Origin of the sequence: Hyphomicrobium sp. CS1BSMeth3 (genome assembly GCF_900117415.1) — a bacterium.
GTDB lineage: Bacteria > Pseudomonadota > Alphaproteobacteria > Rhizobiales > Hyphomicrobiaceae.
Genome location: NZ_FPEI01000004.1, coordinates 507,287 through 732,756 on the forward strand (window position 1 = coordinate 507,287; position 225,470 = coordinate 732,756).

The 225,470-nt window shown below is 65.7% G+C and carries 215 protein-coding genes, 2 tRNA genes and 2 pseudogenes (2 of these 219 running past the window's edge); 91 read left to right on the top strand and 128 right to left on the bottom strand.

The genetic code is table 11. The annotated features are described in order from the left end of the window. The 3 genes in view from CS1BSM3_RS06620 to CS1BSM3_RS06630 are tightly spaced (at most 26 nt apart) and all read left to right on the top strand, a layout consistent with a single transcriptional unit that may run on beyond the window. Positions 1-572, top strand: partial view of a vWA domain-containing protein gene (locus CS1BSM3_RS06620; RefSeq protein WP_143149100.1) — the final stretch only. 634 nt of this gene lie to the left of the window's left edge; 572 of the gene's 1,206 nt are visible here — the last part of the coding sequence; its start codon lies beyond the left edge, outside the window; it ends in the stop codon at positions 570-572. A gap of 9 nt (positions 573-581) precedes the next feature. After that, the gene (locus CS1BSM3_RS06625; RefSeq protein WP_072386219.1) at positions 582-1,433 is read left to right on the top strand and encodes an XdhC family protein; all 852 of its coding nucleotides are present in this window, start codon (positions 582-584) and stop codon (positions 1,431-1,433) included. A gap of 26 nt (positions 1,434-1,459) precedes the next feature. After that, entirely contained in the window at positions 1,460-1,996 is a 537-nt protein-coding gene (locus CS1BSM3_RS06630) for an SRPBCC family protein (protein WP_072386220.1), read from the top strand. A gap of 392 nt (positions 1,997-2,388) precedes the next feature. Here CS1BSM3_RS06630 and CS1BSM3_RS06640 read toward each other — a convergent pair. Then, positions 2,389-2,463: transfer RNA gene (locus tag CS1BSM3_RS06640), tRNA-Thr, on the bottom strand. A gap of 284 nt (positions 2,464-2,747) precedes the next feature. Between CS1BSM3_RS06640 and CS1BSM3_RS06645 the strand changes: the two genes are divergently transcribed. From CS1BSM3_RS06645 to CS1BSM3_RS06665, 5 genes are all read left to right on the top strand, one after another. Next, entirely contained in the window at positions 2,748-3,143 is a 396-nt protein-coding gene (locus tag CS1BSM3_RS06645; protein WP_072386725.1) for a DoxX family protein, read from the top strand. 159 nt (positions 3,144-3,302) lie between these two features. Then, entirely contained in the window at positions 3,303-4,505 is a 1,203-nt protein-coding gene (locus CS1BSM3_RS06650) for a CaiB/BaiF CoA transferase family protein (RefSeq protein ID WP_072386222.1), read from the top strand. Positions 4,506-4,754: 249 nt separating this feature from the next. Beyond that, positions 4,755-6,146 (top strand): hypothetical protein, encoded by a 1,392-nt coding sequence (locus tag CS1BSM3_RS06655; RefSeq protein ID WP_072386223.1) that lies wholly within the window; start codon positions 4,755-4,757, stop codon positions 6,144-6,146. 85 nt (positions 6,147-6,231) lie between these two features. Next, on the top strand, positions 6,232-6,702 hold the full coding sequence (locus tag CS1BSM3_RS06660) for a nuclear transport factor 2 family protein (protein WP_072386224.1): 471 nt from the start codon (positions 6,232-6,234) through the stop codon (positions 6,700-6,702). A 48-nt stretch (positions 6,703-6,750) separates the two neighbouring features. Then, positions 6,751-7,932, top strand: coding sequence for an MFS transporter (locus CS1BSM3_RS06665; protein ID WP_072386225.1), 1,182 nt, complete (start codon positions 6,751-6,753; stop codon positions 7,930-7,932). Positions 7,933-7,942: 10 nt separating this feature from the next. Here the strand turns inward: CS1BSM3_RS06665 and CS1BSM3_RS06670 are convergent, their stop codons facing one another. From CS1BSM3_RS06670 to CS1BSM3_RS28195, 8 genes are all read right to left on the bottom strand, one after another. Then, entirely contained in the window at positions 7,943-8,326 is a 384-nt protein-coding gene (locus tag CS1BSM3_RS06670) for a RidA family protein (protein WP_072386226.1), read from the bottom strand. A gap of 89 nt (positions 8,327-8,415) precedes the next feature. Then, entirely contained in the window at positions 8,416-9,381 is a 966-nt protein-coding gene (gene mdh / locus CS1BSM3_RS06675) for a malate dehydrogenase (protein WP_072386227.1), read from the bottom strand. A gap of 169 nt (positions 9,382-9,550) precedes the next feature. Further along, the gene (locus tag CS1BSM3_RS06680; RefSeq protein WP_143149101.1) at positions 9,551-10,147 is read right to left on the bottom strand and encodes a hypothetical protein; all 597 of its coding nucleotides are present in this window, start codon (positions 10,145-10,147) and stop codon (positions 9,551-9,553) included. 183 nt (positions 10,148-10,330) lie between these two features. After that, complete coding sequence (locus tag CS1BSM3_RS06685; protein ID WP_072386229.1) at positions 10,331-11,578, bottom strand: glycosyltransferase family 4 protein; 1,248 nt, start codon at positions 11,576-11,578, stop codon at positions 10,331-10,333. Between the two features lies 1 nt (position 11,579). Continuing rightward, a complete protein-coding gene (locus CS1BSM3_RS06690) occupies positions 11,580-12,470 on the bottom strand; it encodes a polysaccharide deacetylase family protein (RefSeq protein ID WP_072386230.1) in 891 nt (296 codons plus the stop codon). A 276-nt stretch (positions 12,471-12,746) separates the two neighbouring features. Beyond that, positions 12,747-13,865: a M20 family metallopeptidase gene (locus CS1BSM3_RS06695; RefSeq protein ID WP_072386231.1), complete on the bottom strand. Its 1,119-nt coding sequence runs from the start codon at positions 13,863-13,865 to the stop codon at positions 12,747-12,749. A gap of 74 nt (positions 13,866-13,939) precedes the next feature. Next, complete coding sequence (locus CS1BSM3_RS06700; protein WP_072386232.1) at positions 13,940-14,839, bottom strand: DMT family transporter; 900 nt, start codon at positions 14,837-14,839, stop codon at positions 13,940-13,942. 23 nt (positions 14,840-14,862) lie between these two features. Next, positions 14,863-15,012, bottom strand: a complete 150-nt coding sequence (locus CS1BSM3_RS28195) for a hypothetical protein (protein ID WP_174263639.1) — start codon at positions 15,010-15,012, stop codon at positions 14,863-14,865. 304 nt (positions 15,013-15,316) lie between these two features. Here CS1BSM3_RS28195 and rpmH point away from each other — a divergent pair, with 304 nt between their 5' ends. The 11 genes from rpmH (at position 15,317) to CS1BSM3_RS06750 (ending at position 25,574) form a co-directional block, all read left to right on the top strand. Then, positions 15,317-15,451: a 50S ribosomal protein L34 gene (gene rpmH / locus CS1BSM3_RS06705; RefSeq protein ID WP_072386233.1), complete on the top strand. Its 135-nt coding sequence runs from the start codon at positions 15,317-15,319 to the stop codon at positions 15,449-15,451. Positions 15,452-15,569: 118 nt separating this feature from the next. Beyond that, on the top strand, positions 15,570-16,064 hold the full coding sequence (gene rnpA, locus CS1BSM3_RS06710) for a ribonuclease P protein component (RefSeq protein WP_072386234.1): 495 nt from the start codon (positions 15,570-15,572) through the stop codon (positions 16,062-16,064). Positions 16,065-16,071: 7 nt separating this feature from the next. Then, positions 16,072-17,970: a membrane protein insertase YidC gene (yidC, locus tag CS1BSM3_RS06715; protein ID WP_072386235.1), complete on the top strand. Its 1,899-nt coding sequence runs from the start codon at positions 16,072-16,074 to the stop codon at positions 17,968-17,970. Further along, complete coding sequence (gene yihA, locus CS1BSM3_RS06720) at positions 17,967-18,617, top strand: ribosome biogenesis GTP-binding protein YihA/YsxC (RefSeq protein WP_072386726.1); 651 nt, start codon at positions 17,967-17,969, stop codon at positions 18,615-18,617. The genes yidC and yihA overlap by 4 nt, the downstream gene beginning before the upstream one ends. Before the next feature lie 385 nt (positions 18,618-19,002). Further along, complete coding sequence (gene coxB, locus CS1BSM3_RS06725; protein WP_143149124.1) at positions 19,003-19,857, top strand: cytochrome c oxidase subunit II; 855 nt, start codon at positions 19,003-19,005, stop codon at positions 19,855-19,857. Positions 19,858-20,001: 144 nt separating this feature from the next. Further along, positions 20,002-21,630 (top strand): cytochrome c oxidase subunit I, encoded by a 1,629-nt coding sequence (ctaD, locus tag CS1BSM3_RS06730; RefSeq protein ID WP_072386237.1) that lies wholly within the window; start codon positions 20,002-20,004, stop codon positions 21,628-21,630. A 59-nt stretch (positions 21,631-21,689) separates the two neighbouring features. Then, positions 21,690-22,622: a heme o synthase gene (locus CS1BSM3_RS06735; protein WP_072386238.1), complete on the top strand. Its 933-nt coding sequence runs from the start codon at positions 21,690-21,692 to the stop codon at positions 22,620-22,622. 15 nt (positions 22,623-22,637) lie between these two features. Beyond that, entirely contained in the window at positions 22,638-22,784 is a 147-nt protein-coding gene (locus CS1BSM3_RS28200) for a hypothetical protein (RefSeq protein WP_174263640.1), read from the top strand. Positions 22,785-22,849: 65 nt separating this feature from the next. Beyond that, positions 22,850-23,479, top strand: a complete 630-nt coding sequence (locus tag CS1BSM3_RS06740) for a cytochrome c oxidase assembly protein (protein ID WP_083528379.1) — start codon at positions 22,850-22,852, stop codon at positions 23,477-23,479. Between the two features lie 62 nt (positions 23,480-23,541). Next, positions 23,542-24,447 carry a cytochrome c oxidase subunit 3 gene (locus tag CS1BSM3_RS06745; RefSeq protein WP_072386239.1) on the top strand — a complete coding sequence of 302 codons (906 nt, stop codon included), beginning with the start codon at positions 23,542-23,544 and terminating at the stop codon, positions 24,445-24,447. Positions 24,448-24,569: 122 nt separating this feature from the next. Next, positions 24,570-25,574, top strand: a complete 1,005-nt coding sequence (locus CS1BSM3_RS06750; protein ID WP_072386240.1) for an asparaginase — start codon at positions 24,570-24,572, stop codon at positions 25,572-25,574. A 12-nt stretch (positions 25,575-25,586) separates the two neighbouring features. Here CS1BSM3_RS06750 and CS1BSM3_RS06755 read toward each other — a convergent pair whose 3' ends face one another. The 4 genes from CS1BSM3_RS06755 to CS1BSM3_RS06770 all read right to left on the bottom strand — a co-directional run bounded on the left by CS1BSM3_RS06755 (position 25,587) and on the right by CS1BSM3_RS06770 (position 29,662). After that, positions 25,587-26,912, bottom strand: coding sequence for a TRAP transporter large permease (locus tag CS1BSM3_RS06755; RefSeq protein ID WP_072386241.1), 1,326 nt, complete (start codon positions 26,910-26,912; stop codon positions 25,587-25,589). Then, positions 26,909-27,481, bottom strand: coding sequence for a TRAP transporter small permease (locus tag CS1BSM3_RS06760; protein WP_174263641.1), 573 nt, complete (start codon positions 27,479-27,481; stop codon positions 26,909-26,911). Before CS1BSM3_RS06760 ends, CS1BSM3_RS06755 begins: the two co-directional genes overlap by 4 nt. A gap of 183 nt (positions 27,482-27,664) precedes the next feature. Beyond that, positions 27,665-28,717: a TRAP transporter substrate-binding protein gene (locus CS1BSM3_RS06765; protein ID WP_072386242.1), complete on the bottom strand. Its 1,053-nt coding sequence runs from the start codon at positions 28,715-28,717 to the stop codon at positions 27,665-27,667. Positions 28,718-28,864: 147 nt separating this feature from the next. Further along, positions 28,865-29,662, bottom strand: a complete 798-nt coding sequence (locus CS1BSM3_RS06770; RefSeq protein WP_072386243.1) for an N-acyl homoserine lactonase family protein — start codon at positions 29,660-29,662, stop codon at positions 28,865-28,867. Positions 29,663-29,861: 199 nt separating this feature from the next. On the opposite strand from CS1BSM3_RS06770, the gene CS1BSM3_RS06775 reads away from it, so the two are divergent. Beyond that, on the top strand, positions 29,862-31,313 hold the full coding sequence (locus tag CS1BSM3_RS06775; protein WP_244540442.1) for a malonyl-CoA decarboxylase: 1,452 nt from the start codon (positions 29,862-29,864) through the stop codon (positions 31,311-31,313). Between the two features lie 18 nt (positions 31,314-31,331). On the opposite strand, the gene CS1BSM3_RS06780 is transcribed toward CS1BSM3_RS06775, so the two are convergent. Together CS1BSM3_RS06780 and CS1BSM3_RS06785 are read right to left on the bottom strand one after the other, a co-directional pair. Beyond that, on the bottom strand, positions 31,332-31,979 hold the full coding sequence (locus CS1BSM3_RS06780) for an NrsF family protein (RefSeq protein WP_072386245.1): 648 nt from the start codon (positions 31,977-31,979) through the stop codon (positions 31,332-31,334). Then, on the bottom strand, positions 31,976-32,572 hold the full coding sequence (locus tag CS1BSM3_RS06785; protein WP_083528386.1) for a sigma-70 family RNA polymerase sigma factor: 597 nt from the start codon (positions 32,570-32,572) through the stop codon (positions 31,976-31,978). The genes CS1BSM3_RS06780 and CS1BSM3_RS06785 overlap by 4 nt, the downstream gene beginning before the upstream one ends. Positions 32,573-32,720: 148 nt before the next feature. On the opposite strand from CS1BSM3_RS06785, the gene CS1BSM3_RS06790 reads away from it, so the two are divergent. Beyond that, positions 32,721-32,948, top strand: a complete 228-nt coding sequence (locus tag CS1BSM3_RS06790) for a hypothetical protein (protein WP_072386246.1) — start codon at positions 32,721-32,723, stop codon at positions 32,946-32,948. Positions 32,949-33,052: 104 nt separating this feature from the next. Here the strand turns inward: CS1BSM3_RS06790 and CS1BSM3_RS06795 are convergent, their stop codons facing one another. Further along, positions 33,053-33,532, bottom strand: a complete 480-nt coding sequence (locus CS1BSM3_RS06795; protein ID WP_072386247.1) for a GFA family protein — start codon at positions 33,530-33,532, stop codon at positions 33,053-33,055. Between the two features lie 182 nt (positions 33,533-33,714). On the opposite strand from CS1BSM3_RS06795, the gene msrP reads away from it, so the two are divergent. Beyond that, the gene (msrP, locus tag CS1BSM3_RS06800; RefSeq protein WP_072386248.1) at positions 33,715-34,674 is read left to right on the top strand and encodes a protein-methionine-sulfoxide reductase catalytic subunit MsrP; all 960 of its coding nucleotides are present in this window, start codon (positions 33,715-33,717) and stop codon (positions 34,672-34,674) included. 2 nt (positions 34,675-34,676) lie between these two features. Beyond that, entirely contained in the window at positions 34,677-35,321 is a 645-nt protein-coding gene (gene msrQ / locus CS1BSM3_RS06805; RefSeq protein WP_072386249.1) for a protein-methionine-sulfoxide reductase heme-binding subunit MsrQ, read from the top strand. On the opposite strand, the gene CS1BSM3_RS06810 is transcribed toward msrQ, so the two are convergent. Beyond that, on the bottom strand, positions 35,318-36,547 hold the full coding sequence (locus tag CS1BSM3_RS06810) for an MFS transporter (RefSeq protein ID WP_072386250.1): 1,230 nt from the start codon (positions 36,545-36,547) through the stop codon (positions 35,318-35,320). The genes msrQ and CS1BSM3_RS06810 overlap by 4 nt on opposite strands. A 236-nt stretch (positions 36,548-36,783) precedes the next feature. On the opposite strand from CS1BSM3_RS06810, the gene mbfA reads away from it, so the two are divergent. From mbfA to CS1BSM3_RS06825, 3 genes are all read left to right on the top strand, one after another. Further along, complete coding sequence (mbfA, locus tag CS1BSM3_RS06815; protein ID WP_072386251.1) at positions 36,784-37,776, top strand: iron exporter MbfA; 993 nt, start codon at positions 36,784-36,786, stop codon at positions 37,774-37,776. 211 nt (positions 37,777-37,987) lie between these two features. After that, positions 37,988-39,370, top strand: a complete 1,383-nt coding sequence (nhaD, locus tag CS1BSM3_RS06820; RefSeq protein WP_072386252.1) for a sodium:proton antiporter NhaD — start codon at positions 37,988-37,990, stop codon at positions 39,368-39,370. Between the two features lie 88 nt (positions 39,371-39,458). Then, the gene (locus CS1BSM3_RS06825) at positions 39,459-40,613 is read left to right on the top strand and encodes a serine hydrolase domain-containing protein (protein WP_244540443.1); all 1,155 of its coding nucleotides are present in this window, start codon (positions 39,459-39,461) and stop codon (positions 40,611-40,613) included. A 27-nt stretch (positions 40,614-40,640) separates the two neighbouring features. On the opposite strand, the gene CS1BSM3_RS06830 is transcribed toward CS1BSM3_RS06825, so the two are convergent. From CS1BSM3_RS06830 to CS1BSM3_RS06840, 3 genes are all read right to left on the bottom strand, one after another. Further along, the gene (locus tag CS1BSM3_RS06830) at positions 40,641-41,072 is read right to left on the bottom strand and encodes a DUF2721 domain-containing protein (protein WP_072386253.1); all 432 of its coding nucleotides are present in this window, start codon (positions 41,070-41,072) and stop codon (positions 40,641-40,643) included. Between the two features lie 148 nt (positions 41,073-41,220). Next, on the bottom strand, positions 41,221-41,715 hold the full coding sequence (locus CS1BSM3_RS06835; RefSeq protein WP_072386254.1) for a P-loop nucleotide/nucleoside kinase family protein: 495 nt from the start codon (positions 41,713-41,715) through the stop codon (positions 41,221-41,223). Positions 41,716-41,726: 11 nt separating this feature from the next. Continuing rightward, on the bottom strand, positions 41,727-42,506 hold the full coding sequence (locus CS1BSM3_RS06840) for an enoyl-CoA hydratase/isomerase family protein (protein ID WP_072386255.1): 780 nt from the start codon (positions 42,504-42,506) through the stop codon (positions 41,727-41,729). 128 nt (positions 42,507-42,634) lie between these two features. Here CS1BSM3_RS06840 and CS1BSM3_RS06845 point away from each other — a divergent pair, with 128 nt between their 5' ends. Then, a complete protein-coding gene (locus CS1BSM3_RS06845; RefSeq protein ID WP_072386256.1) occupies positions 42,635-44,182 on the top strand; it encodes an acyl-CoA synthetase in 1,548 nt (515 codons plus the stop codon). Position 44,183: 1 nt separating this feature from the next. On the opposite strand, the gene CS1BSM3_RS06850 is transcribed toward CS1BSM3_RS06845, so the two are convergent. Beyond that, positions 44,184-45,425, bottom strand: a complete 1,242-nt coding sequence (locus CS1BSM3_RS06850) for an MFS transporter (RefSeq protein ID WP_083528394.1) — start codon at positions 45,423-45,425, stop codon at positions 44,184-44,186. A gap of 144 nt (positions 45,426-45,569) precedes the next feature. Beyond that, positions 45,570-47,159, bottom strand: coding sequence for a 2-polyprenylphenol 6-hydroxylase (gene ubiB, locus CS1BSM3_RS06855; RefSeq protein ID WP_072386257.1), 1,590 nt, complete (start codon positions 47,157-47,159; stop codon positions 45,570-45,572). Between the two features lie 215 nt (positions 47,160-47,374). On the opposite strand from ubiB, the gene CS1BSM3_RS28405 reads away from it, so the two are divergent. Continuing rightward, entirely contained in the window at positions 47,375-48,637 is a 1,263-nt protein-coding gene (locus CS1BSM3_RS28405) for a DUF1287 domain-containing protein (RefSeq protein WP_072386258.1), read from the top strand. Positions 48,638-48,776: 139 nt separating this feature from the next. On the opposite strand, the gene CS1BSM3_RS06865 is transcribed toward CS1BSM3_RS28405, so the two are convergent. Then, entirely contained in the window at positions 48,777-49,853 is a 1,077-nt protein-coding gene (locus CS1BSM3_RS06865) for a lipoate--protein ligase family protein (RefSeq protein ID WP_072386259.1), read from the bottom strand. 225 nt (positions 49,854-50,078) lie between these two features. Between CS1BSM3_RS06865 and CS1BSM3_RS06870 the strand changes: the two genes are divergently transcribed. The 3 genes from CS1BSM3_RS06870 (at position 50,079) to CS1BSM3_RS06880 (ending at position 54,260) form a co-directional block, all read left to right on the top strand. Further along, positions 50,079-51,419 carry a metal-dependent hydrolase family protein gene (locus CS1BSM3_RS06870; protein ID WP_072386260.1) on the top strand — a complete coding sequence of 447 codons (1,341 nt, stop codon included), beginning with the start codon at positions 50,079-50,081 and terminating at the stop codon, positions 51,417-51,419. Between the two features lie 96 nt (positions 51,420-51,515). Further along, a complete protein-coding gene (locus CS1BSM3_RS06875; RefSeq protein WP_072386261.1) occupies positions 51,516-52,148 on the top strand; it encodes a COG3650 family protein in 633 nt (210 codons plus the stop codon). Between the two features lie 129 nt (positions 52,149-52,277). Next, entirely contained in the window at positions 52,278-54,260 is a 1,983-nt protein-coding gene (locus CS1BSM3_RS06880) for an acyltransferase family protein (RefSeq protein WP_072386262.1), read from the top strand. A gap of 76 nt (positions 54,261-54,336) precedes the next feature. Here the strand turns inward: CS1BSM3_RS06880 and CS1BSM3_RS06885 are convergent, their stop codons facing one another. Further along, a complete protein-coding gene (locus CS1BSM3_RS06885; protein WP_072386263.1) occupies positions 54,337-54,984 on the bottom strand; it encodes a hypothetical protein in 648 nt (215 codons plus the stop codon). Positions 54,985-55,091: 107 nt separating this feature from the next. On the opposite strand from CS1BSM3_RS06885, the gene trmFO reads away from it, so the two are divergent. The 3 genes from trmFO to CS1BSM3_RS06900 all read left to right on the top strand — a co-directional run bounded on the left by trmFO (position 55,092) and on the right by CS1BSM3_RS06900 (position 57,851). Continuing rightward, positions 55,092-56,492 carry a methylenetetrahydrofolate--tRNA-(uracil(54)-C(5))-methyltransferase (FADH(2)-oxidizing) TrmFO gene (trmFO, locus tag CS1BSM3_RS06890; protein ID WP_072386732.1) on the top strand — a complete coding sequence of 467 codons (1,401 nt, stop codon included), beginning with the start codon at positions 55,092-55,094 and terminating at the stop codon, positions 56,490-56,492. A gap of 396 nt (positions 56,493-56,888) precedes the next feature. After that, on the top strand, positions 56,889-57,377 hold the full coding sequence (locus CS1BSM3_RS06895; protein ID WP_072386264.1) for a CinA family protein: 489 nt from the start codon (positions 56,889-56,891) through the stop codon (positions 57,375-57,377). Between the two features lie 108 nt (positions 57,378-57,485). Continuing rightward, positions 57,486-57,851: a hypothetical protein gene (locus CS1BSM3_RS06900; RefSeq protein WP_072386265.1), complete on the top strand. Its 366-nt coding sequence runs from the start codon at positions 57,486-57,488 to the stop codon at positions 57,849-57,851. A gap of 12 nt (positions 57,852-57,863) precedes the next feature. On the opposite strand, the gene CS1BSM3_RS06905 is transcribed toward CS1BSM3_RS06900, so the two are convergent. The 7 genes from CS1BSM3_RS06905 to CS1BSM3_RS06935 all read right to left on the bottom strand — a co-directional run bounded on the left by CS1BSM3_RS06905 (position 57,864) and on the right by CS1BSM3_RS06935 (position 66,568). After that, positions 57,864-59,075: an MFS transporter gene (locus CS1BSM3_RS06905; RefSeq protein WP_072386266.1), complete on the bottom strand. Its 1,212-nt coding sequence runs from the start codon at positions 59,073-59,075 to the stop codon at positions 57,864-57,866. A gap of 255 nt (positions 59,076-59,330) precedes the next feature. Next, complete coding sequence (locus CS1BSM3_RS06910; RefSeq protein WP_244540444.1) at positions 59,331-60,221, bottom strand: NAD(P)-dependent oxidoreductase; 891 nt, start codon at positions 60,219-60,221, stop codon at positions 59,331-59,333. A 40-nt stretch (positions 60,222-60,261) separates the two neighbouring features. Further along, on the bottom strand, positions 60,262-61,452 hold the full coding sequence (locus CS1BSM3_RS06915) for a GNAT family N-acetyltransferase (RefSeq protein ID WP_072386268.1): 1,191 nt from the start codon (positions 61,450-61,452) through the stop codon (positions 60,262-60,264). A 90-nt stretch (positions 61,453-61,542) separates the two neighbouring features. Continuing rightward, the gene (gene rpsA, locus CS1BSM3_RS06920) at positions 61,543-63,267 is read right to left on the bottom strand and encodes a 30S ribosomal protein S1 (RefSeq protein WP_072386269.1); all 1,725 of its coding nucleotides are present in this window, start codon (positions 63,265-63,267) and stop codon (positions 61,543-61,545) included. A 309-nt stretch (positions 63,268-63,576) separates the two neighbouring features. Then, the gene (gene cmk, locus CS1BSM3_RS06925; protein ID WP_072386270.1) at positions 63,577-64,218 is read right to left on the bottom strand and encodes a (d)CMP kinase; all 642 of its coding nucleotides are present in this window, start codon (positions 64,216-64,218) and stop codon (positions 63,577-63,579) included. Between the two features lie 45 nt (positions 64,219-64,263). After that, complete coding sequence (gene aroA / locus CS1BSM3_RS06930; protein ID WP_072386271.1) at positions 64,264-65,604, bottom strand: 3-phosphoshikimate 1-carboxyvinyltransferase; 1,341 nt, start codon at positions 65,602-65,604, stop codon at positions 64,264-64,266. A 112-nt stretch (positions 65,605-65,716) separates the two neighbouring features. After that, entirely contained in the window at positions 65,717-66,568 is an 852-nt protein-coding gene (locus tag CS1BSM3_RS06935; RefSeq protein ID WP_072386272.1) for an AAA family ATPase, read from the bottom strand. 231 nt (positions 66,569-66,799) lie between these two features. Here CS1BSM3_RS06935 and glyA point away from each other — a divergent pair, with 231 nt between their 5' ends. The 5 genes from glyA (at position 66,800) to ptsN (ending at position 71,610) form a co-directional block, all read left to right on the top strand. Beyond that, entirely contained in the window at positions 66,800-68,101 is a 1,302-nt protein-coding gene (gene glyA / locus CS1BSM3_RS06940; protein ID WP_072386273.1) for a serine hydroxymethyltransferase, read from the top strand. Between the two features lie 231 nt (positions 68,102-68,332). After that, positions 68,333-68,854 carry a transcriptional regulator NrdR gene (nrdR, locus tag CS1BSM3_RS06945; protein ID WP_072386274.1) on the top strand — a complete coding sequence of 174 codons (522 nt, stop codon included), beginning with the start codon at positions 68,333-68,335 and terminating at the stop codon, positions 68,852-68,854. Between the two features lie 4 nt (positions 68,855-68,858). Further along, a complete protein-coding gene (ribD, locus tag CS1BSM3_RS06950; RefSeq protein ID WP_072386275.1) occupies positions 68,859-70,001 on the top strand; it encodes a bifunctional diaminohydroxyphosphoribosylaminopyrimidine deaminase/5-amino-6-(5-phosphoribosylamino)uracil reductase RibD in 1,143 nt (380 codons plus the stop codon). Then, positions 69,998-70,471: an acyl-CoA thioesterase gene (locus tag CS1BSM3_RS06955; protein ID WP_072386276.1), complete on the top strand. Its 474-nt coding sequence runs from the start codon at positions 69,998-70,000 to the stop codon at positions 70,469-70,471. Before ribD ends, CS1BSM3_RS06955 begins: the two co-directional genes overlap by 4 nt. A gap of 674 nt (positions 70,472-71,145) precedes the next feature. Next, the gene (gene ptsN / locus CS1BSM3_RS06960) at positions 71,146-71,610 is read left to right on the top strand and encodes a PTS IIA-like nitrogen regulatory protein PtsN (RefSeq protein WP_072386277.1); all 465 of its coding nucleotides are present in this window, start codon (positions 71,146-71,148) and stop codon (positions 71,608-71,610) included. On the opposite strand, the gene CS1BSM3_RS06965 is transcribed toward ptsN, so the two are convergent. Then, positions 71,607-72,404, bottom strand: a complete 798-nt coding sequence (locus tag CS1BSM3_RS06965; protein WP_072386278.1) for an undecaprenyl-diphosphate phosphatase — start codon at positions 72,402-72,404, stop codon at positions 71,607-71,609. The genes ptsN and CS1BSM3_RS06965 overlap by 4 nt on opposite strands. 255 nt (positions 72,405-72,659) lie before the next feature. Between CS1BSM3_RS06965 and CS1BSM3_RS06970 the strand changes: the two genes are divergently transcribed. Then, positions 72,660-76,553, top strand: coding sequence for an AsmA family protein (locus CS1BSM3_RS06970; RefSeq protein WP_083528398.1), 3,894 nt, complete (start codon positions 72,660-72,662; stop codon positions 76,551-76,553). 151 nt (positions 76,554-76,704) lie between these two features. Beyond that, positions 76,705-78,849 carry a DUF4139 domain-containing protein gene (locus tag CS1BSM3_RS06975; RefSeq protein ID WP_083528400.1) on the top strand — a complete coding sequence of 715 codons (2,145 nt, stop codon included), beginning with the start codon at positions 76,705-76,707 and terminating at the stop codon, positions 78,847-78,849. A 572-nt stretch (positions 78,850-79,421) separates the two neighbouring features. Here the strand turns inward: CS1BSM3_RS06975 and CS1BSM3_RS06980 are convergent. The 3 genes from CS1BSM3_RS06980 to CS1BSM3_RS06990 all read right to left on the bottom strand — a co-directional run bounded on the left by CS1BSM3_RS06980 (position 79,422) and on the right by CS1BSM3_RS06990 (position 83,709). Further along, the gene (locus tag CS1BSM3_RS06980; protein WP_083528402.1) at positions 79,422-81,254 is read right to left on the bottom strand and encodes a glucan ABC transporter ATP-binding protein/ permease; all 1,833 of its coding nucleotides are present in this window, start codon (positions 81,252-81,254) and stop codon (positions 79,422-79,424) included. Beyond that, entirely contained in the window at positions 81,251-82,570 is a 1,320-nt protein-coding gene (locus tag CS1BSM3_RS06985) for an NAD(P)/FAD-dependent oxidoreductase (protein ID WP_072386280.1), read from the bottom strand. The genes CS1BSM3_RS06980 and CS1BSM3_RS06985 overlap by 4 nt, the downstream gene beginning before the upstream one ends. Positions 82,571-82,725: 155 nt before the next feature. Beyond that, on the bottom strand, positions 82,726-83,709 hold the full coding sequence (locus tag CS1BSM3_RS06990; protein ID WP_072386281.1) for an MBL fold metallo-hydrolase: 984 nt from the start codon (positions 83,707-83,709) through the stop codon (positions 82,726-82,728). Positions 83,710-84,291: 582 nt separating this feature from the next. Between CS1BSM3_RS06990 and CS1BSM3_RS07000 the strand changes: the two genes are divergently transcribed. Genes CS1BSM3_RS07000 through CS1BSM3_RS07010 form a run of 3 tightly spaced genes read left to right on the top strand, consistent with a single transcriptional unit; the run spans position 84,292 to position 87,977 of the window. Further along, complete coding sequence (locus tag CS1BSM3_RS07000; RefSeq protein ID WP_072386283.1) at positions 84,292-84,780, top strand: (2Fe-2S)-binding protein; 489 nt, start codon at positions 84,292-84,294, stop codon at positions 84,778-84,780. A 27-nt stretch (positions 84,781-84,807) separates the two neighbouring features. Beyond that, positions 84,808-87,174 carry a xanthine dehydrogenase family protein molybdopterin-binding subunit gene (locus tag CS1BSM3_RS07005; protein ID WP_072386284.1) on the top strand — a complete coding sequence of 789 codons (2,367 nt, stop codon included), beginning with the start codon at positions 84,808-84,810 and terminating at the stop codon, positions 87,172-87,174. Between the two features lie 11 nt (positions 87,175-87,185). Beyond that, positions 87,186-87,977 carry an FAD binding domain-containing protein gene (locus CS1BSM3_RS07010; protein WP_072386285.1) on the top strand — a complete coding sequence of 264 codons (792 nt, stop codon included), beginning with the start codon at positions 87,186-87,188 and terminating at the stop codon, positions 87,975-87,977. Between the two features lie 165 nt (positions 87,978-88,142). Here the strand turns inward: CS1BSM3_RS07010 and CS1BSM3_RS07015 are convergent, their stop codons facing one another. Both CS1BSM3_RS07015 and CS1BSM3_RS07020 read right to left on the bottom strand, forming a co-directional pair. Beyond that, entirely contained in the window at positions 88,143-88,589 is a 447-nt protein-coding gene (locus tag CS1BSM3_RS07015; RefSeq protein ID WP_072386286.1) for a phasin family protein, read from the bottom strand. 170 nt (positions 88,590-88,759) lie between these two features. Beyond that, positions 88,760-89,638 carry a branched-chain amino acid aminotransferase gene (locus tag CS1BSM3_RS07020; protein WP_072386287.1) on the bottom strand — a complete coding sequence of 293 codons (879 nt, stop codon included), beginning with the start codon at positions 89,636-89,638 and terminating at the stop codon, positions 88,760-88,762. Between the two features lie 314 nt (positions 89,639-89,952). Between CS1BSM3_RS07020 and CS1BSM3_RS07025 the strand changes: the two genes are divergently transcribed. The 5 genes from CS1BSM3_RS07025 to CS1BSM3_RS07045 all read left to right on the top strand — a co-directional run bounded on the left by CS1BSM3_RS07025 (position 89,953) and on the right by CS1BSM3_RS07045 (position 93,597). Further along, complete coding sequence (locus CS1BSM3_RS07025; RefSeq protein WP_072386288.1) at positions 89,953-90,534, top strand: MarR family winged helix-turn-helix transcriptional regulator; 582 nt, start codon at positions 89,953-89,955, stop codon at positions 90,532-90,534. Next, on the top strand, positions 90,531-91,247 hold the full coding sequence (locus CS1BSM3_RS07030; RefSeq protein ID WP_072386289.1) for a response regulator transcription factor: 717 nt from the start codon (positions 90,531-90,533) through the stop codon (positions 91,245-91,247). Before CS1BSM3_RS07025 ends, CS1BSM3_RS07030 begins: the two co-directional genes overlap by 4 nt. Positions 91,248-91,300: 53 nt before the next feature. Further along, complete coding sequence (locus tag CS1BSM3_RS07035) at positions 91,301-92,734, top strand: ATP-binding protein (RefSeq protein ID WP_083528405.1); 1,434 nt, start codon at positions 91,301-91,303, stop codon at positions 92,732-92,734. Between the two features lie 149 nt (positions 92,735-92,883). Continuing rightward, positions 92,884-93,144 carry a hypothetical protein gene (locus CS1BSM3_RS07040; RefSeq protein ID WP_072386290.1) on the top strand — a complete coding sequence of 87 codons (261 nt, stop codon included), beginning with the start codon at positions 92,884-92,886 and terminating at the stop codon, positions 93,142-93,144. A 201-nt stretch (positions 93,145-93,345) separates the two neighbouring features. Further along, positions 93,346-93,597: a hypothetical protein gene (locus CS1BSM3_RS07045; RefSeq protein ID WP_072386291.1), complete on the top strand. Its 252-nt coding sequence runs from the start codon at positions 93,346-93,348 to the stop codon at positions 93,595-93,597. A gap of 53 nt (positions 93,598-93,650) precedes the next feature. Here CS1BSM3_RS07045 and CS1BSM3_RS07050 read toward each other — a convergent pair whose 3' ends face one another. The 4 genes from CS1BSM3_RS07050 to CS1BSM3_RS07065 all read right to left on the bottom strand — a co-directional run bounded on the left by CS1BSM3_RS07050 (position 93,651) and on the right by CS1BSM3_RS07065 (position 96,286). Then, positions 93,651-94,013: a tRNA-binding protein gene (locus tag CS1BSM3_RS07050; RefSeq protein ID WP_072386736.1), complete on the bottom strand. Its 363-nt coding sequence runs from the start codon at positions 94,011-94,013 to the stop codon at positions 93,651-93,653. A 25-nt stretch (positions 94,014-94,038) separates the two neighbouring features. Further along, a complete protein-coding gene (locus tag CS1BSM3_RS07055; RefSeq protein ID WP_072386292.1) occupies positions 94,039-94,866 on the bottom strand; it encodes a YihY/virulence factor BrkB family protein in 828 nt (275 codons plus the stop codon). Between the two features lie 83 nt (positions 94,867-94,949). Continuing rightward, a complete protein-coding gene (locus CS1BSM3_RS28770) occupies positions 94,950-95,534 on the bottom strand; it encodes a gamma carbonic anhydrase family protein (RefSeq protein WP_072386293.1) in 585 nt (194 codons plus the stop codon). A gap of 32 nt (positions 95,535-95,566) precedes the next feature. After that, positions 95,567-96,286 (bottom strand): peroxiredoxin family protein, encoded by a 720-nt coding sequence (locus tag CS1BSM3_RS07065; RefSeq protein WP_072386294.1) that lies wholly within the window; start codon positions 96,284-96,286, stop codon positions 95,567-95,569. A 130-nt stretch (positions 96,287-96,416) separates the two neighbouring features. Here CS1BSM3_RS07065 and pyrE point away from each other — a divergent pair, with 130 nt between their 5' ends. Next, positions 96,417-96,980, top strand: a complete 564-nt coding sequence (pyrE, locus tag CS1BSM3_RS07070; RefSeq protein WP_072386295.1) for an orotate phosphoribosyltransferase — start codon at positions 96,417-96,419, stop codon at positions 96,978-96,980. 289 nt (positions 96,981-97,269) lie between these two features. Here the strand turns inward: pyrE and CS1BSM3_RS07075 are convergent, their stop codons facing one another. Genes CS1BSM3_RS07075 through CS1BSM3_RS07085 form a run of 3 tightly spaced genes read right to left on the bottom strand, consistent with a single transcriptional unit; the run spans position 97,270 to position 100,320 of the window. Further along, the gene (locus CS1BSM3_RS07075) at positions 97,270-98,373 is read right to left on the bottom strand and encodes an HlyD family secretion protein (RefSeq protein ID WP_072386296.1); all 1,104 of its coding nucleotides are present in this window, start codon (positions 98,371-98,373) and stop codon (positions 97,270-97,272) included. Further along, positions 98,366-99,196, bottom strand: a complete 831-nt coding sequence (locus CS1BSM3_RS07080) for an ABC transporter ATP-binding protein (RefSeq protein ID WP_083528408.1) — start codon at positions 99,194-99,196, stop codon at positions 98,366-98,368. Before CS1BSM3_RS07080 ends, CS1BSM3_RS07075 begins: the two co-directional genes overlap by 8 nt. Continuing rightward, entirely contained in the window at positions 99,193-100,320 is a 1,128-nt protein-coding gene (locus CS1BSM3_RS07085; protein ID WP_072386297.1) for an ABC transporter permease, read from the bottom strand. Before CS1BSM3_RS07085 ends, CS1BSM3_RS07080 begins: the two co-directional genes overlap by 4 nt. Positions 100,321-100,755: 435 nt before the next feature. Between CS1BSM3_RS07085 and CS1BSM3_RS07090 the strand changes: the two genes are divergently transcribed. From CS1BSM3_RS07090 to CS1BSM3_RS07100, 3 genes are all read left to right on the top strand, one after another. Next, a complete protein-coding gene (locus CS1BSM3_RS07090; RefSeq protein ID WP_072386298.1) occupies positions 100,756-101,355 on the top strand; it encodes a DUF2147 domain-containing protein in 600 nt (199 codons plus the stop codon). 289 nt (positions 101,356-101,644) lie between these two features. Further along, positions 101,645-103,231 (top strand): gamma-glutamyltransferase, encoded by a 1,587-nt coding sequence (ggt, locus tag CS1BSM3_RS07095; RefSeq protein WP_072386299.1) that lies wholly within the window; start codon positions 101,645-101,647, stop codon positions 103,229-103,231. 13 nt (positions 103,232-103,244) lie between these two features. Further along, on the top strand, positions 103,245-103,529 hold the full coding sequence (locus tag CS1BSM3_RS07100) for an acylphosphatase (RefSeq protein ID WP_072386300.1): 285 nt from the start codon (positions 103,245-103,247) through the stop codon (positions 103,527-103,529). Between the two features lie 344 nt (positions 103,530-103,873). Here the strand turns inward: CS1BSM3_RS07100 and CS1BSM3_RS07105 are convergent, their stop codons facing one another. The 3 genes from CS1BSM3_RS07105 to CS1BSM3_RS07115 all read right to left on the bottom strand — a co-directional run bounded on the left by CS1BSM3_RS07105 (position 103,874) and on the right by CS1BSM3_RS07115 (position 106,394). Next, on the bottom strand, positions 103,874-104,752 hold the full coding sequence (locus CS1BSM3_RS07105) for an HpcH/HpaI aldolase/citrate lyase family protein (RefSeq protein WP_072386301.1): 879 nt from the start codon (positions 104,750-104,752) through the stop codon (positions 103,874-103,876). Positions 104,753-104,984: 232 nt separating this feature from the next. Then, complete coding sequence (locus CS1BSM3_RS07110; protein WP_072386302.1) at positions 104,985-105,443, bottom strand: MaoC family dehydratase; 459 nt, start codon at positions 105,441-105,443, stop codon at positions 104,985-104,987. A 168-nt stretch (positions 105,444-105,611) separates the two neighbouring features. Beyond that, positions 105,612-106,394, bottom strand: a complete 783-nt coding sequence (locus tag CS1BSM3_RS07115; protein ID WP_072386303.1) for an NAD kinase — start codon at positions 106,392-106,394, stop codon at positions 105,612-105,614. A 96-nt stretch (positions 106,395-106,490) separates the two neighbouring features. Here CS1BSM3_RS07115 and cutA point away from each other — a divergent pair, with 96 nt between their 5' ends. Further along, positions 106,491-106,856 (top strand): divalent-cation tolerance protein CutA, encoded by a 366-nt coding sequence (gene cutA, locus CS1BSM3_RS07120; RefSeq protein ID WP_072386304.1) that lies wholly within the window; start codon positions 106,491-106,493, stop codon positions 106,854-106,856. Positions 106,857-106,858: 2 nt separating this feature from the next. Here cutA and CS1BSM3_RS07125 read toward each other — a convergent pair whose 3' ends face one another. The 3 genes from CS1BSM3_RS07125 to lexA all read right to left on the bottom strand — a co-directional run bounded on the left by CS1BSM3_RS07125 (position 106,859) and on the right by lexA (position 109,723). Continuing rightward, positions 106,859-107,827: a fumarate hydratase gene (locus CS1BSM3_RS07125; RefSeq protein ID WP_072386305.1), complete on the bottom strand. Its 969-nt coding sequence runs from the start codon at positions 107,825-107,827 to the stop codon at positions 106,859-106,861. Between the two features lie 162 nt (positions 107,828-107,989). Next, positions 107,990-108,961: a hydroxymethylglutaryl-CoA lyase gene (locus tag CS1BSM3_RS07130; RefSeq protein WP_072386306.1), complete on the bottom strand. Its 972-nt coding sequence runs from the start codon at positions 108,959-108,961 to the stop codon at positions 107,990-107,992. Positions 108,962-109,018: 57 nt separating this feature from the next. Beyond that, a complete protein-coding gene (lexA, locus tag CS1BSM3_RS07135) occupies positions 109,019-109,723 on the bottom strand; it encodes a transcriptional repressor LexA (RefSeq protein WP_072386307.1) in 705 nt (234 codons plus the stop codon). An 836-nt stretch (positions 109,724-110,559) separates the two neighbouring features. Here lexA and CS1BSM3_RS07145 point away from each other — a divergent pair. After that, entirely contained in the window at positions 110,560-112,227 is a 1,668-nt protein-coding gene (locus CS1BSM3_RS07145; protein ID WP_072386309.1) for an acyl-CoA dehydrogenase family protein, read from the top strand. A gap of 20 nt (positions 112,228-112,247) precedes the next feature. Here the strand turns inward: CS1BSM3_RS07145 and CS1BSM3_RS07150 are convergent, their stop codons facing one another. Beyond that, on the bottom strand, positions 112,248-112,709 hold the full coding sequence (locus CS1BSM3_RS07150; RefSeq protein WP_072386310.1) for a MarR family winged helix-turn-helix transcriptional regulator: 462 nt from the start codon (positions 112,707-112,709) through the stop codon (positions 112,248-112,250). Positions 112,710-113,021: 312 nt separating this feature from the next. On the opposite strand from CS1BSM3_RS07150, the gene CS1BSM3_RS07155 reads away from it, so the two are divergent. Continuing rightward, a complete protein-coding gene (locus CS1BSM3_RS07155; RefSeq protein ID WP_072386311.1) occupies positions 113,022-113,444 on the top strand; it encodes a SufE family protein in 423 nt (140 codons plus the stop codon). A gap of 408 nt (positions 113,445-113,852) precedes the next feature. Here CS1BSM3_RS07155 and CS1BSM3_RS07160 read toward each other — a convergent pair whose 3' ends face one another. The 5 genes from CS1BSM3_RS07160 to CS1BSM3_RS07180 form a co-directional block, all read right to left on the bottom strand. Continuing rightward, positions 113,853-114,989 carry a trans-sulfuration enzyme family protein gene (locus CS1BSM3_RS07160; RefSeq protein ID WP_072386312.1) on the bottom strand — a complete coding sequence of 379 codons (1,137 nt, stop codon included), beginning with the start codon at positions 114,987-114,989 and terminating at the stop codon, positions 113,853-113,855. 18 nt (positions 114,990-115,007) lie between these two features. Beyond that, positions 115,008-115,571, bottom strand: a complete 564-nt coding sequence (locus tag CS1BSM3_RS07165) for a hypothetical protein (protein ID WP_083528409.1) — start codon at positions 115,569-115,571, stop codon at positions 115,008-115,010. A 32-nt stretch (positions 115,572-115,603) separates the two neighbouring features. Then, positions 115,604-116,416: a class I SAM-dependent methyltransferase gene (locus CS1BSM3_RS07170; protein ID WP_072386313.1), complete on the bottom strand. Its 813-nt coding sequence runs from the start codon at positions 116,414-116,416 to the stop codon at positions 115,604-115,606. A 91-nt stretch (positions 116,417-116,507) separates the two neighbouring features. Beyond that, complete coding sequence (locus CS1BSM3_RS07175) at positions 116,508-116,972, bottom strand: CAP domain-containing protein (protein ID WP_072386314.1); 465 nt, start codon at positions 116,970-116,972, stop codon at positions 116,508-116,510. A gap of 58 nt (positions 116,973-117,030) precedes the next feature. Then, complete coding sequence (locus tag CS1BSM3_RS07180) at positions 117,031-117,669, bottom strand: carbonic anhydrase (protein ID WP_072386315.1); 639 nt, start codon at positions 117,667-117,669, stop codon at positions 117,031-117,033. A 233-nt stretch (positions 117,670-117,902) separates the two neighbouring features. Between CS1BSM3_RS07180 and CS1BSM3_RS07185 the strand changes: the two genes are divergently transcribed. Further along, entirely contained in the window at positions 117,903-119,954 is a 2,052-nt protein-coding gene (locus CS1BSM3_RS07185) for an AAA family ATPase (protein WP_072386316.1), read from the top strand. A gap of 130 nt (positions 119,955-120,084) precedes the next feature. Here the strand turns inward: CS1BSM3_RS07185 and CS1BSM3_RS07190 are convergent, their stop codons facing one another. The 16 genes from CS1BSM3_RS07190 to CS1BSM3_RS07265 all read right to left on the bottom strand — a co-directional run bounded on the left by CS1BSM3_RS07190 (position 120,085) and on the right by CS1BSM3_RS07265 (position 138,513). Then, positions 120,085-121,797 (bottom strand): ribonuclease J, encoded by a 1,713-nt coding sequence (locus tag CS1BSM3_RS07190; RefSeq protein ID WP_072386317.1) that lies wholly within the window; start codon positions 121,795-121,797, stop codon positions 120,085-120,087. A gap of 6 nt (positions 121,798-121,803) precedes the next feature. Further along, positions 121,804-122,577, bottom strand: coding sequence for a biotin--[acetyl-CoA-carboxylase] ligase (locus CS1BSM3_RS07195; protein ID WP_072386318.1), 774 nt, complete (start codon positions 122,575-122,577; stop codon positions 121,804-121,806). Between the two features lie 8 nt (positions 122,578-122,585). Next, on the bottom strand, positions 122,586-124,034 hold the full coding sequence (gene nuoN / locus CS1BSM3_RS07200; protein ID WP_072386319.1) for an NADH-quinone oxidoreductase subunit NuoN: 1,449 nt from the start codon (positions 124,032-124,034) through the stop codon (positions 122,586-122,588). 28 nt (positions 124,035-124,062) lie between these two features. Continuing rightward, complete coding sequence (locus CS1BSM3_RS07205; RefSeq protein WP_072386320.1) at positions 124,063-125,598, bottom strand: NADH-quinone oxidoreductase subunit M; 1,536 nt, start codon at positions 125,596-125,598, stop codon at positions 124,063-124,065. Beyond that, positions 125,595-127,544 carry an NADH-quinone oxidoreductase subunit L gene (gene nuoL, locus CS1BSM3_RS07210; RefSeq protein ID WP_072386321.1) on the bottom strand — a complete coding sequence of 650 codons (1,950 nt, stop codon included), beginning with the start codon at positions 127,542-127,544 and terminating at the stop codon, positions 125,595-125,597. The genes CS1BSM3_RS07205 and nuoL overlap by 4 nt, the downstream gene beginning before the upstream one ends. A gap of 46 nt (positions 127,545-127,590) precedes the next feature. Next, positions 127,591-127,899, bottom strand: a complete 309-nt coding sequence (gene nuoK, locus CS1BSM3_RS07215; protein ID WP_072386322.1) for an NADH-quinone oxidoreductase subunit NuoK — start codon at positions 127,897-127,899, stop codon at positions 127,591-127,593. A gap of 9 nt (positions 127,900-127,908) precedes the next feature. Next, entirely contained in the window at positions 127,909-128,139 is a 231-nt protein-coding gene (locus tag CS1BSM3_RS07220) for a hypothetical protein (protein WP_072386323.1), read from the bottom strand. Continuing rightward, positions 128,136-128,783: an NADH-quinone oxidoreductase subunit J gene (locus CS1BSM3_RS07225; RefSeq protein ID WP_072386324.1), complete on the bottom strand. Its 648-nt coding sequence runs from the start codon at positions 128,781-128,783 to the stop codon at positions 128,136-128,138. Before CS1BSM3_RS07225 ends, CS1BSM3_RS07220 begins: the two co-directional genes overlap by 4 nt. Before the next feature lie 61 nt (positions 128,784-128,844). Then, the gene (nuoI, locus tag CS1BSM3_RS07230; RefSeq protein WP_072386325.1) at positions 128,845-129,333 is read right to left on the bottom strand and encodes an NADH-quinone oxidoreductase subunit NuoI; all 489 of its coding nucleotides are present in this window, start codon (positions 129,331-129,333) and stop codon (positions 128,845-128,847) included. Between the two features lie 37 nt (positions 129,334-129,370). Further along, the gene (gene nuoH, locus CS1BSM3_RS07235; protein WP_072386326.1) at positions 129,371-130,429 is read right to left on the bottom strand and encodes an NADH-quinone oxidoreductase subunit NuoH; all 1,059 of its coding nucleotides are present in this window, start codon (positions 130,427-130,429) and stop codon (positions 129,371-129,373) included. A 15-nt stretch (positions 130,430-130,444) separates the two neighbouring features. After that, positions 130,445-132,550, bottom strand: coding sequence for an NADH-quinone oxidoreductase subunit NuoG (gene nuoG / locus CS1BSM3_RS07240; RefSeq protein WP_072386327.1), 2,106 nt, complete (start codon positions 132,548-132,550; stop codon positions 130,445-130,447). Between the two features lie 329 nt (positions 132,551-132,879). After that, a complete protein-coding gene (locus CS1BSM3_RS07245; protein ID WP_072386328.1) occupies positions 132,880-133,725 on the bottom strand; it encodes a fumarylacetoacetate hydrolase family protein in 846 nt (281 codons plus the stop codon). 45 nt (positions 133,726-133,770) lie between these two features. After that, positions 133,771-134,925 carry an NADH:flavin oxidoreductase/NADH oxidase gene (locus CS1BSM3_RS07250; RefSeq protein WP_072386329.1) on the bottom strand — a complete coding sequence of 385 codons (1,155 nt, stop codon included), beginning with the start codon at positions 134,923-134,925 and terminating at the stop codon, positions 133,771-133,773. A 145-nt stretch (positions 134,926-135,070) separates the two neighbouring features. Then, positions 135,071-136,252: an efflux RND transporter periplasmic adaptor subunit gene (locus CS1BSM3_RS07255; RefSeq protein WP_174263642.1), complete on the bottom strand. Its 1,182-nt coding sequence runs from the start codon at positions 136,250-136,252 to the stop codon at positions 135,071-135,073. 317 nt (positions 136,253-136,569) lie between these two features. After that, entirely contained in the window at positions 136,570-137,307 is a 738-nt protein-coding gene (locus CS1BSM3_RS07260; protein WP_072386331.1) for a YrbL family protein, read from the bottom strand. 66 nt (positions 137,308-137,373) lie between these two features. Beyond that, positions 137,374-138,513, bottom strand: coding sequence for a carboxylate-amine ligase (locus CS1BSM3_RS07265; RefSeq protein WP_210188747.1), 1,140 nt, complete (start codon positions 138,511-138,513; stop codon positions 137,374-137,376). A 111-nt stretch (positions 138,514-138,624) separates the two neighbouring features. Between CS1BSM3_RS07265 and CS1BSM3_RS07270 the strand changes: the two genes are divergently transcribed. Further along, positions 138,625-139,113, top strand: a complete 489-nt coding sequence (locus CS1BSM3_RS07270; RefSeq protein WP_072386333.1) for a DM13 domain-containing protein — start codon at positions 138,625-138,627, stop codon at positions 139,111-139,113. Between the two features lie 11 nt (positions 139,114-139,124). Here the strand turns inward: CS1BSM3_RS07270 and CS1BSM3_RS07275 are convergent, their stop codons facing one another. The 6 genes from CS1BSM3_RS07275 to CS1BSM3_RS07300 form a co-directional block, all read right to left on the bottom strand. Continuing rightward, positions 139,125-140,573: a cytochrome P450 gene (locus tag CS1BSM3_RS07275; protein ID WP_244540445.1), complete on the bottom strand. Its 1,449-nt coding sequence runs from the start codon at positions 140,571-140,573 to the stop codon at positions 139,125-139,127. Positions 140,574-140,597: 24 nt separating this feature from the next. Next, positions 140,598-142,271 (bottom strand): acyl-CoA dehydrogenase family protein, encoded by a 1,674-nt coding sequence (locus tag CS1BSM3_RS07280; protein WP_072386334.1) that lies wholly within the window; start codon positions 142,269-142,271, stop codon positions 140,598-140,600. 105 nt (positions 142,272-142,376) lie between these two features. Beyond that, positions 142,377-143,576, bottom strand: coding sequence for a hypothetical protein (locus tag CS1BSM3_RS07285; RefSeq protein WP_072386335.1), 1,200 nt, complete (start codon positions 143,574-143,576; stop codon positions 142,377-142,379). A gap of 63 nt (positions 143,577-143,639) precedes the next feature. Beyond that, positions 143,640-145,442: a monovalent cation:proton antiporter-2 (CPA2) family protein gene (locus CS1BSM3_RS07290; RefSeq protein ID WP_072386336.1), complete on the bottom strand. Its 1,803-nt coding sequence runs from the start codon at positions 145,440-145,442 to the stop codon at positions 143,640-143,642. 10 nt (positions 145,443-145,452) lie between these two features. Next, positions 145,453-145,731, bottom strand: a complete 279-nt coding sequence (locus CS1BSM3_RS07295; RefSeq protein ID WP_072386337.1) for a hypothetical protein — start codon at positions 145,729-145,731, stop codon at positions 145,453-145,455. A gap of 109 nt (positions 145,732-145,840) precedes the next feature. Continuing rightward, complete coding sequence (locus CS1BSM3_RS07300; RefSeq protein WP_072386338.1) at positions 145,841-146,614, bottom strand: SDR family oxidoreductase; 774 nt, start codon at positions 146,612-146,614, stop codon at positions 145,841-145,843. 134 nt (positions 146,615-146,748) lie between these two features. On the opposite strand from CS1BSM3_RS07300, the gene CS1BSM3_RS07305 reads away from it, so the two are divergent. Beyond that, the gene (locus CS1BSM3_RS07305) at positions 146,749-147,648 is read left to right on the top strand and encodes a LysR family transcriptional regulator (RefSeq protein ID WP_072386339.1); all 900 of its coding nucleotides are present in this window, start codon (positions 146,749-146,751) and stop codon (positions 147,646-147,648) included. 11 nt (positions 147,649-147,659) lie between these two features. Here CS1BSM3_RS07305 and CS1BSM3_RS07310 read toward each other — a convergent pair whose 3' ends face one another. After that, complete coding sequence (locus tag CS1BSM3_RS07310) at positions 147,660-148,883, bottom strand: MFS transporter (RefSeq protein ID WP_072386340.1); 1,224 nt, start codon at positions 148,881-148,883, stop codon at positions 147,660-147,662. Positions 148,884-149,107: 224 nt separating this feature from the next. Here CS1BSM3_RS07310 and CS1BSM3_RS27895 point away from each other — a divergent pair, with 224 nt between their 5' ends. Genes CS1BSM3_RS27895 through CS1BSM3_RS07325 form a run of 3 tightly spaced genes read left to right on the top strand, consistent with a single transcriptional unit; the run spans position 149,108 to position 151,861 of the window. Further along, positions 149,108-149,425: a hypothetical protein gene (locus CS1BSM3_RS27895; protein WP_072386341.1), complete on the top strand. Its 318-nt coding sequence runs from the start codon at positions 149,108-149,110 to the stop codon at positions 149,423-149,425. Between the two features lie 17 nt (positions 149,426-149,442). After that, positions 149,443-150,639: an MFS transporter gene (locus CS1BSM3_RS07320; RefSeq protein WP_072386342.1), complete on the top strand. Its 1,197-nt coding sequence runs from the start codon at positions 149,443-149,445 to the stop codon at positions 150,637-150,639. 4 nt (positions 150,640-150,643) lie between these two features. After that, positions 150,644-151,861, top strand: coding sequence for an MFS transporter (locus CS1BSM3_RS07325; protein WP_072386343.1), 1,218 nt, complete (start codon positions 150,644-150,646; stop codon positions 151,859-151,861). Here CS1BSM3_RS07325 and CS1BSM3_RS07330 read toward each other — a convergent pair whose 3' ends face one another. Further along, positions 151,862-153,358, bottom strand: a complete 1,497-nt coding sequence (locus CS1BSM3_RS07330; protein WP_072386344.1) for a protein adenylyltransferase SelO — start codon at positions 153,356-153,358, stop codon at positions 151,862-151,864. Between the two features lie 120 nt (positions 153,359-153,478). On the opposite strand from CS1BSM3_RS07330, the gene uvrC reads away from it, so the two are divergent. From uvrC to CS1BSM3_RS07385, 12 genes and pseudogenes are all read left to right on the top strand, one after another. Then, positions 153,479-155,485 carry an excinuclease ABC subunit UvrC gene (gene uvrC / locus CS1BSM3_RS07335; RefSeq protein ID WP_072386345.1) on the top strand — a complete coding sequence of 669 codons (2,007 nt, stop codon included), beginning with the start codon at positions 153,479-153,481 and terminating at the stop codon, positions 155,483-155,485. 8 nt (positions 155,486-155,493) lie between these two features. After that, on the top strand, positions 155,494-156,354 hold the full coding sequence (locus tag CS1BSM3_RS07340) for an ABC transporter substrate-binding protein (RefSeq protein WP_072386346.1): 861 nt from the start codon (positions 155,494-155,496) through the stop codon (positions 156,352-156,354). After that, positions 156,351-157,325: a FecCD family ABC transporter permease gene (locus CS1BSM3_RS07345; protein WP_072386347.1), complete on the top strand. Its 975-nt coding sequence runs from the start codon at positions 156,351-156,353 to the stop codon at positions 157,323-157,325. The genes CS1BSM3_RS07340 and CS1BSM3_RS07345 overlap by 4 nt, the downstream gene beginning before the upstream one ends. Beyond that, entirely contained in the window at positions 157,322-158,074 is a 753-nt protein-coding gene (locus tag CS1BSM3_RS07350) for an ABC transporter ATP-binding protein (RefSeq protein ID WP_072386348.1), read from the top strand. The genes CS1BSM3_RS07345 and CS1BSM3_RS07350 overlap by 4 nt, the downstream gene beginning before the upstream one ends. A gap of 31 nt (positions 158,075-158,105) precedes the next feature. Beyond that, entirely contained in the window at positions 158,106-159,221 is a 1,116-nt protein-coding gene (locus CS1BSM3_RS07355) for a patatin-like phospholipase family protein (protein WP_244540446.1), read from the top strand. A gap of 153 nt (positions 159,222-159,374) precedes the next feature. Next, positions 159,375-160,562 carry an ABC transporter substrate-binding protein gene (locus CS1BSM3_RS07360; protein WP_072386350.1) on the top strand — a complete coding sequence of 396 codons (1,188 nt, stop codon included), beginning with the start codon at positions 159,375-159,377 and terminating at the stop codon, positions 160,560-160,562. A gap of 206 nt (positions 160,563-160,768) precedes the next feature. Next, positions 160,769-161,905 (top strand): annotated as a pseudogene (locus tag CS1BSM3_RS07365) (Mrp/NBP35 family ATP-binding protein); the annotation flags it as partial. Positions 161,906-161,959: 54 nt separating this feature from the next. After that, positions 161,960-162,274, top strand: a pseudogene (locus CS1BSM3_RS28535) (DUF971 domain-containing protein); the annotation flags it as partial. A 271-nt stretch (positions 162,275-162,545) separates the two neighbouring features. After that, positions 162,546-163,253 (top strand): DUF2750 domain-containing protein, encoded by a 708-nt coding sequence (locus CS1BSM3_RS07370; RefSeq protein ID WP_072386352.1) that lies wholly within the window; start codon positions 162,546-162,548, stop codon positions 163,251-163,253. A gap of 392 nt (positions 163,254-163,645) precedes the next feature. Continuing rightward, complete coding sequence (locus CS1BSM3_RS07375; protein ID WP_072386353.1) at positions 163,646-165,178, top strand: acyl-CoA carboxylase subunit beta; 1,533 nt, start codon at positions 163,646-163,648, stop codon at positions 165,176-165,178. A 27-nt stretch (positions 165,179-165,205) separates the two neighbouring features. Then, the gene (locus tag CS1BSM3_RS07380) at positions 165,206-165,730 is read left to right on the top strand and encodes a hypothetical protein (RefSeq protein ID WP_072386354.1); all 525 of its coding nucleotides are present in this window, start codon (positions 165,206-165,208) and stop codon (positions 165,728-165,730) included. Between the two features lie 23 nt (positions 165,731-165,753). Then, a complete protein-coding gene (locus tag CS1BSM3_RS07385) occupies positions 165,754-166,152 on the top strand; it encodes a DUF4260 domain-containing protein (RefSeq protein WP_072386355.1) in 399 nt (132 codons plus the stop codon). A 9-nt stretch (positions 166,153-166,161) separates the two neighbouring features. Here the strand turns inward: CS1BSM3_RS07385 and CS1BSM3_RS07390 are convergent, their stop codons facing one another. Next, positions 166,162-166,395: a hypothetical protein gene (locus tag CS1BSM3_RS07390; RefSeq protein ID WP_072386356.1), complete on the bottom strand. Its 234-nt coding sequence runs from the start codon at positions 166,393-166,395 to the stop codon at positions 166,162-166,164. A 146-nt stretch (positions 166,396-166,541) separates the two neighbouring features. Between CS1BSM3_RS07390 and CS1BSM3_RS07395 the strand changes: the two genes are divergently transcribed. Beyond that, positions 166,542-166,615, top strand: a tRNA-Gly gene (locus CS1BSM3_RS07395). Between the two features lie 166 nt (positions 166,616-166,781). Next, entirely contained in the window at positions 166,782-167,030 is a 249-nt protein-coding gene (locus tag CS1BSM3_RS07400) for a hypothetical protein (RefSeq protein WP_072386357.1), read from the top strand. A 114-nt stretch (positions 167,031-167,144) separates the two neighbouring features. On the opposite strand, the gene CS1BSM3_RS07405 is transcribed toward CS1BSM3_RS07400, so the two are convergent. Next, positions 167,145-168,149, bottom strand: a complete 1,005-nt coding sequence (locus CS1BSM3_RS07405) for an amidohydrolase family protein (protein WP_072386358.1) — start codon at positions 168,147-168,149, stop codon at positions 167,145-167,147. A 356-nt stretch (positions 168,150-168,505) separates the two neighbouring features. On the opposite strand from CS1BSM3_RS07405, the gene CS1BSM3_RS07410 reads away from it, so the two are divergent. The 3 genes from CS1BSM3_RS07410 (at position 168,506) to CS1BSM3_RS07420 (ending at position 171,183) form a co-directional block, all read left to right on the top strand. Continuing rightward, the gene (locus CS1BSM3_RS07410) at positions 168,506-169,252 is read left to right on the top strand and encodes a class I SAM-dependent methyltransferase (RefSeq protein ID WP_072386359.1); all 747 of its coding nucleotides are present in this window, start codon (positions 168,506-168,508) and stop codon (positions 169,250-169,252) included. Positions 169,253-169,374: 122 nt separating this feature from the next. Continuing rightward, on the top strand, positions 169,375-169,551 hold the full coding sequence (locus CS1BSM3_RS28205; protein ID WP_174263643.1) for a hypothetical protein: 177 nt from the start codon (positions 169,375-169,377) through the stop codon (positions 169,549-169,551). 183 nt (positions 169,552-169,734) lie between these two features. Further along, the gene (locus CS1BSM3_RS07420) at positions 169,735-171,183 is read left to right on the top strand and encodes an MFS transporter (RefSeq protein ID WP_072386361.1); all 1,449 of its coding nucleotides are present in this window, start codon (positions 169,735-169,737) and stop codon (positions 171,181-171,183) included. A gap of 33 nt (positions 171,184-171,216) precedes the next feature. On the opposite strand, the gene CS1BSM3_RS28775 is transcribed toward CS1BSM3_RS07420, so the two are convergent. Next, a complete protein-coding gene (locus CS1BSM3_RS28775; RefSeq protein WP_280174730.1) occupies positions 171,217-171,345 on the bottom strand; it encodes a hypothetical protein in 129 nt (42 codons plus the stop codon). Between the two features lie 73 nt (positions 171,346-171,418). Continuing rightward, complete coding sequence (locus CS1BSM3_RS07425) at positions 171,419-171,829, bottom strand: hypothetical protein (RefSeq protein WP_072386362.1); 411 nt, start codon at positions 171,827-171,829, stop codon at positions 171,419-171,421. A 162-nt stretch (positions 171,830-171,991) separates the two neighbouring features. Between CS1BSM3_RS07425 and CS1BSM3_RS07430 the strand changes: the two genes are divergently transcribed. Next, on the top strand, positions 171,992-173,188 hold the full coding sequence (locus CS1BSM3_RS07430) for a serine hydrolase domain-containing protein (RefSeq protein ID WP_083528412.1): 1,197 nt from the start codon (positions 171,992-171,994) through the stop codon (positions 173,186-173,188). A gap of 69 nt (positions 173,189-173,257) precedes the next feature. On the opposite strand, the gene CS1BSM3_RS07435 is transcribed toward CS1BSM3_RS07430, so the two are convergent. Beyond that, positions 173,258-174,640, bottom strand: coding sequence for a glutamate--cysteine ligase (locus CS1BSM3_RS07435; protein ID WP_072386364.1), 1,383 nt, complete (start codon positions 174,638-174,640; stop codon positions 173,258-173,260). A gap of 328 nt (positions 174,641-174,968) precedes the next feature. Further along, on the bottom strand, positions 174,969-176,378 hold the full coding sequence (ahcY, locus tag CS1BSM3_RS07440; protein WP_072386365.1) for an adenosylhomocysteinase: 1,410 nt from the start codon (positions 176,376-176,378) through the stop codon (positions 174,969-174,971). A 218-nt stretch (positions 176,379-176,596) separates the two neighbouring features. Here ahcY and CS1BSM3_RS07445 point away from each other — a divergent pair, with 218 nt between their 5' ends. Next, on the top strand, positions 176,597-177,475 hold the full coding sequence (locus tag CS1BSM3_RS07445; RefSeq protein WP_210188748.1) for a metallophosphoesterase family protein: 879 nt from the start codon (positions 176,597-176,599) through the stop codon (positions 177,473-177,475). A gap of 32 nt (positions 177,476-177,507) precedes the next feature. On the opposite strand, the gene CS1BSM3_RS07450 is transcribed toward CS1BSM3_RS07445, so the two are convergent. Continuing rightward, positions 177,508-178,104 (bottom strand): hypothetical protein, encoded by a 597-nt coding sequence (locus tag CS1BSM3_RS07450; protein WP_174263644.1) that lies wholly within the window; start codon positions 178,102-178,104, stop codon positions 177,508-177,510. 210 nt (positions 178,105-178,314) lie between these two features. Here CS1BSM3_RS07450 and CS1BSM3_RS07455 point away from each other — a divergent pair, with 210 nt between their 5' ends. Then, positions 178,315-179,301: an acrylyl-CoA reductase (NADPH) gene (locus tag CS1BSM3_RS07455; RefSeq protein ID WP_072386368.1), complete on the top strand. Its 987-nt coding sequence runs from the start codon at positions 178,315-178,317 to the stop codon at positions 179,299-179,301. 11 nt (positions 179,302-179,312) lie between these two features. Here CS1BSM3_RS07455 and CS1BSM3_RS07460 read toward each other — a convergent pair whose 3' ends face one another. Then, positions 179,313-180,545, bottom strand: a complete 1,233-nt coding sequence (locus CS1BSM3_RS07460; RefSeq protein ID WP_174263645.1) for a hypothetical protein — start codon at positions 180,543-180,545, stop codon at positions 179,313-179,315. Between the two features lie 418 nt (positions 180,546-180,963). On the opposite strand from CS1BSM3_RS07460, the gene CS1BSM3_RS07465 reads away from it, so the two are divergent. Next, positions 180,964-181,692, top strand: coding sequence for a lysozyme (locus CS1BSM3_RS07465; protein ID WP_072386370.1), 729 nt, complete (start codon positions 180,964-180,966; stop codon positions 181,690-181,692). Between the two features lie 268 nt (positions 181,693-181,960). Here the strand turns inward: CS1BSM3_RS07465 and CS1BSM3_RS07470 are convergent, their stop codons facing one another. From CS1BSM3_RS07470 to motA, 38 genes are all read right to left on the bottom strand, one after another. Then, positions 181,961-182,305 (bottom strand): hypothetical protein, encoded by a 345-nt coding sequence (locus tag CS1BSM3_RS07470; protein ID WP_072386371.1) that lies wholly within the window; start codon positions 182,303-182,305, stop codon positions 181,961-181,963. Between the two features lie 25 nt (positions 182,306-182,330). Then, positions 182,331-182,789 carry a hypothetical protein gene (locus CS1BSM3_RS07475; protein WP_072386372.1) on the bottom strand — a complete coding sequence of 153 codons (459 nt, stop codon included), beginning with the start codon at positions 182,787-182,789 and terminating at the stop codon, positions 182,331-182,333. Continuing rightward, positions 182,786-183,184, bottom strand: coding sequence for a hypothetical protein (locus CS1BSM3_RS07480; protein WP_143149102.1), 399 nt, complete (start codon positions 183,182-183,184; stop codon positions 182,786-182,788). The genes CS1BSM3_RS07475 and CS1BSM3_RS07480 overlap by 4 nt, the downstream gene beginning before the upstream one ends. Before the next feature lie 26 nt (positions 183,185-183,210). Beyond that, a complete protein-coding gene (locus tag CS1BSM3_RS07485) occupies positions 183,211-183,690 on the bottom strand; it encodes a hypothetical protein (RefSeq protein WP_072386374.1) in 480 nt (159 codons plus the stop codon). Between the two features lie 84 nt (positions 183,691-183,774). Then, positions 183,775-184,176: a hypothetical protein gene (locus CS1BSM3_RS07490; protein WP_072386375.1), complete on the bottom strand. Its 402-nt coding sequence runs from the start codon at positions 184,174-184,176 to the stop codon at positions 183,775-183,777. A gap of 10 nt (positions 184,177-184,186) precedes the next feature. Beyond that, entirely contained in the window at positions 184,187-184,930 is a 744-nt protein-coding gene (locus CS1BSM3_RS07495) for a flagellar biosynthetic protein FliR (protein WP_072386376.1), read from the bottom strand. After that, a complete protein-coding gene (gene flhA / locus CS1BSM3_RS07500) occupies positions 184,930-186,966 on the bottom strand; it encodes a flagellar biosynthesis protein FlhA (protein WP_072386377.1) in 2,037 nt (678 codons plus the stop codon). The genes CS1BSM3_RS07495 and flhA overlap by 1 nt, the downstream gene beginning before the upstream one ends. Positions 186,967-187,149: 183 nt before the next feature. After that, a complete protein-coding gene (locus tag CS1BSM3_RS07505) occupies positions 187,150-187,416 on the bottom strand; it encodes a flagellar biosynthetic protein FliQ (RefSeq protein ID WP_072386378.1) in 267 nt (88 codons plus the stop codon). Next, the gene (gene flgD / locus CS1BSM3_RS07510; RefSeq protein ID WP_072386379.1) at positions 187,413-187,886 is read right to left on the bottom strand and encodes a flagellar hook assembly protein FlgD; all 474 of its coding nucleotides are present in this window, start codon (positions 187,884-187,886) and stop codon (positions 187,413-187,415) included. Before flgD ends, CS1BSM3_RS07505 begins: the two co-directional genes overlap by 4 nt. Before the next feature lie 30 nt (positions 187,887-187,916). Beyond that, positions 187,917-188,363 carry a flagellar biosynthesis repressor FlbT gene (gene flbT / locus CS1BSM3_RS07515; RefSeq protein WP_072386380.1) on the bottom strand — a complete coding sequence of 149 codons (447 nt, stop codon included), beginning with the start codon at positions 188,361-188,363 and terminating at the stop codon, positions 187,917-187,919. Further along, positions 188,360-188,707: a flagellar biosynthesis regulator FlaF gene (gene flaF, locus CS1BSM3_RS07520; protein WP_072386381.1), complete on the bottom strand. Its 348-nt coding sequence runs from the start codon at positions 188,705-188,707 to the stop codon at positions 188,360-188,362. The genes flbT and flaF overlap by 4 nt, the downstream gene beginning before the upstream one ends. A gap of 97 nt (positions 188,708-188,804) precedes the next feature. Then, a complete protein-coding gene (locus tag CS1BSM3_RS07525) occupies positions 188,805-189,854 on the bottom strand; it encodes a flagellar hook-associated family protein (RefSeq protein WP_072386382.1) in 1,050 nt (349 codons plus the stop codon). 3 nt (positions 189,855-189,857) lie between these two features. Further along, positions 189,858-191,330 (bottom strand): flagellar hook-associated protein FlgK, encoded by a 1,473-nt coding sequence (gene flgK / locus CS1BSM3_RS07530; RefSeq protein ID WP_072386383.1) that lies wholly within the window; start codon positions 191,328-191,330, stop codon positions 189,858-189,860. Between the two features lie 197 nt (positions 191,331-191,527). Beyond that, a complete protein-coding gene (locus tag CS1BSM3_RS07535; RefSeq protein WP_072386384.1) occupies positions 191,528-192,787 on the bottom strand; it encodes a flagellar hook protein FlgE in 1,260 nt (419 codons plus the stop codon). Positions 192,788-192,861: 74 nt separating this feature from the next. Further along, entirely contained in the window at positions 192,862-193,581 is a 720-nt protein-coding gene (locus CS1BSM3_RS07540; protein ID WP_072386385.1) for a response regulator transcription factor, read from the bottom strand. A gap of 252 nt (positions 193,582-193,833) precedes the next feature. Beyond that, positions 193,834-194,388 (bottom strand): hypothetical protein, encoded by a 555-nt coding sequence (locus tag CS1BSM3_RS07545; protein ID WP_072386386.1) that lies wholly within the window; start codon positions 194,386-194,388, stop codon positions 193,834-193,836. Positions 194,389-194,463: 75 nt separating this feature from the next. After that, positions 194,464-195,402: a FliM/FliN family flagellar motor switch protein gene (locus tag CS1BSM3_RS07550; protein WP_072386387.1), complete on the bottom strand. Its 939-nt coding sequence runs from the start codon at positions 195,400-195,402 to the stop codon at positions 194,464-194,466. A 24-nt stretch (positions 195,403-195,426) separates the two neighbouring features. Then, positions 195,427-196,452, bottom strand: a complete 1,026-nt coding sequence (locus CS1BSM3_RS07555) for a FliG C-terminal domain-containing protein (protein ID WP_174263646.1) — start codon at positions 196,450-196,452, stop codon at positions 195,427-195,429. A gap of 151 nt (positions 196,453-196,603) precedes the next feature. Then, a complete protein-coding gene (locus CS1BSM3_RS07560; RefSeq protein WP_072386389.1) occupies positions 196,604-198,016 on the bottom strand; it encodes a flagellar hook-length control protein FliK in 1,413 nt (470 codons plus the stop codon). Further along, the gene (locus CS1BSM3_RS07565; protein ID WP_072386390.1) at positions 198,013-199,311 is read right to left on the bottom strand and encodes a hypothetical protein; all 1,299 of its coding nucleotides are present in this window, start codon (positions 199,309-199,311) and stop codon (positions 198,013-198,015) included. Before CS1BSM3_RS07565 ends, CS1BSM3_RS07560 begins: the two co-directional genes overlap by 4 nt. Continuing rightward, positions 199,308-200,798 carry a flagellar motor protein MotB gene (locus CS1BSM3_RS07570; RefSeq protein ID WP_072386391.1) on the bottom strand — a complete coding sequence of 497 codons (1,491 nt, stop codon included), beginning with the start codon at positions 200,796-200,798 and terminating at the stop codon, positions 199,308-199,310. The genes CS1BSM3_RS07565 and CS1BSM3_RS07570 overlap by 4 nt, the downstream gene beginning before the upstream one ends. Next, positions 200,798-201,454, bottom strand: a complete 657-nt coding sequence (locus tag CS1BSM3_RS07575; protein ID WP_072386392.1) for a FliH/SctL family protein — start codon at positions 201,452-201,454, stop codon at positions 200,798-200,800. The genes CS1BSM3_RS07570 and CS1BSM3_RS07575 overlap by 1 nt, the downstream gene beginning before the upstream one ends. After that, on the bottom strand, positions 201,451-203,118 hold the full coding sequence (gene fliF / locus CS1BSM3_RS07580; protein WP_072386393.1) for a flagellar basal-body MS-ring/collar protein FliF: 1,668 nt from the start codon (positions 203,116-203,118) through the stop codon (positions 201,451-201,453). Before fliF ends, CS1BSM3_RS07575 begins: the two co-directional genes overlap by 4 nt. Before the next feature lie 345 nt (positions 203,119-203,463). Then, the gene (locus CS1BSM3_RS07585) at positions 203,464-204,510 is read right to left on the bottom strand and encodes a flagellin N-terminal helical domain-containing protein (RefSeq protein ID WP_072386394.1); all 1,047 of its coding nucleotides are present in this window, start codon (positions 204,508-204,510) and stop codon (positions 203,464-203,466) included. A 214-nt stretch (positions 204,511-204,724) separates the two neighbouring features. Continuing rightward, entirely contained in the window at positions 204,725-205,480 is a 756-nt protein-coding gene (gene fliP / locus CS1BSM3_RS07590) for a flagellar type III secretion system pore protein FliP (RefSeq protein WP_072386395.1), read from the bottom strand. Further along, positions 205,477-206,007, bottom strand: a complete 531-nt coding sequence (locus CS1BSM3_RS07595) for a flagellar basal body-associated FliL family protein (RefSeq protein WP_072386396.1) — start codon at positions 206,005-206,007, stop codon at positions 205,477-205,479. The genes fliP and CS1BSM3_RS07595 overlap by 4 nt, the downstream gene beginning before the upstream one ends. A gap of 173 nt (positions 206,008-206,180) precedes the next feature. Next, positions 206,181-206,981 (bottom strand): flagellar basal body L-ring protein FlgH, encoded by an 801-nt coding sequence (flgH, locus tag CS1BSM3_RS07600; protein WP_244540447.1) that lies wholly within the window; start codon positions 206,979-206,981, stop codon positions 206,181-206,183. Beyond that, the gene (locus CS1BSM3_RS07605) at positions 206,978-207,610 is read right to left on the bottom strand and encodes a MotE family protein (RefSeq protein ID WP_072386397.1); all 633 of its coding nucleotides are present in this window, start codon (positions 207,608-207,610) and stop codon (positions 206,978-206,980) included. Before CS1BSM3_RS07605 ends, flgH begins: the two co-directional genes overlap by 4 nt. Positions 207,611-207,632: 22 nt before the next feature. After that, a complete protein-coding gene (locus CS1BSM3_RS07610; protein ID WP_072386398.1) occupies positions 207,633-208,745 on the bottom strand; it encodes a flagellar basal body P-ring protein FlgI in 1,113 nt (370 codons plus the stop codon). A gap of 4 nt (positions 208,746-208,749) precedes the next feature. Then, positions 208,750-209,214, bottom strand: coding sequence for a flagellar basal body P-ring formation chaperone FlgA (flgA, locus tag CS1BSM3_RS07615; protein ID WP_072386399.1), 465 nt, complete (start codon positions 209,212-209,214; stop codon positions 208,750-208,752). Between the two features lie 50 nt (positions 209,215-209,264). Next, complete coding sequence (gene flgG, locus CS1BSM3_RS07620) at positions 209,265-210,053, bottom strand: flagellar basal-body rod protein FlgG (RefSeq protein ID WP_072386400.1); 789 nt, start codon at positions 210,051-210,053, stop codon at positions 209,265-209,267. A gap of 18 nt (positions 210,054-210,071) precedes the next feature. Then, the gene (locus tag CS1BSM3_RS07625; RefSeq protein ID WP_072386401.1) at positions 210,072-210,425 is read right to left on the bottom strand and encodes a flagellar hook-basal body complex protein FliE; all 354 of its coding nucleotides are present in this window, start codon (positions 210,423-210,425) and stop codon (positions 210,072-210,074) included. Then, a complete protein-coding gene (gene flgC, locus CS1BSM3_RS07630) occupies positions 210,425-210,844 on the bottom strand; it encodes a flagellar basal body rod protein FlgC (protein WP_072386402.1) in 420 nt (139 codons plus the stop codon). The genes CS1BSM3_RS07625 and flgC overlap by 1 nt, the downstream gene beginning before the upstream one ends. Before the next feature lie 3 nt (positions 210,845-210,847). Next, positions 210,848-211,228: a flagellar basal body protein gene (locus tag CS1BSM3_RS07635; protein ID WP_072386403.1), complete on the bottom strand. Its 381-nt coding sequence runs from the start codon at positions 211,226-211,228 to the stop codon at positions 210,848-210,850. Between the two features lie 21 nt (positions 211,229-211,249). After that, entirely contained in the window at positions 211,250-211,723 is a 474-nt protein-coding gene (locus CS1BSM3_RS07640) for a hypothetical protein (protein WP_072386404.1), read from the bottom strand. Further along, the gene (locus tag CS1BSM3_RS07645; RefSeq protein WP_072386405.1) at positions 211,724-212,818 is read right to left on the bottom strand and encodes an EscU/YscU/HrcU family type III secretion system export apparatus switch protein; all 1,095 of its coding nucleotides are present in this window, start codon (positions 212,816-212,818) and stop codon (positions 211,724-211,726) included. Positions 212,819-212,903: 85 nt separating this feature from the next. Continuing rightward, positions 212,904-213,287 carry a FliM/FliN family flagellar motor switch protein gene (locus CS1BSM3_RS07650; RefSeq protein WP_083528414.1) on the bottom strand — a complete coding sequence of 128 codons (384 nt, stop codon included), beginning with the start codon at positions 213,285-213,287 and terminating at the stop codon, positions 212,904-212,906. 24 nt (positions 213,288-213,311) lie between these two features. Continuing rightward, a complete protein-coding gene (motA, locus tag CS1BSM3_RS07655; protein WP_072386406.1) occupies positions 213,312-214,202 on the bottom strand; it encodes a flagellar motor stator protein MotA in 891 nt (296 codons plus the stop codon). A 180-nt stretch (positions 214,203-214,382) separates the two neighbouring features. On the opposite strand from motA, the gene CS1BSM3_RS07660 reads away from it, so the two are divergent. From CS1BSM3_RS07660 to CS1BSM3_RS07670, 3 genes are all read left to right on the top strand, one after another. Next, positions 214,383-215,159 carry a DUF1217 domain-containing protein gene (locus tag CS1BSM3_RS07660; RefSeq protein WP_072386407.1) on the top strand — a complete coding sequence of 259 codons (777 nt, stop codon included), beginning with the start codon at positions 214,383-214,385 and terminating at the stop codon, positions 215,157-215,159. 3 nt (positions 215,160-215,162) lie between these two features. Further along, positions 215,163-215,888: a flagellar basal-body rod protein FlgF gene (gene flgF / locus CS1BSM3_RS07665; RefSeq protein WP_072386408.1), complete on the top strand. Its 726-nt coding sequence runs from the start codon at positions 215,163-215,165 to the stop codon at positions 215,886-215,888. A gap of 70 nt (positions 215,889-215,958) precedes the next feature. Beyond that, a complete protein-coding gene (locus CS1BSM3_RS07670; RefSeq protein ID WP_072386409.1) occupies positions 215,959-217,401 on the top strand; it encodes a FliI/YscN family ATPase in 1,443 nt (480 codons plus the stop codon). Between the two features lie 15 nt (positions 217,402-217,416). Here CS1BSM3_RS07670 and CS1BSM3_RS07675 read toward each other — a convergent pair whose 3' ends face one another. Further along, entirely contained in the window at positions 217,417-218,202 is a 786-nt protein-coding gene (locus CS1BSM3_RS07675; RefSeq protein WP_072386410.1) for a GntR family transcriptional regulator, read from the bottom strand. A gap of 516 nt (positions 218,203-218,718) precedes the next feature. Between CS1BSM3_RS07675 and CS1BSM3_RS07680 the strand changes: the two genes are divergently transcribed. The 3 genes from CS1BSM3_RS07680 (at position 218,719) to CS1BSM3_RS07690 (ending at position 222,976) form a co-directional block, all read left to right on the top strand. Then, positions 218,719-220,152, top strand: a complete 1,434-nt coding sequence (locus CS1BSM3_RS07680) for an HlyD family secretion protein (protein WP_083528416.1) — start codon at positions 218,719-218,721, stop codon at positions 220,150-220,152. Positions 220,153-220,170: 18 nt separating this feature from the next. After that, positions 220,171-222,123: a glycosyltransferase gene (locus tag CS1BSM3_RS07685; protein ID WP_072386411.1), complete on the top strand. Its 1,953-nt coding sequence runs from the start codon at positions 220,171-220,173 to the stop codon at positions 222,121-222,123. 241 nt (positions 222,124-222,364) lie between these two features. Continuing rightward, positions 222,365-222,976: a 3-keto-disaccharide hydrolase gene (locus CS1BSM3_RS07690; protein WP_174263647.1), complete on the top strand. Its 612-nt coding sequence runs from the start codon at positions 222,365-222,367 to the stop codon at positions 222,974-222,976. A 51-nt stretch (positions 222,977-223,027) separates the two neighbouring features. On the opposite strand, the gene CS1BSM3_RS07695 is transcribed toward CS1BSM3_RS07690, so the two are convergent. Further along, positions 223,028-224,158 (bottom strand): mandelate racemase/muconate lactonizing enzyme family protein, encoded by a 1,131-nt coding sequence (locus tag CS1BSM3_RS07695; protein ID WP_072386413.1) that lies wholly within the window; start codon positions 224,156-224,158, stop codon positions 223,028-223,030. A 179-nt stretch (positions 224,159-224,337) separates the two neighbouring features. Here CS1BSM3_RS07695 and CS1BSM3_RS07700 point away from each other — a divergent pair, with 179 nt between their 5' ends. After that, positions 224,338-224,610, top strand: coding sequence for a DUF6455 family protein (locus tag CS1BSM3_RS07700; RefSeq protein WP_072386414.1), 273 nt, complete (start codon positions 224,338-224,340; stop codon positions 224,608-224,610). Between the two features lie 169 nt (positions 224,611-224,779). Continuing rightward, positions 224,780-225,470 carry the beginning of an ABC transporter ATP-binding protein gene (locus tag CS1BSM3_RS07705; protein ID WP_244540448.1) on the top strand. The gene runs 1,388 nt beyond the window's last position, so only the first 691 of its 2,079 coding nucleotides appear in the window; the start codon lies at positions 224,780-224,782; the stop codon falls past the right edge of the window.

Below are 225,470 nucleotides of genomic sequence, written 5' to 3' on the forward strand. Positions count from 1 at the left end.
GTGGCGTTCCCATCGAGCTCATGTGGCGCAAGAAGAAGCGCAAGCCCCTCCGCCTCGTGATCCTGCTCGATGCCTCAGGCTCCATGAGCCTCTACACGAGCGTATTCGTCCGCTTCATCCATGGCGTGCTCGACAACTTCCGCGAGGCAGAGGCCTTCCTCTTCCACACACGCCTCGTTCACGTCTCGTCCGCCATGCGCGAGAAGGATGCCGGTCGCGCGCTCGAGCGGCTATCGCTGCTCGCACAGGGTGTCGGCGGCGGCACGCGCATCGGAGAAAGCCTCGCGACGTTCAACCGCTGGCACGCGAGAAGCGTCATCCACTCGCGCACCTGCGTGATGATCATCTCCGACGGCTACGATACGGGGCCACCCGAGCAAATGGCTGCCGAGATGCGTCAGCTAGCGCTGCGCTGCCGCCGCATTGTCTGGCTGAACCCGATGATCGGGTGGGACGGCTATTCGCCCAAAGCCCGCGGCATGCAAGTCGCGCTCCCGCACATCGACCTCTTTGCTCCCGCGCACAATCTGAAATCGCTCGCGGCGCTGGAGCCCTATCTCGCTCGCCTCTAGGAGGCCGTCATGACCGTGCACAGACCGATCGATGTCCTCGAAGAAATACGGTCGCTGCGCGCGTCCGGCGAGCCATTCGCCGTCGCAACGGTGGTCCGCACGATCTCACTCACCGCGGCCAAGGCCGGCGCCAAGGCGCTGATACGCAGCGACGGCACCATGTCCGCCGGCTGGATCGGCGGCGGCTGCGCGCGGGCCGCCGTGCTCAAGGCGGCGCGCGCCGCGCTCGGTGACGGCAAGCCGCGCCTCGTCTCGGTTCAGCCAGGCGACGCACTGCAGGAGCACGGTGTGGAGCCGGGCGAGAGCAAGGACGGCATCGAGTTCGCGCGCAACATGTGTCCGAGCCAGGGCACCATGGACGTGTTCGTCGAGCCAATCCTGCCAAAACCAGAACTGGTCATTTGCGGCGCGAGCCCCGTGGCCGTCGCGCTCGCCGATCTCGGCGGGCGGCTTGGCTTTCTCGTTACGGTCGCCGCGCCAGCCGAAGATCACAGCAAATTCGGCGAAACGGACGTCACGATCACCGACTATGATCTCTCCAAGCTGATCGCGACCGAGCGCTATATCGTCGTGGCGACACAGGGCCGCGGAGATGAAGCCGCGCTGATGGCGGCACTCTCGGCGCCGGCCCGCCATGTTGCCTTTGTCGGCTCTCATCGGAAGGCGGCCGCGCTGCGCGCATCCCTCGCGACCAAGGGCGCCGATGCGGAACGCCTTGCGGCCATGCATTCTCCGGCCGGGATCGACATCGGCGCTGTGACGCCGGAGGAGATCGCACTCTCGATCCTCACCGAGATTGTTGAGCTGCGCCGGCGCGGGCAGCGCCGCTCCATATCAATTCTCTCATCCTCGAAGTGCTGACGGCCCGAGCAAAAAGGAGCAGCAAAATGGACATGAGTGGCGAGCGCCGCATTGCAGCGAACTGCAAGACAGTATGGGCTGCGCTCAACGATCCCGAGATCCTCAAGCAGTGCATTCCCGGCTGCGAGTCGCTGGAAATGCAGTCGCCAACCGACATGACAGCGCGCGTGAAGCTGCAGATCGGTCCTGTGAAGGCGACCTTCAACGGCAAGGTGAAGCTGACCGAGCTCGATCCGCCGAACGGCTACCGCATCACGGGCGAAGGCAGCGGGGGCGTAGCGGGCTTCGCCAAAGGCAGCGCCTCGGTGCATCTCACCGAGAACGGCCGCGATACTCTCATGCGGTATGAGGTCAAGGCGGACGTCGGCGGTAAGCTCGCGCAGCTCGGCGGGCGCCTGATCGACTCGACGGCGAAGAAACTCGCCGACGAGTTCTTCGAGAAGTTCACTGCCCTCGTCGGTCCGGTGACTGCGCCATCTGCTGCGCCTGCAACGACGACAAAGAAGGTCGGCTGGTTCAAGCGCTGGTTCGGCAAGAATGAGCCCGTCGCCGCGTCCCGGTAACGATGGCGCGTGTTTCCGACGATGGTGTTTGCTACCGCAAGCCTACTGACATCATTGATCGCATTCCATCTCAACTACGCGGCCCAGCTCAAGTCCGCTTCATCTGCCCTGCGACACTGATCGGGGCGCGCTATCCCGTGACTGATCAAGTAGTCCCCAGCTCGCGCGAACGCTCGGCGGTAAAGCACCACCTCGAAAAAGTCTGCAGCGGCGTTTCGGATACCTCGCTTCCGCTCCTCAAGCTCGCGCAGTTGCTGCTCGTGAAGGAGGCGTTTACCGGTCTTGTGCCGGCAGCTCGGGATTGGCGTGGACCGTTCCAAGCACGTTCCCAATAAGGTCCTAATAACTCGGAAGATTATATCTAAGTCTTTGTAATTAAACGGAATATTTTGTGGTGCTGCCAGTGAGGATTGAACTCACGACCTCTCCCTTACCAAGGGAGTGCTCTACCACTGAGCTACGGCAGCAGACCGGCGCAGGACCGCGCCGACGGCCCCTGATCTAGCCTTATTCCCCCTACCCTGCAACCGACGAATTGGCGGCAACGCAGCATCGTGTGCAGCTCCGGCGCGAGCGGCCGGCGCGCACCCTCGGGCCGCAACGATCACGCCTGGTCAATTCAGCGTGTGACGCGCCAGATCGTCATTGTCGATTTCCCTCGTACACTTAATGGTCCGGCAGCCGGCCCGCCGGCGAATCGGCCGCAAGAGCCGAGCCATTGAGCCTGCCGCATCAAATCGAAAGGATGATCATGGACTTCCTGCGACCCTACTCTGCCCAATTGCTGAGCGTGTTGCGCATCATGTCCGGCCTGCTGCTTCTCCAGCACGGCACGACCAAATACCTGAATATTCCAGTCGGGCCGATGAACAACGCCTCGCCCGCCAACATGTCCGGTGCCGCCGGCATCATCGAGCTCGTCGCCGGCGTGCTTCTCGTGCTCGGTCTCTTCACGCGCCCCGCCGCCTTCATCGCCTCCGGCATGTGCGCGGTCGCCTATTTCTATGCTCACGCGGGCCGCAGCTTCTATCCGATCCTGAACGGCGGCGAGCTGGCCGTGCTCTACACCTTCGTCTTCCTCTATCTCGCGGCAGCGGGCGGCGGCGCGCTGAGCCTCGACCGGCTGATCCGCAAAGACGCCCCCTGAGACGAGCCTCGCGGGACTGCCCCTTGCGCCCGGCGCTTGCGCTCGGCGCGAGAGCCTGTAGACAATCCTTTGGCGGCCGCTCCGACACCCGGTGCGGCCGATCTCTTGCGTCAATCACGAAGCCGCTATCGGCCGCGGAACGCCCCGAAGGAACATGCCATGACCGCCCTCAGCAGCGCCGGCGCCCTCGCCGGCATCAAGGTGATCGACCTCACGCGCGTGCTGGGAGGCCCGTTCGCGACGCAGTTGCTGTCCGACCATGGCGCCGACGTCATCAAGCTCGAGCCACCGCAGGGCGACGAGGTGCGCGACTGGGGCCCGCCCTTCCATGACGAGGACGCCTCCTACTTCATCGGGATCAACCGCAACAAGCGCTCGGTCGGCCTCGACCTCGCACAGCCCGAAGGGCGCGCGGTCCTCCTGCGGCTGCTCGAAGGCGCCGACGTGCTGATCGAGAACTTCAAGCCGGGCTCCATGGAGAAGTGGGGCATCGGCTACGAGGAGCTGGCGAAGAAATTCCCGCGCCTCATTTACTGCAAGGTCTCGGGCTTCGGCGCCGAAGGTCCGCTCGGCGGCTTCCCGGGCTATGACGCGATCGTCGGCGCCATGGCCGGCCACTACAGCGTCAACGGCAGCGCGGAATCCGGCCCGATGCGCATCGGCCTGCCGGTCGTCGACATCACCACCGGCCTCTACTGCGTGATCGGCATCATGCTCGCCATGCACGAGCGCCACAGCTCAGGCAAGGGCCAGTTCATCGACGCCGCGCTCTACGACAGCGCCATGAGCCTCATGCATCCGCACGCCGCCAACTACTTCCTCTCGGGCAAGATCCCCGGCCTCTCCGGCAATACGCACGGCAATCTCGCGCCGTACGGCATGTTCAAGACCAAGACGTGCAACGTCATGATCGGTGCCGGCAACAATCGCTCCTTCAAGCGCGTCTGCGAGGAGCTCGGCGTACCCGAGATGGCGGAGGATCCGCGCTTCGCAACCAACGGCGACCGCATCAAGAACCGCGACGAGTTGAACCGTATCATCACCGAGCGGCTCGCCCAGGTGGACGGTCAGGAGTTCGCACTGAAGCTGCTCAAGGCGGGCCTGCCGTGCGGTCCTGTCTTGAATACGGCTGAAGCGCTGAACCACCCGCACGCGACGGCGCGCGGCACCATCGTCGAGGCCGGGTGGTACAAGGGCATCGGTACGCCGGTGAAGCTCTCGCGCACGCCGGCGAGCGTGAAGGCGCCGCCGCCGAAATTCTCCCAGCACACGCGTCAGGTGCTCGCGGAGAACGGCTTCGACGAGGCCAGCATCGAGCGTCTGATCGCAGCGGGCGTGCTCGTCGAGAAGCGGCGCGCATAATTCGCACGCCGCCTTCTCCGACTGACATAAACGGAAATAATTCCACAAATAATCGCCCCTTCGGTGCCGCATTTCAGCCATCGGTTTTTCGAAACCTGACCGAGCTGAGCACGCGTCGGCGCCAGTGGTGGCACTCAGGGCACCGCGCAGGGCTTCCTTCTCGCACGAGCGGGGTGAGGAGGAAGCAGCCGCTCAGAGCTGCAGTCGGGTCAGGGCACGGCCGGACTGCTGAACGAGGGGTGTTTGCGTATGAACCCGCCATCCGGCGTGAATATGTCTGCCGGCCCGGACGCCGGGCCTAATTCGCCCGATGCCGATGAGCGCACGTCTTCGAGCTCGGCGCTTGTCCCCATGGAGCAGTACATCTGGGAGAGCGCGGAGAGCCCGGCCGGTGAATGCGCGGCCCCGACGGATGCACGCGAAGATGCAGCGTACGTCATCGAGCCCAACACCGACCAAGAAGCGCCCCTGCCGCGCATCCTCATGCTCTCGGATGACGACGACGAGCCCCAGGCACCCGATGCCGAACCGCGTGATGAATGGCGCCGCCAGTTCATCAGCGCTCTTCACGACGCCGATCGTGAACCTTCTTCTCCGCCGCCGGCACCCGAGCCGGAAGCGCCGCCGCCCATTCCCTACGTCGAGCCGCCGCAACGCACGCCGCCACGTAGTTTCACACCGAACCGCCCCGCGCGTATCCTGGCGCCGCTGCCCGTGGCCCGCGCGCCGCGCCATCGCATAGGACTGTCGCTGCTCGGCATCTCGGCAGCGGCGGGTCTTCTCAGCGCCACGCTCCCGCGATCGGCCAACGTGCCCGAAGCCCCCGCCGACGCCGCGGGCCCGCCGGTCGTACTCGCCCTCAGCCAGCAAAATGCCCCCGAAGCCGACAGCGACGTGATCAAGCCGGTGATGTTCAATTCCCCGGTCCTGGTCCGCGAAGGCGCGGCACCAGTAGCCGGAGCACCAGCCGCGGCGCTGCCGGTCATCGAGACCGTGCGGACGGTCCCCGTTCCGCTCAGCCGCGAGGCGCGGGCGCCAGCCGAGCCCGCATCACAACAGGCAGCACTCCTGGATCGATCCCCCGAGCCGAGCGCAGCGCCGGCAGCAGCGCCTGCTTCGCCGCCGGTCAATCAAGACAGCCTTGCCGCCCTGATCGCGCAGCCGTCGGCCGTGCCGCCGCACAAGCCGCCCGCTCAGGCTCTGCCCCCGCCGGCAGCCGTCGCGCCGGAACGCCAAACCTCACCAACCGCCAGCGCCGCCACGCCCGAGCCGCCCGCCGCGGCAGCAGCGCCCGCCACTACGTCGAAAAACGCCCGACGCACACCGCAGATCGCGTCCTCCTATACGCGCGCGGCACCCAAAGCGCGCAAGCAGGCCAGCAAGCGGACCACGCGCACGACCAGCAAGTCGGCAAGCCAGACCAAGCAGGCACAGTGGGAGACGCGCCGCCAGGGCCTGCGCACGGCACCGCCTCCCGCCGAAGAGCCTTCAACAGTCGTGAAGGTCCTGAAATCGCTGTGGCCATTCTCATCCGACGAGGACGCCGCGAAAGCGCAGGCCGCCCAGAAAAAGTCCGAGGCGCCACAGCCCGCCAAAACGAAGAACAGCTTCTGGTGGGGCGAGAAGGAATCCGATCGCTGAGCCGCAATGCGGTTGACGTTCGCCGCCCGGCATACTTCAACGGAAGACAAGTCGCTCGACGACGCTTTTCTTCCGGAGGACCGCCATGTCGCTCACGACGCTGCTCTCAGCCTTTACCGCCGCTGTCGAGAAGGGCGACGGCAACGCGCTCGCCGACTGCTTCACCGCCGATGGCGTCTATGACGACTACTTCTTCGGCCCGAGCCAGCCCGGGCGCGAGGGCATTGTCGAGATGCTCGCGCACTTCTACGAGGGCGGCGAGAATTTCCGCTGGGACTTCTTCGACATCGTCGAGGCTGGCGATCTCGGCTATGCGAGCTACCGCTTCAGCTATTCCTCAAAGCTGCCCGAGGTCAAAGGCACACGCGTCGCCTTTGAAGGCATGAGCCGCTTCAAGCTCGAGGGCGGCAAGATCAAGCACTATGCCGAAGTGTTCGACCGCTCGCTCGCGCTGGCACAGCTCGATTTCGCGCCCGAGCGCCTGAAGAAGATCGCGACGAAGTACGCCTCGCGTCTCAAGGAGACGCCGGCCATGGCGCGCCACGCGAAGGCCTAGCGTCGCTGCGACAGACAAACTGTCACAAATCGGTCGTATCAGGCGACCATGCAGAAAAACCTGATCGCCTTCGCGGTCCTTGCCATCACCCAGGTCATCAGTTGGGGAGCCGTGGGCATCCTTCCTGTGCTGGCATCATCCATTGCCGGCGACCTGGGCATCGCACTGCCGACCGTCTTTTTCGGCGCCTCGACGATGTTCGTCACCATGGGCCTCGCGGCCCCCGCTGCCGGGCGCGCCTTTCGCAGGTACGGCGCCCGCCGCGTGATGGCCGCCGGCGCAGCATTGGTCGCGTGCGGGCTCACACTCATTGCGGCATCCGTCACGACGTTGATGTTCCTTGCCGCCTGGGTGATCATGGGCGCTGCCGGCGCAATGCTCCTCACGACCGGGGCCTACATCTACCTTTCGGATTTTGCCGAGGAACAGGCGCGCAGCCTCATCGGCACGCTTATGCTGGTCACCGGCCTTTCCTCGGCCCTGTTCTTTCCGGTGACAGCATTTCTAGCGAGCACGATCGGCTGGCGCGGAGCGGTTCTTACGTACGCGGGAGTGATGCTGCTCGTCGTTGCTCCGCTGGTTTTTGGCGGATTGCCTGAAACCGCGACCGCCCCCAAGGCAGCCGAGCCAAACCCAGCGCCGAGCTCGAAGGGCTCCAGTGTTTTCTGGCTGATCGTGGTGGCGGTCGCCTTGAATAGCTTCGTCACTTTTGGCAGCGAGGCAATTTGCGTCGAGCTCTTTCGCGCCTTCGACATGAGCATGACGCAAGCGGTGGGCCTCGCGGCGCTCGTCGGCGTCTTCAGGGTCGGAGGCCGCGTCATCGACGTTCTTGGCGGGCGCCGCTGGGACGGTCTTTCGACCGCGCAGATCTCAGGCGCCATGATCCCGCTCGGCCTGCTGCTGTTGTGCATCGGGCGTGCGGAACTCTGGTCGATCGGAGGTTATCTGCTGCTCTTCGGAGCCGGAAGCGGTGCGTTCGCAGTCGCGCGGGCAACCATGCCGCTCGTATTCTATCGCAAGGCCGACTATGCCGCCGCCATGTCGAGCATCGCACTGCCGCTCAACCTGACCAACGCCCTCGCACCGCCCGCCCTTGCAGCGCTCCTGACGACTCTCGGGCCGTCGGCTGTCCTCGGCCTGCTTGCGGCACTTAGCTGCGCCGCATTCCTTCTCATTGTCCAGCTCGGCCGTTTGCGCGAGCCCGCGGCGGTGACGCAAGCAGAACGGTAGAGCCGCGGACTCACTTGCCGGCGTAGGCGATCATCTCGATCTCGACGCGCGCGCCCATCGGCAGGCCCGCGACCTGGATCGTCGAGCGCGCCGGGTAGGGCTCGCTCATGTACGTCGCGTACACGCCGTTGACGGCCTGGAAGTCGCCGAGGTCCATGAGGAAGATCGTCGTCTTCACGACATTGCCGAAGCCGAGGCCGGCCGCTTCGAGGATCGCCTTCAGGTTCTCGAGGCACTGCTTCGCCTGCGCGGCGATATCGCCCTCAACGAGCTTCCCCGTCGCCGCATCGAGCGGGATCTGGCCGGAGATGTGCACGTAGTCGCCCGAAGCCACAGCCGCGGAATAAGGTCCGATCGGCTTGCTCTTCGGCGTCGTGATCGCTTTGCGTGTCATGTGTCAGCGTCCTGAGGTGGTCGCCGCGGGCATAGCACCGCGAAAGAATGCGATAGCACCCCTTCCCAGCAGCCCGCGGCAAACAAAAATCAGCTACCAAGCTGCGGCGCAATCTTCACGCACGCATCGACGAGGCCCTGCACCGAGGCGACCGACTTCGTGAACATCGCCTTCTCGGCATCGTTCAGATCGATCTCGACGACCTTCTCCACGCCGTTCGCGCCGATCACCACCGGCACGCCGACATACATGTCCTTGACGCCGTACTGGCCGTCCAGGAACGCGGCGCACGGCAGGATGCGACGCTTGTCCTTGAGATAGCTCTCGGCCATCTGGATCGCCGAGGAGGCCGGCGCGTAGTAGGCCGAGCCGGTCTTGAGCAGCGCCACGATCTCGCCGCCGCCCTTGCGCGTACGATCGACAATCGAATCGAGCTTGTCCTGGCTGATCCAGCCCATTTTCACGAGATCGGGAAGCGGCACGCCGCCGACCGCCGAGTAGCGCACCAGCGGCACCATGTCGTCACCGTGGCCGCCGAGCACGAACGCCGTCACGTCCTCGACCGAGACCTTCATCTCCTCGGCGAGGAAGTAGCGGAAGCGCGCCGTGTCGAGTACGCCGGCCATGCCGATCACCTTGTTCTTCGGCAGGCCGCACGCCTTCTGCAGAGCCCACACCATGGCGTCGAGCGGGTTCGTGATGCAGATGACGAACGCATTCGGGCAGTACTGCTTGATGCCGGCGCCGACCGACTCCATGACCTTGAGATTGATGCCGAGCAGGTCGTCACGGCTCATGCCGGGCTTGCGCGGCACGCCTGCCGTGACGATCACCACGTCCGCGCCTGCGATATCGGCGTACGAGCTCGTGCCCTTCATCGCCGAGTCGAAACCCTCGACCGCGCCCGACTGCATGAGGTCGAGCCCCTTGCCCGCCGGAATGCCTTCCGCGATGTCGAACAACACGACGTCGCCGAGCTCCTTGAGGCCAACGAGGTGGGCGAGCGTGCCGCCGATCATGCCGGCGCCGACGAGGGCGATCTTGGTGCGCGCCATAGTGAGGGTCTCCTTCGCGAAAAATCGAGGTGGAATGGGGTGGCAATGCGCAGAGCGTCGGTCAGAGGCCGTTGCGGCGGCATCGTCGGCGTCGGATTAGCGGGAAATGCGTTAGCGGGCAAGGTTGTCGAGCGCGGGGCAGGGCTCTGCTTCGCAGCGAAAAGGGGCCTTAGCTGCCCCCCGCATCCGGCCGACCGCGATGCGCCCGATAAGCTTCGATCGTTTCAAAGATCACGCGCGGTTTGACGTCAAGCAGCCAGGGCAGCGGTCGGAGCCCTTCGAGGCCCTCAACTCCGGTCGTCACAGGCTTTCCTAGCACGGTCGGCTCATACTTAAGGCTCTCGCGCACCCTGATGAAAACGCCGGGCAGCCCAGGCATCAAAAAGAAGACCCTATTGTGGTGGACCCACGTGATCTCGCTCCATGGAATGGTCCGCCGGTAGCCGCTGGGCCATGTAAGGCCGTGCTCGTCGAGCGTCAGCACCGTCTTGGGCTGCCTGTAGATGCGGAAGCTCCGGCGGGCCATCAAGAGACCGCCGAGCAAGAAGACGACGGCGGGTGCAGTCTTTTTCTGCGTCTCCTTGCTGGAAGGCAGCCACGGCAAGACGCCGAGAAATAGAAGGAGGCACGCGAGAACTATCGACTTCGAGAGCGACTCCCGGGCTTGGATGGCCACCGGCAGGGGATGGTCGGCCGCCCTCGGCCAGTCGGTCGGCAAATGCCCCGTCCAGGCCTCTGCATCATAGTCCATGGATTTGTGGGGCATCGACCAGCAATCCCGATGAGCAAATCGAAGAAGGCCGAAGTGTAAGAGGGCCATCCCAAAAGTATGACTACGCTAGCGCGCTTTCCCGCCTGCTGGTTTACGGGATGTGAACGGAGCAGGGCACGCCGTAACTGCGGACGTCGCGCGCAAGCCCTCCACGTGTGCAGCTAGGCCTGTCAAAAGTCATGCCTCCGTCAGGCCCGCTCTACTCGCGTCAGGGGCGCGATCCACGCCAGTGTCTCGAACAATCGCCCCGGCAAAGAGCTGCCTCATCTGCTCGGCGCTCGAGCGCGGATCGTGCTTTGCTCTGAGCGTTTGCCAGCCGGCCTTGCCCAAAGCCCGGGCCCGCTCGGGATCCGACAGCATCCACTCGAGCGCATCGGCCAGCGCGATCGCATCGCCGGGCTCTACGAGGCGGCCGCTCTCGCCATCGACGACGAGCTCGGAGATGCCGCCAACCCGCGTCGCCACGACCGGACGCTGCAGGGCAAAGGCCTCCATCAGCACGACCGGAATGCCCTCCCCGAGGCTCGCCAGCACGACCAGGTCCGCATCGGCAAGGTGCTGCGCGACCCCCGCCGGCGCCAGCGCGCCGGTCATTGTGACATGCCCGGAGAGCCCCGCCTTCGCGATGTGCGCGACAATCTCCCGTTCGAGCGGCCCGCCACCGACGAGCGTGCAATGAAAATCCCGGCCCCGCGTCTTCAGCTCCCTCAGCGCGCCGAGCAGGACGCAATGCCCCTTCTCCGGCGCGAGGCGCGCAACGCATACAATGCGATTGCGCTCCGGCATCGGCGGCACGGCATCGGCGGCCGCGGCGGGATAGCCGCATCGCACGACATGGACCTTGCCGGCAGCCTCCGGCGCACTCTGCAGCAGGGTCTCGCGGCCGCGCTCGCTGATGCAGACCGCAAAGGCGCATTCGCGCACTTTTTCTCCGTGACGGAACTCCATCGGCTCGTCGAGATCGATGCCGTGAAAGGTGATGCTCATGGGCAGCCCGGCGAGACGGGCGGCAATCATCGCCGTGTTCGAGCCGGAATTGCCGAAATGACAATGGAGGTGCTCCGCCCCGGCGCGCTTCAGCATCCAGGCGAGCAGAACACCCTCGAAATAGTACATGAGCCATTTCAGCTTCTGGCGCCCGCGTGCCTTGCCGATCGCATCGGCCAGCACGCGCAGGCTGACGGCGGGCTGTGTCACGAAGGTCGCAACGACAGCCGTGGCAAGCTGAATGGGCGGCGGGGGCACCAGCCAGCGTGTCTGCGCCGCTTCCGCCAGTGCCCGCTCGCCGAGAACGTCTGCGGCTCCCGGCTTGCGTACGGAAAAGCGCAGGATTTCTACACCGAGGTCCGACAACGCCCGGATCTCGCGCTCGATGAAGGTGTGACTGGGCGCGGGATAGCGGCTGACGAGATAAGCGATCCTCATCCTAGGCTCTCCCGAACAACCGGCGGGAGAGGCCGCTCAGCTCCATGCGCAGGAGGGCGTCGGAAGGCGCGCCGCGGCTGTCCGCCAGCCGTCCCTGGGCAATGAACCAGCGCCGAAGAGCAAAGACATCGGCGGTCCTGCGATCGTTCAGACCAGGATCGAGAGCGGCGGCATAGGCGTACCCGGCTGCTGCCGCGGCGCGGCGGACCCGGCTGTCGTGGTCCCCGTTCGGATAGCAGAGGCCCGTCACGGCGCGGCCGGCGATGGCCGAAAGTCTTTCGCGCGATGCCCCCATCTCGGTCGCGAGCGCGTCGTCTGCGCACTGCGTGAGCAGAGGATGCGTCATCGAATGTGAGCCGATCTCATGCCCTTCGTCCGCCAGACTTCTGATCTGGCCGGATGTCATGATGAGATCGTCGTCGCGCACGCGCGATGCCGGTTCGCTGCGCAGCGCCGCGACCCACGCCGCGCGCTCGGCGGGCGCAAGCCGCTTGGCCTTTTCCAGAGCCGCCGCGGCATCGGCGGGGCCTGTCGCGCTGTCCTCTTGCGGGGCCGGGCCAAAGGCGGCCCCGACGATGTCGTACCAAGGCTGCTCGTCCGTATCGACCAGCCCCGCGATGACATAGAACGTCGCGCGAAGGCCGTGAGCGCGCAGGATCGGCGCCGCATATCGCATGTTGTCGCGATAGCCATCGTCGAACGTGATCGCTACGAGCGGCCGATCGGAGACCTCGCCCCTTTGCCAGGCGGCGAGCGCCGTCCCGAGCGGCGCTACGGTGTAGCGCTCGGCGAGGATCCGGCAGTGCGCGCGCAGCGTCTCCGGCGTCACCACGAGGTCTGGCGTGTGATATCGCGCACGTTCCGCCTCGGGCAGAACGCGGTGGTAGCACAATACAGCCAGAGCCCCTCTCGCGGCGCGCTCAAAAGCGGAAAGCGCTCCCGACCGTGCGGCGAAGGAGCCTGCCGCGGCCCGTATAAGCGACTTCATTCATTTAGAACCTAGGACTGCCTGCAAATATCTACTGACCCAATCGTTTAAAAATGCCCCTTCCGGAGGGAAGAATCCAGTCCTCAACTGCAAAACGAGCACATTCCTTCGCCGAATTGCGAGGTAATGGCAAAAAAGCGTACGGCGAGGGGCGCCCTCCTCGGCCGCCCCTCTTCCTCCTCAGGCCAGGGTCTCCATGAGCCGCTTCTGCAGCATCATGCGCGGAATAAGCGAAGAAATATAAAGATGCTCGCTGAGCGTGTGGGCGCCATTGCCGTCGACGCCGAGGCCGTCGAGGGTCGGCACCTTGTGGGCTGTGAAGTTGCCGTCGCTGCCGCCGCCCGTCGAAAGATCGTGGAGCTCGAAGCCGATCTCGGCCGCAATGGCCTTGGCGTGCGCGAAGAGCGCCGCAATGCCGCTGTTCTTCTCGAAGGGCGGTCGGTTGAGCCCGCCTTCGATCGTGAGCTGGATGGCCGGATTGTGCGGCTTCAGCGCCTTGATGCGCCGGTCCATCTCCTCCGCGTCCGCAACCGTGAGCACGCGCATGTCGACCGTCGCCGTGCAGTGCTCTGGGACCACGTTGTCGGCCGTGCCGCCCTTGATCTGGCCTATGTTGAACGTGACGCCGCGCTTGTAATCCGTCCAACCGTCGATGGTCACCGCGTGGCGGGCCACTTCCGCGATCGCGTTGAGGCCTTCCTGATGCTTGCTGCCGGAGTGCGCCGGCCGCCCGCGCGCGCTGATCACGTAGCGTCCGACGCCCTTGCGGCCCGTGACGACCCGCCCGCCGTCACGCGCCGGCTCCGTGACGAGGACGTACTTCGCGCGCTCGGCCTCCTGCTCGATGAGGCGGCGCGACGTGCGGCTCCCCGTCTCCTCGTCCGAGACGTAGAGAAAGCGCACCGGAAGGCCGTTCGGCGTCGGCCCGGCGGCAATGGCGCGATAGGCGCAGAGCGCGAGATAGGCACCACCCTTCATGTCGTAGATGCCCGGGCCGTAGGCCTTGTCGCCCTCGACGCGGAAGGGAAGATCCTTCGCGAGCGTGCCCTTCGGATGCACGGTATCGAGATGGCAGAGGACGAGGATGCCAGGGCCATCGCCGCCCCAGGCCGAGGTAATGCGCAGATGGTCGCCGCGGCTGTCAGTGCCGGGAATGCGCTCGACAGTGGCCCCGGCCGCCTCGAACTCAGAGGCACACTTCGTCATCATGCGGTTGACGCCGTCGACATCGGCCGTCTGGCTCTCGATCTCGACCCACTCGCGAAGGCCCGCCAGGATTTCCTGCGCCGTGATCTCCATGTGCCCCGTCTCCCTCGACCGAACTGCCCCCTGTCGGGGCCGTTTTTCTTACTCCCGCCCCGCGGGCGTCGCACTCACGTTTCCGCGCGGCGTTTCGCCTCGCGCCACGTTACGAAGAGCGTCGATCCCACGATCAGCGCGGCTCCGAGCCACGTCGACCAGCCGGGCACCTCGCTGAAGAAGATGTAGCCCCAGGTGACCATCCAGAGCAGGCGCACGTAGTCCGCCGGCATGAGCAGGCTGGCATCGACCATCTTGAGCGCCTGCACGTAGCAGAAGTTGCCAAGGGCAGCGACGGCGCCCATGCCGACGAGCGCGAGCCACGCGCCGCCGCTCGGCATGACCCAGACCGGGATCGCCGCCAGCCCGGCGATCGGCGCGATCATCAGCGGCTGATAGAAGGAGATCGTGATCGGGCTGTCGAAGCGCGTCAGATCCTTGGCAATGAGCAGCGACATGGCCCAGAGGATGCTCGAGCCGACGGCAGCAACGGCCGCGAGCGATATCGTCTCGAAGCCCGGCTTCAATACGATCGCAGCACCGATCAATCCGATGACGACGGCACTGGACCGGACGGGCCCCACGGTCTCGCGAAAATAGAGCGCCGCGCCGATCGTGATGAAGATCGGTGTCGTGAAGCTCAGTACACCGGCATCGGCAAGCGGCATGTTGGCGAGCGCGTAGTACCAGCTCCACATGGACGCGACGCCGATCGAACCGCGCAAGAGCTGCAGGGGCAGATTGTTGGTCCGCCATGCGACCTTGCCCGGCCGGAAAACGAACGGCGCCGTCATCAGCAGCGTGAAGAGCGCGCGCAGGAACACGATCTCGATCGTTGGGAGCTCCGCGCCCACGAAGCGCACGCCGAGGTGCAGCAGGGACGAGTTGAAGCCCGCGCACAGCATCAGCAGGACCGCGCTGACAACAATCCTGCGCTCCGCCGAGCCGACGGCAGCGGCCTCGTGGCCCGTCATTCAACTTTTCTCCGCTGGCGTTCTCAGGAGAGGCCGAGCACACCGAAAAAACCAACCGCCAGCGCGCCGGCAAGAGCCAGCAGGAACAACAGCCATTTCATCGCCGCGCTCCCTCCCTGGGAGGGGGCCGCACCGGCTGTGGCGACTTCGCGCCCCGTGCGACACAAGGTCATGGGGGAACGCGCCGCTCTGATGCCTGCTGAGCCGGCCGGCCCGCAACTGCACGATGGGCCGACTATGGCCGGACGCAGGCCCCTTGGGAAGCGCCGCGCGATTGACTTGCCCGCATGGCCCCCATATAAGCCCTGCACTCATTCGGAGACATGGGCGCACCGTTTCCGGCGACCACGCCGAGGAGCGGGGGCGCCGATTGGTGTTGCAGCGACTACGCTGCGCCCCAGACATATCCCGGCGGCGCAACCGCCAAGAGCAAGATGTTGGCGGTGCGGCCGCCGAAGCGAGAATGGAGAACGTATCGTGAAGCGGACCTATCAGCCGAGCAAGCTCGTGCGCAAGCGTCGGCACGGCTTCCGCGCCCGCATGGCGACCGTCGGCGGCCGTAACGTCATTGCGCGGCGTCGCGCCAAGGGTCGCAAGCGCCTGTCGGCTTAAGGCGGGCCGGAACCGCGCCGAGCCAGCGGGACAACTGCCGCGACGCGCCGGACTGCGCGGCTGCCGCAGGTGAGCATGTTGCGGCACTTCCCGGTCGTTCGGTGATCGGACGCAGCAGATGGCCATCGCGACACTGAAGCGACGCGCAGAGTTCCTCCGAGTTCGTGGCGGACGACGATGGTCCACCCCGGCTTTCGTCATCGAGATGCGGACACGTTCCGGGAGCGATCGACCCATGAGGGCCGAGATGGGGGCCGAGACAGCCGGGCAGCAGCGGGAAGGCGAAGGCCCCGCGCGCTTCGGCTTCACGGCCACCAAAAAGCTCGGGAATGCCGTCGTCCGCAACCGCATTCGCCGCCGCCTTCGAGAGGCCGTGCGGCTCGTCGCGCCGAGCCAGGCCCGCACCGGCTGCGACTATGTGCTGATAGCGCGGGAAGCAGCGGCGTCCAGGCCCTTTGCCGCGCTCGAGAAGGATCTCGTCGCGGCGTTCGCGGCACTGCATGCGCCGACGGCTGCCGGAACGCGCCCCGCACGGGGCGACACGCGCGCCGGCGCCCGCTCCCAAACGACGCGCGGCCGGGCCGGGCGCCCGGGCCCCGCAAGCGAAGGCTGATGACCCGATGATGCAGCACGACGACAACCAGAAGAACCTCCTGCTCGCGATCGTGCTGTCGATCGGCGTGCTGCTCTTCTGGCAGTTCTACTACGCCGGCCCGAAGATGCAGCAGGAGCGCGATCGCCTCGCGCGCCAGCAGCAGGAGCAGACACAGCAGGCGCCGGGTACGCAGGCCCCTGGCCAGCCGGCCGCCACCCCGGGCAGCCCGCCGGTGGCGGCACCGGGCGCCGCACCAGGCGCGCCGAGCGCCGTGCCGGGCGCCGCAGCGCCCGCCGGCGCCGTCCACACACGCGAGACGGCGATCAAGTCCTCGCCCCGCGTCACCATCGCCACGCCGAGCCTCACAGGCTCGATCTCGCTGAAGGGCGGACGCATCGACGACCTCGTGCTCGTGAAGTACCGCGAGCAGGTCGACCCGACGAGCCCGCATGTCGTCCTGTTCTCGCCGGCTGATGCGCCGAACGCTTATTTCGCCGAGCACGGCTGGGTTGCAGCCGGCGGCAGCACGGCGAAGCTTCCGGCCCGCGATACCGTGTGGACCGCCGAGACGACCGGCCCCCTCACGCCCGCCACCCCCCCCCGCCTCACCTGGGACAACGGCGAGGGCCTCACCTTCCGCCGGACGATCTCCGTCGACAACGACTACATGTTCACGGTCCGCGACGAGGTCGAGAACAAGTCGCAGACATCCCAGTCGCTCTTTCCCTATGCCCGCATCTACCGCGTCGGCACACCCAAGCTCGAGGGCTTCTACATCCTCCATGAAGGCCTGATCGGCGTCATCGGCGACCACGGTCTGCAGGAGATCAAGTACGCCGACGTGCTCAAGGAAGGCGGCAGCAAGACCATCGACAAGGCGACCGGCGGCTGGCTCGGCATCACCGACAAGTACTGGGCCGCAGCCGTCGTCCCGAGCCAGACGGGCGAGTATCGCGCGAGCTTCCTCGGCATCCCCGGGAGCCCCGGCCAGCGCGAGGCCTTCCAGACCGACTACCTCGCCTCATCCATCACAGTCGCGCCCGGCGCGACGGCCGCGGCCGAGGGCCATCTCTTTGCCGGCGCCAAGCAGGTCAATCTGATCGACAGCTACAGCGAGGCCCTCAAGATCAAGAAGTTCGACCTGCTGGTCGACTGGGGCTGGTTCTACTTCATCACGAAGCCGCTCTTCCATCTCATCCACTGGCTCGCTGGCTGGTTCGCGAGCATCGGCATCTCGGCCAACTTCGGCATGGCCATTCTCGCCACCACCGTGCTTGTGAAGGCGGTGTTCTTCCCGCTCGCCAACAAGTCCTACGAGTCCATGGCGAAGATGAAGAATCTCCAGCCGGAGATGGAGAAGCTGCGCGAGCGCTACAAGGATGACCGCGCCAAGCAGCAGCAGGAGCTGATGGGGCTCTACAAGAAAGAGAAGATCAACCCGCTCGCGGGCTGCTTGCCGATCGTGCTCCAGATCCCGGTGTTCTTCGCGCTCTACAAGGTGCTGTTCGTGACGATCGACATGCGTCACGCGCCCTTCTACGGCTGGATCAAGGATCTCTCGTCGCCCGATCCGACCTCGCTCTTCAATCTGTTCGGCCTGCTGCCTTACGCCGTGCCCCAGTTCCTCCATGTCGGCGCCTGGCCGATCATCATGGGCATGACGATGTGGGTCCAGATGCAGTTGAACCCGCAGCAGCCCGACCCCATCCAGCAGCGCATCTTCAACTGGATGCCGGTGCTCTTCACGTTCCTGCTCGCGTCCTTCCCGGCCGGTCTCGTGATCTACTGGGCCTGGAACAACGTGCTCTCGCTGCTCCAGCAGTACGCGATCATGCGCAAGAACAACACCGAGGTGCATCTCTGGAAGAACCTCGGCGTCGAGAAATGGCTGGCGGCCCGCCGCGCCGCCAACGACAAGAAGTGACCGCCGCGAACGCCGACGACGAAGCCGGTGACCGCCTCTTCCGCGGTCACTGGATCTTCCTGAAGAGCGTCCCCTCGCTGGAGTTCCTGCCGGAGGCCGACCGGCCCGAGGTTGCGTTTGCGGGCCGCTCGAATGTCGGCAAGTCGACGCTCATCAATGCCCTCGTCGACCAGCACGGCCTCGCACGTGCCTCGAATACGCCCGGCCGCACGCAATCCTTGAACTACTTCGGCCCCGAGCGCCCCGAGCCGCCCTTCTACCTCGTCGATATGCCGGGTTACGGCTATGCCAAGGCCCCCAAGGACATGGTGGAGGCCTGGACGGTCCTCGTGCGCGACTACCTGCGCGGCCGCCCGAATCTCGGCCGGACATTTCTCCTCATCGACGCACGCCACGGCCTGAAGCCCGTCGACCGCGAGATCATGAAACTGCTCGATGAGGCCGCCGTCTCCTACCAGATCGTGCTGACGAAGGCGGACAAGCTGACCCCGAAAGCCCTCGAGCACGTGATTGCTGCAACGCAGAAAGAGATCACGGCGCATCCTGCCGCCATGCCCAACGTGCTGGCCACCTCGTCGGAAAAAAAGCGCGGGCTCGCAGAGCTGCGCGCCGCGGTCGCCGCCGTCGTCCTGCACAGACGCGCCTGAACCCCGCGTTTCCTCGCGCGTGCCGCGATATGCCGCAGCGGCGCGGCACATGCCAATGCTCGCTTCGGGCTTCGGCACTGGGTAAGGACGGTGCACGGAATGCGTGCGTCGCTCGCCCTCGGCGAGGCCTGCGCAAAGTGCGCTGGCGGAATTCCGTGCAAATTGGTGCACCGCTCTGGCTGCTGCGCTAGTTTGCACCCTTGAGACCTTCCAAGGTGCGGCTATAACGTGGTCCGACGGGCGACGACTTTGTCGGATTGAGGGCGAACCGGGCCGGGGCACGGCGCCCGGGCGAGGCTGGGAGCAGACGGGAATGATGAACGGTCGAGGCGGCTTCGGGTGGGCGGCCAAGCTCGCAGCACGGGCCGGCAGCGTGGCGTCGGGGATGGCGCTCGCAGGGGGCGCGACGAGCGCATTGGCGCAGACGACGGGACAGCCCATGCACTGGCAGATGGGCCTGCAGGCGCCCGTCACCCCGATCGCAGATGCGATCCATTGGTTTCACGACGTTCTCGTGAACCCGATCATCATCGGCATCGCGGCCTTCGTGCTCGTGCTGATGATCTACGTGATGTACAAATTCAGCGAGAAGCGGAACCCGACGCCCTCGAGCACGACGCACAATCAGCTCCTCGAGGTGGCGTGGACCGTCATTCCGGTCCTGATCCTGCTCGTGATCGCGGTTCCCTCGTTCAAGCTCCTCTATGCCCAGTACGACTACCCGAAGCCCGATCTGACGATCAAAGCGACGGGGAACCAGTGGAACTGGACGCACAGCTACCCCGACCACGGCAATTTCAGCTTCACCTCGGTCATGCTCAATGACCAGGAGCGCCAGGCGCTGATCGCGAAGGGCATCCCGGCGCCGCGCCTTCTGGCCGTGAACAACGAGGTCTTCGTTCCGGTCAACAAGGTCGTGCACGTGCTGGTGACCGCGAGCGACGTGATCCACAACTGGACCATTCCCTCCTTCGGCTCCAAGGTCGACGCCGTGCCGGGCCGCATCACCGCCACCTGGTTCAAGGCCCGCAAGGAAGGCGTCTATTACGGCCAGTGCTCGGAGCTGTGCGGCAAGGACCATGCGTTCATGCCGATCGCGGTCCGCGTCGTGAACGACGCCGTCTTCAACGAGTGGGTCGCCGCCGTGAAGGCACGTGACCGCAACAAGGTCCGCGAGATCCAGGAGCGCACTGCACTGGCCCAGGCCGGAGCAAAGGTGGCCGACGCGGCGTCACGCTGACGCCGCGCCGCGAGCGCGCCGAGACGAGGAGTTGACCGGCTGCACTGCAGCCGCTGCCGGCAAAGCACAAGGAGCAAGGCTTAGTCCCTTCCCGCAGCCGGCGGAACGCAAGAACGAGAACGATCAAGCTGGGGTGAAGCAGAGATGGCGACCAAGGCACACGAGGCGCACGGCCAAGACGATCACCACGATACGCCGACCTTTTTCAATCGCTGGCTCTTCTCCACCAACCACAAGGACATCGGCACGCTGTACCTGCTGTTCGCCATCATGGCGGGCATCATCGGCGGCTTCCTCTCGGTGATGATGCGGCTCGAGTTGCAAGAGCCGGGTATGCAGTGGTTCGCCGATCCGCACATGTTCAATGTGTTCGTCACGGGCCACGGCCTCATCATGGTGTTCTTTATGGTGATGCCGGCGATGATCGGCGGGTTCGGCAACTGGTTCGTGCCGCTCATGATCGGCGCGCCGGACATGGCCTTCCCGCGCATGAACAACATCTCCTTCTGGCTGCTGCCCGTCGCCTTCACGCTGCTGCTGCTCTCGATGTTCGTCGAGGGTCCCGCCGGCGGCAACGGCGTCGGCGCCGGCTGGACGGTCTATGCTCCGCTCTCGACCTCCGGCCATCCCGGCCCGGCCGTGGATTTCGCGATCCTCTCACTGCACATCGCCGGTGCTTCCTCGATCCTCGGCGCGATCAACTTCATCACCACGATCTTCAACATGCGCGCGCCGGGCATGACCCTGCACAAGATGCCGCTGTTCGTGTGGTCGGTGCTGATCACGGCCTTCCTGCTGCTGCTGTCGCTCCCCGTGCTCGCCGGCGCGATCACCATGCTGCTGACGGACCGCAATTTCGGCACGACGTTCTTCGCAGCCGCCGGCGGTGGCGACCCGCTGCTCTACCAGCATCTCTTCTGGTTCTTCGGCCATCCCGAGGTGTACATCCTCATCCTCCCGGGCTTCGGCATGGTCAGCCAGATCGTCTCGACCTTCTCGCGTAAGCCCGTGTTCGGCTATCTCGGCATGGCCTACGCCATGGTCGCGATCGGCCTCGTCGGCTTCGTCGTGTGGGCGCACCACATGTATACGTCCGGCATGGGCGTCAACACGCAGGCCTACTTCGTCTTCGCGACGATGGTCATCGCCGTGCCGACCGGCGTGAAGATCTTCTCCTGGATTGCCACCATGTGGGGCGGCTCGATCCGCTTCACGGTGCCGATGATGTGGGCGCTCGGCTTCATCTTCCTCTTCACGGTCGGCGGCGTCACCGGCGTCATGCTCGCCAACGCAGGCGTGGATCGCGCGCTCCACGACACCTACTACGTCGTCGCGCACTTCCACTACGTGCTGTCGCTCGGCGCCGTCTTCGCGATCTTCGCGGGCTGGTACTACTGGTTCCCGAAGATGAGCGGCTACATGTACAACGAGACCATCGCGAAGGTGCACTTCTGGCTCACCTTCATCGGTGCCAACGTGCTCTTCTTCCCGCAGCACTTCCTCGGCCTCGCCGGCATGCCGCGCCGCTACGTGGACTACCCGGACGCCTTCGCCGACTGGAACCGCATCTCGTCGTACGGCTCGTACATGACCGCCGTCGCGACGCTGATCTTCATCCTCGGAATGCTTCACGCCTACTTCGTGCTGCGCAAGAAGGCGGGCGACAACCCCTGGGGCGAAGGCGCGACCACGCTCGAGTGGACGCTGAGCTCGCCGCCGGCCTTCCACAGCTTCGAGACGCTGCCGCGGATCAAGGCCACGGACCACCACTGAGACCCAACTCCCGGATGCCGCCCGCGGGCGGCATCCAAACTTGAGAGACCCTGGCAATCATGAGCGATGTGACCGTCCCATACACGCGCGAGAGCCTTTCCGAGGCTCCAGGCGGGACTGTCGGCGATTTCATCGCCCTCATGAAGCCGCGCGTGATGTCGCTGGTGATCTTCACGGCGCTCGTCGGCCTCGTCGTCGCGCCGGGCCCGCTCCATCCTGCGCTCGCGGCAATTGCGCTCCTCGCGATTGCCGTCGGTGCGGGTGCCTCGGGCGCGCTCAACATGTGGTACGACGCCGACATCGACGCCTGCATGGCCCGCACGGTTGGCCGCCCCATCCCGCGCGGCCGCGTGACGCCCGAGGAAGCCTTCAGCTTCGGCATGGTGCTGTCGATTGGCTCGGTGCTGACGCTCGGCGTGCTCGTGAACTGGGTGGCGGGCGCGCTGCTCGCCCTCACGATCGCCTTCTACGTCATCGTCTACACGATGTGGCTCAAGCGCCGCACGCCGCAGAACATCGTCATCGGCGGCGCCGCCGGCGCCTTCCCGCCGATGATCGGCTGGGCCGCCGTTACCGGTGGCATCAGCATCGAGAGCATTCTGATGTTCGCGATCATCTTCATGTGGACGCCGCCGCACTTCTGGGCGCTCGCGCTCTTCCGCGCCGGTGACTACGAGCGCGCGGGCGTGCCGATGCTGCCGGTCGTCGCCGGCGAGAAGGAGACGCGGCGCCAGATCGTGATCTATTCGGCGCTGCTCGTGCCGCTGGCCGTCGCGCCGGCCTTCATCGGCCTCGGCGGCATCGCCTATGGCATCATTTCGACGGTCCTCGGCGCGATCTTCCTCAGCCTGGCGCTCGCCCTCTGGCGCGCCGACGAGGAAGCCAAGCGCATTCAGATCGCCAAGCGGCTGTTCGGGTTTTCGATCCTCTATCTCTTCGGCCTGTTCGCGGTGCTGCTCGTCGAGCGCCTCGCAGCGGGTCTCATGAACTGAGCATAGGGAGCGGAAGTGGAAGGGCATGATGAGCAGGAGGCCAAGCGCCGTCAGCGGATGCGCTCGATAGCCATCGGGCTCGCTCTCGCGGCACTCGTGCTGCTGTTCTACGTCGCGACGCTGGTGCGTCTCGGCGGCAACGTCATGAACCGGCCGCTCTGAGCGCCGGCAGTAAACGGAAGCGAACGCGGCACGCGCCGCACGATACGGAGTTGAACGGAAGCGCTATGAGCACGATGCACGACAGGCCGGACGATGTTGCTGCCGCCATGGGCGCGCGCAATCGCCGTGTCGCGGTCATCTGCGCAGGCGTGGTCGCCTGTATGCTCGGTCTCGCCTATGCGTCCGTTCCGCTCTACGATCTCTTCTGTCGCGTGACGGGCTATGGCGGCACCACTCAGCGCGCCGAGCGCCCGGCCAACACCACGCTCACCCGCTCCATGACCGTGCGCTTCGACGCCAATGTCGGCGGCGGCCTCCCTTGGGAGTTCGCGCCCGTCTCCGGGCCGCAGACGCTCCCCATTGGCGAGAACGGCCTCGCCTTCTACCGCGTCACGAACACCTCGGACCGGCCGATCGTCGGCAGCGCGACCTATAACGTCGCCCCCGAGCAGGCCGGCATCTACTTCAACAAGCTCGCCTGCTTCTGCTTCACCGAGCAGCGCCTCGAGCCCGGCGAATCCTTGGAAATGCCGGTCAGCTATTTCGTCGACCCGGAGATCATCAAGGACGCGGACGCCTCGCGCCTGACGACGATCACGCTGTCGTACACGTTCTACGAAGTGAGGAAGCCGGCAGCCTCCGCCGCCGCGCCGAAGGAAAAGACCGCGCCGGCCAAGCCGGGGCAGGGGACTTGAGGATTTGAGCGCCGCACCAGCGCGCGCGACAGGACGAGACGGGGACAAGGGAGCTCAACGGAATGGCCGACGCCCACGCCAAGCATCATGACTACCATCTCCTAAATCCGAGCCCCTGGCCGATTGTCGGCTCGGCGTCCGCCTTCGTTCTCGCCGTTGGCCTCATCGTCTGGATGAAGTCCATGGGCGGTGGCGCCGGCGTGTTCGGCATGAGGGGCTCCTGGCTCTTCGGCATCGGCGTCATGGGCGTCCTCTACACCATGTTCATGTGGTGGCGGGACGTGATCAAGGAGGCGCACGCGGGCGACCACACGCCGGTCGTGCGCATCCATCTCCGCTACGGCATGATCATGTTCATTGCCTCGGAGGTCATGTTCTTCGTCGCCTGGTTCTGGGCGTTCTTCGATGCCGCGCTGTTCCCGGCCGCCGTGCACACACTGCCGAACAGCGACCAGGTGATCGGCATGGTCGATCGCAATGCGCTGACCGGCGGCGTGTGGCCGCCCAAGCCCTCGGACAATTTCCACGCGACGTTCGATCCCTGGGGGCTGCCGCTCGTCAACACGCTCGTGCTGCTCCTCTCGGGCACGACGGTCACCTGGGCGCACCACGCGCTCCTCGAGAACAACCGCAAGGGCCTCATCTGGGGCCTGACGCTGACCGTCATCCTCGGCATCTTCTTCACGGTCCTGCAGGCCTACGAGTACGGCCACGCCGCATTCAACTTCCACGGCCACATCTACGGCGCGACCTTCTTCATGGCGACCGGCTTCCACGGCGCGCACGTGATCATCGGCACGATCTTCCTCGCCGTCTGCCTCATCCGGGCGCTGAGCGGCGACTTCACGCCGAAGCAGCACTTCGGCTTCGAAGCCGCGGCCTGGTACTGGCACTTCGTCGACGTGGTCTGGCTCTTCCTCTTCGCCTGCATCTACGTCTGGGCGGCGGGCGTGCCGGCCGCTCACTGAGGCGTCCATCGAATTCAGGTGGCGGGCCTCTTCACAGCCGCCACTGAACGATCGAAGATCGGGGCGGACAGAGATGTCCGCCCCGTTTTCATTCAGCGAGCTGTTCAGGTCGAGGGAGCATCATGAGCGCGAAACCCAAGGTCGCCGTCATCGGGACGGGCGGCACCATCACCGCCATGAGCAGCCTCGGCTCCCTCGATCTCATCGAGTACGGCAATTCGGGCACCATGCTCGAGGCCGATCAGCTCGTCGCGCGCTACCCCGAAGTCAACGAGGTCGCCGAGGTCATCTCCATCCGCTTCAAGGCCGTACCCTCGCCGGCCATCTACTTCCCCGAATGGAAGGCCCTCGTGCTCGCGGCCGAAAAGGCCGTCGCCGACCATCCCGGCCTTGCGGGCATCGTCATCCTGCACGGCACGGCCACGCTCGAAGAGACGGCCTATGCCCTCTCGCTCACGGCCAAGGTCGAGGTGCCCATCGTGGTTGTCGGCGCGCAACGCCCGTCGAGCGCGCTTTCGTCGGATGCCGGCCTCAACCTCGTCAACGCGATCCGCACTGCGGCGAACCCCGAGGCGCGCGGCCTCGGCGTGCTCGTTCTGCTCAATGACGAGATCCAGGCCGCCCGCGAGGTCACCAAGACCTCCACCGGCCGCCTCCAGACGTTCCGCAGCCCCGACTTCGGCGCGCTCGGCCATGCGGACGGCGACCGCATTTCCTTTTACCGTCGCCCGATCCGCCGCGTCGCGCCGAACACGGAGTTCGACATCCGCGGGCTCGATGCGCTGCCGCGCGTCGACATCGCTTACTCGTATACGGGCGACGACGGCACCGCGACGCGCGCCTTCGTGGCTGCCGGCGCCAAGGGCATCATTGCCGCTTCCTTCGCGCCAGGAATGCTCGTCCCGACGGAGCTTGCCGCCTACAAGGAGGCGATCGCCGCGGGCGTCGTGGTCGTACTGGCGACCCGTGTCGGCTCGGGCCGCGCCTTTGCCTCGCGGCCCATGCGCGAGGCGGGCCTGATTTCGGCCGACAATCTCACCCCGCAGAAGGCGCGCATCCTGCTCGCGCTTGCGCTTACGAGGACGAGCGATCCCGCGCGTCTCCGCGAGATCTTCGCCACGTATTGAGCGCAGCCGCGATCAGAACCCGACGCGGACGAGCCACAAGGTGATGACAGGGAACATCACGAGGATGGTCGTGCGGACCATGTCGCTGATGACGAAGGGGAGCGCGCCCCTGTAGGTCTCGCTCAGCCGCACACCCGCCGCCATCGAATTAATGATGAAGAGATTGAGCCCCACGGGCGGCGTGATGAGCCCGACCTCGACGACGATCAGCACGAGAATGCCGAACCAGATGGCCGTCTCCTCGGGATTGAGACCATAGTCTAGAGCCATCACCACGGGGAAGAACACGGGGATCGTCAGCAGCATCATGGAGAGCGAGTCCATGACGCAGCCGAGGATGATGTAGACGATCAGGATCAAGGTCAGGATCGCGAGCGGTGAGAGGCCCGACACTTTTGCCCAGTCGGCCGCGGCCTGCGGAAGCTGCGTCAGGGCGAGGAAGGTATTGAAGGTCGCCGCACCGAGGATGATGAAATAGATCATCGCCGAGGCGACCGCCGTCTCGAGCACGCAGGCCGAGAATGTCGACCAGTCGAGGCGCCCCGTACCGAGCGCATAGAGCCCCGTCGCGACGGCGCCGACCGCAGCTCCCTCCGTCGGCGTGAACCAGCCGACATAAATCCCGCCGATCACCAGCGCGAAGATCAGCGCGACCGGCCACACGCCCTGCAATGACTGCCAGCGCTCGGCCATGGATTTGCGCGGCGCGAGCTCTCCTGCCGATCCCGGAACGACGCGGATATAGATCGATACGGTGATGACGTAGCCGATCGCCGCAAGAATGCCCGGGATCAGCGCCGCCATGAACATCTTCACGATGTTCTGCTCGGTCAGCACCGCATAGACGACGAGGACGATCGAGGGCGGAATGAGAATGCCGAGCGTACCGCCCGCTGCGAGCACGCCCGTAGACAACGCGCCGGAATAACCACTCTTGCGCAGCGCCGGCAGGGCCACCTGCCCCATGGTCGCCGCAGTCGCCAGCGAGGAGCCGCACACGGAGCCGAAGCCCGCACAGGCACCGACCGCCGCCATGGCGAGCCCGCCGCGGCGATGGCCGACCCAATCTGCTGCCGCGCGGAAGAGCGACTCGGACAGCCCCGAGCGCGTCGCGAACTGCCCCATGAGCAGGAAGAGCGGGATGATCGAGAGCGAGTGGCTCGAGAACGTGTCGTACGTCAGTGTCTTGAGCGCGGAGAGCGCCGGCACCATCGAGCCGGTGATGATCCAGGTGCCGCAGACGCCGGTCAGCAGCATCGCGGCGCCGATCGGCATCCTGAGGAACATGGCGCCGAGCGCTATGGCGAAGGCTGTCGCTGCGAGAGCCGCGCCGCTCATAGGTGCGCCTCCGACGCCATCGTCTTGCCGGCAATGGCCTCGTTGAGGCTTCGCCAGACCGTGTAGAAGCAGGTGGCCACGAAAACGATCGCCCCGACCACGCCCGCGGCATAACCCCACCAGATCGGCATCTGGAGGATCATGCTCGTCTCGCCATAGGCGAGCTTGTCGCGGAAGCCGAGCCAGAGCTGCCAGGCCACGACCGCGGCGATGATGCTCATGGCGATGTTGCCGGCGACGGCGAGAAACGCCCAGGGCCGCGGCGGCAGATACGATCCGAGAAGATCGACCGTCACATGCCCTTGGCGGAACTGGCACCAGGGCAGAAAGGCGAAGATGGCAACGGCACAGCCGGCTTCGATCAGCTCGAAGTCGCCCGGCACGGGTCCGAGCCCCAGGCGCGAGAAGGCGCGGCCGACGATCGACACGACCGACATCACCGCGAGCGCGACGAGCAGGATGCCGCCCACGATGGCCAGTAATTTCGCAAGGCCGCCGACGACACGGCCCACGGCCGCTTCCGCGGCAGGCGCAATCCCCGAGCGCTGTACGTTCTGTGTCTCTGACACGGCCTTTCCCCCCTCTCCCCACTCGTATGGAGAGAGGATTGGGATGAGGGCGGTCTCGAGCGTCAGCGCCGCCCGGCCGCCCCTCAGCCTAACCCTCTCCCGGCGCACGAGAAACGAGAGCATGGCTCTCATTCCCCGCCGCGGATCAATCGGGCAAAAGTCTACTGGTCACCGCTCCGCCGCTCACTCGGCGCCGGCGTACTTGGCGATCATGGCGCGCGCGTCCTTCAGCATGGCCGCGGCCGGAAGCCCCTTCTCGGTCATCTCCTTGACCCAGGCTTCTGTGATCGGTGCCGCCGCCGCCTTCCAGCGTGCCGTTTCGGCGGCATCCAGCGTGATCATCTTGTTGCCGGCGGCCTTCGCGGCCTCGATGCCGGGCGCGTCGCCTTCATCCATGACCCGGCCGACCCACTTCGAGGTCGCAAGGCCGCTGTTGGCATCGATCACCTTCTTGATGTCGGCGGGGAGACCGTCGTACTTCGCCTTGTTCATCGCGAAGAGGAAGAAGCTCGTGTAGAGGCCGCGGCTTCCCGTGAAGTTCGTGTGCGACTGTACGAGCTGGGCGACCTTGAGGGGCGTCGTCACTTCCCAGGGAATGACGGTGCCGTCGATCACGCCCTTGGAGAGGGCCTCGGGCATGGCCGGCACCGGCATGCCGACCGGCGTCGCGCCGAGCGCGGAGATCAGTGCCGTCGCCTGTCGCGTCGGCCCGCGCAGCTTCAGCCCCTTCATGTCCTCGAGCTTGGTCACGCCGTTGCCCTTGACGTGCAGCAGCCCCGGCCCATGCACATGGACAGCGACGATGTGGACGCTATCGAGCTCCTTCTTGAGGTACTTCTCGTAGAACTCCCACGCTGCCTGGCTCGTCGCCTCGCCGCTCGCCGGCATGAACGGCAGCTCGAAGACCTCCGATCCCGGGAAGCGGCCCGGCGTGTACCCGGTCAGGGTCCACACGATATCGACGACGCCATCGCGCGCCTGATCGATCAGCGCCGGCGGCCGCCCGCCGAGTTGCATCGACGGATAGATCTCGACCTTGAGCTTGCCACCCGCTTCCTTGGTCACCTTCTCGGCCCAGGGCGTGATGAAGTTCTTCGGCACGGGCGCAGGCGCCGGCAGGAAGTGGTGGATGCGCAGCGTCACGTCCTGCGCCGCACTGACCACGGGCCATGCCGACAGCGCCGCCGCCAGCGTCAGCGCCGCCAATCCAAGATGCAAACCCAATCGCGACCTCATCAGCTCCTCCCCTTGTATCGACCAGATTGGCCCCTGGCCTGATGTTTCCTCGGACGCCAAACTATGCCGGCCCGCACGCACGGGCAATTACCCGACCGGATTAGTCGCCAAAAAACTCAGGCCAGTGGCCATGCTGCGCTGCAAGGCCTACCCGATCCGCGGGGCATCGAGCTTGTGCACGGTCCCCGCCGTCTCCGGCTTCCAGGCCGGATAGCGCTTGAGGATCAGCGGATCGTGGCCCGGAATGACGTTCTTGAGCCCACCGGCCATCTGCTCCAGGCGATCGTAGCTCCTGAGCGTCGCCTCGATGTCGACGCTGATGAAGAAGGGCATGCGCCGCTCGATGTTCTCGTAGAAATGCACGACGTCGGAGGCGAGCATGACCGGCCCGTGGTCGGTCATCACGCGGATCGCCTGGATGCCCTTGCTGTGGCCCGGCATGTGGTGGACGGTCACGCCCGGCGCGACCTCGCCATCCCCATCGTGGAACTGGACGCGGCCCGAATAGACGTTTTTCACCATCTGGCAGACGTGATCGAGCGTGAAAGGGTGGCGCATGGCGTGATCGCACATACAGCGCCCCGTCGCGTAGGCCATCTCCGCCTCCTGGAGATGGAAGCGCGCTTTCGGGAAATGGTGGAGCGTGCCGGCGTGGTCGTAGTGCAGATGCGTCACGATGCAGGTATCGAGGTTCTCTGCGTCGATGCCGATGCGCTGGAGCGCCTCGCGCGGCTCGAGGTCGATCTTGCGGCCGCGCGGCGCCGCCTCCTTGTGGTCGAAGCCGGTATCGATCAGGATCGTGCGGTTCTTGTTGCGCAGCACGAACACGAAATAGTCGATCGGCATCGGGGCCGCGTGGTCGTCCGGGTGCACGAAGTTGTCGGCGCGCGTGCGGTTCATCATGGCGCCGTACTTCACTGCCAGGATTTCATAAGTCTCGGACATCGCGGCTCCTCCTTGGGGGGTGTCGTTGGACGTGCTTCTGATTGGGCGGCAGAATGGCGTGCCCGCGGGCGTCCGTCGAGAAAAACTGCCATCCGCAATACCGTCATGCTGGGTCATGGAACCGCAACGCTCCTTGCGGCATAATTGAGCTAAACCCGATCCGCGCAGCGGGTCTCACAAGCCAGCGAGGTTGCTAAGCGTGCCCGTCAACGTCTCGTTCCTCCAGGAGCTGCTCAGCGCCGTCGCCGAGCAGGGCCGCCAGTACCTGCCGCGCGCGCTCATGGGCGATGGCCCCGACGAGGACATCACCGCGCTGTCGGCCGCCCTCATGTCCGGGCGCGGCGAAGCCTCGGGCGTCGCCATCGCGCGGCGCATCCTCGACGATTATCGCAAGCTGGACCCGGATCACCGGCGCGCCTTCTTCCGCTACCTCGTCGAGCACATCAAACCCGACGAGCACAAGGTCGAGCAGGCCGCAGCCGCCTATGTCGCGGCCCCCGGTGACGCGTCGCTCAAGGCTCTGCAGCAGGCTGTCGAGAGCCCGCGCCAGGAGTTTTTCCGCCGCCTGAACCTCGCCCCCGGCGCGACCGCCGAGATCGTGGCCATGCGCCGCGACCTCCTCCGCATGCCCAAATCGGAGCCCTCGCTCGCCACGCTCGACTCCGACCTCATGCATCTGCTGCAGTCGTGGTTCAACCGCGGCTTCCTCGTGCTGAAGCGCATCGACTGGCAGACGCCCGCGGCCATCCTGGAAAAACTCATCCAGTACGAGGCCGTGCACGAGATCAAAGGCTTCGACGACCTGCGCCGCCGTCTCGATCCCGCCGACCGGCGCTGCTTCGGCTTCTTCCATCCTTCGCTCGTCGACGAGCCGCTGATCTTCGTCGAGGTCGCGCTCATGGGTGACAGCCCCTCGAGCATCCACTCCGTGCTCGGCGAGGCGCGCAAGAACGGCAATCCCATGCCGCCGCCGACGACCGCGGTCTTCTACTCGATCTCGAACTGCCAGGAAGGGCTCAAGGGCATTTCCTTCGGCAACTTCCTCATCAAGCAGGTCGTCGAGGAGCTCGCGCGCGAGCAGCCGCAGCTCAAGACCTTCGTCACGCTCTCGCCCGTGCCGACATTCGCGCGCTGGCTCGATCGCGTGCTGGCCGATGACCAGGAGGGGCTCGTCAGCGACGCCGATCGCGAGGCCCTTCACGGGCTCAGAAACCTCGCCTGGATCGAGGACGAGGAAGAGGCCGAGGCCCTGCGCACGTGCCTCCTCGGCCTTGCCGCGCACTACTTCCTGTTCGCGCGCGCCGCCGATGGGCGGCCCGTCGATCCGGTGGCGCGGTTCCATCTCGGCAATGGCGCCCGGCTCGACCGCATCAACTGGCTCGGCGACGTCTCGGAGAAGGGCCTGCGCGAGGCGCACGGCCTCATGGTGAACTACCGCTATGATCTCAAGGAGATCGAGCGCAATCACGAGGCCTATGCCAACGAGGGCGAGGTTGCGGCCTCCCGCGCCGTACGCCAGCTCACCAAGATACCGCCGCGCCCCAAGACCAAGATCCCGGCGCCGAAGACGCTCCTCGCCTTGCCGCTCCGCGAGCGCACTCCAGAAACGGAGCCGCCCGTCAAAAGCCCGGCATCCGACAAGGAAGCGTAAGCTCCTGCGCGCTGCGGCTCACCACCGCAGCGCGAAGCGTCCGAGCCATGCGCCGATTGCGGTCGGCACCGCCATGCCAATGCCGTACCAGATGAGAACGAAGGGCAGCGCGCTCTCGTCGCACGAGAACGCATAGATGAACGCCGCAGTGGCGCCCGCCGTCAGCCCTGCGGCCGCGCCTGCAAGCGTAAGCTGCGTCGGCGCCAATCGATGCAGAGCCCAGAAGATGCCGCCGACAGTCGGGATCGCGAGGATCGCGATGAGCCACGGGCAGGCGGCGGATGTCGATCCCATCACCAGCGCGCGATATTCACTCGCGGGCGCACGCCAGAGCTCGGCGGCAGCCAGCGCCGCCATGGCGAGCATCACCAGCGCCAATCCGAGCCACACCATCGGCGGCACACGACCATCCGGCCGTGACAGGCGCGAAATCGAGACGAAGCCGAGCAGCGCAAGGCCACCCGTATAGGCGAGCTTCAGCCAGAACGACGACGAGGCAACCGCGCGCAGGATGTCGGGGCGCAAGCCCCAGGCGAGAAGCATCGCCGCGATCGCGATCGACGCGCCAAACGCGACGCCGAGGCCAAGGCATCGCGCGACAAAACCATGCGGTGCCGGCTTCAGGCCGCCTGCAAGCGAGTCGATAAGCTGGGGCGTCGTGGTCACGGCGTGTCCGTCCCCTTCAGGCGCAGCGCGAGCGTCTTTATCCCGCGGTGAATGGCGACTTTGACCGCTGACTCCGACACCCCGTGGCTCGTCGAGACCTCGGATATGGACTTGCCGTCGATCTTGACGGCGCGAATGTAACCGCGCGCCTGCGAGGGCAACTCATCGAGCAATTGCTCGACGTCGACGCGCGCCGCAGCCGCTTCCGACGCATCGGACACGAACAGCTCATCCATGTCGTCGATGGGGATGGAGACCGCCGAGTTGCTCCGGCGACGATGGTCGATCAGTTTGTAGCGCGCGATGGCGTGCAGCCACGCAGTGAACGGCCGGCCGATGTCGTACGTGAAGCGCCGTTGATGTATGGCGAGCAGGGTTTCCTGCACAAGATCCTCGACGTCGGCATTCTCGCGCCCAAGGCGCCGGCTGAAGTAGATGCGCAACCGGTTGGCAATATCCATCAGGAGCTGGCGATACGGTTGCTCGTGGCCCGCCAACGCGCTGATCATCAGGGATCGCAAACGTTCTTCGAGCTGCTGCAGGGCCGCCACGCTCCAGGTTCGATCCGCCGCGCCAAGTGCGACCGGCTTCATCACTTCGCTTATCGGCGAAAGAGCGGGGCAATTCCGCATCACAAGGCCGTGATGGCGTGTAACCGCGGGCCGTCTCGCTGCGAATTCCTCTGCATCGGAGCTGCACAGCGCGGCCGCCCGACAGACACCTCAGGAGGATGAAAAGGCCATGCCCAAGACCATCGTGCGCATCACGCTTCTGGCCGCCGCGTTATCCGTAGGCTCCCTCGCCTCTGCAGAGGCGCAAGATGCCATGAAGAAGGACATGATGAAGCCGGGCGAAATGAAATCCGACACCATGAAGTCGGACGGCATGAAGAAGTCGGACGGCGGCATGAAGTCGGGGTCGATGAAAGCCGACTCCAAGAAAACCGACGACATGAAGAAGATGAAATGAGCAGCGGTGCGCTCCGGGCCGGGCATCCGCTTCGCCCCCCGGAGCGCACAAGCTCAAGTCGTCAGATGCCGCCTCAATCCTGGTGAGAAAACAAATTGCATCCATCAACCGATCTGGGCAGCACGCCGCGCGATCGCTTCCGCCGGCCAGAGCTCTTCGCGCTTGTAGAAGATCTCGTAGGCCGGCGCGCCCTCGGGAATGACCACCCAGGGCTGCTTCGAGGCCGTGAAGATGTGCACGTCGGGCGGCAGGCGCGCGGGCTCGTCGAGCGTGCCGACGCGCACGAAGCGGAACTTGTCGCCTGCGCCCGCGTAGTTGCTCCAGACGGCGATGCGACACGTCGGGCAGCGCGTGATCTTCTGGCCCCTGCCGCTGTTCGACGGCGTGAGCACGACCTCGGGTTCGCCCGACAGCAGCTCGACGCGATCCGCTTCGATCATGGCATTGAGCGCGAACGAGGCCCCGGTCTCACGCTGGCACCACGTACAGTGGCAGCAGTGGACGAAGAGCGGCCGGCTGATCATGCGATAACGCACGGTGCGGCACGTGCAGCCACCCTCGTAAACGTGCTCCTGATCGGGCATCGGGATGATTCCTCATTGCTTTGTCGGAATGACCAAGCTCCCCAAGTCGGCCTCGAGAGCGGGTGCGCGCCGCCAGCCGTCACACTGCATCAACAGCGTGTTATGCTCCCCCTACCCCTCTTCCCGAAGGGCACGGCTCACCGTATGCCTCGATGGACAACTCTCGGAGGAAGGTTCCGGCCATGCTGATCCGAAAGTCAACTGACATCCGTCCGTCGGAGATTACCGATCAGTCCGCCTATATGAGGCGGCGCGAATTCATGTACGGCGCCGCGGCGCTCGGCATGGCCGCAGCCCTTCCGGCCAGCGCATTCGCGATGCCGCTCTCTGCCATCAAGAGCCCGCTCTCGACGGACGAGACGCTGACTCCGCTCAAGGATGTCACGACCTACAACAACTTCTACGAGTTCGGCACCGACAAGGACGATCCCTCGAAGAATGCGCACACACTCACGACCAAGCCGTGGAAGGTGAAGGTCGACGGGCTCGTCAACAAGCCGGCCGACTACGATCTCGACGACCTGATCAAGAGCATTGCGCTGGAGGAGCGCATCTACCGTATGCGCTGCGTCGAGGGATGGTCCATGGTCATTCCATGGATCGGCGTCCCGCTCGCGAGCGTGCTCGCGCGCATCGAGCCGCAGGGCAGCGCGAAGTACGTCGCCTTCGAGACGCTCGTACGTCCCGCCGAGATGCCGGCTCAGAAGGGTTTCTTCCAACCGCTGCCCTGGCCGTATGTCGAAGGCCTGCGCCTCGACGAGGCCATGCATCCGCTGACCATCCTCGCCGTCGGCCTCTACGGCGAGACGCTGCCCAAGCAGAACGGCGCGCCGATCCGCCTCGTCGTCCCATGGAAGTACGGCTTCAAGAGCATCAAGTCGGTCGTGCGCATCTCGCTCACCGAGAAGGAGCCGAAGACTTCCTGGAGCTTGCAGAACCCGCGCGAGTACGGCTTCTACTCGAACGTCAATCCAGCCGTTGATCATCCGCGCTGGAGCCAGGCCACCGAGCGGCGCATCGGCGCCTCGGGCGGCGGCCTCGGCGGGCTCTTTGCCAAGCGTCATCCGACGCTGCCCTTCAACGGATATGGCGATCAGGTGGCAAGCCTGTACACGGGCATGGACCTCAAGAAGTATTATTGAGAATGACAGCGCTCTCCATTCAGAAAGGCTCCCTTTCGCGCACCGTTCTCGGCGCCGATCCCGTGCGGCGCGCGCTCTACATCACCGGCATGATGCCAGCCGCGTTGTACTTCTATTGGGGGGTGACCGATCAGCTCGGCGCCGATCCGCAGAACATCCTCGAGCGCGCGCTCGGTCTGTGGGCACTGCGCTTCCTGATTGCGAGCCTCGCCATCACGCCGCTGCGCCAGCTCGGCGGCCCCAATCTCATCCGCTACCGGCGCGCGCTCGGCCTGCTCGCGTTCTACTACGCGTCGCTCCACCTCACGACGTACATGCTGATCGACAAGGGGCTCGATCTCAATGCGATCATCGCCGACATCATCAAGCGGCCGTACATTACCGTGGGGATGCTGGCCTTCACGGTGCTGGTGCCACTCGCCATAACCTCCAATGGCCCGATGATCCGCAGGCTCGGGGCCAACTGGCGCAAACTCCACCGCCTCGTGTATCTGGCGGCGGCCGCTGCTGCGCTGCACTTCATCATGCTCGTGAAAGTCTGGCCGCTCGAGCCGCTCATCTATGCGGCCCTCGTCGCGGCGCTCCTGCTCTTCCGCGTGGCGTGGTCCCTGCGTCCGCGCCCGCAGCGCAGGACCGCCACCAACTAGCCTTCCTGTTTCACTGCGCGCATCTGGTCGCTCGGCTTCACGTCCTCCGAGCGGCTGTAGACGGCCAGCGCGACGGTCAGCACAACGGCGAGCACACCGAACAGCGCACGATAGGCCGTGCCACTGCGCGCGCCGTCAGCCAGCGGCTCGAAAGCCCCGACGACGATGCCCGAAAGCGTCTGCATGCAGGCCACGCCGAACATGACGGACGTGTTGATCGTCGCCATGCCGCGCCCGATCAGCCGGTCCGGAATGATGCCGCGGCCATGGGTCATGACCATCGTGCTGCAGGCACTGAAAAAGCCGACGGCAATCATGGCCGCGATCGCCACCCAGGCCGGCAGACGCGTCGGCACTGCCAGGAGCGCGAGGATCGAGATCATCACGAGCGTGCCGCCGATCGCAATCCGCTTGCGCGTATCCAGCACGCGATCCAGCGGCCCGAAGAACAGCATCCCCGCCTGATAGGCAATGACGGCCGCGAACAGCACATTGCCGGCCTCGATCGCGCTGAGCCCATGCACCTCGCGCAGGTACGGACCACCCCACAGGCCCTGCACGGTGAACGTGCAGGCGTAGTGGCAGAAATTGAGCGCCAGGATGAACTTGAGACGCGGGTTGCGCAGGACCTCGATGAGACCTTGCAGCATCTCGCGCGACGGCTCGGGCGTGCGCGCGAGGAAAGGATGGCCGGGCGGGGCATCGCGCACCACGATCCAGACAGCGATGGTCGCGAGCGCCGTGAAGAGGACAGCCGCGGCAAACACCGAGCGCCACCCGACGGCCTCGGAGGCCCAGGCGAGCGGCGTGGTCGCGACGAGATTGCCGACGAGGCCGATGGAGAGGACCATGGCCGTCAGCGTCGAGAAGCGGTCCGGCGGGAACCAGCGCGAGATCACCACCATGCTGCCGATCAGCATGACGCCGAAGCCCGCGCCCATGAGCGTGCGGCCTGTGAGCAGGATCGGCCACGTCGGCGCGAGCGTGAACACGATGCCGCCGATCGTCGCGAGGACGAGCATCCCCGTCACGGTGCGGCGCGGTCCGAAGCGGTCGAAGAAGAAGCCGCAGGGGATCTGCATGGCCGCGAAGCCGAAGAAGAATGCCCCCGTGAGCCCGCCGAGCGCCTCCGGCCCGATGGCCAGATCGCGCATCAGATCGAGGCCGATGGTGACGTTGGACGCGCGGAAGAAATGACTGGCGACGTAGGCCGTCGCCAATGTCATCACGATGATCAGACCCCGGCGATGGGGAAATGAGGGCCGCTCGTCGGAGGGCATCGGGGAGGCGTTGACCGCTTATTGTTGAGGTATGTCAGCAGGCGTTTCCGGCGCTGACCCTAGGCGGGCTTGGTATGCACTTCAAGCTCGGGGCAGATGTCCATCCGCGGTGCTTGACGGGCTCCTCGCGGCAGGGTACGCACGATCCACTTTAGATTAGTTCTAATCTGGATCGTGCCAACGTGCTGACCCGCCTCTCCCTCGTCTCTGCCACCGGCAAGCGTCGCTTTGATGACCTCACCGAGCAGGAGATCCTGGCCCTCGCCATCTCCTCGGAGGAGGAGGACGGCCAGATCTACGCTGCCTATGCCGAGAAGCTCCGCGCCCAGTTCCCGGCAAGCGCCGGCATTTTCGACGACATGGCGGCCGAGGAGAACCAGCACCGCCGCCGCCTGATCGAGGTCTACAAGCGCCGCTTCGGCGATTTCATCGTGCCCATCCGCCGCGAGCACGTCGCCGGCTACTACACGCGCCGCCCCGTCTGGCTCGTCGCCAATCTCGACCTCGACACCATCCGGAACGAGGCCACCGACATGGAGCGGCAGGCACACGACTTCTACATCGCCGCCGCCGGCCGCTCGACCGATGCCGACACCCGGGAACTGCTCGGCGACCTCGCCGCCGCCGAGGCCGGCCATCAGGCCAAGGCCGACAAGCTCGAGGAGAAGCATCTCGGCGACGGCGCGCGCGAGGAGGAGGACTTCGCCGCGCGCCGCCAGTTCCTGCTCACCTGGATCCAGCCCGGCCTCGCCGGTCTCATGGACGGCTCGGTCTCGACGCTCGCCCCGATCTTTGCGACCGCCTTCGCGACGCAGAACCCATGGACGACCTTCCTCGTCGGCCTCTCGGCGTCGGTCGGCGCCGGCATCTCCATGGGCTTCACCGAAGCGGCCCACGACGACGGCAAGCTCTCGGGTCGCGGCTCACCCTGGAAGCGCGGCATTGCCTCCGGCGTAATGACCACGATCGGCGGCCTCGGGCACGCGCTGCCTTATCTCATTCCCGATTTTTGGCTGGCGACGGCAATCGCGCTCGTCGTCGTCTTCATCGAGCTCTGGGCCATCGTGTGGATCCAGAACCGCTACATGGAGACGCCTTTCGGCCGCGCCACCTTCCAGGTCGTGCTCGGCGGCGGGCTCGTGCTCGCGGCGGGCATATTGATCGGGGCGTCGTAGCTGGTCGCGCGGCAGAATACGCGCCGGCGCACGGTCGAACATCGCCGCTTGTTGCAGTGCACGCGATTTTTGGCGCCGCACGCGGTCTTCGGCCGCGGAATATTTATCGACAGATCCGTAATTTTACGTAGGCTTCACTCTTGATGCTGGCTCCGCAATTGAACGATGATGGAGACGACACTTTTAGGCCATTGGGGGGATGATGAGGAGGATGCTTGATCGGCTGCCGTGCGCCTTGATTGCAGCCCTTCTGGCGTTCATCCCCTCGTCACTGTACGCCGCAGAGGCGGCCAGCCAGATCAATCTTACGCAGCATCCGGTCGGCTACCTGATGCTCCTCATCTTCTTCGTCGCCTACGGCTTCGTCGCCGTCGAGGAAGTCATCCAACTGCGCAAGTCGAAGCCCGTCATGCTGGCGGCGGGCCTCATCTGGGCTCTCCTCGGCATCGTCTACACCGTGCGGGGCCAGAGCGCCGCACTGGAGGCTGCCGCCAAGCATGTGATCCTCGACTACGGGGAGTTGATGCTCTTCCTCGTGGTCGCGATCACCTATGTGAACACGATGCAGGAGCGTCGCGTCTTCGATGCGCTGAGAAGCAGGCTGCTCAGCCTCGGCCTCTCCTACAGGCAGCTTTTCTGGCTCGTCGGCGGGCTTGCATTCCTCTTCGGCCCCATCATCGACAATCTCACCACCGCACTCGTCATGGGTGCCGTGGTCGTGGCCGTCGGTGTCGGCAACTACCAGTTCATCGTCATGGGCTGCATCATCATCGTCGTGGCGGCGAACGCGGGCGGCGTTTTCTCGCCGTTCGGCGACATCACCTCGCTGATGGTCTGGCAAAAGGGCAAGCTCTCGTTCCTCGAGTTCTTCCACCTCTTCCTGCCATCGCTCGTGAACTTCCTCGTGCCGGCAACGCTCATGCATTTCCGCGTCCCGAAAGGGACACCGGCATCGGCCAGCGAAGTCAGGCGATTGAAGCCCGGCGGCGCCGTCGTGATCTGGCTGTTTGTGGCGACCCTCGCGACCGCCGTCTCCTTCAAGAGCATTTTCAGTCTGCCGCCAGCGCTCGGGATGATGCTGGGCCTCGGCTACCTGCAGATGTACAGCTACTTCCTGCAGCGGCAGGCGCGCCGCCGCAACGATCAAGCCTTTGGATTCGACGCCTTCCGCGAGATCGGTCGCGTGGAGTGGGACACCCTCCTGTTCTTCTTCGGCGTCATATTCGCCGTCGGCGGACTGGGTGTTGCCGGCTATCTCGCGCTGCTGTCGAACTATCTGTACGTGGATCTCGGACCGACCTACGCCAACATCGCGATCGGCATTCTGGGCGCGGCGTTCGACAATATCCCGCTGATGTTCGCGGTGCTTACCATGAACCCCGACATGTCGAGCGGCCAGTGGATGCTCGTCACGCTCAGCACGGGTGTCGGCGGCAGTCTCGTATCCATCGGGACTGCGGCAGGCGTGGCGCTGATGGGGCTCATCCGCAACCACTACACCTTCCTCAATCATCTTCGCTGGGCCTGGGCCATAGCGCTCGGCTATGCCGCGAGCATCGCAACCCATCTCTGGGTCAACGCCGCACTCATGTAGCGCGGCCTCCGGCTCTCGCTGCCGCACTCCGCAAGTGCCTCCCGCCGGACTATAGTTGCGAAGTGCCCATGCGACCCGGCGGTGGCAAATGGACGAGAAAAGCATCGGTCGTCGACAACTGCTGTTGAGCATGGGCGCCGCTGCTTTGTCCCAGCTCTCCGGGCCATCGCTCGCACAGTCGGGCGCATGGCCGCTCACCGAGCCAGGGGACGCGGGCTTTGCCCCCGACCTTGCGGCGCGGCTCGACAAGGCCATCGCCGAAAAGCGCATCTGGAATGTGCATGGGCTCGTCGTTCTCAGGAACGATCGGCTCGTGCTGGAGCGGTACTTCGAGGGTGAGGATCGCGCGCGCGGCATCGGCGCGATCGGCCGCATCTCTTTCGGCCCCGATACGCTCCACGATCTGCGTTCGTGCTCCAAGAGCATCGTCGGCCTGCTCTATGGCATCGCCTTGCACCAAGGCCTGGTCCCGCCGCCCGAAGCGCCGCTCTTCGCGGCATTTCCCGAATACGCCGATCTCGCTGCCAAGGAAGGCCGTGACCGGCTGACGATCCATCATGTCCTGACGATGACCATGGGCACGGACTGGGACGAGAGCAGCCTCCCTTATTCCGATCCGAGCAACAGTGAAACGGCGATGGACAATGCTCCAGACCGGTATCGCTATATCCTCGAGCGGCGCGTGGTCTCTCAGCCGGGTGCCTATTGGACCTACTGCGGCGGTGCGACGGCACTCCTCGCGCGCATCATTGCGAAGGGATCCGGCAAGACACTGCACCAGTTCGCGCGCGACAATCTGTTCGTGCCTCTCGGCATGGGGCCGACCGAATGGGTCACGGGCCGCGACGGCGAGCCGTTCGCGGCGTCCGGCGCGCGAATGTCCCCCCGCGATCTCGCACGCATCGGGCAGCTCATTCTCCATGGCGGCAAGATGGGCGAGCGCGCTATCGTCCCCGCCGACTGGGTCGCGCGCTCGATCACTCCCATGGTCAGCACCGACGAGGCTCGGCGCTACGGCTATCAGTGGTTCGTGCTCGACATTGCCTTCGGAAAGCCGAGGGGATGGGCGCCGGGACGACTGGAGCGCTTGTGGGTGGCGCAAGGCGAGGGCGGCCAGCGGCTCTTCATCATCCCTGCGCTACAGCTCGTCGTTGCGATGACGTGCGGCAACTATGGCGCGCAGGATCAGGGAATTCCGCCGGCGCGCATCCTGCGCGAGGTGATCCTCGCCAGCGTCCTGTAGTGTCATCTCTTGAGAGCACGCCGCGCCTCAGTGGACCTCGGAGTGGTTCATCGCGACTTTGACTTCGCGCCCGAATGAGATCAGCGAGAAAGTAAAGAGCCCGAGCGAGAGCACGAACAGTACCGCGGCTCCGGGCTCGTGCCTGACGCCGAAGTAGGCACTCCCAAAGGCCACGATCATCAAGAGGCAGGTGGCGATACCGCTTGCGATAGCCCAGTAGATGGCCCGCATGACGAGAGAGGCGCGAAGCTGCAGCAGCGGCAGCGTCGCCTTGAGCTGCGCCTTGATCGGGTCTTCATCCGGGATGGCGCTGATGATGCGCGACCGATCGATTATGCGGCTCATATGCCCGACCAGCACCGAAAGAAACGCCACCACGGCGCCCAGGACGAAGGCAGGGGCTGCAGCTTGGGAGATCACGATCGAAAGCTGATCGAGAGTGAGTACGGGGGACCACATCTCAAGCCTCCAAGGACGGTCACACTCAGGCAATACCGGCTCATTCCGATCTGGCACGATAAGAGTGAAACCGCATTTGCGGACCTGGGTGTTGTCCGTACTCGCAGCCGTGCGTGACCTCATCGTCGGGGATAGGACGTGTCTGGCCTCAACCGAGCCCGAGCGCATTCTCCAGCGCGGCCACGCACTCTTCCGCTGAACGAAGGGCTGTATCGATCACGATTGCACCTTCGGGCGCGGCATCCATAGGTCTGGCGCAGATTTCGACCCAGGAAGATGCTCTTGTTCCCTGCGCGCGGGCGGCAATCCGCTCTTTGTGGATGCTCGTGTCCGTGCAAGTCACGAGTACCTCGACCAACCTGACGCCAGAGTCCGCAGCAGTCTTCCGCCACGCTTCCCGCGTGATCGCCGTCGCATTGACTGAGTCGGCAATGACCGTATTGCCTAGCTGGAGATTATCTTCCGCAACCGCATAGGCCACGCAATATCCCGCGCCACTCTCGACGAGCGATGCGCCACCCAGCTTGAACAGTTCGTCTTCAACGGTGTCTATGCGCAAGTAGGTCGCGCCGAGCCGGCTTGCCAGGAGACGCGCGAGCGTCGTCTTGCCCGTTCCTGGTAAACCGCTGAAGGCAATGAGCATCCCCTCGCCCCTCAGCTTCCCTTGAATTTCGGACGGCGCTTCTCGCGGAAGGCGGTGATGCCCTCAATGAAGTCATCCGTCGCCATGGCCGTGCCCTGCGCGAAGGCCTCGGCATCGAGGAACTCGTCGAAGGAGGAGTCGTAGGCCTTCCCGATCATCTTCTTGAGCAGGCCATAGGTGATCGTCGGGCCATTGCCGAACTGCTCGGCAACTTCCATGGCCTTGTCCATGAGCTCGCCGGGCGCAACCACGCGCGAGCAGAGGCCCATCTGCAGCGCCTCCTCGGCCGTGACCTTGCGGCTCGTGAGCAGCAGATCCTTCGCGCGCAGCGTGCCGACCGCGCGCGGCAGCGTCGCCAGCAAACCCAGATCCGGCACCACGCCGATCTTCGCAAAGCCCGTCGTGAAGTACGCGGCGTTCGAGGCGATCACCACATCGCCCATGAGCGCGAGTGACACGCCCGCACCTGCCGCCGCACCGTTCACTGCCGTCACGACCGGCTTATCGGCCTTCAGCAGACGCCCCGCCCAACGATAGGAGCGGCGCATGCGCTCGCGCGTATCCGAGGGCTTCGCGCGGCCCATGTTGCGGATATCGCCGCCCGCGCAGAAGGCCTCGCCCGTACCCGTGATGAGAAGGCAGCGCACGCTGTCGTCCTCGAGCAGCGGCACGATGTTGGCATCCAGGCCGGCCTTGATGCCGGCGGACATGGCATTCATCGTCTTCGGCTCGTTCAGCCGAATGATGGCAATGCCGTCCTTGCGGGTCACGATGACCGATTCTTCCGACATTGGGCGTCTCTCCCGATTGAAATGATCTCTAGACGAATTCTAGCGGCCGCCCCTGCCGCCCGCCAGCTTGCTTTGCGCGGGGGGCCCATGCTCAACTCTCCAAAAAAGATGACAAGCGGGAGGTCCCCATGGGGGAAAAGGACGGGTTCGTGCGCGGCATCGCGAGCGGCGGCCGCACGATCGATCAGGCGACCTTCGATGCGCGCGTGGACCGCGCGGCCGCCGGTCTCGATGCCCTCGGCGTCGGCCAGGGCGACTGCGTTGCCATTCTCATGCGCAATGACATCGCTTTTCTCGAAGCGTCATACGCGGCCATCCGTCTCGGCGCCTATGCCGTGCCCATCAACTGGCATTTCCATCCCGAGGAGATCGCCTACATCCTGCGCGACTGCGCGGCCAAGGTGGTCATCACGCAAGCCGACTTCATCGAGACCGCGCGGAAGGCCGCACCTCCCGGCCTCACTGTTCTTGCCGCGCCGACACCCGATACGATCGCGCAGGCCTTCGGCATCGCGCCAGAGCGCTGCCAGCTCCCGGCGGACGCGCAAAGCTGGGATGATTTCATCGCGGCCAACGCCCCCTGGGCAGGTGCGGCGCGCCCGCAGACGCTCAGCATGATCTATACCTCCGGCACGACGGGCCATCCCAAGGGCGTGCGCCGCGCGCCGCCCACGGCTGCGCAGCAGGAAGCCCTCAACGAGGCGCGCCGCGTCGTGTACGGCGTCTCGCCCGGCATTCGCACGATCATGGCGGGGCCCCTCTACCACTCCGCGCCCAATGCCTTCGTGCTCAGAGCCGCGCGCATTGCCGAGGCGCTCATTCTCTTGCCCCGCTTCGAGCCCGAAGAGCTGCTCGCCACCATCGAGCGCCAGCGCATTGACACGCTCTTCATGGTGCCGACCATGTTCGTGCGCCTCTTGAAGCTGCCGGAGGACGTGCGCCGCCGCTACGACGTCTCCTCGCTGCGCTTCGTCATGCACGCCGCCGCGCCTTGCCCCGTGCACGTCAAGCGCGCCATGATCGAATGGTGGGGGCCGGTCATCTGGGAATTCTACGGCGCGACCGAGAGCGGCGCCGTCACGATCGTCTCGAGCGAGGAATGGCTGAAGAAGCCCGGCACGGTCGGTCGGCCGTCGAAGGGCGCCACGCTCTCCATCCAGGACGAGCAGGGCCGGGAGGTGCCACAGGGCGAGATCGGCGAGGTCTACTCATCGATCGACTACTACCCCGAGTTCACCTACCACAATCTCCCCGAAAAGCGCGCCGAGATCGAGCGCCGCGGCATGATCACCGTCGGCGACATGGGCTACATCGATCCCGACGGCTATCTCTTTCTCTGCGATCGCAAGCGCGACATGGTCATCTCCGGCGGCGTGAACATCTATCCCGCCGAGATCGAGGCCGTCGCGATCGCGCTGCCGGGCGTGAAGGACTGCGCCGTGTTCGGCATTCCCGATGAGGAATTCGGCGAGGCGCTCATCGCACTCGTCGAGCCCATGCCCGGACACGCCCTCGATGCGGAGAGCGTCGGCGCGCATCTGAAGTCGCATCTCGCGAGCTACAAAGTGCCGCGCCGCATCGAGATCGCACACAATCTGCCGCGCGAGGACTCAGGGAAAATCTTCAAGCGCCGCCTGCGCGAGCCTTACTGGAAGAACGCCGGCCGCCGCATCTGAGCTAGCTGCCCTTGTCGCCGGCGAGTCCGCGTGGCCGCATGAGCACGAATGCCACGAGGGCCGCCAGCATCAGCGCCGCAACACTGCCGAAGCCCGCCACCCATCCGAGCGGGGACATGCCGCCGGCCCAGTCGAGGCTCCAGCCGACCACGATCGGCCCGACGAGCCCGCCGCCATAGCCGAGCGATGAGTGCACGGCAAGCGTCGCACCACGCCGCGCGGGATCTGCAGAACCTGCCGCTCCCGCCGTGAGCGATGAGGAGTCCAGCCACACGACGAGCCCATAGACGAGCAGCAGCCCGACCGCGAGCCAGTACGACCACACGCCGACGAAGGCGACGGCCAATGCGAACACGATCGAGCCTACCATGGCGAGCTGAATGAGCCTGCGCCGCCCGAGCCGGATGGCCATCTCATTGCCGCTCACGCTCGCCGCAACGCCGATCAGACCGAGCAGCGTCATCACCGCAGCGGGAGACAGCAGCGACACGCCGGTGCCCGTGCTTGCCGCGACATAGCCGAGGAAAGCCACGCCCCAGCCCCGCAGCGCGCTCATCTCGAGCGTGTGCACGCAGTAGCCGATGGCGTAGGCCATGGCGGAACGGTTCTGCAGCACGGGCAGGAAGTTGAACAGGCCGCCGCCGTCGCTCGGCTTCGCGGGCGGGGCCGCGCGGCGCGGCACGAAGAATGCGACCATGCACCAGGCGATGGCGGCTGTGAGTGCGGCAGAAAAGAACGCGAGCTGCCATCCGCCGAGGTTGGCGAGCAGATCTCCCGTCGCGAAGGAGAGCGCGCCGGACACGCCGATGCTCGCCGCATGTCCCGTCACCGCGCGCGACATCATCTTGGCGTCGACCTGATCGGCGAGCAGCTTGAGGCCGGTCATGTAGGTCCCGGCCCAACCGAGCCCGGTCAGCGCGCGGAAGGCCATGGCCGACCAGTAGCCCTCGGCGAAGAGCGCGAACCCGCCATGCCCCACGACCGTCGCGCCGACGCCGAAGAGATAGACGAACTTCGCGTCCACGCGGTCGGTCAGCGTGACCAGGATCGGCACGGCGAGCATGTAGGCGGCGTAGAAGCTCGCCGTGATCCACCCTGCCTGCGTGTTGCTGAGATCCCAGAGCGGGATCATGCGCGGCAGCAGTGCCGGCCAGAAGAAGGCCCCGATCTGCACCAGCACCTGCGCTACGCAGACGATCGCCACCAGCCGCCGCGCCGCGGCCTGCTCGCCTACTACCTGCATTTGTGCGCCCCACTCCCCGTATGCCGCGCGCTTCTTGGAACTCGTCGGCGTTGATCATCAAGTCTTAAAATGGCGGGGGGCCGGGGGTGTCCCCCGGGCGGGTTACAGGGCGGCGGCCCTGTTCGCGCCGCAGGCGCGACCGCCTCACCCCCAGAGCGTCAACGCGATCACCACGAGCGCCAGCGCGCCAACCCAGAGTGCGACGCGACTCCACCGCCCTTGCCGCGCGTCGGCCGCGGCAAGCCGCTCGACGGTCTCGTCATCGAGCCGCACGCCGCTCCGTGCCGCTTCGGCAAGCGCAACGAGCGTCCGCTCCGCCTGTCCCAGCAGCGCCGGCACATCACCGAGCAGGCGCCCGATCTCTGATGCCCCTTCGCGCGCGTCCTTGAGCGCGCCGGCCGGGCCAAGATTGCTCTCGACCCACTCGCGCGCGATGGGCTCGGCCGCCGTCCAGATGTCGAGGTTCGGATCGAGGCCGCGCGCGACGCCTTCGACGACCACCATGGTCTTCTGCAGGTTGATCAGCTCGGGCCGGGTCTGCATGTCGAAGACCTCGGTGTAGGCGAAGAGCTGCCCGAGCAGATCCGCCATGGAGATCTCGCCCGCCGAGCGGCCCTGAATAGGCTCGCCGATCGCGCGGAGCGCCTGCGCAAAGACCTCGACGGGATGATGCGGCGGCACGTAGCCGGCCCAGAAGTGCACCTCCGCGGCGCGGCGGTAGTCGCGCGTGATGATGCCGTGCAGGATCTCGGCGAGGAAGCGACGCTCCTTGGGACCAAGCCGTCCCATGATGCCGAAATCGACGGCGACGACATTGCCCTGGCGATCGACGAGCAGGTTCCCCTGGTGCATGTCGGCATGGAAGAAGCCGTCGCGCATGGCATGGCGCAGGAAGGACTGCAGCACGGTGAGGCCCAGTGCGCGGCGATCGAGCCCTGCCGCTTCGAGGCGCGCCGTATCGGCGATCGGAATGCCGTCGATCCACTCAAGCGTGAGCACGCGCTTCGAGGTCCGCTTCCAGTCGACCGTCGGTACGCGGAAGCCGGTATCGCCCTTGATGTTCTCGGCCATCTCGGAGATCGCGGCCGCCTCGAGACGCAGATCCATCTCGATCTCGGTCGTGCGTGCGAGCGTCTCGACGACGGCGACGGGCCGCAAGCGCCGCGTCGGCGGATGAAAGCGCTCGATCATGCGCGCGGCGAAGAAGTAACTGTCGAGATCGCGCTTGAAACGGCGCTCGACACCGGGCCGCAGCACCTTCACCGCGACCTCGCGCCGTTCCCCGTTCTCGACGACCACCGCCTTGTGCACCTGGGCGATCGACGCCGCGGCCACGGGCGGCCCGAACTCGACGAAATGATCCTCGACGCGGCCGCCGAGCGCAGCCTCGATCGCGGCGCGCGCCTCGGCTTGCGAGAAGGGCGCCATGCGGTCCTGCAGATTGGCGAGGTCGCGCGCGAGGTCCGGCCCGATCACGTCCTGGCGCGTCGCGAGGAACTGCCCGAGCTTGACGTAGCTCGGCCCGAGCCGGGTCAGGGCGGCACTGACGCGCGCGTCCGCGCTCTCTCCCCGCCGGAAAGGCCAGGCCAGAGCCCGCACCGGCCACGTCGCCGCCCGGGCGATCCTGAGCGGCCAGGGCACGGGCACGCCCTGCGGCACGAAACGCACCCCGTACTGGGCGAGGACCAGCCCGGCGCGCGAGAGGCGCAGAAAATTGAGGATCGGGCCGGCCATGGCGTGGGGCAGTCCGTTGAGTGGCGTGATGCAGCAGGTGGCGGACGTTTGCCACGATCTGCCGGGGCGTCAAGCAGAATGCCTGCGCGCGGTTACAGCGGCATTTTTTCCGCCCGCCCGGCTTGTATGCGCCGCCTCACCATGGATAATCCTCATTCGGGGACAATGTGGTGGGCGGCTGGGTACATTGGCGTACCGGCCTGAGGGCGGGGAAGGTGAAGAAGAACAAGGGGCGCCGCAAAGCTGACACCCGTCGGAAGAAGCGCCTGAAGGCCGCGCCGGCGGCGGTCGCGCGCACAAAATTGCCCCCGGTCAGCGCACCTCAAACACAGCCTCCGCGCTCAGCGACGCCACCAGCCGCGCGGCGGCTGTCGATCGACTGGCCGGCACTCGCAATCCTCGTGGTGCCACTCGCGATCATGGCGCTGCTCGAGAGCCTCATGAGCCCGCCGAAGCCGATCGCACCGCCGCCCACAGCCTGGTATGGCGATCTTTCGCGGGAAGCCATGCCAGTATTCCCGGAACCCTCGAACCATGCCGCACTTGCGCCGGCCGAGGCTCCGCTCCCCCCTTGGCACGGCAAGCTCGCGCTCGAAGCCATGCCCCTTTTTCCCGAGCCGACGAACCATGTCGCGCGGGCGCCCGTCGAGCCGCCGCCGGCTCCATGGCATGGTGAGCTCGCGCTCGAGGCCATGCCTCTGTTTCCCGAGCCGACCAATCACGCCGCCCTCGTCCCGGTCGAACCGCCGCCCGCGCCCTGGCACGGCGACCTCGCCATCGAGGCCATGCCGATCTTCCCCGAGCCGACGAACGCTCGCGTCGCGCCGCCGGCCGTTGCAGCCCTTCCTCCGCCGATATGCGTGCCCGAGGCGCCCAGCGCAGCCGTAAGCGTACCGCCCTCCAACTTCGGCCGCGCCATCTCCGCCGCGGCACGCGCGCAGACGGAGGACTTCGTCATCTACAATGCGCGCTATTTTCACATTGCCTATCCCGGCGGCGACACCCAGGCGCTCTATGGCGTCTGCACCGATGTCGTCATCCGCGCCTACCGCGCGCTCGGCATCGACCTGCAGGAGCTGATCCACACCTCGCGCCTCGGCCGCGGCGACCCGAGCATCGACCATCGCCGTGTCGAGGTCGTGCGCCGCTTTCTCACGCGCCACGGCACGAGCCTCGCCATCTCCGAGTTCGCCGAGGACTACCGGCCGGGCGATATCGTCACCTATCACCGGCCGGAAGGGCGCATCTCGCAGTACCATATCGCCGTTGTGACGGATCAGATCGCGCCCTCGGGCCGGCCGCTGATCGTGCACAATCGCGGCTGGGGCCCGCAGGTCGAGGATGCGCTCTTCGTCGATCGCATCACCGGCCACTACCGCCTCTCGCGCGAGCAGGTCGAGGCCTTCCAGCGCACGCGCGCGCCGCGTGTGAGCGACCGCCGCCGCACGGCCGACGTTTCCAGCACGACGCGCCGCTGAGCCGACCGCCCTTTGAATCCGCGCAAACTTGTTCCTCCCCCCTTGTGGGGGAGGTTAGGAGGGGGGGATTGCAGAGTATCAGCGGTAGGGATTCCCCCCACCCCTAACCCCTCCCCACAAGGGGGAGGGGGATTTCTGGCTACGCCGCGCTTCCCGCCGTCACGGCCTTCTCGACCACGGACCTGAAATCCGCCGGCGCGATCGTCAGCAGGTCCGGCTTCGAGGCCGCGAAGAAAGCATCCACGGCGGCCCCGACTTCCGAGACCGGCACACCGCGCAGCGCCGCTTCCAGATCGAGCACCATGCGCGGCGGCGTCACGAAGAAATCGCCGGTCAACAGCAGCTCGCGCACGCGCCGCGCGCCGCCCGCGCCTTCGAGACGCACATAGGCCGAGACCGTCCCGCCTGCGCCCGTCAGCGACGCCTCGCTCACTTCCGCGCCGCGCGGATCGTCGATCTCGAAGACGAACTCGTCAGTGCCGATCGTCTCGTCGTGGACCTTCTTCGCGAGCGTCTCCTCGGCTTCGCTCGGCGCGCCTGGCTCGAGTGTGAGCCCGAGCTTCTCGCGGAAGCCCAGCAGCACCGCCTCCTGCACCTTGGGAATTGCCGGCGCCGTGCCACCGAGCAGCGCCTTCAGCGTCGTGACGCGCTGCTCGGCCTTGTCGAGATCGCGCTTCTGCAGCTTCGCCGCCGGCACATTCAGGCAGGCCATCATGCGCGCCGGATCGACGTCGATCAGCACCGTGCCCTGATAGAAAAGCGTATCGCCATCGAAGAAGCCGCCCGTGCCGCAGAGCTTCTGCCCACCGACCTCGATGTCATTGCGCGGCCGGAAGCGCGCCTCGATGCCGAATGTCTGCGAAAGGCCGTGCGCCACCGCCTCGCAGATCGCGCGCGTGTAATCGCCGAGCGAGGGCATGGGCAGGCGCTTTCTGGAGAGCACCAGCTCCCAGCCGATCTGTCCCTCGTCGAAGTAAATGGCGCCGCCGCCCGTGATCCGCCGCACGAGCCCAATGCCGTTGGCGCGGCAGTGCGCGACCTTCACCTCGTGGCTCATGGCCTGATGGCGGCCGATCAGTGCTGTCGGTGGAAAGCGCAGGAAACGCACCGTATCGGGGATCTTGCCGGCCTTGTGCAGCTCGATGAGCGCTTCGTCGAAGGCGATCTGCGCACGGCCATCGCGCAAGCCGGTATCGATCGTGCGGAATACGGGCATGGTCCTCTCCCTGCATCGGGCGCCTGCACGTCCATGCCGGCGGCCACTTATGTTTGAGGTCGATCATTAGGGGCCCTAGGCCGAATATTCAACAGTTTGAATATGCGCCTCGGCAGCAGAGCTATTTAACCAAGTCGCGCCGATTGGGGCGCTCGTCGTCGCGCGGCACCTATAGTGGAAGCCTGAGCCACGGGGGTCACACGGGGGATCTTGGATGGAGGCCTCATGTTGCCTGCCAGCTTCCGTGTCATCTTCGCTCTGGCCCTTGGCCTGCTGCCGCTCCCATCCCTAGCCCAGACGCAGGCGGCCGCGCCCGTCACGCTCTTCGAGAACGTCCGCATCTTCGACGGCAAGGCGGCCGCACTCTCCCCTCCGTCCCACGTGCTCGTGCGCGGCAACACGATCGAGCGCGTTTCACAGACCCCGATTTCCGCAGAGGCGGGCGCGATCGTCATCAGCGGCGGCGGGCGCATCCTGATGCCCGGTCTGATCGACGCACACTGGCACGCCATGCTGGTCCGCCTGACGCCCGCGATGATGCTCACCAGCGATGCCGGCTACATAAATCTACAGGCCGGCGCCGAGGCTGCCGCCACCCTCATGCGCGGCTTCACCACGGTTCGCGATCTCGGCGGCCCCTCTTTCGGATTGAAGCGCGCCATCGACGAAGGTGTGTTACCCGGCCCGCGCATCTACCCGTCCGGCGCCATCATCACCGTCACCAGCGGGCACGGCGACTTCCGCCAGCTTTCAGAGCTGCCGCGGAAACCCGGTGGACCGCTGTCACGCGTAGAGCTGCTCGGCGGCAGCATGATTGCCGACAGCCCGGACGAGGTTCGAATGCGCGCGCGCGAGCAGCTCATGCAGGGCGCGGCGCTGATCAAGCTCACGGCCGGCGGCGGTGTGGCCTCTCCGTTCAGCCCGCTCGACGTGACCACGTTCAACGAAGCCGAGCTGCGCGCAGCCGTCGAGGCGGCGGAGAACTGGGGCACCTACGTCTGCACGCACGCCTACACGCCGGCCTCGATCCAGCGGTCGATCGCCGCCGGCGTCAAGTGCATCGAGCATGGTCATCTCATGGACGAGGCGACCGCACGGCTCATGGCCGAGAAAGGCATCTGGCTGAGCACGCAACCCTTCCTCGATGTAGCGGGCACCGGCGGCCTGAGCCCGGCAAACCAGGCGCGCAAGCAGCAGGTCATCAGCGGCACGGAACGGGTCTATGCGCTCGCGAAGAAGTACAAGCTCAAGACGGCCTTCGGCACGGACATCCTGTTCTCGCAGGCTCTTGCCGCACGGCAGGGCCACATGCTCGTGGACATCACGCGCTGGTACACACCGGCCGAAGCGCTCATCATGGCGACCTCAGTGAATGCAGAGCTTCTTGCGCTTTCCGGCGCGCGCAATCCTTATCCGGGCAAGCTTGGCGTCGTCGAAGAGGGCGCACTCGCGGACCTGCTGCTCGTCAATGGCAATCCGCTGGAGAACATCGCGCTGGTCGCCGAGCCCGATAAGAGCTTCCTCATCATCATGAAGGATGGGCGCATCCACAAGAACACTTTGTAGGCTCATGGCATCAAGAGGCCGCCGATTGCTCTGGCGTCACACGGCAGGACAGCTAGATTGATCGCTCGCGGCCCATGACGACCATGAAGGTTCCTGATGCGCGCAAAACTGCACGCCCTGCTCTCGATCGCGCTCCTCGCCGGCACCATCTTGTCCGCGTCTCCCGCCAGCGCGTTCGAAACGTACAAGATCGTCGGCGTCCCTGCCGGCGACAGGCTTGTCATCCGCGAGGAGCCGCAGGAAGGCGGCAAGCCGACCGAGTGGGCGGCACTCGGCAACATCCCCGGCAACGCGACCAACGTCCTCGGTACGGGCCGCTCGAAGGAGGTCGACAAGCAGCGCTGGTCGGAAGTCGCCTTCAATGGCGTGACGGGCTGGGTGAATGCGCGCTTCCTCGCCACCGCGGACGATCCGGTGGACCTCAAGGGCGAGACATTTCAGTGCGCCGGCACCGAGCCCTTCTGGGGCGTGACGCTCGCGCCCAAGGAGGGGGAATTCTCCGAGCCCGACTCGAATTCCAAGCTCACGACCGCCCGCGTCCAGCCTGCGACCGCGCGCCTTTTCCCGCTCCTCTATCGCCTGCGCAATGAAAAGGGCCAGTCACTTCGGGCGACCGTCTCGCATCAACAGTGGTGTACTGATGGTATGTCGGACTACGACTATGCCTTCCAGGTCCTGCTCTCGGACGACGAGAATTTTTACGAGGGCTGCTGCTTTCTGAAACGATGAGGCCCCGCCCTGATTGTTGCCGTTGAGTAACGCCCGCATCAATTTAGAAGCCTGTCGCAAATATTTCTTGTTTCAGGCCCAGGCTCCGCCGAGCATTCGATCCACACTCATCCGACATCACGGGGCGTCGTGCAAAGCGGACTTGATTACCGTCCGGAGCTAGACGGCCTGCGCGCCGTCGCCGTCGTCTCCGTCATTCTCTTCCATCTCGGCCTTCCGTACACGCCCGGCGGCTTCGTCGGCGTGGACGTCTTTTTCGTCCTGTCCGGCTACCTGATCACGCGGCAGATCGCGTGGGAGCTGAGAGAAGGCCGCTTCTCGCTCCTGGATTTCTACGATCGTCGCATCCGCAGGCTCTTCCCGGCGCTCTTCGTGATGCTTTTCGTCTCGACGATCGTTGCGCTCTTCGTGCTCTTGCCTCGTGATCTGGATGGCTTCGGCGAATCCCTCGTCGCTGCGGCCACATCCATCAGCAATTTCTACTTCTGGTCGGAGAGCGGATACTTCGCTCCGGCCGCCGAGACGATCCCGCTCCTTCACACCTGGAGCCTCGCCGTCGAGGAGCAGTTCTATCTTCTGTTCCCGCTCATGCTCATGCTCGTTTGGCGCTGGCGCCAGGCCTATGTCGCGCACAGCCTCATCGCACTGGCCATCCTCTCGTTCGCAATCAGCGTTTGGGCCGCGCGCCATACGCCCGATGCCGCATTCTACCTCCTGCCGTCGCGCGCCTGGGAGCTGCTCGTCGGCAGCCTGCTCGCGCTCGCGCCTGCCCGTCAGCGCCTGCCCTCCTGGCTGCGGACGGCGGCGCTCAATCTCGGGCTTGCCGGCATCGCCATAGCCGTGCTCACATTTCACACGCGAATGCCATTTCCAGGCTTCGCCGCGGCACTTCCCGTCTTTGCCTGCGCTCTCATCATCTGGGCCGGACATGCTTCGAGCGCGTCCGCTCCTGACGGCGCGCCCTCTCGGTCTCTCGTGGTATCGCTCCTGGCCTTGCGACCCATGGTCTTCGTGGGGCTGATCTCGTACAGCCTTTATCTGTGGCATTGGCCCATAATCGTATTTGTCCGCCACTTGTCTCCCGATCCGCTCACCACGTTGCAGGCCGCGCTCCTCGCGATCGCAACTTTCGCCATTGCCTATGCGAGCTGGCGGTACGTCGAGCAGCCCCTGCGCCTTGGAGGCGTGCTGTGGCCCACGAGCAGGCTTCGCGTGCGCTACAGCAGCGTGATCGTCTGCAGTCTCGCGTTCATGGGAATAACCCTGGATATCGGCAACGGCTTTCCATGGCTCCAATCCAAGGCCGTCCTCGCGGTCGTGGACGATGAAGGCGACAGGAGCCCGCTGCGACGGCGTTGCCACATTGCACGCGCAGATCAAGGCCGGCGGGCGCTCGCTGATACATGCGTGTTCGGTAGCGCAAGCGGGCAGCATGTCGTCGTGCTCGGCGACAGTCATGGCGCCGAGTTGAGCTACGCATTGTCGGAAGTCGCCAACGAGGGCTTGCTGCAGCTTCGTCAGGTCACCGCATCAGGTTGCCCGCCGGCACTTGGCTTCACGGTCGATGACCATCCGAAGTGTGCGCGCCACACGCAGAACATGGTCGACGGTCTGGCCGACGGCCCACACTCGACGATCCTGATCATCGCGCACTATTTCGAATGGGGGGCACCCGGGCGCCCGCATCGCGACGCATTCTGGCTCGGCATCGAGAAATCAGTCGCGACGCTGCGTCGATCGGGCCATGACGTGATCCTGCTCGGCGGATGGCCGCCACATACGAATGGACCGCTGCCTCATGCGCTCGCCAGGGAGATCAGGTTCGGGCGCTCCATCGAGGACTACAGCTTCCCGATCGACCAATCCTTGGCCAGCAGCATCGACGACAACCTGAGGCAGATCGCCGAGCGGCATCATGCACGCTATCTGCCGCTGCTGGAGGCGATATGCGGCGGCAGCAGCCAGTGCCGCAGCATGATCCACGGACAAGCCATCTACTTCGACCGCGATCATTTGTCGGTGTCGGCGGCCCGCCAGGTCGTCGGAGATATCATCCTGCCCGCGATTGGTCTTCGCGGGGTCGCTGGCGCGCATCCGAGTGCGGGCAAATAGGGGCAACGGTCGAAGCACGCACGGGCGACGGCCGCTGGGCAACACATCCCGCGAGTAGCCGGGGCAGGTCGCCGCCTCACCGCATCGCGATCGGCAGGTTGTTCAGGGAGTCGATGTACCACTTCTCGGCCTCGACGATCGCCGGGTTCTCGCCGTTGGCGTAGATCCAGCTATCGACCGCCCAGCGCTGGCCATTGCCCTTCTCGACGAGCACAGCCGTCCAGTGCGTCCAGCCGGCGACGCCGCGCAGCAGGTTCTCTTTCGAGAACGGCCGCGCGACCGTGTGGTGCTTCAGGAGCCCGTTGTGGTCGAGCACCTTGAGGTAGCTCGTCGTGTTCGTCGCCTCGTCCACGCAGTCCTGCTGCGTCGGGTCGCCCGAGGCCGTGAAATCCATGCCCGGGCGGTCCTTGTCGGTCCCGATCTCTTTGCCGACGCGCGTCTCGATCCAGGCGATGGCATAGGCGACCGCCCGGCGCTCGCCCTTGGCGTCGTCGGTATTGCGGGCCTTCTTCATGACCTCGCGCAGCGACGCAATGTCCTTGTCGGTGAACCGAAAACGCGTCTGCATCTTGCAGCCATAGGCATGGCAGACGTGTACAATGTTCCCATCGGGCGCCTGGGACTTGAACTCGGCGTAGTGGAGGGCTACCGGGCCCTCGCGCTCGTAGGTGCAGCCCGACAGCAGCGCGCCGAGGACCAATCCAATCAAAGCCGTAGCGCGCATGCTATTAGCCGAGCCCCTGACCCCAAACCCTGGTCCCAGCAAGCGATGATTCGCCGCTAAAAGCCAATGTCCTTGCGCTGACCAGTTTGTCCACACAAATCAAGATCATGACGAAAGAAACACCTTTACATGTGATCGGCGGGGGACTCGCAGGGTCCGAGGCCGCATGGCAGATCGCCTCGGCCGGCCTTCCGGTCGTCGTTCATGAAATGCGTCCAGTACGCATGACCGAGGCCCACCAGACCCAGAGCCTCGCCGAGCTCGTCTGCTCGAACTCCTTTCGTTCCGACGACTGGGCCAATAACGCCGTCGGCCTCCTGCACGAGGAAATGCGCCGCGCAGGCTCCCTCATCATGGCCGCCGGGGACGCCCACAAGCTGCCGGCGGGCGGCGCCCTGGCCGTCGACCGCGACGGCTTTGCCGGCGAGGTCACGGCCCGCCTCGAGGCCCATCCGCTCGTCACGATCGCCCGTGGGGAAGTGGCCGGCCTCCCGCCAGCGGACTGGGAGAGCGTCATCATCGCCACCGGGCCCCTGACCTCGCCCGCTCTCAGCACCGCGATCGCCGGCCTGACCGGCGAGGGCGAGCTCGCCTTCTTCGATGCCATCGCCCCCATCGTGCACATCCACAGCGTGGACGAGAGCATTGCCTGGCGCCAGTCGCGCTACGGCAAGACCGGCCCCGCAGGCACGGGCGCCGACTACCTCAACTGCCCTATGTCCAAGGACGAGTACGAGGCCTTCGTCGACGCGCTCCTCGCCGGCGAGAAGACCTCTTTCAAAGAGTGGGAGGCCAACACCCCCTACTTCGATGGCTGCCTGCCCATCGAGGTCATGGCCGAGCGCGGCCGCGAGACCCTTCGCTTTGGCCCCATGAAGCCCGTCGGCCTCGACGACCCGCGCACGGGCCGCTGGCCCTATGCCGTCGTCCAGCTCCGCCAGGACAATGCGCTCGGCACGCTCTGGAACATGGTCGGCTTCCAGACCAAGCTGCGCCACGCCGAGCAGACGCGCATCTTCCGCATGATCCCCGGCCTCCAGAACGCCGAGTTCGCGCGCCTCGGCGGGTTGCATCGCAATACGTTCCTCAACAGCCCGCGGCTCCTCGACAGCCAGCTTCGCCTCAAGGCCATGCCGCGCCTGCGCTTTGCCGGGCAGATCACCGGCGTCGAGGGCTATGTCGAGAGCGCCGCCATCGGCCTCCTCGCGGGTCGCTTCGCCGCCGCCGAGTGCCTCGGCGCCCCGCTTACGCCACCGCCGCCGACGACTGCGCTCGGCGCCCTCATCGCCCACATCACCGGTGGCCACGTCGAAGCATCGGGCGAAGGCCCACGCTCCTTCCAGCCCATGAACATCAACTTCGGCCTCTTCCCACCCATGGAGGAGCCGCGCACCGACGCCGAGGGCAAGCGCCTCAAAGGCAAGGAACGCGGCGCGGCCCGCAAACGCCTCATGGCCGAGCGCGCATTGGCGGATATCGGGGGGTGGTTGCAGGCGAGCGCATCGTAATTTCGCGCGGTCGTCGCTTTCGCGTCTTCGACGCGAGCGAGGCCGCGGCCTCGCGCTCCGCTCGGGGGACACCCCCGAACCCCCGTCTTTTATGGATTTGGAACACGCCGCGAGCGCCGCCATGTCCCTTCTCCCCGTGTTTACGGGGAGAAGGTTAGGATGAGGGGCGGGAGCTTGGTCAACGTTTGCGTATGCCGCCGCCCCTCACCCTAGCCCTCTCCCCGCAAGAGCGGGGAGAGGGGATTCTGGTGCGCTCGCGGTGGGTGCTATGGTCATAAAGTCGGGAGGGTTCGGGAGGGTGTCCCTCGTCGCGCCAAAGGCGCGCCACAAGGATCCAAGAGCGCGAGACTAGTCTCGCTCGCAGCAAAGCTGCGACATACACGAGAGGAAACATCAATGGAAACGCTGCTCCCCCTCGCCGCCGAGATCGCCGACGTGCTCAAGGCGCGCAAGGAAACGATCTCGATCGCCGAGTCCTCGACAGGCGGCTTGATCAGCGCGTCACTGCTCGCGGTGCCCGGCGCGTCCGCCTATTACCTCGGTGGCGCCGTCGTCTACACGCGTCAGGCGCGCTCGGCGTTGACCACCATCACCGACGACGACATGCGCAAAGTGCGATCGGCGAGTGAGCCCTATGCGGCCCTTCTGGCAAAGCAGGCGCGCGAGCAGCTCGGCGCAACGTGGGGTCTCTCCGAGACGGGCGCGACCGGCCCGACGGGCAACCGCTATGGCGACGCAGCAGGCCATTCCTGCATGGCGATCTCAGGCCCCATCGACGCGGTGATCACACTCGAGACAGGCTCAGCCGATCGCGAGGCCAACATGCGCGCCTTTGCCGAGCGCGCACTGACGCTCCTCAAGGAAACGCTTGCTCGGACGCAGTGAGCGAAGATCTTTGCAGGAAGTTAGCGGAAAATTGTCGATCTTCCATCCAATGTCCTGAAGAAGCTCAGCGACGACGCTACCTGCAGATTTGCACAAGCGAACCTCTCCATGAGAGTGCTGTTTCTGGTCTTAGTGTCATCGCTTCCCACGATTCTATCGTGTGTCGTAGCATACACCATTGTGGGAAAGACGGGATCGCAGGCTCTGGATGTCTTCGGGTCGACATCAGGCGGCTACTTCCTCATCGCTTTTCTGTGGGCGAATTGGCTTCTGATTGTGAACGACGGTCTGGTTCGTCTGGGCGTCGGACGAATTCGCTGGATCGGCGTGGAGCTGAAAGAAATACCCTCGTACTGTGGGCTCGAAGGCGATCTCTCCGAACCTCTGGCGTTTCGTCAGAGAGCGACAGTCGGCATCATCATGATACTAGGCGCCACGGGCGCGCTGACCCACATGCTGGTCAAATCAGCGTAGAGATTTGCCACCTTACTCCGCCGGCTGGGCGGCTCTCGGTCGTGCGAGCACGGTCTCGCGCCCGGGCGCGGGATCGAGCGGCACGAGCAGCGACAGCATGAGCGACGTGAAGGCAATGCACGCGCCGAGCCAGAAGATGATCGAGTAGTCGATCGCGCCGAGCAGGCCGAAGCTCACCGGAATCGCGACAGCCGCAATGTGGTTGATCGTGAAGGCAACCGAGGCCGTCGCCGCCATGTCCGCGGGATCACCGATCTTCTGGAAGTAGGTCTTCTGCGCCAGGATGAGCGTGAAGAAGATGCCGTCGATGATGAAGAGCCCCGCCGCCACATGCGCGCTGTTCGTCATCGCGTAGCCGATGAACACGCAGATCAGCACGCTGTTCTCGAGCATGATCGTATTGCGCTCGCCCCACTTCTGCACGAGCCGGCCGAGGCGCGGCGCGAAGAACGTGTTGAGCGAGGAGGTGACCAGCATGAGCATGGCCATATCGGCGACCGAGTAGCCGAACTTCTTCACGAGCAGGAAGCCGCCGAAGGCCATGAAGAGCTGGCGCCGCGCGCCGCTCATGAAGGTCAGCGCGTAATAGAGGCCATAGCGCTTGCGCACGACGAGCCCGGCGCGCTGGCGCACCGGCCCCTCGAAGCGCTTGAAGTGGAACATGGCGCAGACGGTCAGCACGGCGCACGACAGCCCGAGGATGGCATAGAGCGCCGTGAAGTTGTGCCAGCCGAACCACCACACGATCGCGAGGCTGCCGTACGCGATGAACTGCGCCGCCGCGCCCGCGCTGATGATGCGCCCGATGAGCGAGGGCGCCTGTGCCTTCGGAAGGAGCTGAAGCTGCAGCGATGTGTTCGTCGTCTCGAAGTAGTGGAAGCCGACCGACATGATGAAGGTCGCCATCAGCACGCCCATGAGCGTCGGATTCGTACCGGTCAGCGCAACACCGAGACCGAGAAGTACGAGCGCGATGTAGCCGAGCACCTGCTCGCGCATGATCATGAGCCAGAAGGCGACAGTGAACGCGAGAAAGCCCGGGATCTCGCGAACGGTCTGCGTGAGGCCCGCCTCGAACCAGCCGAAGCCCACCGCCTGGATGGTGTAGTTGTGCAGGAGCGCATTCCAGCCGGCAAAGCCGAGCCAGTTGATGAAATGCAGCGTCATGAGGAACTGCACAGCCGAGTGAACGGCGCGCGGATCGGCCGGGCGGTGGTCGGTCATGGGGAGCCCCCTGAAAGTGCCGACGGACGCTGCGCCGCGTCGCTAATGGCGTCAACCGCAGATTTCGCAAGGCGGGTGCCCTCGACGGTCGCGCCTAAGGTGCGGGAAGGGCTGCCGCCCCTTCGGCTCCCAATCCCCTCTCCCCGCCTGCGGGGAGAGGGTTAGGGTGAGGGGCGGCGGCATACGCAAACGTCAGCATGTTTGCTGCCCCTCATCCTAACCTTCTCCCCGTAAGAACGGGGAGAAGGGACTATTTTAGGCCCCACCCTCATCCTTCATCACCTTGCGAATGACGGGCGTGTAGCGCTCGCCGTCGCCGGCCATGATCGCCTCGTCGAAGAGCGTTGCCACGAGATCGGCACCGCGCGCCTTGATGCCGGCCGCCTTCGCGAGCTCCCGCGCGTACGAAAGGTCCTTCTGCGCGTAGCGCACGGAGAAGGCGCCCTCGGGATAGTCCTGCGGCAGCAGATGCTTCATGCCGTGATTGCGCAGCACGAAGCTGTCGGCCGATCCCTTGGACATGGTCTCAAGCAGCAGCTTGCCGTCGACGCCCGAGGCTTCCGCGATCGAGAGCGCCTCCGCCACGGCCATGGTCGTCTCAAACACGACCATGTTGTTCATGATCTTCACGACCTGCCCCGCACCGACCTCGCCGCAATGCGTGATCTCGTTGCCCATGGTCTCGAGCACCGGCTTGATGCGCGCGAACACTTCGGCCGATCCGCCGACCATGATCGAGAGCGTTCCGTCCACCGCAGCTCGACGCGTGCGCGCGATCGGCGCATCGGCGAAGTCCGCGCCCTTGGCGGCGAGATCGGCGGCGAGCTTGCGCATGAGCGCTGGCGGCGCCGTCGACATGTCGACGAGCGTCTGGCCCGTGCGCATGAGCGCGACGAGCCCCGAGGCGCCCTGCGTGACGATCTCGACCTCGCGCCCGCCGGGCAGACACATGAGGATCACGTCCGCCGCCTGCGCGAGCCCGCGCAGTGACGTCGCGATGCCGACGTTGTCGGCCTTGAGGCGCTCGAGCGGCTCCTGGCGCTGATCGAAGGCGATGACCTTCCACGTGCCCTTGCGCGCGAGGTTCCGGCACATGGCTTCGCCCATGACGCCAAGGCCGATGAAGCCGATCGTCGAGATTGTCATTTTCCCCTCCTGCTTTTTATTCCTCGATGCGGCGCCGGTATCAGTCGCACGCGTCTTTTCGGTACGGGCCATACTCGGCGAGCGCAAGCCGCTGCTGCGCCATGAAATCCCGCTCCTCGACAAGATACCGCTCTACGGCGCGGCGGAAACCCGGATCTGCAATCCAGTGCACGGAATAGGTCGGCGTCGGCATGTAGCCGCGCGCGAGCTTGTGCTCACCCTGAGCACCCGCCTCGACGCGCGCGAGTTTCCTCGCGATCGCGATTTCGATGGCCTGGTAGTAGCAGAGCTCGAAGTGCAGGAAGGGATGATGCTCGACCGCGCCCCAGTAGCGGCCATAGAGGCAGTCCCCGCCGATGAGGTTCAGCGCGCCCGCGACGTACTGATCGCCGCGCCGCGCCATCACGAGCAGGCAGCGGTCGCCCATGGCCTCGCCGAGCAGCGAGAAGAATTTGCGATTGAGATAGGGCCGTCCCCATTTGCGGCTCCCCGTCTCCATGTAGAAGTCGAAGAAGGCATCCCAGTGCGCCTCCGTGATCTCGCGCCCGGTGACGTGCTCGATGGCGAGACCCGGAATGCCCTGCGCCTCCGCGCGCTCCTTGCGCACGGCCTTGCGCTTGCGCGAGGCAAGGCTCGCGAGAAAATCGTCGAAGGTCGCGTAGTCGGCATTCTGCCAGTGGAACTGCTGGTCCGTGCGCCGGAGCCAGCCCGAGCCCGCGCCGATCCGCGACCACTCATCTTCCGTGAGAAAGGTCGCATGTACCGATGAGGCATTGGTCTCCTTCGCGAGCGCGGCCGCGCCGGCGACCAGCATCTGCTCGCGCGCTTCCGCCCCCTCACCTGCGCCGACGAGGAAGCGCCGGCCCGGCACGGGCGTGAACGGCACGGCCATCTGGAGCTTGGGATAGTAGCGCCCGCCGGCCCGCTCGTAGGCCTCGGCCCAGCCGTAGTCGAACACGTACTCGCCCTTGCTGTGGCTCTTCAGGTAGCAGGGCGCGACGCCGGTGATCGCGCCGTCCTGCTCGAGCGCCAGATGACAGGGCGACCAGCCCGTGCGGCGGCCGACGGAGCCCGAGCGCTCGAGCGCCAGGAGGAAGGCGTGCGTGATGAACGGATTGAGCGTGGCTGGATCCGGGTTCGCGAGCGCGTCCCAGGCAGCGGCGTCGATACTCTCGATCGCGGGATGCACACGGATGTGCGGCTCGGCACTCGGCTCAGCACTCACGGGCACTTCTCCCTGCGCTGCTGCTTCGATCCTCGCCCAACAAAAAGGCGCCGCGAACGTGGCACGTCCGCGGCGCCCGTATCGACCTATAGAATATTACTTCTCTTCCTCGCCGCCACCCTCGCGACGCTTCAGAGCAGCCTTGAAGATATCGCCGAGCGAGGCGCCCGAGTCCGTCGAGCCGTACTGGGCAACGGCCTGCTTCTCCTCGGCGATCTCGAGGGCCTTGATCGAGACCTGGATGCGCCGTGTCGTCTTGTCGACGCTGATCACCGCCGCATCGACCTTGTCGCCGACATTGAACCGCTCAGGCCGCTGCTCGGAGCGGTCGCGCGAGAGGTCCGAACGCTTGACGTAGGTCGTGATGTCGGTGTCGGCAATACGCACCTGGACGCCATTGGCTTCGACAGCGATGACCTCGCAGGTGACCGGATCGCCCTTCTTGAACTTGGCGATCGTGTCGAGCGGGTCGCCGGCGACCTGCTTGATGCCGAGCGAGATGCGCTCCTTGGCGCTGTCGACGTCGAGCACCACGGCTTTGACGTTGTCGCCCTTCTTGTAGTCCTTGATCGCCTCGTCGCCCGACTTGTTCCAGTCGAGGTCGGAGAGATGGACCATGCCGTCGACGCCGCCATCGAGACCGATGAACAGGCCGAACTCGGTGATGTTGCGCACCGGGCCCTCGACGATCGAACCCTTCGGGTGCGTCGTGAGGAAGCCGTCCCACGGGTTCTCCTGGGTCTGCTTGAGACCGAGGCTGATGCGGCGCTTGTTGGGGTCGACCTCGAGAACCTGCACGTCCACCTGCTGGCTCGTCGAGACGATCTTGCCGGGGTGCGTGTTCTTCTTCGTCCAGCTCATCTCCGAGACGTGGATGAGGCCCTCGACGCCCGGCTCCAGCTCGACGAACGCACCGTAGTCGGCGATGTTCGTGATGGTGCCCGTGAAGCGCGCGCCGACCGGATACTTGGCCTCGATGCCCTGCCACGGATCGGACTGGAGCTGCTTCATACCGAGGCTGATGCGCTGCGTATCCGGGTTGATGCGGATGATCTGCACCTTCACGGTGTCGCCGACGTTGACGACATCGCTCGGGTGATTGACGCGGCGCCATGCCATGTCGGTGACGTGCAGCAGGCCGTCGATGCCGCCGAGATCGATGAACGCACCGTAATCGGTGATGTTCTTGACCACGCCGTCGATGACCTGGCCCTCAGCGAGGCGAGCGACGATCTCGGTCCGCTGCTCGGCCCGCGTCTCCTCGAGCACGGAGCGGCGCGAGACGACGATGTTGCCGCGGCGGCGGTCCATCTTGAGGATCTGGAACTGCGTCGGCACGTTCATGAGCGGGCCGATGTCGCGCACGGGACGGATGTCCACCTGCGAACCGGGGAGGAACGCCACGGCACCGTCGAGGTCGACGGTGAAGCCGCCCTTGACCTTGTTGAAGATGACGCCCTCGACCTTCTCGTTGGCCTCGAACTTCTTCTCGAGACGGGTCCAGCTCTCTTCCCGACGCGCCTTGTCGCGCGAAAGAACAGCCTCACCGAGCGCATTCTCGACGCGCTCCAGGTAGACCTCAACCTCGTCGCCGACCTTCAGGTCGCTGTTGCGGCCGGAGGCGCCGAACTCCTTCAGCGCGACGCGGCCTTCCATCTTGAGGCCGACGTCGATGACGGCGAGATCCTTCTCGATCGCCGTGATCTTGCCCTTTACGACCTGGCCCTCGAAGGCGCCATTGCCGGAAAAGCTCTCGTTCAGCAGGGCCTCGAAGTCGGCCCGCGAGGGGTTCATCTCATTCGGTGCAGCAGTCGTGGTCATTCAGGCTCCATTCTGTTGAATGCGGGATACGGGCCAGCCGGACCGTGGTCCGTCGCCCGTGTGTTCGAAGTCGGAACGACGCTTATGGGGGGGGGGTACTGCGCGGCCCCAAACGGCCATGCGCCAACCCCCGAAGCTTCGTCGGTTGTTCTGGCTTGTGTGCTCGAGTGCCACCGGCGGAGGGCAGGGCCCGCAGCTCAAGATTTGGCCCGCCATCTCGGCAGGCCGGGCTGGCTGATCTTCCTCTTGATCAGTCCGGGGTAGGTGGAGCAGTGGTCAAATAGCGCTTTGCAGACCCGAAAGCAAGGGTCAGCAGGGTGCTGAACGCCCGCTCGTGACGTGGGAAATGATGGCCAGTGCGGCCTCGAAGGCAGCCTCGATGTCCATTTCCGTCGTATCGAGGAGCACGGCGTCCGGCGCCTGCAGGAGGGGGGCGGCCGCCCGGCTCGCATCGCGGGCATCGCGCTGGCGGATGACTTCCACCACCTCCTCGTAGGTCACGTTCTCGCCCCGCCGGACATACTCCTCGAAGCGCCGCCGGGCCCTGACCTCGACGTCCGCCGTGACAAAAATCTTAACGTCGGCATGGGGGCAGATGACGGTGCCGATATCCCGCCCGTCGAGCACGGCACCGGGTGGCGTTCTGGCAAAATTCCGCTGGAAATCCAGAAGCGCCGCCCTGACGGCCGGATGCTTCGCCACCACCGAGGCCGCCTCGCCGACCGCCGTCGATCTCAGGGCCGCGTCGCCGAGCGATGTCGCATCGAGCGCCGCCGCAGCCCGCGCCGCAGCCTCCGCATCCTCGAGATCGGCCCCGGCCGCAAACACATCCCGCGCGACGGCCCGGTAGAGCAGGCCCGTATCCAGCCAGACATAGCCGAAGTGGCCGGCAATACGCTGCGCGAGCGTGCCTTTGCCGGAAGCTGCCGGGCCGTCGATGGCAATGATCATGGCCCCAGCACCCAATTTGCGTCCAGGAGCGGCCCCGTCACTGCCTCAGGCTCCGGCTTCATAGCGTGCGCCGAGCTGCTCCATGAGCCCGCGGAACTCCGGGAAGCTCGTCGCGATCATGCGGCTGTCGTCCACCGTCACGGGCTTCTCGCTCACGAGCCCGAGCGTCAGGAAGGCCATGGCAATGCGGTGATCCAGATGCGTCGCGACCGTGCCGCCGCCCGGCACGCTCTTGCTCCCCGTGACGATCAGCGTGTCGCCCTCGATCTTGGCCTCGACGCCGTTCGCGGCAAGGCCGGCGGCCGTCGCCGCAAGACGGTCGCTCTCCTTCACCTTCAGCTCGGCCAGCCCCTCCATGCGCGTTGCGCCCTTGGCAAAGGCCGCCACGGCCGCGAGCACGGGATACTCGTCGATCATGGAAGGTGCGCGCTCGGGCGGCACGCGCACACCCTTGAGACGCTTGCCACCGCGCGCACGAACGTCGGCGATCGGCTCGCCGCCTTCCTCGCGCATGTTCAGGAGCGTGATGTCCGCGCCCATTTCCTGCAGCGTCTTATAGAACCCGGTCCGCGTGGGGTTGTAGAGAATGCCCTCGACGGTCACGTCCGAGTCCGGAACCAGCACGGCCGCCGCAATGAGGAAGGCCGCCGAGGACGGATCGCCCGGCACGGTGACCGGCCGCCCCTCAAGCTCCGCATCGCCCTTCACCGTGATGCGCGTGCCGTTCGCCGTCTTCTGCGTCCGCACCTCGGCGCCGAAATAGCGCAGCATCCGCTCCGTGTGGTCGCGCGTCGCCTCTTTCTCGACGACCGTCGTCTCGCCCGCCGCATGAAGGCCCGCGAGAAGGATCGCGCTTTTCACCTGCGCGCTCGGCACCGGCAGCACGTACTCCATGGGCACGAGCTGATCCGATCCGCGCACGGTCAGCGGCAGGGTCTCCTTGTCGTCCACGACCTCGAGCCCCATCTGGCGCAGCGGCTTCAGCACCCGCCCCATGGGCCGGCGCGAGAGCGAGGCATCGCCGATGAACTTGACCTCGATCGGGTGTCCCGCAACCAGCCCGAGCATGAGGCGCACGCCCGTACCGGAGTTGCCGTAGTCGATCGCTTCCGCCGGCTGCGTAAGCCCACCGACGCCGCGGCCCGTGACCTCCCAGACATCGCCCTTCTTCTGGGCCCGCGCGCCGAGCGCCGTCACCGCCCGCGCGGTATCGATCACGTCTTCGCCTTCGAGCAGGCCGCGGATGCGCGTCACGCCCGTGGCGATCGCGCCGAGCATGAGCGCGCGGTGCGAGATCGACTTGTCGCCCGCCACGCGCACGGTGCCGCTGAGCGTGCCCGCGCGCCCGGCCGTCAAAGGTGTTGCCTGTCCTGATGCTTTTTTCATCAGCCGCCCGCCAATGCCCGATCATGGGCCCGAGATCTGGGTCCCAGGCCGTCCGCTGCTTCCTGACTGCCGCTTATAGCCTGTCGGCTAGCGCCTGACAGCGTGCCGCGAATTAATTCTGGCTTTCCTTGCGCCGCGACATGAAGGCGAGCCGCTCGAAGAGGTGCACGTCCTGCTCGTTCTTCAGCAGCGCGCCGTGCAGCGGCGGGATGAGCTTCCGCGGATCGGTCTCGCGCAGGGTCTCGGGGCCGATGTCCTCGTTCATGAGCAGCTTGATCCAGTCGAGCAGCTCGGAGGTGGAGGGCTTCTTCTTGAGGCCAGGCACCTCGCGCATGTCGTAGAAGATCTTGAGCGCCTCGGCGACGAGCCGGCCCTTGAGATCCGGGAAATGGACCTCGACGATCGCGCGCATGGTCTCGGGATCGGGGAACTTGATGTAGTGGAAGAAGCAGCGGCGCAGGAAGGCGTCCGGCAGCTCCTTCTCGTTGTTCGAGGTGATCATGACGATCGGGCGCTTCGTCGCCTTGATCGTCTGAGCCGTCTCGTAGACGTAGAATTCCATGCGATCGAGCTCCTGGAGGAGGTCGTTCGGGAACTCGATATCCGCCTTGTCGATCTCGTCGATCAGCAGCACGGGGCGCACCTCGCTCGTGAACGCCTCCCAGAGCTTGCCGCGCTTGATGTAGTTCGAGATGTCCTTGACCTTCTCGTCGCCGAGCTGGCTGTCGCGCAGGCGCGAGACGGCGTCGTATTCGTAAAGCCCCTGCTGGGCCTTGATGGTCGACTTGATGTGCCACTCGATGAGGGGCGCGCCGAGGGCCTTGGCGACCTCCTGAGCAAGCACGGTCTTGCCGGTCCCCGGCTCCCCCTTGATGAGGAGCGGACGCTCGAGCGTGATCGCCGCGTTCACTGCAACCTTGAGATCGTCGGTTGCAACGTAGGACTTGCTTCCCGTGAACTTCATGAAGCCTCTCGATTGGGCGCAAAAAACCGCGGCAGATTAGGGGTTCGGCCCTCCCGGGGCAACCGGAACCCACCATCGCACGCCACATGCGGCCATGTGCCTGGGGAGTGGCGCCCCACATCTTGACCGTACCGGGAGCAACCGGCCCCAAGCCATTGGCGTAGCCCGGAAACGCTGCTAAGAGGGCCGCCGAAAGGCACTCTTACTCCTTCAACGCTCCGGGATCCGCCCATGTCGACCGCCGTGCGTGCGCACAAAGCGCAGAACCCCTTCTTCGCCCAGTCCCTCGCCGAGAGCGATCCCGAGGTATTCGGCTCGGTCGGTCGTGAGCTCGTCCGCCAGCAGACCGAGATCGAGCTGATCGCGTCCGAGAACATCGTCTCGCGGGCCGTGCTCGAAGCCGCCGGCTCCGTGCTCACGAACAAGTACGCCGAGGGCTATCCGGGCAAGCGCTATTACGGCGGCTGCCAGTACGTCGACGAGATCGAGACGCTCGCGATCGAGCGCGCCAAGAAGCTTTTCGGTGCGAAGTTCGCGAACGTCCAGCCGAACTCTGGGAGCCAGATGAACCAGGCCGTGTTCCTGGCGTTCCTGCAGCCGGGCGATACCTTCATGGGCCTCGACCTCAATGCCGGCGGCCATCTCACGCACGGCTCGCCGGTCAACATGAGCGGCAAGTGGTTCAAGGTCGTGCCCTACGGCGTGCGCAAGGAAGACCAGCTCATCGACATGGACGAGGTCGAGCGCATCGCCAAGGCCAGCAAGCCCAAGCTGATCCTCGCCGGCGGCACGGCCTACTCGCGCTTCTGGGACTGGGCCCGCTTTCGTGCCATTGCCGACAGCATCGGCGCCTACCTGATGGTCGACATGGCCCACATTGCCGGCCTCGTGGCTGGCGGCGTGCACCCCTCGCCCGTCCCGCACGCCCATGTCGTGACGACGACCACGCACAAGTCCCTTCGTGGGCCCCGCGGCGGCATCATCCTCAGCAATGACGAGGAGATCGCCAAGAAGATCAACTCGGCGGTCTTCCCGGGCCTGCAGGGCGGCCCGCTCATGCACATCATCGCGGCCAAGGCCGTGGCTTTCCACGAGGCCCTCCAGCCGTCGTTCAAGACCTACGCCAAGGCCGTCGTGGACAACGCGAAGGTGCTCGCCGAGACCATCAAGGCCGGCGGCTACGACATTGTCGCCGGCGGCACGGACAACCATCTCCTGCTCGTCGATCTGCGCCCGAAGAACCTCACCGGCAAGGCGTCCGAGATCGCGCTTGGGCGCGCCCACATCACGTGCAACAAGAATGGCGTGCCCTTTGATCCGCAGAAGCCGTTCGTAACGTCGGGCGTTCGCCTCGGCACCCCGGCCGGCACGACGCGCGGCTTCGGTACGGGCGAGTTCCGCCAGATCGGCAAGATGATCGTCGAGGTGCTGGACGGCCTCGCCCGCAATGGCGATGCCGGTGATGCCCAGGTCGAGCACCGCGTGCGCGAGGAAGCCATCGCGCTTTGCGACCGGTTCCCGATCTACGAGTAGTGTCCCGATGCCGAAGTTCGCCATCCCTCGATGTTGGCGGTGCGAGCGAACTTCGGAATCTGAAGGGACACTAGAATCTTAATCTTGCTAGTGTGATTCAGATCGAGAAATTCGCTCCGTACCGTGCCGCGAGATGCGACGAATTTCTCGATCATCACACTAGTGCACGGCGCCCGGCCATTGGCGAGCGGTCGGGTGCAGCCGGCCCCTCAGCCCGACTTGGAGGCCCCAATGCGCTGCCCGTACTGCGCGAGCGAGAACAGCCAGGTCAAGGACAGCCGCCCGACCGAGGAGGGCGCGGCCATCCGTCGGCGTCGCATCTGCCCCGACTGTGGTGGCCGCTTCACGACCTTCGAGCGCGTCCAGCTCCGCGAGCTCATCGTGGTCAAGCGCTCGGGCCGCCGCGTCGGCTTCGACCGCGAGAAGCTCTCGCGCTCGGTCGAGCTCGCCGTCAGAAAGCGCCCCGTTGCCGCCGAGCGCATCGAGCGCATGCTGACCGGCATCGTGCGCCAGCTCGAGAGCATGGGCGAGACCGAGGTGACCTCCTCGGCCATTGGCGAGCTCGTCATGGAGGGCTTGCGCTCGCTCGATCCTGTCGCCTATGTGCGCTTTGCGTCCGTCTACCGCGACTTCCGCGAGGCGGCGGACTTCCATGAGGTGCTCGGCGAGATCGCCGGCCAGCCCCTTGGCCTCAACGACGATGCGCCGGCCGCAACCCCGGCTGCCGAGCCCGGCGTGGACTACAAGCAGTAATGTGATGCCGACCTCTTCCGCCGAATTCGACCGACACATGATGGACATCGCCGTGCGCATGGCGCGGCGGGGCCTTGGCACGACCGCGCCCAATCCGTCCGTCGGGGCGATCGTCGTCGACGAGGGCACGGGCGAGGTCATCGCCCGCGGCTGGACGCAGCCGGGCGGGCGGCCGCACGCCGAGAAAGAAGCCCTGCGCCGCGCCGGGGAGCGCGCCCGCGGCCGCACGATGTATCTGACGCTCGAGCCCTGCGCCCATACCGGCCGCCTGCCGACCTGCGCCGATGCGATGGTGATGGCGGGCCTCAAGCGCGTCGTCTGCGCGATCCCCGATCCCAATCCGATCGTCTCGGGCCGCGGCTTTGCCCAGCTCAGTGACGCCGGCATCAAAGTCGAGATCGGCGTGCAGGCCGACGAAGCCCGCCTCGTGACACTCGGCCATATTCTCGCGCAGACGGCTCAGCGCCCATTCGTGCAGCTCAAGATGGCGCTCGATGCCGGCCATGCCGTCGCGGCGGGCAATGGCGCCCCTGTCTGGGTGACGAGTCCGGAGGCACGTGCCTATGCCCATCTGCTGCGCGCGGAGGCGGATGCGATCCTCGTCGGCGCGGGCACGGTGCTCGCCGATGACCCCGCGCTGACATCCCGCTTGCCGGGCCTCACCGATCGATCGCCGCGCCGCATCATCGTCGACGGCTCGCTGCGCACACCCGCCACGGCCAAGGTCTATTCGGCGGCCGACACGCTTCCCGAGGCCCGTTTCCGGCAGGTATGGCTCGCGACGCGTGCCGACGAAGCCCACCTCGCGGCTTCACCCCATGCCACCAATCGCGACCACGTGACGTTCGACAGCCACCCCGAAGGCCCAAGCCGGATCGGTCTCGCGACGCTGCTCGCGCGCCTCGCCAGGAACGGCGTCACGCGCCTTCTGGTCGAGGGCGGCCCCGAAATGTGGGCGGCATTCCTCGCTGCCGGCCTCGTCGACGAGGCGATCGTCGCCGTCAGCCCGGTCAAGAGTTCCGGCCCGACCATTCCCGTTGCGGGACCCGATCTCGAGCAGCATTTTGCCGCTCACCGCCTCGTCTGCGTCGCCCGCCGCATGGCCGGTCCCGATACCCTTCACGTCTTCCGCAGGGAAAGCGAATGACGACGCCGTTCCGCTACTACACGCGCGTGCGCTACCAGGATTGCGACGCCCAGCACGTCGTGTTCAACGCCCGCTACGGCGACTATGTCGACCTTGCCGTGACCGAGTTCCTGCGCGCCACCTTCCCCGGGCGCGATCCCTTCGACGGCTCGCTCGAGATCCAGGTGGTGCGCCAGCTCATCGAGTGGACGGCGCCTGCGCGCTTCAACGACGTGCTCGAGATCGCGGTGGGCGCCAAGCGTCTCGGGACGACCTCCGTCACGATCGGTTTCGAGCTCAGGATCGCCGGCACGCGCGACACCATCGTCACGGCCGAAGTAGTCTACGTCACCGTCGATCCCACCACCTGGAAAAAGCGGCCGCTCTCGGTCGATGAGCGCGCGCGCTTCGAGGCCGGCGCCGCAGGCCGCATTACCGATCACGCCGGCTATTATCCGATCCAGACGGCCGGCACCGCCGTCCTCGAATAAGCGCCGAATAAGCGCGCCGGCTGGCGCCAATTTCGGCAGAAGCGCCGCCGCTGCCTATCATGGCGGCGCAAAGACGCTCATTAGTCTCATTCGAGAGCAAACCGGCGGCGGAAACGCCCCTCTGCGGATCATTTGACAGTGCGATCCGCGCTGATCTAAGTATGCCCCCCAACCCGACTCGGCGTACAGAGGGCAAGGAGACTCCTCGCCGCATCGGAGTCGCGGCACAGTAGGCCGGGTGGCAGGCCCCGAGCGGGAGACCCAGGAGAGGTCCCGCGGGGGGCGGAAGGAGCCTATTCCGGGGGGCGGCACCGCGTTAGGACTGGCACACATTAAGCAAGTGGGGTCCGGCTGTAAGCTGGATGTCATGGCGTTTTTGTACTGGACCGGATCAGGACGGGCCGCGTGACGCGAAGAGACGAAACTTATGGGCCGCTAGCCAGGACCAAACGGCCATCTGGGGGAGAACGAGGGCTCCCGCAGTCTGTTCGGCGCCATGGTTCCGAACCGCGGACGTGCCAGAAACCAGCGTTGGCATCGCTCATGCATGAAATTGGACTGGTTAAGACGGTTCGGCAGCGGTCGCGACATTCAGAAATTTGAACCGATAGGCGGTGCTCCGCCCCCTCCCCGGGGCCGGCTCAGGCACCTACCTGAGGGGAATGAGAAGAAAAATGGACCTCGGTGATCTGATCAAGCCGGAAGGCGTCATCGCCTCCCTCAAGGCGAAGAGCAAGAAGCAGGTGCTCCACGAGCTCGCCCAGAAGGCGGCGGAGCTGACCGGCCTCAACGAGCGAACCATCTTCGAGACGCTGCTCCAGCGCGAGCGGCTGGGCTCCACGGGCCTCGGCCGCGGCATCGCCATCCCGCACGGCAAGCCGCCAGGCATTAACCGCATTCTCTGCCTGTTCGCGCGCCTCGAGGCGCCGATCGACTTCGACTCGACGGACGGTGAGCCCGTCGAGCTGGTCTTCCTGCTGCTCGCGCCCGAGCAGGCCGGCGCCGATCATCTCAAGGCGCTGGCGCGCATCTCACGCCTGCTGCGCGACCCGCTGACCATCGAGAAGCTCAAGGCCTCGCGCGACCGCGCAACGCTTCACGCGGTGCTCACCGAGCCGGCGACCTCCCACGCCGCCTAACCGAGGATCAGCAGCGCTCCGAGGCCGATACCGCCGAGGATGATGCGCCACCACGCGAACAGCGCAAAACCGTGACGGCTCACGAAGTCGAGCAGGTAGCGCACGACGATCACGCCGGCGATGAACGAAACGACGAAGCCGAGGGCGATGCCCCGGATGGTCGCCGCATCGAGCTGGGCATGGGTCTTGTAGAGATCATAGGCGAACGCGCCGGCCATGGTCGGCATGGCGAGGAAGAACGAGAATTCGGCCGCGGCCCGCTTCGAGGTGCCCATGAGCATGGCGGCGACAATGGTCGCGCCCGACCGCGACACGCCGGGGATCATCGCCAAGCACTGGAAGAAGCCGATCTTGAGCGCGAGCCAGGGTGTGATGTCCATGGCCTCGTGAACGCGCGGCTCGAGGCGCGCGCGGTCGACGGCGAGCAGCACGAAACCGCCGAGGATCAGCATCACGCAGATGAGCATCGGTGAAGCAAAGAGAACCTGCTTGATCAGCGAATGCAGCGCCACGCCGATGACGGCAGCCGGCAAAAAGGCGAGTACGACCGCGGCAACAAACTTCTGCGTCCGCCGATCGTGCGGCAAATCAATCGCCATGCGCCAGAGCTTGGCCGAATACACCGTCAGGATCGCCAGGATGGCGCCGAGCTGGATGAGGACCTCGAAGGTCTTCTCAGGCGAATCGAAGCCGAGGAAATGGCCGGCCAGGAGGATATGCCCGGTCGAGGAGACCGGAATAAACTCCGTCAGGCCCTCGATGAGCCCGAGCAGGATCACTTGCCATGTTGGCATACGTCGACGATCCCCCTGGATGGCGTGCTTTAAACGGCACAGACGCCCCTCGCCTGTCGCCGGCTCGCCGAATTGTGAGCATAGTCTCGCATGACCACATATGCGAAGCCTGCACGGCGGCGACCAAACGTCGTATACTGTTGCAGCAATTGGTCATTAAGTGGGTCAAAAGGGCAACGCCCGGCGGAAGCGCAACGGGCGTCATTTTGATGTGTTGCCGTAGCTGCGGCGCATTGAGGAGATGATACGTCGATCATGAGGCGGGCATTGGTCATTCTGGGCGTCCTGGTCGTCGCGACGCTCGCGGCGCTGTTCGCCGTCCCCGCCATGACCGACTGGGACCGCTACCGCGGCGCCATCGAGGAAGAGGCCTCGCGTCTTGCCGGTCGGGAGGTCCGCATCGGCGGCAAGATCAACGTGCGCCTGCTCCCGGTGCCCTACATTCACATCGAGCGCCTGCGGGTTGCGGATACGACGGCGGCGATCGGCGAGCCCCTCTTCAAGGCCGACGCCGTAACGGTTCGGCTCGCGCTTTCACCACTCCTCAGTGGCACCATCGAGGCACGCCGCGTCGAGCTCACGACCCCGATCCTCAATCTCGTTCTCGATGAGCACGGCAGCGGCAACTGGGCAAGCCTCGCGAACCGCAAGGGCGAGGCGCGGCTGCCGGGGCGCGTGACGTTCGAGGACATCGCGATCAGCGACGGCGCCCTCGTGATCCGCGAGCCCAGGGGCAACATCAAATCGCAGTTCCAGAAGATCGCCGGAACCATCTCGGCCGCCGCCCTCGAAGGCCCCTATCGCGTGAACCTCACCTATGCCGAGGCTTCCGAGGCACCTGGCGCGGCAGGAGCGGCGCAGTCCGATCGCGAGGTGCGCGAGCTCCGTCTCTCCACTGCGCGCCAGGATGCCGATGGCAGCGTGCGCTTCAAGGGCACGGTCCGCGTCCCCACCCGCAACCAGAGCTGGGCCATCGACGCGACGGCGCACGACCTCCTCGGGCGCATGCGCATCGAGGGGAACCTCACCGCCCGTACGCCCTTCGTCAGGAGCGACCCCGTCGCTGCGCGCAACCGTTCGGCCGGCGCGCCTGCCATGGTCGAGATCAAGTCGACGTTCAAGGCCGACACGGCAAGTGCAGAGCTCGCTGAGCTCACGCTGACGCTCGACGCCGACAACAAACCGCAGCTCGCGCATGGCGCCGCCAAGTTCACCTGGGGCAAGGAGACGACCGCCGAGATCCTCATCAATGCGCGCTGGATCGACGTCGATCGCATTCTCGGCACCGATGCGAACACGGCTTCCACCGCGACGCTCGCGCGCATAGTTTCCGGCCTCGGCGACGCGCTGCCCGGTGCGGACAAGCTGCGCGCGCTCCTGCTCCTCGACCAGGCGACCCTCAATGGCGACGTGATCAGCGCCCTCAAGCTCGAGGTGCAGAAGAGCGGCGGGGACGGCTACGACATCCGCGAGTTCTCCGGCAATCTTCCAGGCAGTGCGCGCCTCGTGCTGAGCGGCAAGCTCACGCCGGGCGCGGCCGAGACCGAGTTCGAAGGCCCGGTCACGCTCCGCGGCGCCTCGTTCAACCGCTTTGTCGCCTGGGCCGGGCGCGGCCGGCAGCCGCCCGAGATCGCGCGCGATGGTCCATTCGCGCTCGACGGCCAGCTTGCGATCGGTCCGGGCCGCATTGCCGGCCAGGCGATCCGGCTGGAGCTTCCCGGCGGACGTCTCGGCGGCGATGCGAGCTGGCGGCAGGCTCCGACAGGAAGCGATGCGAAGGCCGGCGCAGGCCCCGTGCTCTCGCTCGCCCTCGACGGCCCCTCGTTCGACTTCGGCGCACTCCTGCCGAGCGAGCCGCGCCCCGGCGCGCTGCTGAAATCGCTCGTCTCGTCGCTCGCTTTTCCGACGGCGGCACCGCGCACCGATACGATCAAGCCCCCTGGCGGCCTCGCATCGATCGACATCAAGCTTCGCTTCGGCCGTCTCGCAACGCAGGCCGCCGTCTACCACGACGTCGATGCCGAATTGGCCTGGGATGGGCGCACGTGGCAGGTGCCGCGCCTCAAGGCAAGCGGCGCTGCCGGCTGGCAGGTCGAGCTCGAAGGCGGTCTCGCGAGCAACGATGATGCCGATCCCGCGGGCTCGCTCGCGGGCGTCGTCATCAGCCCCGATCGTGCCGCCCTCACGGATCTGCTCGCGTGGCTCGACGTACCGGCGACGAGCTTCATCGAACCCCAGCGGCTCGACCGCATCTCACCATTGCGTCTCGCCGGCCGCCTGCAGCTCTCACCGAAGGGGCTGCCCGGCGCCACGCGCTTGAGCATCGATGGCGCGCTCGGCGAGAGCCGCGTCTCGGCCACGCTCACCGCGCCGAAACGTGCCGCAACGCTCAACGCGCAGCCGCTCGAGATCGACCTTACGGGTGATGCGCCTGCCATCACCACGCTCATCGCCCAGATCGCGCCCGATGGCTGGGCGGCACCGGTGGCAAGTCGCATCCCCATGCCGGCGCGCCTCACGCTCTCCGCCGTCGGCACGCTCGGCGATGGCTTCGAGACACTGGCCGCGCTCGATAGCGCAGGCGCGCGCGCCGAGCTGCGCGGCCGTCTCAGTGCACCTGCTGGCGCCACACCCGAGCTCACGGGAACCATGCGGCTCTCGGCCGAGGATCTCGCCAATCTCGTTGCGGCAACGGCGCTCGGGCGCAGCAGCGGGCTCGCGGGCGTGCCCGTCGCGGGCCGCGTCGCGATCCAGCTCACGGACAAGCGGCTCAAGCTCGAAAGCGATGATCTCTCCCTCGCGGAGGGTCAGCTCAAAGGCAGCCTCGATCTCGACTTCTCGAAGCCGCTGAAACGCCTCGACGCCCGCATCTCGGCAAGCCGCATCGACCTTTCGCGCGCCCTCATTCCACTCCTCGACGAGCGCCCGCTCACCGCGGTCACGCCCGAGGCACGCGCGCATACCACCTCCTGGTGGCCCGAAGCGCCTTTCGATTTCGATCGCCTCGACGGCTTCGAAGGGACCATCGTCCTCGACACACCCGAATTCATCGTCGCGAATGGCGTGGCACTTCGCGCTGCCCGTCTCGAAAGCACGATCAAGCAAGGCACGCTCGACATCCGTCTCGTCGAGGCCGCAGCACTCGGCGGCAAGGCGAACGCGCGCGTGATCCTCGCCAAGGCGCCGGCCGGCGCCGCGCTGAAAGGCAACGTGCGCATCGACGCAGCCGAGCTCGCGAGCACCACACAGGACGGCCGGGTGCCGCCTCTTGCCGGTCGCCTCCAGCTTTCGCTCGACGTGACGGGTTCGGCCCTCACTGCGCGCGGGCTCGTCGCCTCGCTCAATGGCGCCGGCGACGTGCGCCTGACGGACGGCGTCCTGAGCCGGCTCTCGCCGAGCGCCATCGTGGAGGCGAGCGAGGCCGTGCTCGCCCCTCAAGGTTCGCTCGCGCCGGGGCATCTCGAAAAGGCCATCCGCGAGCGCCTCGGCGCCGAGCGCATTCCGCTCGGCCGGCGGCGCATTCCCCTCGTGGTGACCGACGGACATGTGCGCACCGCACCGATCGTCGCCGAGACCAAGACCGGGCGCATCACCGGCACCACGATCCTCGATCTCGACAGCCAGCGCGTCGACAGCGAGTGGAAGCTCGACGGCGCCAATATCGCGCCGCGTCCGGGCGCCAAGCCGCGCGGGCCCCTGCCGACCGTCACGATCGTGTGGGCAGGCCCGCTCACGAAGCTCGCCGCACTCGAGCCTCAGGTCCAGGTCGATGCGCTCGAGCGCGAGCTGAGCGTGCGGCGCATGGAGGGCGAGGTCGACGAGCTCGAACGCCTGCGCCGCCTCGATGAGGACCGCGCACGCCTGGAAGCGGAACGCCAGCGCGCACTCGAGGCCGAGCGACAGAAGGAAGCGGAGCGCGCGCGAGAAAGCCTCGCCGCCCCGCCGCCAGGCCAGCCATCACCGTGGCAACCCCTCACCACACCGGCGGGGCCGCAAGCAAATGGTGCTCCGGCGCCGGGCGCGGGCCCGGCCGGCGCGGCCCCAGGTGAGCCCGCGGCAGCCCCGCCACCGCAGCCCGCCCCCAAGCGCAAGGCGCCGCCGAAGCAGCAGCCCTTCAATCCCTTCTCCTCGCTCTGGGGCGGGAACTGAGCGCGCCTGCAGCGCCGCCACACGCAGCATTTCTCAACTTATTCCGGCTGCTGCAATTCCGACGAAGTGCGCGCGTTGAATGGGGCCGCTCATAGCTCAGGGAAACGCGCCGCCGGCACCTGCGCCGGCCGCGCCAATTTCAGGAAAGTCCATGTCGCGTCGCAGTCCTTCCCGACCGCCCCATTCTGCGCTCAAGCCCCGCCCCATCCGCCGCGCTTCTTCCGCGCGCCGCGCCCGCCGCATTGCCGCCGCGGCCATTCTCGCAAGCCTCGTCGCACTGCCCGCCGCCGCCAACGAGCTGCCGCTCCGCCGCGTTGTGCTGTCGAGCATCGGTCTCGCCCAGTTCACGCACGCCGGCTCCGCTACGGCCGGTGCGACCATCGACCTTCCGGTGCGCCTCGATCAGGTCGATGATCTGCTGAAGAGCCTCACCGTGTTCGATCGCGAGGGCGGCATCGGCGCCGTGAGCCTCCCCGGCAAGGCACCGCTCCAGGAGCTTTTCCGCGACCTGCCCTTCGGGCCCGAAGCCCTCGGCTCGCCGAGCGCGCTGCTCAATGCGCTCGTCGGCAGCGAGATCGAGATCAACGGCCCGGTCAGTGCCAAGGGCCGCGTGTTCCGCGTCGAGCCCTTCGAGACCCGCCTGCCGAACGACGGCGGCACGCTCACGCGCCATCGCCTGAGCCTGATGAGCGAGAGCGGGCTCGTGCAGGCCGTGCTCGAGGAAGTCACGACCCTGCAATTCACCGATCCGCAGGCCCGCGCACAGATCGAGCGCGCGCTGCAAGGCCTCTCGGAGAACCGCGCGAAGGAGCGCCGCCGGCTCTCGCTCGACATTCTCGGCGAAGGCACGCGCGACATTGCATTGAGCTACGTCGTCGCCGCGCCCGTGTGGAAGACATCGTATCGCCTCGTGCTGCCGAAGGACGGCGGGCGCGCCAAGCTGCAAGGCTGGGCCGTCGTCGAAAATCTCACGGGCGGCGACTGGAAGGACGTCGAGCTGACGCTCGTCTCAGGTAATCCGGTCGCGCTCCGTCAGGCGCTCTACACGGCCTTCTTCTCGAACCGCATCGAGGTGCCGGTGACAGCCGGGCAATCGATCCTGCCCAAGCAGGATGACAGCGACAGCTTGGCCTCTGCGCGCGCGGCCGATGCACGCGTGAAAGCCGCGGCGCCGATGCTCGGCATGGTCGCACCCCGCCAGCAGGCCGAAGCGCAGCGCTACCGCTCCGGCCGCGCCTTCGAGGCTCAGGCCCCTGCCGCTGCACCACCCCCACCGCCCGTGCCCGACACGCTCGGCTCGGCCGCGATCGCGGCCGAAGCCGAGGAAGCACCGACCCAGCTCCTCTATCGCTTTCCCTCACGCATCTCGCTCGCGACCGGCCACACCATGATGGTGCCGTTCCTCGATCGCGAGGTCGCCGCTTCGCGCACGTGGCTCTATCAGCCCGACACGCACGCGCGCCGCCCGCTCGCCGCCGTGCGTCTGCGCAATGACGGCGATGCCACACTCCCCGCCGGCATCGTCACGACCTTCGAGACCGCTGGCGAGGCCGCGACCAACTTCGTCGGTGACGCGCAGCTTCCCCTGCTGCCCAAGGGCACCTTCAAGTTCGTCACGCTCGCGCTCGACACCAAGACCGACATCCGCCGCGAGGATCAGGGCGTGCAGCGCACTACCCTCGGCAAGTCCGTCAACGGCGAGCTCACGATCACCACGCGTTCGCGGCGCACGATCAACTACGAAGTGACGCCGCCGACCGAGGAAGACCGCGAAGTGATCGTCGAGGAGCCGCGCGCCACCGGCTGGACGCCCTCCGCCGACCAGCAGGAGATCGAGGAGACACCGACGCGCTATCGCTTCAAGATCGATGCGCCCAAGGGCAAGACGGCGAAGTCGAAACTCGTCGTCGAGCGCACGGACCGCCGCGTCGTCATGCTGACGTCGCTCGCGCCTGAGCAGATCCTGACGACGATCCAGGGTCTCGAAAACGAGACGCCGGCCTTGAAGACGGCCGCCGCGCGCCTCGGCGAGACGATCGGCGAGATCAACCGCGCGCGCGCCCAGCGCAGCCAGCTCGAAGCCGAGCGCAAGAAGATCGCCGAAGACCAGGAGCGCATTCGCCGCAATCTCGGCTCCGTCGGCGCCAACTCCGACCTCGGCCGCCGCTATCTCGAATCTCTCAAGCAGCAGGAGGAGCGTCTCGCGGTCATCGCGCGCAGCGAGCAGCTTCTCGAGGCCGAGATCGCCGCGCGCCGCACTGTGGCGGAGGAAATCGCGAAGGGATTGAGTCTCTAGCTTCTTGCCGCGGGCTGCTGGGAAGAGGTGCTTCGCAACCCTCCTGTTGTGCTATGCCCGCGGCCGTCAGAGCGATGGCGCAGCGTATGATCCCGCGGGCTGCCGGGAAGAGGCGTTTCGGCTTCCTGGTACGGCCTACCGGCCGGCGCGCAGTCGCGCGCTCATGACCGTCGCGCGCCGGTGCCAATTGCATCCCCTCGCCCCACGGCGGTAGCTTTGTTTTCTGGCCGCGGGCTGCTGGGAAGAGGCGCTTTCGCATTCTTGCGTGGTGCTACGCCCGCGGCGGCCATGTGGAGAGCGTTCGCGTGTGGTGCCCACTTCCCCTTCTCCCCGTCCTTACGGGGAGAAGGTCGGGATGAGGGGCGGCCCATTTGCCGACGTCAGCGTTTGCCGCTGCCCCTCACCCTAACCCTCTCCCCGCAAGAGCGGGGAGAGGGGATGCTGTCGCGCTCGCGGCAAACTGCAAATTTATAAAAGACGGGGGCTCCGGGGGTGTCCCCCGGTCGGGGCGTGGGGCCCGAGGCCCCACTCGTGGCGAAGCCACGACGTACGAGACGCACGACCACACACCGCTACGCCTCGGTCTTCTCCTTCACCTCGGTCGGCTCGGTGAAGCCGCCTTCCGCGACGAGGCGCGCGAAGAGGCCGCCCTGATCGACCAGCTCGCGGAACTTGCCGCGCTCGATGATCTCGCCGTGCTGCATCACCATAATCTTGTCGGCATTGGCGACCGTCGAGAGGCGGTGCGCGATGATGAAGGTGGTGCGCCCTTTGCGGAGCGCATCGAGGGCACGTTTGATGCGTGCCTCGGTCTCGGCATCGAGCGCACTCGTCGCCTCGTCAAGAATGAGGATCGGCGCGTCTTTGAGGATAGCGCGCGCGATCGCAAGGCGCTGGCGCTCACCGCCGGACAGCGCCGTGCCGCGCTCGCCGATCAGGAAATCGTAGCCGCCCTGCTTGCGCATGATGAAGTCGTGCGCGCCTGCAAGCTCGGCGGCGCGCTTTACCTCTTCATCGGTCGCGCCCGGCTTGCCGATGCGGATGTTCTCGGCGATCGTGCGATTGAACAGACCTGCATCCTGGAACACGACGGCCACCGAGGACCGTAGCGAGGCGAGCGTGACATCGCGCACGTCGTGGCCATCGATGGTGATGCGCCCTTCCTGCGGATCGCGCAGACGCTGCAGCAGGGCGAGCGCCGTGGTCTTGCCGGCCCCCGTATGCCCGACGAGCGCCACGGTCTCGCCCGGCAGGGCCTCGAAGTTCGCGTCCTTGACGCCGATCGTGCCATCGGGGAAGCGGAAGGTGAGATCCTCGTAGCGCACGTGCCCGCGCGGCTGTTCGAGCGCGCGCGCGCCGGGACGGTCGAGGACCGGGCTCGTCGTGTCGACCAGATCGAAATAGGCGTCGATCGCCGGCTTCTGCTGAAAGAGGCCGAGAAAGAAATGCGAGAGCGCGTCGAGCCGCGTGATCAGCAGGTTTGCGAACGCGACGAAGCTGACGACCTGCCCGACCGACAGCTCGCCGCGCTGAACGAGAAGTGCGCCGAGCGCGAAGATGGCCACCATCGTGATGGTCGATGCCGCACGCGTCAGCACCATGACGCCGGCCCACCAGGAAAGCACGGGATACTGCGCGGCAAGCAGCTCGCGCATGAGGCCGCGCAGGGCCTGCGACTCCGCTTCAAAGCGCACGTAGCTTTGCACGACCGTCACATTGCCGAGCACGTCGCCGACGCGGCCCGCAAGCTCGCGATGATAGCGCTCGACCTCGCCTTGCTGATCGATCGTGCGCTTGAACACGAACATGTTCGCGGCGAGATAGACCGCGCCGAGGCCGAACAGCAGCGCCGCCATGCGCACGTCGATCGTCAGGGCCGTCGGAATGAGCAGGGCGATCGAGACGAGCGCGGCGAGATGATCGCGCATGAAGGCGAGCCAGAGACCGAACAGGCAGTCCGTGCCTTGCTGGATGGCGCGGATGACGGCGCCGGAGCCCTTACGCGCGTGATAGCTGATGGGCAGCGTGATCGCCTGATCGAAGGCCGTCGCCATGGCGATGAGACGCCGCCGGTGCGCCAGCCGGTCCGCGGCCAGCGCGACGACCATCCCCGCGAGAATGCCGAAAAGGCCGAGCGCGGCCCAGAGCCCGATGAGCGAGAACGCGCCCGCACCCTGCGAGAGCGCGTCGACGACACGGCCGAACAGAATGGGCTCGGCAAGCAGGATAACGCCGATTGCGACGTTGGCAGCGACCAGGCTGCCGGCGAGCCCGCGCTCCGGCGCCAACAGGCCGAGCGCCCGGCGATATGTCGTGACGATGCTCACGCGTGGCAGAGTTGCCGACGCTTCCTCAGCCCCCTGCTTGCCCTGCACGTCGTTTGCCGTCTCGATGGTCTCGCTCATGCCGGATCACGCTTCGGAAGAGAGGTCTTGCTTTTGCGGTATCGATGCGCGCGGCGATCCTGGAAGGTCAACCACGCGAACACACCCGGCATGAACCACGGCGTGCCGTTGTAGAACGGCACGGCCGCGGGCGGGCGCATGTCGAGCGCCGAGGCGCCACGGTCCTCGCCGAGGATCTGCCACGCAGCTTTCTGCCCCGCCCAGCGCGCCCATACGACGCCCGAGCCGCAGTAGCCGGCGGCATAGCGCATTCCCTGCCTCGAGAAAATGCGCGGGATCATGTCGCGGTTCATGGCCACATGGCCGAACCAGCTATGCGTGAGCTCGACGTCCTCGACTTCAGGAAAGATGTCGATGAGGGCCTGGCGCAGATGGTCGGTCGGCCAGGTGGGTTCGCCGGCAATCGTCCCATCGCGCCCGCCGAAGAGAATGCGCCGGCCATCGGGCGAGGGGCGGTAGTAGTAGTGCAGCCTGCGCGTCTCGGAGAGCATCATGCGCTTCGGCATGAGCTGGCGCATGAGATTGTCCGAGAGCGGCGCGGTCGCGATGATGCGGCTCCTCACCGGCACCATGCGCCGGCGCAGCCAGCGGTCGGAGCGGTCCGTGTAGCCGTTCGTACCCGTGATCACATGGCGTGCCGCCACACGGCCGCGCGCCGTCTCGACCTCGTAGTCGAGCCCGTCGCTGCGAATGCCGGTGACGGCCGTCTCGCCGTGCACGATCGCGCCAGCGCCGCGCGCGAGCCGCAGCATCCCGGCATGGAGCTTGGCCGGGTGCAGCCCGCCGATATCCATGCGCACGGCGCCGCCATGATAATAGTCCGTGCCGAGGTAGTTGCGCTGCTCGGCGCGCGGCACGGCGTAGGCCTCGATGCCGGTCGTCGCTTTGAGCATATCCGCCTCTCGGGCGAGGCGCTCGTAGTCGCCCGCCGTCGAGGCCCCCGCAAAGCGGCCGGTGACCGAAAACTCGCACTCGATGCCTTCGCGCGCGATGAACTGAGCGAGATCCTCGCGCGCCGCCTTGGCCTCGAGCAGCAGCGCGCGCGCCGTCGCCTCGCCGAACTTCTTGGCGAGCTCATCGAACGAGGGCCTGAGATTGCCGCTGGCAATGCCGCCATTGCGCGTCGACGCGCCCTCGCCGGGGCGCATCTTGTCGAAGACCTGGACGCTGCGCCCCGCCCGGGCGAGCGTGATCGCGGCTGAGAGCCCGGTATAGCCAGCCCCGACGATCACGACATCGCATTTCGAGCGCACGGGCTCGCGCGGCAGCGTCGCCGGAGGCGCGGCTTCCCACCAATAGGGGTCGGATCGGATCATTGCGGGGTTCGGGCTGCTTCGGGTTGTATCAGAAGCCGCTCATACGGCCATGGGACGATCAGTAAAACGCCCAAGAACGCAAAATGATTGACCGTTTGAAGTCAATCATTTTGCGACACCGCGCCACGCCCGCTGGCCCCAACTTGATCCGGCCCCTACAGGTTGAACTGGAAGCTGGCCGGCACCCAACGGTAGCCCGCGGCCGTCTTCTCGACCCAGCCGACCGACGGAAACGGCATGTGAAAGCCAACCACGGGGATCTTGTCCGCCGACACCATGTCGAATGTCTTCTTACGCACCTCGACGGCCATGTCCTTATCCTGGTCGAAGGCCACATGCCACTCGGGGTGTTGGATCGAGACGATGTAATGGTTGGCAGTATCCGCCCAGTTGTAGAGCCGCTTGCCCTCGCTCTCGATGTGGAACGCAAGCATGCCTGGTGAATGGCCGAACGCAGGCACCGCCCGGATGCCGCTGACGATCTCGTCGTTGCCCTTGATCATGGTCGCCTTCTCGCCGAGCGGCGCCGCCTGGGTCATGAACAAGTCGCGGGTGGGCTTTCGCGCCTCCGGGATGTTTTCGCCCTTGTTCCAGTAATCGAACTCGGTGGCGCCGAACACGTAGCGGGCATTCGGGTAGATCGGCTTGCCATCGGCCATGAGCCCACCGATGTGATCAGGGTGGCCGTGCGAGAGGACGACAATGTCGACCTGGGCCGGACTATAGCCGGCAGTGACCAGCAGGTCGGAGAGATGTCCCGCTGTCTTCATGCGCCCTTTGGGATTGCCGGCATCGAACATCACCAGCTCTTTACCGGTGTTGACGAGCGTGACGACGTAGGGGTTCTCATGCCGGGTCGCCGGCAAGCCGTGCGCCTGGACGAGCGCTTGGACGACCTCGGCCGGCTGGTTGTTGCCGAATGCCGGATGCGGCCCATTTCCCTGCACGTAGCCGTCGAGGATGTTCGTCACCTCGAAGGCCCCGAGCTTGAAGCGATAGATCGAGGGCCGCGAGACGCCGAGCATCGGCGCGGCCGCCTGGGCAATCTGTGGAATCGCGCTGCCGAGCGCGCCGAGTGCGGCGGCGCCCCCCGCGAGCTTGAGCGCATCGCGGCGTGTCACCGAAGAATGCTTCGTCATAATCCCAGTTCCTCCCTTGTCATTCAAATACGCCACGCCGCGGGTCACCCGAAGATGGCTCGCGGCGGCGTGGCAGCCGTTACTGCATTTTCACAATAGCGGCAGCCGCACGACCTTTCGATGGCGGCCCCCACCGGAAGACACATGACGACTTGAACAATCCGTGAGGTCGCATCGCAGCAAAGTCCATCGCTCGATCGGCGAAGCGCGCATCTAGCCTTTGGTCGCTCCCGCGCCGCTGCTGCTTGACGGCCTCGATACGACGGCGCAGGATCAGTCTGCATACTAGTGTGATGACCGAGAAATTCGCCATTACTCGCGGCACAGCATGGAGCGAATTTCTCGATCTGAATCACACTAGCAAGACTATTCTTTTAGTGTCCCTTTTGATTCCGAAGTTCGCTCGCGACACCAGCTTCAAGGTATGGCGAACTTCGGAATCGGGACACTAACTCGTAGTTTCAGAGGCTTGCTGCAGCGCACCGCCCGGCACGGCCGCACACCGCATCGCAAGGAGACCCGTCCGACATCCAGACGCCACGCACCGCGTACAAATAAGAACGCCGAACCGGAGGACGCCGAATGATCAAACTCTCGCTGACAGTCAACGGGCGCCGCGTCACCGCGGACATAGATCCGCGAACGCTGCTCGTAGATTTCCTTCGCAGCAACCTTCGACTGACGGGAACCCACGTCGGCTGCGACACCAGCCAGTGCGGCGCCTGCACGGTCCATCTCAATGGCCAGTCGGTCAAATCCTGCGCTGTTCTCGCCGCCTCCTGCGAGGGCGCCGAGGTCGTCACCATCGAAGGCCTTGCCACGGGCACGACACTCCATCCCATGCAGGAAGCCTTCCGCGAGCATCACGCATTGCAGTGCGGCTTCTGTACGCCCGGCATGATCATGGCCGGCGTCGACATCGTGAACCGACATGGCGCGAAGCTCGACGAGGCGACGATCCGCAAGGAGCTCGAGGGCAACCTCTGTCGCTGTACCGGCTATCACAACATCGTCCGCGCGATCGAAACGGGTGCCGCCGCGATGGCAGGCGCCAAGGTCGCTGCCGAGTAGCGTGACAGGCGGACAGGAGATATCCCCATGACGGATCAGGGCATTGGCGCTTCAGTCAAGCGCAAGGAAGATCTGCGTTTCATCACTGGCAAGGGCCAGTACGTCGACGACATCAACCGGCACGGACAGGCCTACGCGGTCTTCGCCCGCTCGCCGGTCGCGCACGCGACGATCAACAACATCGACGTGAGCGAGGCGCTCGCTTCGCCCGGCGTGCTCGGTGTCTACACCGGCGCGGATCTCGCAGCCGACAAGATCGGCGGCCTCATCTGCGGCTGGATGATCCACTCCAAGGACGGCTCGCCCATGAAGGCGGGCGCACATCCCGCGCTCGCGCAGGGCAAGGTGCGCTATGTCGGCGACCACGTCGCCGTCGTCATCGCCGAGACGCTCGATCAGGCCAAGGACGCCGCCGGTCTCATTCAGGTCGACTACGGCGAGCTGCCGGCGGTCGTCGACGTGGCGAGCGCGCAGGCCGCCGGCAAGGCGCAGATCCACGACGAGGCGCCGGGCAACACCGTCTACCAGTGGCACCTCGGCGACAAAGACGCGGTCGACGCGGCCTTCTCGAAGGCGGCGCATGTGACGAAGCTCGACATCGTCAACAACCGCCTCGTGCCGAACGCCATGGAGCCGCGCGCCGCGATCGGCGACTACGACGCGGGCCAGGACCAGTTCACGCTCTACACGACGAGCCAGAACCCGCACGTCGCGCGCCTCGTGCTCTCGGCCTTCATCGGCATTGCGCCCGAGAACAAGCTGCGCGTGATCGCCCCGGATGTAGGCGGCGGCTTCGGCTCGAAGATCTTCATCTATGCCGAGGAGACGGTCTGCATCTGGGCGGCCAAGAAAGTCGGCCGTCCGGTGAAGTGGGTTGCCGAGCGCACGGAGGCTTTCCTCGCCGATGCGCACGGGCGTGATCACGTCACGACCGCCGAGCTCGCCATGGACGTGAGCGGCAAGATCCTGGCGCTCAGGGCGAGCACGAAGGCCAACCTCGGCGCCTATCTCTCGACGTTCGCTTCCTCGGTGCCGACATACCTCTACGCGCCGCTCCTCTCGGGTCAGTACGACATCCCGGCCATCTACTGCGAGGTCGATGGCGTCTACACGACCACGACGCCCGTCGATGCCTATCGCGGCGCCGGCCGGCCCGAAGCGACCTTCGTCGTCGAGCGCTTGATCGAAGTTGCCGCCCGCGAGACCGGTCGCGATCCGGCCGAGTTCCGGCGGATGAACTTCATCAAGTCCTTCCCGCATCAGACGCCGGTGATCATGGCCTATGATGCCGGGAACTACGGCGCCTCCCTCGATAAGGCCCTCGAGATGGCCGACTACAAGGGCCTCGCCGCGCGCAAGGCCGAGAGTGCCAAGAAGGGCAAGCTGCGCGGGCTCGGCTTCTCCGCCTACATCGAAGCGTGCGGCATCGCGCCATCGCGCGCAGTCGGCTCGCTCGGTGCCGGCGTCGGCCTCTGGGAGAGCGCGGAGATCCGCGTGAACCCGGTCGGCACCATCGAGGTGCTGACCGGCTCGCACAGCCACGGCCAGGGCCACGAGACGACCTTCGCCCAGGTCATTGCGTCGAAGCTCGGCGTGCCCATCGAGCAGGTCTCGATCGTGCACGGTGATACCGACAAAGTGCAGATGGGCATGGGCACGTACGGCTCGCGCTCGGGCGCGGTCGGTGCCTCGGCGATCGTGAAAGCCTCGGAGAAGATCATCGCCAAGGGCAAGCGCGTTGCCGCCGCCTGCATGGAAGTGCCGGAGGACAGCGTCGACTTCGAGAACGGCGAGTTCCTCGGCCGCGGCACGAACAAGAAGATGACTTTCGGCGAGGTCGCGCTGCAGGCCTATGTCGCCCACAAGTTCGATCCGGAAGTGATCGAGCCCGGGCTCAAGGAAGGCTCGTTCTACGACCCGAAGAACTTCACCTTCCCCTCGGGCGTGCACATTGCCGAGATCGAGATCGATCCTGAAACCGGCCACACGAGGATCGACCGCTGGACGGCCGTCGACGATTTCGGGATCCTCATCAATCCCATGATCGTCGAAGGACAGGTGCACGGCGGCATTGCCCAGGGCGTCGGCCAGGCCATGCTCGAGCACACCGTCTACGACGAGAACGGCCAGCTCATCACCGGCAGCTTCATGGACTACACCATGCCGCGCGCCGATGACCTGCCGTCGTACAACGTCGCGATGACGACCACGCCCTGCCCGTCGAACCCGCTCGGCGTGAAGGGCTGCGGCGAGGCCGGCGCCATTGCCGCTCCGCCCGCGCTCATCAATGCGATTACAGACGCCCTCGGGCACGAGGACATTGCAATGCCGGCAACACCGCAAGCGGTGTGGCGCGCGGCGCAAAAATCGGCACGCAAGATGGCGGCGGAATAAGGGAGGATACCATGCAAGCTTTCGATTACCGCCGCCCGGGCACGCTCAACGAGGCGGATCTCGCGCTCAAGGCCTCGCCCGGTGCCAAGCTCCTCGCGGGCGGCCAGACGTTGCTGCCGACCATGAAGCTGCGCCTCGCAACGCCGGATTCGATCATCGATCTCTCCGGGATCGCGTCGCTCAAGGGCATTGCGCGCAAGGATGGCGGGCTCGCCATCGGCGCCATGACCACACACGCGGCTGTGGCAACGTCGGGCGACGTGAAGGGCGCCATTCCCGGCCTCGCCAAACTCGCTGGCGGCATCGGCGATCCGCAGGTGCGCCACCGAGGCACGATCGGTGGCTCGATCGCCAACAACGACCCGGCGGCCGACTATCCGGCCGCGGTGCTCGCACTCGGTGCCACGCTGCAGACCAGCAAGCGCAGCATCTCCGCCGATGATTTCTTCCAGGGCCTGTTCGCGACGGCGCTTGAAGAAAACGAGATCCTGACGGAGATCAACTTCCCGGTCCCGCAGAGCTTCGCATACGCGAAGTTCGACCAGCCGGCCTCGCGCTTTGCCCTTGTCGGCGTCGCGGTGGCGCGCACCGCGGGCGGCGTGCGCGTGGCGGTCACCGGCGCCGGCCAGTCCGGCGTGTTCCGCTGGACGGAGGCAGAGAAGGCGCTGTCGGCGAACTTCTCGGCCTCAGCCCTCGACAGCATCAAGCTCGATGCGTCGAACGTGATGTCGGACGTGCATGGGAGTGCGGACTACCGCGCCCACCTCGTCGGCGTCATGGCAAGGCGCGCCGTCGCTGGCTGAGCGCCCACTTCCCCTTCTCCCCGTTCTTTACGGGGAGAAGGTCGGGATGAGGGGCGGGAACTAGCGCGACGTCAACGTATGCCGCCGCCCCTCACCCTAACCCTCTCCCCGCACGCGGGGAGAGGGGATGAAGGAAAAACCACGACCGGCCGTTTCAGTTCAGCCCTACGCCGCGCGGTGCTCGCCAGGCCGGTGGGGCAGGTCAGGCGCCGGGATCTGCCAGCCCGGAAAGCCGAAGACGCCGGGGAAGACCAGCGTATCCCGCTCGCGCGCGCCTTGTGCGCCCGGTGGCGAACCCATCTCGCCATCGAACGACCGCAGCGCCGTCACGACGCGCTGCGAGTAGTCCGCGTAGTCGCGCAGCATCGTCTGCCAGAAGCGGGCCTGCGCAGCGACGAGATCCTGCGGACCGCGGCACTGGGCGATTTCATTGGGGATGTCCAGGTAGGCCTTCGCTCGCCGCCCCACGAGCGAGGCAAACTCGAGATTGGCACAGGCAGCGCACTTCATCATTGGCGCAACGGCATTCGCCGCCTGCTCAGTGGACGCAACCAGACCGTGGAACGGCTCGTTCTCGGACCGGCCCGACTGGTTCTGCTTCGGATTGGTCATAACGCCGCACTCCTCGTTCACCCGGCGCGCAACGCACGGCACCGGGACCGGCGCACCCCGTGGGCCGGCGTTGTTCACCATACGCCCATCGCGGCACCCGCGCATTGACCTTGCGCAAGTGCCGGACGGGGAAGGCGAAACGAGGAGTTTGGGGTCAGGGTCGGCAGGCCTCAGGCCCTGCCGGTGCCCGCCATGTAGTCGGCGAGGAGCTGCTCGGAAATGCGGCCCGGCTGGTAGTGATACGGGCCAATCTCGCGCACCGGCGTCACTTCCGCGGCCGAGCCGGTGATGAAGCACTCCGAAAAGCTCGAAAGCTCTTCCGGCATGATGCGGCGCTCGACGACCTCAAGCCCGCGCTTCTTCGCGATCTCGATCACGGTCTCGCGCGTGATGCCCGAGAGGAAGCAGTCGGCGATCGGCGTGTGCAGCTTGCCGTCTTGCACGAAGAAGATGTTCGCGCCCGTGCACTCGGCAACGCGACCCTGCCAGTCGAACATGAGGGCATCGGAATAGCCCTTCTTCTCGGCCCGGTGCTTCGAGATCGTGCAGATCATGTACAGCCCCGCCGCCTTGGCCATGGTCGGCGCACAGGCAGGGTCGGGACGGCGATAGTCGGCGATGTCGAGGCGGATGCCGCGCATGCGCTCGGCCGGATCGAACATGGAGGGCCATGTCCAGGTCGCGATCGCGACGTGAATGGGGTTCTGCTGGGCGGCGACCGCCATCATCTTCTCGCCGCCGCGGAAGGCGACCGCGCGCACGTACTTGTTGCCGCTGCCATTCAGGCGCAGAACCTCGGCCTTCGCGGCCTCGAGCTCGTCCACCGAGTAGGGGATCTTGAAATCCATGATCTCGGCGGAGCGGTGCAGGCGCTCGGTGTGCTGGCGCGACTTGAAGACCACGCCGTCATAGGCGCGCTCGCCCTCGAACACGCAGGAGCCGTAATGCAGCCCGTGGGTCAGCACGTGCACCCGGGCGTCCGCGGAGGGCATGAACTTGCCGTTGTACCAGATCTGACTATCGCCGAAATAAAGGAACTCGGAAGCCATGCGCGTATCCTCCCGCGGGACAACACTTGGAATGTCGGCGCTCCGGCGCCTGCCGCCGGATCGCGGTCAGGCGCGTGTGCGATGACCGTATTGTGCGCAGATCATTCCTTTGGCGCCTCTTGTGGATCTCCCTCTCCTCGAGCCGTTAAGTGCTCACAGAAAAAGAGAAAATCCACGCGACGCCGTCCGCCCGAGGCATCCTCCTCGTATCATGGTCACCATTGTGCAATGAGATCTGATACGGTGGCACGCCAAGGCCAGCCGGCCCAACAAAGCGCTTGCCACGGGTATCAATCGACTTCAAATATGTCAATATGACTGACGTAAATTCAAGTCGCCCCTCCACGCCGCGCATGACGGTGCCGGCGGCTTCCGGCGCACCTCATGGAGGCGCAGCCGACGAGCCGACGCCGGAGGCCGTGCAGCTCATCGAGCTTCTCTTTTTCGCCTACCGCGACTTCACCGGCGATGCAGACGCCATTCTCGCCGAGTACGGCTACGGCCGCGCCCACCACCGCGTGCTCCATTTCATCACGCGCTATCCGGGCCTGCGCGTCGCCGACCTTCTTCTCATCCTCAACATCACCAAGCAGAGCCTCGCGCGCGTGCTTCGCCAGCTCGTCGAGGGCGGCCTCGTCGTCCAGTCGGCCGGCGACACCGATCGCCGCGAGCGCCGCCTGCACGTGACGCCCGCCGGCCGTGCGCTCATGCGCCGGCTCGTCAACGCGCAGGCGCGGCGCATCCGGCGCGCCACCGGCCTCAGCGGCAGCGGCGCCGATGCTGCTATCCGCCGCTTTCTCACGGCCATGATCGAGCCCGAAACGCGCGAGATGGTCTCCACCTTGCTCGACCTGCCCAAGCTGTCCAAGGATCTGAACGGAGAGCTTCAGCCATGACGCTCGCAAGCAGTCTCGCCCGCCGGGATCCGCTGCCGGACAACGCGCCCCACGTGCTGCTCGTCGACGACGACCAGCGCATTCGGGAGCTGCTCGGCCGCTATCTCCAGGATAGCGGCTTCCGCGTGACGACGGCGCGGGACGCAGAAACCGCACGCGCCGCCATGCGTGGCCTCGCCTTCGACCTCGTGATCCTCGATTTCATGATGCCGGGCGAAAGCGGGCTCGACCTCGCGCGTGACCTCAAGAGCATGTCGCCCATCCCGATCTGCATGCTCACCGCACGAGCGGAGCCCGAGAACCGCGTCGAAGGCCTCGAGGCTGGTGTCGACGACTACGTGACGAAGCCCTTCGAGCCCCGCGAGCTCGTCCTGCGCCTCAACAACATCATGCGGCGCGGTCGTATCGGCCACGAGCCGCGCGATGAAATCCGCATGGGCGACTACGCCTTCAGCGTCGAGCGCGGCGAGCTGCGGCGCGGCGACGAGACGATCAAGCTCACCGAGCGCGAACGCGACCTCCTGCGCCTCTTCGCCTCGCGCCCAGGCTCGCCCATTGCCCGCCACGAGCTCGCAAGCGACGAGTCGACCGGCAGCGAGCGCGCGATCGATGTCCAGATCAACCGCCTCAGACGCAAGATCGAGCTCGATCCCTCGAACCCCGTCTATCTGCAGACGGTCCGCGGCAAGGGCTACATCCTCTACATCGACTGAGCATCAACTGAGGCATCGGCCGGCGCGCACGCCGGCACGGAGAGACGGGATCGATGGTTGCGGCGCGAGACTCGGCAGGCGAGCTGGACTTGCCCCCTGTGCGCCGCAGCCGGTGGCGGCAGCTCAGGACCTTGCGCTGGCGCTCGGCATGGGCGCAGATCGCGAGCTTCTTTTCGGAGCTCGCGCCGAAGGGCCTTTATGCGCGCACGCTCATCATCATCATCGCGCCCATCGTGCTGCTCGAAAGCGTCGTCGCGTTCACCTTCATGGAGCGCCACTGGCAGGCCGTCACCCGCCGCCTCTCCGAGGCGACGGCACGCGACATCGCCGCCCTGATCGACGTCTACTCCAGCTTCTCGCTTGCCGACGACCCGGAGAAGCTCGTCAACCTGGCGCGCGAGAAGGTCGGCATCTCCATGCAGATCCTGCCGCCGGACGATCTCCCGAAGGCCCAGCCCAAACCGTTCTTCGCGCTCCTCGACCGCACGCTCTCCGACGAGGTCCGCAAGCACGTCACGCTGCCCTTCTGGATCGACACGCTCGGCCAGTCGCGCCATGTCGAGGTCCGCGTCAAGCATCCGAAGGCCGTGCTCCGCTTCATTGCGACGCGGAACCAGACCTATGCCTCGAACTCCCACATCTTCCTCTTGTGGATGGTCGGCACCTCCGTCGTCCTGCTGACCGTCGCCATCCTCTTCATGCGCAACCAGATCCGGCCGATCCTGCGCCTTGCGGAGGCCGCCGACGCCTTCGGCAAGGGGCGCACTGTCGGCGATGATTTCCGTGTGCGCGGCGCGCGCGAGGTCCGCCAGGCCGCGCAGGCCTTCGTCGAGATGCGCGAGCGCATCATGCAGCACGTCGATCAGCGCACGACGATGCTGGCCGGCGTCAGTCACGATCTCAGAACCGTGCTCACGCGCTTCAAGTTGCAGCTCGCATTTCTGGGCGACAGCCCCGAGATCACGGCATTGCGCGCCGACGTCAACGAGATGCAGCACATGCTCGAGGACTACCTCGCCTTCGCTAAAGGCGACGGCGGCGAGCAGGCGACGCCGACCAACGTGCGCCAGCTTCTCGAGGAGATCTATGTCGATGCCCAGCACTTCGGTGTGCCGATCGACCTGAGGCTGCGCCGGCGCCCGACGGACCTCGTGCTCGAGCTCAAGCGCAATGCCTTCAAGCGCGCCGTCACCAACCTCGTCTCGAACGCGGCGCGCTTCGGCAACCGCATCGTCGTGCGCGCGGCGACCGACCGCCAATGGCTGCGCATCGAAGTGGACGACGACGGCCCGGGCATTCCTGCCGTCGAGCGTGAGAACGTGTTCAAGCCCTTCTACCGCCTCGATCACGCACGCAACGAAGGCTCCGGCAATTCGGGGCTCGGCCTCGCCATTGCCCGCGACATCGCGCGCAGCCACGGCGGCGACGTGGCGCTCGACACGAGCACGATGGGCGGCCTGCGCGCCATCATCCGCGTGCCTCTCTAAGCCGCCTGTGACGACAATGCGGCCATCAGATTAATGCTTGTAAATATTCGAGATTCTGGCCATTAGCGCTGTGATGATGCGCCTAAGGATGATATCCTCCTGCCGTCGGGGAAATTTGCGAAAGCCCTAGGCAATCTGGAGGACTTGGAATGCGTAAGTTGATGATGGCGTGCATGTTCGGCCTGCTTCCCGTGATGGGCGTGGCCACTGCCGGTTCGGCTGCGGCCGCGGCGCCTGGCAACATGACGGTGCTCGACCGGCTCGCGACGACGAGTTCGATCGTCGACGAGGTACGCTATCGGCGTGGCTATCGCTGCTATCGCGTCTGCACGCGGCGGAACTATCGCGGCCGCTGCGTCCGCTCGGCACAGCGCTGCTATCGCCCCGTTCGGCGCTACCATCGCTGGTAGCCGGACACGAAGGCCGGGCATCAGCTCGGCCTTCACATTTTGGAACAAGTCATTGTCGAGCTCGGCGCGTGTGGCGCCTCGACCTCACTCCTCCGAATAATGAGGATTTCCGGCATTAGGCTTCGATTGAGCACGAGCCATTCGATAAGTTTGTGGGGCCGGGAAGATTGATCCACCAAACGAGAAACTTGGAGGTTCGGAATGCGAAAGATTGCAGTGGCACTCGCGGTGTGCCTGCTTCCGATTGTGGGCGTTGCGACCAGCGGCACGGCATCGGCTGCGGCGCCTGGCAACATGACGCTTCTCGATCGGCTTGCGACGGCCGAGTCGAACGTCGATCAGGTCCGCCATCGCTGCTATCGGCGCTCGGTCCGCGTCTGCACGAAGCGCCTGCTCGGCAAGTGCGTGCGTCACCGCACCCGCGTCCAGACCTATTGTCCGCGCCACCGCTGACGCGCGGAGCTCAGACATGCGAAAGGCCGGGCCCAGCGCCCGGCCTTTCTCTTTCAAAAGAGACGCCCGCCGTCGGGCACTTTCCGCTCCGGCCCGATCAGCACGACCTCGCCTTCCGCATCGGGAAAGCCGAGCGTCAGCACCTCGGACATGAACGGCCCGATCTGACGAGGGGGAAAATTCACCACTGCGGCCACCTGCCGGCCGACGAGCGCATCGGCAGCATAGTATTTCGTGATCTGGGCCGAGCTCTTCTTGATGCCGATCTCGCCGCCGAAATCGATGCGCAGCTTGAATGCGGGCTTCCGCGCCTCCGGGAACGGCTCGACGGCGACGATCGTGCCTACGCGGATATCGACTTTCAGGAAATCGTCGAACGTGATCGGCCCCGGCTGAGGGCTCTTGGCTGCCGCCATGTCATCCATTCTCCTTTGAGAGCACTCACGCGCTGGCCTTGGCCTCGCCGAGAGCACGGTTGAACTCGGCGCCGAGGATCACGACGATGGCCGTGGCCTGAAAGAAGATGAGCGCCGTGAAGAGCTGCGTCAGTCCGGCATAGAAGCGCGAGTAGTCGCTGATGCCGAGCCAGCGCGAATAGATCTGCGCGAGCATGATCCACAGAACCACGCTCAGCAGCACGCCGGGCCACACATCCCAGAACGTGCGCTTCCCCGCCGTCAGAAAGAGGTGATAGGCGAGAAGCTGCGCCGTCGTCACCGAGAGCACGATCGTGTAGCGCGCGCTCACTGAGAACCGTCCCTGATCGAGCAGCCAGTGCACGGTCTCCGAGTCGATGCTCTGGGCAATGACCGGCCCCACCACGATGCCCCACGCGAGCGCCAGCATGCCGGCCGCCGTCATCAGCACCAGAAACGCACTCTGCGTGACACAGAAGAGGTAGGACCGCCCTTCCTTCACGCGATAGGCCATGTTGAGCGCCGCCCTGAGCGTCTCGACCGCACTTGTCGCGAAGAAGAGCGAGATCGCCGCGCCGACGGTCAGCAGGCCGAACTGGCTGCGCCCCATGACACGCTCGATCTCGGGCGCGAGCGCCTTGGCGACCGGCTCTGGCACGGCCTGAAAAAGCTGGGCCACGGCATAGGCCGCAAGCTCCCGGCCGCCGATCGTGCCCGCCAGTGCACCGAGGAAAATGCAGAACGGAAAGAGCGACAGCAGGAACGTGAAAGCCACGGCGCCAGACATCGAGAACCCGCAGTTCTGGAACAGGTTCCACATCGCCAGTCGCAGGATGTTCAGTCGTCGACCCATGGCCTTCCTATCGCCGCACGATTCGGCGCCATTGTGAACCAAGTCCCGTCATAACGCGGGGGAGGGTTGCCCGATCCGCGTAATCAGCCGGCGCGCCCCGCCGCGTGCAGCGCCTCGAGCCGTGCTTTCTCGGCATCGCGCGCCTTCTCGAACTCCGCCCCCGTCCAGGCCCGGTGATCACCCAGCGCATAGGCTTCGGCATTGCGGTGATAGAGCCAGGCATTCATCCGGTTGGCGACGAAGTTGTCGGCCGTGCGCACGACCTTGGCCGGCGTGCCCATGACAATGGAGTTCGGCGGGATCACCTGTCCCTCGCGCACGAATGCGTGTCCGGCCACGATCGAGTTGGCGCCGATCACCGCGCCATCCATGATCGTCGCACCGATCCCGATCAGGCAGTTCTCGCCGATCGTGCAGCCGTGCAGCACCACGCGGTGCGTGATCGAGGCGTAGTCGCCGATCACGGTGGGCGTGCTGTATCCGATATGGACCATCACGTGATCCTGCAGGTTCACGAACCGGCCAACCGTCACCGACAGCAACTCCGCACGAATGGACACGCCGGGCCAAAGGCTCGCGCCCTCCCCGATCGTGACATCCCCGTAGACCGACGCGCTTGCGTCGATCCAAGCCGCCTCAGGAAACCGCTGTTTCAGCACACTCGTCATCGCTCAATACCTGGCCGCGAGATCTCGTCACACTAGCCTTTGCGCGGGGCGTGCCCGTGGTCGTGATGATGGTGGCCGTGGTGCTGGTGCCCGTGATCGTGGCCATGATCATGGCTGTGATCGTGACCGCAGCCGCACGCATCGCCGTGCTCGTGATGATGATGGTGGTGATGGTCGTGGTCGTGATGGTGGTCGTGATCATGATCGTGATGATGATGATCGGCCGTCACCAGCGCCGCGGCGAGCTTGTGCTCGATGGCCGCCGCCTGCTCGCGCGTGCCCCCCACATCCTCGATGCTCAGCGCCATGATCTCGGCGGCGAGGCGGATGTCGTCGGGATGCCCGAAATAGTGGCGCCTCAGCCGCCCGGCGCGGTCGAAGATGAGCAGCGAGGGCGTGCCCTGCATCTGATAGGTCGCGAACGTCTTCGGCGGCCCCTTGCCGTCCGGCTTGTCGATGCCGATCGGGAACGGCCAGCGGTACTCGTTCTGGAACACCTCGAGCGCCTTCTCGGTCATCACCTCGTGGTGCTCGAAGACCGAGTGCAGGCCGATGACCGCCACCTGGTCCGGGCTGAACCGCTGGCGGATCTTCCGGGCCTGCGGCAGGCCCTCGGAAACGCACCCAGGGCAGAGCATCTGGAAAGCGATCAGCACAACCACCTTGCCCTTGAGCCCGGCGAGGGTCACCGGCTTGTCGCTGTTGAGCCAGCGCGTGACTTCGAGTTCGGGAGGGGTCTCTGGGTTGAACATTTCCGGTCTCCGGCTGTGGACGCGGCTCCATAGCACGCGCCGGCCCGCTTGACACGCGGCGGCGACACATGGCCCCTGGGCGCGAACCAGTCTCCCTCGACAATACCCTGCCAGGACGGAGGAAAATCTCATGCCGCGCGACGCCGACCGTGCCCGCCTGATCGAGATCATCAAGGCCCGCTCGTTCACGACGGGCGGCGAGATCAAGCTCGCCTCCGGGCGCAGCTCGAATTTCTATTTCAATATGAAGCCCACCATGCTCGACCCCGAAGGGGCGAGCCTCATCGGCCGCCTGATCTGCGCGGCCCTTGAAGGCAAGAAGGCCGAGATGGTCGGCGGGCTCGAGATGGGCGCCGTGCCGATCGCCACTGCCGTCGCGGTCGCGAGCCAGTTGGCCGGCTGGCCGCTCCCCGCTTTCTTCGTGCGCAAGCTGGCCAAGGAGCACGGCACGCAGAGCCTCGTCGAGGGCCTGCCCAAGGGCGAGACGCTCAAAGGACGCCGCGTCGTCATTCTGGAGGACGTGACGACGACCGGTGGCTCGGCCATGAAGGCCATCGAAGCCGTGCGCGCCGATGGCGCCATCGTCGAACGCGTGATCACCGTCGTCGATCGCCTCGAAGGCGCCGCCGACAACTTCAAGGCCGCCGGCATCACCTTCGAGCCGATCCTCACCGCCGCCGATTTCAAGGATTGAGCCGAGATCGCGCCCGAAGCGCGACGGGCACCCTGTTCCTTCTCCCCGTCCTTGTCGCGCTGGAAGCGCGCCTCTGGCGCGACGAGAAGGTTAGGATGAGGGGCGGCACACATGCCGACGTTGGCGTTTGCCGCTGCCCCCCACCCTAACCCTCTCCCCGCGCGCGGGGAGAGGGGATGATGGAGCATTCGCGGCAAAGCAGAATGCCAACCTCTCCGTATGGCGGCGGCCGCCATAGCACCACAATCGAGTGCGTCAGCACCCCTTGCCAGCAGGCGGCGGCACTAAATCAATTCGTCCGCCGAACGGCGCCCTCGACGGTCTCTACCGGCTTAAAAAACACGTCGACGCGCATCCCCGGCAGCAGCGGCGGCTGACCTTCCATGTCCACGACCACCTCGAGAACGTCCACGTCGTTCGGGCGGCGGGGACCACGCTGGCCGAGCTTGCCTGGGCCGAGCGACGGCGCGAGGCTCGCGACCTTGCCGGGAAACTCGCGGCCCGGATAGGCATCCGACTTCACGACGACGAGCTGGCCGACGCGCACCTTGGCGGCGTCGCGCTCCTCGACTTCGGCGCGCACTTTCAGCGCCGACACATCACCCAGAAGCAGGAGAACCTGCTCGGGCGAGGGCGTCGCGATCTCACCGGCGCGCGCTGCAACGTTCAGGATCGTGCCGTCGCGCGGCGCCCGCACCCGCGTGCGCTCGAGCGCCGTGACAGCCTGGGAGAGCTCCGCACGCGCCACCGTGAAGCCGGCCTCGGCGCGGGTCGGCAAGGGGATATTCTGCGCCGATTCCGCCTTGCGCAGCGCCGCGCGCTGGTCCTCGAGCCGTGTCTCGGCGTTGCGCACGGCCTGACGGCGGTCGTTGAGCTGCGTGAGGTTGGCCGACGAGGCATCGCGGCGATGCGCAAGAAATGCCGCGTCGAACTCCATCCGCGCCTGCGAGAGCGCATATTCCGCCTCGGCGATCGCATCGTCGGCCTGGCGGCGGGCGCGCACCAGCTCCGGGGGATTGCCCTCGGCGGCATCACGCTCACGCTTGCGGACGGCAGCCTCGGCGCGCGCCGCATGAACGCGCGAGAGCGCCTCTTCATCGCTGAGCCGGATGAGCAGATCGCCCGCCGTCACGCGGTCGTTCGGCTGCACGGTCACCTCGACGATGCGGCCGGGCGTTGCCGCACCGATGCGGATCTCGCCACCGTTCGGCTCGACGCGGCCGGGCGCGGCAGCATCCCACTGCACTTTCGGCAGCGGCTTCGACGTCGTCTGCGCGTTCAGACGGCTCGAGATGTTCGCCGACGGAAGAAAATACGACGCGCCCGCAACGACTATGGCTGCGATCAGGAACGCAAGGAACAGGCTGGAGATCGTCGAGCGGTTGCTATCCATGGGTTTTCATCTTCCGTTTGTTCGCAACGCGGGCGCTCCTGTCGGGCGCGCCGCCCTGCGATGCGTGGTCGCTGCGGACCTCGTCGAGGGGAATGGTGGGAGGCGGCGTGACGATGGCGTCGCGCACCCGCTCGGGGCGCTCGTCACCGACGATCAGACCATCCTCGATGTGAATAATGCGATCGGCGTAGGGGAGCGTGCGGTGATCGTGCGTCACCGCAAGCACGGCGTGGCTCTTGTCCTTGGCGATCTCGGCGAGGAGCGCCATGACCGACTGGCCGTTCTCGCTGTCGAGGGCCGCCGTCGGCTCGTCGGCCAGGAGCAGCGATGGTGCGCTCGCCAGCGCCCGCGCCACGGCCACGCGCTGCTGCTCACCACCCGACATGTTGCCCGGATAGGACTTGAACTTGTGCGAGAGCCCGACCTTGGTCAGCGCCTCGCGCGCCTGATCGGCCGCAAGGCGGCCACGGCGCCCGCGCACGTCGAGCGCGAGGCGCACATTCTCCTCGGCATTGAGCGTCGGGAACAGATTGTAGGACTGGAAGACGAAACCGATGTGCCGCCGGCGAACCTCGGCGAGCGCCTCGGGGCCCAGGCCCTCGGTTTCCGTACCGGCGACGCGGATATTGCCGGAGGTCGGCCCGAGAATGCAGCCGAGGATGGAGAGCAGCGTCGTCTTCCCCGAACCCGAAGGCCCCATGAGCAGGGTCAGCTCGCCGGCATTGAGCGAGACGCTGACGCCCTTGAGCGCCCGCACCATGCCCGCGCCGTGGCCGAGCTCCTTGACGACATTCGTGGCTTCGAGAACCGTTTCGCTGCTCATCGTGCGAACACCATGGCCGGATCGAGCTTGGTCACCTTGACGATGGCCGAGACGGCCGAGATCGCGCACATCGCGAACGTCAGCACGAAGAGGCCGATGGCGAGCTCCGGTGTCATAAGGATCGGCAGCGCCGTCTGCTCACTGAAGTGCACGACGATCATCGCAATGCTCATGCCGAGGACGTAGCCGAGTATCGCGGATAGCGCCGCCTGCATGAGGATCACGCGATGGATGTAGCCCGCGGAGGAGCCGAGCGCGCGCAGCGTCGCGAACTCCCGCAAGTGATCCTTCGTGCTCGAATAGAGCGTCTGCGCCACGATGACCGTGCCGACGAGAACGCCGAGAATGGCGCCACCGATCAGCGCCACACCGGCGCCGGTGCCGAACAGCCAGTGGTCGAGGCTCCTCTCGCGGAACTCCGCCTGCGTCAGCACGTCGACATTGGCGAGACGCGACTTGATCTCGGTGCGCACGGCCTCTGTCGTTGCGGGGTCATCCAGCTTGACGAGGAAGAACGTCGCCTGGTTCGGCTCGAGGCCGAGCATGGCGCGCGCCCGGTTCAGCGACGTGAAGACATAGGGCGCCATGGTGAAGGAGCGGATGCCGTCGGTCAGCGCGGCGACCTTGACGCGTGTCTGCTCCACCTGCGCGATATCTGAAATCTGGCGGACGCCGAGGTTGTCCATGTAGGTCTTGTCGACGGCAACCGCGTTCGGCTCGGCGAGCGATGCGGGCGTGCCCTGCACCACGTTCCAGGGCTGGAGGCCGCCGTCCGCCGGGTTCGTGCCGACGAGCACGATCAGCGCCGAGCCGCCGGCGGGCTTGCGCCATTCTGTGAAGGCGACCGTCAGCGGCGTCACGGTTTTCACGCCCGGCACCGAGAGGACGGCGTGGCGCTCGCGGCCCGAGAGCAGGCCCGCCTCCTCGAAGCTCTTGGCGCCGAACGACGTGATCCAGATCTCGCCCTGGGCATTGTCGATCATCGCGATGATCATCTTGCGGGCGCCCTGGTACAGGCCGAGCTGAACCGCAACGAGCACGATCGCGAACAGGATGCCGACGAGCGTAACCGCAAGACGCACGCGGTCATGAACAAGATTTCGAAACGCAAGCGTCAAAACCATGGGAATGCCAAACTGTCCTTGCCTGACGCCACAAAAACCTGAACGCCCACCGGCGGCCGCCCCCGTGCTGGCTCTTGCGAGCCGCCTTCAGAAGGGCCCCGCGCCCTGACCCAGCGTGTCGACCAATCTGGAATGGGCCTGGAAAGTAGTGTGCCCCGAAGCCCGCAGTGAGCCCGTTATATAGGGAAGGCGGCTAACCGGTGCCACCTGCGGCAATCGTGGTAAACCGCCGCTACCGTTCCCACGCCGGCTGGCGTGAACCTGCTGGCGCCGCCGAATACCCTCTTGTCTAGGGCGGAATCAAGGCAGTCGTGGGAGCCTGTGTCGCCTTGCCGCTGCCATACTTCGATAATTTACCACCTGCAACCCTTAAGTCTTCACCTCGTTTTGCTTACGTCTCGACCCCGTTTTGGCAGTTCAGATCAGGATGATCCCATGGCCACGACATTCCTCGGCAAAGGACGTGCGCGCCTTCGACTGGCGGCCACCTTCTCCGCAATGACCCTGGCGGCCCTGCTTCTCGCCCTCGCGATCCCCGCGGCCGACGCTCAACAGCAACCCCAGCGCAAAGGCGCCCAGGCAGCCGTACCCGTGCCTCCAGCCCCTGATGTGGGACCGCGCGGCATCTGGATCGACCATACTGGCCGCGGCGCGGTCGAGATCGCGCCCTGCGTTCCCGACGCGGCGCCCGGCACGCCCGAAGCGGCAAACCTTTGCGGCCGCATTGTCTGGATGAAGGAGCCGAACGACCCGAAGGGTCAGCCGCTCCGCGACACGCTCAATAAGAATGCCACCCGGCGCGGCCAGCCCATCTGCGGCCTGCAGATCATCGGCGACGTGAAGCCGCAGCCCAATGGCTCCTGGGACAACGGCTGGATCTACGACCCCGAGCAGGGCTCCTCCTTCGACCTCGAGCTGCGCTTGCGCAATCCCGAGACCCTGCAGGTCAAGGGCTACATGGGCGTGAAGTTCCTGAGCGAGACGTATGTATGGCGTCGCGCCAAGGAGCCGCCGCCGAAGTGCGCCGGCGTCTGATCCGACCGTCCCGACCAACAACATCGCCCGAGGCGTGAGCCCACGCCTCGGGCGATTGCTTTTTGTGCGCGGCCCCGGCTCGATCCGCGCTCTGATGACGCTTGAATCGTCTTCGGCCGGGCAAAGTAACTTCGGCGAAAGGCTGCTCAGCGCGGCATGACACCTCGGCCGTGCGCGCGGTTGGCGCGGCGCGCGCGTACTGGTAGACATAATACCAGGCGCGTACCGCGCCCCATCCCGTTCGCCTCTGGCGCCCTGCGGCGCCAATTCTGCCCCACAGGAGTTCTCGATGCGCAATTTCGCCCTTCCCGGCCGCTCGCCGGTCTATGCCACGCGCGCCATGGTTGCGACGTCGCACCCGCTGGCGAGCGTCGCGGCCATCGAGCAGCTCAAGTTGGGCGGCAACGCCGTCGACGCCGCGATCGCAGCGACGGCCGTCATGTGCGTCGTCGAGCACGCCATGACCGGGATCGGCGGCGACTGCTTCGCCCTCATCGCGAAGCCGGGCACCAATCCGGTCGCCCTCAACGCCTCGGGCCGCGCGCCCATGGCCGCGACACCCGAGTGGTACGCCAAGCAGGGCATCAAGAAGATCGTCACGCAGTCCCCGCACGCGGTCACGGTGCCGGGCGCGATCGACGGCTGGGCGACGCTCCTCAGGGACTATGGCACGCGCTCGCTCGGCGACGTGCTCGCACGCGCCATCGAATATGCCGAGGGCGGCTACGTCGTCACGCCGCGTGTCGGTCACGACTGGGCGAAGCTCACGGAGAAGCTCAGCGCCCATCCCGGCGCGCGCCAGCATCTGCTGCCTGGCGGCCGGCCGCCCAAGGTCGGCGAGATCGTGCGCTTCCCCGAGCTCGGTAAGACTCTCCGCGCCATCGCCGAGAAGGGCCGCGACGCCTTCTACACGGGCGAAATCGCCGCCGACATGGTGGCGGAACTCAAGGAGCTCGGCGGCCTCCACACCCTTGAGGACTTCGCCGCCCAGAAGGCGACCTATGTCGAGCCCATCTCGGTCAAGTACCGCGGCGCCGACCTCTACGAGATGCCCCCGAACAACCAGGGCATTGTCGCCCTGATCATGCTGCGTATCCTCGATCGCCTCGGCACGCTCGGCGCGGATCCGCTGTCCGTCGAGCGCTATCACGTGATGAGCGAAGCGAGCCGCCTCGCCTATGCCATGCGCGATGCTTTCGTTGCAGATCCGGTCATGGCGAACGTGCCCGTCGAGCACATGCTGAGCGACGCGACGATCAACGATCTTGCCTCTCGCATCGATCGCCAGAAGCGCCGCGAGGATCTCGGCCCCGTACCCCAGCCGACCGGCACCGACACGATCTACATGACCGTCGTCGACAGCAGCGGCATGGCGGTCTCGTTCATCAACTCGCTGTTCTCGCCGTTCGGCAGCGGCATCGTCACGCGCAAGACCGGAATCACTCTGCAGAACCGCGGCCAGGGCTTCGTGCTCGATCCCAAGCACCGCAACTGCATCGCGCCCGGCAAACGGCCCATGCACACGCTTGTGCCTGCGATGGCCTTCAAGAACGGCAAGCCGTGGATGTCCTTCGGCGTCATGGGGGCGAACTTCCAGCCCATGGGCCACGCCTATGTGATGACCAACGTCCTCGACTACGGCATGGACGCGCAGACCGCGCTCGACCACCCGCGCGCCTTCTTCGAGGACGGCCATCTCCAGCTCGAAACCTCGATGCCGAAGGCCGTATTCGAGGGCCTCGCCGCCGCCGGCCATCCGGTCACATGGCGCGACGATCCCTGGGGCGGCGGCCAGGTCGTGCAGATCGATCCGGCAACCGGCGTGCTGATCGGCGCCTCCGACCCGCGCAAGGACGGCATGGCCGTCGGCTACTGATGGAGCGACGCTGTTGAACGGGCCACGCACCGTTCGGCTGAGGATCGAAGGACGCGTGCAAGGCGTCGGCTTTCGCATGTTCGTCGAGCGCACGGCCGTTGCGCTCGGCCTCGACGGCTGGGTGCGCAATCGCCGAGATGGTGGCGTCGAGGCCGTCGTCTCGGGCACACCCGCCGCGGTCGAGGAGATGATCGCGCGCTGTCACGCGGGCCCGCCCGCTTCCCGCGTCGATCGTGTCGAGGTCCTGCCCGAGGACGAGCCCGTAGCACCGGGCTTCACCGTACGGCCGACGGTGTAGTCGCGCCTGCGGCGCGTCGTGGCTTTGCCACGAGCAGGGCCGCAGGCCCTGCACCCGCTCGGGGAGACCCCGAACCCCCTTCTTTTTATGACTTGGAGTTCGCCGCGAGCGCTCCAGCATCCCCTCTCCCCGCGTGCGGGGAGAGGGCAAGGGTGAGGGCGGCGGCATACGCCAACGTCGGTAAATGGCGCCGCCCCTCATCCTAACCTTCTCCCCGTGTAGAACGGGGAGAAGGGACAGCGGCGCGCTCGCGGCAAGCTCTGCTTCTCATAATGGCGGACGTTCCTCGTCGCGCCAGAAGTGCGGCCCAAGCACGTTGAAGTGTGGGGCGGCAGCGGTTTCTTCTAGCCCACCACACCCGCCGCCTTCGCCCGCGCGATGACTTTCTCCGCAAGCACGAGATGCGGCTTGTCGAGCATCTTGCCGTCGAGGCTGGCAACACCGGCCGCACCATCGAACGCAGCGATCACAGCGCGCGCGTGCGCGACCTCGGCTTCGCTCGGCGTGAAGACCGCGTTGATCGGTCCCACCTGATCGGGATGGATGGCCATCTTCCCCGTGAAACCATCGCGGCGTGCCTCGCGTGTCTCCGCTTCGAGCCCCTCGCGATTGCGGAAGTCCACATAGACAGTATCGATCGGCTCGACGCCCGCCGCCGCCGCCGTGATGAGGCAGAGATCGCGCACGAGCCGATACGGCGACGTGAACTGGCCGCGCTCATCACGGTTCGCAAGCGAGCCGACCACGGCGCCAAGATCCTCAGCACCCCAGCTCATGCCGATCATGCGCGCGCTGGCGCCGACATAGGAGCGCAGGTTCAGCACCGAGATCGGCGTCTCCGTCACGATCGGCAGGATGCGCGTCGCGCCCGAGGTAGCGCCGGCTTCGCTCTCGGCATGACCGAGCGCGATCGAGAGGCGGTGCACATCCTCGCCGGAGTTGGGCTTCGGCATGATGATGCCGTCGGGCCTTGCGGGCATCACCGCTTCGAGGTCCGCTTCCCAGTCCCTGCCGTCGATCGGATTGATACGCACATAGAGGAGCGGGCTGTTCGCGCTCCCACGCGTCTCGCGGACGAAAGCTGCCGTCAGTGCGCGCGCTGCAGGACGGTTCGCCGGCGCAACGGAATCCTCGAGATCGAGGATCAGCGCATCGGCGCCGCTGGCCATGGCCTTGGCGAGCTTTCTCTCGCTGTCGCCGGGAACGAAGAGCAGTGAGCGCATGAGCCCTCCCCTAGTGTGATGATCGAGAAATTCGCCAAATCAGGCGGCACGATAACGAGCGAATTTCTCGATCTGAATCACACGAGAAAGATTATGGTTCTAGTGTCTCTTATGATTCCGAAGTTCGCTCGGGACACGAGCATCGAGTTCAAGTGAACTTACGGATAGGGACACTAGCGCGGATCGCGTGGTCTTTGCCCGCGTATACCGCTCCCGGACCGCCCGATCCACCCTAAGCAGCCGCAGGCGCCTTGCGCATGAAGCCGGCGCGACGACACTCGGCGACGAGCTCGCCATCCTGATTGTAGGCGCGATGGAGAAACTCGACGATCCCGGCATCCGGGCGCGACTTGCTCTCGCGCACGGCGACGATCTCCGTCGTCACATGCAGCGTGTCGCCGTGGAAGACCGGATGGGGAAAGCGCACATCCGTCATACCGAGGTTACCGATGGTCGTGCCGAGCGTGGTATCGGCGACTGAGATGCCGATCATGAGACCGAGCGTGAACAGGCTGTTGACGAGCGGCTTGCCCCACTCGGTCTTGGCGGCGAAGTGATGATCGATATGGAGCGGCTGTGTATTGAGCGTGAGACAGGAGAACATCATGTTGTCCATCTCAGTCACGGTGCGCGTGATCGCGTGCTCGAATACGCGCCCGACCTCGAACTCCTCGAAGTACAGTCCCGCCATGGGTGTCTCCGTCCCGAATCTCCGTGCTCGTCGGCTTGCATGGCGCGCATGAGCCTGCCCGGCAAGGCGCAGGAATTCGTTCCTATATTCTTGTTTAATCGTACCGTGCGCCCGCGAACCCGGCCCGCAGCCGTGTGAACAGCAAGCGCAGTCCGCCGGCTAGTAGCTTCAATAACGAAACTGCTCCGACAAAATGCGCTCGTCCAGGTCGTGACCGGGATCGAACATCATGAAGAGGTCGATATCCGAGGCCTGCGAGACTTCCACCTGAACGACGGAACGGAACTCGACGTTGTCAGCAACCGCGCTGACCGGGCGCTTCTCCGGCTCCCGTATGGCAATGCCGATGCGCGCCGTATTGGCGATCAGCGCGCCGCGCCAGCGCCGCGGCCGGAAAGCGCTGATCGGCGTCAGCGCCAGGAGCTGGGCGTTGATCGGGATGATCGGGCCGTAGGCCGAAAGGTTGTAGGCAGTAGATCCGGCCGGCGTCGCCACAAGCACACCATCGCAAACCAGCTCGTCGAGGCGCACCTGCCCGTTCACCGAGACCGAGAGCTTTGCCGCCTGATGAGTCTGGCGGAAGAGCGCCACCTCGTTGATGGCGAGGCCCTGGTGGCTCTCGCCGGCCGCATCGACCGCCGTCATGGTGAGCGGATGGATCTTCGTGATCACCGCCCGCTGGAGCCGCCCGATGAGGTCGCCTTCGCTGAACTCGTTCATCAGGAAGCCGACCGAGCCGCGGTTCATGCCGTAAATCGGGATGCGATCGCGCATGAAGCGGTGCAGCGTCTGCAGCATGAGGCCGTCGCCGCCGAGCGCGACGATCGCATCAGCTTCCTGCGGCGCGGCGTTGCCATAGAGGTGCACGAGCCGCTCGAGCGCGGCGCGGGCCTCGGCCACGTCACTCGCCACGAACGCGATCCGCTCGAACTTCCGGGCGCTCTCGGCCATCGGCTTCCATCCACGCGCTGAGCCCACTACCATGCCGGAAGCGGCAGGCGGGGCGCGCGGCGCACTTTAGAGGGCGCGGGAAGGCAGACGCAAGCAATGGAAAAAGATAGCCCTATTCCGGTGAAAGATGGGCCTATCCTGGTATATGCGACCTTCCCCTCGCGCGCGGAGGCCGAGCGCATCGGCGGGCGGCTCGTCGACGACGGGCTCGCCGCCTGCGTCAACATCCTCCCCGGAATGGTCTCGATCTACGTCTGGCAGGGAAAACGCCAGCAGGACGAGGAATGCGCGATGATCATCAAGTCACGCGCGACGCTCGCCGCCCCGATCATCAGGACGGTGCGCAGCCTTCATCCGTACGAAAACCCGGCACTCGTCGTCCTCGACATTGCCGGCGGCGCGCCGCCCTTCCTCGACTGGATCCTCAGCCAGACGGCGACGCCCAAAGCCGGCACGCCCTGAGCCTACTCGGCCGCCTGCGGCCGTGTGGTGGGCGTCCCCTCCCATTCGACACCGCTGCGGCGCATGTAGTCCGTGAACCAGAGCGGGTCCGTGCGGAACTCCACGCGCCCATCCGGGTAGATGCGGGCCGTTGCGCGCCGCGAGGAGAGGCAGAACATGTGCACGCTCATGGGCATGCCGCCCGTGTGGCAGTAGCCGACCTCGATGTGGCAGTCGACGACCATGCTCGAGCCCATGAAGCCCATGGCGCCCATGCCGATCGAGTTGCCGATCTCCTTGAGCTCTTCTTCGAGCGCCGCGATCTTGGGATCGGGATTGCGGTCCCCCACCGTGCGCAGACAGGCCGCCTGCTTGCCGAGCACCACGGAAATGTCCTTCGAGCCCCCGAGGCCAACGCCGACGATGGCCGGCTGGCAGGCGAGCCCGCGCTTGCCGAAGGCGATCAGCGTGTCGAGGTAGAAGCGTTTGATGCCGTCGATGCCATCACCCGGAAAGAGCATCCGGTAGTCGGTGCCGAAGAGACCGCCTTTGTGCACGGTCGTGAGATCGATCCAGTCGCCTTCAGGATGGAAAGAGTATTCGATCTCGGGCGCGCCGATGCCGCAGTTGTTGTCATGGTCCGTGCGCCAGAGCGGGTGCACGCGGTTCGGCCGGAGCGGGATCGATTGCGTCGCGTTGGCCGTCGCGCGCCTGAGCGCATTTTCGAGCGCCACAGGCCCGCCCTCGATGCGCGCCTCGTTACCCATCTTCACATACCAGCGCGGCACGCCCGTATCGCCGCACATGGCGCGGCGGTCTTCCTTGGCAGCCTCGTAGTTCTCGAGCATGGCCTGGATGACGAAGGCCGAGAGATCGCCCTTCTCGGACTTCGCGCACTGGCGCAGGCCCCCGAGGTAGTCATCGGGAATCTCGATCGCCGCCTTGGCCATCAAGGCCTCGGCCGTCTTCTGGAGGGCTGAGATGGGGGTCATCGCCTGCTCTTCTGGTTGATTGTGTGTGGTCGATCGTGCGCCGGAACCGCGCTCGGCGCGCACAATGTGTGTTCGGTCCGCATTCTGGGCCGTTACGTCTCGCCCAGCAAGGCCACGCGCGCATGGCCCCGCAGCATCGGGCGCGCCCCGCGCGCTGATGGATCAGGCGGCCTTGGCGGCGCGGATCTGCTCCCGGAGCCGATTGAGCGTGCCGCCGCCCTTGACGGAGCCGGGGAGCGGATGACCGACGATCTCCTCGGCCAGAAGCGCGGTCTGAACGAGGCGCTCGAGGTCGACCCCGGTCGAAATGCCCATTTCCTCGCACATGAAGACGAGGTCCTCGGTGCACACATTGCCCGCAGCACTCTTGTGGGCGGCAAAGGGGCAGCCCCCGAGGCCCGCCACGGCCGCATCGTAGGTGGCGACGCCCATCTCGAGGCCGGCATAGGCATTGGCGATGCCCATGCCGCGCGTATCATGGAGGTGCAGCGAGAGCTCCAGATCCGGCCAGCGCCCGCGCACCGCGCCGACGAGGCGCTTGATCGTCGCCGGCGTCGCCCAGGCCATGGTGTCGGCGAGCGAGAGCGTCTTGATCTTGAGGTCGTGCGCGGCGGCGATCTCGAACACCTGGGCGACGAAGCCGAGCAGGCGCTCGGTCGGCATGTCACCTTCGAAATTGCAGCCGAAGGAGGCCATGATCGAGGCCTTCTCGACCGGCAGACCATGCGACTTGTAGAGCGCGATCGATGCCGACTGCGCGTCGTAATTCTCCTTGAGCGTGCGGTTCTGGTTGCGCTTGACGAAGGTCTCCGACGCCGTGAGCGAGATGCGGCCCGCCATGTCATAGCGGCCCGAGGCCATGGCGCGCTCGAAGCCCTTGTCGTTCAGCCAGAGGCACGTGTAGCTCACGCCATCGCGCTTCTTGAAACCGGCCGTCACGGCTTCGGCGTCCGCCCAGCCAGGGACGTTCTTCGGGTTGACGTACGAGACGCACTGGATCTGTTTGAGGCCGGTCTCGGAGAGGCTGTCGATCAGCGCGATCTTGCGCGCCGTCGGGATCGGCCCCTTCTCGATCTGGAAGCCCTCGCGCGGGCCCTCCTCGTTGATCCGGACCGACCTCGGTAGATCGCTCATGGTGCTTTATTCCCGGTGCATGACGGCGGCAATCGGCCGGCGCCACACCATGCGCGCTCAGTAGCGCCGGATCAAGCCCACGAGACGGCCCTGCACCTCCACCTGGTCGGGCCCGAAATGCCGGGTCTCGTAGTTCGGGTTGGCGGCTTCGAGCGAGACCCGTCCGCTCTGCCGGTAGATGCGCTTGAGCGTCGCCTCTTCCTTCTCGACCAGGGCGACGACGATATCGCCGTTGCTCGCCGTATCGGCGCGCCGGATGATGACCGTATCGCCGTCGTGAATGCCGGCCTCGATCATGGAATCACCGACCACCTCCAGCGCGAAATGCTCACCCGAGCCGAGCATATCGGGCGGGCACACGACGTCCTGACTGTGATCCTGGATGGCACTGATGGGCACACCGGCCGCAATACGTCCCATCATGGGCACTGCTGTGCCGGCGCTCTCCGGCGGCGCCGCTGCCGGACTGGGCGCGCTACCGCGACCTCCTTCGATGACCTGCGGCCGGAAAGGCATCCTGAGGGTAGCCGGTGCTTCCTCCTGCAGGGCCTCGGGCAGCTTCACGATCTCGAGGGCGCGCGCGCGGTGCGGGAGGCGCCGAATGAAGCCACGCTCCTCGAGCGCGGTAATGAGACGATGAATGCCCGACTTCGACTTCAGGTCGAGCGCCTCCTTCATCTCCTCGAAGGAGGGGGGAACGCCCGTCTCCTGCACGCGCTGGTGGATGAGCAGGAGCAATTCCTTTTGTTTCGCAGTCAGCATGAGATCTCCATTCCAATGCCGGTGCTGCGTCCATATGGAGACCGCGCACCGCCGCGATCGATGACTGCCGCACACGACCTAATCGTACAAAGCAGGAACACCCTAGATGTTCTAGGCTTGTTCCGCAAGCACTTTCCTCGCACGCCCTTTTTGCTGTGCAAAAAAGTCTTTCGCTCAATCACGAGATACCGGTTCGCCGCAACCAGTTCAGGCGGCATTCATAGCCGTCGCCGTATGGTCGCTGCGCGTGCGAACGAAGATCTCTCGATCGTCCGAGAGCGCGCCGGCGGACACTTGTCCCGCACGCATGACGTCCGTCGAGCCCGGATCCGGCCACCCGTGTCGCGCTTCGAGCTTCCGTTGAGGTGCAGCCGTGCATCGCGCGGTCGCTTTCGAGGGCCCGTTCAAGACCTTTTGCTCCCGAATTTCGCTTCCGCTGGCATACTTGTGAGAGCGCCGCGCCGCATGGGACGGCGCCTGTGAATGGGCCGCCCGATGAGACGCGCTTTACTGATCGCTGCACTCTCACTCCTGCTGCCGACCCCGGCCGTGGGAGAGCAGCCGCGACACGTGCAGGGCATACCGCCCGAGGTGGCGCCGTTTGTAGTTGCCGAGGCTTCCTGCGCGAGCCTCTGCCGCCAGCGGCATAATCAGTGTCGCATCTCGACCAGGGGCTCGCCGCGTTGCGATGCCGAGCTTCAGCGCTGTCTCAAGGGCTGCCTCGCCGCGACCAAGAAGCGATAGCCTGAAACGAGGTCAGGCGGCCTTGCCGGCGAACGCTCCCGGTGCGACGCTCGGACAAGCGCTTCAGCCCCACCGCTTGCGGAGAGGCCGCCATGTCCCAGCTCTTCTCGACGCACGAGGTCACCAACCAGGCGCCCCCCTTCGAGGGCCGCAACCTCTTCGCGGATGATACTCCCCTGCGTTCGGCCGTCGCCCGCTACGCCCCCCAAGCGGCCGACGCGCTCCACGCGCTCGGCACTACATTCGGCAGCCAGGAAGCCTTCGAGCGCGGTCGCCTCGCCAATGAGCACCCGCCGCGCCTGAAAACCCACGACCGCCAGGGCCGCCGCCTCGACATCGTCGAGTTCCATCCGGCCTACCACCAGTGCATGGCAACCAGCTTTGCCGCCGGGCTTCACTGCAGCACGTGGGAGCATCTCGCGACACCGGGCGCCGCCCCGGCTCCCGGCGCCCAAGCGGCCCGCGCCGCCGGCTTCTACATGGCGGCACAGATGGAATCCGGCCAGTGCTGCCCCGTGACCATGACGCACGCGGCAATCTCGACATTGCGGCTCGCCCCGGCGCTGGCCGCCGAGTGGATGCCACGCATTCTCTCGCGCACGTACGATCCGTCCTTCCGCCCGGCGCGCGAAAAGACCTCGGTCACGTTCGGCATGGGCATGACCGAGAAGCAGGGCGGCACGGATGTACGCACGAACGCGACGACCGCCGAGCCTATCGCGCCCGGCGCCGGTGGCGGCACGCATCGCCTCATCGGCCACAAGTGGTTCATGTCGGCGCCCATGAGCGATGCCTTCCTCGTGCTCGCGCAGACCCCGGGCGGCCTTTCCTGTTTCCTCCTGCCGCGCTTCCTGCCCGACGGTACGATCAACGCGATCCACTTCCAGCGCCTCAAGGACAAGCTCGGCAACCGCTCCAATGCCTCCTCGGAGGTGGAATTCCACGGCGCGGAGGCCTGGCTCATCGGCGAGGAAGGGCGCGGCGTTCCTGCCATCATCGAGATGGTCACGGCGACTCGGCTCGATTGCGCGGTGTCCTCGGCGGGCCTCATGCGCCTGGCACTCGCCAATGCCGTCCACCACACGCGCTATCGCACGGTCTTCCAGCGCCATCTCATCGATCAGCCCCTGATGGCAGCCGTGCTCGCCGACATGGCGCTCGACGTGGAAGCCGCGACGGCGCTCTCCTTCCGCCTTGCGGCGGCTGTCGACGCCACGCCGCACGACGAACGCCAGCGCGCCTGGGTGCGGCTCATGACGCCGGTGACCAAGCTCTGGGTCTGCAAGCTCGCGCCGGCACTGGTCTACGAGGCCATGGAGTGCCTCGGCGGCAATGGCTATGTCGAGGATGGCCTGCTCGCGCGCATCTACCGCGAGGTTCCGGTCAATGCGATCTGGGAGGGCTCCGGCAATGTCATGGCGCTCGACATGCTCCGCGTTCTCCAGCGCGAGCCGGATGCGGTGGCGATGGTGCTTGAGGAGATCGCCACGAACGCGACCGGCAGCACCGCCCTCCACGACGCGGTGGCCCGCATCAAAGGCTGGCTCTCCGACCCTCAGAACATTGAAATGCGGGCGCGCCAGATTTCCGAGGCTCTGGCCGTCCTCGCCGCCGCAACGCTGCTCAACGCGCAGGCCCCGGCCGCCGTCTCCGATGCCTTCATCGCGACGCGCATCGGCGGCCTTCCGCGCCAGCTCTATGGACAGGAGCTCCAATCGTCAGACGTGCGCGGGATCGTCGACCGCGTTCTGCCGTCCTGAGACATGGAGAATGGAAGGTTCTACGCAGCCTTCGGCGTCGGATGTGTGCTCAGGCCACCGATAATGGCCTCGAGCGCCGCAAGCAGATCGTCGCGGCGCGCACCCGGTACCTGCTCGAGCAAACGCTCCTCGACCCGGCGGGCCGCCGGCTTCGTCGCAAGCAACACGTCACGCCCTTCCGGCGTGAGGCGCACCACATAAGCGCGCGCATCGGAGCGCGAGCGACGACGATTGAGCAGCCCACGCTTGACGAGCCGCTTGACGATATCCGCAAGCGTCGAGCGATCGATGCCGGTCGCGTCGACGATTTGGGTCTGGCTCGCGCTCTCGAGCACTTCCAGCGCAGCCAATACTGCGAACTGCCGCGGTGTCAGGTCGGCGCCCGAAGTTTCGCTGGCGAAGAGCTCGTCCGCTGCCTGACTGGCACGATGGAGCATGTGGATCGCGGACGTATCCAGCTCCGGTGATGTTTCATTTCTCATGTCGAAGCGCCCTCGCACTAAAGGGAGTTACCTCGATCGGCCCATCAGCACACGGAAACACGGCGGATGCGTGGCGCCGCGTCGCCAGCCGCCGCTGTACCGGTTGCATAGGGCATTGCATTATCACGCAATTGTTCAGCACTGCTTCACGAACCCGTGCTTAGACCTCCGAGCTGAAGCGTTCACTCCCTTCGCCAATAAACCGTGTCCCCCGCAAAAGGTTCCCGGGGGCGCGTCGCTGCGGCGACTTGTCTTGAGCTGCCCGCGCACCACGTGTAGGACAACAGCAATCGAGAACCTCCCAGGCCTCACATGACGCTGGACGACATTCGCGCCGACTTCGCTCTCCTCGACGATTGGGAGGACAAGTACCGCTATGTCATCGAGCTCGGCCGTGAGCTGCCCGCGTTCGACGAGACGAAGCGTACGCCCGAGAACAAGGTGCGCGGCTGCGTGAGCCAGGTGTGGCTTGCAACGCGCTGGCCCGCAGGCCCTGGCGGCGCGCCGGTGCTCGAGATGCAGGGCGACAGCGATGCGCACATCGTGCGCGGTCTCGTCGCGATCCTCCTCACGCTCTTTGCCGGCCGGACGGCGGAGGAGGTGATCGGCACCGACGCCCGTGCCGTTTTCGGCGAGCTCGGGCTTTCCGATCACCTGACGTCACAGCGCTCGAATGGCCTCAATTCCATGGTCCAGCGCATCCGCGCCGACGCCGAGGCCGCGCTCGTCGAATAGTGCCGCGGGCTGCTGGGAAGAGGTGCTGTGGCTTCCTGGTACGGCCTACCGGCCGGCGCGCAGTCGCGCGCTCATGACTGCTGTGCGCCGGTGCCAATCGCGTCCCCTCGCCCGCGAGCGGACAGCGCTCGCGTGTTGCGCCCTACTTCCCCCTCTCCCCATTGCCTTCAATGGGGAGAGGGTCGGGGTGAGGGGCAGCGGCTTGCACCGACGTCAGCGTATGCCGCCGCCCCTCATCCTAACCTTCTCGTCGCGCCAGCGGCGCGCTTCCAGCGCGACAAGGACGGGGAGAAGGGACATGCCGGCGCTCGTGGCGTGCTCCGAGTCCATAAAAGACGGGGGTCCGGGGGTGTCCCCCGGGCGGGTTGCAAGGGCGGCAGCCCTGCTCGTGGCGAAGCCACGACCAGCTTACCCCAAAGCCTGATCCAAATCGGCGATGAGGTCGGCAGGATCTTCGAGGCCGACGGAGAGGCGCAGCAGATCCGGCGGGCACGGCGTGCCGGCGCCTTCGACACTCGCGCGGTGCTCGACGAGGCTCTCCACACCGCCGAGCGACGTGGCCCGCTTCCATAGCTGCACGCGCGCAGCGACAGCGATCGCTGCAGCCTCGCCGCCAGCGACGCGGATCGAGAGCATCCCGCTGAAGCCGCCCTGCATCTGCTTCGCAGCGACGTTATGGCCGGGTCCCGGCAAACCGGGATAGAGCACCTCGACGACACGGCGGTCGGCCGCGAAGTGCCGCGCGATGGTCATGGCCGACGCCGACTGATGCGCGACGCGCAGGTGCAGCGTCCGCATACCGCGCAGCAGGAGCGAAGCCTCGAAAGGCGACAGCACGGCACCAAGCCCCGAGCGCAAGCTTTTCGCGCGGTCGAGCAGCGCATCCGCGCGCGCAAAGAGCAGCGCACCCGCGATGATGTCCGAGTGACCGTTGAGGTACTTGGTCGCCGAGTGCATGACGATATCGGCGCCGAGCGCGATCGGCTGCGAGAGCACCGGTGTCGCGACTGTCGAGTCGACACCGAGCAGCGCCCCCGCCTGATGGGCCGCCTCGGCTACTGCCGCGATGTCGCTGATGCCCCAGAGCGGATTGGCCGGCGTCTCGATCCAGATCATGCGCGTCTTGCCCGGCCGGATGGCCGCACGGATCGCATCGAGGTTCGTCGCATCGACGAACGTCGCTTCGATCCCGAGCGTCGGCGCGATGTTCGCGAGCCATCCCTTCAGCGCCCAGTACATGACCTCGGGCGCGACCACGTGCGCGGGCCGTTCGAGCGCGAGAAATGCCGTCGTCGCGGCTGCCATCCCCGAGCCCATAAGCATACACGCCGCAGCGCCTTCAAGCGCCTCCAGAACGCTCTCCGCCTGCCGCACGTTCGGGTTATCGGGGCGCGCGTAGATGTAGCCGCGGCGATAGGCATTGTCGGGATCGCGCTCGAAGGTCGAGGCCATCTGGATCGGCGGCACGATCGCGCCCGTGACGGGATCGACAGCGCCGCCCGCTTGCGCGGCGATCGTGCTCGGTTGCCACTTCGGCTTGCTCACGTTGCCGTTCCTTCGCGATCAGCGCGGCTTCGTCAGAATTCGCAGCGTCTTGAACGAGCCCGTGTCCGTGAAGCCGCGCTGAGCCTTCAGCCCTTCGATGACCGCGAGCGTGGCCTTGTAGCCATCGGAACCCGTGTAGAAGTGCATCTCGCCACCCAGCCTGATCCGGTCCGCAAGGACGAGCGTAAACTCGAGATCGGTCAACGCGCCATAGGCGTCGTTCTTCTCGGTGCGGAACTCGCAGGTGTGAAAGTTCGTGACGTAGTCGAACTCGGGCAGCAGGCGCGGATCGAGCTGGTAGATGTCGCCGAAGTAGGCCTTGTATGTGGCGCCGAGCCTCGGCTTCTCGATGAGCAGCTTGATGTAGGCATCGTATTCGCCGGGCGATGCCGTGATGCCGAGCACGGCGTTGTTGGAGCCGTTCTCTGCCGTCCTCAAGCCCAGAATGTGATGGCTGCCCGTGCCGAAGTGGAAGATCGAAGCACCCTTGATGCCCTTCTCCTCGAGGTACTCGGCAAAGTGCACGTCGCAAGGGCACAGGCGCTCGTCGAGCCCCCAGCTCGCATCCCAGAAATTCAGCATCTAGGCACTCCAATGTTCAGGCAGGGCAACGTTCAGGCAGGTTTGCGTGCAATGGCAATGAGCTCGTCGAGCGTGAAGCCGATCTTGTCGCCATCGAACGTCGGCTTGAGGAAAGCAGCGAAGGCCCCCTTCGCGCCCGTCAGCATGGCGCGCAACTCGACCACCGTCGCCTCGGGCACCTTCATGGTCTTGCACCATGTGGCGAAATCCATGGCCTTGGGCGCGTGCTCCGTATGCACGAGCTGGAGGCCCGCCGCGGCAATGTCGCGCGTCCATTCGGCGGTCGTCAGTGCGCGGCCGTGCGAGGGATCGCGCTTCTTCTCGAAGGCATTGTAGGCATCCGCGGCCGAAGCCAGCTCCGCCGACGGAAAGCCCGCCGTCGTCGCCTCGTCCGGCGAAACGTTGTCGACCAGCGCGAACGTGCCGCCCGGCTTCAGAACGCGGCGGCTCTCGCGGATGAATGCCGGAATGTCCGGGAAGTGATGCGGCGCGATGCGGCATGTCACGAGATCGAAGCGCGCATCGGGAAAGGGCAGCTTCTCGGCATCGGCGGCCGCCGTCGTCATGTTGGCATAGCCCTTGGACGCGGCAAGCTTGGCCGCCTCATCGAGCATCTCGGGTGTGAGGTCGCTCGCGATCACCTCCCGCACGTGCGGCGCAAAGGCCAAGGCCGTGTGCCCGGCCCCCGTCGCAATATCGAGCGCCGCCCAATCCTTCCCCGGCTTCACCAGCTCGACGAGGCGGGCGAGGCTCGCCCCCTTGGCGTGCACGGCCGATGTGGCATAGGCCGCGGCGTTGGCGCCGAACTGCTGCTGGACGAGGGTCTTGGGCGCTATCTCGGACATCGGTGCGGGCTCCTGCCAACTCGAGCGGGGCCAACTCGAGCGGGCGGACTATACGCCGTCTGCCATGGCCCGCGAAAGGCGCGATTGTGGCCTACCTGCGCGGCACCTCGGGGCAGCCGGCGCCGGGCGGTCGGCCCATGATCTGGACGGAATAGAACGTCGGCGTCTCGCCAGGAGCGCGGGCCACGCCGACGCCGATCTGCGTCACTTTCGGCGAGGCCATGTTCGCGCGATGGCCGGGAGAATTCTTCCACCCTGTCACGACCGTCCCCGCGAGCGCGCTCGTCGAGTAGCCCTTCTGGTCCCGGCGCCAGGAGAGATTCTCGGCAAGCCAGCAGAAGCGATAGCCCTGTGCCCTCACGCGCGCATCCATACTGCGCCCGTCCGCCGTGTGGGAGAGGGCGCCGGTTTTGGCGAGGTAAGCCGCATAGGCGCGCGCAGCCGCTGCAAGCTGTTTGTTCGAGGACAGCGTCCCGAGCTTCTGCTCGCGGCGGAAGGCGTTCGTCATCTGGATGATGGCGACCTCGGTCTTGGGAAGATCGGGCAGAGTGGTCATACGCAGACGCTCACACGTTGCTTGGACGAGTTCGGGCAGGATATGGGCCGGATATGGATCAGAGCGGGACGAAGCTGTTGGTTGCCTCGTTGAGGACGGAGAGCTGGCCGGTGGAGATGTCGAAATAGGCGCCGTGCAGGTTGAGGCGCCCCTTGCCTTCGAGCGTCTGAACGCAGGGGAAGGTCCGCAGATTGGCCAGCGAGACCTTCACGCCCTCGCGCTCGAGATCCGCCCGCATGGTCGGAGGCGGCTGCCCGGCATTCGCAGCAATGAGGCGATCGCGCGCCTCGTCGAGCATGGACATCCAGTTGGCGATGAACTCGGCCTCGGTCTGGCGCGTGGCCTCGTGGTCGATACAGGCGCGCACACCGCCGCAGCTCGAATGTCCGATCACCACGATGTGCTTCACACGCAGATTGAGCACGGCGAACTCCAATGCCGCGCTGACGCCGTGGAACTTGCCGTCCGTTTCGTAGGGCGGCACGAGGTTCGCGACATTGCGCACGACGAACAGCTCGCCCGGCATGGCGCTGAACACAGCCTCGGGCTCGACGCGACTGTCACAACAGCTCACGACCATGACCTCGGGGCTCTGGCCATGGCTGGCGAGCTGCTCGTAGTCATCCTGGTGCGGGATGAAATGGCGGAGCTTGAAGCGCCGGTAGCGGTCGGCAAGGTGATCTGGAAAATAGCTCATGCGACTCCGGTGATGAGGGTTGCCATCAAGGTTGTATCGGCGGGAACTTGGGCCCCGCGGCTGAAGAAATGGCTGGAGCAGCCGGGAAGCGCAAGCAGGAACTTGATCTTAGTGCGTCTGAAGCGGCCCGGCGCCCATCTTGGCAGCAGAAGCAATACCTTCCCGAATGGCGGTAGCCGGCTTAGCATGGGCCATCGGGGGATCCCTGCCCTTCAGCCGGCGGCAAATCAATAATGAGCATGATTACGGACATCGAGCGCGGCCTCATTGCGCGCTACCTGACCCGGCTTCTCGTTCGGCAGGATCTGACGCTGCGCTCGGCGCGCAACCTGCTCGTCTGGCTGAACGAGCGTTCGGATGTTCTGAGCCTGCCGCTGCCGACCCCGCTCGTCGAAGCCCTCGGCGGCTACATGGCCTACAAGCCTGCCGAGTTCGAGAAGGCCTGGTCGAAGCACCGGGACGCCGTCGTCGTCAGCCTCGACCGCGCCGCCAAGGAGACGCCTCGGCCCGAGCCCATGGCGACGAACGTCGAGCGCCTCGTCGAAGCCCTCGGCCTTCCGAATGCCGCCTGGCGCCTGCTCGGCCTCTTCACCTGCTCGACGCGCTTCGAGCAGGTGCAATATCTCGCCAATGCCGCCGCCGACTACTGCGGGCCCATGACGCGCGCCGTCTCGCTCCTCTGCGATGTGCATCCGCGCGCCACCGAGGAGCTGCTGGCACCGGGCGGCGAGCTGGTCGCGGCCGGCCTTCTGCAGGTGCGTGACCAGAGCACCACGCTCGCTGGGTACGATGCGCGCTTCACGATCCCAACGCGCGTCAATGCCTGCCTCGAGCGCACGTTCAGCTCGTTCGACGAGATGCGCAACGCCATCCTCGGCGATCCGCTCGCCCCGAGCGTGACCATGGGCGACTACGACCACATCACGGCCGACCGCGACCTCATCGCCGCAGTCCTGCGCGGTGCCGTCGACACAGGCGCGACGGGCGTCAACATCCTGCTCTATGGTCCGCCCGGCTCGGGCAAGACGGAGCTCGCCAAGGTCGCGGCCGTGGATGCAGACGCCGCGCTCTTCGCGACCGGCGAAAGCGCCTCCGACGAGCGCGAGGCGGACCGCTCCGAGCGCCTTGCCGACATCACGTTCTCGCAGCGCCTGCTCGGGAGCCAGCCGCGCACGGCTCTGCTCTTCGACGAGATGGAAGACGTCGCCGTCCACCTCATCAGGCGTGGTGGCTCGAAGGTCTACCTGAACCGCCTGCTCGAAACGAACCCAGTACCGATCATCTGGACGTCCAACGAGCTACAGCACATCGACCCAGCGCTGCTGAGGCGCATGACGCTCGCCATCGAGCTGAAGCGGCCGCCCGCCGTCCAGCGCCAGCGCATTCTCGAACGCCTCGCCGCGCGTATGGACTTGAAGCTCACGGCGAGCGAAGCCGAGGCCCTCGCGCGCCGGCTCGATGCCACACCCGCAATCTACGAGAATGCCCTCAAGGCGGCCAAGCTCTCGGGCGGCGGCGCGGAGGCCATCGAGCGCGCCGCGCTCGGCATTGTCCGCGCGGTCTCGGGCGTCGTCGCGCGCAAGGCCGGCGCGATCCCCGATTTTGATCCCCTGCTCGTCTGCTCGGATCAGGATCTTGCCGCGCTCTCCGACCGCCTCGTCGCCGCGCAGGCGCGCGCCTTTTCGATTTGTCTGTCGGGACCACCCGGCACAGGCAAATCCGCCTTCGCGCGCGACCTCGCGCGACGCCTCGGGCTCGAGATCATCCTCAAGCGCGCCTCCGACATTCTCGGCCCCTATGTCGGCGAGACCGAGCGCCAGATTGCCGGCGCATTCGAGGAGGCACGCGAGAGCGATGCCATGCTCGTCTTCGACGAGGCGGACAGCCTGCTGCTCGATCGCCGCGATGCCACACGCTCGTGGGAGATCACGCAGGTCAATGAGATGCTGACGTGGATGGAGGACCATCCGCTGCCAGTGTGCTTCACGACGAACTTCATGGAGCGCGTCGACAGTGCTTCGCTGCGCCGCTTCACCTTCCAGATCGTGCTGAGCTATCTCGACAAGCCCGGCCTGCGCCGCGCCTGGCAGGTCTTCTTCGGCACGGACCGTATTCCGGCAGAGGCCGCCGGCATCGCCAATCTCACGCCCGGCGACTTCGCGAAGGCGAGAAAGCAGGCGGAGGTGCTCGGCGTTCTCGACAATCCCGCGCGTCTTGCCGAGATCATGAGCGACATCAGCCGCTCGAAGCCGGACGCGCGCGGGAGCTTGGGGTTCGTGAGGTAGCGGGTATCCCCTCTCCCCGCCTGCGGGGAGAGGGCTAGGGTGAGGGGCCGGAACTTGCGCCAACGTTTGAGTATGCCGCCGCCCCTCATCCCGACCTTCTCCCCGTAAGGACGGGGAGAAGGAGAGGAACTCACCCCTTCACGTCGAGCTGCGAGACCATCACGCGCACGACAGACTTCTTGCCCCACACTTGATCGACCGACGCGCGCACGGCGCGACGCACGGCCTCGCGCACCATCTCCACATCGCTGCGGCGCTTGGGCGGGATGCTCTCGATCGTGCCTTCGACGACATCGAGCACCATGTCCTCCATGGCGCCGCCGCCCGGGCGCTCGGAGGGAATGCCCTCCATGACCACCTCGGGATCGTCGAGCATCTTGCCGTTGCGCGAAAGCACGAGCGACACGACGATCACGCCGACATAAGCGAGCTTGCGCCGCTCGCGAATGCACATGTCCTCGGCGCTGATCAGCAGATTGCCGTCGCGATAAATGCGCCCGACCGGCACCTCGTCGACGATCGCCGGACGGCCCGGCGCGAGGGCGACCACCTCGCCATTGATCGCGACAACGACCTCCTTGATGCCCGCGGCCCGCCCGAGTTTGGCGTGCTCGGCAAGGTGGCGCATCTCGCCGTGCATGGGCATGAGGATCCTGGGCGTTAGCAAGCCATAGAGTTGCTTCAGCTCATCGCGCCGCGGATGCCCCGTGACGTGCACCAGCGCCTCGTTGTCGGTCACGAGGTCGGCGCCCATACGCACGAGCGAATTCTGGATGCGCCCGACATCCCGCTCGTTCCCGGGAATAGTGCGCGAGGAGAAGATGACGAGATCGCCCTTCGCAATCGAGATGTCAGGATGCGCGTTCTCGGCAATGCGTGCGAGCGCGGCGCGCGGCTCGCCCTGGCTCCCGGTGACCAGCGCCACGATCTCATCGCGGCGATAGTCGCTGAAGCGCTGCTGGTCGGCGTACACGAAATCCGGCGGCAGGTAGCCCGTCTCGATCGCCACCTGGATGATGCGATGGAGCGCGCGCCCCGCCACGACGAGACGCCGCCCCGCTGCACGCGCCGCATTTGCGACAGCCAGCACGCGCGCGACATTCGAGGCGAATGTCGTGACGATCACGCACTGCTCGGCCTGCTTGATGATGCGCGCGAGCGATGCTGCGACATCCTCTTCCGAGGGGGAGCGGCCGTCGCGCATAGCATTCGTCGAGTCGCAGACGAGCGCCAGCACACCCTCCTCGCCGAGCTCCTTGTAGCGCAGCTCGTCCGGCGGCAGGCCCGCGCCCGGCGACTTGTCGAGCTTCCAGTCGCCCGTGTGGTAGACGAGGCCATGCGGCGTGCGGATCGCGAGACCGTTCGGCTCGGGAATCGAGTGCGCCTGATTCACGAGCTCGATGGAGAACGGCCCCACATCGAACGTCCCGCCGAGCGGGATCTCGTGGATCGGGATCTTGAGCTTGCCGCCCGTCTGCTCGGCGAGCTTGGTCTTGAGCAGCGTTGCCGTGAAGGGCGTCGCGTAGATCGGCACCTTGATGCGCGGCCAAAGCTCGATGACCGCGCCGAAATGGTCCTCGTGCGCGTGCGTGAGCACGAGACCGCAGAGATCCTTCGCCCGGCTCTCGATGAACTTGAGATCCGGCATGATGACATCGACGCCGGGATCGAACTCGCCTTCGGGGAAGGTAATACCGAGGTCGATCATCAGCCACTTGCGCGCGCGCTCGGGGCCGAGGCCGTAGAGATAGCAGTTCATGCCGATCTCGCCGAGCCCGCCGAGGGCGAGGACGACCAGCTCACTATCGCCTTTGGATTCCGGTGTGCGCGTGCGTGCCATCATGTGACCTCAGGCCCGCTCGGACGGCAGCACAGTGACGTCACCGAACGTGAAGCGGCGCCGCCCAGCCAACGGCAGATCGATCAGCAGGGCGCCATCGTCGTCGAGCCCCGCGAACGCGCCCGCGACCGGGCCATCCTGCGTCTTGATCTCGAGCGGGCGCCCGAGCGGTATGGCGCGGGCGGCCCAGGCGGCGCGGATCGCGGCGAAGCCGTCGGCTGCTTCCCATGTGGCGAGCCAGTGCGCGGTGTGCGCGACGAGCAGGTCGAGAACTTCGCGCGCCGCGAGAGAGCTCCCACGCGCGGAGAGAGAGGTTACCGCCCGATCCGAGACGTCCGGCGCGGAGGCCACATTGATGCCGATGCCGATGAGCGACATGAGCGTGCCGCCATAGGTGCCGGACTCGATGAGAATGCCCGAGATCTTAGCCCCCTCGATCAGCACGTCGTTCGGCCACTTCAGCTCGACACGCCCGGCCCTGCTGCCGGTGAGGGCTTCGGCGACCGCATCGTAGGTGGCAACGCCGGCGACCAGTGACAGCTCCGGCAGTCGCGCCGGCGGACAGTTCGGCGCGAACAGCAGTGTCGCTGCGACATTCCCTTCGCTGGCCTCGACCCACGCGCGGCCCGAGCGGCCCTTGCCCGCCGTCTGGCGACGTGTCGCAATCCAGATGGGCCCGCGCTCACCGGCGGCCGCACGCCGATGCGCCTCGTCGTTCGTGGAGCCGACCTCATCGAGGAGCTCAACCGGAGGCAACGCATACGGGAGAGGCCGGTCCGGCATCAGATTTCCTAGAAGAGCGTACGCGCTGCCGCTGCTGCTGCCTCGACCAGCGGTGCGGAAATGATGGGCAGCACGAAAGCGATGACCAGCACCATGGCCACCCACTGCACGGCCCTTTCCTTGGGCAGCGTCGGCTCGAAAGGCTGGCCGGCCTCATCGAAGAACATCAGCTTCACGATGCGCAGATAATAGTAGGCGCCGACCACACTCGCGAGCACGCCGATCACGGCGAGCGTATAGAGCTCCGCCTTGATGGCTGCCATGAACACGTAGAGCTTGGCGAAGAAGCCCGCGAGTGGCGGGATGCCGGCAAGCGAGAACATGAACATGGCCATGGCAAAGGCCATGGGCAGATTGGTCTTGGAGAGGCCTGCGAGCTCGCTGATGTCCTCGATGGCCGTGCCGTCGCGGCGCATGGCAAGGATGACCGCAAAGGCACCGAGCGTCATGACGACATAGATCGCCATGTAGAGGAGCACACCCTGCACGCCCTCGACCGTCCCCGCGGCGAGACCGACAAGCGCATACCCCATGTTCGCGATCGAGGAGTACGCCATCAGTCGCTTGATGTTCGTCTGCCGGATGGCGGCGAAGGCACCGAGCAGCATGGAGGCGATCGCGAGGAACACGACGATCTGCTGCCACTGCGGCTGCACGCCCGCGAACATCGAGATGACAATGCGGATGAAGAGCGCCATGGCCGCGACTTTCGGCGCGGAGGCGAAGAAGGCCGTCACCGGCGTCGGCGCACCTTCGTAGACGTCCGGCGTCCACATGTGGAAGGGCACGGCCGAGATCTTGAAGGCGATGCCCACGAGCAGGAAGACGAGACCGAAGACGAGCAACAGATCCTGTCCTGCCCCCGGTGAACGCGCGGCAGCGGCAATGGCCTCGAAGCTTGTCGCGCCGGCAAAGCCGTAGAGCAGCGAGGCGCCGTAGAGCAGCATTCCCGAGGAAAGCGCGCCGAGGACAAAATACTTGAGGCCAGCCTCGCTCGAGCGCGTCGAGTCGCGCCGGATGGCCGCGACCACATAGAGCGCGAGGCTCTGAAGCTCGAGGCCGAGGTAGAGCGAAATGAGGTTGTTGGCCGAGACCATCATCATCATGCCGGTAGCCGCCAGCAGGACGAGGACGGGATACTCGAACTTCAGCGCCTTCCTCTCGGACATCTCGTCGAATGAAAGGACGAGCGCGCCGGCCGCGGCGACGAGCACGACGATCTTCATGAAGCGGCCGAAGGAGTCGATGACGAAGGCACCGTCGAAGAGCTGCTGCTTGCCCGCACCCTGCAGGACAGCGAAACCCGACGCGAGCAGCACGGCGACTGCCAGCCACATGATGCGGCCGGCTTCCTCCTGGGCTTCAGGTCGGAACACACCGAGCATGAGAAGCGCCATGGCGCCGAGCGCGAGGATCAGCTCGGGAAGCAGCGGGGCATAGACGGCGAGGGCGGACATCTGAAAAGCGAGCCTCTCTCAGGTGTGCTCAGCGCGTTGGCGCCGCTGCTGGACTGATGACCACGCGCGTCGCGCTCTCGCCACGCGCTTTCTTGACGGCCGTCGTGTGCCGCTCGACGAGCTGGTTCACGGACTTCGCGGTGACATCGAGCACGGGTGCCGGATAGAAACCGAACAGAATGGTCAGGATGACGAGCGGCGCCATGAAGACGATCTCGCGCGGCGTCATATCGGCAATGGCCTTGAGCTTCGGCTTCTCGAGCACGCCGAAGATCATGCGGCGGTAGAGATAGAGCGCATAGGCCGCCGAGAGGATCACGCCCGTCGTTGCGAAGAAGGCAACCCAGGTATTGGCCTTGAAGGCCGACAGGAGCGTGAGGAACTCGCCGACGAAACCCGACGTGCCCGGCAGGCCGACGTTCGCCATGGTGAAGACCATGAAGCAGAAGGCGTAGATCGGCATTCGGTTGACGAGGCCGCCATAGGCCGCGATCTCGCGCGTGTGCATGCGGTCATAGACGACGCCGACGCAGAGAAAGAGCGCGGCCGAGACAATGCCGTGCGAGAGCATCTGGAAGATCGCGCCGTCCACGCCCTGCTGCGAGAACGTGAAGATGCCCATGGTCACGAAGCCCATGTGGGCGACGGACGAGTAGGCGATCAGCTTCTTCACGTCCTCCTGCGCCAGCGCCACGAGCGATGTGTAGACGATCGCCACCACCGAGAGCAGGAACACGAGCGGCGCGAAATCCACGGACGCCACCGGGAACATCGGCAGCGAGAAACGCAGGAAGCCGTAGCCGCCCATCTTCAGCAGGATGCCCGCCAGGATCACGGAGCCCGCAGTCGGCGCCTCGACGTGCGCGTCGGGCAGCCACGTGTGGACGGGCCACATGGGCATCTTCACCGCAAAGGAGGCGAAGAAGGCGAGCCACAGCCACCACTGCATACCGACGGGGAAATCCGTCCTCAGCAGCGTCGGGATGTCGGTCGTGCCGGCGTACCAGTACATGGCCAGCATGGCGAGCAGCATCAGCACCGAGCCGAGCAGCGTGTAGAGGAAGAACTTGAAGCTCGCGTAGACGCGCCGCGCACCGCCCCACACGCCGATGATGATGAACATCGGGATGAGGCCAGCCTCGAAGAAGATGTAGAAGAGCACGAGATCGAGCGCGCAGAAGACGCCGATCATCAGCGTTTCGAGCACTAGAAACGCGATCATGTATTCCTTGACGCGCTCCTCGACGGATTCCCAGCTCGCCAGGATGCAGAGCGGCATGAGGAAAGCCGTCAGCACGACGAACAGCATGGAGATGCCGTCGACGCCCATCTTGTACTTGATGGGACCGAGCCACGCCCGCTCCTCGACGAACTGGAAGTCGGGGTTGGCGGGATCGAAGTTGATCCAGATGATCAGCGAGAGCGCGAACGTGAAGAGCGTCGTCCAGAGCGCGATCCAGCGCGCGTTCTGCTTGGCTTCCGAATTAAGGAAGCACATGAAGATCGCGACCGTCGCCGGCAGGAAAGTGACGACGGACAGGAGGCTGTTGCCGGCGAGGTTCATCGCACGCCTCCCGTGCCGAGCATGAACCAGGTAATGAGCGCCGCGAGCCCAATGAGCATGGCAAAGGCATAGTGGTAGATGTAGCCCGTCTGCAGCTTGGCGACGTTGTTTGCCGTCACGAGCACGCGGTTCGCGGTGCCGTCGATCGTGCCGTCGATGACAGCGCCATCGCCCTTCTTCCAGAGGAAGTTGCCGATCGCGAAAGCGGGCCTGACGAAGATGCGGTCATAGAGCTCGTCGAAGTACCACTTGTTGAGCAGGAAGAGGTACAGCGGGCGGAAGGCGTTCGCCGTCGCCTCGGGCAGCCAGGGCGCCTGGATGTAGTAGACGTAGGAGAGGCCGAAGCCCGCCAGCATGGCGAGGAACGGCGACACCGCGACCCACGCCGGCACCTCGTGAATGGCGTGCATGATGTGGCTGCCCGGCCCTTCGAAGATCGCCTTGCCCCAGAACTCCTTGTAGCCGTCGCCGACGAATAGCCCCTTGAACATGAAGCCGGCGAAGATCGCACCCGCTGCCAAAACGAACAGCGGCACGAGCATCACATAGGGGCTCTCGCGCGCGTGCTCGTAGGTGTGGTGGTCGGCGCGTGTGCGGCCGTAGAAGGTCATGAACATGAGCCGCCAGGAGTAGAACGAGGTCATGAAGGCGGCGATAACCAGCAGCCAGAAGGCGTAGTTGAAGGGCGTGTGCCCGGCATAGGCCGCTTCCACGATCACGTCCTTGGAGTGGAAGCCCGCAAAGCCCGCAACGAACGGAATGCCGACGCCGGTCAGCGCCAGTGTGCCGATCAGCATCATGGCCCAGGTGATCGGGATCTTGGAGCGCAGGCCACCCATGTGGCGCATGTCCTGCTCGTGATGCATGGCGTGGATCACCGAGCCCGCGCCAAGGAACAGGAGGGCCTTGAAGAAAGCGTGCGTGAAGAGGTGGAAGATGCCCGCCGAATATGCGCCGACGCCAATCGCCGCGAACATGTAGCCGAGCTGCGAGCACGTCGAGTAGGCGATCACGCGCTTGATGTCGTTCTGGACGAGGCCGACGGTCGCCGCGAAGAATGCCGTCACGGCGCCAACCAGCGTCACGACCTGCAGCGCGACCGGCGCATACTCGAAGAGCGGCGAGAGGCGCGCCACCATGAATACGCCGGCGGTCACCATGGTCGCAGCATGGATCAGCGCCGAGACCGGCGTCGGGCCTTCCATGGCGTCCGGGAGCCAGGTGTGCAGCAGGAACTGCGCCGACTTGCCCATGGCACCGACGAACAGCAGCAGACACAGCGTCGTCAGGATGTCGACCTCGTAGCCGAGGAAGCCCATGGTCTTGCCGGCGTGCTGCGGGGCCGCGGCGAACACGGCGTCGAGGCTGATCGTCTGGAAAATGAAGAACACGCCGAACATGCCGAGCGAAAAGCCGAAGTCGCCGACACGGTTGACGATGAAGGCCTTGATCGCGGCCGCATTGGCCTCGGGCTTCTGATACCAGAAGCCAATCAGCAGATAGGAGGCGAGACCCACGCCCTCCCAGCCGAAGAACATCTGGAGGAGATTGTCCGCCGTCACCAGCATGAGCATGGCGAACGTGAAGAGCGAGAGATAGGCGAAGAAGCGCGGCCGGTGCGGATCCTCGTGCATGTAGCCAATGGAGTAGATGTGCACGAGGGCCGAGACCGTCGTCACGACGACGAGCATCACGGCTGTGAGCGTATCGACGCGAATACCCCAGGAGACGTCGAGCTCGCCCGAGGAGACCCAGCGCATGAGCGTGATCTTGTCGGTCGCGTGTCCGATGCCGACCTGCCAGAAGGCAACCCACGAAAGCACCGCCGCGATCACCAGGAAGCCCGAGGTGATCAGCTCCGCCGGGCGCGGGCCGATGAAGCGGCCGAAGAAGCCGGCGATCAGCGCGCCGAGCAGCGGGAGGAAGACAATGGCCTGATAGATCATGCGTTGGTCCCGGAAGGCGCAGACACGGAAGAGCCGGCGGCGCTAGCTAGCCCTTCATCATGTTGATGTCTTCGACCGCGATAGTGCCGCGGTTGCGGAAATAGACGACCACGATCGCAAGGCCGATCGCCGCCTCGGCGGCCGCGACCGTCAGCACGAACAGCGCGAACACCTGGCCGGTGAGGTTGCCGAGGTAGCTCGAGAACGAGACGAGGTTGATGTTGACCGCGAGCAGCATGAGCTCGACCGACATCAGGATGACGATCACGTTCTTGCGGTTGAGGAAGATGCCGAAGATGCCGAGCGTGAACAGGCACGCCGCGACCGTGAGATAGTGTCCGAGCCCGATATCCATGGTGCTCCCTCAGCTCCCCACTATGCCGGCCGCGCGCAGCAGCGGTACCGCAAGCGCAAAAACGCCGCCGATCGCCAGCGCCACGAGGAACGCGCTCATCAGCCATTGCCCTTTCGTCGGCCGGCGCTCGCCGCGCGCGTGCGCCTTGCGGGCGCGCTCGGCTTCCTTGGCCTGCTTACGGGCGCCGGCGAGAGAGACGACATTCGAGCCATGATCCTGATGGTCGAGCCCGTTCTTCATCCCCGGCGCTCCCCGCTCGGCACGATGACCTGGCCCGGCGCGAGCTTCACGACCTCGATGGCCGCCGCCGGCGTGCGCGCGTTCTGGGCCGCGATCGACTGGCGACGGATGCCTTCCTTGTGGCGCAGCGTCAGCACGATGGCGCCGATCATGGCCACGAGCAGGATCAAACCTGCCGCCTGGAAGAAGTAGACGTATTGCGTGTAAAGCAGCCGGCCCAGCGCCTCGGTGTTGGTGAGCACCGGCCCGGTCGACGCCGGCGCCTTCGCCGCCCCGGCCACGACGTCGCTCGCCTTCCCGACCACGCGGAAACCGACCACCATGATCAGCTCGACGAGCAGCACGAGACCGACGAACGCCCCGATCGAGGCATGGCGGATGAAACCGGCGCGCAGCGAGGCAAAATCGACGTCGAGCATCATGACGACGAAGAGGAAGAGCACCGCGACGGCGCCGACGTACACGACGACGAGGATCATCGCCAGGAACTCGGCCCCGAGCAGCACGAAAAGACCTGCCGCATTGAAGAAGGCGAGGATCAGCCACAGAACCGCGTGCACGGGATTGCGCGCGACGATGACCAGGAGCCCGGACATCACCGTCACGCCGGCGAACAGATAGAAGAAGAGCGCCGTCAATGCCATCCGCTAATCCTCATCCCTCGATCATCTCCCGCGCCCCGCGTAGCAGCGCGCCACACGTCCGTCAGCGATAGCGCGCGTCGAGCGCGAGGTTCTTCGCGATCTCGCGCTCCCAGCGGTCGCCGTTCGCGAGCAGGCGCGCCTTGTCGTAGTAGAGCTCTTCGCGCGTCTCGGTCGCGAACTCGAAGTTCGGCCCCTCGACGATCGCATCGACCGGGCAGGCCTCCTGGCACAGGCCGCAGTAGATGCACTTCACCATGTCGATGTCGTAGCGGGTCGTGCGCCGCGTGCCGTCATTGCGGCGCGGGCCGGCCTCGATCGTGATCGCCTGCGCCGGGCAGATGGCCTCGCAGAGCTTGCAGGCAATGCAGCGCTCCTCGCCGTTCGGGTAGCGGCGCAGTGCGTGCTCGCCGCGGAAGCGCGGGCTCAGCGGCCCCTTCTCGAAGGGATAGTTCAGCGTCTTCTTCGGCGCGAAGAAGTAGCGCATGGAAAGGAAGAACGCCGAGACGAACTCCTTCAGGAAGAGCGATTTCACACCTTGGGCGACGCTCATGGGCGGCCTCGTGCAGTTGTGCGTGCGATCGAGAGGGTCACGGCGCGAGCCCTCCGAAGTGGAGGATGGCAGCCACCGCCACGACCATGGCGAGCGAGAGCGGCAGGAACACCTTCCAGCCGAGCCGCATGAGCTGATCGTAGCGATAGCGCGGCACCATGGCCTTCACCATCGCGAACATGAAGAAGACGAACGTGACCTTGAGCAGGAACCAGATCGGTCCCGGAATCCAGTTCAGCAACCAGATGTCAACCGGCGGCAGCCAGCCACCGAGGAACATGATGGTCGTCAGTGCACACATGGTCACGATCGCCACGTACTCGCCGAGCATGAACAGCAGGTACGGCGTCGATGAATACTCAACCATGAACCCCGCGACGAGTTCCGATTCCGCCTCGGGGAGGTCGAAGGGCGGACGGTTGGTTTCTGCGAGCGCCGAGATGAAGAACACGACGAACATCGGGAAGAGCACCAGCCAGTTCCAGTCGAGGAACGAGTTGGGCAAGCCGATCGCCGTGCCAATGCCGGTCTTCTGCGACATCACGATCGCGCTCATGTTGAGCGAGCCGACCAGCAGCAGGACCGTGATGATCACGAAACCGATCGAGACCTCGTAGGACACCATCTGCGCCGCCGAGCGCAGAGATCCGAGGAAGGGATACTTCGAGTTCGACGCCCAGCCGCCCATGATGATGCCGTAGACGCCGAGCGAGGAGATCGCGAACAAGTACAGAATGCCGACATTCAGGTCCGAGATCACGATGCCGCTGCCGACCGGGATCACGGCCCAGGCCGCGAGCGCGAGCACCGAGGTCACGAGCGGCGCGAGCAGGAACACGCCCTTGTCGGCGCCGGCCGGAATGACCGGCTCCTTCAGCACGAACTTCAGGAGGTCTGCGAAGGACTGCAGGAGGCCGAACGGACCGACCACATTGGGGCCGCGACGCATCTGCACGGCCGCCCAGACCTTGCGGTCCATGAGCAGCAGGAAGGCGATGATGACCAGCAGCGAGACGAGCAGCAGCAGGCTTGCGCCTACTGTCAGCGCGAGCCAGAGCGCGTAATCCCACCAGGTTTCAAAGGTTGTCGGAAACATGCGTGCTGGCCTGCCTCATTCCGCTGCCGCGCGTATGCGGCCACTGCCCGCCTTGATGATCGACAGCTCCGCCATCACTGCGGAGGCGCGGGCAATCGGATTGGTCATGTAGAAGTCGCGGATCGGCGACGTGAACGGCGTGTCTTCGATCTTGCCGGTGCGCTCGGCAAGGCGCTCGACGCCACTGGCTGCCGCCGGCGAGACTGAATCGAGTGCTGCGAGCGTCGGCGCCGCTTTGAACATCTGCGCGCGGAGCTGGCGCATGTCGTCGAAGGGCAGCGTCGCCCCCATGACGGCCGAGAGCTGGCGCAGGATCGTCCAGTCCTCGCGCGCCTCGCCCGGCGCGAAGGCGGCCTTCGCCGTCATCTGCGCTCGGCCCTCGAGATTGACGTAGGTGGCATCCTTCTCGGTGTAGGTCGCGCCCGGCAGGATCACATCCGCGCGGTGCGCGCCGGCATCGCCGTGGCTGCCCTGGTAGATCACGAACGCCTTGCCCAGGCGGTTCATGTCGATCTCGTCGGCGCCGAGCAGATAAAGCACGTCGAGGCGGCCCTCGTTGGCCGCGGCCATCATGCCGGGCACATCGAGCCCGCCCTTGCCCGGCACGAAGCCGAGATCGAGCCCGCCGACGCGCGACGCTGCCGTGTGCAGCACGTTGAAGGCATTCCAGCCCGCATCCTTGCCCGCCATGGCATCGCGCGCGATCCTGGCGGCAAGCGCGAGGACGGCGGCGCCATCGGGACGCGCCGCAGCGCCCATGCCGACGATTACCATGGGATGTTGGGCTTGGCGGAGAATTCCCGAGAAGGCGCTCTTGCCTTCGGCGATCTCGATGAGCGTGTCCGGGCTCGTGCCGAGATGGTCGGCGCCGTAGGTCAGGTCGGCGGGCGCGCCGACGAGACCGATGCTGACGCCGCCGTGGCGCCAGCGCTTGCGAATGCGCCCGTTGAGCACGGCCGATTCGAGGCGCGGGTTCGTCCCGACGAGCAGGATCGCATCCGCCTTCTCGATACTCTCGATCGCGGAATTGAAGAGATAGCTCGCGCGGCCGAGCGCCGGATCGAGCTTGGCGCCATCCTGGCGACAGTCGAGATTGGCGACACCGCGCGCGGCAAGCAGCGACTTGAGCGCGAACATCTCCTCCGCGCCACAGAGATCACCGGCAATGGCGCCGATCCGCTCGGGCGCCGTCCCGGTGAGCTTTTTCGCGACGAGATCGAGCGCCTCGGTCCAGGTTGCGGGCTCGAGGCGGCCATTGCGGCGCACGTAGGCGTGATCGAGCCGCTGCGTCCTGAGGCCATCAGCGACGTGGCGCGTCTTGTCGGTGATCCACTCCTCGTTCACCGCATCGTTGTTGCGCGGCAGGATGCGCATGACCTCGCGGCCGCGCGTGTCGACGCGGATGGCAGCGCCGAGCGCGTCCATGACGTCGATCGATTCGGTCTTGCGCATCTCCCAGGGACGCGCGTTGAAGGCCCAGGGCCGATGCGTCAGCGCGCCGACCGGACAGAGGTCGACGACGTTGGCGGAGAGCTCCGACATCATCCCCTGCTCGAGGTACGTCGTGATCTCCATATCCTCGCCGCGGCCGATGGCGCCGAGTTCCTCGACGCCCGCGACCTCGGTCATGAAGCGGACGCAGCGCGTACACTGGATACATCGCGTCATCATCGTTTTGATGAGCGGGCCCAGGTACTTCTCGTCGACGGCGCGCTTGTTCTCGACATAGCGTGTGCCGCCCTTGCCGAAGGCCATGGCCTGATCCTGGAGATCGCACTCGCCGCCCTGATCGCAGATCGGGCAATCCAGCGGGTGGTTGATCAGCAGGAATTCCATCACCCCCTCGCGCGCCTTCTTCACCATGGGCGAGCGGGTATTGATGACCTTGGGCGTGCCGTCGCGGTTGGGCGGCAGGTCATTCACGCCGAGGGCGCAGGAGGCCTGCGGCTTCGGCATCCCCACGACCTCGACAAGGCACATGCGGCAGTTGCCGGCAATGGACAGGCGCTCGTGGTAGCAGAAACGAGGAACTTCGATCCCTGCCTGCTCACATGCCTGGAGAAGCGTAATCCCGTCCTCGACCTCGATCTCGGTGCCGTCGATGATCAGCTTCTTGGCCATTCGCGTCCCGTTTCTGCGCGAGGAATCAGGCGGGGCCCGTGCGGCGCGCCACACGGTCGCCGCACTCTTTAGCGTGGTGCGCCGCGGTATGCTAGTGCGATGATCGTGAAATTCGCCCACAGTGGCGACATGTCTCCCTAGCGAATTTCACGATCTGAATCGCACTAGTAAACCCATGAATCTAGTGTCCCTTCACATTCCGAAGTTCGCTCCTCCCCCGGGCTGGACACTGGCGAACTTCGGAATGGGGACACTAGGCCCGATCTGCCGCAGCCCGCATGTTCTCGGCGAATAGCCTGATATGTTGACAGGGCCCGCCGAAATGCGGCCTACGCCGCGTCGACGATCGGGTTCGCCAGGATGCCGATCTTCTCGACCTCCACCTCGACCTTGTCGCCCGCCTTCATCCAGGCCGGGGGCTTGCGCGCATGGGCGACGCCCGAGGGCGTGCCGGTGGCAATGAGGTCGCCCGGCTCGAGGGTCATGAACTCGGAGATGATCGCGACGATCTTCGCCGTCGAGAAGATCATGTCGGACGTATTGCTGTCCTGCATGGTCTCGCCGTTCACCCGGGTGCAGATGCGCAGGCCCGAGGCGCCGGGCGGCAGCTCGTCGGCCGTGACCACCACCGGACCGAGCGGGCCAGTGCCGTCGAAGTTCTTGCCCGGCGTCCACTGCGCGCCCTTGCGCTGGAAGTCGCGCACCGAGACGTCATTGAACAGCGTATAGCCGAAGACGTGATCGAGCGCCTTGCTCTCCGGGATATGGCGACCACCCTTGCCGATCACGATCGTCAGCTCGCACTCATAATCGAGCTGGATGGACTCTTTCGGCCGAATGACCGGCTCGCCGGCGGCAACGAGCGAGGAGTGGAAGCGTGGGAACAGCGCCGGGTAGGTCGGCGTCGCGTGGCCACCTTCGGCAGCGTGGGCCGCATAATTCAGACCGATGCAGAGGAACTTGCCCGGCCGCGCGATCGGCAGCGCCGGCTTCACGGAGGCGAGCGGCTGCTTCGTCCCCTTGGCTGCGGCAGCCTTCACCGCCGCGAGGGCTGACGGCCCCCCCACAATCACGTCGTAGAGGTTCGCTCCTGCCGAGCCGACCTCGATGACGCTATCACCCTCGACGACGCCGAGAGCTTCTCCGGCACCCTTCTTGAACATCATCAGCTTCATGGCTTCGCGCCTCCCTAGCGTGTCCTGCCCATCATTCTTCTAATCCTACCGCGCCTCGTCGGCGCGGATGTCGGCGATCGTGCGCTCGCGCAACTTGAGCCACCAGCCATACTGCACCGTCCAGCCGTCGAGCGCGTCCTTCATCGCCCGCCCGAGCGCCACCTCGGCCATCTGCGGCCAGCAGGGATTGACCAGCGCCTCACGCCCGATCGCGATGAGATCGGCTTGCTCCTTCTGCAGGATGTCTTCGGCGAGCGCCGGCTCGACGATCAGGCCGACCGCCATGGACATGATCCCAGCCTCGCGGCGCACGCGCTCGGCATAGGGCACCTGGAAGCCCCACGAGCGCTTCACGCGCGCTGCCGTCGCCGAGCCGACGAGACCGCCGGACGAACAATCGATCACGTCGACGCCGCGCGCCTTGAGCGCCTTCGCGTAGGCAACCGTATCGTCCATGGTCCAGCCGCCATCGATGCCATCGACGGCAGAGACACGCAGGAAAAGCGGCATCCCCTTCGGAATGGCCTTGCGGACGGCCTCCGCGATCTCGAGCGGAAAGCGCGTGCGGCCGGCGAAGTCGCCGCCATAGGCGTCATTGCGCTTGTTCGAGAGCGGCGAGAGAAACTGATGCGCGAGATAGCCGTGCGCATTGTGGATCTCGATCATCTCGAAGCCGGCATCGACGGCCCGCCCGGCCGCAGCCGCCCAGTCCTGCACGAGCTGGCCAATATCGGCAACGCTCAATGCCTGCGGGACGATATAGCCAGGCGCCATCGGCTCGGCGACGGCCGACACGATGGGCCAGGTCTTGTCTCCGCGCGCGAGATCCTCCGCCGTGAGCGCGCCATTGCCGTGCCAGGGCCGCTGCATGGAGCCCTTGCGGCCGGCGTGCGCGAGCTGGATCGCCGGGATCGTCCCCTGCTGCTTCATGAAAGCGGCGATGCGCTTCAGGGGCCTTGCGTGCTCGGCCGACCAGATGCCGAGATCGCCATTGGTGATACGTCCCTGGTCCGTCACCGCCGTCGCCTCGACCATGACGCAGCCTGCGCCACCGAGAGCGAAGCGGCCGAGATGAGCGAGGTGCCAATCCTGGGCAATGCCATCCACTGCCGAGTATGTCGCCATAGGCGCGATGACGATGCGGTTCTTGAACGTCACATCGCGGATGGCGAGCGGCGTGAAGAGGCGTGGCGTTGTCATGAGAGCATTCGGTCCGTGGAGGCTGGCGGCGATTTAGCGCGCTCAATAAGCCAGCCGGCAGGCCGCCGCTGTCAAGGCCGAATGCTGCAGCCGTGCTGCCAGCTCCATGCAGACGGCGCGGTCGGCGACAAGAGCCCGAAGGTGCTTACCGACTGACCGGCGCGTCGCTCGCAGCGGGACGGACAGCGGAGAGGCGCAACGTCTCGCGATTGGCCGTCACCTTCTGCCCTGGACGCGCGCGCTGAAGACCGCTCGTGACAACCCAGTCCTGCGGGCCGACGCCCTGGCGAACGATGCGAAGCCCCTGATGGAGCGGCCCGAGCTGTACATTGCGCCGAGAGACCATTCCATCCTCGGCAACGACGAGCACGAACTTGTTGGCCTGGTCCGTGCCGATCGCAGCATCCGGCAGGAGGACGGTCGATTTCAGCGGCGTACCCGCAAGCCGGACGCGCGCGAACATGCCCGGCGAGAATATCTGCTTGCCATTGGCGAGAATGGCGCGGGCGCGCATCGTTGCCGTGCCGGGATCGAGACGGTTGTCGACGAAGTCGAGCTTGCCGCCGTGCGCGAACGCCGTCTCGTCGGGCAGCGCGACCTCGACGTCGGCACCCTTACCGTCCTTGCCCCCAAGCGCGCCCAGCTCCGCCATGCGCTTGTACTTGATGTAATTGTTCTCGCTGATGTCGAAATAGATGTGGATCGGATCCTGCGTCACGAGCAGCGTGAGCAATGTCGCGTTGGCCGTGCCACCCGCCGAGATCCAGCTCCCGAGGCTCACAGTGGCGCGGCTCATGCGGCCGTCGATCGGCGCGGTGATACGCGTGAAGGCGAGTTCGAGTTCGGCAGTCGCGACCTTGGCATCCGCGACCTTGACCGCGGCCTCGGCCTCCCTCAGCAGGTTCGCGCGATCGTCGAACATCTTCTCCGACATGACCTTGCGCTCGAGGAGCGGCTTGCCGCGCTCGACATCCAGTGCAGAGTTCTGCGCTTTCGTGCGCGCCTGCTCGAGCTCGGCCTGGGCCTGGGCGAGCGCGCGCTCGAAGGGGCGCGGGTCGATCACGAACAGAAGATCGCCCTTCTTCACCGCCTGGCCATCGACGAAGGCGATCCTGTCGACGTAGCCGGACACGCGCGCACGAACCTCGACGCTCGCAACGGCCTCGAAGCGGCCCGTGTACTCGTCCCACTCGACGAGCTCACTCACGACAGGCTGGCTCGTCGTGACGGCAGGAGGCGGCGCTGCCTGCTGGCTCTTGTTCTGAGCCTGCGGCCGATCGCATGCCGTCAGCGCAAGGGCGACCAGCAGTGCGCCAAGCGGCAACATTGCGCGCTCGCTCCCTCGGTGCCGAAAGCATTTCTGCATCGTCTCTCGCCCATGCCTAGGGATTGCAGCCCCGCCCGTCTGTCGCACGAGAAAGCGACAGTCTGGCAAACCCGACGGGTGTACGCTCAAGCAATTCTAGCCGCCCCGGCGGCCTGCGCAAACAGAGCACCTGAACGAATTAACGGCAGTCCGCCGGGATATCCGTCGCCCGCGGCACGATTTTTGACGCAGAAATCTCAAATTGGCCAGCGCCGAAACCTCGGCGCTTCCGCGAAGTGTGGCGAAGCTGCATCGCTCCGGTTGAGATCGCTGGCCGGCTAGAGCCCGGCAAGGGTAATGATCAGAGTTCTGCCTTTACCGGCAAGATTTGACCGGCGAACGGCCCCCTTCGGCCTGCTTTCCTCGACCATGGTTTCCCCCGCAGCAACGCGGGCGACCTGCGCCTCGACGGCGGTGCGAAGCCGCTTAACCTTGCGCGACTTGCTCCAGCGGTTGGCGCGCGCGCTCATGCGCACGATCGGGATGATGTTCTTGAACCCGATCCCGTCGATGAGCACGAAGTGGTCCCCATGCTCCGGCGTATAGCCGAGGACGACGTTCGAGGGATGGAGATCGGCGACGATCACCGGTGAGTTCATGAGATCCTGGAAGAACGTCCCGAGCTTGTCCCAGGCCGACTGGTCCATCTCGCCCCGCTGGATGAGCTCCGCGACAGTCGGGGCGTAGGCACCATCCCGCCCCCTCACGGCTTCGACGACGAAGCCCATGCCCATGTCGGTCTCGACGACGCCGACGATCTTCTGAAGGAACGGCGGGTGCTCACTGCCCGTGGCGTGGACGGCAATCTGTTCACGGATCTCGCGCAGATAGGCAATAAGATGCCGATAACGGCGGCGCTTGACGTTGAGCTTGTACCAAGGCGCACCACGCTCGAAGCGCTCCTTGACCGCCGAGGGCCGGATCACTTTGATCAACAGGTTCGGATCATCAGGATGGCGGTACACGTTGCGCGTGCTTCCAGCAGCAACGACCTCCGCATCCTTGAGCAAAAACATGAGCTTTAGCCCTTGGACAACGCACTCCCATGCTTAAGATTTCTGCATAGTCCAGTCAAGAAACTGTCACGTTCCGCGACAGCTCTCCGCAGCAAGATGATCGACGACGGCATTCAGGGCTTCCTGGTGCGTGGCCCCGCTTTCGATGGCACGCGCGAAGCAGGCGAGTTGGCGGTCCGCACTCGTGCCTTCGGCAAGAATACGGCGCGCACCCTGGACCTCTTCCAGACAGCCGAGCGCCACCGCATCCTCATGAATGATTGCCAGAATTTCCTCTAGCAGATCCGCGTACGGAACGAGCTCGCCGCGCCCGAAGTCGAAGAGCGAACCCTGCAGGCCATAGCGCTGCGCCCGCCACCGGTTCTCCTCCAGAAGAAAGACCGGATAGGTGCGCCAGCTCTGGTTGTTGCGGCGCAGCCGATGGAGCATCCGCGCAAGACAGACGAAGAGCGCTGCGACGGTCACCGCATCCTCGAGCCGCGTGCAGACGTCGGTGATTCGCATCTCGAGGGTCTGGAAGCGGGCGGAGGGCCGCAGGTCCCACCAGATCTTCGAGGCGTCCTCCATGACCTTGCCGCGCACGAGCACTTCGACGGTCTGGCGATACTCGTCCCAACTGTTGAAGCGCCCCGGCAGGCCCGTGCGCGGCAGCTCGCGGAAGATCGCGAGGCGCCAGCTCTTGAGGCCCGTGTCTTCGCCCTCCCAGAACGGCGAGGAGGTCGACAGTATGAGGAGGTGCGGGAGGAAGTAGCGGAGCTGGTTCATCAGGTCGATGCGCTGCTCGTCGTCCTCGATGCCGATGTGGACGTGCATCCCAGAGATGAGGAGGCGACGGCCGACACCGGCAAGATCGCGCGCCAGGGTGTGATAGCGCTCGCGGTCCGTATGAGGGGCCTGCCCCGTGCGCGCGAAGGGATGCGTCGACGCCGCGATCGGCGCGAGACCGTGGCGCGCGGCGCTTGCGACAATGCCGGCGCGCAGCCGCTTGAGATCCGCCGAGGCCTCGCCGAGCGTCCGGCAGGGGCGCGTGCCCACTTCGATCTGCGAGCGCAGGAACTCGGGCGAGACCTGCGGACCGAGCGCACGCTCGCAGTCCTCTAAGAAACCTGCCGGCGCCTCCGTTGCCAGCGCACGCGTGCGCACGTCGACGAGGTGGTACTCCTCTTCTATGCCGATAGTGAAAGAAGGCTCGCTCGGGGGCATCATGGTCTCGCGGAGAATTGAACCTGCCGCGCAGGTTAGCCGATCCGGGCGCGTGGCGCGCCTCCTCTCGATCCCCTAAGTTCGACCGGAGTTCATTCTGCGGGAGATATCGACGTGGCGCGATGGCTGATCGCATTTCTGCTCGGCGGCGTGCTCGGCACTGGCTTCGGCTTTGCGGCCGGCATTTTCTTCTTTCCACACATCTTCCCGCCACCCACCGCCGCCGAGACGCTTACCCAGGCGGACATGACGGCGCCGGTCGTCGCGCGCGGAACGTTCATCCACGCCGATCCCTCCGATCCCGTGCACTGGGGAAAAGGCGCGGTCACCGTCAGGCGCGACAACATCTTCCTGGAAGACAGCTTCGAGGTCGGTCCAGGACCCAAGTACCATGTCTATCTCGTGCCCAAGGCTGAGTTCCGCCGTTCGGGGGATCTCAAGGGGCAGATGTTCGTCGACCTCGGGCGCCTCCGGGCTTTCAAGGGCAGCCAGCGCTACGCGATCCCTGCCGGCACGGACATCAGCAAATATGCAAGCGTCATCATCTGGTGCGAGGCGTTCTCCGTGCTGATTTCGCCTGCCGACCTCAAGGTCGGGACCTGAAGGTCGCGCGCCTATGACGGCAGGGGCATGACGCCGAGCGGCATCCCGCCTTTGGGCCGGAGCGTGACACGGCTGACGGGCTCGGGCAGGTGCCGGCCGTCCCAATCAAAGCGCGCGGCGCGGATGAATGTCGCGAGCAGCACTACGGCCTCGACCAGCGCGAACGACATGCCGAGGCAGATGCGTGGCCCCGCACCGAAGGGCATGTATTGCGCACGCGGCATGACCTTCTCGCGCTCGGGAAGGAAGCGATCGGGATCGAAGCGGTCCGGGTCATCCCACAGCTTGCGGTGACGGTGAATGGCATAGATCGGGATCACGACCTGCGCGCGCGGGCGAATAGTGACATCGCCGATCCTGGCTTCGCTCGTCGGCGTCCGCACGATAACCGGCGCCGGCGGATAGAGCCGCATGGCTTCCTTCATGACGCGATCGGTGATCGCAAGGCGCGGGATGTGCGCGGCTTCGATCGGCGCATTGCCGGCGACAGCTATGACCTCTGCCCGCACGCGCTCCTGCCATTCGGGCGCCCGCGCCAGCAGATAGAGCCCCCATGTGAGAGCGCGCGCCGTCGTTTCATGTCCGGCTTCCAGCAGCGTCAGCAGATTGCTGATGACATCTTCATCACCCATGGGCGCGCCGCTTTCGGGATTACGTGCTGCGAGCAAACGCCCGAGGAGATCGTTGCCACCCGCGCCTTCGGCCTGACGCCGCGCGACGATATTGCCGACGGCCTGACGTAGCCGGCGCCCGGCGCGCCGCCGGGTCCAGGTTCCGGGATGTGGCAGCCACGAGGGGAATTTCATCAGCGCCCAGGCGAGCTCCCATGAGCTGTTGGCGAGAAAGGCCGTACCCTCGCGCTTGATCAGCTCGGCTTCAGCCGGCACGCCGCCCGTCAGCATCGTGCGTGCGATGACGTCGAACGTGACGTCGATCATATCCGCATCAATGGCGCGCACGCGGGAGCCGCCTCGACGCCACTGAGCGGCAAGCACCTCGGCCGCCGCCGACATCTCGGGCACATAGGTCAGGATCTCCTGGTGCCGGAAGAGTGGCGCCATCGTGCGCCGCTGCCAGCGCCAATGCGCGCCGACCGACGTCAGCACACCATCACCGAGGCTGCCGCCGAGCACGCGCCGCTCGACATCCGTTTTTTGGAACTTGTCAGCGCCGGTAATCAGCACCTGCTCGACGAGATCGGGCCGCGTCACCCAGACGACGAGCCGTCCCGGAGCCGGCTCGAACACGACCATCGGCTCTTCATAGACCGGGCGCGAGATTACGCGCAGCGGATTGCGCACGTATTCGACAAGCGCCCGCTTGAGCGCGATCGGCTTTTCCGGCGGTACGATGGTCGGAGGATAGAGTGCTGTGTTTGCGGGAGCGACGACGCCTGCGTGCAGCATGACGATCACCTTCTGGCTATCCTTGGCAGGATAGCAGATCGCGAAACGCGGCACAGCCGCTCACGCCATTGTGCTCGATCAGTTGGCCCCTTCGAGCAACCGCCGGGCAATGACCTGGGCCTGGATCTCGGCCGCGCCCTCGAAGATGTTCAGAATGCGGGCATCGCAGAGCACGCGCGACACCGGATATTCGAGCGCGAAACCATTGCCGCCGTGGATCTGCAGCGCGTTGTCCGCGTTCGCCCAGGCAATGCGCGCGGCGAGCAGCTTGGCCATGCCCGCTTCGAGATCGCAGCGCCGGCCCTCGTCCTTCTCGCGCGCGGCGTAGTAGGTGATCTGGCGCGCGATCATGGTCTCGACGGCCATCATCGCAATCTTGTTGGCGACGCGCGGGAAGGAGTAGATCGGCTTGCCGAACTGCACGCGCTCCAGCGCATACTTGAGCGCGAGATCCATCGCCGACTGGGCAACGCCGACGGCGCGCGCCGCCGTCTGGATGCGTGCCGATTCGAAGGTCGCCATGAGCTGCTTGAAGCCCTGGCCTTCGGCGCCGCCGAGAAGCTGGCTCGCCGGCACCTCGAAGCCATCGAAGGAAATGTCGAACTCCTTCATGCCGCGATAGCCGAGCACCTCGATCTCGCCGCCCGTCATACCCTCGGCCGGGAACGGATTCTCGTCGCTCCCGCGCGGCTTCTCCGCGAGCAGCATGGAAAGGCCCTTGTAGCCGGGCTCATTCGGGTTCGTGCGCACGAGCAGCGTCATGACGTCCGCGCGCACGGGATGCGTGATCCAGGTCTTCTGGCCATAGACCTTGTAGACATCGCCGTGCTTCTCGGCGCGCGTCTTGAGCGAGGCCAGATCAGAGCCCGTATTGGGCTCGGTGAAGACCGCCGTCGGCAGGATCTCGCCCGAGGCGATGGCACCGAGATACTTCGCCTTCTGCTCGTCCGTGCCGTTCTGGAGGATCAGCTCGCCCGCGATCTCCGAGCGCGTGCCGAGCGAGCCAACGCCGATATAGCCGCGCGAAAGCTCCTCCGAGACGAGGCACATGCTCTCCTTGCCGAGCCCGAGCCCGCCGTGCTCCTCCGGGATCGTCAGGCCGAACACGCCCATGGCGCTCATCTCGGCAATGACATCGAGAGGGATGTACTGGTTCTCCAGATGCCACTCGTGCGCGTGCGGGATCACCTTCTCGACGGCGAACTTGCGCATTTCCTCGCGCATGGCGGCGAGCGTCTCGTCCATGCCGGTATCGCCGAAGGTCGTCGCACCCGGCTGGTCAGCGATGAGCGCAGCAATCCGCACCTTCACATCATCGGAGAAGCCGTTCTCGACAAGCTCGGCCACAGCCGGCTCGGCGAGGAAGCGCGCGACCTCGGCTGCGGGAATGCCGAGCTGCCCTGGGCGCACGATCTCGCCCTGGCTCATGGGAATGCCGCCGCCGATCTGCGCGAGGTACTCGCCGAAGGCCGCACCGACCAGCAGGCGCTCCATCTCGCCGGCCCGGCCGTCGGCTTCGAGACGCTGCGCCCAGCCGAGCATCTGCCGCAGCGCCTCGACGTACGTCGCAAGCCACGCGAGGCCGTGCAGCGCGTGCTGCGCGCTGTCGCTGCGCCCCGCCGCTGCAGACTTCGTGCCGACCGCACTCCGCGCGAGTTGCAGGAGCCGCTCCGCAGCCGCAAGCGCGCTGGCGCAGGCGTCGAGATTGGTCGCAGATGTCGAGGGCGCGGCGGCGCGTTGGGCGGTGGCCATGGAGCGTCCTTGTGGGAAAGTCAGTGCGGATACTGCACCGCACAATAGTCGGTTTGGGCGCCTGCGCAATCCCGCCGGCTGATGGAAAAGGCGCCGCCGCGGTGCCTACCTGCGCTCGCGGGCGATCTCATCGAAGATGCGCGCGAACTCGACGGCACCAGCGCGCTTCTCGTTGATGCGCATGCGCTGCTCCAGCGCCGCCAGCAGCTCGGCGCCGTTCTTCTCGCGCACAATGGTGTTGCGGCCATAGGCGGCGCGGGTGAAGAAATTCGTCGTCGGCATCCGCCGCCCGATCGGCGTCATCATCTCGAGGCCCGTACCCGGTCCGGCGAGGTTCATCAGCTCGAGCTCCGGGCCCGAAAGCGACGTGCGGCCCGCCTGCAGGCCATGGTCCAGCACACCCCTGAGCTTGATGACCTGCAGCCATGGCCCAATGTCGGGATCGAGGTTCAGCGCGTGGATGCCCTGCCCGCGCGGCGTGTTGCCAAGCGCCACGTGGCGCCCCCATTGGTAAGGTACCGACTTCGCCGCGCGCACCATCTTGCGCACGGTCGCGGCCTTGCGCTTGAGGTACGCGGCGCGCCCCGGCGAGACGCCGCGTGCCCGCGCCATGTCTTCGAGCCGGTTGATGAACGTGCCGCCGTGCTTCGCGACCTCGTTCACCGAGTTGCCGGCGAGGAGCTGCGCATAGCCAAGCGCCGTCGAGATCGGCCGGCCCTTTCGCGTCTCCGGATCGATGCCGGCCTGCATGTCGTAGACACCGCGGCCGCCGGTCTCCAGTGAGTAGACGTCGATGACCTGTGCCTTGCTGAGCCCGACGCGCAGAGCCTCCAGCGCATAACGCCGTTTGAACTCGCGCTCGGCGACAGCGGCCGGCACATAGCCGTACTCGGATTTTGCCGCCGCCAGAAAATCATGGAGACCGGCGATCTCCGTATCGGGCTTCGGCGGGCGCAGGTCCGCGATGATCTTCGCGACATCCGCCGGCATGGGCGGGCCCTCGTACTGCGGCGGATGCTCCGAGACGTAGTCCGCCACCGCCAAAGGAACGCCGCCTGCCCGCTTGCGACGCCGCCCCTCGCGCAACGTATCCACTTCCGCCCAGTAGGCGTCGAGCCGCCGATCGAAGGGTGCGCGTGCGGCGAGATAGGCGCGATAGGCCGCGATCTGGCGCTCGTTGAGACGTGCCGCGAGGTCGTCGGGAATGCGCTGCGCGGCTGCCGCGAGAGACGCGCCGGCGAGCGCCAGCGCAAAAAGAAGTGCTCCTGCGCAGGCCCGAAATGCCCGCAGCCGCCAGCCAGCCATGCTGCCGATCTCCCTCCGCTCCTCGCACACCCGCGCCACACGGGCTCTCTATCCGGGCGGCCCTTAGCTCACTGATTTGCCGAGAGTATGGCCAGCATCGGCAGTTTCCTCTCCGCGGCGCTGCGAGATCGGAATATTGCCTATGAGGAGCGCGCGACCGGCATAAAGTCCGCCACTGGCCTCGAGCTCGAAGCGCTCGGCATCGCGCCGGCGAAACTCGACGATCACGTCCGCGGCATCCGTCTGGTCGCACCCCAGCCTGACGAGGGCCTCCTCCGCCATTGCCAGTGCCGACTCGAAAGTTTCCCGGATCTGGTAGTCCACACCCGCCTGGACGAGCTCGAGCGACGTCGTGCGATCGAACGAGCGCGCAAAGACCGGCACCAGCGGGAACTCGGCCTTGCAGATCTCCGCGATCCTCGTCGTCGCCTCCCGCTTGTCGATGGCGATGATGATGGCACGCGCGTTCCCCGCGCCCGCTGCGTGCAGGACGTCGAGGCGCGTGCCGTCGCCGTAGTGCACCTTGAAGCCGAATTCCGCACCATCTCTGATGCTCTCGGTGTCCGTCTCGATGAACGAGATCGTATGGCCGCGCGCCAGCAGCGGCTGGCTGACGATCTGCCCGAAGCGGCCGAAGCCGATGATCAGCACATTGCCGGAGAGACCTCGGGCGATCTCGACACCATCCATGGACTGCGCCATCGGCGGCATCAAACGATCATGCAGAATGATCATCAGCGGCGTCAGCACCATCGAAATGATGATCACCGCGGTCAGGACGGCATTCTTCTCGCCCGTGAGAAGGCCGACGCTCGTCGCGGCTGCATAGAGAACGAAGGCGAACTCGCCGCCTTGGGCCATGATCACGGCGCGCTCGATGGCCTCGCGATGCCCGGTCCTCAGGAGCCGTGCAACCACATAGATGCCGCTGAACTTCAGCACCATGTAAGAGACGACACTGATCAGCACGAGCCGCCAGTTATTGGCGATGACGCCAAGGTCGAGCGCCATGCCGACGCCGAGGAAGAAGAGCCCGAGCAGCAGTCCGCGAAAGGGCTCGATGTCGGCTTCGAGCTGGTGACGGAAGGAGGATTCCGATAGCAGCACGCCCGCGAGGAACGCCCCCATGGCCATCGACAGCCCGCCGAGTTGCAGAGCCAGCGCCGAGCCGAGCACGACGAGCAGCGCCGCCGCCGTCAGTATCTCGCGCGCTTTGGCATTCGCGAGCAGGCTGAACATGGGATTGAGCAGGTAGCGCCCGACGACGATCAGCGCGGCAATCGAGGCAATGCCGATCCCGACTGCCGTCACGCGGTCCATCAGCGTTGCGTCGGCGCCGCCGGGCGCGAGGAACGCAACGAGCGCCAGCAACGGCACGATGGCGAGGTCCTCGAGCAGCAGCACGGAGACCATGCGCTGGCCCTTGGGCGTCGAGAGATCGCCGCGCTCCTCGAGCACCTGCATGACGATCGCCGTCGACGTGAGGACGAACCCGGCCGCAGCGATGAAAGACACGCCGAGCGGAAAGCCGAGGACTATGCCGACGAGGGACAACAGCACGCTGCACGTGCCGACCTGCAGCGCTCCGAGCCCGAAGATCTCGCGCCTGAGACCCCAGAGGCGTGAGGGCTCCATTTCTAGGCCGACAATGAAGAGGAACATCACGACGCCGAGCTCGGCGACATGGATGATGGCCTGCGGATCCGAGAAGAGTCCGAGGCCGAACGGGCCGATTGCGAGCCCGGCCGCGAGATAGCCGAGCACCGAGCCGAGCCCGAGGCGCTTGAAGAGCGGAACGGCAACAACCGCCGCCCCGAGCAGCGCAACGATCTTCACGAGGTCCGGGCCGTGCGCCTCTGCAGCCATTATCTTCTTCTCAGGGGCGTCTGCGCCCTCCGGTTCGCTTTATGACCAAGAGCGCCGCCGCGGCCGGAATACCGAAGGTGATCACCAGGATCGGCAGCTCTTGGAGCAGAGTGTAGCCCGCGTAGCGGACGCCGATCCAGAGGTTCACCAGCGTTAGCGCCAGCCATACTGGAATGAAGGCTTTGGCGCCGACCGCGAGGATGCCGCGATCGGAGGCCCAGAAGCGCGCGAGGAGGAGGAACATTCCGAGCAATACGAGGCCAGCGGCCGTCACAATAACCGTATGCATGCGCTTTCCTAGTAAGACAACGGATAAATCAACCGTCGCGTGCAATACGATCGCACCACGTCAAGGTCAAGGTCTGCCTTGGGCGTAGAAGAACCGGGCTTGTGCGCCCTCACTTCGTGGTGTAGCCGCCGTTCACCAGGATCGTCTGTCCGGTCATCCACCAGCCGTCCGATGCCAGCAGGCGAATGAACGGGATGATGTCCTCGATGTCGGTCAGGCCGGTCTTGGAAAAGGGCGAGAGCGCCGCAGCGGTCTTGTGATAGGCGACCGCATCTGCGCCCTCGGCTGGATAGAAGAAGGGCGTGTCCATCGGCCCGGGACCTATGGCCGTGACGGAGATGCCGCGAGCCCCGAACTCCTTTGCCGCGGCGCGTGTGTAGTGCTCGACGGGCGCCTTCCCACCGGCATAAGCGGCGTAGAAGGGCGTGAAAGCGCCGAGCAGCGATGTCACCAGCGTTACCAGCTTTCCATTGTCGTTGAGGCTCTTGCCGGCTTCCTTGATGAAGAAGAAGGCCGACTTGGAGTTGACGGCGCTCATCTCGTCGAACTCGGCCTCGGAAATCTCGGCAATCGGCTTCTTCAGCACCTTGCCGACGGTATTGATCGCGATGTCGATGCCGCCCATGGCCGCCTTTGCGTCCACGAACAGCTTCTCCATGGCCGCAGCTCCGGTCAGGTCCGCCTGAAAGGCGTACGCCGCAGCGCCCGTCGCCTTCACGTCAGCGACCGTGGCATCGGCGGCGGCTTTGGAGGCCGCACTGTTGTAGTGGATGGCAACTGCCTTCGCCCCGTGCGCCGCCAGATCGCGCGCGATCAGGCCGCCCAGGTTCTTCGCCCCACCCGCAATGAGGGCCGTCTTTCCCTTGATGCTGTGATCCGCCATCGCTCCATCTCCTGAAACATGGCAGCCGCGCTGCGCGACCGCGTCGGAGATGACGTTACACAGTTGTTGCGCATTGCATAAATCGCCGTGTTTGAACAAAACTGATCGCAAATCTCGAACAATAGGCTGGCTTCGTGGACCGCATCGACCTCTTCCGCATCTATGTCCGGGTCGCCGAGTGCGCGAGCTTCACGGTGGCCGCGAACTCACTCGGCTTGCCGCGCTCCTCGATCTCGACGGCCATCCGGGATCTCGAGGCGCGTGTTGGCGCTCGCCTGCTCAACCGAACCACACGGCGCGTCTCGCTGACGAACGACGGCATCGCCTTCCTCGAGCGCTGCCAGCGGCTCCTCGCCGATGTGGAGGAAACCGAAGGCCTCTTCCGTCAGTCCTCGTCAGACGTCGGCGGCAAGCTGCGCGTGGACGTTCCGGGCCGCATTGGCCGCCTGATCATTGCGCCCGCGCTTCCGGCGTTCCTCGCGCGTTTTCCCCAACTGCAGATCGATCTCGGCATCACCGACCGCATCGTCAACTTCGTCGAGGAGAACGTCGACTGCGCCATCCGTGTCGGCCCGCTCGGCGATTCCACCTTGATCGCGCGCCGCATTGCCAACCTCGAGCTCATCAACTGCGCGAGCCCGGCTTATCTCGCAGCGCGTGGTACGCCGCACACGCCAGCCGATCTCGACGATCATCAGGCCGTCCTCTACGCCTCCCCTTCGACGGGACGCATCGAGGACTGGGAGTGGCAGGAGGACGGCGCTCTGCGAAGCCGCCCCATGCACGGCCAGGTCATCGTCAACAATGCCGAGGCCTACATTGCTTGCGCCCTTGCCGGCCTCGGCATGATCCAAATCCCGGCCTACGACGTGCGCGAGCCGATGGCGGCCGGCGCGCTGGTCGAGGTTCTGCCGGCGCATCGTGCCCCGCCCTTGCCGATGACCCTGCTCTATCCGCAGCGCCGGCAACTCTCCCGCCGGCTGCAGATCTTCATCGACTGGGTCGTGCCGCTGCTGGAGAAGTGCGCGGCCTGAAATAACCGCCCTCACCCGCGCGGATGCACGTCGCGGATGGGGCCGAGAATGACGAGGCCGACGAGCGCCATCGCGGCCTGCACGCCGAACGCCGTCCGGTAGGCCATTTCCGGCGGCACACCAGCCACGGCAGGAAAGATGCCGACCACCCAACCGAACACGAACTGCGCACCCGCAATCGCCGTCATGATGCCCATGTTGGCAACGGCGACACCGCGCCCCAAGAGCCGGGCCGGTACGAGACCACGGCCGTGGGTCATCACGATCGTCGGGTAGGCGCTGCAGATGCTCGCGATCACGAAGAGCGTGGTCACGAGCCACAGCGGCGGGCGCGTCATGAGCGCCATCAGCGCCGCCACGGTAAGGATGATCGTGCCGCCGACGAGCATGGGCCACTTCAGCGTGTTGAAGTAGCGGGCGACGCGACCGTAGAAGTAGTGCCCGCCGATGCCACCGATCGCCATCAGCAACAGGATGCTGCCACGCTCGATGTTGTCGAGGGCATGAATGTGCTTGAGATAGGGTGCGCCCCACACACCAGAGATCACGCCCGAGAAGGACATCGGCAAGCCCGCCACGAGCAGGCGCTTCATGCCGGGTTGCCGCACGGCCTCGCGCACGCCAGCCAGCACCTCGCGGAATGTCTCTTTCTTGGTGGTGCGCGGCACGTGCCCCGGCGGCGCGTCGCGTACGATCACCGCGAGCGCGAGCGTCAGTACAGCGACACACGCCGCAAAGAGCCAGTAGCTTTGCCGCCATCCGATGAGCACGATCAGCGCCGAAAGCGGCGCCGTCGCGCACAGATTACCAACCGCGGCAAAGCTGTTGAGCGCCCCGGTCTGCGTCACGAAGCGGTCCGCCGGCAGCCAGTTCACCAAGACATAGAACGCCCCCGTGAAAGCGCCGGCCGTGCCGATGCCCATGAGGATGCGCGCCAAGGTGAGCATCTCCGCTGAGCCGCCAGCCGCGAAGAGCGCAGTCCCGATCGCCGTGAAGACGAGCATCGTGCTCATCACCACGCGACCGCCGAAGCGATCGAGCAGCATCCCTGTCGGAACCTGCATCAGCGCGTAGGCGAAGAAAAGCGAGCTCGCGATCGTCGAGAGAACGGCAGGCGAAAGCGCCATCTCGCGCTCGAGCTCAGGCGCCACGACGCCGAAGCTCTGGCGCAGGAAAAGATTTGCGAAGCCGAGGAGATAGAGCGTCGCCAGGATCGGCAGAAAGGCGCGGTTCACGGGCGCGTCCAGGCAAGCGCCATGCGCACGACGCCGGTCTCGGTTGCGGCGCCGGGAGCGGCATCCAGCCGATCTCGCTTGCGCCGACGGCGCCGATCGTCAATGCAGTGGACCACTTCTTCCCCCGTTCCCGCCGCGTGCTTGGCAGAGTCGCGGCCGCATCTATGATGTCGCCCCTTCATCGCTTCGGCAATCGCGCCAAGCCACACCCAGGAGTGCACGGAATGATTATCGCCGTGGTCCAGATCCCCATGCCCCAGCGCCCGCGTGAAGCCGCAATCGCCGCACAGACGAAGTCGGCGCCGACCTTCCGCGCGCTCGGCGACAAGGGGCTTCTGCGCAAGGACTTCCTGAATGGCGAGGCTGGCGGAGGCGGCGTCTACACCTGGACATCGCGGGAAGCGGCCGAAGCCTGGTTCAGCCCTGAATGGCGCGCCGAGGCCAAGGTGCGCTTCGGCGCCGAGCCGGTGATCACCTATTACGAGTCCTACGTCACCGTGGACAACATCAAGGGCGAAACGATCGTTCGCGACAACGGCTGAGCGAGATCGGTCAGCGCATGTCGCTCGAACGCCGCATACTGCTCTGGATGTGCGTGCTCGTTGCCGTGAACCAGCTCGGCTTCGGGGCCATGGTGCCGTCACTGGCGCTCTACGCGCAATCGTTCGGCGTTCCGGCTTCGGCAATCGGCATGGCCGTCGCCGCCTACGGGCTCGCGCGCTGCCTCTCGGCGCTCCCGGCGGGACAGATCTCCGACTGGGTCGGTCGGCGGCCGAGCCTCGCCATCGGCGGTCTCGTCTCGGCGGCCGGGAATCTCTGGTGCGCCCTGGCGACGAGCTATCCCGAATTCATCATCGCGCGCTTCGTCGCGGGCTTCGGCGCCGGCCTCGTGCTCACGACCGGACAGGTCGTGCTCGCCGACATCAGCACACCCGAGATCCGCGGGCGCATGATCGCGATCTACCAGGGCACGTTCATCTTCTCCGTCGGCATCGGCCCCTTTCCCGGCGGGCTGCTGGCCGAGCACTTCGGGCTCGCCGCGCCCTTCGTCTTCACCGGGCTCGGCAGCTTCCTTGCGACCGTCGTTGCCTGGTTCGCCGTGCGCGAGACGCGCGAGATGGCGCGGGCACCAAGTGCGAGCGGCGCCCCGAGCCTCTCGTTCGTGGCTCAGATCCGCACCTTGACCCGCCACGTCGGTTATGTCCTCGTGAGCCTCATCTCGCTGATGAATGCCGTCGTGCGCACGGGTGGCCTCTTCGCCATCATCCCCATCCTGGCGACGGCGCGGCTCGGCCTTTCCGTCACTGCCATTGGCTTCGGGTTGATGCTCGGCAGCGTGGCCGGGCTGTTCGCCTCCTATCCCGCAGGCTGGCTCGCCGACAAGTTCGGCCGCAAGGCCGTGATCGTGCCCGTCACCGTCATCAGCGGCCTCTCGATGGTGCTCTTCTGCTTTGCCCCCTCCTATTCCTGGTTCGTCGCCGCCTGCATCGTCTGGGGTATCGCGATCGCGGCCGGTGGCGCGGCGCCCGCAGCCTATGCCGCCGACTCCGCCCCGCCCGGCATGAATGCCGCCGCCATGAGCACGTTCCGCATGACGGGCGACATCGGCTACGTCGTCGGCCCCCTTGCCCTCGGCTTCATTGCCGATCTTTATGGGCCGGTTATTGCCCTCCTCTCAGGCGCGGCGGGCCTCGTGCTCATCGGCGCGGCCTTCGGCATTTTCGCACCCGAATCTCATCGACAGCGAAAGGATTGAGGTCATGTCCGCGAGCGCCGATGCGACAGCCCGAACGCGCTCGCTGATCTTCCTGCTGCTGGCCCAGGTCACAGCCATGACGACATGGTTTGCGACCACCGCATCGCTCGCCGCCATGCGCCAGGGCTGGACGCTGACGCCTTTCCAGGAAGGCCTGATGACGAGCAGCGTGCAGGCGGGCTTCGTCGCGGGCACCTTGACGAGCGCGCTCCTCAGCGCCGCCGATCGCTATGACCCGCGCAATCTCTTCATGACCGCGGCTGCCATCGCCGGCATCGCTTGTCTGCTCGTCGTCCTCTTCGAGCCGACCGACGTAACCGTTCCCATGCTTCGCTTCGCCACCGGCTTCTGTCTGGCCGGCGTCTATCCCGTCGGCATGAAAATGGCCGCCACTTGGGCGAAAGGCGACCTCGGTCTGCTGATTGGATTGCTTGTCGGCGCGGTCACGCTCGGCTCGGCCATGCCGCATCTCTTCGTGCCGCTCGGCCTTGACTGGCGCGTGCCGTGCATCGTCGCGGGCGTGTGCGCTCTCATCGGAGCGGTGCTCATTCGCTGGGTCGATCTCGGTCCGAACCGCGCGCCCGCGCCGCCCTTCCGCCTCGCCAATGCGACGGAAGCCTTCCGCCGCCGGCCGCTGCGCCTCGCCAATCTCGGCTACTTCGGCCACATGTGGGAGCTCTATGCCATGTGGGCCTGGATCGGCACATTTCTCGGCGCGAGCTTCGCGCTCCGCTATGGCGCGTCACCGCCGATCGGCGCGAGCATCGCGACCTTTCTCGTGATCGCGAGCGGTGCCATCGGCTGTCTCGCCGGCGGATGGGCTGCCGACCGTGTCGGCCGCACGGCCGTCACCATTGCTTCGCTCGCCGTGAGCGGGACATGCGCGCTGATCATGGGCTTTGCCTATGGCGGCCCTGCGTGGCTGATTCTGCTCATCGGCATCATCTGGGGCATCACGGTCGTCTCGGACTCGGCGCAGTTCTCGGCCTCGGTGACGGAGCTGAGCGACCGCACGCTCGTCGGCACCATGCTGACCGTGCAGACGTGCATCGGCTTCCTGCTGACGCTCGTCACGATCCACGTGATGCCTTACGTGGTGACGGGGCTCGGCTGGACGTACGCCTTCATGATCCTGGCGATCGGCCCCGCCATCGGCATGTGGGCCATGGCACGGCTCCGCGCCGATCCGGCCTCGACGAGCCTTGCCGGCGGCCGGCGCTGATCAGGTCCCGCAGAATGTCGCGCGCACGACCTGCTCGGGGCGCGGCGGCAGTGTGTACTCGGGCACATCCGGCTGATCGTCGAAGGGTCGCGCGAGTACGCCGATCAGCTTCTCGAAAGGCGCGAGATCGCCGTTGTTGACGGCTGCGTTGAGCGCTTCCTCGACGAGATGATTGCGCGGAATGAAAGCCGGGTTCGTTGCCTTCATCGCCGCAGCACGGTCCGCGGGATCGCCGTCCTCGCGCGTAAGCCGCTCCCGCCACTTCGCCAGCCAGCCATCGGCGGCCGTTCGATCGTCGAACAGCGCACGCACCTTGGCATCTGCAGCCGGATCGCCCGCGGCCTCCGACAAACCTCGGAACGTCAGCGTGAAGTCCGCATTGTTCGCGGCCATCAGGTCCATGAGCTCTTTCACCAGCGCGGGATCACCGTCCTCAGCCGCGAAGAACCCGAGCTTCCTGCGATAGCCCGCGATGAAAGCTGCCTCGAATTTTCCGGGATAGGCGTTGATCGCTTCCTGCGCGATCTCGACCGCCTTCTCGCGATCCTCCGCAATGACCGGGAGCAGCGCCTCGGCGAGGCGCGTGAGATTCCACTGCCCGATGACCGGCTGATTGCCGTAGGCATAGCGCCCGTGCTCATCGATCGAGCTGTAGACGGTCGCCGGGTCGAACGTATCCATAAAGGCGACGGGGCCGTAGTCGATGGTCTCACCCGAGATGGCCATGTTGTCCGTGTTCATGACCCCATGAATGAAGCCGACGAGCATCCAGCGCGCGATCAGCTCGGCCTGCTTGTCGATGACGCGCATGAGCAGCGCGGCGGCCGGATTTTCGCTGCCGGCAAGATCGGGATAGTGCCGCTCGATGACGTAGTCCGTCAGGGCCCTGAGCCCCTCCTCATCGCGGCGCACGGCAAAGAACTGGAAGGTGCCCACACGAATATGGCTTGCCGCGACGCGCGTCAGCACGGCACCGGGCAGGGCCTTCTCGCGCATCACGTCCTCGCCCGTGGTCACGGCCGCCAATGCCCGTGTCGTCGGAATGCCGAGCGCGTACATGGCCTCGCCGATGATGTATTCGCGCAGAACCGGCCCGAGCGCCGCGCGGCCATCCCCGCGCCGGGAGAACGGCGTCGGCCCCGAGCCCTTGAGCTGGATGTCGCGGCGCTGACCCGTCCGATCAATCACCTCGCCCAGCAGAATTGCGCGCCCGTCCCCGAGCTGGGGCACGAACCCACCGAATTGGTGGCCCGCATAGGCCATGGCAATGGGCTCGGAGCCGCCGGCCACGCGGTTACCGGCCAGGATCTCGACACCCTCGGGCGAGGCCAGATAAGCCGGATCGAGCCCAAGCTCCCGCGCGAGATCCTCATTGAGCCTCACAAGGCGCGGCGCCCTCACCTGCGTCGGCGCGAGGCGCGCGTAGAAGCGCTCCGGCAGCCGGGCATAGCTGTTCTCGAAGGGCAGGAAGACGGCAACATCCGGCTCGACGCTCATGGTTCTTTCCGGTCCGTGTTGTAGGGGCGAGGCCTTTCAGGGCGCCGCGTTCACTTATAGCCTATATCGTGTTTAGGGCGCGACTTGACCAGGGCGCAGGACCGGCCCAATTGTCCCGCCATGAGCGCGCCGACCGACATCCAGCAGAATGGCCAGCATGGGGGACCGCCCGCGGACGCGCCACCCGCCCCGCGCGGCCCCGATGTGATCAACGCCTATTTGAAGACGCTGCCTGCGGCGCCCGGCGTCTATCGCATGATCGATGCCCAGGGCGATGTGATCTACGTCGGCAAGGCGCGGAGCCTCAAGGCACGCGTCTCGAACTACACGCGCCTCGGCGGCCACACGAACCGCATTGCGCGCATGATCGCCGCGACCGCGAGCATGGAGTTCGTCACGACGCGCACGGAGAGCGAGGCGCTGCTGCTCGAGGCGAACCTCATCAAGCGCTTCCGTCCGCGCTTCAATGTCCTCCTGCGCGACGACAAGTCATTTCCCTACATCCTGATCTCGCGCGACCATGGCGCCCCGCAGATCATGAAGCACCGCGGCGCGCGCAAACGCAAAGGCGACTACTTCGGCCCCTTCGCCTCGGCCGGCGCCGTCAACCGCGCCATCAACACGCTGCAGCGCGCCTTCCTTCTGCGCTCGTGCTCGGACTCCGTCTACGAGAGCCGCACGCGCCCCTGCCTGCTCTATCAGATCAAGCGCTGCTCGGCGCCGTGCACCGGCGAGATCAGCCTTGAGGACTACAACAAGCTCGTCGATGAAGCCTGCCTCTTCCTGCGCGGCGACAGCCAGCACGTGCGCGAGGAGCTGCGGGCGCGCATGACGGCCGCCTCCGATGCGCTGGAGTTCGAGCACGCAGCCGCGATCCGCAATCGCCTCTCGGCACTGAGCCACGTCACGGCCGACCAGACGATCAATCCAGAAGGCATCGAGGAAGCGGACGTCTTCGGCGCCTATCAGGACGGCGGGCAGACCTGCGTCCAGGTTTTCTTCTTCCGCACGGGCCAGAACTGGGGCAACCGCGCCTACTTCCCGCGCGCCGACCGCTCCATCGAGCTCGCCGAAGTGCTCGATTCCTTCATCGCGCAGTTCTATGACGACAAGCCCGTGCCGCGCCTCATCCTGCTCTCGCACGATGTGCCGAGCCGTGAGCTTTTGGCGGAGGCGCTCTCGCTCAAGGCCGAGCGCAAGGTCGAGATCCGCGTGCCTCAGCGCGGCGCCAAGACCGGCGTCGTCGAGCATGCACTCGCCAATGCCAAGGAAGCGCTCGGTCGCCGTCTTGCCGAGGGTGCCTCCCAGCGCCGGCTGCTCGAAGCGCTCGCCGACCGCTTCGGCTTGGAGCAGGTGCCGCGCCGTATCGAGGTGTTCGACAACAGCCACGTGTCCGGCACGAATGCCGTCGGCGGCATGATCGTTGCGGGCCCGGACGGCATAGTCAAAGGCCAGTACCGCAAGTTCAACATCAAGTCTGCTGATCTCACGCCGGGCGACGACTACGCCATGATGCGCGAAGTGCTCACACGGCGCTTCAAGCGCATTGCCGGGTCGACGGCGCCCGCCATCGACGAAAGCCCTGTCGATATCGATACAGTGCCGGAAACGACCGCAGATGTGGTTCCTTCCGACGAAGCGGAGGAAGCAGAGGAGACGGTGTTCCCCGACAAGCCGGACGTCGTGCTCATCGATGGCGGCCTCGGCCAGCTCAATGTCGCGCGTGAGGTGTTCCAGGGCTATGGCATCGACGACGTCGCGCTCATCGGCGTCGCCAAGGGACCGGACCGCGATGCCGGCCGCGAGCACTTCCACATTCCTGGCCGCGATCGCCCCATCATGCTCGAAGCGCGCGATCCCGTGCTCTATTTCGTCCAGCGGCTGCGCGACGAAGCCCACCGCTTTGCCATCGGCGCCCATCGCGCGCGCCGCACGAAGGCCATCAGCGCCAATCCGCTCGATGAGATCGAGGGCATTGGCCCAACGCGCAAGCGCGCGCTGCTCCATCACTTCGGCTCGGCCAAGGCCGTGAGCCGCGCGAGTGTCGCCGATCTCACGGCCGTCAGCGGCATCTCGCAGGAGACGGCCCAGCGCATTTATGATCATTTCCACGAGCGGGACCGGTAGGCGCACACATGATCCTTCGATGCGCTCTCGCCGCCTTGGCGCTTGCCCTCATGCCGGCGAGCCTGTCCGCGCAGGGCACCAAACCTCAGCGCATTGTCTCGCTGAACCTCTGCACGGACATCCTGCTGTTCGATCTGGTGGCACCGGAGCGCATCGCGGCGCTGAGCCCTTCCGCGAACGATCCGCGCGCCTCGCCCATTGCCGAGCGCGTGCAGCCCATCCGACGCATCCGCGGCGAGGCCGAGGAGGTTCTGTCCCTCTCACCGGATCTTGTTCTCGCGGCGGAGTTCACGGCGCCCGCGACCATTTCCATGCTCGAACGCCTGAAGCTGCGCGTCGTCAAGATCCCAATGGCGCAGGATATCGCAGGCGTTCGCACATCTTTGCTCCGGGTCGCCGAGGCGACGGGCGACACCGAGAAAGCGCGTGCCGCCATCGCCGCCTTCGATGCGCGCCTTGCGCGCGCCCGCGCGGCCAGCGCGCCCGAGGAAGGGCGCCCCTCGGCGGTCATCTATCAGATCAACGGCATTGTCTCCGGCACAGGACTGCTCGAGGACGAGGCGCTCAGCCATGCAGGCTTCCGCAATCTTGCCCCCGACCTTCATGCTGACCGCGGCGGTCGCGTGAGCATCGAGGCCATTGTCGCGCACCCGCCCGACCTTCTCCTCTTTGCCGGGCCGAGCGACGAGTACCGCACGGTCGTCGCCGATGCGCTGGTCCATCCGGCGCTCAGGGCCGTCATGCACGACCGCGCGACGGCGGTTCTTCCCTGGCGGGACTGGATCTGCGGCACCCCGTACATTGCCGACACCATCGATGTGCTCGCCGATCTGCGACGGCGTCTCGCGGTGCGGAGACCGCCGGCATGAGCCCTCACGCGCAGCCGTACGTCACGCCGTGTCTCGCTGTGCTGGTGCTGTTGCTCGCACTCGCCTCGCTTGCGGTCGGCCCTGCAGGGCTGAGTTTTTCGAGCGCCGATCAGGCCTGGCTCATTCTCACCGAGATCCGCCTGCCGCGCACGTTGCTCGGCCTCCTCATCGGCGCCGCGCTCGGTCTTTCAGGTGCGGCCTTGCAGGGCTACCTGCGCAATCCGCTCGCCGAGCCCGGTATCATCGGCATTTCGGGTGGTGCAGCCCTCGGCGCGGTGCTCGCGATCCATACCGGCCTCGCCGCGAGCCTCGTCTTCGGGCTGCCCCTTGGTGGCCTCGTCGGTGCGGCGGGCGCCATGGCTGTCGTGCTTTGGCTCGCAGGTGAGCGCGGCGGCCCCATCACGCTGATCCTCTCCGGCGTCGCCGTCGCGAGTCTCACGACCGCACTGATCGCCCTCGTGCTCACGCTCTCGCAGAATCCCTTTGCTGCGGTCGAGATCGTCTACTGGCTCATGGGCTCGCTCAGCGATCGCAGCATGACCCACGTCTGGCTCGCCGCACCACCAATTCTTGCCGGCCTCGCCGTGCTTGCGCGCCTCGGCCGGGATCTCGATGCATTGACGCTCGGCGAGGAAGTTGCTGCGAACCTCGGTACGTCGCTTGCACGTCTGCGCCTGCTCGTCGTCGCCGGCACGGCGCTCGCAGTTGGTGCGGCCACGGCCGTCTCCGGCACGATCGGCTTTGTCGGCCTCATCGTGCCGCACATTCTGCGTCCACTGGTCGGGCATGTGCCGTCGCGTTTGCTGCCCGCAAGTGCGCTCGGCGGGGCCGCCCTCGTGCTCGCGGCCGACCTTGCGCTGCGCATTGTCTCGCCCGCTGGCGGCATTCGCCTCGGCGTGCTCACGGCGCTGATCGGCACGCCCTTCTTCGTCTGGCTGGTTGTGTCGACGCGGCGGGAGCTGGCGCCATGACGGTCGCGCTCAAAAAGGTGCGTCTCGCGCTCGGCGATCGTGTCGTGCTCCACGATGTCGACATCGCGGTTCCGACCGGGCAGGTCACCGCCGTCGTCGGGCCCAATGGCGCCGGCAAATCGACGCTGCTACGCGCTTGTGCCGGATTGCTCGCACCTGAGCGCGGCCAGATCGCATTCGCCGGCCGCCCGCTCGAAACGCTCGCGCGCGCCGAGCTCGCCCGCGCCGTTGCCTACCTGCCGCAGGAGCGCGCCGTGCACTGGCCGCTTTCCGCGAGGGCCGTGGTCGCCCTCGGCCGCCTGCCGCATGACGACGCCGATCCCGAGGTGATCGCGCAGGCCCTCGGCGCCATGGATATCGAGCGTCTTGCCGATCGGCCGGTCTCGCAACTCTCCGGCGGCGAACGCGCCCGCGTGCTCGTTGCCCGCGCGCTGGCTCAGGAGGCGCCGCTGCTCGTCGCCGATGAGCCGACGGCCGGCCTCGATCCGGCACACGCCCTTGCCCTGTTCACGCTCTTTCAGCGGCTCGCGACGGAAGGCCGCACCATCGTCGTTGCCCTGCACGATTTGAGCCTCGCTGCCCGCTTCGCACATCACGTTGTTCTGCTCGCAGATCAGCGCATTGCCGCGCACGGCCCGCCGGCTGATGTTCTGACGCCCCGCAACCTGGAACCGGCGTTCGGCGTCACGATGCTATGCACAAACGTGAACGGCCTGCCGATTGTCGCCCCCGTCTCCACTCTGCCATGATGCAATGCAACAAGGCGGCGCGGAGGGGTACGTGCTCGGAATTGGCGGCAAGCGGCAACGCGCGATCAATCTCGCGCTCCAGGGCGGTGGCGTGCACGGCGCGTTCACCTGGGGCGTGCTCGATCGCCTGCTCGAGGATGACGAGCCGCTTCGCTTTTCCTGGATCAGTGCGACCAGTGCCGGCGCGGTGAATGCCGCGGCACTCGCGAGCGGCCTCGCCAGTGGCGGCCGCGAGCAAGCCCGGCAGACGCTCCGCAGGGTGTGGGAAGCCGTGCAGGAGGCGGGAGTTCCCGACCTCATGCGGCTCAACCCATTCCTTCGCGGCATCAGCCGTCCTGTCGCCGCACTCCTTTCGCCCTATGATTTCAATCCGCTCGGCTTTGATCCTCTCCGCCGCATTCTCAACGGGCACATCGATTTCGAGCGCATCCGCGCTTATGCCGATCTCGAGCTGCTCATTGCTGCGACCGATGTCGCGACCGGCGCCAAACGCCTCTTCCGCCGCGCGGAGCTGAGCGTCGAGGCCGTGCTTGCCTCCGCCTGCCTGCCGACCATCCACCATGCTGTCGAGATCGAGGGCCGTGCCTACTGGGATGGCGGTTTCTCGGCCAATCCCGACCTCGTCACGCTCGCCGCCGAGAGCCCGATCGGCGACACACTCCTTGTTCTGCTCAGCGCGATGGATGAGCCGGGCGTGCCACGTTCGGCGCGCGAGATCGCCGGCACGGTCAGCCGCATTACCTTCAACCAGCCTCTGCGCCGCGACATCGAGCTGATCGAGGCGGCACGGGCAGCCGCCGACATGGGTTGGTGGCGGCGCACGGATACGCCGGCGCGGCGCCTTGCGCGCCACCGGTTCCACCTCGTCGAGGCCGGCCACCACACGGCGATCCTGCCCGCCGACAGCAAGATCCAACCTGACCGGACGACCATCTCGCGCCTCTTCCTCGCCGGCCACACGGAAGCCGGCAAGTGGTTGGATCGGCACGCCTCGGCCGTTGGCCGGCACGCGACCGTCGATCTCGCCCAGCATCTCGGCAAGGTCTCGATCCCGATCGCGCGAACGCGCGAAGCCTACGTTCCCGAGAACGACGATCCTTCCCAGACCGAAGACCCGCCGCGTTCGGCACCGGCCTCCAGCGCCTGAGCAGAGCCGATCCCTCCGACGATTGAAGCATTCCAAGCAGGCCGCGGGACGCTATAAAGTCCTCCAAGCCGCCGCCGGGTTTCCGCCCGACCTGCGGCCAATAATTTGCGCGCGCCGCATGGGCGCTCGGTCCAACTGGAGGGAACGTAGCCGATGTCGTTTGAGAAAATTCGTCCGACCCGCCGCGGCCTCATGAAGGGCGCGCTCGCCACCGTCACCGCATCGACCGTGCCAACCGGCTGGGCTATCGCGCAGGCGCGCCCGCTCAAAGTGGGATTGATGCTCCCCTACTCGGGCACGTTCGCCAAGCTCGGCGAAAACATTACCTTCGCCGTCGAGATGCTGATCGCGGAGAAGGGCGGCAAGCTCGGCGGGCGCGAGGTCCAGATCATCAAGCTCGATGATGAATCGAAGCCCGAGAACGCGCCGCAGAATACGGACCGCCTCGTGAAGCGCGATCAGGTCGATGTGCTGATCGGCACCGTGCACTCGGGCGTGCAGATGGGCATCCACAAGGTCGTGCGCGAGACCGGTACGCTGACGATCGTGCCCAATGCCGGCGCCAATGCCGTGACGCGCGCGCTTTGCGCCAAGAACGTGTTCCGCACATCCTTCACGAACTGGCAGCCCGCCTACGGCATGGGTCTGGCGCTCGGCGCCAAGGGCGTGAAGAAGGCGGCATGGATCACCTGGGACTACGCCGCCGGCAATGAAGCCGGCGAGGGTTTCAAGGAGGGTCTTGCCAAACATGGCGGCGAGGTCGTGCGCACGCTCACGCTCAAGTTCCCGGACACGAACTTCCAACCCCTGCTCGCGCAGATCCCCGGCCTCGGCGTCGAGGCAGTGGGCGTGTTCTTCGCTGGCGGCGGTGCGGTGCAGTTCGTGAAGGAGTACAAGTCGGCCGGCATTCAGGTGCCGCTCTGTGGCTCGGGCTTCCTCACGGAAGGCGTGCTCGGCGCTCAGGGTGCCGCCGCCGAGGGCATCGAGACCGCCCTCCACTATGGCGACAACCTCGACAATGCGAGGGACAAGGTCTTCCGCAAGGCCTTCCAGGACCGCACGCAGCGCGAGGCGGATGTCTATGCCGTGCAGGGCTATGACGCAGCCCAACTCCTCGCGGTCGGCATCGAAGCGGTCAAAGGCAACATCGAGGACGAGGCCAATCTCTACAAGGCCATGCGCAGCGCCAAGATCGAGAGCCCGCGCGGACCGATCTCGATGTCGGCCTCGCAGGAGATCGTCCACAATATCTATCTGCGGCGCGCCGAAGGCGGGCTGAACAAGGTGGTCGGCATTGCCGCGCCGGCTCTCGCCGATCCGGGCACGGGCTGCAAGCTCTGAGGACGTCTTTTCCCCTCTTCCCGTAAGCACGGGGAGAGGGGAAATCCCGCCGCCTGACTTCTGATCACCAAGTCTTCCGGCGATCGGATGACACTTCTGCTCTGTTCTGTCATATAGCCCTCGAGAACAGGTGCCTTATGATCGGCGCCCGCCTGCGCCCGCGCGCCTCCGCAGCGGCGCGGCCTCGATCCCCGAGAGGAACTCAGATGGCGGTTTCCAAATCCCAGATTCTCGAGCAGTTGAAGCGCATCAAGGGGCCCGATCTCGAGGGCAACATCGTCGACCTCGGCCTCGTCTCCGAGATCCTGCTCCGCGACGACAAGGTCTATTTCTCCATCACCGTCCCGCCGGACAAGGCGGCCGCGCTCGAGCCGCTCCGGCAGGCCGCGGAAAAGGTCGTGAAGGACATTCCCGGCGTGCAGGGCGTGACCGCGGTGCTGACCGCAGAAGCGGCGCGCGGCGGCAATGCTGGCGCGGCCCCGCCTCGTGCGGACAGTTCGCGCGTCCAGCAGGTGCGCGCACAGCAGAGCGCTGCCCGCGAAGCCGCAGCGCGCCCGCAGCCTGCGCCTGGCGGCCGCCCCTCGGCCGGCGTGCCCGGCATCAAGCACATGATCGCCGTGGCCTCGGGCAAGGGCGGCGTCGGCAAGTCGACAACGGCGGTCAATCTCGCGCTCGGCTTCCAGGCGATCGGGCTCAAGGCCGGCATTCTCGACGCCGACATCTACGGTCCCTCGCAGCCGCGCCTGCTCGGCCTCTCTGGGCGCCCGCAAGTCATCGAGGGCTCGAACCGCCTCAAGCCCATGGAAGGCTTCGGCCTCAAGGCCATGTCCATGGGCTTCATGGTGGACGAAGGCACGCCGATCATCTGGCGCGGGCCCATGGTCGTCTCGGCGCTCACGCAGATGCTGCGCGAGGTCGAGTGGGGTGAGCTCGACGTGCTCGTCATCGACATGCCGCCCGGCACCGGCGACGTGCAGCTCACTATGGCGCAGCAGGTGCCGCTCTCCGGCGCCATCATCGTCTCGACGCCGCAGGATCTGGCGCTCATCGACGCCCGCAAGGGCCTCGCCATGTTCCGCAAGACCGACATTCCCGTGCTCGGCATCATCGAGAACATGAGCTACTTCCTCTGCCCGAGCTGCGGCGAGCGCTCCGACATCTTCGGACATGGTGGCGCGGCGGAAGAGGCGCGCAAGCTCGGCATTCCCTTCCTCGGTGAAGTGCCGCTGCACATGTCGATCCGCGCGCGCTCGGACGAAGGCCGCCCGATCGTCGCCGCCGAGCCCGAGAGCCAGCATGCACAGATCTTCCGCGACCTCGCGGCCAAGGCTTGGGACGAGCTTTCCGGCGCCGCCGGCCAGCGCGTGCCGCCGCCATCCCTAAAGGTGAAGCCCGGCGCCGACGCACTCGATGTCTCATTCCAGGATGGCGGGCGCTACGAGCTTTCAGCCGAGATGCTGCGCGTCATGAGCCCGTCCGCCGAGGTGCAGGGCCATTCGCCGGAGCAACGCGTCACGGTCGGCAAAAAGCGCAACGTGAAGATCCGCGACCTCGTGCCCGTCGGCAACTATGCGGTGAAGATCGTGTTCGACGACGGCCACGACACCGGCCTCTACACGTGGTCCTACCTCGCGCTGCTCGGGCGCGAGAAAGATAAACGTTGGGCCCAGTATCTTAAGGAACTGGAAGCCAAGGGCCTCAGTCGAGGTTAGTTCGCATACGGTCGGCGTAACCTCAATTTTACGCCTCTGCGATGTACTGCCCCTGCCCAGCCGGCGCGCGCTAGTGTGGTGATTCCGAAGTCCGCCACCCCTTCGCGGCAGGTGTCGGAAGCGGACTTCGAAATCTGAACCACACTAGAATCATAGACTTGCTAGTGTCCTTTCGATCGTGAAGTTCGCTCGAAAGCCCGCCGCAAATGGTGGCAAACTTCGCGATCGGGACACTAGCCGCGACCGGACCAAAGAGCGTGGGAGGGGAGCAATGCTGCTGCGGCAAGTCGATCCGCGCCATGCCGCCGTACTGGCCGATTTCGTGCGCAAGGTCGTTGCGTCCCGCACGGTATGGGCTGTGGCCGGCGCCGAGGGTCTCGCACGTCTGCCCTCGCCGACGCGGCGCGCCCGCGAAGCCACGATCTTCTGGGCCGAGCAGGAGGACGCCGAGCGCGCTGCCGAGAAGGTCGCGACCGAGCCGCGCGTCAAGCCGATCCCGCTCGCTGATTTCATGCACGAGGTCCTGCCCAAGCTGCGCGAGCTCGAACGCGCCGTCGGCACGAACTGGCTTGCTGCACCCTGCGAGCCCGAGATCGAGCCCACGGAGCTCCTCGAGCGGCTCCGCCAGGAAATTCTCGCGAGCTTCGTGCGCCAGGCTGTCGGTCAGGGCGGGCTCTATATCCTCGAGGATGACCAGGGCCCGACCTTCGCTGCGTCGACCGAAGTCCCGAATACGCTCATCCTGCCTGTGTGGACCCAGCGTGAGGAAGCCGAGATCGTCCAGCGCGGCTTCTGGCAGGACATGGACGTCTCGCACATCCCGGTCGCGACCTTCATCGAGCGCACGCTCGTCTGGCTCGACGAGATCGGGCGCTCGGTGGCCCCGAGCTACACGCCGCGCGTCGCGAACATCGAGCTGGCGCCTGGCGATATCGCGGAGCGCCTCAAGAAGCTGCAGCGCCTCCAGGCGCATGTTTGATCTTGTCGCCGCGGGCTGCCGGGAAGAGGTGCTTCGCATTCCGTCGTGGTGCTATGCCCGCGGCCGCCATAGCGACAGCGATCGAATGTGGCCATGCCTTCCGTATGTCTGAGAAGGACTGCAGTGCTCGCGGCAAGCGCGGCAGGTCCCTTCTCCCCGTCCTTCACGGGGAGAAGGTTAGGATGAGGGGCAGGAGCTTGTGCGACGTCGGAGTTTGCCGCTGCCCCTCACCCCGACCCTCTCCCCATTGAAGCCAATGGGGAGAGGGGGGAAAGTGGATGCGCAAGTGCCCCGCCGCCAAAACCATCCCAACCTTCCGTTTTGCCCCCTTCCGCCCCCCGTGCTAGACACGCCTGGAACTCACGTTGCAGTGCACTAGGGGCAAGAAATCCATGAGGAATGTTCTCGAGGAGCTCGAGCGGCGGCGCGACATCGCCAGGCTCGGTGGCGGCGAAGCCCGCATCGCAGCCCAGCACAAGCGCGGCAAGCTCACGGCCCGCGAGCGCATCGAGCTTCTCATGGACGAGGGCTCGTTCGAGGAATTCGACATGTACGTCGAGCACCGCTCGACGGACTTCGGCATGGAGAAGACCAAGTTCCCGGGCGACGGCGTCGTCACCGGCTGGGGCACGATCAACGGTCGCGTCGTCTACGTCTTCGCCAAGGACTTCACGGTCTTCGGCGGCTCGCTCAGCGAGGCGCACGCGAAGAAGATCACCAAGATCCAGGACATGGCGCTGCAGAACCGCGCGCCCATCATCGGCCTCTTCGATGCGGGCGGCGCGCGCATCCAGGAAGGCGTCGCGGCGCTCGGCGGCTATGGCGAGGTCTTCCTGCGCAATGTGCTGGCTTCCGGCGTCATCCCGCAGATCTCGGTCATCATGGGACCGTGCGCAGGCGGTGACGTCTACTCGCCGGCCATGACCGACTTCATCTTCATGGTGAAGGACACGAGCTATATGTTCGTGACCGGCCCCGATGTCGTGAAGACCGTGACCAACGAGACGGTCACCGCGGAAGAGCTCGGCGGCGCCAAGGTGCACACGACCAAGTCCTCGATTGCCGACCGCGCCTACGAGAACGACGTCGAGACGCTGCTGCAGATGCGCCGGCTCATGGACTTCCTGCCGTCCAACAACAAGTCGGGCGTGCCGCTCCTCCCGACCAAGGACGTGCCCGACCGCATCGAGATGAGCCTCGATACGCTCATTCCCGCGAATCCCAACCAGCCCTACGACATCAAGGAGCTGATCCTCAAGGTCGTGGACGAAGGCGACTTCTTCGAGATCCAGGATCAGTTCGCGAAGAACATCGTGACGGGCTTTGCGCGCATGGAAGGCCGCACGGTCGGCATCGTCGCCAACCAGCCCATGGTGCTCGCCGGCGTGCTCGACAGCGATGCCTCGCGCAAGGCCGCGCGCTTCGTGCGCTTCTGCGACTGTTTCGAGATCCCGATCATCACCTTCGTCGATGTGCCAGGCTTCCTGCCGGGCACGGCGCAGGAGTACGGCGGCCTCATCAAGCACGGCGCCAAGTTGCTGTTCGCCTACTCGGAAGCCACCGTGCCGAAAATCACCGTCATCACGCGCAAGGCTTATGGCGGCGCCTATGACGTCATGAGCTCGAAGCACATTCGCGGCGACGTGAACTACGCATGGCCCTCGGCCGAGATCGCGGTCATGGGCGCCAAAGGCGCGGCCGAGATCCTCTATCGCGCCGAGCTCGGCGATCCCGAGAAGATCAAGGCGCGCATCGACGAGTACCAGGCCCGCTTCGCGAACCCGTTCGTCGCCGCCGAGCGCGGCTACATCGACGAAGTGATCATGCCACACGGCACGCGTCGCCGGATCTGCCGCGCGCTCAACATGCTGCGCAACAAGCAAGCCCAGAACCCCTGGAAGAAGCACGACAACATACCGCTTTGACCTAGACCAGCCTGCAAGGAGACGCCGATGGTCGATCAGCCGGTCTTTGTGACCAAGGTCGACACAGAGAAGCTTGCTGAAGCCCTTTCGTCCAACGACGATGTGGGGGTTGTGCTTCGGGCACATCTGCAAATCGAGCGCGCAATGGTGCGCGTGCTTGAACAGAAATTCCCTCACTACGCAGAATTAGAGCATCAATACTATTCTCAGCACATGAAGTCGTTGCGGGCGTTGGGCGCAACAGGACCGATTTTCGACCTCGCACATGAGATAAACAAAATCAGAAACGACATGGCTCATCTAAGGAAGCGCGAACGGACCCGAATTCTTGAGGACGACGTCAAGCGACTTCGCAATCATAGCCTAGGAGCTTTTGGTCGCGATGTGCTCGAATACACATGCACTCTAAATAGTGATGGACCGAAACCCCTGCGCGAGTTCAATTTGAGACAGCAATTTTTGGTCATCGCCATCATGGTCGCGAGCGCGATAGATACTATACCGCAGCGTGAGAACCACGTAGTCGAGCCCAGACCCGGTTCGTCCGCTTAAGCCAAAACCACGCAGAGATCCCGGTGTCAACCGCTCCAGAAAGGCCTCATGCAGTCCCAGCCCCGACGGGCGCGGTTCGGCGCACGCTGCAGCTCGAAGGTGCAGCCCTCGCCGCCGCCGCGCTCGTCACCTACACGCACCTCGGGGAATCCTGGTGGCTGTTCGCGCTGCTGCTGCTGGCCCCAGACCTGAGCTTTGCCGCGTATCTGGCGGGACCGCGCGTCGGCGCCGTCGTCTACAATCTCGTGCACAGCACGATCGGGCCCATTCTGCTCGGCACATTCGCCTATCTTGCGGGCGCCATTCCGGCCGTTGCCGTCGCTCTGATCTGGCTCTTCCACATCGGCACCGACCGGATGCTCGGCTACGGCCTCAAATACGGCACGGGCTTCAAGGACACCCACCTCGGCCGCATCGGCTGAAGGCGGGGCTCAGTCCGCCGGGAAATCCTCGAGCGCGCGCACCGCGCGTATGGCCTCGATGCCATGGAGCTGGACGCCTGTCCCGGTGATCGCGGGCGTCTCGCCCGGCTTGTGGCGCTCGATGGCGAGCCGCACGGCATTGGCGAGCCCGAGGCGACGCTCGGTGTACTCCCCCGGCGCATGTGCGGCCGTCGCGTCGCGGATGTAGGCCACCGGCGCGTTGTAGTCGAACTTGCTGGACATTGCGGCCCCCCGCTCCAACTCCCCCGGGAGAGCATGACACAGTCGCTACATTTTCGTCCACGGGAGAGGACGTCGGAGCGGCCCGCGCACATCTCACCCACTTGCCAATGGCGGGTAACACGCTAAAACGGCGCGACGCTGGAGATGCGGGTGTAGCTCAATGGTAGAGCAACAGCCTTCCAAGCTGATGACGGGGGTTCGATTCCCCTCACCCGCTCCAATGCCCCACCCGAGCCATTTTGCCGAATCTTTCCGCAATTTGCGGATTGAGCAGAGCTGCTGCTCCATGATGTGAGAAGAGACATTGGCTCTCTAACAGCGGTCCCAGGTGGCACCTATCTCCTCGATTGTTGAAATGCGCATCTATTGAGAATGGAGATCGGTTCATGAAGACTACGCTGGTCAAGATTACTGCCGCGGCCGCCTTCATTGCAGCCTCCGGCCTCGCGTCCACTTCGCAGGCGCAGGTCGCTATCAGCGCGCCGCTTACGCCGGTTACAGCGGTGGTTGGTGGCGCCGCCATCATTGCAGGCCACGAAGCATTCGCGCGTAAACCGTACGGACGTAACGGCGAGATCAAGAAGGCGTGCACGGGCGTGGTCAAGGCAGTGCTCGGCAAGAAGAAGCGCTGCTAAACTTCATATCATTGCGAATGAAGAGGGCGCCCGGCGTCGACCGGGCGCCCTTTGGTATTCCAAGAGCAGCGCCGCCGTCATGGCGCGTCGAGTTTGTGTCGTCGGCTACGGCCGCTACGCCCCGCGGGGAGCGCGGCCGCCCAGCAATCTCAGTGCATTGCCGGACAGGATCATCTCGCGGTCGGCATCGGGAAGAGCTGCAAGCATCGGCAATGCCAGATCGCCTTCCGCATCGCCGATCTCATAGGGGAAGTCCGTGCCGAACAGCACGTGATCCGGACCATAGGTCCTGATGATGAATTCGAGCAGGCCAGGGCTGGCGACGACAGTGTCGTAGTAGAGGCTCCTGAGATACGTGCTGGGTGGGCGCGAAATGTTGGCGCGGCAGGCCGGATTCGCCTCGTACTGCGGTGCGCTCCAGCCGAGATCCAGCCGGCCTGCGAGCGCTGGCAGCGTGCCGCCGCCATGTGACAGGACGAGCTTCAGGCGCGGATGGCGCTCCAGCACACCTGCAAAAATGAGCCGCGTGACGGCGACCGTCGTCTCGGTCGGCCAGGCAACGAGCGTGCGCAAAGTGTACTCGGTCTGCGTGGCGCTCAGCGCCGACGACGTCGAGTGCATGAAGATCATCAGATCGAGCGTTTCGATCACGGCGAACAGCGGCTCGAAGGCGGGATTGTCCAGCGTGAGCGGACCCGCTGACGTGCTGAGCACGACACCCGAGAATCCGTGCTGTTCAACGGCGCGGTGAAGCTCATCCGCCGCAATGGCGGGATCGCCCAGAGCCGGCACCGCAAGTCCGGCAATTCGGCCTTCGCCATTCGCGACCATCCATGCCGTGGAGGCATTCAGAAGCCGCGTCTCCTCGAGGCTCAGGACCTTGGCACCATTCGAGATGATGCTTGGCGAAGGTGAGATGAGCTGCAGCGCCACGCCTCTCCGCTTCAGGCTCTCCAGACGGGCATCGAGGTCATAGAGCAGCGGATCGAACGTGCCGTAGCCGGGAAGATGATAGCTGCGTGGGCCGGTCGCCTGCAGTGGAAATCCCAGGCCGGGCGTATCGGCCATCCGGCGAACGAGCTCCTCGCTGAACCCGTGTGCGTGCACGTCGATGAGCATTGCTTCGCGCCCCCCTAGCCGCCGTCGGCGCAGCGACTTTAGATTGTGGGTTCGAGACTATTCCCTCGGTCCGTCCGCATCAGCCACCATTCACAGCGGATCTGAGCTGCCTCTCGCTGCGCCATTCGGTCGCGCATTTTTTTCCCACTTTGGCTCAACAATAGGCAAAACCTCTCCCTGCTCCCTTGAACTCACCTGGCGCATTTCGTCGCGGCTTCAAGGTTGCTCCCACCATCTGCCTCAATCCAGGCGGCATCTCAGCACCACACGACCCCCATGGGCGCCTTCGACGCATTTTGCGCGCACGCACTGTCGCCGTGCCGCCAGCCGAACGCGGCCCCAAGCTGGAGAAAAATATGGCCACCCTGAATCCATTGCTGACCAAGGTGTTCCGAGGCCCGCTCGATCTCAACGGTCCGGTGATCGGCCGGATCTTCTATCTGTTCGAGTATGCGCGATCCTACATCGAGGAGCGGATCGAAGCCTTCGATGCGCGCTTCGGCACGGATACGTCCGCTCCCACGTTCGAGCGCAACCAGAAGACGGCGGTCCACTTCTATGTGCCGACGACGGCTTCGACGATCTACGAGATTCTCGGCTCGATCCCTCTGCAGCCGAACAAGTTCGCATTCGTGGACATGGGATCGGGCAAGGGTCGCGCCTTGCTCGTGGCGTCGGAGTTTCCTTTCGCGAAGATCGTCGGCGTGGAACTCTCGGAGCACCTGCATCGCAGCGCCGAGATCAACATCGAGCGCTACAAACCCGAATCTCAGCAATGCGCGGCATTCGAGCTGAAATGCATGGATGCGCTCGACTTCGACTACGGAGACGAGCCGGTCGTTCTGTTCCTCTTCGATCCGTTCGGGCGAGAGATCCTGCAGAACGTCATTGCCAATCTCGAAGCATCGCTCAAGACAAAGCCCCGCGACGTCTATGTCGTCTACGTGTACCCGCAGTTCGAGGATGTGCTGCAAAGCTCGCGCGTCTTCGAGATGGTGAAAGAAGGCGGCCCGAAATGGCGGCCCTGGAGCCGGTATGTGATCTACGCGGCAACGGCAGCAGCAGCGGCCAGCCTTGGCATGGAGCCGCCTCCGCTCACGTGATCGCTGCGTCTGTCACCGAGCCCGATGGCCGGCGTCGATATGCGCAATCCGTGACAAGTCAATCATCGAAGGGACGGAATGTCGCCGCGAATTCGCCGCGCGAATCGCGTGTGGTCCGGCTCATGCCGAACTCCACATCAAAGCTCGCCGAGAAGCTGCTGATCATCTTCGAGATGGACGGGCGCGATGCCGTCGAGCAGTACGCGCGCGCGAACGGCATCCCGCTCGCGGTCTGCCGTAAGATCATCTCGGATTACGAGGTGGCTCGAGGCCTGCGCACGCTCGCGGCCGGCGGATAGGCGCGGCCGCCGAACGCGGCCCAAGGGCGCGTTGGCCGACAGAAGCTAAGTGATGCTCCTGCGGGAATGGTGCCTGCGTTCGGGAACGAGCGCGGGCCGCAGTTGTTTAACTCTCGTCATTCCTGAGAGGAAAGGCGAAGCAAGCCTGCTCGCCTGATCCTGCCCGCGAAAGGAGGAGGCGAATTGCAAGACGCGGCCTCGCAATCGGGCGCTATCGTCACGACCGACATTCCCGCGCGCCTGGACCGCTTGCCGTGGGGACGCTTTCACACGCTTGTCGTAGTTGCACTCGGGATCACCTGGATACTCGATGGGCTCGAGGTGACGCTCGCCGGCGCCGTTGCCGGTGCCCTGCGCCAGAGCCCTGTTCTTCAGTTCAGTAATACGGACATCGGACTGGCCGGCAGCGCCTACATCGCAGGCGCCGTCCTCGGCGCGGTGTTCTTCGGCTGGCTGACGGACTGGCTGGGCCGCAAGAAACTCTTCTTCATCACGCTCACCGTTTATTTGGTCGCCACCGCCGCGACAGCGCTCTCCTGGAATTTGTGGAGCTTCATGCTTTGCAGGTTCATGACGGGCGCGGGCATCGGCGGCGAGTACGTCGCCATCAACTCGACCATCCAGGAGCTCATTCCCGCGCGCGTGCGCGGCTGGACTGATCTCGCAATCAACGGCAGCTTCTGGGTTGGCGCGGCAATGGGTGCGGCCGCCTCGATCATACTGCTCGATCCCGCGTATTTCGCACCGGACATCGGCTGGCGTCTGGCGTTCCTGATCGGCGCCATACTGGCCGTGGTCATCTTCTTCATGCGTCTGTGGATACCGGAAAGCCCGCGCTGGCTGATGACGCACAATCGCGCGATCGAGGCCGAGGCGATCGTGACGGCCCTCGAAAACGACTTCCGCCGCCGTGGCCACGAACTGCCACCGGGACCGCTGCCGACCATCCGCCTGCGCGCGCGCACCCACACGCCTCTGGCCGAGGTGGCCCATACGCTTTTTCGCGCGCAGCAACAGCGCACGCTGGTCGGCCTCAGCCTGATGGCGGCGCAGGCCTTCTTCTACAACGCCATCTTCTTCACGTACGCACTCATCCTCATGGAGTTCTACGGCATCCGAAGCGACCACGTGGGCTGGTACATTCTGCCCTTCGCCGTCGGGAATTTTCTCGGCCCCATCATCCTTGGCCGCTTGTTCGACACGATCGGCCGCCGGCCCATGCTTGCCATCACGTACACGGTCTCCGGCCTCCTGCTGGCGCTCACAGGCTTCATGTTCGCCGAGGAGATGCTGTCAGCCTCCCATCTGACAATGGCCTGGATGATTACGTTCTTCTTTGCTTCGGCGGCCGCGAGCGCGGCGTACCTGACCGTGAGCGAGACATTCCCGCTCGAGATCCGCGCCCTCGCGATCGCCTTTTTCTACGCGCTCGGCACGGGCGTCGGCGGTATTGCCGGCCCCTGGCTCTTCGGCATTCTGATCGAGACGGGATCGCGCTCGAGCGTGCTCATCGGCTATCTGATCGGCGCGGGGCTCATGATCGCCGCGGCGATCATTGCGGCCATATGGGCCGTTCCCGCCGAGCGAAAGCCTCTGGAGGATGTAAGCAAGCCGCTGGCTGCGGTCGATTGAGGTGGTACGGCCGCTACGCGCGGCCGTCGCGGATCATTTTCCCTGGATGCGCACGCCCGGCAAGTTGATGTCGACGGTCGTGCGCTGGCTGTCCCAATAGAGGTAGCCGAGCACGGCTACGGCTACAGCCAGCACAACAATCATGAGTGATTTTGCGTCCATTGTTCCCTTCTCGTGCTTTCAGTCATCCGACAAATAAGAACGCACGACGATAGCGGCGGGTTCCCGACATACCTCAGTAGGTCTGGTAGCAGCCTTCGATGGCGGCTGTGCCCTCCTTGGCGCGGCGAAGCTTGAGCAGGGACTGGCGGCTCGTCTGAATGCGGAAGTCGCGGCACACGGGACCTTCCGCGCGGCTCGACAGGACGCCCAGCGCGCGCTTCGCCTCGAAGAAATCAAAGACCACGGAGATGTCCGGCGTCCCTGGGCAGACGCAGACGCGATAGATGGCACCCGTGTCGGCGTTATTGGGGATGATTTCGAGGAGCACGGTATCCTCGTCGCCCTCGCGAATGGCCCAGGGATAGCAGGGCGAATTCGGGATGAGGCAGGCGGCAGCGAAGGCCGGCGTCGCCGCCGCGAACAAACCAAGCGCGACAGCGGCCGCGGGCAGGGAAAGAAGGCGCAAGACTGGAGAGGTCGTCATGGGCAGCCCCGTTCTCGAGAATGCTGACGAGAACAATATCGTGTGCCGCCAGCCATTCTGCCAGCGCCGAGGCCGCCCCGCGCCTGTGCATGTTCGCTCGGCCCGCCGAATGGCCTAAGCTTGCCGTAGCCAGCACGACATTAACCAACAGGGGGACGCACCATGGCCGCTCGATTGATGGAGGGCTTTCCGCCCGCGACGCAAGACCAGGTGACGCTCGCGAACTGGCGGCAGTCCCCGTTCAATCATTGGGCCTTCCACCATGTGCGCGAGATCATCCCCACCGCCGACATCCCCCATGATCCGGCGCGCGTTCGGGAGCTGAAGTCGGCACCGCAGGATCTCGATCGCCTGCCGGTTGCCATGCCGGGCGGCAAATCCGTGCCGTTCAGCCAGTTTCTGACCGACAGCAGCACCGACGGCATTGTCGTCCTGCACAAGGGCGCGGTGATCTTCGAGCGTTACGGCCACGGCATGACCGAGCGCTCGCCGCACATTCTCATGTCCGTCAGCAAGTCTATGCTCGGGCTCGTCGCTGGCGTGCTCGCTGGCCAGGGCGTGCTCGATGTCGAGCGGCCGGTTACGCACTACGTGCCCGAGGTCGCGCGGACGGCCTACACCGGTGCTACAGTGCGTCATCTGCTCGACATGCGTACGGGCCTCGTCTTCGACGAGAACTATCTGGCGACCTCCGGCCCGATCGTCGCCTATCGCAAGTCGACCAACTGGAACCCGCTCGAACCGGGCGAAACGCCCACGGATCTGCGCTCGTTCTACAGTAATCTCACCGAGGCGGACCAACCACATGGCGGCCGCTTCCACTACATCTCCGTGAACACGGACCTGCTCGGCTGGGTTGTCGAGCGCGCGGCAGGACGGCGCTTCGCCGATCTCATGAGTGAGCTTATCTGGCAGCCCATGGGCGCCGCGGAGAGTGCTTACATCACGGTCGATCGGCTCGGCGCGCCGCGCTGTGCCGGCGGCATGTGCACGACGACGCGCGATCTCGCTCGCATCGGCCAGCTCATCCTGGAGCGCGGCGCGCGCGGCAGCAAGCAGATCATCCCCGAGAGCTGGATTGCCGACATCCTGGAGAACGGCGACACCGACGCCTGGAATGCCGGCAGCTTCGTCGAGTTCTTCCCGGGTGCGACCATGCACTATCGCGCCAAGTGGTATGTCGAGCGCGGTCGCGCGCCGCTGCTCTCAGGCCTCGGCATTCACGGGCAGAACCTGTTCATCGACCCGGTCAATCAGATCGTGATCGCGAAGTTTTCTTCGCAAGCCCCGCCGCTCGATGCGGGCCTCATCGCCGCAACGGGCGCGGCGGTCAGTGCTGTGCGGAAGGCGCTGAGCTGAGCGGTGACTAATGGCGCCACCCACTTCCCCTTCTCCCCGTTCTTCACGGGGAGAGGGAATTTGATTTCCTCAGAACGCGTATTCGCCGAACACGCGGCGGACATCACCCTTCCACGGCCCGTGGTAGGCCTCGAGCAACTGCTCGGCGATCGTACGCCCCGAAGCCACGATCTCCTCGACAGGCGCCAGATACTCCCGCTCGTCCTGCCCACGCGCATTCTTGCGCGCCCGCGCGGCGAGACCACCACGCGAGATCGCGACAGCCTCGCGCGCGATCTCCAGAAGCTTCCCATTGCGGAACGGTGTCTTGAGCGCGAGGCGTGGCACGCCATCGCGGAGCGCCTGGCGCTCCTCCGCCGTCCAGTCCTTAACCAGCGACCACGCTGCATCAAGCGCCGTCTGGTCATAAAGCAGGCCAACCCAGAAGGCCGGCAGCGCGCAGATGCGCCGCCAGCGCCCGCCGTCCGCACCGCGCATTTCGAGGAAGCGCTTCATGCGCACTTCGGGGAACAGCGTCGTGAGATGATCGGACCAGTCGTCGATGGTCGGCCGCTCGCCGGGCAGCGCCGCGAGCTTGCCCTCCAGAAAATCACGGAATGAAGCGCCGGCGACATCGATGTACTCGCCGTCGCGATAGACAAAGTACATGGGCACATCGAGCGCGTACTCCGCATAGCGCTCGAAGCCCATGCCCTCCTCGAAGACGAAGGGCAGCATTCCCGTGCGCCGCTTGTCGGTGTCGCGCCAGACCTCGCTGCGCATGGAAAGAAAGCCATTGGGCTTGCCCTCGGTGAAGGGCGAGGCGGCGAAGATCGCCGTCGCGATCGGCTGCAGCGCCAGCGAGACGCGCAGCTTCTTGACCATGTCGGCTTCGCTGCCGAAGTCGAGGTTCACCTGGATGGTTGCCGTGCGGTACATCATGTCGAGACCGCCCTTGCCGACCTGCGGCATGTAGCGGGTCATGACCGCATAGCGGCGCTTGGGCATGCGCGGCGTCTCTTCGCGCGTCCAGGTCGGCGAGAAGCCGAGGCCGAGGAAGCCGACGCCGAGATCCTTGCCGATCGCGCTCACCTGATCGAGGTGCTGCTGCGTCTCGTCGGCGACCTCATGAAGCGTCTCGAGCGGCGCACCCGAAAGCTCGAACTGACCGCCCGGCTCCAGCGATACCGTCGCTACCGGCTCACCGTCGGGCCGCTTGAGGGCGATGATGTTCTCGCCCTCCATGATGGGCAGCCAGCCATAGCGCACGGCCAAGGCTTCGAGGATCGCGCGAATGCCGCGTGGGCCCTCGTAGGGCACCGGGCTCAGGTCATCGGTATGGAAGACGATCTTCTCGTGCTCGGTGCCGATGCGCCATTGGTCGGCCGGCTTACAGCCGGCAGCAATCCAGTCGACGAGATCGGCGCGCGAGCGCACGACAGGGGAGGGCGCACCGTCCTGGCGGGTGGACATTCGACGTTTCCTCGTGAGCCTGGCCCCGCGGGAGCGGGCGGCATGTTGCCCGTCTTATGGACGACCGGAGGGCCCTGAAACAAGAGCCGAATTCAACCCCCGCGGCCGGGCATGGTGCTGGCATGGTTTGGATACCGGCACGCGGAACCTCGCGGGCCGGCCGGCGAATATGCGCCGGGTCCCGCGATCGGGGGAGCGCCGCCGGAGCATGTCACAACCGCGCCCGGCGCGCGGCCGGCCGGGGCGGTCTGGGGCCTCCCAAAGCGAATGGGCGCCCTGGGGCGCCCATTCTGGTCTCTCGGCCTGCTGCAGCCTCAGGGCGCAGCCCTCAATAGCGATAGTGATCGCCCTTGAACGGGCCTGCCTGCGTGACGCCGATATAGTCGGCCTGCTCCTTCGAGAGCTTGGTCAGCTTCGCGCCCACCTTGGCGAGGTGGAGCATGGCGACCTTCTCGTCGAGGTGCTTCGGCAGCACGTACACTTCCTTCTTGTACTTGCCGTCCTTGTTGTTGGCGAAGAGCTCGATCTGGGCGAGCGTCTGGTTGGTGAACGAGGCCGACATCACGAACGAGGGATGGCCCATCGCGTTGCCGAGGTTCACGAGACGGCCCTGGCTCAGCAGGATGATGCGGTTGCCGTTCGGGAACGCGATCTCGTCGACCTGATCCTTGATGTTCGTCCACTTGAAGTTCTTGAGGCCCGCGACCTGGATCTCATTGTCGAAGTGGCCGATGTTGCAGACGATCGCGCGATCCTTCATCGCGCGCATGTGCTCGAGGGTGATGATGTCCTTGTTGCCGGTCGCGGTGACGTAGATGTCGGCGCGCGAGAGCGCATCCTCGATCGTCACGACCTCGTAGCCTTCCATCGCCGCCTGCAGGGCGCAGATCGGATCGATCTCGGAAACGAGGACGCGGCAGCCGGCCTGGCGCAGCGATGCCGCCGAACCCTTGCCGACGTCACCGTAGCCCGCGACGAACGCGACCTTGCCCGACATCATCACGTCGGTGCCGCGGCGAATGCCGTCGACCAGCGACTCGCGGCAACCGTAGAGATTGTCGAACTTCGATTTCGTGACGCTGTCATTGACGTTGATCGCCGGCCACAGCAGCGTCCCAGCCTTCTGCATCTCGTAGAGGCGATGAACGCCCGTGGTCGTCTCCTCGGAAACGCCCTTGATGGATTTCGCGATCTCGCCGAACCAGCCCTTCGGCTTCTCCTTGAGGCAGCGATTGATCAGCGCGAACAGGATCTCTTCTTCCTCGGATCCGGCCTTGCTCAAAAAGGCGGTGTCGCCCTTCTCGGCCCGCACGCCGAGATGAATGAACAGCGTCGCGTCGCCGCCGTCATCGAGGATCATGTTCGGATAGCCGCCGCCGTGCCAGTCGAACAGCTTGGCGGTGTAGTCCCAGTACTCGACCAGCGTCTCGCCCTTAACGGCGAAGACCGGGGTGCCAGCGGCAGCGATCGCGGCAGCGGCATGGTCCTGCGTCGAATAGATGTTGCAGGAGACCCAGCGCACGTCGGCGCCAAGCGCCTTCAGCGTCTCGATGAGGACGCCCGTCTGGATGGTCATGTGCAGCGAGCCGGCAATGCGCGCGCCCTTGAGCGGCTGCTTGGGGCCGTACTCCGCGCGCGTCGCCATCAGGCCCGGCATTTCGCTCTCGGCGATGGAGAGCTCCTTGCGGCCGAAATCTGCGAGGGCAATATCCTTGACGATGTAGTCCTTGGTGCTCATGGGGCGCCTTTCTCGGCTGAGGATGGCCTGCAGACCCGGCACGGCGGCCGCACGTCAATGGCGCGGACGCGGCCTCGCGGGCATGAATGGACCGGCGTTGTATAGCGGCAGAGCCGCAGCGCCGCAAGGCGGATATAAAGAAATCTTTATGTCTTTCTGCGGACGCTTGACGCACGCTGCGGCACGCGCCAGCCTGCTCGCCTCCCATGGAGGCCCCAGTGAAGCCCGAGGCGATCTCCTTCGACACGGCAAAGCCCCTCCTCGTCTTCGGGGGGCCATACTCGAACCTCGAGGCGACCGAGGCCCTGCGCCGGCGGGCCGACGTGCTCGGCATTCCGCCCGGCAATGTCATCTGCACGGGTGACATCGTCGCATACTGCGCTAGCCCCGAGGAAACAGCGCGCCTCGTGGCCGATTGGGGCTGCCACGTCATTCAAGGGAACTGCGAGCAGCAGCTTGCCGTCGCGGCGGAGGACTGCGCCTGCAATTTCGAGGACGGCACCGAATGCGCGGCCCTCGCCAAGGGCTGGTATCCCTATGCCAACACCCGCATGAGCGACCACATGCGTGCGTGGATGGGCGGCCTTCCAGGAACCCTGCATTTCGACTACGCCGGCCGCTCCTTCCGCGTCGTCCATGGCGGCACGGCGATCGTCAATCGCTGGGTCTTCCAGTCGGAGCGCGACGTGCTCGCCGAAGAGGTTGTTCTGAGCGGAGCCGACATAACGATCGCCGGCCACTCGGGCCTCCCGTATATCGCGCGCGTCGGCCGCCGCGTCTGGTTCAATCCGGGTGTCATCGGAATGCCCGCCAACGACGGCACGGCCGAGGTCTGGTACGGCCTGATCCGCGCGATCGACGGCGGCGTTCTGCTCTCGACGCACCGCCTCGCCTACGACCACCACACGGCGGCCGCCGCCATGCGCCGCTCGGGCCACGCGAATGGCTATGCGCGCACGCTCATTACGGGCCTCTGGCCGAGCCTCGACATCCTGCCGCCCGCCGAGCGCGAGACGACCGGCCAGCGTATTCGCCAGCGCACGATGCGCCTTGGACCACGCGCCGAAGCGTCTGCTGAGGCGGCCGCAGTCTCCTAGCTCGTTTCATGCTCCGTATGCTCCGGCAGCGGCTATTTCTTGCCCTTTGCCTTGGCCTTCTTTGCCGCCGGCTTGCGCTCGGGCAGAGCCGAAGCGATCGACGCCGTTGAGATCGGGTTCGCCACCTCCAGCTCACCGCACTCCACCGAGCCCGTCTTGGCCCAGCGGGCGACGTCGGCGCGCATGGTGGGCGCCAGCGTCTCGGGTATGCGACGGTTCTCGGCGGCGAGGCTCGTGCCCCCGCCATCCCTGGTGATCGAGACGATGAAGACCTTGCCGCCGCGCGGGCTCGGCTGATCCGGCGTGCGGATGTGGACGGCGACCTCGGCGGCACCGCCTTCGCTCTCGGGCTCGAGCTTGCCTTCGAAGACGTAGGATTTTTCGAGCGGCTTGCCCGGGCCGAACCAGCAGGCCTTGGCCCCGCGAGCGACGCGCGAGTAGATCTCGTGCGTGGGCTCTGAATGGTTGCTGGTGTAGTTCCCGATCGAAACCGCGGTCGGCAGGCTCACCGACGATTGCAGGCTTTCCGTCTTGAGAACGCTCGTGCCTTCGCAGCCAGCGAGCGCGACGAGGCCGAGGCCCGCGAGTGCCCCCTGCAGCACGCCAGCATTCCGCGCCCTACGCCTCACGGCGTCACCTCGCCCATCATCCGGCCGGCCTGAAATCCGGGACGACGATCCCAGAGCCGCCGCAGCCTGACAAGTGCGTCAATGCCGCTGTAGAAAACACATTTCAGGCCCTGCGGCGACCTGCAAGGCCCCGGCGTGACACAAGCTCGACAGGCGCCCGCCCGTGGCGTAAAGCCGGGGCAAGCAGAGGTCCGCGCCAGGGAGGCAGATATGTCATCGTTCAAAGGCTTGCTGTTGACGAAGGGCGATGCCGGTCCTCATGCCGCGTGGACCGAGCTGACCGATGCCGACCTCATGGACGGCGATGTGACGGTCCGCGTGTCGCACTCCACGATCAACTACAAGGACGGCCTCGCCATTACGGGCAGGGCCCCGGTCGTGCGCCGCTGGCCGATGATCCCCGGCATCGATTTCGCGGGCGAAGTGATCGCTTCCGGCAATCCCGCCTTCAAAGCCGGCGACAGCGTCGTATTGAACGGCTGGGGCGTCGGCGAGACGCACCTCGGCGGCTATGCGGAGCGCGCGCGTGTCAAAGCGGACTGGCTGGTGCCGCTGCCGCCCGCGTTCACGCCGGCGCAGGCCATGGCCATCGGCACGGCCGGCTACACCGCGATGCTTTGCGTGCTGGCGCTCGAGCGCAATGGCATCACGCCCGACCGCGGTCCTGTTCTCGTGACGGGTGCGGCAGGCGGCGTCGGCTCGGTGGCGATCGCGCTCCTCGGCAAGCTCGGCTACACGGTCATCGCCTCGACGGGTCGCGCTTCGGAGGCCGAGTATCTGAAGGGCCTCGGCGCGAGCGAGGTCATCGATCGCGCGGAGCTCTCCGGTCCCGCGCGGCCGCTCGGCAAGGAGCGATGGGCAGGCGCCGTCGACTCGGTCGGCTCGAACACGCTCGCCAATGCAATTGCCATGACGAAGTACGATGGCTGCGTCGCCGCCTGTGGGCTCGCGCAGGGCATGGATCTGCCGTCATCCGTTGCGCCGTTCATCCTGCGCGGCGTCACGCTCGCCGGCGTCGACAGTGTCATGGCGCCGCACGCGCGCCGCCTCGATGCCTGGACACGGCTCGCGCGCGACCTCGACATCGACAAGCTCGATCAGATGGCGGTCAAGCGGCCGATCAGCGACGTGATCACCCTCGCGCCAGAGATCCTCGCCGGCAAGATCCGGGGCCGCGTGGTGCTCGAGATCGGCTAAGCGCGCGTCGCTCAGGAGCCCGCGATGCGGGTCCAGACGGCTGCCCAGCCGTCGGGCCCGACCATGAAGCCGGCGTTCGTCACGAAGAGCAGAACGCACAGCACGGCGAGCACTGCTCGCTTCGCCGGAAAGTTCGACGCCGCGAATGGCACAAGCACGAACAGCCAGTGCGGAACCGTCACCGCAGGGCTGAACAGCAGCGATTCATTCGGAATGAATATGACGAAGAATATCGCTCGCACGATCGCGTAGGCCGCAAGCGGCAACAGAAGGCCGTTCGCAGCGCCGAAGGAGGCTCCCCGCATGCCGGGCAGGAATGGCGCCACGATCAGAAGGCCGATGACGAGCATCGTCACCATCGCGATCGGCGACCAGCGGTAGGCCGCTACGCTTGGCTCGAAGTAGCCACCGAACTGAGACCACCACAGGGCGTGCGGCGTCGGCGCAACGAGATTGAAGAAAAACCAGCTCGCGATGAAATCATGAATCTTGTCCGGGCCGTAGTTGAACCTCAGGACGTAGTCGATGAACAAAGCGAAGTGCGACTGCTCCGCCCGGCTCGTGCTTTCCGGAACAATCCAGCCATTGACGAAAATCTCGAGCACGAGCAGCGCGGCCAGGGTGACAGCCACCTGCACTGCGATCCAGCGCATCCGTGACCAAACCATCCCGCGCAGCCACGCGTCGACGGCGGGTATGGCGATGAGAAAGCCCGCAACGATCTCGTTGAAGCAGGCAACCGCCAGGATGGCGTTCAGCCCGATTGTGCGCCGTGCATTCCAGTCGTCCCGATAGAGCACGTAGACGGCGATGTACAGCGCGGACAGAGAGGCCGTGAGGATCTTCGATTCCGGTATCGCGGCGAAGTACCAGACGCCGAGCGAGCTCGCGTAAATCATCCCACCGAGCAGACCGTAGCCGCGCGGCAGCAGGACCGTGAACGCCACGATAGCCCCTAGAACGCCGAGCGCGCCCACGGCCGCGAACATCGCCTTCAGGAGTATGTGCGGCGCGATCCAGGCCTCGAGCGGCGAAAAGAGCTTCATCCATCCGAGCCCGAGGACGACCGTCCCTGGATGGAAACGCGCAGCCGTATGGTCGTAGGCGTGGCGTGCCATCAACTCGTAGTAGTCCGGATCGGCACCGAAATAGGAAGTCCCGTCACGCGTATCGAGATAGAGGGCGGACAGCAGATAAACCACGAATGCCGCACCGACGACGAGGAAGGCCCCGAGCGTCAGCACGCCCTGCCTCTCCTCCGTGTGGGCCGATCCGAGCGGACGCGCGGCGCTATAGGACTCGGATGCGTGGGGCGAGTATTCGCTCATTCTTTCTACCTGGCGAGTCCGGCCCCGAGGCCTATTCATCTGCGAGCAAAACAGCGCAAGGCCCCGATCGGCAATGCGACAGATGCATCCGGCACAGCGCAGGATCACCCGCGCTGGATGCACTCTGTCCGCAAAAACATGAATGCGACCCCAATGGCATAGCCAGGCGCATCGCCGCCGCGGCCCTATCCGGTAAGCCGCGGTTCACTCCTCGGTTGCAGTGACAAAGCAGCAACAGCGCGGCGAGGCCCGCGCAAGCAAAGCACCCCACTGTCACAGCGCGCGGCACACCCTTTGGGGTCGTGCCGGCAAGAAGGGATGCCGACGCGCCGACATGCATCACAGCTATCTCGATGCCATCAAGTCCTTTGAGGGCTTCACCCCCAAAGCCCAGTGGGACTATGCCCAGTTCAGCAACGGCTATGGGACCAAGGCCCTCTATCCGGGCGAGGCCATTACGCCGGAGGAGGCCGAGAAGCGGTTCGCCGCCGAGATCGCCGCCGCGCGGAGCATCGTTGAGAAGCACGCTGCCGGCTGGGACGAGGGGACCAAGGCCGCCCTCACCTCGCTGACCTTCAATGCCGGAAGCCGCTGGATATCGAGCGGCCTCGGCGAGGCGGTGCGCAATCAGGACATCGAAGGCGTCAAGGAGCGCTTCCTTCAGTACACGAAGGCAGGCGGCGAGGTTCTTCCGGGCCTGCTCCGCCGGCGCCTCGCCGAGCTCGACTGGATCGGCGGCGGCGGCGCGCCATCAGGCGGGCCGGTCAGTCCGGCAGCAGCCACAACCGCCCAAGTGTCGCCGCAGGCCTCGCCGGCCCCCACGGCCACCTTCATGGCCACGCGGCTCGACATTCCCCAGACCGAGGCGACCTACCGGACCCAGGCCGCAGTGACCGAGCGCGATGGGACGGCCGCGACAGGCGAGAGCCCCGAGGCGCGCTCGGCCCAGCTCTCGCTCCTCGTCACGCTGCTCTTCGATCTGCAGATGCGCTCAGCGCTCGCCGATCCGCTCAAGTCCGGCGAGACGCGCTCCGAGCGCCAGGATCGCACGACCGCGACCTGAGCTGTGCAGGATTAACTCCCGGCTAACCATGGAATGACAATTACCGCAAACTTAGCGGTTTCTAAGCCGCGGGCCGGCACTATGGCCCGCATGATGGACGAACAGAAATACGAGCGCATACTTCAGCGCATTGCCCAACTCGGCACCTGGCTCGAGGAGGAGGCGCCATATGCGCTTTCCGATCAGCGCCATCTCGAGCCGCACTCGCCCGAGCAGGCATACTGGCACCTCGGCTACCACCGAGGGCTCAGCGACATGCTGTCGTTCCTCAAAGAGAGAGTTGAAGACAGTGGGGGCACTGCCAGTTCGTCCCGCGCGGCCGGACCGGATGAATGATGGTGGACGGCGGCCTGAGCTGGTGAAAGAGCGCGCACTCCTCCTCGAAGGCCTCGCGCGACCCCGGCATGACTGCAAACTTGAACATGGTGCTTGAGCCGATCAGCTCGCTCAGGCGCGCGCGCACGTCATAGTCGTCGCGACCGACGCTCTGCACCCGAAAACGCCCATCGCTATCCACGTAGCCGAGCGCAAATATGCCCGTCCGCCCCTTCGGCAGCACGCGCTGAAGCGCGTCGAAGGACAGTGCGTGCGGGCCTTTCAGTGAAATGCTCATCTTCCGGTTTCCTTCGGGCCGGATACTATTTCGTCTGCTGGCAGCGCACGGCGTCGTGGGCCAGGAAGTTCAAGCTCTCGACATAGATCTGCGAGATCATGGGGCGCGCGATCCGCGCATTCACCTTGGTGAGGATCCGCTCGATCAGCTTGTCGACCTCGACGATCTTCAGCGCAGCGAAGTCGAGATCCTCCTCGTTGTAGACCGACATGAAGATGGCCTCGCTGACGAACAGGATCAGCGTGTCCTTGTCCTTCCTCACTTCGCTCGCGGGCGCAGAGAAGGCATAGCGGCCGATCACGTAGCCCTGGATCTTGCCGCCACGGACGACAGGCACCGAGATGGGATCGATCTTCACGATCTCGGTTTTTTCGCTGGGATCTTCCTTGGCTGTCTGCGCGCCTTGGGGAATTTGCATGGCCGCGTAGCTGCCCCCGAGCGTGGCAATCACGACGACGAGGCCGAGGAGCAGCATTCGGATCATGGCTGCGATCCCCGGCGGGCGATCTGGCTCGAGTAGGTGCCGTCGGCGGTCGACTGCTCGATGGCCTCGCCGATCAGCGAGGAGATCTCGTAGACCGCATCCATGTGCCGGCGCAGGAGGCGCTCATTGGCGGCAAGTTCCGCCGACAGCGTCGCGAGCCGCTGGCGCACGCGCTCGGTCGGGATTTTGCCCTCGGCCACCTGCATGAGCTTGCCGAGCTCGAGTGCGAGATGGCTCTTTCGCGCCACAAGCGCGCTGAAATCCCCGCCCTCGGGTCGGGCGATCAGCGCCTTTTCCTCCTGCACGACCTCGCTGATCAGATCAGCGAGATGCAGGATCGCTTCCATGAGGCGGGCACTTTCGAGCGCGCCGGGATCGGCTGTCGGTGGGCGCATCGTTCTCTGCTGTTCGCGGGCGTGCATCAGCCTGTCTCTCCGCTCGGTTCTGTCTTGTTGCTATCGGCAGCCGTCTGCGGCGCTGCCGCTGTCTTGGTCTCGTCCGGCAGCAGCCTCAGGCGGCCGCTTGCTGCAATGTGCTCGGCCAGCTTCTCGGCCATGAGCGATTGCCAGAGCTTGCCCGCCGATCCCGTGCCGAACATCTTGCTGTTCTCCTTCGGCAGCATCGAGCCGATGAAGACCTGCAACGCGAAAGCCTCGAACGATTTGCGCGCCTTTTCGGCGCCCTTGGCCTTGAAGGCTTCCGCGCCCGGAACCGTGTCCGGTCCCTTGGCGGCCTGGGCCTGCTCGGCAGCTTTCTGGATCACGGTCTCGAAAGATCCGATCTCGCCGCTGCGCTTCACGGTCGTGACGAAGTCTGCCGCGCCGGCCGGCGTGGTGGCGCGCGTTGCCCCGACATCGGCGATGCCGGCGAGCCGCGCAATTCCCTGCAGGTCTATTCCCATGCCGTGGAGCCGTCTGCATGTGGCGGATCCGTCCATCGGACAGAGGCCCGCATTTCTCCTCTGTCCGATAGTGGCCCGGCGACCTTATTTCAGGCTTGCGAGCCGGCTGCGCACGAACTGATCAATGGCATTCTCGAGCTGAACGGCATCCTGGGCCTGAACTTCCTCGGCAACTTCCCGGTCGAGCTTGTTCGTGAGGCCCTTCACGCGCCCCCGTGCCGCCGCCACGGCCTCGATCTGGTGCTCGACCTCGACGCCGAGCTCGCCGGCGCGCCGTTCGAGCTTTACCGCACGAGCGCTGACGAGTTCGGGGAAGACCGTGCCAACGAGGTTGTCGTGATCGAGGTACGCCCGCGTCACCGCCGCAGCCTTCGCCGCATCGTCGCGCGCGCGCTTCAGCTCCTCGGCGGCGCGCACTTCCTTCTCGTAGAGATGCTCGGTGAGGCGAACCAGCCGCTTGAGACGAGCAATCCTGCGCCGCTTCATGGCCTGGGCCTCAGAGATTGGTCAGAGTTGTATTGAAAGCATCGAAGTAGATCTGCAGCATCTCCGGCACCATGAGATAGAGGAAGAACAGGCCACCCATGAGCAGGAAGGGGATCGAGACGAAGTACGACGGCACCTGCGGAATGAGCTTGCCGAGGATGCCGAACAGCACGTTCACGAGGATGGCATAGACGATGAACGGCCCGGTCACCTGAAGGCTCATCGTGAAGGAAACATTGAGCGTCTGAGCCAGCAGCCGCAGCCCGAACTCCGGCTCCGCCATCACGCCGAGCGGAATACGCCCGTACGAATCGAGCACGGTCTTGATCAGGACATGGTGGAAATCCAGGAGCAGGATCAGCAGCGTTGCTGAAAGCGTGATCATCGTCGCGAGTGTCGGCGCCGGCTCGTCGTGCTCGACGCCGCCGGAAAGACCGTTCAAGCCGATGTAGTTCGAGACCGCGCTCATCATGAATTCGAGTGCCGCGATGTAGATGCGGACCACAAGACCGATCACGGCACCGACAATGCACTCCGCCATGACAAAGCCGAGCAGCAGGCCGCCTTGCGCAGTTTTCAGCGTCCCCCCGTCGAGCACGCTCGGTGCCGCCGCCAGTGATAGGGCGAGCGCCAGGTAGAGGCGGACGCGCGCCGGCACGCGCGCCGTTCCAAAACCAGGCGACAGCATGAGCGTCGTCCCGATCCGGCAGAGGATGAGGATGACCCCCGTGGCGAACTCATCCAGTTCGAGCATTATCCCGCAATGCTGCCGAGCGCCTTCACTTGAATTCCCCGCGCGATCTCGGCGTGCGACAGCACCGGCAGCGTCGGGAAGAGCCGTTCGATGACCATGCGCACGAAGGGTCGCGCTTCGACCGAGGTCACGAGGACGAACTGCTCGCCCTTCTCGGTGTGGCTGGAGATCACGCGCGAGGCATCCTTGCTGAAGTCCTCGATCAATCGCGGATCGATGTCGAACTCGATAACCTCTCCACGCTGGTCGCGCTTCAGGCTCTCGTGGAAAGCGAGATCCCACCGGCTGCCTAGGCGCAATACCGCGAGCGTGCCATCCTTGGCGAGATCGCCGCAGATCTGCTGTGCCATGCGCTGGCGGACATGCTCCGCAACCTGCTCCGAGCGCCGTGTGTGTGGCGCGATCTCCGCGATCGCCTCGAGAATGAGCTGCACGTTACGAATGGAAACGCGCTCGGCAAGCAGCATCTTGAGGACGGCCTGGATGCCGGAAAAGGAAATGTGCGCCGGCCGGATCTCGTCGAGGAGCCGCTTGTACTCCGGCGGCAAGCCGTCGATCAGCGCCTGCATATCGCGATAGGAGAAGAGCTGGGCGAGGTTGTTGCGGACCGCCTCGCTCAAGTGCGTGAGCAGCACCGTCATGATATCGACGGTCGCGAAGCCCTCGCGCTTCACCTCCTTCGCGTAGGCCTCGGGGATCCAGATCGCCTTGAGCCCGAACGCCGGCTCGACGGTGTCGACGCCCGAAATCGTCGGCTTCGGACCATCGCCGACGATGACGAGGACATCGCCGATCGGCAGCTCGTGACTGCCGACCGTCGCCCCGTGAATACGGATCTGGTAGCCGCGCGCCGGCAGCGAGAAGTCATCCGAGAGATTGATCTCGGGCACGACGAAACCGTACTGCTTGGCGAATTTGCGCCGGAGCTTGGCCACGCGTTGCGCGAGCTCCTCGTGCTTGCGGATGAACTCCGCCGAAAGGCGCTGGCCGAAAACGATCTCGATCTCGCTGACCTTGAGCGCGCCCTTGATCGAGTGGCGTGCCTCTTCCTCGGCCACCTGCGTCGCCTCGCGGACCTTGGCGTCCTCAGCGAGCTTCTCCTGGGCCCATCGTCGCGGAATGGCGTAGCCGGCGATCGCTGCGATACCACCGAGGATGGCAAAGGGGAGAAGCGGCAGGCCAGGACCGAGCGCGAGCAGGCCCATGGCCACCGCGGTCATCAGCAGCGCCTTGGGATGGTTGCCGACCTGCCCGACGACCGTCTTCTCGACCGAGCCGTGCGTGCCGCCCTTGGCGACCACGAGGCCTGCCGCGAGCGAGATGATGAGCGCCGGGATCTGCGTGACGAGACCGTCGCCGACCGAGAGCTTCGTGAACACATCGGCGGCTTCGGCAATCGGCATTCCATGCCGGAAGGCCGCGATCAGGATACCGCCGAAGACGTTGACGGCGGTGATGATGAGACCTGCGATCGCGTCGCCGCGCACGAACTTCGAGGCACCGTCCATGGCACCGAAGAACGAGCTTTCCTCGTCGAGCTCGCGACGGCGGTGCTGCGCCTCACGCTCGTCGATGAGACCTGCGGAAAGGTCGGCATCGATCGCCATCTGCTTGCCGGGAATACCATCGAGGGCAAATCGCGCGCCGACCTCGGCGATGCGCGAGGCGCCCTTGGTGATAACGATGAAGTTCACGGTCAGGAGGATGACGAAGACGACTACGCCGATGACGAAGTCGCCGCCCATGACGAGCTTCGAGAAGCCGGCAATGACGTAGCCGGCGGAATGCTCGCCGTTGGCGCCCTCGGTCAGGATGATTCGCGTCGTCGCCACGTTGAAGGCGAGCCGCAGCATCGTCACGATGAGCAGGATCGTCGGGAAGGACGAGAACTCGAGCGGCCGCTTCACCCACAGTGCCACCATGAGGATCAGCACCGCGGCCGCGATCGAGAAGGCGAGGCCCGCATCGATCAGCAGGGGCGGCAGCGGCAGGAACAGCACCGCCAGGATCAGCACGATCCCGGCCGCAAAACCCATGTCCGTCAGTCCCGCCAGCCGATTGAGCGGCAGACCTCCACTGGTCGTTTGCGACACCCTGAACCCCCTCGACTGAATGCAATGGCCGCGCGGAATCGCAGCGAGCGCACGGCTCCGTGCGCTCATCCTCGCAAGCTATGCTGATGGGGAGCTGACCAACGGCGCGCGGCGCACGCCGCGGCCTCAGAATCCCTTCTCGACGTGCAAAAAGGTCATCTGCGCGAAGGCAAAGACATTCGCGCCCATGAAGTGGGCGGAAAACATCGCGACGAGGAAGATCGCCATGATCTTCGGCACGAACGTGAGCGTAATTTCCTGCACCTGCGTCAGGGCCTGCAGCAACGCGATGGTGATGCCGACGACCATGGCGGCAAGCACGCACGGGCCCGCAACCATGATCACGGTCCAGATTGCAGCCTGGACCAGCTCCATGGCATCAGCTTCGTTCACGCGGGGGTCTCGTCGCCACCGCTGCTGTCGCCGCCGGTATCGGCCGGGGGCGGCGTTGCCTTCTCGCCGATGATGAGGCCGGGGCCGACCATGAACTCCTGACCGTTGTCGAGGAGGACCATCACGCCATTGGACAGGACCTTGGCCGCAACGACGACGCCGCCGGTCTTGTTCTCGTCGGAGATGACCATCTTGCCGACGAGGTTTTCCGCAAGCTGCAGATTGCTCGTGTTCAGCAGCGAGGCAATGCGCTCGTTGGTCTGAATGGTCTTCTCGACCTGAGAGAAGGTCGCAAGCTGCGCGACATAGTCGCTCGACTTCATCGGCTCCATCGGGTCCTGATTGCGCATTTGCGCGATCAGCAGATGGAGAAAGGCGTTGTAGTCGAGCGTCGGCGCTGCAGTCGCCGACTGCGTCTCGGGCGTCGTCTGCGTCGTCTTGGTCGTATTCAGGATACTCGCGACGTCCATGTCAGCCTCAACCTCTGTTAGACGCGCGCACTAGGCGACCGATTTCTTCACCGGCTCTGCAAGCAACTTCGCTGCGCCGCGGTCGCGTGATTTGAGAATTTCATCCTCGAGCGGGAAGAGCGCTCTGATCTTCCGCAGAGTCTCGAACGTGCGCCCGCGCTCCATGAGCGCCTTGACCTCGACGAGGCCGTCCAGCACGTCCTGATTCTTGAACGTCATGAGGAGCGCCTGATGCGACTGCTCATACATTTGCCGCGCGATCCGCTCGCTCTTCGGCTCCATGAGCATCGTCTGCACGATGAAATAGAGCTGCCGCAGCGGCGTCGTCGCCTGCTCCTCCTGCAGGATATGCCCCTCGAGCAGAAAGACGACCTCGTTCATCAGCTCGAGGGTCACCTTGCGGTCGACCCTGATCACGCCGCCGTTGATATAGACGCGCTCATTCGGCTTCAGGTGGACCTTGAGGTGCCCTGTCACGTGAGCCCATCCCGGATTGCTTTGGAAACGACGATCACGTCCTCAAAGCCCTTCGCGTCGTCGGTGCGCGCCGACTCGAGCTCGCGCAGGATCCAGATGCCGATCGACACGAGCTGCGCTTTCAGCGCCTTGGGAAGACCGTTCTCCGGGCTCGCGAGGTCCTCGACCAGCACACCCCAGAGCTTACTGGTGAAGGCGATGGCCTCGGCCGACGCCGACACCGGCGCGCCTGGCGTAACGGCCTGCTCCAGGAGCAGGATGGACTGGTCGAGCGCGACGCGCTCGCGTTCGCGCGCCGCCTGCTGGTCATCCTCGAGGAGATCGCCGTACTGTATGCGCTGCATTACCTTCTCCGTGCCGCACTAGCGTGCCTTATGATTCCGAAGTTCGCCGGGATGCGGCGAATTCCTCGATCATCACACGAGCGTCCCGTGCCCCGCCTCACAGGTAGTTGAGCAGCGTGAGCTGCTGCATCCGCGCCGTGATCTTGTAGGACGCCTCGATCCGCGCCGTCAGCGCGCTGAGCCGGTCCGCCACTTCGAAGGGGTCGACCCCCTCCAACTTACCGATGCGGCCCTCGAGCGCCTGCTTCTCGATGGCAATACGCTCGTTTGCTTGCGCAAGGCGTTCCTGAGCGACGCCCACGCGCGCCTGCGTGGCGACGACACTGTAGCCGCCTTCGCTCGACGTGTTTGCGATTCGCGCGGCCAACACACTGAACGTCTCGGCGTTCAGATTCTCGGTGCCCCCATCGATCGCGAGCGTCAGCGCGAAGTAGAGCTGGCGAATGCCGCGGTCGTTCGCCGTCGACGAGGTGTTGATCTCCTCGTGCTGAGAGATGCGGTCGCGCATCACCTCGTCGGTCGCGTGGGAGAAGTTCGCGCTCCACTGCGGCTCCTCGAAGAGCGCCGCGAACGGCCCATCCATATAAGCCGTCATCTGAGCCGGCGTAATCGTCACGGCCTGAGGATCGTCCGGCGGGAAGCCGAATGCGGCCGTGAACGTCGAGATCACCGCCGTACGCGCAGGACTCGGCGGCTCGCTCAGATAGTCGTCGACCGGCGGGACCGAGATGTTGAGGCCCGAAAATGCATAAACGCCGTTCGAGCTGGTTCTAAGGACATCCGAGAGCGTTTCCATACGCGACTTCGCATCGGCGACGAGAAGGCCGCGATCGCCGCCCGCTTTGTAGATGCCGAGCGTCGACTCACTGAAGGTCTGCCCCAGATCGCGCATCGCACCAAACGCCGATTGCAGGAACTTCATGCGCTGCTCGACGACCGCATTCGTGCTCGTGAGCCCCTCGAGATCGCCGACGATATGGCGCATGTCGAGCACGCCGCCCACCCGGCCGCCGAGAGTCTTGCCAACGTCGGCGAGGCGACCGCTGCTGAATTCCTTGAGGGTATCAGCGAGATTGGCCTGATTTCTCGCATTGGCCGTGCGCAGGATCTCGCGAGAAACGAGCGTCGAGATGGTATCGGCTTTCATGCGCTACAGCGCTCCCGTGGCTCTTAGGATGGACTGGAACATCTGATCGACGGTCGATATGAGCCGAGCCGTCGCCTGATAGGAGCGCTCGATCGCCATCAGGCTGGTCATCTCCTCGTCGAGGCTGATGCCGACCTGGCCCTGCCAGGCATTGAGCGCACGCTCGCCGAGCACCTCGCGGTCGGCCAGGCGTTCACTCGTGTTGCTGCGGCGGGCCTCGATCCAGCCGCCACTTTCGGTAGCGAGCGCGAGCAGGCTCTTCGAGCTGCTGAGACCCGTCGCCGGATCGAATGCCTGCGTCTCCGACATCGCAGCCGCGAGATCACGCAGCCTCTGGCTGAAACCCGCGCCACCACCGGCGTTGTACACATAATCGGGCTCGCTCGGATCGCCGATGCCGCCGTCACGGATGCGCGCCAGGACGCCGCCCTGTGACGGGTCGGCATTCGGATTGACCTGGATCGACATGGCGATGCCGTCCAGAACCGTGCCGCCGGGCGGCAGCGTCGGACCACCGGCCCACGTGAAGAGGCCCGCGATGCTCGGCAGCGTCGGCGTACCCGACTGATCGCTCTCAGCGAAGGCCGTGATCAGGCCGCGCGCGATCTCGTCGATCTGGCGGCCGAAGGAGATCGAGACGTCGTCACGAATTTGCAGGAGGCCGCCGATCTTCCCGCCGATACGCGTCGCCGCAGCGCCCGAGTAGGGCACGCCGTCGATCGTCAACAGGCCACCCGGCTGACCGGGCGAGAGCGGCGCATTGTCGAACGTGATCGCCCGCGGCACCGTCTCGAACAGGGTCGTCCCGTTCGCGGTGAACAGGACCATGTCGTTGTTGCTGCGCGTGGTCGGGTGAATGTCGATAAGGCCCGAGATCTCGCGCAGCAGCATGTTGCGCCGATCGATCTGATCGGTCACGTCCCGGCCGATAACCGTGCCGGATACGATCGCGTTATTGGTGTCCTCGAAATCCTTGAGGAGCGATCCGAGCTGACGCGTCGCCTCAGCAAGATCGGTGTTGGCTTCCTTGCGCACCTGCGCGACGAGCTTCGCCGCATCCTGCAACGTGTAGGCGACGTTGTTTGCGGCGGAAACGACGTTGCGCAGGAGGGATTCGTTGCTCGGATCGGCAGCCGCGGCATAGAGCGCCTTCTGCATCTCCGTCAGCATTGCTGCCGGGCTGACGCCGAGCTCCGGATCGTTGACCACGGCGCCCAGCCGCTCGAGCGCGGCGGACATGCTCGACAGCTCGCTATGCTTGGCGGAGCTGCTGAGCACGCTCTCGAGTAGCCGCGTCGATACGGCATTGCTGATCGTGCCGAGGCGGACACCGATTTCCGAGCTGATGGTGTGCGCGTACTTACGAGCGGCGTTTGGGTTGTCGACGTTGGAGATGTTACGCGAAACCAGAGAGGACTGCGTGGCATTGGCGAGCAGCCCACCGCGGGCAATCTCATGAGCGAGCGTAAGTGACATCGACCTCCCCCGACCCGGCTAGTGTCCCGATGCCGAAGTTCGCTTGACCTCGATGCTGGCGTCCCGAGCGAACTTCGGCATAAAAAAGGACACTAGAAACATAGATTTGCCAGCGTGATTCAGATCGAGGAATTCGCTCGGCACAGCGCCGCGAGATCTGGCGAATTTCTCGATCATCACACTAGACCCAACCAGGCCTACCGCTTCAAGTTGACCACCAATTCCATGAGCTCCGAGCCCGTCTGGAAGACGCGCGAGTTCGCCGTGTAATTGCGCTGCGCCTCGATCATGTCGGCAAGCTCGGTGGCGAGATCGACCGTCGAGCTTTCAAGCGCGCCGGAGCGTATGTCGCCAAACCCTGCGCTCCCGGCAATGCCCACGCGGAGATCGCCGGAGTTGTTCGACGGCAGGAAGATATTTCCCGCCTTGGGCGTGAGACGGTCGGGGCTAGCGACCGTGGCCAGCGGAATGAGATAGGTCGCAAAGCGCGAGCCGTTCTCGTAGACCTCGTAGAGCCTGCCGTCCGTATCGATCTCGATGCTCTGAACCCGGCTCGGCGCGTTGCCATTGGTATTGATCAGATCCACCGAGTAGTCGCCGGCGGTCTGCGTCATGGACGCAAGATCCATCACCATGGTCGCGCCGCCAGGAATCGGCACGGAGAGCGACTGCGCGCTGCTCGGATCGAGCTGGCCAACACCATCGAACTGCAGCGTCGTGGTCGCCAGCGCCGCGCCCGCATAGGGGAAGCCACCGGTCGGGCCGCGACCAGCCGCGTCGTAAACGGTCATCTCCCAGTCGCCCGTCGACAACTTGGCGAAGTGGACGTCGAGCATGATTTCCTCGCCAAGATTGCCGATGACGAGGACGGATGAGCGCGCCGTCGAGACGGCACCCGCGGCGTTGGTCGACGGCAAGTTCGCCGGGAGCACGTCGTCCGCCATAGCGGGAAGGTTGGCGATGATGCTTCCGATGGTCGTCGGCGTCGCCCGCATGCCGCCGGCCGTCACATTCACCGGAACGAGCCCCGCCGTGCCGTTGATGACCGGAGGCCCTGAGGCGTTCTCCGGGAGCGGATAGCCCATGAGGGTATAGCCGGCCGAATTGATCAGGCGCCCCTCGCCATCCGGGACGAAGGCACCCGCGCGGGTGAGCGCCAGACTTCCGTCCGGCGCCGAAACGATCATGAAACCGGCACCGCGAATTGCCATATCGAAGGGCGATGTCGACGGCGCCAGAACCCCCTGCTGGGAGATACCGTAGCGGACGTCCGTTTCCACGCCGCCCGAATTATATGACGTGGTGGTATCGTTCAGCAAAAGCGAGGAGAATTGCGTACTCGCCCGCTTATAACCGACCGTCGAAGCATTCGCGATATTGTCGGCGATCGTGCCCAGCCGATTGGACTGCGCATTCATTCCCGATGCGCCTGTGCGCATCAGCCCATAAACACTCATGAGATAGCCCCCAGACGGATCGGATTTCGCAGCTTAGAATACGGCCGCACACCTTGCGCCAGGCTGTCGGACCGTCAGACCGCCGCCGCAAGCTCGCTCATTGCCCCCTCGGCATCCGACCTCGAGGTCCCGACGAGGCGGTATCCGAGATGGCGCTTGGAGTCGATCGGGTCATAGCCGAGCCGGCCACGCAGGCGCCGGCGCAGCTTGGAGATGTGGCTCTCGATCACGTTCTCGTCGATCTCCTGGTCGAAGAGGCCGTAGACCGAGTTGAAGATCTGCGACTTGGTCACCCGCCGCGACTGGTTGGCGACGAGAAACTCGAGAATTCTCAATTCCCTGCGCGGCAGCGGCAGGGCCTCGCCGCAGACCAGCGGATCCCGGCCATCGCGAAAGATGCGGATCGCCGTCTCGTCCTGCGGGGCGCGCTCGATGCCCGAGCGGCGCGAGATCGCCTCGATCCGCGCCAGGATCTCCCGCACGTGGCAGGGCTTGGAGATCACATCGTCGACGCCGACCGCGAAAAGCTCGAGCGTGCTCGCGAGCGTCTTGTGATCCTTCATGGCGATGATGGCGGCAGCGGTCCGGCGTTTGATGACCCGCGCCAGGATATCGGGCCGGCTGCATTGGCCGATCAGAAAGGCATTGATCGCCATAACGTCTTCATTGGCGGCCGCTTCGACCCATCCCTCGAAATCGCCCCCGGAAAAACCAGCCGCCGGAATTCCTTCCCGATCGAAAGATGACCGAAACGCTTCGGTCACGAGATTACGGTCGTCGACGATGACGATCATTTAGCTGCCCCCTGACGAATCAATTTCTTGCCCCAAGAATTTATTAACGTGAATTAACAGGTTTACAAATGGGGGGCCGTCCGTTCTCGTATCACTGCGCCGCAAGGGCAACGGCACTCAGGAGTATATAGAATAAACTATAGAGTAATTTCGCGGGGCCTTTCTCACGGCAATCGGTGCGCTTGATCTCGACGGGTGTCGGGCCCGCACCCACTCTGCCTGGCGCACCACACAGGGGAATATCTATTGTGCTCAGGCGGCCGCGCGAGCATCACCCACGCTCGTGAGCGCACGCCCCTTGGTCAGAAGGCCGCCCAACCAGCCCGCGCGGCGGCGCGAGACAGGCGCGCGCTCGCTATCGCCGCTGAGTGCACGTTCGAATGCCGTGATCGCCGAGGTGCAGGAAACGCTCGCCGAGCCGAGCGTGCTCGATGAGGCGAAAGCCAGAGCCTCGGAGCCCTGCCGGAACTTTTCCCTGAGTTCGCGCGCGAAGAGCGAATCGACGAGCCGGCCCGTTTCATCGAGGCTCTTGCGCGTCTCTGCGCTCAGTCCGCCATCACCAAGACCACGGTAATCGGCCGTCAGGCGCGCTTCGGCCAGCGCCTCATGAAGCACGGCGACAGCGCGGCTCGCGGCCTCGCGACGCAGAAGATCGAGGAACTCGCGCCTTCCCGGCGGCTCTGCGCGGGCCTTGACCGCCGCGGCCGCAGGCTGGTTCCAGCGCGCGGAGAACCGGATCGCGAGCCAATAGAGCGGCAAGAAGCTCGCGGCTGTTCCAACAGTGAAGACGATCAGCGTAGAATTCACGTGCCCCTCCATGCGATGGTCGCACCAGAAGACACAAAGAAGCGGAAGTAGCTTGCGCCAGCCTTGATCAGGCGCCTACGCGCGGCGGCGCACCGGCGGCACATGGGCCTCGTCGGCGCCCGGCACGACCGGCGTCTCGAGGCAGATGCTGAAGTAACCCTTCTGCTGGCCGAGCTGGCCTTCGAAGATCGCCTCGCCGTCGCTCTCGATGCGCACGTGCTCGAGCTGGTCGGCATCGAATTCGACAAGCGATCCAGGGCGTAATGCAGCGACATCGCCAAGGGACATGGACGGCCCCACCGCGACAGCGACGAGCTCGACTTCGGTCCGGCCGATGCTCTGTGCGAGATTGCGGCCCCAGTTCGGATCGAGCTCGACTGGCGCTTCTTCCACCGGCGCGCTGATCTGGTCGCGCACGAGCTCGAGCCCACGTGCCGGAAGTGCAACAACGATTCGCTCGTCGAAAGCTTCGAGAAGAAGCTGCACGAGCACCAGCTCCGACTTTTCCTTGCCGAAGGGCTCGGCATCGAACGCGCGCTCGACGCGCTCGAGATCGCAGCCGAAGGCCACGTAGGGCGCAAGCCGCGCCTGGATCTGGCCGACCACGACGCGTGCGATCTGATCGGCGATCGATTGCTCCAGCGCGCTCAGGCCTCGCGCCGGCACCTCGCCGAGGTTCCGTCCGTCACCGCCGTACATGGTATCGAGCGCGCGAAAGAGCAGCATGGCGTCGAACGCCACGACGGCGCGCGCATTCCACTCGGCAATGGAATAGACGGTCCCGATCATTCCCGAGCACGGCCCCAGGGCCTCGTACGCCCCCTGCTGCACGGTCCGCTCGAGCACGGCCTCGACGCGGAGCCCGAACGCCTCGCGAAGCGCCGCCGAGCAGTCCTGGACGCTGGCCTCCAGCAACGCGCGCAGCATCGGCAGCTCGACGATCGGCGCGATCGTACTGTGGAAGATCTCGGTGATCTCCATCCGCTTGAGCTGATCTTCGTCCGCCGTGTCCATCCTGCCATCCTGCTCGCACGGGCCTTACGCGCCCGGCGCCACACCCTCCGGCCTCAATTTGATCAGCGACCGCTCTGCCATGCTCAGTGCGAGAACGGCGATCCAGCGCCGCGCCTCGCTGATCGCTTGCGGCGCGACGCGGGTGTCCGTCGCAAGCTCGGCCTCGACGATGCGCCGCGAACGCGGCGAAAGAGTCTGAAGAATGAGATCGACGAGGGCCGGATCGGCATCGCGCAGCGCCATCACGACCCGCTCCGCAGGCACGTCGTCCATGAGCCGCGCGCGATCCTCGGTATCCATTCCGACAATGTCGTCGAACGTGAAGACATAGTCCTTGACGCGCTCCGCCTCGAGCGGATCGACCTCACTGATGCTCGTCAGGATCTCGTCGATCTGGTGACGCTCGAGCTTGTTGAGGATCGCGGCGAGCTTGGCGTGCTTGTTTTCCTCGCTCCCCGTTTCCTCCTCGGCAAAGAGGGCCTGGCGCAGACGCTCGGCAACGAGTTGCATGGCCGCGTCCGTGATCGGCCTCAGCGTCAGCAGGCGCCGGCTCAGCTCCGCACGCTGCTCGCCGCTCAGCTTCTCCATCACGCTCGCGGCCTTGCTCGAATCGAGGCGCGAGAGAATGACGGTCGCAACCTGGGGCTGTTCTCCGGCAAGGAATGCAGCAATGCGATCGTCCCTCACGTCGGCCAGCTTGCCCCAGACGAGCTCCGAGGCATTGCCGGAGACCTCGGCCATGATCTCGGAAATCTGGTCGTCGCTGACCACGCCCGAGAAAAGCTGCTGGACCCCGCTCGCCGAGCCGACCAGCCCCTCCGACTCCTCCAGCGCCTCATACAGCTCGTCGATGATCTTTTCGATGACATCATCGGAAACGGGCGGCAGCGCCGAGACCGAATGACCGACGAGACGAATTTCCTGGTTGTCGAACTTCTTGATGATGACGTCGGCAGACGGCTTGCTCATGGTGAGGAGCAGCGCCGTCACTTTGTCGACAGCCGTCAGGGGCGCGTTCTCGTCGCGCAGCACCGGCAGCGTCTTGCTCATGTTCTTGGCGTTCATCCCGTACCTGACCAATGCCAGCCGGTGGGCTTTCGCTTGATGTGCATTCCTGCCACACCGACCTTACGGCTGACTGACAGGTAGATGCGCCCCGCCACCTCTGGCAGGTTCGCACCATAAACAGATTCGCGCGATCTCAGACGGGGCGGAAACGTCCCGCGTACGAAACTCCGGCGACGACGGGCGCGGCGGCCGCACTTCCCGATGCCCCGGCGGGCACATCGGCACTGGACTGGTGACCGCCCCGACCGGCGTGCTGGCCGCCGAACTGCCCGCCTCCCTCACGTGAGGCATTCCCGGCGAACTGCTCTTGCGTGCTCCCCTGGCGAGCCCCCTGATCCCGCGCATCGCTGTCCGTGCCCTGCCCTCCGAGTCGCGCGACGGAGATCTCCGTCACGGAGTATCCGGCCCCATTCAGCCGCGCGGCGAGCGCGCCACGGTCGTTGTCGACCTTGGTCACCGTATCGGCAAGCTCTGCCGCAAGCTCGATGCGCAGCCCATCGTCGTTCCCCGAGAGCACGATCGTCACGGTGCCAAGCGACGCCGGATTGAGCTGCAGCTTGAGGATACGGATCGCCGGCGCGAAGACCTGACGCGATTCCGTATCGTGGACCGCGCCAGCAGGCGGCGAGGACGCAGCCGTCTCGGAGGGCTTGCCCAAGGCCTCCTGCACGCGATCGGCAATCTGGACGCCGACCGTGCCCGGCATAACTTCGCCGGTCGCCGACGTCGGTTGGGCAACCTGTACCGCCGGCTCGGCAGCACGCGCCTGAGCCGCCGCGATGGCCACCCGATCACGCGCCGCGGCCTCGGGCTGGACGAGCTTCGGATCCGCGGCGGGCATCGCCGTGCCTTGCGCGCCTTCGGCAGCACTCTGCGCGCCCTGCCAGCGCTGCATCTCGACGCCGGCCGGCTTGAAATGTCTCTCCTGCTGCACCACGCGAACCGTGAGGATTTCCGCTTCGCTCTCGTCGCCGAGATCAGGTTCGCGCGCGCCCCCCGCGCGGTGCGCATCCATGTCGATGCCACGCATACCCGCAACCAGCCGCAGGGAAGCGCCGAACTCCGACCCCGCCACCATCCGCTCCGGCCGGGCCGCCATGTCCACGCCGAGCACGGCAAGAACTTCGCGGGCCGCATCCCCCGACACCACTGGTTCGGGCCGGTTCGCGACAGCAAGATCCTCGGCCAAGTCGGCCGCCTCTGCCTTTGTCGGCGCCTTGTCCTCGGATCGGCGCACGCCTTTGGTGCGAGGCTCTGCAGCCACTTCCTGATTCGCGCCGGCGCGCGGCATCGCCGCTTCGCCATTGTGAGGCTCGCGCGCGCCTCGCGCCGCGAGACGGCGCACTGCGCGCAGGAGACGAGCCGCATCGTCGGCGGTCTCCGCTCGGGCGTCCTGCCCCTTAGCCTCGTCACCGCTGTCGCCGGCAGTCTCGGCCAGGGCCGCAGCAAAATCACCATCGGGCATCTCGCGCCGGGCGTGGTGCCCATCGCCCGCACCTGTCGGGCCATGGGTCCCGGCCGGGGCCGAGGGGAGCAGCAGGCTCATTGCTCAATGTCCTTAAGCATCTGGTCGATCTGGGCAATACGAGCTTGAATCTTGACTGCCGCCGGATACTGGTCGGCCGGCGCAGGCGTAGGCGATCCGGCAGCGTCCGCCCGCGCTTTTTGCGGCGTTGGCGCGGCAGCCGGTTTCTCGGCCGCGGCTACCGGCAATGACGGCGGCGGCGAGCGGATGAGATGCGAAATCGCACGTGCCCCGGCAATGAGCTCGCCCACCGTTTCTGGAACGCCCGAGGCCTCGGCGGCATTCAAAAGAGCGAGGCCTTCCTCGGGCGCAAGGCCGATGACGAGCGCTGCCCCTTCGTAGGCCTGCGTCCAGGCGTACTCGGGCGAGCCATCCCGCGCATACTTCCGGGCCATACGCGTCGCATTGATCGTCGTCGCCAGCTTGGCATCGCGCAACCCGATCTCCGCGAGAACGGCGTAGAACTGCACGAGCTTCTGGGGATCGAGATAGTGCACGACGCTGTGCACCCAGCGTGCTCCCTCGGGCTTCTCCGCGTAGTCGTTCTCGACCATCGCCACCGCGACCGGCCGGATCACCACGCCGAGATAGGGCGAACGCGGGAAACGCCGGAAATAGCGCGAGGCGAGCGCCTCGAACTTCTCGCGATTGCTTTGCGCGATCGCCGCCTCCATGGCGAGGCGAAGCGCCGTCTCCTCGACGAGCGTGCCCGGCGACAGCAGCCGCGCCTCGTCACTGAGGCGGATAACACGCCCCAGATCCGAGTTCGCGAGCACGAGCGCCTTTACCAGGGCGACATGCCCCGCGAGGCTCGGCGGCAGCGTGAAGACGTTGACGCGTTCGAGAAGCCGCAGCGCGAGATTGCGCTGCCCTTCGGCATAGGCGAGCGCGCCTTCTGCGAGCGGCCGCTCGGCATCCGTGAAGAGCTTTTGCGCATGGACGGCGCGGAGCCGTTCGGGGTCGCCGCCGCTCAGCGCGTACTTGATCAATGCCAGGCGATTGCGCGGCTCGCGCCAGACGGAAGGCGGAAACGTCTTCAGCTCGTCGGCAATCTCCTGAACGACCTCCTTTTGCATGGCAAAGGCGGTCTCGTCGCCCTGCGCGACGCGCTCCTGCAGCAGGCTGAGCGTGCGCACGGCATGATACGGCTGGCGCACCACATCGACCACGGGCACTCGCTCGCCGGTGCCACCGGCGGCAATCGGCTGCGCGGCAAGCGATGTCGTCGCAAGGCTCGATGCAAGTCCCGCAATGAGGAGCGCTGGCAGCGCGCCTCTCCGTGGGAACCAGCACATGAGCATTGCGGCGCGCATCATTCATCCACCTGCTGGAGCAGGATCTCGATGCGCCGGTTGGCTGCGGCCTCCGAGTCGTTCGGGATCCTGAGCTTGCGGTCGGCATAGCCCTCGATCCGCGTGAAGCGCGCTTCATCCACGCCGGAGCGCACCAGCATTGCGTAGGCAGCCTCCGCGCGCGTCATGGAAAGACGCCAGTTGTTGTTGCGGTCCGTGCGGTAGGCGCGGCTGTCGGTGTGCCCGCGCACGACGATGCGTTTGCTATTTGCGACGAGCACCGGCGCGATGCGCGCGATCAGCTCGATCGTCTGCTGGCTCGGATCCGACGAACCGATCGCGAACATGCCGAACGTGCTCGTGTCGGTCAGGCTCAGCACGATGCCATTGCCCTCGATCGTGACCTCGATGCCGGGTCCGCCGGAACCGGCGATCGGCTTCGCCGCCTGCTGGATGTCGCGCAACACCTCGGCCGCTGCGGTTTCCAGCGTCTTCGTGCCTGCCGCTGCCGGCGCATCGGGTCGCTTCCCCGCCACCGCCTGCTTCTGCCCTGGTGCTGCGGACGGACGAGACTCGGCATCCGCCTTCGCAGCATCAGCAGCTTTCTCCGCAGCCCCGTCCGGCCCATGCGTCATCTGGCGCGCGACATCGGCGAGGCCCGGTAGCCGCAGGCTCTGCGATTCCCCGCTTGGTCCCGGACGCTGGCTGCTCGCCTGCTCACCGTCTGCCTTGGCCAGACGCCCGCCTTGAGCCTCGCCCTGAGGCCCCGTGCGCCGCGTCGCCTTCTGCGCATCATCATCCGGGCCAGGTCGGCGATCACCTGCTGCCGCCATGCGCCCCGTGGCAGGTTGAGTTCCAGCATCAGCCGGTGGCGGCGCCGCATCGCGCTCGGCGCGCGCTGCCGTTGACGGCGCTCTTTCCCCGCCCGCAGCCGGCATTCCGGCGACGCGCCCCTGTGCAAGCTCCTTGTCGCCGCCTTCCTTGGACATGAGCTGTCCCGGTGCGAACGGGTTGAATGGATCGCGGAAAGCGCGCCCTGCCTCGCTCGCGCGCCCCGCATTCACTGCGTGGCCATCGCGCCCCAGTGGCTCATCGGTCGGCTCGGGTGCGGCGGCCTTGCCGTGCTGATCCTCGACTCCGAGATCGCCGGCATCGCCCGGCTGCATGCGCTTGCCGTCCTTGACCTTGCTCTCGGACATGCCCGGCGTCTTGTTGTCGCGCGCCTGCGCCTTCTCGTCGGCATTGGCCTTGCCGTCGACGTCGAGCAGGCCCTTCTTGCGGATCACCGTGTCGGAAAGCTTGATCGGGTTGAAGTAGCTCGCGACCGACGACTTCATCTCCGTATTGGCGGCATTGACCAGCCACATGACGAGGAAGAACGCCATCATGGCCGTCATGAAATCGGCATAGGCGATCTTCCACACGCCGCCGTGGTGGCCCTCGTCCTCGTCATGGCGACGGCGGACGATGACCTGGATCGGTTCTGCCGGGGCGTCAGTGGGCTGTGACATCAGCGCAGCACTCCCTCAAGACGCGCGAGCCAGTCCGAAAGGCGCGTCTCGATCACTGTCTCGTTGAGCGTGACGCGAATGTCGGGCGTATCGCCAGGAACGCAGCGCACGCTGCCGGCCGGCGCGCCGCGCCGCGCCATCGCCTCCCCCAGGCGCTCGCGCACGTCATCGACGATCTCCCTCGGGCATGAAACCTCGATCACCAGCCCCTCGGTCGTGTCGATGATGTCACCGAGCTCCTTGACGAAGCTTTCGATCGCCGCCCGCGTGAGACCATCACGCAGGAAGGGAACAAGCGCCGCCGCGGCGTGCGTCGAGATGCGTGCGCTTGCCGCTTCGATGCCGGCGCGCAGCTCGGCCGCCAGCGTATCGGCAAGCGTCGTAGAAAAAGTGCCGCGTGTCTCGTCGAGCCGCCGATCGAAATCGACGGCGAGCTCGCCCGCCTGCGCCTCGGCAGCCTCGCGCTCGAGCGCACGGCCTGCCGCGAGGCCCTGCTGATAGGCCTCCTGGATCCGCAGTGCCGTCAGGTCGGGCGCCGGCGCCTCCGGCAGCGCTTCGGCGAGAGCTGCCGGAGGCTTCGGCATGGGCGGCTGGAAGGGCGGCGTATCGGCGCTTCCGAACTCCTTCAGGAAATGGTGGATGGGTCGGGCCATCATGTGGTCTTCGCGCTCTGCATCCAGCCCTTGAGCACCTTCGTGACCTCGGCTGAATCAGCTTCGACAAGCGCCTCGAGCTTCTCGCGCATCGCCGCATTGTTCTTGCGCCGCGGCAGTTGCGGGGTGCCCGATTCATACGAGTGGGCCGCCACGAGGCTCGTGATCTCGCCTTGTGGACCGGCAATGGCCGGCGCTCCCGTTGCACCGCCGGCCTGGCTTGCGAGCGCAGGGCTCGCCGCTCCTTCGAGAGCAATTGCGGGCTGCGGCTCGCCGAGTATGCGCGTCACCGGCCGCAGGCCGAACCACACGACGAGGAAGACTACGCCGAGCATGGCCGCCGCATTCATTGCCGTGCCGGCATTCATGAGAAGATAGTCGCGAATGCTCGGCCCGGGCACGGGCGCGAGCGCCCCATCGCCAGCCGAGAAATCGACGGCCGCGATCTCGACAAGGTCCTCGCGCTCGGCGCTGGCGCCGGTCGCAGCCGAGACGAGACGTTTCAGCTCCGTGAGACGCGCTTCCTGTGCCTCGGGCGTCGCGCCCCCACCCAGCGACTCGGCGAGGTGCTTGCGGCTGATCACGACCGCGATCGCCTGACGCTTCACGCGATAGCCTTCGCGAACGGTCTGCGTCGTCTTGGTGTTGAGCTCGTAGTTGACCAGCTCCTCGCGCCGATCCTCCTTCTGGCGGCGCTTCTCGCCTTCCGCCTGCGAGCTCTCCTCCTTGGGCAGGTTGGCCACCACGCCGACGGCCGGCTTGGTGCCGCTGTCCTCGGACTGGCCGGATTGCTTCACGGTCCTGACGGAGCGCTCGATGCGCGACTTCGGATCGAACACCGTCTCGTTGGTCTGCTGGCGATCCACATCGAGGCGCACGGTCGCGCTGACCTGGTAGTTGCCGGGCCCGAGAATGGCCGAGAGCGTACGGCTCGCGCGCTGCTCGAGCTCGAGCGCCATCGACCGCTCCATCTCGGCGTGCTTGGCTGTGCCGAGCGTCAACTCGTCACCGCCGGAGGCGAGCAGGCGGCCGTCCGTTGCAGCGACATTGACCTGCTCGACCTTCATGCCGGGAACGGCAGCCGCAACAATGTGCCGCACGGCCTGGGCTGATGAGTTCTGCCAGCGCTCGCCGATCCTGAGTAGCACGGAGGCCGAGGGATCGCGACGCTCGCGACGGAAGGATCCCGGATCCGCGAGGACAAGGTGCACGCGCGCTGCCGCCACACCGTCGAGCGCCTGGATGGTGCGTGCGATCTCGCCTTCGAGCGCGCGCACACGCGTCACTTCCTGCATGAAGGACGTGAGGCCGATCGAGCCGAGCTGATCGAACAGCTCGTAGCCCGCGCGCGAGCTGTTCGGCAGACCCTTCTGCGCAAGCAGCGATCGCGCCCGTGCGGTCTGCCCGAAGGGCACCATCACGGCGCTGCGCTGCTCGTTGACGTCGAACGTGATCCCGGCCTCGGAGAGCGCGCCCGTGATGCGCGTCACATCCTGAGCCGAGAGGCCCGTGTAGATGGGCTGCATGGCAGGTCGGCCAAGATACATGGCCGCGGTCGCCACCGCCGCCATCACGGAGAGGCCGACCAGCCCGAGAAGCACGAGGCGGCGCGTGCCGAGCCCCGCTAGGCCCGACAAGAGGCGGGAGAGTTGATCACTGCTGGGCATCACCACACATGCGCATGAGGAATGGCTCGATGGCTAAAGCAACGGACTTGAAATTCGCCTCACCTCGACGCGGGCAGGGAGCGAATTTCAAGTCCAAAGTTGCTTTAGAAAAATTGAGTCTAAAGCGTCGTTAGACCTCAAATGCGACTCTGAGCCCGGTACGAACCGTAGGTCGCATTTGAGGTCCGACGCTTTACCATCGGCCAGTAACCTTGCGCGAAGTTGTCGGGATGACGGCGCATGACGCCGGGAGCAGCGGGCGTTGCGCCGCTGCCATGGCCTGCGAACGGCCAAAAAGAAAACGCGCGGGCTCCGATCAGCGGAGCCCGCGCGCCTTCAAGTCGCTTAGCGGAAGAGCGAGAGGATGCTCTGGCCGTTGGCGTTGGCGATCGACAGCGCCTGGATGCCGAGCTGCTGCTGAACCTGCAGCGCCTGGAGACGGGTCGACTCAGCGTTCATGTCGGCGTCGACGAGCGTCGAGATGCCACGATCGAGAGCATCCATCAGGCTGGACACGAAGTCCTTCTGGATGTCGATGCGCTTCTTCGTGGAACCCATGATCGTCGCAGCGGTCGTCATCTCCGTGAGCGCGGCATCGACGGCCTGGATGTAGTCCTCGATGTCCTCGTCAGAGGCGTTCGTGATGTCGATCTCGGCTTCACCAACCGTGGAGTTGTCGGGATCGTAGTTCACGATCACGATGGTGCCGGCCGCATCGATGGAGCCACGCGCAACGCCAGCCGTATCGGCATCAGCGCGCGTCAGGCGGTTCGAGCCGAGGATACCGAGCGCATCGGCAGTCGCGCTGCCCGAGTCGGCCGCCGCACCCGCCGTGCCATCCGTGTTGGCATCGAGCAGGAACATGTCCTTGACGTCGATCTTCAGGGTGCCGACCGTGACTTCCGAGCCGTTCTCGCCGTTGCTGCGGGCGAACGAGGAGACGACCGACTGCTCGTCGAGATAGCTCGCGGAGCCCGAGTCGACGCCGAGCCAGTTCTGGCCACCGAACGAAGCCGACTTGGCGATCGTGCGGAGCTGGTTCTGGATCTCGTCGATTTCGGTCTGGATCTTCGCCTTGTCGACGCCCGGCTGGCGGGCCGAAACGAGCAGCTTGCCCATTTCCTTGACGGACTCGATCGCGCTGTTCATCGCCGTGTAGGCGACGTCGATCGTCGCAGCGCCGATCCCGAGCGCGTCATTGACGGCCGAGAGCGACTTGTTGTCGGCGCGCATGGAGGTCGCGAGGGACCAGTAGGCGGCGCTGTCCTGAGCCGTCGCGACGCGGAAGCCGGTCGAGATCCGGTTCTGCGTGATGCTGAGGTTCTTGTTGGTCTGGCTGAGGCTCTGGAGAGCGGTCTGCGCGGCGAAATTGGTATTGATGCTGTTGGCCATTCGTATGCCCCGTAAGGAGAAGTACTGTCTGGGACATACCGGGTTGTCCGGTATAGCGGAGCGGCATCATGCCCCCGGCGTACATCCCTCAGGATGGCCCCCCCGGCCCGCTATAAACGCCACTAGTACCGACGATGTACTAAACCCGAGTTAACTCTGTTCGTGCAATTAGCCAATCCTTATCTGCATCGGCTTTAGGAATTTTTTCGCATCGTTATCCGAACGATCGCACGAGCCCGCCGACGAGCAGATTCCAGCCGTCGATCAACACGAAGAACAGCACCTTGAACGGCAGCGAGATCGCGGTCGGCGGCAGCATCATCATGCCCATCGACATCACGAGCGTCGCGACGATCAGGTCGATGACGAGAAACGGCAGGATGATCAGAAAGCCGATCTCGAATCCGCGTCTCAACTCCGAGATCATGAAGGCCGGCACCAGCACGCGCATGTCGACTTCCGCAGGCTGTCCCGATGCATTCGGCGTCGCGGGCGGCGTGCGGCTGCGCGAGATGCTCTCGAAGAGCTGGATGTCCTTTTCGCGCACGTTCGCCTGCATGAACTCGCGCAGCGGCCGCGTCATGCGCTGGTAGGCTTCGCGCTCGTTGAGCCGGTTCTCCATGAGCGGCTGGACGCCTTCCGCCCACATGCGGTCGAACACCGGCGCCATCACGAAAAACGTCATGAAAAGCGCAAGGCTGACCAGCACGATGTTCGATGGCGTCGAAGGCAGGCCGACGCCCGAGCGCAGGAACGAGAGCGCAATGATGAAGCGCGTGAAGCAGGTGACCGTGACGAGCAGGCCCGGCGCAATCGACAGCACCGAGATGAGCGTGATGAGCTGGAGGATGCGCGCGCTCGTCGAGCCCTGCCCCTCGGGGATGAGGTCCTGAAGATTGATCGTCTGCGCGATCGCGACGCCCGGCACCAGGATCAGCGCCAGTGCGGCAATGACAGCGAGCCGCCTCATTCGACCACCAGCGAGCGCAGGATGATGTTGCGCGCCCGTCCCTTCGAGCGCAATCGTGCGATCTCTTGGATGTCCTCGCGCAGGTACTCGACGCCGGCGGCGCTCTCGACGTGGACGAGTGGCACGGTCCGCATGAAGCTCATGATGTCTTCGGTCATGGACTTGAGCAGCACGGCGTCGTCGGGTGTGGTCGGTCCATCGAGGATGACCCCGAGCTCGAGCCGCGCCCAGCTCCTCTGCGGCCCGGCCAGCGTGACGAGAATGGGATCGAGGCTCGCAACCTGGATCTTGCTCGCCTCGCCGGCTGCGCCCTTGGAGCTGCCCCCGTCGCCGCTTCTTGCTCCCGCCTTCCCGATCTGCACCTCGCGCTTGCCCGAGCCGGCCTCGTGTGCCGGCGTGCCGGCATTGAGGAACATGAGGCTGAAGCCCGCCCCGGCGCCGGCCCCGATGACGGCAAGCAGCACCAGCGCAATGACGAAGCCGCCCTTGCCGCCGCCCGCTGCCTTGCCTTCGGTTTCCTCTGCCATGCGCCTAGCGTCCCGATTCCAAAGTTCGCCTGATCTCGATGCTGGTGTCCCGAGCGAACTTCGCAATCAGAAGGGACACTAGAAGCATTGTCTTGCTCGTGTGATTCAGATCGAGAAATTCACTCCCAACCGAGCCGTTTGATATGGCGATTTTCTCGATCATCACACGAGCCTCAGAACGGGCTGTACTTGTCGAGGAGCTGCTGGCCCCAGGCCGGCTGCTGCACTTCCATCGAGCGCCCGCGGCCGCCATAGGAGATCCGCGCCTCGGCAATGCGCTCGTAGGGGATGGTGTTGTCCGAGCGGATGTCCGTGATGTTGACGACGCCGGTGAACGTCAGCACGCGCAGCTCGAAGTTGACGCGCACTTCCTGCGAGCCCTGGATGAGCAAGTTTCCGTTCGGCAGCACTTCGGTAACGACGGCCGCGAGCCTCAGGTCGATATTTTCAGAGCGCTCGATCTCGCCCTTGCCGTCTGTCGCCGTATTGGATTTCAGCCCCGAGTTGACCGCAGCCTTGCCTTCGCTTTTCAGGCCGAACGTGTCGATGCCATGCGACCAATCGAGCCCGAAGCCGTGCGCGGAATCGCGCGAGCGCTTCGAGCGATTGTCCATGATGGCCTTGTCCTTCATGGAGATCGTGACCGTCAGAATGTCTCCCGTACGGCGCGCGCGGCGGTCGCGGAAGAGGTCGGCGCCACGCGGCGTCCAGAGCGACGAGCTGTTGTGTCCGACCGGCTTCAGGTAGGCCGCACGGTTCATGCTGTCGTATGTCGCGGGCGCCACCGGCTTCTGCTCGATGCCCGCGCCCACCGGGCTCATCGATGGCTCCGTGCCGATCTGGTCCGGCTTCACGGAGCAGCCGACAGCGACCGTCGCCACCACTGCGAGCACGCCGATGCGCGCGCGCCAGAGCCGCACGGGCACGTCGCGCAAGCGCACTGTTGGGCCTGAACTCTCAGAAGGTGTGCTCACGAACCGCCCCCCGGATCGGTCTTGCGCGACGCCCCCATGAGAATCATGGCGAGGCGCGCGGCCCTATCGGGCGGCATGTCATTGAGGATCTGGCTGGCGACACGGGGCGCAAGTTTGCTCAGAATGGCCGCCGCCGTGCTCTCCTCGATCTTCGCGAGCTGCTCCGAAGCTGCCTCCGGCCGCATCCCGGAATAGATCGTGACGAGCTGATCGCTCGTCCGGTTGGCGAAGTCCTCGCGTCGCGCCACCCACTCCTTGAGCTCGGCGATGCGGGCCTCGATCTTGACCATGCGGTCGTCGAGGGCGCGGCTCAGCGCCTGCAATTCGGCCGTCTGATAAGCGTAGCGCGCCTCGCGCGCCGGATCGAGCACAGCCCGGCAGTACTGCTCGGCAACCGAGAGCGAACGATCGGGCTCGCGCGGCACGGTGCGCTTCGGCGGCTCGGGAAGGATCGGAACCATGCGCGGCGTGGACTGCGCCGATCGGGGCCCTGCCTTGGGCACCGGCCTCGCCGCTTCCTTCGCTGCGGGTGCCTGGGCCATCGCCCCGTCGGGCAGAACGCCAAAGGCCAGCAGCAGGGCGATCGCCGCCGCCGCGCGTTCGAGCCTCCTCTTCTGCCCTGCCTCCATAGCTGTCTCCACGCGTCTCGTATTACTGGACCACGAGGTCGGCCTGCAGCGCGCCGGCCGACTTGATCGCCTGCAGGATCGCGATGATCCCGAGCGGCTTGAGGCCCATGCGATTGAGGCCGGTCACCAGGCTCTGCAGATCGACACCATCGACGATCGCGAAGTTGCCATTCTCCTGATGCGCCGAGATCTCCGTCGTCGAGGTCACGACCGTCTGCCCCTTCGAGAAGGGAGCCGGCTGCGAAACGGCCGGCGTCTCGACCACCCGCACCGTCAGATTGCCGTGCGTGACCGCGACGCGGCTGACCTTCACATTGCGGCTGATCACGATCGTGCCCGTGCGCTCGTCGATGATGATGCGCGCCGGCACATCGGGCTCGACCTTGAGCTGGCCAATGCTCGCGAGAAAGCGCGCAGCGGTCGTGCCCTGCGGCACCTCGACGGCCAGCGAGCTCGGCCCGGCTTCCTTCGCCAGCCGGCGCTTCGTCGTCTGCACGGTGTAGCTATTGATCGCATCGACGATCGCGACGGCGGTGCCGAAGTCGGGGTTCTTCAGCTCGAGAAAGAGCGTGCGCGACGAGGCGAGAAGATCCGGCGCATCGCGCTCAACGAGGGCACCGCCTGCAATGCGGCCCGAAGTCGGCACGCCGTGCGTGAGGGTCTCGCTCTGTCCTTGAGCCTGGAAGCCCGCCACGACGACCGATCCCTGCGCCACCGCATAGACCTGCCCGTCGGCCGCCTGGAGTGGCGTCATCACGAGAGTGCCACCAGCCAGCGAGGTTGCATCGGCGAGCGAGGCCACGGAGATGTCGATGCGGTTGCCGCCCACGGCGAAGGCCGGCAGCTCCGCCGTGACGAGGACGGCGGCGACGTTCTTCGTGCGCATGTCGAGGCCGCGGACGTTGACGCCGAGCCTCTCCAGCATCGCGTTCATCGACTGCTCGGTGAAAGGCGAGTTGCGCAGGCTGTCGCCCGTCCCCTTGAGGCCCGTCACGAGGCCGTAACCGACGAGCTGGTTCGGGCGCACGCCGCGCACGGTGGTGATGTCCTTGACGCGCACCTCGGCCCACACGTCGCTCGCGATCAGCGTGAGCGACAGAGCGGCCAGGACCAGCGCGTGCAACAGGGACAGCATCCCCTCAATCCCCTCCGACTTGAACGCGACCGCTTACCTGCACGACACCGCGAACGATGATGCCCGTGTCCGCATTGCGCACGCTGATGAGCTTGCCTGCGACACCGGGCTCGAGTGCGATGCCGGTCGCCTCGATGCTGAGCCCACCCGTGGTGAACAGGATCGGCACGCGATCGCCTTCCTTGAAAACCCAGGGATCGCGCAGCGCATTGACCGGAATGGCGTGACCGGCCTGCAGCACGCGCCGCGCCACCTTGCCGACCACGGCCTCGCGAGCCGTATGGAACCCCTGCACCTGACGCGCATTGACGAGGAAGCGCTGCTCGCCGACCAGCTCGTCGGCCAGGACATCGCCCTGCAGAATGGTCACGGTCGGTACGGGCAACGCCATTCCGCTGCCCTGCGCCGCGGCGGAATGCGCGAAGCAAACCGCGAGACAGGCCGCAGCCGCTTGCAGAATGCGTCGCATAGCTCCCCTCTGACGGTTCACGGCCTCATACCGTGGACGGCCGTCGTGCCTCACCGGAGGCCCTTCGTCACGACACCCATCATGTCGTCGGACGCCTGGATGATCTTGGAGTTCATCTCGTACGCGCGCTGCGCCGAGATCAGCTCGGTGATCTCCTTGACCGGATCGACGTTGGAGCCTTCGAGATAACCCTGCTTGATCCGGCCAAGACCGTTCTCACCCGGAATGCCGACGACGGCCGCACCCGACGCCATCGTCTCGCGCCAGAGATTTCCGCCGAGCGGCTCGAGGCCGACCTCATTGACGAAGCTCGCGACCGAAAGCTGGCCGAGAAGGCGCGGCTGCACCTCGGTTGGGATGGTGGCGTAGACCTGCCCCTGCTCGTTGACCGTGATCGCCGTCGCCTCGGGCGGCACAGTCATCTGCGGCTGCACGAGATAGCCTTCGGCCGTCACGATCCGGCCCGTCGCGTCCTTGTTGAAAGCAGCGGCGCGCGTATAGAGCGTCTCGCCTTCAGGTCCGGTCACGCGGAAGAAGCCGCGGCCCATCATCGCGAGATCGAGCGAGTTGCCCGTCTGGGCGAGCGCGCCCTGCTGATGCAGATTGCGGATGGCCGACGCGCGCACGCCAAGCCCGACGCGCGCGCCCTCGGGAATGACCTCGATGCCGCCCGCAGCCGGCGTGCCTGCCGCGAGCTGGGTCTGGTAGAGCAGATCGACGAACTCCGCGCGCGAGCGCTTGAAACTCGTCGTGTTGATGTTCGCAACGTTGTGGGCGATGACCTCAACGTTGAGCTGCTGCGCCGTCATGCCGGTCGCGGCGATGGAAAGTGCCCGCATTGCCTGCTCCCGCTCCCGTCAGATCGCCATTCTGCTGATTTCTTGGTAGGCCGAGATGACCTTGTCGCGCACTGCGATCACGGCCTGGAGGCTCTGCTCGGCCGACATCACGTGCTCGACGACATCCTGCAGCGCCGCCGTTCCCTTCACGCCGCCGATCGACACGGCCTCGGCATTGCGCATCTTCTGTCCGAACTCGCTGATGGCATTTCCGAGCAGCGTTGCGAAGTCGTGGTCGGGCTGGGCAATCGAGGCCGCACCGGACACGGTTGGCGTCATTTTCGGCGTCGCGACGGATGACGAAGGCGCCATCCCGTCGACAGATCCGGCCGGCAATGCGCGCCCGCCCACTCCTGAAATCGAGTCGATCATCACTTGCCTTTCAACAGGTCGATCAGGTCGCCGATCATCTCGCGGGCCTGACGCACCATCTGCAGGTTGGCTTCATAAGAGCGGTGCGCCTCGCGCATGTCCGAAAGCTCGACCAGCGGATTGACGTTGGCGAGCTTCACGTATCCCTTCGAGTCGGCCGCCGGATGCCCCGGCATGTGTTGAGCCGGATAAGGCGCCGGATCGCGGCCGATCGAATTCACGCGGACGGTGTTGACGCCATTGGCGCGGTCGAGCTCCTGCGCGAAGCTGATCGTCTTGCGCGCGTAAGGATCGCCGCCGGGCACGGTCGCCGTCGCGCTGGCGTTGGCGAGGTTCTCCGAGACGATGCGAATGCGCGTCGACTGAGCGCGAAGGCCCGATGCGGAGGAGATGATCGCGGCTTTGAGCTCGTCGGCCATCGACTACCCCTTCGAGCTCGAAAGAAGCATACGGTGGAAAGCGCCGAGTATGCCCGAGACGAGCGAATGCTGAGACCGCGTTTCGCCGAGGTTCGCGAGCTCCGTCTCCAGGCTCACCGTGTTGCCGGAGTGCTTCGGCACCTCGCCCGGCCGATTGACGAGATCGAATGTGCGGGCACCGAACTGGGTCGGCGCCAGGTGATTGCCATTCGTGCGCAGCATGGCGACGTTGGCCGAGCTGAGCGCCGCCTCGAAGGTCGGCACGTCGCGCGCCTTGAACCCGGGCGTATCGGCGTTGGCGATATTGTCCGCGAGCGCCGCGCTGCGCGTCGCAAGCCAGCGGTTGCGGTCGCTTCCGATCGAGAAGAGAGCAAGATCGTCCATCAGGCGGAGTCCTCGGTTCTGCTATCCCTGATAGCCGACGTCTCTTGCCTGAAGCTGGCCGCTGCCCCACGACTGCCGCTCGGCACGCGCCGCGCCGAGCGCCTGCCCGAGCCGCCGGCACCGCACGTCTGGGCTCGTCTCCGGCGGCTCGAAGCGGATGAGATCGAGTTGCACATGAGCGTCGGACGCCTCGAGCGTCAGGCGGTAGTAGAGCTCGACGCCCTGGCTGCGGAACGACATGGCCAAGCGGACGGACGGCGGCGCGCGCCAATCGACCATCGCCTCGGCATGGCCGCCGAACCGCATGGTGCCCGGCTTGAAGAACATCTCGCATTCGCCGTCGAGCAGGCTCTGCAGCGTCGCCGTGCGCTCGAGCCTGATCAGTGCCACGAGATCCGCGACGTCGTGATTGCGGAACTCGGTGGTCAGCTCCGCAATGCTGGCGGCCAGCAGCGCCTCCAATCGTATGGTGAGGTCGCTGAGTTCGGGCTGCATTTATGCACCTCGCGGCAAGGGAGCGATTGGGGCTGCGGAACGCGACATGAGGTAGAGGATGATCTCGGCAACTGCCTTGTAGAATTCGGGCGGAATCGGGCGGTCGAGCGAGACGGCGGCATAGAGGCTGCGCGCCAGTGCCTTGTCCTCGATCACCGGAATGTCGTTCGCCTCGGCGATCTCGCGAATCTTGAGCGCGATGTTGTCGAGCCCCTTGGCGACGACCATCGGCGCTCCCGAATCACCGCTGATGTAGCGGAGCGCCACGGCGTAGTGGGTCGGATTGGCGATGACCAAGGTGGCTTTCGGCACGGCGGTGAGCATCCGTCGGCGCGCGCGGTCTCGCGCGAGCGACAGGCGCTTGGCCCTGACGAGCGGATCGCCCTCGTTCTGTTTGTGCTCGTCCTTGACCTCCTGCTTGCTCATGCGCAGGTCCATCCGCCACTTGATGCGGCTCCACACGAGGTCGGCAGCGACGATGCCGGCGAGACTGATCCCGACAGCTATCAGCACGTTCAGCATCTGGCCCGCGAGCGCCTGCGGCAGCGCAGCGGGCTCGAGCAGGATCGCATTGACGAGATCGCTCTTGTGTTTGAGCAGGAAGTAGATGGCGCACGTCGAGAGAATGGTGAGCTTGAAGCAGGACTTGAGGAACTCGACGCGCCCCTGCGTGCCGAATATGCGGGTAAACCCCTTGGTCGGCGAAAGCCGCGAGGCCTGCGGCTTGATGCGCTCGCCGACCATGCGCAACGGGTTCTGCAGCACCGACACGGCAATGCCGAAGATCATGAGCACGGCGAGCGGGAGTGCCAGGACCGCGGTCGCCGCCGACCCGACGGTCGCCAGCAGGAGCACCGCATCGGCTCCGGCACTGAGCCGGAAATCATAAGGACGCTCCAGCAGAGCCGTGAGGCTCGCGAGGAGGTTCGCGCCGAAGGCGTGCGCGACGATCGGAACGCAGGCGGCAATGGCAAGGATGGAAGCAAACTGGGCAACCTCGCGCGAGACCGGCGTATTGCCCTTTTGGATCGCGTCCTCGATGCGGCGCGGCGTTGCCTCCTCGGTTTTTGACTCCTTGTCGGGCTGCTCGGCCATGGCGCACGCGGCTTGAGATCAGGAATGACGTGCAGAGACCAGGCTCGGCACTGCGAGAAGGCTTGAAAACCGGCTGCGAGGGACGCTACTCGCCGCCCGGCTGCGTCACCTCGCGCACCGAGATGCCGAAGCGCGTTGCCTCCTCGTCGAGCGCAACGATCTCGCCGCGCGCCACGACCTGATCGTTCACCACGATGTCGATCAGATCGCCGACCTTGCGATCGAGCGGAATGATCGCGCCGCGCGTCAGGCTCATGAGCTTTGCGACGGGCATCCGCGTCGCGCCAAGCACGAAGCGGACGGATACCGGGATGCGCATCACCGCGTCGTGGCCGCGCACACCCCAACCTTCAGCGGTTTTTCCTTCCTGCCCGCCCGCAGTCGATACATGCGTCAAGTCGGACCTCCAATCGCCCTGCTGACGACCACGCGGATCGCCGGCGGCACCGCCACTCTCGAAATTATTCATGCGCCTTCTCCTGCCGCCGGCCCGCTACGCGGCCTTCTTCTCTGCACCGCCAGCCCCGGCATTGCCGGTGGCCAGCGTTGCATTCTCGAGTTCGTCGACCGACGGACGGTCCGCGGCGGAGATGGCTTTGCGCCCGTGCTCCACCGCGATCTGCGGCATGGCACCGTTCATGAGCGCGAGCAGTGTCTGCTTGATCACGATGTACTGGCGCATCTGCTTCTCGCGTACGATCTTGACCTGCGTCGCGATCGGCGTGACGACGGCATAGGAAAAGAAGATACCTGCGAAAGTACCGACGAGAGCGGCGCCGATGTAGGCACCGAGCACCTCGGGCGGCTGATCGAGCGCGCTCATGGCCTTGATGACGCCGAGCACGGCCGCCACGATGCCGAGCGCCGGAAGCCCCTCCGACATGGCGACGAGCGAGTGATAGCACTTGAGCTTGTCGCCGCGCATCGTGGCGATCTCTTCGTCCATCAGCGCCTCGATTTCATGGGTGCGTGCATTGCCCATGAGGATGAGGCGGAAGTAGTCACAGACGAACGTCAGCATCTTCTCGTCGTTCAGCACCTTCGGATAGGCCGCGAAGATCGCCGACTCGGAAGGGTTGTCGATGTGCTTCTCGACCTCGGCGCGCGACTTCGACTTCAGCTCGCGAATCAGACTGAAGAGGCACGTGAGGATGACGAGATAGTCCTCCTTCTTGGGGATCGTATTCTTCATGGCCTCCATGACGCCGGCGCCGCTGTCCTTGATCGTCTTCATCGGATTGGCGACGATAAAGGTGCCGACCGAGGCACCGAGGATGATCACGTACTCCCACGGCTGCCAGATGACGGAGATCTTGCCGCCCATGGCCGCAAAGCCGCCGAACATGCACACGAGCGTAACGACTAGGCCAAGCGGTATTGTCATTCGCGTTCTGCGCTCACGGATCGGTTCAGATTGACGTCCGACGATGCGGCCAATGCCTTGCGCGAGGCTGTAGCAGCCGCTGCGGGAGCGCGATGAGCCGTTCCGAGACGATCACGCCAGCTTCGTGCAAGTCCCGCGTGCGCTTCTTGAGGCTCGCCCGCTTCGCGAGGATGGCCAGGAATGCTCAGCACACCGCTCGGTTACAAGCTCATTGCCTCGGATTTGACCGCTGCGATCAAGCGCACCGCCGATCAGCCCATCGTCAAGCGCGAGACCGAGTATTATCTGGCCACGATCCCGACCATCAAAACGGTCGACGATTTCATCAAGAACGATCGCGTGTTCAAGTACGCGATGAAGGCCTTCGGCCTCGAGGACATGGACTACGCCAAGGCTTTCATGCGCAAGGTCCTTGCCGAGGGCATCGACGATAGCAAGAGCTTCGCCAACAAGCTCAGCGACCGGAAGTACTACGAGTTCGCCGAGACCTTCAATTTTGCCCGCTACGAAGGCGCCGCTACCATCTTCGAGCGCGCCCGCCAGGGCACCGTCGACCGCTACCTCCGCCAGTCGCTCGAGATCGATGCCGGCCAGACGAACGAAGGCGTCCGGCTCGCGCTCTACTTCCAGCGCAAGGCGGCGAGCGTCGAGACCCCCTTCCACCTGATGGCCGACCGCGCGCTCCTCAAGGTCACGCAGATCGCACTCGGCATTCCAGAGGCAGCCGGCACGATGGACATCGATCGGCAGGCCGATCTGATCTCCAAGAAGCTCGACGTCGCCGACCTCAAGGAACCCGAGAAGCTCGAGAAGTTCCTCCAGCGCTTCACCGCGCTCTGGGAGATCGACAATCCCTCGACACCGCCACTGGCCGGCGTCACCCAGCTCTTCGAGAGCTACGACGCCAACATCAGCTACGACCTGCTCAGTCAAATGCAGCGCGTCAGGAAGGTGTGAGACATGGAACCCAGTATCTATGTAGCGACCTCCGGCCAGCTTGCGCTGCAGCGGCGCCTCGACACCATCGCCAATAACGTCGCCAACAGCACGACGCCCGGCTTTCGTGCCGAGAACGTCACCTTCCAGACCGTTCTGTCGCAGACCTCGCGCTCGTCGGTCGCCTATTCGGGCACGGGCGAGAGCACGTTCTCGCGCACGACCGGCCCGATCGTGCAGACGGGCAATCCGCTCGACGTCGCCATTCAGGGCGATGCCTTCCTGAGCATCAACAGCGCGAACGGCCCGGTCTACACGCGTGATGGCAGGATGCGCATTGCGATAACCGGCGATCTCGAAAACATGAGCGGGCAGCAGGTCCTGGATCAGTCCGGCAGCCCGATCCAGATCAACCCCAATCGTGGCCCGGTCCAGATCTCGCGCGACGGCACCATCAGCCAGAACGGCCAGCGCGTCGGCCGGCTCGGCATCTTCCAGATCCCGCCCGCCGCCAAGCTCGTCCGGCACGAGGGCGCGGCTGTCGTCCCCGACCTGCCGGCCCAGCCCGTCATCGACTTCGTGAGAAACGGACTCGCGCAAGGCTACATCGAGAAGGCCAACGTCAATCCCGTCATGGAGATGACGCGCCTCATTTCCGTGACACGCGCCTTCGAGGCCATGTCGGCTGCGGGCGAGCAGTCCGACCGCAAGTTGACCGACGCCATCAAGGCGCTCGGCAGCGGACGCTAGCCTCCCTCTCCCCGTTCTTACGGGTAGTGGGTGAAGTACTTCGAGCACGACCATCCGAAGGCGCACGAGCATGGCCGCATCCGAGATCAGCAATCCCGCGCCGCTTCCGCCTTCCTCGGCCAAGCACGGCGATCCGCTCGAGCAGCTCGCCCGCCTTTTCGCGGGCCATCCCGGCGGACCACCGCTGGTACGCTACGGGGGACGCGTCGCGGAGGTAGCGCCGAGCCACGTGCTCGTGCGCGGCATCGAGCGCCGGGTCGAGCTCGGCACGTCGGTCGAAGTCGAAGGCGGCGGCGCGCGCTGGCTCGGCGAAGTGATCGGCATCGAGGCCGACTGCGCCAACGTGAAGCTCTTCTCTTCCTCCCCGCGCCTCGGCCTCGGCGCGCCGGTCTGGGTGCGCGACAGCCTCGAGATCTGCCCTGATGCGAGCTGGCTCGGCCGCGTGATCAACGCACTCGGCCAGCCGATCGACAACCAGGGTCCGCTGACGAGCGGCTCGCTCCCCTACTCCCTCGATCACGAGCCCATTCCGCCCATGGCGCTCGACCGCATTCGCCGGCCGATCATCACGGGCGTGAAGGCCATCGACCTTTTCACGCCGATCTGCGCCGGCCAGCGCATCGGCATCTTCGCCGGCTCCGGCGTCGGCAAGTCCACTCTCGTCTCGATGCTCGCGCGCACGAACGGCTTTAACACGATCGTCATCGCGCTGGTCGCCGAGCGCGGCCGCGAGGTGCGCGAGTTCCTCGAGGACGTCGTGAAGCCGCACGCACCCCGCGCCGTCACCGTCGTCGCGTCGAGCTCCGAAGGCGCCATGATGCGCAAGAACGCGGCCAAGACTGCCATGGCGGTTGCCGAATACTTCCGCGACCGCGGCGACAACGTCCTCCTCGTCGTCGACTCGATAACGCGCTTTGCCCACGCCCTGCGCGAGGTTGCGCTCGCGGCCGGCGAGCCGCCCGTCGCGCGTGGCTATGCGCCTTCGGTCTTCGCCGAGCTGCCGCGCCTCCTCGAGCGGGCAGGTCCCGGCAAACCGGGCTCGGGCTCCATCACGGGCGTGTTCTCGGTGCTGCTCGACGGCGAAGACTCCAACGAGCCCGTCGCGGATACCGTCCGCGGCATTCTGGACGGACACATCGTGCTCGACCGCGCGATCGCCGACCAGGGACGCTATCCGGCCATCAACCCGCTCACCTCGATCTCGCGTCTTGCGCCGCTCGCCTGGAGCAAGGAGGAAGCCGAGCTGGTCCGGCGCCTGAGGACGATCGTCGCGCGCTACGAGGAAACGCGCGACCTGCGCGCAGTCGGCGCCTACAAGGCCGAAGCCGACTTCGAGCTCGACCAGGCTGTCCTGCTCACGCCCATACTCTACCGCTTTCTCACGCAGCTCCCTGATGACCCGGCCTGTCCCGGCGTCTTCAGCGAGCTTGCCGCCGTCCTCTCCGAAATGCGCAACGGTGGACAGGCAAGAGAAGCTGCAGGCACGCAGGTCGCCACGCGAGCGCCGGCCTGAGGCTGAGGCTGCTGCTTACTGGCTTGCCATCACCGCGAGATCATCATCGAAGGCGATGAGCTGCTCGGAAATCTCGAGCGGCGTGTCCTTGGCATCGAAGGCCGTGCGCACGCAGCGCATGACTGTGACTTCGCGGCCTGCCCTGAGCTCGGCACCACGCGCATCGCTCTCCGCGAGCGGCCGCATCGTCCAAGCCGTACGATCCACGGCAGCGTGGTACTTCTCAGCATAGACGGGAAAGAGCGCCTCGGTCGAGGGATCGATCTCGAACTGGAGATTGGGGAAGCGGGCCGCATCCACGCTGATCGTCTCGGCGACGATGAGCCTGCCCTCGCTCCGCCACTCGCGGCGGAGCCTGAGCGCGCGCGGCACGATCGAGGCCGGCCTCAACATCCGCAGCGCCGAGACCTCTCCCGCCGTGGCCACCACGTAGTCCGTCGCGATCAGGGCAATGTCCAGCTCGATGGGCTCACCGTTCGCGCGGCAGAGGCGCAGCCCCGCTTCCGTGCGCCAGGCGCCGCCATGCTTGACGAACGTCCCGCGTCCGCGCTCGCGCACCAGGATGCGGTCCCGCGCGAGTTGGTCCAGCGCCTTGCGGACCGTCCCGATGCTGACGCCGAACGCGCTCGCGAGTTGTACTTCCGGCGGGATCGGCGTGCCGGCCGGCCAATCGCCTCTCTCGATCCTGCAGAGGATCAGTCCGCGCACCTGCTCGTGCAGCGGCCCCGAGAAATTATGCAGCTCGAACAGCCCGGCGCGCACCTCTTGTGCCGCTGCGCCGAAGCGACCACGGTTCGACATCGAATTTTCCAGCCCCGCATCGTCCTCCGCACATCGCGGCGCACCACACCACAACTAGCGCGCACCAGCCCCGGTGCGACGGCAATGCATGGCAATGGATTGGAACGCCGACGAGATGCGGCGGCACAAACATGGCGACAACGCCGAATCTCTCTGCCGACAACGATAGGTTGATTCCGCGACGGAGAAACTTCGTTCATTCCTCCGAAACTGGCGAAGCTTCAGTTACGCGGCTTTTCTGCAACAATTCTTCGTCCACGGATCGCAAAATGTACCCGTCTGATATTCCTACATCTTTTTGTGCGCGAGCCAGAATACCACACGCGCAATAATTGCATCTTTGCATTACACAATCCTAGATTGTACTCATCTCGAATTTCTCTCGCTCATGCCCTCGCAAAAGCCGCTCCGGTTAACGCTAAAGCAAATCTCGAAACCTACGATTGCATATCGGCCGGCAGATCGGGCCGTACCCGCCGGGCATCATCGGAATTCTTAAGGGCCTTGGAGCTCAAAATGAGTCGTTCATCGAGTTTGCCGACGCACGAGCGCCACGAGGATAACATCGCCTCCGTTCGGCCGGCGCGAGACACGTCCGCGCCCGCGTCCGCAAAAGCCGACGCGCCGGCATCGGGCCAGCCGCTCGCGGACCTCGATGCACTCGGCCGCCTCGCAGCCCTCGATAAAGCGTTCGCATCCCCGCAGCCGACCGATCCAGCGCCCGAAGCCAAGCCGGAACCGAGCAGCGCCAAGGCGCCCGCGCCGAAGAAGGGGCGGCCGCAGCTCCGCGCCATCGACCGGCGCATCCTGAAAACGATTGCCGGTGTCGTCCTCGTCGCGGTCGCGGGCTGGATGCCCCTCCAAACGCTCATGCAGACGACCAGCACCGAGGCGATCATCAACGCCCGCCTCATCACGCTGCGCGCGCCTATCGAAGGCCAGATCGCCTGGGTCGGCAACGTCGCCGTCGGCACGGAGCTCAAGCCCGGCGCCGAAGTGCTGAGCATCGTCAATCCGCGCGCCGAGCGCGGCAGGCTCGACTCCGTCGCCCAGCTCGTCGGCGAGCTCGAAGGTGAGATCAAGGCGCTCGGCGGCCGCCGCGACGGCCTGCAGACGCTGCACGACGAGCACACGGCCAATGCCGAGGCCTTCCGGGCCGGGCGCATTGCTCAGCTCGAGTCGCGCATGGCCGAAACACGCAGCGAGATCTCCGCCTCGACCGCCCGGCACGAGGAGGCCCAGCAGGCGCTGGAGCGCGCGCAGGCTCTTGCCGACGCAGGCACCGGCACTGTCGTCACCCTCGAGCGCGCCCGGCGCGATGCGACGGTCGCCGCGCAGTCCCTCGAAGCCCTCGGCCATCGCCGCAACACCCTCGACGTCGAGCTCTCCGCGCTGCGCCGCGGCGTCTACGTCGGTGACAGCTACAACGACCGCCCGCAGTCCCTCCAGCGCGCCGACGAGATCACGCTCCGCCTGAAGGAGATCACGGCCGACGTCGCCCAGCGCGAGGCGCGCCTCGCCAATCTGCGCACCGAGCTTGCCGCCGAGAACATGCGCTATGCCCAGCGTTCGGCTGCCGGGCTCGTCGCGCCAGTCAGCGGCAGCATCTGGGAGGTCATGACGGCGCCCGGCGAGTCGGTCGTGCGCGGCCAGGATCTCGCGCGCCTCCTCGACTGCTCCGGCCTGGTCGTGACCGCAACCGTCGGCGAAGCGGCCTACAACAAGCTCCGCGTCGGCGAGCCGGCCCGCTTCCGCTTTCGCGGCGAGAGCACCGACTACGAGGGCCGCATCGTCAGCCTCACCGGCGTCGCAACCGCACCAGCCAATCTCGCCATTCAGCCGGCGGCGCTCGCCAAGGAGCCCTACCGCGTGACCGTATCGCTCCCCGCGATGACCACCACCGGCCGGTGCAGCGTCGGGCGCACGGGCCGCGTCACCTTCGGCAGTTGATCCTCTGAGGCTCCTGCCATGCTGCTCTTCGAGGCTCTAGCGCCCGGCTTTCTCGTCCTGGGCTTTGCCTGGACGGTCCTGCCTTGGCTCAAGGCCGAGGACGAGCGCGCCCGCGCGGCCATGGTCGCGGTCATGCTGGTGCTCATGTGGCGCTACATGGCCTGGCGCTGGATCGTGACGCTGCCTCCCATCGGCCTCAGCGTCGACTTCCTCGTCGGGCTCATCTTCGTCACGGTCGAGACCCTCGTCGTCATGGGCGCCACGATCAGCCTCTCATTCCTCGTCCGTCTCACCAACCGCTCGCCGGATGCCGATCGCAACGAGCCTTGGCTCATGACCCAGCCGCGCCTGCCGCTCGTCGATGTCTTCATCTGCACCTATAACGAGGAAGAGGCCATCCTCGAGCGCACGATCGTCGGCGCGCTCGCGCTCGACTATCCGCGCTATCGCGTGTGGGTCCTCGACGACGGCCGCCGCCCCTGGCTCGAGGCGCTTACTGCCCGCCTCGGCGCGAACTATCTGACGCGCCCCGACAACGCCCACGCCAAGGCCGGCAACATCAACAACGGGCTGCGCCACGTCGCAACCCTGCCCGAGCGGCCCGACTTCATCAGCATCCTCGATGCCGACTTCGTGCCGGCACCGCATTTCCTGCGCCGCGCGCTGAGCCTCTTCCGCGAGGAGGACGTCGGCATCGTCCAGACGCCGCAGCACTTCATCAATCCAGACCCGCTGCAGAGCAATCTCTCGCTCGCCCGCGTGTGGCCGGACGAGCAACGCTACTTCTTCGATGTGGTCATGGCGGCGAAGGATGCCTGGGGCGCCTCCTTCTGCTGCGGCACGTCCTCGGTCATCCGCTTCCCGATCCTCCAGCAGATCGGCGGCTTCCCGACGGAATCCGTGACCGAGGACTACCTCGTCACGCTGAAAATGAAGGTCGCGGGCTACCGCACGGTCTATCTCAATGAGCGCCTTTCGCTCGGCCTCGCACCCGAAGGCCTCAAGGAGTACGTGACGCAAAGGAGCCGCTGGGCGCTCGGCTTCGTGCAGATCTGCCGCGGCGCGCTCGGCCCGCTCCGCCCGAAGAATGGCCTCACGCTCATCGACCGCATCAGCCTCACGGAGACGTTCCTCTACTGGTCGGCCGGCCACACCTTCCGCCTGTTCGGCATCGTCATCCCGATCCTCTATCTGATCTTCAACGTGCACGCCGTGCAGGCCGATGTGATGGACACGCTCGGCTACTACCTCCCCTACTTCATCTCGCAGATCACCATCATGGGCTGGATGGCGCGCGGGCGCGTCATGCCCATCATGTCGGACGTGACGCAGCTCCTCGCCGCCTCGCAGATCAGTCGCGCGGTGGTCCATGGCATCATCAAGCCCAAGGGGCACAAGTTCCAAGTGACGGCCAAAGGCGGCGACCGCAGCAAGCGCTTCATCCAATGGCCGCTCATGCGCATTTTCCTGATCTATCTTGCACTGACCATCGGCGGGCTCGTGTGGGCCTTTGTGTTCGAGGATGGCAGCAAGCTGCGCGACTCCGCCGCCCTCTGCCTCTTCTGGAGCTGGTACAATATCGTCGTGCTCACCATCGCCTGCATGGTGTGCATCGAGCAGCCGCGTCTGCGCGCCTCCGAGCGCCTCAACGCACGCGGCATGGCGCTCGTTGAGGTCGATGGCGACATCTCCGAAGCGCGCGTCCTCGATGTATCCCTCGGCGGCGCCCGGCTCGCCGGCGCATCGCCGGCATTTCAGGGCAAGAGCGTGACGCTCGTTCTCGACGGCTTGAGCATAAGAGGCACCGTCCTGCGTGTCGCCTCGCAAGAGTTCGTCGTGCGCTTCGAGGAAACGGCCGAGACAAAAGCCAAGCTCATCCGCTTCATTTATTCGGGCCGCTTCTCAGCCGACGTACCGCGCATCATCCCCGCGCGCGTCGCAGCCGCAACGCTCGGCCGCGTGATGCGCTGAGCGCGTCCTGCACTGCAACAGCCGACAATCACGCGCAGGTGATCGACGCGCCGCGCGTCCCAGCTTTTCGACCTTCCGGAAAGTCCTTACGATCCGATCGCGGACCACGCGCGCCGTCGGTCGAAGCACTTCTACAAATCAGAAAGGAGCGAGCTGGCAAGCGGCACGGAAGGGTTCGCGAAACGAGAGACGTCAAAGTCCACGAACAAACGTTCGCATTCGCATACCGGGAGGAAGCACCGTGACACGTTCATTTTTGCGAGCCCCGCTCTTCGGGCTCATTGCCTTCGCATTTGCAGCCGTCCACCTGCCATCACCCGCCTGGAGCCAAACTGGCGAAGGATGGATCCAGCTCTTCGACGGAAAGAACCTGGGCGACTGGAACAAGGTCGGCGAAACCAACTGGCGCGTCGAGGATGGCGCCATCGTCGCCGACAAGGTGACGAGCAAGACCGCTGCGCATCTCGTCAGCAAGGACAAGTACAAGGACTTCATGGTCTACGTGGAGTTCTGGGCCAGTGACGACGCCAACAGCGGCATCTTCCTGCGCTGCCAGGACCCGACCACGATCACGGATCGCAACTGCTACGAGGTCAATATCTTCGACCAGCGCAAGGATCCGACCTACGGGACCGGCGGCATCGTGAACTTCACCGAGGTCAATCCGATGCCCAAAGCCGGCGGCAAATGGAACACCTTCGAGATCACGGCCAAGGGACGCCAGATCACCGTCATGCTCAACGGGCAGAAGACCGCCGAGCTGCACAATGGCCTGTTCATCGAGGGCTATCTCACGCTGCAGCACGGCTCTGGCGTGATCAAGTTCCGCAAAGTAGCGATCAAGCCGCTCTGACGCATTCGCACGCGCAATCGCCGGCGCGAGCACCCGCTCGCGCCGGCATATTCATGCCACGCGGAACCGCGCGATCGTCTCGCGATCAATCTCGATGCCGAGCCCCGGCCCCGTCGGGATTTCGACGCGACCGTTCTCATGCTCGATCGGCGTCTTCAGCACGGCCTGGCGGAAGGGATGCTCCGAACGGTCGAACTCGAGGATGGGCGGGCGCGGCGTGTGGCGCGGCGGCACATCCGGCAGCGCGGCGAGAAGTTGCAGCGACGCCGCGAGCCCGATACCCGTCCCCCACACGTGCGGCACGTACCGCACGCCGAAGGCCGCTGCCATGTCGGCGATCTTCTTGCACTCGGAGAGCCCGCCCGCCGCGCACGTATCCGGCTGGACGATGTCGATCGCCCTGCGCATGAACACCTCGCGGAAGCCCCAGCGCGTGAACTCGCACTCCCCGCCCGCAACCGGGATCGGCTGGCCGCGGCGCACCTCGACATAGCTGTCGAGATCATCCGGCACGACCGGCTCCTCGAACCAGCCGATGTCGAGATCGGCAACCGCGCGGCCGAGCGCAATGGCCTCCAGCGCATCGAAGCCATGGTTCGCATCGAGCATAAGACCGATCTTCGGCCCGACCGCCTTGCGCACGGCGCGAATGAGCGCAGCATCCTCCTCGACGCCGAAGCCGATCTTGAGCTTGACCGCCTTGAAGCCCTCGCGGACATAGCCCTTCACCTCCTCGACCACATAGTCGAGCGGATCGCCCTTGCTAAGCCGGTAGGTCCCCGTCGCATAGGCATCGACGGACGTCCGGTTCGCGCCGCCGAGCAGCATCGAGGCCGGCACATTGAAGTGGCGCCCCTTGAGATCGAAGAGCGCGATGTCGATGCCGCTGATCGCCGAAATCACCACGCCCTTCTGACCGTAGTCGCGGAAGTGGTTGTAGAGATCCATCCAGATGACATCGGTCGCGCGTGGATCGCGGCCGATCAGGCGGCCCTTCAGCGCCTCGATGACCGCCGCGTTGATGCGCGCGGGTCCATAGCACTCGCCCCAGCCGGTCGTCCCCGTGTCCGACGTGATCTCGACAAGGCAGCTCGCGCGAACAGCCGTCGAGGAGAATGACCACCCGAAGGGCTCGGAAAGCGGCGCTTCGAGTACATGCGTGCGGACTTCGGTAATCTTCACGAAACGACCTCCCGGCAAAATGTCGCGCTTGGCGCGCTTCGGCGCGGACTAGATTAGACGTCATGCGCGCCGACGCCGCAACGGATGGCGTTGCAGCATTGACGAGGATCAAAGACGCACACGTTGTTCACGCTGCGTCTTGCAGAATGTGCAATCCTTTCTCTCGAAGGAGGCTCGACATGGACTGGCCGATGTATCGCCGTGTCGAACGCCAAGCCGTACGCATGCACGAAATGATGGACCGGCTCGGCGTGGACCCGATCGCCTTTGCACGCCTGCGACAGGGCGAGACCTATGCGGAGGCACGCGCCAACTGCCTCTTCTGCGTGAACGCGGACGCATGTCTCCGCTGGCTCGAAAACGAAACGATCCCTCAGGAAGCGCCGACTTTCTGCGCGAACTTCAAATTGTTCGAGACCTGCCCGAAGCGGTGCACCACCCCGCAATCGTGAGCACATCGCCTGCATCCACCGACGGCAGAGCTTGGTGCAGTGCAAAAGAAGTCGTACGCAAATCGTACGCAGAGAGGCCTTGAACACCCTCGGGCGATCGCGGACAATAGTCCGGACTTAGTCATGGCTGCGCCGGCACGCGCCAGCCCTGGATAGGCTTGGGGGCCACGTGCAGGACGAAGTCGCAAAGACCGCAGGCGTTGGCCCCGGGGCAGAGGTGGCTCCGCAACGCCACGGCAGCTCGGGCAGCCCCGTCCTCTCCATCGAGAACCTCCACGTTCACTTCGTCACCGAGAACGGAACCGTTCGCGCCGTCGAAGGCCTGAGCTACGCCGTCGCGCCCGGCGAGATCGTCGCCATCGTCGGTGAGTCCGGCTCGGGCAAGTCCGTCTCCGCGCTCGCCGTGATGCAGCTTCTGCCGCCGAACACGGCCCGCATCGTCGACGGCTCCGTCCGCTTCGAGGGCCGCGAGCTTCTCAATCTCGACGAGGAGGAAATGCGCCGCATTCGCGGGCGCGAGATCTCCATGATCTTCCAGGAGCCCATGACCTCGCTCAATCCGGTGCTCACCATCGGATTGCAGATCATGGAGCCGCTCCTCATGCACCTCGAGATGAGCGATGAGGAGGCCAAGGCCCGCGCCATCGAGCTTCTGACGCTCGTCGGCATCACCGACCCCGAGAGCCGGCTCGAGCAGTATCCGCACCAGCTTTCGGGCGGCATGCGCCAGCGCGTGATGATCGCGATCGGCCTCGCCTGCAATCCCAAGCTCCTCATTGCCGACGAGCCGACGACGGCGCTCGACGTCACCATCCAGGCGCAGATCCTCGAGCTGATGAAGGATCTCTCGCGGCGCCTCG

Excerpts from the sequence above, each read along its gene's own strand:
- CS1BSM3_RS06625 (WP_072386219.1), top strand. The coding sequence starts at position 582 with ATGACCGTGCACAGACCGATCGATGTCCTCGAAGAAATACGGTCGCTG.
- CS1BSM3_RS06630 (WP_072386220.1), top strand. The coding sequence starts at position 1,460 with ATGGACATGAGTGGCGAGCGCCGCATTGCAGCGAACTGCAAGACAGTA.
- CS1BSM3_RS06645 (WP_072386725.1), top strand. The coding sequence starts at position 2,748 with ATGGACTTCCTGCGACCCTACTCTGCCCAATTGCTGAGCGTGTTGCGC.
- CS1BSM3_RS06650 (WP_072386222.1), top strand. The coding sequence starts at position 3,303 with ATGACCGCCCTCAGCAGCGCCGGCGCCCTCGCCGGCATCAAGGTGATC.
- CS1BSM3_RS06655 (WP_072386223.1), top strand. The coding sequence starts at position 4,755 with ATGAACCCGCCATCCGGCGTGAATATGTCTGCCGGCCCGGACGCCGGG.
- CS1BSM3_RS06660 (WP_072386224.1), top strand. The coding sequence starts at position 6,232 with ATGTCGCTCACGACGCTGCTCTCAGCCTTTACCGCCGCTGTCGAGAAG.
- CS1BSM3_RS06665 (WP_072386225.1), top strand. The coding sequence starts at position 6,751 with ATGCAGAAAAACCTGATCGCCTTCGCGGTCCTTGCCATCACCCAGGTC.
- CS1BSM3_RS06670 (WP_072386226.1), bottom strand. The coding sequence starts at position 8,326 with ATGACACGCAAAGCGATCACGACGCCGAAGAGCAAGCCGATCGGACCT.
- mdh (WP_072386227.1), bottom strand. The coding sequence starts at position 9,381 with ATGGCGCGCACCAAGATCGCCCTCGTCGGCGCCGGCATGATCGGCGGC.
- CS1BSM3_RS06680 (WP_143149101.1), bottom strand. The coding sequence starts at position 10,147 with ATGCCCCACAAATCCATGGACTATGATGCAGAGGCCTGGACGGGGCAT.
- CS1BSM3_RS06685 (WP_072386229.1), bottom strand. The coding sequence starts at position 11,578 with ATGAGGATCGCTTATCTCGTCAGCCGCTATCCCGCGCCCAGTCACACC.
- CS1BSM3_RS06695 (WP_072386231.1), bottom strand. The coding sequence starts at position 13,865 with ATGGAGATCACGGCGCAGGAAATCCTGGCGGGCCTTCGCGAGTGGGTC.
- CS1BSM3_RS06700 (WP_072386232.1), bottom strand. The coding sequence starts at position 14,839 with ATGACGGGCCACGAGGCCGCTGCCGTCGGCTCGGCGGAGCGCAGGATT.
- CS1BSM3_RS28195 (WP_174263639.1), bottom strand. The coding sequence starts at position 15,012 with ATGACCTTGTGTCGCACGGGGCGCGAAGTCGCCACAGCCGGTGCGGCC.
- rnpA (WP_072386234.1), top strand. The coding sequence starts at position 15,570 with ATGGCCATCGCGACACTGAAGCGACGCGCAGAGTTCCTCCGAGTTCGT.
- yidC (WP_072386235.1), top strand. The coding sequence starts at position 16,072 with ATGATGCAGCACGACGACAACCAGAAGAACCTCCTGCTCGCGATCGTG.
- coxB (WP_143149124.1), top strand. The coding sequence starts at position 19,003 with ATGGCGCTCGCAGGGGGCGCGACGAGCGCATTGGCGCAGACGACGGGA.
- ctaD (WP_072386237.1), top strand. The coding sequence starts at position 20,002 with ATGGCGACCAAGGCACACGAGGCGCACGGCCAAGACGATCACCACGAT.
- CS1BSM3_RS06735 (WP_072386238.1), top strand. The coding sequence starts at position 21,690 with ATGAGCGATGTGACCGTCCCATACACGCGCGAGAGCCTTTCCGAGGCT.
- CS1BSM3_RS06740 (WP_083528379.1), top strand. The coding sequence starts at position 22,850 with ATGAGCACGATGCACGACAGGCCGGACGATGTTGCTGCCGCCATGGGC.
- CS1BSM3_RS06745 (WP_072386239.1), top strand. The coding sequence starts at position 23,542 with ATGGCCGACGCCCACGCCAAGCATCATGACTACCATCTCCTAAATCCG.
- CS1BSM3_RS06750 (WP_072386240.1), top strand. The coding sequence starts at position 24,570 with ATGAGCGCGAAACCCAAGGTCGCCGTCATCGGGACGGGCGGCACCATC.
- CS1BSM3_RS06755 (WP_072386241.1), bottom strand. The coding sequence starts at position 26,912 with ATGAGCGGCGCGGCTCTCGCAGCGACAGCCTTCGCCATAGCGCTCGGC.
- CS1BSM3_RS06765 (WP_072386242.1), bottom strand. The coding sequence starts at position 28,717 with ATGAGGTCGCGATTGGGTTTGCATCTTGGATTGGCGGCGCTGACGCTG.
- CS1BSM3_RS06770 (WP_072386243.1), bottom strand. The coding sequence starts at position 29,662 with ATGTCCGAGACTTATGAAATCCTGGCAGTGAAGTACGGCGCCATGATG.
- CS1BSM3_RS06785 (WP_083528386.1), bottom strand. The coding sequence starts at position 32,572 with ATGAAGCCGGTCGCACTTGGCGCGGCGGATCGAACCTGGAGCGTGGCG.
- CS1BSM3_RS06790 (WP_072386246.1), top strand. The coding sequence starts at position 32,721 with ATGCCCAAGACCATCGTGCGCATCACGCTTCTGGCCGCCGCGTTATCC.
- CS1BSM3_RS06795 (WP_072386247.1), bottom strand. The coding sequence starts at position 33,532 with ATGCCCGATCAGGAGCACGTTTACGAGGGTGGCTGCACGTGCCGCACC.
- msrP (WP_072386248.1), top strand. The coding sequence starts at position 33,715 with ATGCTGATCCGAAAGTCAACTGACATCCGTCCGTCGGAGATTACCGAT.
- msrQ (WP_072386249.1), top strand. The coding sequence starts at position 34,677 with ATGACAGCGCTCTCCATTCAGAAAGGCTCCCTTTCGCGCACCGTTCTC.
- CS1BSM3_RS06810 (WP_072386250.1), bottom strand. The coding sequence starts at position 36,547 with ATGACATTGGCGACGGCCTACGTCGCCAGTCATTTCTTCCGCGCGTCC.
- nhaD (WP_072386252.1), top strand. The coding sequence starts at position 37,988 with ATGCTTGATCGGCTGCCGTGCGCCTTGATTGCAGCCCTTCTGGCGTTC.
- CS1BSM3_RS06825 (WP_244540443.1), top strand. The coding sequence starts at position 39,459 with ATGGACGAGAAAAGCATCGGTCGTCGACAACTGCTGTTGAGCATGGGC.
- CS1BSM3_RS06830 (WP_072386253.1), bottom strand. The coding sequence starts at position 41,072 with ATGTGGTCCCCCGTACTCACTCTCGATCAGCTTTCGATCGTGATCTCC.
- CS1BSM3_RS06835 (WP_072386254.1), bottom strand. The coding sequence starts at position 41,715 with ATGCTCATTGCCTTCAGCGGTTTACCAGGAACGGGCAAGACGACGCTC.
- CS1BSM3_RS06840 (WP_072386255.1), bottom strand. The coding sequence starts at position 42,506 with ATGTCGGAAGAATCGGTCATCGTGACCCGCAAGGACGGCATTGCCATC.
- CS1BSM3_RS06845 (WP_072386256.1), top strand. The coding sequence starts at position 42,635 with ATGGGGGAAAAGGACGGGTTCGTGCGCGGCATCGCGAGCGGCGGCCGC.
- CS1BSM3_RS06850 (WP_083528394.1), bottom strand. The coding sequence starts at position 45,425 with ATGCAGGTAGTAGGCGAGCAGGCCGCGGCGCGGCGGCTGGTGGCGATC.
- ubiB (WP_072386257.1), bottom strand. The coding sequence starts at position 47,159 with ATGGCCGGCCCGATCCTCAATTTTCTGCGCCTCTCGCGCGCCGGGCTG.
- CS1BSM3_RS06865 (WP_072386259.1), bottom strand. The coding sequence starts at position 49,853 with ATGCCCGTATTCCGCACGATCGATACCGGCTTGCGCGATGGCCGTGCG.
- CS1BSM3_RS06870 (WP_072386260.1), top strand. The coding sequence starts at position 50,079 with ATGTTGCCTGCCAGCTTCCGTGTCATCTTCGCTCTGGCCCTTGGCCTG.
- CS1BSM3_RS06875 (WP_072386261.1), top strand. The coding sequence starts at position 51,516 with ATGCGCGCAAAACTGCACGCCCTGCTCTCGATCGCGCTCCTCGCCGGC.
- CS1BSM3_RS06885 (WP_072386263.1), bottom strand. The coding sequence starts at position 54,984 with ATGCGCGCTACGGCTTTGATTGGATTGGTCCTCGGCGCGCTGCTGTCG.
- trmFO (WP_072386732.1), top strand. The coding sequence starts at position 55,092 with ATGACGAAAGAAACACCTTTACATGTGATCGGCGGGGGACTCGCAGGG.
- CS1BSM3_RS06895 (WP_072386264.1), top strand. The coding sequence starts at position 56,889 with ATGGAAACGCTGCTCCCCCTCGCCGCCGAGATCGCCGACGTGCTCAAG.
- CS1BSM3_RS06900 (WP_072386265.1), top strand. The coding sequence starts at position 57,486 with ATGAGAGTGCTGTTTCTGGTCTTAGTGTCATCGCTTCCCACGATTCTA.
- CS1BSM3_RS06905 (WP_072386266.1), bottom strand. The coding sequence starts at position 59,075 with ATGACCGACCACCGCCCGGCCGATCCGCGCGCCGTTCACTCGGCTGTG.
- CS1BSM3_RS06910 (WP_244540444.1), bottom strand. The coding sequence starts at position 60,221 with ATGACAATCTCGACGATCGGCTTCATCGGCCTTGGCGTCATGGGCGAA.
- rpsA (WP_072386269.1), bottom strand. The coding sequence starts at position 63,267 with ATGACCACGACTGCTGCACCGAATGAGATGAACCCCTCGCGGGCCGAC.
- cmk (WP_072386270.1), bottom strand. The coding sequence starts at position 64,218 with ATGATCATTGCCATCGACGGCCCGGCAGCTTCCGGCAAAGGCACGCTC.
- aroA (WP_072386271.1), bottom strand. The coding sequence starts at position 65,604 with ATGAAAAAAGCATCAGGACAGGCAACACCTTTGACGGCCGGGCGCGCG.
- CS1BSM3_RS06935 (WP_072386272.1), bottom strand. The coding sequence starts at position 66,568 with ATGAAGTTCACGGGAAGCAAGTCCTACGTTGCAACCGACGATCTCAAG.
- glyA (WP_072386273.1), top strand. The coding sequence starts at position 66,800 with ATGTCGACCGCCGTGCGTGCGCACAAAGCGCAGAACCCCTTCTTCGCC.
- nrdR (WP_072386274.1), top strand. The coding sequence starts at position 68,333 with ATGCGCTGCCCGTACTGCGCGAGCGAGAACAGCCAGGTCAAGGACAGC.
- ribD (WP_072386275.1), top strand. The coding sequence starts at position 68,859 with ATGCCGACCTCTTCCGCCGAATTCGACCGACACATGATGGACATCGCC.
- CS1BSM3_RS06955 (WP_072386276.1), top strand. The coding sequence starts at position 69,998 with ATGACGACGCCGTTCCGCTACTACACGCGCGTGCGCTACCAGGATTGC.
- ptsN (WP_072386277.1), top strand. The coding sequence starts at position 71,146 with ATGGACCTCGGTGATCTGATCAAGCCGGAAGGCGTCATCGCCTCCCTC.
- CS1BSM3_RS06965 (WP_072386278.1), bottom strand. The coding sequence starts at position 72,404 with ATGCCAACATGGCAAGTGATCCTGCTCGGGCTCATCGAGGGCCTGACG.
- CS1BSM3_RS06970 (WP_083528398.1), top strand. The coding sequence starts at position 72,660 with ATGAGGCGGGCATTGGTCATTCTGGGCGTCCTGGTCGTCGCGACGCTC.
- CS1BSM3_RS06975 (WP_083528400.1), top strand. The coding sequence starts at position 76,705 with ATGTCGCGTCGCAGTCCTTCCCGACCGCCCCATTCTGCGCTCAAGCCC.
- CS1BSM3_RS06980 (WP_083528402.1), bottom strand. The coding sequence starts at position 81,254 with ATGAGCGAGACCATCGAGACGGCAAACGACGTGCAGGGCAAGCAGGGG.
- CS1BSM3_RS06985 (WP_072386280.1), bottom strand. The coding sequence starts at position 82,570 with ATGATCCGATCCGACCCCTATTGGTGGGAAGCCGCGCCTCCGGCGACG.
- CS1BSM3_RS06990 (WP_072386281.1), bottom strand. The coding sequence starts at position 83,709 with ATGACGAAGCATTCTTCGGTGACACGCCGCGATGCGCTCAAGCTCGCG.
- CS1BSM3_RS07000 (WP_072386283.1), top strand. The coding sequence starts at position 84,292 with ATGATCAAACTCTCGCTGACAGTCAACGGGCGCCGCGTCACCGCGGAC.
- CS1BSM3_RS07005 (WP_072386284.1), top strand. The coding sequence starts at position 84,808 with ATGACGGATCAGGGCATTGGCGCTTCAGTCAAGCGCAAGGAAGATCTG.
- CS1BSM3_RS07010 (WP_072386285.1), top strand. The coding sequence starts at position 87,186 with ATGCAAGCTTTCGATTACCGCCGCCCGGGCACGCTCAACGAGGCGGAT.
- CS1BSM3_RS07015 (WP_072386286.1), bottom strand. The coding sequence starts at position 88,589 with ATGACCAATCCGAAGCAGAACCAGTCGGGCCGGTCCGAGAACGAGCCG.
- CS1BSM3_RS07020 (WP_072386287.1), bottom strand. The coding sequence starts at position 89,638 with ATGGCTTCCGAGTTCCTTTATTTCGGCGATAGTCAGATCTGGTACAAC.
- CS1BSM3_RS07025 (WP_072386288.1), top strand. The coding sequence starts at position 89,953 with ATGACTGACGTAAATTCAAGTCGCCCCTCCACGCCGCGCATGACGGTG.
- CS1BSM3_RS07030 (WP_072386289.1), top strand. The coding sequence starts at position 90,531 with ATGACGCTCGCAAGCAGTCTCGCCCGCCGGGATCCGCTGCCGGACAAC.
- CS1BSM3_RS07035 (WP_083528405.1), top strand. The coding sequence starts at position 91,301 with ATGGTTGCGGCGCGAGACTCGGCAGGCGAGCTGGACTTGCCCCCTGTG.
- CS1BSM3_RS07040 (WP_072386290.1), top strand. The coding sequence starts at position 92,884 with ATGCGTAAGTTGATGATGGCGTGCATGTTCGGCCTGCTTCCCGTGATG.
- CS1BSM3_RS07045 (WP_072386291.1), top strand. The coding sequence starts at position 93,346 with ATGCGAAAGATTGCAGTGGCACTCGCGGTGTGCCTGCTTCCGATTGTG.
- CS1BSM3_RS07050 (WP_072386736.1), bottom strand. The coding sequence starts at position 94,013 with ATGGCGGCAGCCAAGAGCCCTCAGCCGGGGCCGATCACGTTCGACGAT.
- CS1BSM3_RS07055 (WP_072386292.1), bottom strand. The coding sequence starts at position 94,866 with ATGGGTCGACGACTGAACATCCTGCGACTGGCGATGTGGAACCTGTTC.
- CS1BSM3_RS28770 (WP_072386293.1), bottom strand. The coding sequence starts at position 95,534 with ATGACGAGTGTGCTGAAACAGCGGTTTCCTGAGGCGGCTTGGATCGAC.
- CS1BSM3_RS07065 (WP_072386294.1), bottom strand. The coding sequence starts at position 96,286 with ATGTTCAACCCAGAGACCCCTCCCGAACTCGAAGTCACGCGCTGGCTC.
- pyrE (WP_072386295.1), top strand. The coding sequence starts at position 96,417 with ATGCCGCGCGACGCCGACCGTGCCCGCCTGATCGAGATCATCAAGGCC.
- CS1BSM3_RS07075 (WP_072386296.1), bottom strand. The coding sequence starts at position 98,373 with ATGGATAGCAACCGCTCGACGATCTCCAGCCTGTTCCTTGCGTTCCTG.
- CS1BSM3_RS07080 (WP_083528408.1), bottom strand. The coding sequence starts at position 99,196 with ATGAGCAGCGAAACGGTTCTCGAAGCCACGAATGTCGTCAAGGAGCTC.
- CS1BSM3_RS07085 (WP_072386297.1), bottom strand. The coding sequence starts at position 100,320 with ATGGTTTTGACGCTTGCGTTTCGAAATCTTGTTCATGACCGCGTGCGT.
- CS1BSM3_RS07090 (WP_072386298.1), top strand. The coding sequence starts at position 100,756 with ATGGCCACGACATTCCTCGGCAAAGGACGTGCGCGCCTTCGACTGGCG.
- ggt (WP_072386299.1), top strand. The coding sequence starts at position 101,645 with ATGCGCAATTTCGCCCTTCCCGGCCGCTCGCCGGTCTATGCCACGCGC.
- CS1BSM3_RS07105 (WP_072386301.1), bottom strand. The coding sequence starts at position 104,752 with ATGCGCTCACTGCTCTTCGTTCCCGGCGACAGCGAGAGAAAGCTCGCC.
- CS1BSM3_RS07110 (WP_072386302.1), bottom strand. The coding sequence starts at position 105,443 with ATGGCGGGACTGTACTTCGAGGAGTTCGAGGTCGGGCGCGTATTCGAG.
- CS1BSM3_RS07115 (WP_072386303.1), bottom strand. The coding sequence starts at position 106,394 with ATGGCCGAGAGCGCCCGGAAGTTCGAGCGGATCGCGTTCGTGGCGAGT.
- cutA (WP_072386304.1), top strand. The coding sequence starts at position 106,491 with ATGGAAAAAGATAGCCCTATTCCGGTGAAAGATGGGCCTATCCTGGTA.
- CS1BSM3_RS07125 (WP_072386305.1), bottom strand. The coding sequence starts at position 107,827 with ATGACCCCCATCTCAGCCCTCCAGAAGACGGCCGAGGCCTTGATGGCC.
- CS1BSM3_RS07130 (WP_072386306.1), bottom strand. The coding sequence starts at position 108,961 with ATGAGCGATCTACCGAGGTCGGTCCGGATCAACGAGGAGGGCCCGCGC.
- lexA (WP_072386307.1), bottom strand. The coding sequence starts at position 109,723 with ATGCTGACTGCGAAACAAAAGGAATTGCTCCTGCTCATCCACCAGCGC.
- CS1BSM3_RS07145 (WP_072386309.1), top strand. The coding sequence starts at position 110,560 with ATGTCCCAGCTCTTCTCGACGCACGAGGTCACCAACCAGGCGCCCCCC.
- CS1BSM3_RS07150 (WP_072386310.1), bottom strand. The coding sequence starts at position 112,709 with ATGAGAAATGAAACATCACCGGAGCTGGATACGTCCGCGATCCACATG.
- CS1BSM3_RS07155 (WP_072386311.1), top strand. The coding sequence starts at position 113,022 with ATGACGCTGGACGACATTCGCGCCGACTTCGCTCTCCTCGACGATTGG.
- CS1BSM3_RS07165 (WP_083528409.1), bottom strand. The coding sequence starts at position 115,571 with ATGCTGAATTTCTGGGATGCGAGCTGGGGGCTCGACGAGCGCCTGTGC.
- CS1BSM3_RS07170 (WP_072386313.1), bottom strand. The coding sequence starts at position 116,416 with ATGTCCGAGATAGCGCCCAAGACCCTCGTCCAGCAGCAGTTCGGCGCC.
- CS1BSM3_RS07175 (WP_072386314.1), bottom strand. The coding sequence starts at position 116,972 with ATGACCACTCTGCCCGATCTTCCCAAGACCGAGGTCGCCATCATCCAG.
- CS1BSM3_RS07180 (WP_072386315.1), bottom strand. The coding sequence starts at position 117,669 with ATGAGCTATTTTCCAGATCACCTTGCCGACCGCTACCGGCGCTTCAAG.
- CS1BSM3_RS07185 (WP_072386316.1), top strand. The coding sequence starts at position 117,903 with ATGAGCATGATTACGGACATCGAGCGCGGCCTCATTGCGCGCTACCTG.
- CS1BSM3_RS07190 (WP_072386317.1), bottom strand. The coding sequence starts at position 121,797 with ATGATGGCACGCACGCGCACACCGGAATCCAAAGGCGATAGTGAGCTG.
- CS1BSM3_RS07195 (WP_072386318.1), bottom strand. The coding sequence starts at position 122,577 with ATGCCGGACCGGCCTCTCCCGTATGCGTTGCCTCCGGTTGAGCTCCTC.
- nuoN (WP_072386319.1), bottom strand. The coding sequence starts at position 124,034 with ATGTCCGCCCTCGCCGTCTATGCCCCGCTGCTTCCCGAGCTGATCCTC.
- CS1BSM3_RS07205 (WP_072386320.1), bottom strand. The coding sequence starts at position 125,598 with ATGAACCTCGCCGGCAACAGCCTCCTGTCCGTCGTCACTTTCCTGCCG.
- nuoL (WP_072386321.1), bottom strand. The coding sequence starts at position 127,544 with ATGATCTATCAGGCCATTGTCTTCCTCCCGCTGCTCGGCGCGCTGATC.
- nuoK (WP_072386322.1), bottom strand. The coding sequence starts at position 127,899 with ATGGATATCGGGCTCGGACACTATCTCACGGTCGCGGCGTGCCTGTTC.
- CS1BSM3_RS07220 (WP_072386323.1), bottom strand. The coding sequence starts at position 128,139 with ATGAAGAACGGGCTCGACCATCAGGATCATGGCTCGAATGTCGTCTCT.
- CS1BSM3_RS07225 (WP_072386324.1), bottom strand. The coding sequence starts at position 128,783 with ATGGCATTGACGGCGCTCTTCTTCTATCTGTTCGCCGGCGTGACGGTG.
- nuoI (WP_072386325.1), bottom strand. The coding sequence starts at position 129,333 with ATGAGCGTCGCCCAAGGTGTGAAATCGCTCTTCCTGAAGGAGTTCGTC.
- nuoH (WP_072386326.1), bottom strand. The coding sequence starts at position 130,429 with ATGTTTCCGACAACCTTTGAAACCTGGTGGGATTACGCGCTCTGGCTC.
- nuoG (WP_072386327.1), bottom strand. The coding sequence starts at position 132,550 with ATGGCCAAGAAGCTGATCATCGACGGCACCGAGATCGAGGTCGAGGAC.
- CS1BSM3_RS07245 (WP_072386328.1), bottom strand. The coding sequence starts at position 133,725 with ATGAAGCTGATGATGTTCAAGAAGGGTGCCGGAGAAGCTCTCGGCGTC.
- CS1BSM3_RS07250 (WP_072386329.1), bottom strand. The coding sequence starts at position 134,925 with ATGACAACGCCACGCCTCTTCACGCCGCTCGCCATCCGCGATGTGACG.
- CS1BSM3_RS07255 (WP_174263642.1), bottom strand. The coding sequence starts at position 136,252 with ATGTTGCCGCTTGGCGCACTGCTGGTCGCCCTTGCGCTGACGGCATGC.
- CS1BSM3_RS07260 (WP_072386331.1), bottom strand. The coding sequence starts at position 137,307 with ATGTTTTTGCTCAAGGATGCGGAGGTCGTTGCTGCTGGAAGCACGCGC.
- CS1BSM3_RS07265 (WP_210188747.1), bottom strand. The coding sequence starts at position 138,513 with ATGATGCCCCCGAGCGAGCCTTCTTTCACTATCGGCATAGAAGAGGAG.
- CS1BSM3_RS07280 (WP_072386334.1), bottom strand. The coding sequence starts at position 142,271 with ATGGCCACCGCCCAACGCGCCGCCGCGCCCTCGACATCTGCGACCAAT.
- CS1BSM3_RS07285 (WP_072386335.1), bottom strand. The coding sequence starts at position 143,576 with ATGGCTGGCTGGCGGCTGCGGGCATTTCGGGCCTGCGCAGGAGCACTT.
- CS1BSM3_RS07290 (WP_072386336.1), bottom strand. The coding sequence starts at position 145,442 with ATGGCTGCAGAGGCGCACGGCCCGGACCTCGTGAAGATCGTTGCGCTG.
- CS1BSM3_RS07295 (WP_072386337.1), bottom strand. The coding sequence starts at position 145,731 with ATGCATACGGTTATTGTGACGGCCGCTGGCCTCGTATTGCTCGGAATG.
- CS1BSM3_RS07300 (WP_072386338.1), bottom strand. The coding sequence starts at position 146,614 with ATGGCGGATCACAGCATCAAGGGAAAGACGGCCCTCATTGCGGGTGGG.
- CS1BSM3_RS27895 (WP_072386341.1), top strand. The coding sequence starts at position 149,108 with ATGATTATCGCCGTGGTCCAGATCCCCATGCCCCAGCGCCCGCGTGAA.
- CS1BSM3_RS07320 (WP_072386342.1), top strand. The coding sequence starts at position 149,443 with ATGTCGCTCGAACGCCGCATACTGCTCTGGATGTGCGTGCTCGTTGCC.
- CS1BSM3_RS07325 (WP_072386343.1), top strand. The coding sequence starts at position 150,644 with ATGTCCGCGAGCGCCGATGCGACAGCCCGAACGCGCTCGCTGATCTTC.
- CS1BSM3_RS07330 (WP_072386344.1), bottom strand. The coding sequence starts at position 153,358 with ATGAGCGTCGAGCCGGATGTTGCCGTCTTCCTGCCCTTCGAGAACAGC.
- uvrC (WP_072386345.1), top strand. The coding sequence starts at position 153,479 with ATGAGCGCGCCGACCGACATCCAGCAGAATGGCCAGCATGGGGGACCG.
- CS1BSM3_RS07340 (WP_072386346.1), top strand. The coding sequence starts at position 155,494 with ATGATCCTTCGATGCGCTCTCGCCGCCTTGGCGCTTGCCCTCATGCCG.
- CS1BSM3_RS07345 (WP_072386347.1), top strand. The coding sequence starts at position 156,351 with ATGAGCCCTCACGCGCAGCCGTACGTCACGCCGTGTCTCGCTGTGCTG.
- CS1BSM3_RS07350 (WP_072386348.1), top strand. The coding sequence starts at position 157,322 with ATGACGGTCGCGCTCAAAAAGGTGCGTCTCGCGCTCGGCGATCGTGTC.
- CS1BSM3_RS07360 (WP_072386350.1), top strand. The coding sequence starts at position 159,375 with ATGTCGTTTGAGAAAATTCGTCCGACCCGCCGCGGCCTCATGAAGGGC.
- CS1BSM3_RS07370 (WP_072386352.1), top strand. The coding sequence starts at position 162,546 with ATGCTGCTGCGGCAAGTCGATCCGCGCCATGCCGCCGTACTGGCCGAT.
- CS1BSM3_RS07375 (WP_072386353.1), top strand. The coding sequence starts at position 163,646 with ATGAGGAATGTTCTCGAGGAGCTCGAGCGGCGGCGCGACATCGCCAGG.
- CS1BSM3_RS07380 (WP_072386354.1), top strand. The coding sequence starts at position 165,206 with ATGGTCGATCAGCCGGTCTTTGTGACCAAGGTCGACACAGAGAAGCTT.
- CS1BSM3_RS07390 (WP_072386356.1), bottom strand. The coding sequence starts at position 166,395 with ATGTCCAGCAAGTTCGACTACAACGCGCCGGTGGCCTACATCCGCGAC.
- CS1BSM3_RS07400 (WP_072386357.1), top strand. The coding sequence starts at position 166,782 with ATGAAGACTACGCTGGTCAAGATTACTGCCGCGGCCGCCTTCATTGCA.
- CS1BSM3_RS07405 (WP_072386358.1), bottom strand. The coding sequence starts at position 168,149 with ATGCTCATCGACGTGCACGCACACGGGTTCAGCGAGGAGCTCGTTCGC.
- CS1BSM3_RS07410 (WP_072386359.1), top strand. The coding sequence starts at position 168,506 with ATGGCCACCCTGAATCCATTGCTGACCAAGGTGTTCCGAGGCCCGCTC.
- CS1BSM3_RS28205 (WP_174263643.1), top strand. The coding sequence starts at position 169,375 with ATGCCGAACTCCACATCAAAGCTCGCCGAGAAGCTGCTGATCATCTTC.
- CS1BSM3_RS28775 (WP_280174730.1), bottom strand. The coding sequence starts at position 171,345 with ATGGACGCAAAATCACTCATGATTGTTGTGCTGGCTGTAGCCGTAGCC.
- CS1BSM3_RS07425 (WP_072386362.1), bottom strand. The coding sequence starts at position 171,829 with ATGACGACCTCTCCAGTCTTGCGCCTTCTTTCCCTGCCCGCGGCCGCT.
- CS1BSM3_RS07430 (WP_083528412.1), top strand. The coding sequence starts at position 171,992 with ATGGCCGCTCGATTGATGGAGGGCTTTCCGCCCGCGACGCAAGACCAG.
- CS1BSM3_RS07435 (WP_072386364.1), bottom strand. The coding sequence starts at position 174,640 with ATGTCCACCCGCCAGGACGGTGCGCCCTCCCCTGTCGTGCGCTCGCGC.
- ahcY (WP_072386365.1), bottom strand. The coding sequence starts at position 176,378 with ATGAGCACCAAGGACTACATCGTCAAGGATATTGCCCTCGCAGATTTC.
- CS1BSM3_RS07455 (WP_072386368.1), top strand. The coding sequence starts at position 178,315 with ATGTCATCGTTCAAAGGCTTGCTGTTGACGAAGGGCGATGCCGGTCCT.
- CS1BSM3_RS07465 (WP_072386370.1), top strand. The coding sequence starts at position 180,964 with ATGCATCACAGCTATCTCGATGCCATCAAGTCCTTTGAGGGCTTCACC.
- CS1BSM3_RS07470 (WP_072386371.1), bottom strand. The coding sequence starts at position 182,305 with ATGAGCATTTCACTGAAAGGCCCGCACGCACTGTCCTTCGACGCGCTT.
- CS1BSM3_RS07475 (WP_072386372.1), bottom strand. The coding sequence starts at position 182,789 with ATGATCCGAATGCTGCTCCTCGGCCTCGTCGTCGTGATTGCCACGCTC.
- CS1BSM3_RS07480 (WP_143149102.1), bottom strand. The coding sequence starts at position 183,184 with ATGCGCCCACCGACAGCCGATCCCGGCGCGCTCGAAAGTGCCCGCCTC.
- CS1BSM3_RS07485 (WP_072386374.1), bottom strand. The coding sequence starts at position 183,690 with ATGGGAATAGACCTGCAGGGAATTGCGCGGCTCGCCGGCATCGCCGAT.
- CS1BSM3_RS07490 (WP_072386375.1), bottom strand. The coding sequence starts at position 184,176 with ATGAAGCGGCGCAGGATTGCTCGTCTCAAGCGGCTGGTTCGCCTCACC.
- CS1BSM3_RS07495 (WP_072386376.1), bottom strand. The coding sequence starts at position 184,930 with ATGCTCGAACTGGATGAGTTCGCCACGGGGGTCATCCTCATCCTCTGC.
- flhA (WP_072386377.1), bottom strand. The coding sequence starts at position 186,966 with ATGGGTTTTGCGGCCGGGATCGTGCTGATCCTGGCGGTGCTGTTCCTG.
- flgD (WP_072386379.1), bottom strand. The coding sequence starts at position 187,886 with ATGGACGTCGCGAGTATCCTGAATACGACCAAGACGACGCAGACGACG.
- flaF (WP_072386381.1), bottom strand. The coding sequence starts at position 188,707 with ATGCAGCGCATACAGTACGGCGATCTCCTCGAGGATGACCAGCAGGCG.
- CS1BSM3_RS07525 (WP_072386382.1), bottom strand. The coding sequence starts at position 189,854 with ATGAAAGCCGATACCATCTCGACGCTCGTTTCTCGCGAGATCCTGCGC.
- flgK (WP_072386383.1), bottom strand. The coding sequence starts at position 191,330 with ATGTCACTTACGCTCGCTCATGAGATTGCCCGCGGTGGGCTGCTCGCC.
- CS1BSM3_RS07535 (WP_072386384.1), bottom strand. The coding sequence starts at position 192,787 with ATGAGTGTTTATGGGCTGATGCGCACAGGCGCATCGGGAATGAATGCG.
- CS1BSM3_RS07540 (WP_072386385.1), bottom strand. The coding sequence starts at position 193,581 with ATGATCGTCATCGTCGACGACCGTAATCTCGTGACCGAAGCGTTTCGG.
- CS1BSM3_RS07550 (WP_072386387.1), bottom strand. The coding sequence starts at position 195,402 with ATGGACACGGCGGACGAAGATCAGCTCAAGCGGATGGAGATCACCGAG.
- CS1BSM3_RS07555 (WP_174263646.1), bottom strand. The coding sequence starts at position 196,452 with ATGAGCAAGACGCTGCCGGTGCTGCGCGACGAGAACGCGCCCCTGACG.
- CS1BSM3_RS07560 (WP_072386389.1), bottom strand. The coding sequence starts at position 198,016 with ATGAGCCTGCTGCTCCCCTCGGCCCCGGCCGGGACCCATGGCCCGACA.
- CS1BSM3_RS07565 (WP_072386390.1), bottom strand. The coding sequence starts at position 199,311 with ATGATGCGCGCCGCAATGCTCATGTGCTGGTTCCCACGGAGAGGCGCG.
- CS1BSM3_RS07570 (WP_072386391.1), bottom strand. The coding sequence starts at position 200,798 with ATGTCACAGCCCACTGACGCCCCGGCAGAACCGATCCAGGTCATCGTC.
- CS1BSM3_RS07575 (WP_072386392.1), bottom strand. The coding sequence starts at position 201,454 with ATGATGGCCCGACCCATCCACCATTTCCTGAAGGAGTTCGGAAGCGCC.
- fliF (WP_072386393.1), bottom strand. The coding sequence starts at position 203,118 with ATGCCCAGCAGTGATCAACTCTCCCGCCTCTTGTCGGGCCTAGCGGGG.
- CS1BSM3_RS07585 (WP_072386394.1), bottom strand. The coding sequence starts at position 204,510 with ATGGCCAACAGCATCAATACCAATTTCGCCGCGCAGACCGCTCTCCAG.
- fliP (WP_072386395.1), bottom strand. The coding sequence starts at position 205,480 with ATGAGGCGGCTCGCTGTCATTGCCGCACTGGCGCTGATCCTGGTGCCG.
- CS1BSM3_RS07595 (WP_072386396.1), bottom strand. The coding sequence starts at position 206,007 with ATGGCAGAGGAAACCGAAGGCAAGGCAGCGGGCGGCGGCAAGGGCGGC.
- CS1BSM3_RS07605 (WP_072386397.1), bottom strand. The coding sequence starts at position 207,610 with ATGGAGGCAGGGCAGAAGAGGAGGCTCGAACGCGCGGCGGCGGCGATC.
- CS1BSM3_RS07610 (WP_072386398.1), bottom strand. The coding sequence starts at position 208,745 with ATGCTGTCCCTGTTGCACGCGCTGGTCCTGGCCGCTCTGTCGCTCACG.
- flgA (WP_072386399.1), bottom strand. The coding sequence starts at position 209,214 with ATGCGACGCATTCTGCAAGCGGCTGCGGCCTGTCTCGCGGTTTGCTTC.
- flgG (WP_072386400.1), bottom strand. The coding sequence starts at position 210,053 with ATGCGGGCACTTTCCATCGCCGCGACCGGCATGACGGCGCAGCAGCTC.
- CS1BSM3_RS07625 (WP_072386401.1), bottom strand. The coding sequence starts at position 210,425 with ATGATCGACTCGATTTCAGGAGTGGGCGGGCGCGCATTGCCGGCCGGA.
- flgC (WP_072386402.1), bottom strand. The coding sequence starts at position 210,844 with ATGGCCGACGAGCTCAAAGCCGCGATCATCTCCTCCGCATCGGGCCTT.
- CS1BSM3_RS07635 (WP_072386403.1), bottom strand. The coding sequence starts at position 211,228 with ATGGACGATCTTGCTCTCTTCTCGATCGGAAGCGACCGCAACCGCTGG.
- CS1BSM3_RS07640 (WP_072386404.1), bottom strand. The coding sequence starts at position 211,723 with ATGCAGCCCGAACTCAGCGACCTCACCATACGATTGGAGGCGCTGCTG.
- CS1BSM3_RS07645 (WP_072386405.1), bottom strand. The coding sequence starts at position 212,818 with ATGGCCGAGCAGCCCGACAAGGAGTCAAAAACCGAGGAGGCAACGCCG.
- CS1BSM3_RS07650 (WP_083528414.1), bottom strand. The coding sequence starts at position 213,287 with ATGAATAATTTCGAGAGTGGCGGTGCCGCCGGCGATCCGCGTGGTCGT.
- motA (WP_072386406.1), bottom strand. The coding sequence starts at position 214,202 with ATGACAATACCGCTTGGCCTAGTCGTTACGCTCGTGTGCATGTTCGGC.
- CS1BSM3_RS07660 (WP_072386407.1), top strand. The coding sequence starts at position 214,383 with ATGCTCAGCACACCGCTCGGTTACAAGCTCATTGCCTCGGATTTGACC.
- flgF (WP_072386408.1), top strand. The coding sequence starts at position 215,163 with ATGGAACCCAGTATCTATGTAGCGACCTCCGGCCAGCTTGCGCTGCAG.
- CS1BSM3_RS07670 (WP_072386409.1), top strand. The coding sequence starts at position 215,959 with ATGGCCGCATCCGAGATCAGCAATCCCGCGCCGCTTCCGCCTTCCTCG.
- CS1BSM3_RS07675 (WP_072386410.1), bottom strand. The coding sequence starts at position 218,202 with ATGTCGAACCGTGGTCGCTTCGGCGCAGCGGCACAAGAGGTGCGCGCC.
- CS1BSM3_RS07680 (WP_083528416.1), top strand. The coding sequence starts at position 218,719 with ATGAGTCGTTCATCGAGTTTGCCGACGCACGAGCGCCACGAGGATAAC.
- CS1BSM3_RS07685 (WP_072386411.1), top strand. The coding sequence starts at position 220,171 with ATGCTGCTCTTCGAGGCTCTAGCGCCCGGCTTTCTCGTCCTGGGCTTT.
- CS1BSM3_RS07700 (WP_072386414.1), top strand. The coding sequence starts at position 224,338 with ATGGACTGGCCGATGTATCGCCGTGTCGAACGCCAAGCCGTACGCATG.